This is a genomic window from Corynebacterium glyciniphilum AJ 3170, from assembly GCF_000626675.1.
In the GTDB taxonomy this organism is placed as follows: Bacteria; Actinomycetota; Actinomycetes; order Mycobacteriales; family Mycobacteriaceae; genus Corynebacterium; species Corynebacterium glyciniphilum.
On record NZ_CP006842.1, the window covers coordinates 625,511 to 856,196 of the forward strand.

212 protein-coding genes and 4 tRNA genes (1 of these 216 only partly in view) are annotated in these 230,686 nt (G+C 65.4%); 137 read left to right on the forward strand and 79 right to left on the reverse strand.

Annotation, left to right across the window (positions count from 1 at the left end; translation table 11 throughout):
• The first annotated feature begins 40 nt into the window (after positions 1–40).
• A complete protein-coding gene (locus CGLY_RS02905; protein ID WP_038546021.1) occupies positions 41–409 on the forward strand; it encodes a VOC family protein in 369 nt (122 codons plus the stop codon).
• A 57-nt stretch (positions 410–466) separates the two neighbouring features.
• On the opposite strand, the gene CGLY_RS02910 is transcribed toward CGLY_RS02905, so the two are convergent.
• A complete protein-coding gene (locus CGLY_RS02910) occupies positions 467–988 on the reverse strand; it encodes a hypothetical protein (protein ID WP_052539558.1) in 522 nt (173 codons plus the stop codon).
• Between the two features lie 243 nt (positions 989–1,231).
• On the opposite strand from CGLY_RS02910, the gene CGLY_RS02915 reads away from it, so the two are divergent.
• Positions 1,232–1,996: a metal-dependent hydrolase gene (locus CGLY_RS02915; protein ID WP_158407368.1), complete on the forward strand. Its 765-nt coding sequence runs from the start codon at positions 1,232–1,234 to the stop codon at positions 1,994–1,996.
• A gap of 114 nt (positions 1,997–2,110) precedes the next feature.
• Entirely contained in the window at positions 2,111–2,680 is a 570-nt protein-coding gene (locus CGLY_RS02920; protein WP_038546028.1) for a TIGR03086 family metal-binding protein, read from the forward strand.
• Positions 2,681–2,698: 18 nt separating this feature from the next.
• On the opposite strand, the gene CGLY_RS16635 is transcribed toward CGLY_RS02920, so the two are convergent.
• The 3 genes from CGLY_RS16635 to CGLY_RS02935 are packed head-to-tail and all read right to left on the reverse strand — an operon-like array spanning position 2,699 to position 9,050.
• Positions 2,699–3,613, reverse strand: coding sequence for a hypothetical protein (locus CGLY_RS16635; protein ID WP_052539560.1), 915 nt, complete (start codon positions 3,611–3,613; stop codon positions 2,699–2,701).
• The gene (locus tag CGLY_RS02930; RefSeq protein WP_081803751.1) at positions 3,613–5,049 is read right to left on the reverse strand and encodes a heparan-alpha-glucosaminide N-acetyltransferase domain-containing protein; all 1,437 of its coding nucleotides are present in this window, start codon (positions 5,047–5,049) and stop codon (positions 3,613–3,615) included. The genes CGLY_RS16635 and CGLY_RS02930 overlap by 1 nt, the downstream gene beginning before the upstream one ends.
• The gene (locus CGLY_RS02935) at positions 5,046–9,050 is read right to left on the reverse strand and encodes a Pls/PosA family non-ribosomal peptide synthetase (RefSeq protein ID WP_081804010.1); all 4,005 of its coding nucleotides are present in this window, start codon (positions 9,048–9,050) and stop codon (positions 5,046–5,048) included. The genes CGLY_RS02930 and CGLY_RS02935 overlap by 4 nt, the downstream gene beginning before the upstream one ends.
• A 280-nt stretch (positions 9,051–9,330) precedes the next feature.
• On the opposite strand from CGLY_RS02935, the gene CGLY_RS02940 reads away from it, so the two are divergent.
• From CGLY_RS02940 to CGLY_RS02955, 4 genes are all read left to right on the forward strand, one after another.
• The gene (locus CGLY_RS02940; RefSeq protein ID WP_038546031.1) at positions 9,331–10,572 is read left to right on the forward strand and encodes a sensor histidine kinase; all 1,242 of its coding nucleotides are present in this window, start codon (positions 9,331–9,333) and stop codon (positions 10,570–10,572) included.
• Complete coding sequence (locus tag CGLY_RS02945) at positions 10,562–11,254, forward strand: response regulator (RefSeq protein ID WP_038546034.1); 693 nt, start codon at positions 10,562–10,564, stop codon at positions 11,252–11,254. The genes CGLY_RS02940 and CGLY_RS02945 overlap by 11 nt, the downstream gene beginning before the upstream one ends.
• A 143-nt stretch (positions 11,255–11,397) precedes the next feature.
• Positions 11,398–11,883, forward strand: coding sequence for a hypothetical protein (locus CGLY_RS02950; protein WP_038546037.1), 486 nt, complete (start codon positions 11,398–11,400; stop codon positions 11,881–11,883).
• Between the two features lie 6 nt (positions 11,884–11,889).
• Entirely contained in the window at positions 11,890–13,152 is a 1,263-nt protein-coding gene (locus tag CGLY_RS02955; protein WP_038546040.1) for a lanthionine synthetase LanC family protein, read from the forward strand.
• A 759-nt stretch (positions 13,153–13,911) separates the two neighbouring features.
• Here CGLY_RS02955 and CGLY_RS02960 read toward each other — a convergent pair.
• Entirely contained in the window at positions 13,912–16,008 is a 2,097-nt protein-coding gene (locus tag CGLY_RS02960; RefSeq protein ID WP_038546043.1) for an acyl-CoA dehydrogenase family protein, read from the reverse strand.
• A 72-nt stretch (positions 16,009–16,080) separates the two neighbouring features.
• On the opposite strand from CGLY_RS02960, the gene CGLY_RS02965 reads away from it, so the two are divergent.
• Positions 16,081–17,355, forward strand: a complete 1,275-nt coding sequence (locus CGLY_RS02965) for an MFS transporter (RefSeq protein ID WP_038551075.1) — start codon at positions 16,081–16,083, stop codon at positions 17,353–17,355.
• On the opposite strand, the gene CGLY_RS02970 is transcribed toward CGLY_RS02965, so the two are convergent.
• Together CGLY_RS02970 and CGLY_RS02975 are read right to left on the reverse strand one after the other, a co-directional pair.
• Entirely contained in the window at positions 17,312–18,577 is a 1,266-nt protein-coding gene (locus CGLY_RS02970) for a hypothetical protein (protein ID WP_038546046.1), read from the reverse strand. The genes CGLY_RS02965 and CGLY_RS02970 overlap by 44 nt on opposite strands.
• A gap of 49 nt (positions 18,578–18,626) precedes the next feature.
• Complete coding sequence (locus CGLY_RS02975) at positions 18,627–20,021, reverse strand: alpha/beta hydrolase (RefSeq protein ID WP_038546049.1); 1,395 nt, start codon at positions 20,019–20,021, stop codon at positions 18,627–18,629.
• A gap of 505 nt (positions 20,022–20,526) precedes the next feature.
• Between CGLY_RS02975 and lpdA the strand changes: the two genes are divergently transcribed.
• Positions 20,527–21,951, forward strand: a complete 1,425-nt coding sequence (lpdA, locus tag CGLY_RS02980) for a dihydrolipoyl dehydrogenase (RefSeq protein ID WP_038546052.1) — start codon at positions 20,527–20,529, stop codon at positions 21,949–21,951.
• 85 nt (positions 21,952–22,036) lie between these two features.
• Here lpdA and CGLY_RS02985 read toward each other — a convergent pair whose 3' ends face one another.
• Positions 22,037–23,278: a GNAT family N-acetyltransferase gene (locus CGLY_RS02985; protein ID WP_052539562.1), complete on the reverse strand. Its 1,242-nt coding sequence runs from the start codon at positions 23,276–23,278 to the stop codon at positions 22,037–22,039.
• Positions 23,279–23,343: 65 nt separating this feature from the next.
• Between CGLY_RS02985 and CGLY_RS02990 the strand changes: the two genes are divergently transcribed.
• Entirely contained in the window at positions 23,344–24,465 is a 1,122-nt protein-coding gene (locus CGLY_RS02990; protein ID WP_227590359.1) for a hypothetical protein, read from the forward strand.
• A 59-nt stretch (positions 24,466–24,524) separates the two neighbouring features.
• Here CGLY_RS02990 and CGLY_RS02995 read toward each other — a convergent pair whose 3' ends face one another.
• Positions 24,525–25,490 carry a GlxA family transcriptional regulator gene (locus CGLY_RS02995; protein ID WP_038551082.1) on the reverse strand — a complete coding sequence of 322 codons (966 nt, stop codon included), beginning with the start codon at positions 25,488–25,490 and terminating at the stop codon, positions 24,525–24,527.
• A gap of 70 nt (positions 25,491–25,560) precedes the next feature.
• On the opposite strand from CGLY_RS02995, the gene CGLY_RS03000 reads away from it, so the two are divergent.
• Positions 25,561–26,859 carry an MFS transporter gene (locus CGLY_RS03000; RefSeq protein WP_081803752.1) on the forward strand — a complete coding sequence of 433 codons (1,299 nt, stop codon included), beginning with the start codon at positions 25,561–25,563 and terminating at the stop codon, positions 26,857–26,859.
• A 138-nt stretch (positions 26,860–26,997) separates the two neighbouring features.
• Here CGLY_RS03000 and aceA read toward each other — a convergent pair whose 3' ends face one another.
• A complete protein-coding gene (aceA, locus tag CGLY_RS03005; protein ID WP_038546055.1) occupies positions 26,998–28,290 on the reverse strand; it encodes an isocitrate lyase in 1,293 nt (430 codons plus the stop codon).
• Between the two features lie 442 nt (positions 28,291–28,732).
• Between aceA and CGLY_RS03010 the strand changes: the two genes are divergently transcribed.
• The 3 genes from CGLY_RS03010 (at position 28,733) to CGLY_RS03020 (ending at position 34,537) form a co-directional block, all read left to right on the forward strand.
• Entirely contained in the window at positions 28,733–30,928 is a 2,196-nt protein-coding gene (locus CGLY_RS03010; RefSeq protein WP_038546058.1) for a malate synthase G, read from the forward strand.
• A 151-nt stretch (positions 30,929–31,079) separates the two neighbouring features.
• On the forward strand, positions 31,080–31,859 hold the full coding sequence (locus tag CGLY_RS03015; protein WP_052539565.1) for an HAD family hydrolase: 780 nt from the start codon (positions 31,080–31,082) through the stop codon (positions 31,857–31,859).
• Entirely contained in the window at positions 31,856–34,537 is a 2,682-nt protein-coding gene (locus CGLY_RS03020) for a glycoside hydrolase family 65 protein (RefSeq protein ID WP_052539566.1), read from the forward strand. The genes CGLY_RS03015 and CGLY_RS03020 overlap by 4 nt, the downstream gene beginning before the upstream one ends.
• 62 nt (positions 34,538–34,599) lie before the next feature.
• Here the strand turns inward: CGLY_RS03020 and CGLY_RS03025 are convergent, their stop codons facing one another.
• Together CGLY_RS03025 and CGLY_RS03030 are read right to left on the reverse strand one after the other, a co-directional pair.
• Positions 34,600–35,241: an ABC transporter ATP-binding protein gene (locus CGLY_RS03025; protein ID WP_038546061.1), complete on the reverse strand. Its 642-nt coding sequence runs from the start codon at positions 35,239–35,241 to the stop codon at positions 34,600–34,602.
• On the reverse strand, positions 35,238–36,233 hold the full coding sequence (locus CGLY_RS03030; protein WP_038546064.1) for an ABC transporter permease: 996 nt from the start codon (positions 36,231–36,233) through the stop codon (positions 35,238–35,240). Before CGLY_RS03030 ends, CGLY_RS03025 begins: the two co-directional genes overlap by 4 nt.
• A gap of 145 nt (positions 36,234–36,378) precedes the next feature.
• On the opposite strand from CGLY_RS03030, the gene CGLY_RS03035 reads away from it, so the two are divergent.
• The 9 genes from CGLY_RS03035 (at position 36,379) to CGLY_RS03075 (ending at position 44,828) form a co-directional block, all read left to right on the forward strand.
• The gene (locus CGLY_RS03035) at positions 36,379–37,680 is read left to right on the forward strand and encodes a sensor histidine kinase (RefSeq protein WP_144313621.1); all 1,302 of its coding nucleotides are present in this window, start codon (positions 36,379–36,381) and stop codon (positions 37,678–37,680) included.
• Entirely contained in the window at positions 37,677–38,330 is a 654-nt protein-coding gene (locus tag CGLY_RS03040; RefSeq protein ID WP_273373814.1) for a response regulator, read from the forward strand. Before CGLY_RS03035 ends, CGLY_RS03040 begins: the two co-directional genes overlap by 4 nt.
• A 95-nt stretch (positions 38,331–38,425) precedes the next feature.
• Entirely contained in the window at positions 38,426–39,169 is a 744-nt protein-coding gene (locus CGLY_RS03045) for a succinate dehydrogenase cytochrome b subunit (RefSeq protein WP_038546068.1), read from the forward strand.
• Positions 39,170–39,216: 47 nt separating this feature from the next.
• Complete coding sequence (locus tag CGLY_RS03050; RefSeq protein ID WP_038546071.1) at positions 39,217–41,253, forward strand: fumarate reductase/succinate dehydrogenase flavoprotein subunit; 2,037 nt, start codon at positions 39,217–39,219, stop codon at positions 41,251–41,253.
• A complete protein-coding gene (locus CGLY_RS03055; RefSeq protein WP_038546074.1) occupies positions 41,253–42,002 on the forward strand; it encodes a succinate dehydrogenase/fumarate reductase iron-sulfur subunit in 750 nt (249 codons plus the stop codon). Before CGLY_RS03050 ends, CGLY_RS03055 begins: the two co-directional genes overlap by 1 nt.
• Before the next feature lie 103 nt (positions 42,003–42,105).
• Positions 42,106–42,456, forward strand: coding sequence for a tetraspanin family protein (locus CGLY_RS03060; protein ID WP_144313622.1), 351 nt, complete (start codon positions 42,106–42,108; stop codon positions 42,454–42,456).
• A gap of 108 nt (positions 42,457–42,564) precedes the next feature.
• Positions 42,565–43,893, forward strand: coding sequence for a DUF445 domain-containing protein (locus CGLY_RS03065; RefSeq protein ID WP_038546077.1), 1,329 nt, complete (start codon positions 42,565–42,567; stop codon positions 43,891–43,893).
• 33 nt (positions 43,894–43,926) lie between these two features.
• Positions 43,927–44,229: a DUF2516 family protein gene (locus CGLY_RS03070; protein ID WP_052539573.1), complete on the forward strand. Its 303-nt coding sequence runs from the start codon at positions 43,927–43,929 to the stop codon at positions 44,227–44,229.
• A complete protein-coding gene (locus CGLY_RS03075) occupies positions 44,226–44,828 on the forward strand; it encodes a 2-deoxyribose-5-phosphate aldolase (RefSeq protein ID WP_144313623.1) in 603 nt (200 codons plus the stop codon). The genes CGLY_RS03070 and CGLY_RS03075 overlap by 4 nt, the downstream gene beginning before the upstream one ends.
• A gap of 41 nt (positions 44,829–44,869) precedes the next feature.
• Here CGLY_RS03075 and CGLY_RS03080 read toward each other — a convergent pair whose 3' ends face one another.
• The 10 genes from CGLY_RS03080 to CGLY_RS03125 all read right to left on the reverse strand — a co-directional run bounded on the left by CGLY_RS03080 (position 44,870) and on the right by CGLY_RS03125 (position 58,580).
• Positions 44,870–46,780 carry an AMP-dependent synthetase/ligase gene (locus CGLY_RS03080; RefSeq protein WP_052539577.1) on the reverse strand — a complete coding sequence of 637 codons (1,911 nt, stop codon included), beginning with the start codon at positions 46,778–46,780 and terminating at the stop codon, positions 44,870–44,872.
• The gene (locus CGLY_RS03085; RefSeq protein ID WP_038546080.1) at positions 46,770–48,662 is read right to left on the reverse strand and encodes an AMP-dependent synthetase/ligase; all 1,893 of its coding nucleotides are present in this window, start codon (positions 48,660–48,662) and stop codon (positions 46,770–46,772) included. Before CGLY_RS03085 ends, CGLY_RS03080 begins: the two co-directional genes overlap by 11 nt.
• A gap of 99 nt (positions 48,663–48,761) precedes the next feature.
• Positions 48,762–49,340 (reverse strand): TetR/AcrR family transcriptional regulator, encoded by a 579-nt coding sequence (locus CGLY_RS03090; RefSeq protein ID WP_227590360.1) that lies wholly within the window; start codon positions 49,338–49,340, stop codon positions 48,762–48,764.
• A gap of 95 nt (positions 49,341–49,435) precedes the next feature.
• Positions 49,436–50,185: an enoyl-CoA hydratase family protein gene (locus CGLY_RS03095; RefSeq protein WP_038546083.1), complete on the reverse strand. Its 750-nt coding sequence runs from the start codon at positions 50,183–50,185 to the stop codon at positions 49,436–49,438.
• A 31-nt stretch (positions 50,186–50,216) separates the two neighbouring features.
• A complete protein-coding gene (locus CGLY_RS03100; protein ID WP_038551130.1) occupies positions 50,217–51,374 on the reverse strand; it encodes an acyl-CoA dehydrogenase family protein in 1,158 nt (385 codons plus the stop codon).
• Positions 51,375–51,441: 67 nt separating this feature from the next.
• Positions 51,442–53,496, reverse strand: coding sequence for an acetyl/propionyl/methylcrotonyl-CoA carboxylase subunit alpha (locus tag CGLY_RS03105; RefSeq protein ID WP_227590361.1), 2,055 nt, complete (start codon positions 53,494–53,496; stop codon positions 51,442–51,444).
• Between the two features lie 28 nt (positions 53,497–53,524).
• Complete coding sequence (locus CGLY_RS03110; protein ID WP_038546088.1) at positions 53,525–55,120, reverse strand: acyl-CoA carboxylase subunit beta; 1,596 nt, start codon at positions 55,118–55,120, stop codon at positions 53,525–53,527.
• Positions 55,117–56,850: an acyclic terpene utilization AtuA family protein gene (locus CGLY_RS03115; protein ID WP_038546093.1), complete on the reverse strand. Its 1,734-nt coding sequence runs from the start codon at positions 56,848–56,850 to the stop codon at positions 55,117–55,119. The genes CGLY_RS03110 and CGLY_RS03115 overlap by 4 nt, the downstream gene beginning before the upstream one ends.
• A 206-nt stretch (positions 56,851–57,056) precedes the next feature.
• The gene (locus CGLY_RS03120) at positions 57,057–57,986 is read right to left on the reverse strand and encodes an LmeA family phospholipid-binding protein (RefSeq protein WP_158407369.1); all 930 of its coding nucleotides are present in this window, start codon (positions 57,984–57,986) and stop codon (positions 57,057–57,059) included.
• A 96-nt stretch (positions 57,987–58,082) separates the two neighbouring features.
• The gene (locus CGLY_RS03125; RefSeq protein ID WP_038546096.1) at positions 58,083–58,580 is read right to left on the reverse strand and encodes a DUF2505 domain-containing protein; all 498 of its coding nucleotides are present in this window, start codon (positions 58,578–58,580) and stop codon (positions 58,083–58,085) included.
• Positions 58,581–58,669: 89 nt separating this feature from the next.
• Here CGLY_RS03125 and CGLY_RS03130 point away from each other — a divergent pair, with 89 nt between their 5' ends.
• From CGLY_RS03130 to CGLY_RS03155, 6 genes are all read left to right on the forward strand, one after another.
• Positions 58,670–59,803 (forward strand): UDP-N-acetylmuramate dehydrogenase, encoded by a 1,134-nt coding sequence (locus tag CGLY_RS03130; protein WP_227590431.1) that lies wholly within the window; start codon positions 58,670–58,672, stop codon positions 59,801–59,803.
• Between the two features lie 49 nt (positions 59,804–59,852).
• Positions 59,853–61,205: a D-inositol-3-phosphate glycosyltransferase gene (mshA, locus tag CGLY_RS03135; protein WP_081803753.1), complete on the forward strand. Its 1,353-nt coding sequence runs from the start codon at positions 59,853–59,855 to the stop codon at positions 61,203–61,205.
• 36 nt (positions 61,206–61,241) lie between these two features.
• Entirely contained in the window at positions 61,242–61,802 is a 561-nt protein-coding gene (locus CGLY_RS03140; protein ID WP_038546099.1) for a type III secretion system chaperone family protein, read from the forward strand.
• Positions 61,803–61,957: 155 nt separating this feature from the next.
• Positions 61,958–62,713: a phosphoglyceromutase gene (locus CGLY_RS03145; protein WP_038546103.1), complete on the forward strand. Its 756-nt coding sequence runs from the start codon at positions 61,958–61,960 to the stop codon at positions 62,711–62,713.
• Between the two features lie 33 nt (positions 62,714–62,746).
• Positions 62,747–63,979, forward strand: coding sequence for a sensor histidine kinase (locus CGLY_RS03150; RefSeq protein ID WP_081803754.1), 1,233 nt, complete (start codon positions 62,747–62,749; stop codon positions 63,977–63,979).
• A gap of 131 nt (positions 63,980–64,110) precedes the next feature.
• The gene (locus CGLY_RS03155) at positions 64,111–64,818 is read left to right on the forward strand and encodes a response regulator transcription factor (RefSeq protein WP_038546106.1); all 708 of its coding nucleotides are present in this window, start codon (positions 64,111–64,113) and stop codon (positions 64,816–64,818) included.
• 142 nt (positions 64,819–64,960) lie between these two features.
• On the opposite strand, the gene CGLY_RS03160 is transcribed toward CGLY_RS03155, so the two are convergent.
• Complete coding sequence (locus tag CGLY_RS03160; protein WP_038551143.1) at positions 64,961–65,893, reverse strand: hypothetical protein; 933 nt, start codon at positions 65,891–65,893, stop codon at positions 64,961–64,963.
• Between the two features lie 33 nt (positions 65,894–65,926).
• Here CGLY_RS03160 and CGLY_RS03165 point away from each other — a divergent pair, with 33 nt between their 5' ends.
• The 14 genes from CGLY_RS03165 to hemL all read left to right on the forward strand — a co-directional run bounded on the left by CGLY_RS03165 (position 65,927) and on the right by hemL (position 81,323).
• Positions 65,927–66,895: a Ppx/GppA phosphatase family protein gene (locus CGLY_RS03165; RefSeq protein ID WP_052540604.1), complete on the forward strand. Its 969-nt coding sequence runs from the start codon at positions 65,927–65,929 to the stop codon at positions 66,893–66,895.
• Between the two features lie 268 nt (positions 66,896–67,163).
• Positions 67,164–68,039, forward strand: a complete 876-nt coding sequence (locus CGLY_RS03170) for an AI-2E family transporter (protein WP_038546109.1) — start codon at positions 67,164–67,166, stop codon at positions 68,037–68,039.
• A gap of 64 nt (positions 68,040–68,103) precedes the next feature.
• Positions 68,104–68,934, forward strand: coding sequence for a pyrroline-5-carboxylate reductase (gene proC, locus CGLY_RS03175; RefSeq protein WP_038546111.1), 831 nt, complete (start codon positions 68,104–68,106; stop codon positions 68,932–68,934).
• Between the two features lie 241 nt (positions 68,935–69,175).
• Positions 69,176–69,376 carry a helix-turn-helix domain-containing protein gene (locus tag CGLY_RS03180; protein WP_038546114.1) on the forward strand — a complete coding sequence of 67 codons (201 nt, stop codon included), beginning with the start codon at positions 69,176–69,178 and terminating at the stop codon, positions 69,374–69,376.
• 279 nt (positions 69,377–69,655) lie between these two features.
• Positions 69,656–69,757: a 30S ribosomal protein bS22 gene (locus CGLY_RS17055; RefSeq protein WP_003855542.1), complete on the forward strand. Its 102-nt coding sequence runs from the start codon at positions 69,656–69,658 to the stop codon at positions 69,755–69,757.
• Between the two features lie 138 nt (positions 69,758–69,895).
• A complete protein-coding gene (locus CGLY_RS03190; protein WP_052539582.1) occupies positions 69,896–70,177 on the forward strand; it encodes a glutaredoxin family protein in 282 nt (93 codons plus the stop codon).
• Positions 70,178–70,386: 209 nt separating this feature from the next.
• A complete protein-coding gene (locus CGLY_RS03195) occupies positions 70,387–71,868 on the forward strand; it encodes a glutamyl-tRNA reductase (RefSeq protein ID WP_081803755.1) in 1,482 nt (493 codons plus the stop codon).
• Positions 71,865–72,854: a hydroxymethylbilane synthase gene (hemC, locus tag CGLY_RS03200; protein WP_038546120.1), complete on the forward strand. Its 990-nt coding sequence runs from the start codon at positions 71,865–71,867 to the stop codon at positions 72,852–72,854. Before CGLY_RS03195 ends, hemC begins: the two co-directional genes overlap by 4 nt.
• A 95-nt stretch (positions 72,855–72,949) precedes the next feature.
• On the forward strand, positions 72,950–74,800 hold the full coding sequence (locus CGLY_RS03205; protein ID WP_038546123.1) for a bifunctional uroporphyrinogen-III C-methyltransferase/uroporphyrinogen-III synthase: 1,851 nt from the start codon (positions 72,950–72,952) through the stop codon (positions 74,798–74,800).
• A 63-nt stretch (positions 74,801–74,863) separates the two neighbouring features.
• Positions 74,864–75,868 carry a porphobilinogen synthase gene (gene hemB, locus CGLY_RS03210; RefSeq protein WP_052540606.1) on the forward strand — a complete coding sequence of 335 codons (1,005 nt, stop codon included), beginning with the start codon at positions 74,864–74,866 and terminating at the stop codon, positions 75,866–75,868.
• Between the two features lie 28 nt (positions 75,869–75,896).
• Positions 75,897–76,568 (forward strand): hypothetical protein, encoded by a 672-nt coding sequence (locus tag CGLY_RS03215; RefSeq protein ID WP_038546127.1) that lies wholly within the window; start codon positions 75,897–75,899, stop codon positions 76,566–76,568.
• Between the two features lie 12 nt (positions 76,569–76,580).
• Positions 76,581–77,072 carry a hypothetical protein gene (locus CGLY_RS03220; RefSeq protein ID WP_052539583.1) on the forward strand — a complete coding sequence of 164 codons (492 nt, stop codon included), beginning with the start codon at positions 76,581–76,583 and terminating at the stop codon, positions 77,070–77,072.
• A 108-nt stretch (positions 77,073–77,180) separates the two neighbouring features.
• Positions 77,181–79,850 carry a heavy metal translocating P-type ATPase gene (locus CGLY_RS03225; protein ID WP_038551154.1) on the forward strand — a complete coding sequence of 890 codons (2,670 nt, stop codon included), beginning with the start codon at positions 77,181–77,183 and terminating at the stop codon, positions 79,848–79,850.
• 174 nt (positions 79,851–80,024) lie between these two features.
• On the forward strand, positions 80,025–81,323 hold the full coding sequence (hemL, locus tag CGLY_RS03230; protein WP_052539585.1) for a glutamate-1-semialdehyde 2,1-aminomutase: 1,299 nt from the start codon (positions 80,025–80,027) through the stop codon (positions 81,321–81,323).
• A gap of 24 nt (positions 81,324–81,347) precedes the next feature.
• On the opposite strand, the gene CGLY_RS03235 is transcribed toward hemL, so the two are convergent.
• Positions 81,348–82,388: an iron-siderophore ABC transporter substrate-binding protein gene (locus CGLY_RS03235; RefSeq protein ID WP_038546135.1), complete on the reverse strand. Its 1,041-nt coding sequence runs from the start codon at positions 82,386–82,388 to the stop codon at positions 81,348–81,350.
• A 106-nt stretch (positions 82,389–82,494) separates the two neighbouring features.
• On the opposite strand from CGLY_RS03235, the gene CGLY_RS03240 reads away from it, so the two are divergent.
• From CGLY_RS03240 to CGLY_RS03275, 8 genes are all read left to right on the forward strand, one after another.
• The gene (locus tag CGLY_RS03240; protein WP_038546139.1) at positions 82,495–83,100 is read left to right on the forward strand and encodes a histidine phosphatase family protein; all 606 of its coding nucleotides are present in this window, start codon (positions 82,495–82,497) and stop codon (positions 83,098–83,100) included.
• A gap of 7 nt (positions 83,101–83,107) precedes the next feature.
• Complete coding sequence (locus CGLY_RS03245; RefSeq protein ID WP_052539586.1) at positions 83,108–83,725, forward strand: TlpA disulfide reductase family protein; 618 nt, start codon at positions 83,108–83,110, stop codon at positions 83,723–83,725.
• Positions 83,718–84,506: a cytochrome c biogenesis CcdA family protein gene (locus CGLY_RS03250; protein WP_038546144.1), complete on the forward strand. Its 789-nt coding sequence runs from the start codon at positions 83,718–83,720 to the stop codon at positions 84,504–84,506. Before CGLY_RS03245 ends, CGLY_RS03250 begins: the two co-directional genes overlap by 8 nt.
• 33 nt (positions 84,507–84,539) lie before the next feature.
• On the forward strand, positions 84,540–86,279 hold the full coding sequence (locus CGLY_RS03255) for a cytochrome c biogenesis protein ResB (RefSeq protein WP_038546147.1): 1,740 nt from the start codon (positions 84,540–84,542) through the stop codon (positions 86,277–86,279).
• Between the two features lie 88 nt (positions 86,280–86,367).
• The gene (ccsB, locus tag CGLY_RS03260) at positions 86,368–87,492 is read left to right on the forward strand and encodes a c-type cytochrome biogenesis protein CcsB (protein WP_038546150.1); all 1,125 of its coding nucleotides are present in this window, start codon (positions 86,368–86,370) and stop codon (positions 87,490–87,492) included.
• A gap of 1 nt (position 87,493) precedes the next feature.
• Positions 87,494–88,558, forward strand: a complete 1,065-nt coding sequence (rfbB, locus tag CGLY_RS03265; protein WP_038546153.1) for a dTDP-glucose 4,6-dehydratase — start codon at positions 87,494–87,496, stop codon at positions 88,556–88,558.
• Positions 88,559–88,745: 187 nt separating this feature from the next.
• Complete coding sequence (locus CGLY_RS03270) at positions 88,746–89,447, forward strand: hypothetical protein (RefSeq protein WP_038546156.1); 702 nt, start codon at positions 88,746–88,748, stop codon at positions 89,445–89,447.
• Positions 89,448–89,550: 103 nt separating this feature from the next.
• Positions 89,551–90,348, forward strand: coding sequence for a hypothetical protein (locus CGLY_RS03275; protein WP_038546159.1), 798 nt, complete (start codon positions 89,551–89,553; stop codon positions 90,346–90,348).
• Positions 90,349–90,360: 12 nt separating this feature from the next.
• Here the strand turns inward: CGLY_RS03275 and CGLY_RS03280 are convergent, their stop codons facing one another.
• Both CGLY_RS03280 and CGLY_RS03285 read right to left on the reverse strand, forming a co-directional pair.
• Complete coding sequence (locus CGLY_RS03280) at positions 90,361–91,641, reverse strand: fatty acid desaturase family protein (RefSeq protein WP_038546162.1); 1,281 nt, start codon at positions 91,639–91,641, stop codon at positions 90,361–90,363.
• Between the two features lie 54 nt (positions 91,642–91,695).
• Positions 91,696–92,817, reverse strand: coding sequence for a flavin reductase family protein (locus CGLY_RS03285; RefSeq protein ID WP_038546165.1), 1,122 nt, complete (start codon positions 92,815–92,817; stop codon positions 91,696–91,698).
• A gap of 124 nt (positions 92,818–92,941) precedes the next feature.
• On the opposite strand from CGLY_RS03285, the gene CGLY_RS03290 reads away from it, so the two are divergent.
• Both CGLY_RS03290 and rfbA read left to right on the forward strand, forming a co-directional pair.
• Positions 92,942–93,616, forward strand: coding sequence for a dTDP-4-dehydrorhamnose 3,5-epimerase family protein (locus CGLY_RS03290; RefSeq protein ID WP_038546168.1), 675 nt, complete (start codon positions 92,942–92,944; stop codon positions 93,614–93,616).
• Positions 93,616–94,491, forward strand: a complete 876-nt coding sequence (gene rfbA, locus CGLY_RS03295; RefSeq protein ID WP_038546171.1) for a glucose-1-phosphate thymidylyltransferase RfbA — start codon at positions 93,616–93,618, stop codon at positions 94,489–94,491. The genes CGLY_RS03290 and rfbA overlap by 1 nt, the downstream gene beginning before the upstream one ends.
• Before the next feature lie 6 nt (positions 94,492–94,497).
• On the opposite strand, the gene CGLY_RS17685 is transcribed toward rfbA, so the two are convergent.
• Positions 94,498–94,968: a hypothetical protein gene (locus tag CGLY_RS17685; RefSeq protein WP_174411410.1), complete on the reverse strand. Its 471-nt coding sequence runs from the start codon at positions 94,966–94,968 to the stop codon at positions 94,498–94,500.
• Between the two features lie 179 nt (positions 94,969–95,147).
• On the opposite strand from CGLY_RS17685, the gene CGLY_RS03305 reads away from it, so the two are divergent.
• Complete coding sequence (locus tag CGLY_RS03305) at positions 95,148–95,495, forward strand: DUF4229 domain-containing protein (protein ID WP_038546174.1); 348 nt, start codon at positions 95,148–95,150, stop codon at positions 95,493–95,495.
• 144 nt (positions 95,496–95,639) lie between these two features.
• On the opposite strand, the gene CGLY_RS03310 is transcribed toward CGLY_RS03305, so the two are convergent.
• The 6 genes from CGLY_RS03310 to CGLY_RS03335 form a co-directional block, all read right to left on the reverse strand.
• Positions 95,640–96,521, reverse strand: coding sequence for a 1,4-dihydroxy-2-naphthoate polyprenyltransferase (locus CGLY_RS03310; RefSeq protein ID WP_038546176.1), 882 nt, complete (start codon positions 96,519–96,521; stop codon positions 95,640–95,642).
• Positions 96,522–96,552: 31 nt separating this feature from the next.
• The gene (locus tag CGLY_RS03315) at positions 96,553–97,734 is read right to left on the reverse strand and encodes an AMP-binding protein (RefSeq protein ID WP_038551159.1); all 1,182 of its coding nucleotides are present in this window, start codon (positions 97,732–97,734) and stop codon (positions 96,553–96,555) included.
• 42 nt (positions 97,735–97,776) lie between these two features.
• A complete protein-coding gene (locus CGLY_RS03320) occupies positions 97,777–98,187 on the reverse strand; it encodes a hypothetical protein (RefSeq protein ID WP_038546179.1) in 411 nt (136 codons plus the stop codon).
• Positions 98,188–98,351: 164 nt separating this feature from the next.
• A complete protein-coding gene (locus CGLY_RS03325) occupies positions 98,352–98,648 on the reverse strand; it encodes a hypothetical protein (RefSeq protein ID WP_038546182.1) in 297 nt (98 codons plus the stop codon).
• A gap of 2 nt (positions 98,649–98,650) precedes the next feature.
• The gene (locus CGLY_RS03330) at positions 98,651–100,048 is read right to left on the reverse strand and encodes an inorganic phosphate transporter (RefSeq protein ID WP_038546185.1); all 1,398 of its coding nucleotides are present in this window, start codon (positions 100,046–100,048) and stop codon (positions 98,651–98,653) included.
• Between the two features lie 311 nt (positions 100,049–100,359).
• Positions 100,360–101,304 (reverse strand): 1,4-dihydroxy-2-naphthoyl-CoA synthase, encoded by a 945-nt coding sequence (locus CGLY_RS03335; protein WP_038546189.1) that lies wholly within the window; start codon positions 101,302–101,304, stop codon positions 100,360–100,362.
• A gap of 22 nt (positions 101,305–101,326) precedes the next feature.
• Here CGLY_RS03335 and CGLY_RS03340 point away from each other — a divergent pair, with 22 nt between their 5' ends.
• The 5 genes from CGLY_RS03340 to CGLY_RS03360 all read left to right on the forward strand — a co-directional run bounded on the left by CGLY_RS03340 (position 101,327) and on the right by CGLY_RS03360 (position 107,994).
• Complete coding sequence (locus CGLY_RS03340) at positions 101,327–102,394, forward strand: o-succinylbenzoate synthase (protein WP_052539589.1); 1,068 nt, start codon at positions 101,327–101,329, stop codon at positions 102,392–102,394.
• Positions 102,395–102,494: 100 nt separating this feature from the next.
• Entirely contained in the window at positions 102,495–104,834 is a 2,340-nt protein-coding gene (locus CGLY_RS03345; RefSeq protein WP_038546191.1) for an ATP-binding cassette domain-containing protein, read from the forward strand.
• Between the two features lie 74 nt (positions 104,835–104,908).
• Positions 104,909–106,753, forward strand: a complete 1,845-nt coding sequence (gene menD / locus CGLY_RS03350) for a 2-succinyl-5-enolpyruvyl-6-hydroxy-3-cyclohexene-1-carboxylic-acid synthase (RefSeq protein WP_320406901.1) — start codon at positions 104,909–104,911, stop codon at positions 106,751–106,753.
• A 3-nt stretch (positions 106,754–106,756) separates the two neighbouring features.
• Entirely contained in the window at positions 106,757–107,236 is a 480-nt protein-coding gene (locus tag CGLY_RS03355; RefSeq protein ID WP_227590362.1) for a DUF3592 domain-containing protein, read from the forward strand.
• A gap of 11 nt (positions 107,237–107,247) precedes the next feature.
• Positions 107,248–107,994: a demethylmenaquinone methyltransferase gene (locus tag CGLY_RS03360; RefSeq protein WP_081804011.1), complete on the forward strand. Its 747-nt coding sequence runs from the start codon at positions 107,248–107,250 to the stop codon at positions 107,992–107,994.
• Between the two features lie 22 nt (positions 107,995–108,016).
• Here CGLY_RS03360 and CGLY_RS03365 read toward each other — a convergent pair whose 3' ends face one another.
• The gene (locus CGLY_RS03365; RefSeq protein WP_038546194.1) at positions 108,017–109,318 is read right to left on the reverse strand and encodes a geranylgeranyl reductase family protein; all 1,302 of its coding nucleotides are present in this window, start codon (positions 109,316–109,318) and stop codon (positions 108,017–108,019) included.
• 171 nt (positions 109,319–109,489) lie between these two features.
• Between CGLY_RS03365 and CGLY_RS03370 the strand changes: the two genes are divergently transcribed.
• The 9 genes from CGLY_RS03370 to rplA all read left to right on the forward strand — a co-directional run bounded on the left by CGLY_RS03370 (position 109,490) and on the right by rplA (position 114,391).
• Positions 109,490–110,509, forward strand: coding sequence for a polyprenyl synthetase family protein (locus CGLY_RS03370; protein WP_038546197.1), 1,020 nt, complete (start codon positions 109,490–109,492; stop codon positions 110,507–110,509).
• Between the two features lie 75 nt (positions 110,510–110,584).
• A tRNA-Tyr gene (locus tag CGLY_RS03375) sits at positions 110,585–110,666 on the forward strand.
• Positions 110,667–111,040: 374 nt separating this feature from the next.
• A tRNA-Thr gene (locus tag CGLY_RS03380) sits at positions 111,041–111,113 on the forward strand.
• Between the two features lie 55 nt (positions 111,114–111,168).
• Positions 111,169–111,245: transfer RNA gene (locus CGLY_RS03385), tRNA-Met, on the forward strand.
• A 260-nt stretch (positions 111,246–111,505) separates the two neighbouring features.
• Positions 111,506–111,578: transfer RNA gene (locus CGLY_RS03390), tRNA-Trp, on the forward strand.
• A gap of 81 nt (positions 111,579–111,659) precedes the next feature.
• A complete protein-coding gene (gene secE, locus CGLY_RS03395; protein WP_038546200.1) occupies positions 111,660–111,995 on the forward strand; it encodes a preprotein translocase subunit SecE in 336 nt (111 codons plus the stop codon).
• A 153-nt stretch (positions 111,996–112,148) separates the two neighbouring features.
• A complete protein-coding gene (gene nusG, locus CGLY_RS03400; RefSeq protein WP_038546203.1) occupies positions 112,149–112,997 on the forward strand; it encodes a transcription termination/antitermination protein NusG in 849 nt (282 codons plus the stop codon).
• A 153-nt stretch (positions 112,998–113,150) separates the two neighbouring features.
• Entirely contained in the window at positions 113,151–113,594 is a 444-nt protein-coding gene (rplK, locus tag CGLY_RS03405) for a 50S ribosomal protein L11 (RefSeq protein WP_038546206.1), read from the forward strand.
• Positions 113,595–113,677: 83 nt separating this feature from the next.
• Positions 113,678–114,391 carry a 50S ribosomal protein L1 gene (gene rplA, locus CGLY_RS03410; RefSeq protein WP_038546209.1) on the forward strand — a complete coding sequence of 238 codons (714 nt, stop codon included), beginning with the start codon at positions 113,678–113,680 and terminating at the stop codon, positions 114,389–114,391.
• Between the two features lie 70 nt (positions 114,392–114,461).
• Here the strand turns inward: rplA and CGLY_RS03415 are convergent, their stop codons facing one another.
• The gene (locus CGLY_RS03415; RefSeq protein ID WP_052539590.1) at positions 114,462–115,439 is read right to left on the reverse strand and encodes an esterase/lipase family protein; all 978 of its coding nucleotides are present in this window, start codon (positions 115,437–115,439) and stop codon (positions 114,462–114,464) included.
• 450 nt (positions 115,440–115,889) lie between these two features.
• Here CGLY_RS03415 and rplJ point away from each other — a divergent pair, with 450 nt between their 5' ends.
• The 13 genes from rplJ (at position 115,890) to CGLY_RS03480 (ending at position 134,589) form a co-directional block, all read left to right on the forward strand.
• Entirely contained in the window at positions 115,890–116,408 is a 519-nt protein-coding gene (rplJ, locus tag CGLY_RS03420; protein WP_038546213.1) for a 50S ribosomal protein L10, read from the forward strand.
• Positions 116,409–116,489: 81 nt separating this feature from the next.
• Positions 116,490–116,873, forward strand: coding sequence for a 50S ribosomal protein L7/L12 (gene rplL, locus CGLY_RS03425; protein ID WP_038546215.1), 384 nt, complete (start codon positions 116,490–116,492; stop codon positions 116,871–116,873).
• A 120-nt stretch (positions 116,874–116,993) separates the two neighbouring features.
• A complete protein-coding gene (locus CGLY_RS03430; protein ID WP_227590363.1) occupies positions 116,994–118,001 on the forward strand; it encodes a DUF3068 domain-containing protein in 1,008 nt (335 codons plus the stop codon).
• 426 nt (positions 118,002–118,427) lie between these two features.
• Complete coding sequence (gene rpoB / locus CGLY_RS03435) at positions 118,428–121,922, forward strand: DNA-directed RNA polymerase subunit beta (protein ID WP_174411411.1); 3,495 nt, start codon at positions 118,428–118,430, stop codon at positions 121,920–121,922.
• Positions 121,923–122,006: 84 nt separating this feature from the next.
• The gene (locus CGLY_RS03440; RefSeq protein ID WP_038546225.1) at positions 122,007–125,978 is read left to right on the forward strand and encodes a DNA-directed RNA polymerase subunit beta'; all 3,972 of its coding nucleotides are present in this window, start codon (positions 122,007–122,009) and stop codon (positions 125,976–125,978) included.
• A gap of 554 nt (positions 125,979–126,532) precedes the next feature.
• Positions 126,533–126,904, forward strand: a complete 372-nt coding sequence (gene rpsL / locus CGLY_RS03445; protein ID WP_038546228.1) for a 30S ribosomal protein S12 — start codon at positions 126,533–126,535, stop codon at positions 126,902–126,904.
• Between the two features lie 3 nt (positions 126,905–126,907).
• Positions 126,908–127,378, forward strand: a complete 471-nt coding sequence (gene rpsG, locus CGLY_RS03450) for a 30S ribosomal protein S7 (RefSeq protein WP_038546231.1) — start codon at positions 126,908–126,910, stop codon at positions 127,376–127,378.
• 115 nt (positions 127,379–127,493) lie between these two features.
• Positions 127,494–129,620, forward strand: a complete 2,127-nt coding sequence (fusA, locus tag CGLY_RS03455; protein WP_038546234.1) for an elongation factor G — start codon at positions 127,494–127,496, stop codon at positions 129,618–129,620.
• 420 nt (positions 129,621–130,040) lie between these two features.
• Positions 130,041–131,231 carry an elongation factor Tu gene (gene tuf, locus CGLY_RS03460; protein WP_038546237.1) on the forward strand — a complete coding sequence of 397 codons (1,191 nt, stop codon included), beginning with the start codon at positions 130,041–130,043 and terminating at the stop codon, positions 131,229–131,231.
• Between the two features lie 251 nt (positions 131,232–131,482).
• A complete protein-coding gene (locus CGLY_RS03465; RefSeq protein ID WP_052539592.1) occupies positions 131,483–132,151 on the forward strand; it encodes an isochorismatase family protein in 669 nt (222 codons plus the stop codon).
• Position 132,152: 1 nt separating this feature from the next.
• On the forward strand, positions 132,153–132,920 hold the full coding sequence (locus CGLY_RS03470) for an SDR family oxidoreductase (RefSeq protein ID WP_052539593.1): 768 nt from the start codon (positions 132,153–132,155) through the stop codon (positions 132,918–132,920).
• Positions 132,898–134,094, forward strand: a complete 1,197-nt coding sequence (locus tag CGLY_RS03475; protein WP_052539595.1) for an isochorismate synthase — start codon at positions 132,898–132,900, stop codon at positions 134,092–134,094. The genes CGLY_RS03470 and CGLY_RS03475 overlap by 23 nt, the downstream gene beginning before the upstream one ends.
• A gap of 48 nt (positions 134,095–134,142) precedes the next feature.
• On the forward strand, positions 134,143–134,589 hold the full coding sequence (locus CGLY_RS03480; protein ID WP_038546240.1) for a pyrimidine dimer DNA glycosylase/endonuclease V: 447 nt from the start codon (positions 134,143–134,145) through the stop codon (positions 134,587–134,589).
• Here the strand turns inward: CGLY_RS03480 and CGLY_RS03485 are convergent.
• The 9 genes from CGLY_RS03485 to CGLY_RS03525 form a co-directional block, all read right to left on the reverse strand.
• A complete protein-coding gene (locus tag CGLY_RS03485; protein WP_052539598.1) occupies positions 134,576–135,442 on the reverse strand; it encodes an ABC transporter ATP-binding protein in 867 nt (288 codons plus the stop codon). The genes CGLY_RS03480 and CGLY_RS03485 overlap by 14 nt on opposite strands.
• Positions 135,443–135,454: 12 nt before the next feature.
• Entirely contained in the window at positions 135,455–136,564 is a 1,110-nt protein-coding gene (locus CGLY_RS03490) for a FecCD family ABC transporter permease (protein WP_052539599.1), read from the reverse strand.
• Positions 136,561–137,649, reverse strand: a complete 1,089-nt coding sequence (locus CGLY_RS03495) for a FecCD family ABC transporter permease (protein ID WP_052540616.1) — start codon at positions 137,647–137,649, stop codon at positions 136,561–136,563. Before CGLY_RS03495 ends, CGLY_RS03490 begins: the two co-directional genes overlap by 4 nt.
• Positions 137,650–137,822: 173 nt before the next feature.
• Complete coding sequence (locus CGLY_RS03500) at positions 137,823–138,386, reverse strand: hypothetical protein (RefSeq protein WP_038546245.1); 564 nt, start codon at positions 138,384–138,386, stop codon at positions 137,823–137,825.
• Positions 138,383–139,060 carry an Asp23/Gls24 family envelope stress response protein gene (locus tag CGLY_RS03505; protein ID WP_038546248.1) on the reverse strand — a complete coding sequence of 226 codons (678 nt, stop codon included), beginning with the start codon at positions 139,058–139,060 and terminating at the stop codon, positions 138,383–138,385. Before CGLY_RS03505 ends, CGLY_RS03500 begins: the two co-directional genes overlap by 4 nt.
• On the reverse strand, positions 139,057–140,163 hold the full coding sequence (locus CGLY_RS16640; protein ID WP_052539601.1) for an Asp23/Gls24 family envelope stress response protein: 1,107 nt from the start codon (positions 140,161–140,163) through the stop codon (positions 139,057–139,059). Before CGLY_RS16640 ends, CGLY_RS03505 begins: the two co-directional genes overlap by 4 nt.
• Positions 140,164–140,169: 6 nt before the next feature.
• On the reverse strand, positions 140,170–140,358 hold the full coding sequence (locus tag CGLY_RS03515; protein WP_081804012.1) for a hypothetical protein: 189 nt from the start codon (positions 140,356–140,358) through the stop codon (positions 140,170–140,172).
• Between the two features lie 13 nt (positions 140,359–140,371).
• Complete coding sequence (locus CGLY_RS03520; protein WP_038546253.1) at positions 140,372–140,830, reverse strand: hypothetical protein; 459 nt, start codon at positions 140,828–140,830, stop codon at positions 140,372–140,374.
• A 54-nt stretch (positions 140,831–140,884) separates the two neighbouring features.
• Positions 140,885–141,370, reverse strand: coding sequence for an Asp23/Gls24 family envelope stress response protein (locus CGLY_RS03525; RefSeq protein WP_038546256.1), 486 nt, complete (start codon positions 141,368–141,370; stop codon positions 140,885–140,887).
• A 667-nt stretch (positions 141,371–142,037) separates the two neighbouring features.
• Here CGLY_RS03525 and rpsJ point away from each other — a divergent pair.
• From rpsJ to rpsQ, 11 genes are read left to right on the forward strand one after another with little or no spacing between them, the layout of a single operon-like run.
• Positions 142,038–142,343: a 30S ribosomal protein S10 gene (gene rpsJ, locus CGLY_RS03530; RefSeq protein WP_010120790.1), complete on the forward strand. Its 306-nt coding sequence runs from the start codon at positions 142,038–142,040 to the stop codon at positions 142,341–142,343.
• A 53-nt stretch (positions 142,344–142,396) separates the two neighbouring features.
• Positions 142,397–143,053, forward strand: coding sequence for a 50S ribosomal protein L3 (gene rplC / locus CGLY_RS03535; protein ID WP_038546270.1), 657 nt, complete (start codon positions 142,397–142,399; stop codon positions 143,051–143,053).
• Positions 143,050–143,715, forward strand: a complete 666-nt coding sequence (gene rplD / locus CGLY_RS03540; RefSeq protein ID WP_038546273.1) for a 50S ribosomal protein L4 — start codon at positions 143,050–143,052, stop codon at positions 143,713–143,715. The genes rplC and rplD overlap by 4 nt, the downstream gene beginning before the upstream one ends.
• On the forward strand, positions 143,712–144,017 hold the full coding sequence (rplW, locus tag CGLY_RS03545; RefSeq protein WP_038546277.1) for a 50S ribosomal protein L23: 306 nt from the start codon (positions 143,712–143,714) through the stop codon (positions 144,015–144,017). The genes rplD and rplW overlap by 4 nt, the downstream gene beginning before the upstream one ends.
• 38 nt (positions 144,018–144,055) lie before the next feature.
• Positions 144,056–144,898, forward strand: coding sequence for a 50S ribosomal protein L2 (gene rplB / locus CGLY_RS03550; RefSeq protein ID WP_038546280.1), 843 nt, complete (start codon positions 144,056–144,058; stop codon positions 144,896–144,898).
• A gap of 15 nt (positions 144,899–144,913) precedes the next feature.
• Positions 144,914–145,192 carry a 30S ribosomal protein S19 gene (rpsS, locus tag CGLY_RS03555; RefSeq protein ID WP_038546284.1) on the forward strand — a complete coding sequence of 93 codons (279 nt, stop codon included), beginning with the start codon at positions 144,914–144,916 and terminating at the stop codon, positions 145,190–145,192.
• 2 nt (positions 145,193–145,194) lie between these two features.
• Positions 145,195–145,560, forward strand: coding sequence for a 50S ribosomal protein L22 (gene rplV / locus CGLY_RS03560; RefSeq protein ID WP_038546287.1), 366 nt, complete (start codon positions 145,195–145,197; stop codon positions 145,558–145,560).
• Entirely contained in the window at positions 145,560–146,303 is a 744-nt protein-coding gene (gene rpsC / locus CGLY_RS03565) for a 30S ribosomal protein S3 (RefSeq protein ID WP_038546290.1), read from the forward strand. The genes rplV and rpsC overlap by 1 nt, the downstream gene beginning before the upstream one ends.
• Before the next feature lie 3 nt (positions 146,304–146,306).
• Positions 146,307–146,723: a 50S ribosomal protein L16 gene (gene rplP / locus CGLY_RS03570; protein WP_038546294.1), complete on the forward strand. Its 417-nt coding sequence runs from the start codon at positions 146,307–146,309 to the stop codon at positions 146,721–146,723.
• Complete coding sequence (rpmC, locus tag CGLY_RS03575; protein ID WP_038546298.1) at positions 146,723–146,956, forward strand: 50S ribosomal protein L29; 234 nt, start codon at positions 146,723–146,725, stop codon at positions 146,954–146,956. Before rplP ends, rpmC begins: the two co-directional genes overlap by 1 nt.
• Positions 146,956–147,237 (forward strand): 30S ribosomal protein S17, encoded by a 282-nt coding sequence (gene rpsQ, locus CGLY_RS03580; RefSeq protein WP_038546313.1) that lies wholly within the window; start codon positions 146,956–146,958, stop codon positions 147,235–147,237. Before rpmC ends, rpsQ begins: the two co-directional genes overlap by 1 nt.
• Before the next feature lie 167 nt (positions 147,238–147,404).
• Here rpsQ and CGLY_RS03585 read toward each other — a convergent pair whose 3' ends face one another.
• Together CGLY_RS03585 and CGLY_RS03590 are read right to left on the reverse strand one after the other, a co-directional pair.
• Positions 147,405–149,018 (reverse strand): (2,3-dihydroxybenzoyl)adenylate synthase, encoded by a 1,614-nt coding sequence (locus CGLY_RS03585; protein WP_038546316.1) that lies wholly within the window; start codon positions 149,016–149,018, stop codon positions 147,405–147,407.
• Positions 149,015–155,794, reverse strand: a complete 6,780-nt coding sequence (locus CGLY_RS03590; protein ID WP_038546319.1) for a condensation domain-containing protein — start codon at positions 155,792–155,794, stop codon at positions 149,015–149,017. Before CGLY_RS03590 ends, CGLY_RS03585 begins: the two co-directional genes overlap by 4 nt.
• Before the next feature lie 117 nt (positions 155,795–155,911).
• Between CGLY_RS03590 and CGLY_RS03595 the strand changes: the two genes are divergently transcribed.
• Positions 155,912–156,190, forward strand: a complete 279-nt coding sequence (locus CGLY_RS03595) for a phosphopantetheine-binding protein (protein WP_052539602.1) — start codon at positions 155,912–155,914, stop codon at positions 156,188–156,190.
• On the opposite strand, the gene CGLY_RS03600 is transcribed toward CGLY_RS03595, so the two are convergent.
• A complete protein-coding gene (locus CGLY_RS03600; RefSeq protein WP_052539604.1) occupies positions 156,187–157,881 on the reverse strand; it encodes an amino acid adenylation domain-containing protein in 1,695 nt (564 codons plus the stop codon). The genes CGLY_RS03595 and CGLY_RS03600 overlap by 4 nt on opposite strands.
• Positions 157,878–159,242, reverse strand: coding sequence for a SidA/IucD/PvdA family monooxygenase (locus CGLY_RS03605; protein ID WP_227590365.1), 1,365 nt, complete (start codon positions 159,240–159,242; stop codon positions 157,878–157,880). The genes CGLY_RS03600 and CGLY_RS03605 overlap by 4 nt, the downstream gene beginning before the upstream one ends.
• A gap of 145 nt (positions 159,243–159,387) precedes the next feature.
• Here CGLY_RS03605 and CGLY_RS03610 point away from each other — a divergent pair, with 145 nt between their 5' ends.
• Entirely contained in the window at positions 159,388–160,107 is a 720-nt protein-coding gene (locus tag CGLY_RS03610; RefSeq protein WP_052539606.1) for a GNAT family N-acetyltransferase, read from the forward strand.
• Between the two features lie 32 nt (positions 160,108–160,139).
• Here the strand turns inward: CGLY_RS03610 and CGLY_RS03615 are convergent, their stop codons facing one another.
• The 7 genes from CGLY_RS03615 to CGLY_RS03645 form a co-directional block, all read right to left on the reverse strand.
• Complete coding sequence (locus CGLY_RS03615; RefSeq protein ID WP_144313624.1) at positions 160,140–161,438, reverse strand: condensation domain-containing protein; 1,299 nt, start codon at positions 161,436–161,438, stop codon at positions 160,140–160,142.
• Between the two features lie 43 nt (positions 161,439–161,481).
• Positions 161,482–162,543 carry an acyl-CoA dehydrogenase family protein gene (locus tag CGLY_RS03620; RefSeq protein ID WP_038546325.1) on the reverse strand — a complete coding sequence of 354 codons (1,062 nt, stop codon included), beginning with the start codon at positions 162,541–162,543 and terminating at the stop codon, positions 161,482–161,484.
• Positions 162,540–163,643 carry a dimethylsulfone monooxygenase SfnG gene (sfnG, locus tag CGLY_RS03625; RefSeq protein WP_038546328.1) on the reverse strand — a complete coding sequence of 368 codons (1,104 nt, stop codon included), beginning with the start codon at positions 163,641–163,643 and terminating at the stop codon, positions 162,540–162,542. The genes CGLY_RS03620 and sfnG overlap by 4 nt, the downstream gene beginning before the upstream one ends.
• A gap of 12 nt (positions 163,644–163,655) precedes the next feature.
• Positions 163,656–164,177 carry a flavin reductase family protein gene (locus CGLY_RS03630; RefSeq protein ID WP_052539608.1) on the reverse strand — a complete coding sequence of 174 codons (522 nt, stop codon included), beginning with the start codon at positions 164,175–164,177 and terminating at the stop codon, positions 163,656–163,658.
• Between the two features lie 111 nt (positions 164,178–164,288).
• Positions 164,289–165,548 carry an acyl-CoA dehydrogenase family protein gene (locus CGLY_RS03635; RefSeq protein ID WP_038546331.1) on the reverse strand — a complete coding sequence of 420 codons (1,260 nt, stop codon included), beginning with the start codon at positions 165,546–165,548 and terminating at the stop codon, positions 164,289–164,291.
• Positions 165,545–166,996, reverse strand: coding sequence for an LLM class flavin-dependent oxidoreductase (locus CGLY_RS03640; protein ID WP_052539610.1), 1,452 nt, complete (start codon positions 166,994–166,996; stop codon positions 165,545–165,547). The genes CGLY_RS03635 and CGLY_RS03640 overlap by 4 nt, the downstream gene beginning before the upstream one ends.
• Positions 166,993–168,342, reverse strand: a complete 1,350-nt coding sequence (locus CGLY_RS03645; protein WP_052539611.1) for a styrene monooxygenase/indole monooxygenase family protein — start codon at positions 168,340–168,342, stop codon at positions 166,993–166,995. The genes CGLY_RS03640 and CGLY_RS03645 overlap by 4 nt, the downstream gene beginning before the upstream one ends.
• Before the next feature lie 293 nt (positions 168,343–168,635).
• On the opposite strand from CGLY_RS03645, the gene CGLY_RS03650 reads away from it, so the two are divergent.
• From CGLY_RS03650 to CGLY_RS03675, 6 genes are all read left to right on the forward strand, one after another.
• Entirely contained in the window at positions 168,636–169,895 is a 1,260-nt protein-coding gene (locus CGLY_RS03650) for an MFS transporter (protein WP_038551202.1), read from the forward strand.
• An 83-nt stretch (positions 169,896–169,978) separates the two neighbouring features.
• Positions 169,979–171,193, forward strand: a complete 1,215-nt coding sequence (locus CGLY_RS03655; RefSeq protein ID WP_052539613.1) for an LLM class flavin-dependent oxidoreductase — start codon at positions 169,979–169,981, stop codon at positions 171,191–171,193.
• Entirely contained in the window at positions 171,190–172,245 is a 1,056-nt protein-coding gene (locus CGLY_RS03660; RefSeq protein ID WP_227590366.1) for an ABC transporter substrate-binding protein, read from the forward strand. The genes CGLY_RS03655 and CGLY_RS03660 overlap by 4 nt, the downstream gene beginning before the upstream one ends.
• The gene (locus tag CGLY_RS03665) at positions 172,242–173,123 is read left to right on the forward strand and encodes an ABC transporter permease (RefSeq protein WP_081803758.1); all 882 of its coding nucleotides are present in this window, start codon (positions 172,242–172,244) and stop codon (positions 173,121–173,123) included. Before CGLY_RS03660 ends, CGLY_RS03665 begins: the two co-directional genes overlap by 4 nt.
• Positions 173,102–173,836: an ABC transporter ATP-binding protein gene (locus CGLY_RS03670; protein ID WP_038546334.1), complete on the forward strand. Its 735-nt coding sequence runs from the start codon at positions 173,102–173,104 to the stop codon at positions 173,834–173,836. Before CGLY_RS03665 ends, CGLY_RS03670 begins: the two co-directional genes overlap by 22 nt.
• 27 nt (positions 173,837–173,863) lie before the next feature.
• On the forward strand, positions 173,864–175,033 hold the full coding sequence (locus CGLY_RS03675) for a serine hydrolase domain-containing protein (protein WP_052539616.1): 1,170 nt from the start codon (positions 173,864–173,866) through the stop codon (positions 175,031–175,033).
• A 16-nt stretch (positions 175,034–175,049) separates the two neighbouring features.
• On the opposite strand, the gene CGLY_RS03680 is transcribed toward CGLY_RS03675, so the two are convergent.
• The 7 genes from CGLY_RS03680 to CGLY_RS03710 form a co-directional block, all read right to left on the reverse strand.
• Positions 175,050–175,946 (reverse strand): siderophore-interacting protein, encoded by an 897-nt coding sequence (locus CGLY_RS03680; RefSeq protein ID WP_052539618.1) that lies wholly within the window; start codon positions 175,944–175,946, stop codon positions 175,050–175,052.
• A gap of 27 nt (positions 175,947–175,973) precedes the next feature.
• Entirely contained in the window at positions 175,974–176,816 is an 843-nt protein-coding gene (locus CGLY_RS03685) for an ABC transporter ATP-binding protein (protein ID WP_038546336.1), read from the reverse strand.
• Positions 176,813–177,997, reverse strand: a complete 1,185-nt coding sequence (locus tag CGLY_RS03690) for a FecCD family ABC transporter permease (protein WP_434114156.1) — start codon at positions 177,995–177,997, stop codon at positions 176,813–176,815. Before CGLY_RS03690 ends, CGLY_RS03685 begins: the two co-directional genes overlap by 4 nt.
• The gene (locus CGLY_RS03695; RefSeq protein WP_081803759.1) at positions 177,994–179,094 is read right to left on the reverse strand and encodes a FecCD family ABC transporter permease; all 1,101 of its coding nucleotides are present in this window, start codon (positions 179,092–179,094) and stop codon (positions 177,994–177,996) included. Before CGLY_RS03695 ends, CGLY_RS03690 begins: the two co-directional genes overlap by 4 nt.
• Before the next feature lie 142 nt (positions 179,095–179,236).
• Positions 179,237–179,569, reverse strand: a complete 333-nt coding sequence (locus CGLY_RS03700; RefSeq protein WP_038546339.1) for a hypothetical protein — start codon at positions 179,567–179,569, stop codon at positions 179,237–179,239.
• Between the two features lie 347 nt (positions 179,570–179,916).
• Positions 179,917–180,315: a hypothetical protein gene (locus CGLY_RS03705; protein ID WP_038546341.1), complete on the reverse strand. Its 399-nt coding sequence runs from the start codon at positions 180,313–180,315 to the stop codon at positions 179,917–179,919.
• Between the two features lie 393 nt (positions 180,316–180,708).
• The gene (locus CGLY_RS03710; protein WP_038546344.1) at positions 180,709–181,008 is read right to left on the reverse strand and encodes a hypothetical protein; all 300 of its coding nucleotides are present in this window, start codon (positions 181,006–181,008) and stop codon (positions 180,709–180,711) included.
• Between the two features lie 726 nt (positions 181,009–181,734).
• On the opposite strand from CGLY_RS03710, the gene rplN reads away from it, so the two are divergent.
• Genes rplN through rplE form a run of 3 tightly spaced genes read left to right on the forward strand, consistent with a single transcriptional unit; the run spans position 181,735 to position 182,999 of the window.
• Positions 181,735–182,109, forward strand: coding sequence for a 50S ribosomal protein L14 (gene rplN, locus CGLY_RS03715; RefSeq protein WP_038546346.1), 375 nt, complete (start codon positions 181,735–181,737; stop codon positions 182,107–182,109).
• Positions 182,110–182,112: 3 nt separating this feature from the next.
• Complete coding sequence (gene rplX / locus CGLY_RS03720; protein ID WP_038546349.1) at positions 182,113–182,427, forward strand: 50S ribosomal protein L24; 315 nt, start codon at positions 182,113–182,115, stop codon at positions 182,425–182,427.
• Entirely contained in the window at positions 182,427–182,999 is a 573-nt protein-coding gene (rplE, locus tag CGLY_RS03725; protein WP_038546352.1) for a 50S ribosomal protein L5, read from the forward strand. The genes rplX and rplE overlap by 1 nt, the downstream gene beginning before the upstream one ends.
• Positions 183,000–183,088: 89 nt before the next feature.
• On the opposite strand, the gene CGLY_RS03730 is transcribed toward rplE, so the two are convergent.
• Together CGLY_RS03730 and moaA are read right to left on the reverse strand one after the other, a co-directional pair.
• Positions 183,089–183,379 (reverse strand): hypothetical protein, encoded by a 291-nt coding sequence (locus tag CGLY_RS03730; RefSeq protein ID WP_038551223.1) that lies wholly within the window; start codon positions 183,377–183,379, stop codon positions 183,089–183,091.
• Positions 183,380–183,447: 68 nt separating this feature from the next.
• Entirely contained in the window at positions 183,448–184,467 is a 1,020-nt protein-coding gene (gene moaA / locus CGLY_RS03735; RefSeq protein WP_038551225.1) for a GTP 3',8-cyclase MoaA, read from the reverse strand.
• Positions 184,468–184,709: 242 nt separating this feature from the next.
• Between moaA and modA the strand changes: the two genes are divergently transcribed.
• The 6 genes from modA to CGLY_RS03765 all read left to right on the forward strand — a co-directional run bounded on the left by modA (position 184,710) and on the right by CGLY_RS03765 (position 190,134).
• Positions 184,710–185,576 (forward strand): molybdate ABC transporter substrate-binding protein, encoded by an 867-nt coding sequence (gene modA / locus CGLY_RS03740; protein ID WP_038546355.1) that lies wholly within the window; start codon positions 184,710–184,712, stop codon positions 185,574–185,576.
• Positions 185,566–186,369 carry a molybdate ABC transporter permease subunit gene (locus CGLY_RS03745; protein ID WP_038546358.1) on the forward strand — a complete coding sequence of 268 codons (804 nt, stop codon included), beginning with the start codon at positions 185,566–185,568 and terminating at the stop codon, positions 186,367–186,369. The genes modA and CGLY_RS03745 overlap by 11 nt, the downstream gene beginning before the upstream one ends.
• 37 nt (positions 186,370–186,406) lie before the next feature.
• Entirely contained in the window at positions 186,407–187,654 is a 1,248-nt protein-coding gene (locus CGLY_RS03750; RefSeq protein ID WP_038546361.1) for a molybdopterin molybdotransferase MoeA, read from the forward strand.
• Positions 187,655–187,738: 84 nt separating this feature from the next.
• On the forward strand, positions 187,739–188,629 hold the full coding sequence (locus tag CGLY_RS03755) for a LysR family transcriptional regulator (RefSeq protein WP_038546364.1): 891 nt from the start codon (positions 187,739–187,741) through the stop codon (positions 188,627–188,629).
• Positions 188,626–189,117 carry an HPP family protein gene (locus CGLY_RS03760; protein ID WP_038546366.1) on the forward strand — a complete coding sequence of 164 codons (492 nt, stop codon included), beginning with the start codon at positions 188,626–188,628 and terminating at the stop codon, positions 189,115–189,117. The genes CGLY_RS03755 and CGLY_RS03760 overlap by 4 nt, the downstream gene beginning before the upstream one ends.
• A 147-nt stretch (positions 189,118–189,264) precedes the next feature.
• Complete coding sequence (locus CGLY_RS03765) at positions 189,265–190,134, forward strand: formate/nitrite transporter family protein (protein WP_052539620.1); 870 nt, start codon at positions 189,265–189,267, stop codon at positions 190,132–190,134.
• Positions 190,135–190,151: 17 nt separating this feature from the next.
• Here CGLY_RS03765 and CGLY_RS03770 read toward each other — a convergent pair whose 3' ends face one another.
• The 3 genes from CGLY_RS03770 to CGLY_RS03780 are packed head-to-tail and all read right to left on the reverse strand — an operon-like array spanning position 190,152 to position 192,247.
• A complete protein-coding gene (locus CGLY_RS03770) occupies positions 190,152–191,357 on the reverse strand; it encodes a molybdopterin molybdotransferase MoeA (RefSeq protein ID WP_038546369.1) in 1,206 nt (401 codons plus the stop codon).
• Positions 191,354–191,977: a molybdenum cofactor guanylyltransferase gene (gene mobA, locus CGLY_RS03775; RefSeq protein ID WP_038546372.1), complete on the reverse strand. Its 624-nt coding sequence runs from the start codon at positions 191,975–191,977 to the stop codon at positions 191,354–191,356. Before mobA ends, CGLY_RS03770 begins: the two co-directional genes overlap by 4 nt.
• On the reverse strand, positions 191,978–192,247 hold the full coding sequence (locus tag CGLY_RS03780) for a MoaD/ThiS family protein (protein WP_038546386.1): 270 nt from the start codon (positions 192,245–192,247) through the stop codon (positions 191,978–191,980). It lies immediately after the preceding gene.
• 41 nt (positions 192,248–192,288) lie between these two features.
• Here CGLY_RS03780 and moaC point away from each other — a divergent pair, with 41 nt between their 5' ends.
• The 6 genes from moaC to CGLY_RS03810 all read left to right on the forward strand — a co-directional run bounded on the left by moaC (position 192,289) and on the right by CGLY_RS03810 (position 196,519).
• Positions 192,289–192,783 carry a cyclic pyranopterin monophosphate synthase MoaC gene (gene moaC, locus CGLY_RS03785; RefSeq protein ID WP_038546389.1) on the forward strand — a complete coding sequence of 165 codons (495 nt, stop codon included), beginning with the start codon at positions 192,289–192,291 and terminating at the stop codon, positions 192,781–192,783.
• Positions 192,780–193,268 (forward strand): MogA/MoaB family molybdenum cofactor biosynthesis protein, encoded by a 489-nt coding sequence (locus CGLY_RS03790; RefSeq protein ID WP_038546391.1) that lies wholly within the window; start codon positions 192,780–192,782, stop codon positions 193,266–193,268. Before moaC ends, CGLY_RS03790 begins: the two co-directional genes overlap by 4 nt.
• On the forward strand, positions 193,261–193,728 hold the full coding sequence (locus tag CGLY_RS03795; RefSeq protein ID WP_038546394.1) for a molybdenum cofactor biosynthesis protein MoaE: 468 nt from the start codon (positions 193,261–193,263) through the stop codon (positions 193,726–193,728). Before CGLY_RS03790 ends, CGLY_RS03795 begins: the two co-directional genes overlap by 8 nt.
• On the forward strand, positions 193,725–194,813 hold the full coding sequence (locus CGLY_RS03800; protein WP_227590368.1) for a ThiF family adenylyltransferase: 1,089 nt from the start codon (positions 193,725–193,727) through the stop codon (positions 194,811–194,813). Before CGLY_RS03795 ends, CGLY_RS03800 begins: the two co-directional genes overlap by 4 nt.
• On the forward strand, positions 194,795–195,457 hold the full coding sequence (locus CGLY_RS03805; RefSeq protein WP_052539621.1) for a pyridoxamine 5'-phosphate oxidase family protein: 663 nt from the start codon (positions 194,795–194,797) through the stop codon (positions 195,455–195,457). Before CGLY_RS03800 ends, CGLY_RS03805 begins: the two co-directional genes overlap by 19 nt.
• 126 nt (positions 195,458–195,583) lie before the next feature.
• Positions 195,584–196,519, forward strand: coding sequence for a hypothetical protein (locus tag CGLY_RS03810; protein ID WP_038546405.1), 936 nt, complete (start codon positions 195,584–195,586; stop codon positions 196,517–196,519).
• Here the strand turns inward: CGLY_RS03810 and fdhD are convergent.
• The 6 genes from fdhD to purF form a co-directional block, all read right to left on the reverse strand.
• Positions 196,495–197,376, reverse strand: a complete 882-nt coding sequence (gene fdhD, locus CGLY_RS03815) for a formate dehydrogenase accessory sulfurtransferase FdhD (RefSeq protein WP_038546408.1) — start codon at positions 197,374–197,376, stop codon at positions 196,495–196,497. The two genes, CGLY_RS03810 and fdhD, sit on opposite strands and share 25 nt — an antisense overlap.
• A gap of 15 nt (positions 197,377–197,391) precedes the next feature.
• Complete coding sequence (locus CGLY_RS03820; protein WP_038546411.1) at positions 197,392–199,710, reverse strand: FdhF/YdeP family oxidoreductase; 2,319 nt, start codon at positions 199,708–199,710, stop codon at positions 197,392–197,394.
• Between the two features lie 132 nt (positions 199,711–199,842).
• Positions 199,843–200,169 (reverse strand): DUF6457 domain-containing protein, encoded by a 327-nt coding sequence (locus CGLY_RS17690; RefSeq protein WP_174411412.1) that lies wholly within the window; start codon positions 200,167–200,169, stop codon positions 199,843–199,845.
• 21 nt (positions 200,170–200,190) lie between these two features.
• Positions 200,191–201,348: a heme/hemin ABC transporter substrate-binding protein gene (locus CGLY_RS03830; protein ID WP_081803760.1), complete on the reverse strand. Its 1,158-nt coding sequence runs from the start codon at positions 201,346–201,348 to the stop codon at positions 200,191–200,193.
• Positions 201,349–201,379: 31 nt separating this feature from the next.
• Positions 201,380–202,009: a nucleosidase gene (locus CGLY_RS03835; protein WP_038546413.1), complete on the reverse strand. Its 630-nt coding sequence runs from the start codon at positions 202,007–202,009 to the stop codon at positions 201,380–201,382.
• 17 nt (positions 202,010–202,026) lie between these two features.
• A complete protein-coding gene (gene purF, locus CGLY_RS03840) occupies positions 202,027–203,520 on the reverse strand; it encodes an amidophosphoribosyltransferase (RefSeq protein WP_038546415.1) in 1,494 nt (497 codons plus the stop codon).
• Positions 203,521–203,930: 410 nt separating this feature from the next.
• On the opposite strand from purF, the gene rpsH reads away from it, so the two are divergent.
• From rpsH to mgtE, 18 genes are all read left to right on the forward strand, one after another.
• Entirely contained in the window at positions 203,931–204,329 is a 399-nt protein-coding gene (rpsH, locus tag CGLY_RS03845) for a 30S ribosomal protein S8 (protein WP_038546418.1), read from the forward strand.
• Between the two features lie 15 nt (positions 204,330–204,344).
• Positions 204,345–204,881, forward strand: coding sequence for a 50S ribosomal protein L6 (gene rplF, locus CGLY_RS03850; protein WP_038546422.1), 537 nt, complete (start codon positions 204,345–204,347; stop codon positions 204,879–204,881).
• 2 nt (positions 204,882–204,883) lie between these two features.
• Positions 204,884–205,288 (forward strand): 50S ribosomal protein L18, encoded by a 405-nt coding sequence (gene rplR, locus CGLY_RS03855; RefSeq protein ID WP_038546425.1) that lies wholly within the window; start codon positions 204,884–204,886, stop codon positions 205,286–205,288.
• A 40-nt stretch (positions 205,289–205,328) separates the two neighbouring features.
• The gene (gene rpsE / locus CGLY_RS03860) at positions 205,329–205,979 is read left to right on the forward strand and encodes a 30S ribosomal protein S5 (RefSeq protein ID WP_038546428.1); all 651 of its coding nucleotides are present in this window, start codon (positions 205,329–205,331) and stop codon (positions 205,977–205,979) included.
• A gap of 5 nt (positions 205,980–205,984) precedes the next feature.
• Positions 205,985–206,170 (forward strand): 50S ribosomal protein L30, encoded by a 186-nt coding sequence (gene rpmD, locus CGLY_RS03865; RefSeq protein WP_038551242.1) that lies wholly within the window; start codon positions 205,985–205,987, stop codon positions 206,168–206,170.
• A 2-nt stretch (positions 206,171–206,172) separates the two neighbouring features.
• The gene (gene rplO, locus CGLY_RS03870; protein ID WP_038546430.1) at positions 206,173–206,631 is read left to right on the forward strand and encodes a 50S ribosomal protein L15; all 459 of its coding nucleotides are present in this window, start codon (positions 206,173–206,175) and stop codon (positions 206,629–206,631) included.
• A gap of 522 nt (positions 206,632–207,153) precedes the next feature.
• A complete protein-coding gene (gene secY, locus CGLY_RS03875) occupies positions 207,154–208,485 on the forward strand; it encodes a preprotein translocase subunit SecY (protein WP_038546434.1) in 1,332 nt (443 codons plus the stop codon).
• Positions 208,482–209,027: an adenylate kinase gene (locus CGLY_RS03880; protein WP_038546437.1), complete on the forward strand. Its 546-nt coding sequence runs from the start codon at positions 208,482–208,484 to the stop codon at positions 209,025–209,027. Before secY ends, CGLY_RS03880 begins: the two co-directional genes overlap by 4 nt.
• A gap of 56 nt (positions 209,028–209,083) precedes the next feature.
• Positions 209,084–209,887, forward strand: a complete 804-nt coding sequence (map, locus tag CGLY_RS03885; RefSeq protein ID WP_038546440.1) for a type I methionyl aminopeptidase — start codon at positions 209,084–209,086, stop codon at positions 209,885–209,887.
• A gap of 215 nt (positions 209,888–210,102) precedes the next feature.
• A complete protein-coding gene (gene infA, locus CGLY_RS03890) occupies positions 210,103–210,321 on the forward strand; it encodes a translation initiation factor IF-1 (protein ID WP_025251938.1) in 219 nt (72 codons plus the stop codon).
• A 222-nt stretch (positions 210,322–210,543) separates the two neighbouring features.
• Complete coding sequence (gene rpsM, locus CGLY_RS03895; RefSeq protein WP_038546445.1) at positions 210,544–210,912, forward strand: 30S ribosomal protein S13; 369 nt, start codon at positions 210,544–210,546, stop codon at positions 210,910–210,912.
• Between the two features lie 3 nt (positions 210,913–210,915).
• Entirely contained in the window at positions 210,916–211,320 is a 405-nt protein-coding gene (rpsK, locus tag CGLY_RS03900; RefSeq protein ID WP_038546448.1) for a 30S ribosomal protein S11, read from the forward strand.
• A 21-nt stretch (positions 211,321–211,341) separates the two neighbouring features.
• Complete coding sequence (gene rpsD / locus CGLY_RS03905; RefSeq protein ID WP_038546451.1) at positions 211,342–211,947, forward strand: 30S ribosomal protein S4; 606 nt, start codon at positions 211,342–211,344, stop codon at positions 211,945–211,947.
• Positions 211,948–212,065: 118 nt separating this feature from the next.
• Positions 212,066–213,079 (forward strand): DNA-directed RNA polymerase subunit alpha, encoded by a 1,014-nt coding sequence (locus tag CGLY_RS03910; protein ID WP_038546454.1) that lies wholly within the window; start codon positions 212,066–212,068, stop codon positions 213,077–213,079.
• 105 nt (positions 213,080–213,184) lie between these two features.
• Positions 213,185–213,721, forward strand: a complete 537-nt coding sequence (gene rplQ, locus CGLY_RS03915; protein WP_038546457.1) for a 50S ribosomal protein L17 — start codon at positions 213,185–213,187, stop codon at positions 213,719–213,721.
• A 161-nt stretch (positions 213,722–213,882) separates the two neighbouring features.
• Positions 213,883–214,710 (forward strand): DUF998 domain-containing protein, encoded by an 828-nt coding sequence (locus CGLY_RS03920; protein WP_052539625.1) that lies wholly within the window; start codon positions 213,883–213,885, stop codon positions 214,708–214,710.
• Positions 214,707–215,627 carry a tRNA pseudouridine(38-40) synthase TruA gene (gene truA, locus CGLY_RS03925; RefSeq protein ID WP_052539627.1) on the forward strand — a complete coding sequence of 307 codons (921 nt, stop codon included), beginning with the start codon at positions 214,707–214,709 and terminating at the stop codon, positions 215,625–215,627. Before CGLY_RS03920 ends, truA begins: the two co-directional genes overlap by 4 nt.
• A 248-nt stretch (positions 215,628–215,875) precedes the next feature.
• Entirely contained in the window at positions 215,876–217,234 is a 1,359-nt protein-coding gene (mgtE, locus tag CGLY_RS03930; RefSeq protein ID WP_038546459.1) for a magnesium transporter, read from the forward strand.
• Here mgtE and CGLY_RS03935 read toward each other — a convergent pair.
• Both CGLY_RS03935 and CGLY_RS03940 read right to left on the reverse strand, forming a co-directional pair.
• Complete coding sequence (locus tag CGLY_RS03935; protein WP_038546462.1) at positions 217,203–218,195, reverse strand: arsenic resistance protein; 993 nt, start codon at positions 218,193–218,195, stop codon at positions 217,203–217,205. The genes mgtE and CGLY_RS03935 overlap by 32 nt on opposite strands.
• Positions 218,196–218,256: 61 nt before the next feature.
• Positions 218,257–219,084 (reverse strand): hypothetical protein, encoded by an 828-nt coding sequence (locus CGLY_RS03940; RefSeq protein WP_038546465.1) that lies wholly within the window; start codon positions 219,082–219,084, stop codon positions 218,257–218,259.
• A 134-nt stretch (positions 219,085–219,218) separates the two neighbouring features.
• Between CGLY_RS03940 and eccB the strand changes: the two genes are divergently transcribed.
• The gene (gene eccB, locus CGLY_RS03945) at positions 219,219–220,403 is read left to right on the forward strand and encodes a type VII secretion protein EccB (RefSeq protein WP_038546468.1); all 1,185 of its coding nucleotides are present in this window, start codon (positions 219,219–219,221) and stop codon (positions 220,401–220,403) included.
• A 38-nt stretch (positions 220,404–220,441) separates the two neighbouring features.
• Here eccB and CGLY_RS03950 read toward each other — a convergent pair whose 3' ends face one another.
• Together CGLY_RS03950 and CGLY_RS03955 are read right to left on the reverse strand one after the other, a co-directional pair.
• Positions 220,442–221,581 carry a S8 family serine peptidase gene (locus CGLY_RS03950; protein WP_081803761.1) on the reverse strand — a complete coding sequence of 380 codons (1,140 nt, stop codon included), beginning with the start codon at positions 221,579–221,581 and terminating at the stop codon, positions 220,442–220,444.
• A complete protein-coding gene (locus CGLY_RS03955) occupies positions 221,578–222,828 on the reverse strand; it encodes a ubiquitin family protein (RefSeq protein ID WP_038546472.1) in 1,251 nt (416 codons plus the stop codon). Before CGLY_RS03955 ends, CGLY_RS03950 begins: the two co-directional genes overlap by 4 nt.
• Positions 222,829–222,986: 158 nt before the next feature.
• Between CGLY_RS03955 and CGLY_RS03960 the strand changes: the two genes are divergently transcribed.
• Together CGLY_RS03960 and CGLY_RS03965 are read left to right on the forward strand one after the other, a co-directional pair.
• Entirely contained in the window at positions 222,987–226,301 is a 3,315-nt protein-coding gene (locus CGLY_RS03960) for an FtsK/SpoIIIE domain-containing protein (protein WP_052539629.1), read from the forward strand.
• Complete coding sequence (locus CGLY_RS03965; RefSeq protein ID WP_038546474.1) at positions 226,298–227,443, forward strand: type VII secretion-associated protein; 1,146 nt, start codon at positions 226,298–226,300, stop codon at positions 227,441–227,443. Before CGLY_RS03960 ends, CGLY_RS03965 begins: the two co-directional genes overlap by 4 nt.
• Here CGLY_RS03965 and CGLY_RS03970 read toward each other — a convergent pair.
• Both CGLY_RS03970 and CGLY_RS03975 read right to left on the reverse strand, forming a co-directional pair.
• A complete protein-coding gene (locus CGLY_RS03970; RefSeq protein ID WP_038551253.1) occupies positions 227,412–228,668 on the reverse strand; it encodes an alpha-hydroxy acid oxidase in 1,257 nt (418 codons plus the stop codon). The two genes, CGLY_RS03965 and CGLY_RS03970, sit on opposite strands and share 32 nt — an antisense overlap.
• Before the next feature lie 80 nt (positions 228,669–228,748).
• On the reverse strand, positions 228,749–230,434 hold the full coding sequence (locus CGLY_RS03975; RefSeq protein WP_038551255.1) for an L-lactate permease: 1,686 nt from the start codon (positions 230,432–230,434) through the stop codon (positions 228,749–228,751).
• A gap of 159 nt (positions 230,435–230,593) precedes the next feature.
• Here CGLY_RS03975 and CGLY_RS03980 point away from each other — a divergent pair, with 159 nt between their 5' ends.
• Positions 230,594–230,686, forward strand: the 5' end (the start) of a protein-coding gene (locus tag CGLY_RS03980) for a FadR/GntR family transcriptional regulator (RefSeq protein ID WP_038546476.1). 630 nt of this gene lie beyond the right edge of the window; the window shows 93 of its 723 coding nt (coding positions 1–93); it begins with the start codon at positions 230,594–230,596; the stop codon falls past the right edge of the window.

The window sequence follows — 230,686 nt, forward strand, 5'->3', positions numbered from 1 at the left end:
GATGTCAGGATACTGACATAATCGACGTGAAAGGAAGCCCATGGCTGTCACAGGCCCTGATTTCATTGCACTCCAGGTTCGTGACCTGGAGAAGTCCGCGTCCTTCTATGAGGAGCAACTCGGTCTCCGGCGAGCACCGGCGGCACCGCCCGGGGCGGTCGTATTCGCCACCACCCCGATCCCGTTCGCCGTCCGTGAGCCTCTTCCTGGCGTCGACCTGGACGAGGTAACCACACCTGGTCTCGGGGTGGCGCTCTGGTTGGCGGCAGAACAGCCCCAGGATCTCCACGACTCGCTCGCAGCCTCGGGGACCCGGATCCTCAAGGCGCCGGAGCAGGGGCCGTTCGGGCTGAGCTTCAGCTTCGTCGACCCGGACGGCTATGTGGTGACTGTGCACGGTACAGCGTGACCGGGCAACCAGTGTCCGCCCGGTTCTGCGCAGCCACTCGTCCTGTTATGTGATCGGTCAGGGGCGGACTCCGAACCCTCCGGTACCAGCCTCGTCGGGCTCAGTGGCGATGCCGTCGTCTCCGGTCTCCTTATCGTCGCCCGACTTTTCTGGCTCTTCCGTTTGTGAAGGGGCGGGCGTCCCGGTGTCGGTCTCCTTCTCCTTGTCACTGTCACCGTTTCTGTTGTTGTCAGCGCTGCCGCCGCCAGAAGTGTTGCTTCCGCCGCCGTTGCCACCCCCTCCGCCGTTGTTGGAGCCTCCGCCAGAGTTGTTGCCGGCGCCGGAACCTGCTCCGCCGGAGTTCCCGGCTCCTTGTCCTTCGTCGGACGGCTCATCGCCGTTGGCGGACGATTCATCATCGTCCTTATCCGGGTCGGAGGTCGCCGACGTGCTCGACGTACTGCTGGAGGTAGAGGACGTTGTGCTCGTTGCCGAGGTGGTCTCAGACGAGCTGTCGGAATCGTCTGATCCACACGCCGTGAGTGAGACGGACAGGGCAGCTGCGGCGATGAGGGCGCCGAGCTTGGTACGGTTGCGCATTCTGTTCTCCTGAAAAGTCATGCTGCCCCTCATGTGAGGAAGGACAGGCTGTGAGCAAACTAACGTATGGGAGTTTGTTTAGCAAACGATCTTTTTGTATTGACGATTCATGCTAAGAGGCGTGTCGTCGTCCTCCGTCCTTTTCATGTCCGGGTCGACCTGTAGAACTGTCACAGGAACGAAAGACTGGGTCATCAGGGCCACAGGCGCAGCGGTGGGAAGGAATGTGAGGCAGGAATGGTCATGGGGCCGACTCACGCCATGTCGGGAGCTGCAGCGGGCGCTGCGGTCGCTGTGCTCACTGCGCAGTTCACGGGTGCCCCGGTGGACGTCACCTCCACCCTTGTGCTGAGCGGGGTAACGGCTGGGGCTGCTGTCCTGCCGGATCTCGACCACCCGTCAGGTACGGCGGCACGGACACTGGGGCCGGTGAGCCGGTTCGTGGCCGTGTTCATCAACCGAACCTCCTCGTTGGTGGCAGAGGCGACGGGTGCGAAGGGCAGGCGTGTCGGCGGTCACCGGACGGTGACCCACACACTGCTCTTCGCCCTCGTCCTGGCCATCGCCACCTGGTGGGCCGTGGATCTCGGCGACCGGCGGGTGACGATCGGGATCTTCGCGGTGCTGGTGCTTCTGGCACTGCATTCGTTGGTACGACCTGTGGTGCAGCGGTGGGGGTCGCTCGGGGCCGTGGTGATCGCGTTCGGTCTCACCCTCGTGGTGCTGCAGGACATGCCTGGCATGGTGACACCGTCGGTGATGGCCACGGCGGTCGGCGTGGGTTGCGTGGTGCATTGTGCAGGGGACGCGGTGACGCGCTCCGGGGTACCGCTGTTCGCACCGTTCGTCCCCGTCGGTGGCGATCGGTGGGGCGCGGTGCATCTGCTTCCCTCGCCGCTGAGAATTCGCGCGGCAGGATTCGGTGACACGGTGGTGATGTCTGTGTGTACCGCGATCCTGGTCGGACTGTGCGTGACCGGGTGGAATCATGGCTTGATCGTGCTTTAACTGTGGTTCGAGTGCGCCCTTGACGGGACTCGGTCGAGGCCTGGGGTCTCACAGGTACTCTCGGTGGCAGTCGCCGGGTGCAGCCGAGGCCCGGCCGTGAGCAGGAGGTTGATCATGTCCGTACCGAAGGACACCGCCGAACGATTCCGTGTGATTGCCACCGGCTTCACCGAACAGACCAGGGACAACGACTGGGACGCACCGACGCCGTGCGAGGAATGGGTTGCCCGTGACATCGTCGGTCATCTGATCAGTTGGTTCGCACCTGCTCTTGAGGATGTGGGGATCGCCGTGGAGCTCACCGGTGACAAACACACCGACCCGGCCGGCGCCTGGTCCGAGTTCGCTGACATCGTCTCTCAGGCACTCGAGGACGACAACAAGGCGGAGGCCTTGGTCACCCGGGGGCCGATCCCGGGGCAGTCGCTGGAGACCAACGCCCGGGGTTTCTTCATCCCCGACGTGTTCATGCATACCTGGGACCTGGCGCGGTCTCAGGGGCGTGAGGTGGAACTGGATGCCGACTTCGCCGAGACGAACCTCGGCGGGCTGCGGTCTCTGGGAGAGCAGCTCCAGGCCCGTGGCGGTTTCGGTCCGCCGCAGGAGGTCTCCGCCGACGCGTCCTCGACAATCCGCCTGATGGCTTATGTGGGGAGGGACCCCAACTTCGGACTGGAGTCCTGACCCGTTCTCCGGGCGGGCTCACGCTCCCCAACGAATCGACGCCGGCAGGGCTGGCCCGTGGCTGTCGTAGTCGAAGCGGACGCCTGTCGGTGGAGCTGTGGACGTGCCATCCGGGGCGTCTCCGGTTTCTGCCATCACTGCGCCGATGGAGCCTCGTGCGTAGGCATGGTCCCGCACCAGTGCCCCCTCGGACACCGGGACCCGGTTCGTCACGGGAATGCCGCAGCCGTCGTCCTCTCCGCCGAGGACATGGATGGCGTCAGATCCGTCCGGGGCAACGGGAGTCATTCGCGGAGCGGGGACGGGCGCCCGTGTGGTGTCCGGTATTCCACGCAGCGCCGGTGTGTCCGGCGATACGGGAGTGTCGACTCCGAGGTACGTGACGTCATAGGCGTAACACACGTAGTGGTCGACCCCGTCGCCGTCTGTGGGCGTGGTCAAGGGAACCTGGGCAGGACTACGCACCACCTTGTCGTAGACCGTCACGTTCCAGATGAGCAGGCGTCCGTCGTCGGTGCTGGTGGCCACGGTGGCGGTTTCTCCGAAGGCGAGTGTGATTCCCGCACCGGTCATCTGCACTTCGCGTCCGTCAGGACGGAGCGTGGCAGGTATCTCCTGCACAGGAGGTGTGTCGGGCTCGGGGGCTTCGCCTGAGAGCCGACCGGGCTCGCCGGGCTCACTGGATTCTCCGAGTGCATCTTGCCGGTCCTTCTCACGTCGGTCAGGACGCAGCGCCCGAGGCGGGCGACGATCTTCCGGGGTTTCGGCGTATCCGGGGTCGTCGGCGATGACGGTGTCGCTGGGAGGATGGGGACGGAAGTGTTCGGCAAGGCCGTCGGCGCATGCCGCGAGCGTCATGGTTACCGCGGCCACGCTGAGAGTTGCGAGGATGCGCCGCAGGCGGGCCAGCCTGTGGGAGATGGAGATGCGCACTATGAGACCTCATTTTCCGGACGGACCGTGGTGTGCGAATGGCGCTCCTGTGCCGTCCGCGCGCTGTCGTCGCTGTCGCTTCGGTCGCCCCCGGTGTTTTTGACGGGGACGAGGAGCTGGCCGCATCCGCGACTGAGACGTGTGAGGACTTCCTCGAGCGGTCCGCGTCCCCTGGCCAGGCTCCAGGCGGTGGCGAACAGAAGGATCACCACGACCTGCACCAGGAAATACATCGAGGAATGTTCCTCGACGTTGTCGCCGAGAGCGGTGAGGAAGAGCAGGTGTGTGGTGTACAGGGTCAGCGTCATCGAGCCGGTGGCGATCAACGGGGTGCACAGGTCGTTGAGTGTGCGGGTGATCAGCAGGAACGCCCCGATGGTGAGCAGTGCGAGTCCGCTGGAGGCAGCGACGGCGAAGAAGGTGTTGGAGTGGGGGCCGGACGTGGTGAGCCACCACCAGGTGTCGGTGGGTAGGTGGCCTTCCGGGCCGTAGTCGAGGACCGCCTGGATGTCGTCTGCATCCATTCCGCCGGTGAGTTCGTAGAGTCGGGCGAATCCTCCCGCGTAGTCGATGAGGTAGGCGGAGATCCCGTATCCGAGCGCGGCGGTGATGCCGCCGTAGACGAGGAGACGGATCTGTGTGACGAGCCAGCGGAGGTTCATCCGGCCTACCGCCATGCCGAGGCAGATGTAGCTCATCCAGGTGACCACAGGGTAGGCACCGCCGACCAGGAGTGTGAAGACGGTGTCGGTGGGCATGGTGATGAACGTGCTGAACCCGGGATTGTCGAGCGCTGTGTAGCCGTTCCAACGGCTGGTGAGGAAGATCAGGACGGGGCCGACAGTGGCGCAGAGGGTGGCGCACACCAGCAGGCCACGGATGCGGAGCCTGGTCAGCGGTACGGCCAGGAGGAACAGGAGACCGTAGAACGGCAGGATGTTGTAGATGGCGGGATCGAGTTCGCTCAGGGCGAGTCCGAGGCTGAGGATGGCTACGGCCCGCATGGTCAGGGAGACCCGGCTGCGTCGCAGCGCACGGCCGTGGTGGGGGGTTGTGCCTCCCGTGAGGATGGCGACGGTGATTCCGGCGAGTACTCCGAAGAGTACGGCGGCGTGTCCGGCGAACAGACTCCAGACGAGTGTCGGGCCGTCGGTGACCTCGTTGTATGCAGGCAGCGTGTGCAGGGCAACCATGCCGAGCAACGCCATGCCGCGGGCAGCGTCGAGTCCGGTGACGCGACGGGGGTCGCCGGACGGCCCGAACGCGGCGTTCTTCGTCCACCGTGACGGCTCTGGCTCGGGTTCGGGCTCGGGAGGGGGACGCAGGCTGGCGGGGTCGACATCGGCTTCGCCGTCCCAGATGGTGCGTACGTGGGACGGGCCCGGTGTAGGCCGGGGTGTGGACGACAGGTGGGAGGCGGGGAGATGGTGGCTCATCGTGATTCTTCCAGGGACGCTGACGTGGAGTCTGATGGTCGTCTGCCAGTTGGGTGGGTGTCTGACACGGTTCCGGTGACGTGGACGACCGGGTTGCCCTCCCACACGGAATCGGACGGCACCGCGTCCTGCCGCAGGACCAGGGATCCGGGCCTTACGGTGGTCCGTTGTCCCAGGCTTGATCCGGGCAGCATGAAGCTGTTCGGCCCGAGCGTCGCACCGTCGGCGAGGACGACGGGTTCCAGGGACATCACCCGGTCGTGGAAGAGGTGGGTCTGGAGTACGGTGCCGCGGTTCACCGTGGAGCGGTCCCCGAGACGGATCAGGTCGAATTCGGGCAGCCACCACGTCTCACACCACACATCCCGTCCGATACGCGTGCCCATCAGGCGTACCCACCAGTTGTAGAGCGGCGAGCCGAGGGACATACGGATCAGCGAGGGCACGGCGAGGAGTTCAGCGAAGTTGTCGACGAGTTCACCGCGCCAGACGAAGGTCGAGAAGAGGGTGTGCTGTCCAGGACGGAACCTGCCCACGAGCATCCATTTGGCCAGCACGGGTACCAGGCTGGCCACCGCGCCGGTGGCCAGGACAATGGGGAAGGACCAGAGGCAGACGGCGAGGATGCCCTCCCGTCCGAAACCGGCGTTCATGTAGACCAGCGTCCCGGCCCAGACGATGAACAGGTCGAGGTAGGCGGCGATGATCGGCGGGATGAACCGTCCGGCTTCGACGACGGCGCGTGCCCCCTTCAACCCCGGGGAAGGGGTGAAGGTGCGCGACGCGTCGGCGTCGATGTGGACGCGGGGGATTTCCCGCGCACTGCGTCCCAGCCAGGACGACCCGCGCCCCGGATGGTACGGCGTGGATGACAGGACGGCGACGAGGGACTGTTCGGGGAGATCGTTGTCGGGGCCGACGATGCCGGAGTTGCCGACGAAAGAACCGTTGCCGAGCACCGTCGTCCCCACGTGGACCCATCCTGAACGGTGTCGGGGCAGGGTGCACAGGGAGTGATCGGCGAGGAAGCAGCGGTCACCGACCGACGTCAGATGGGGAATCGTCTCAACGGTCGAGATCTCGGTATTGTCACCCACCCTGGCGCCCAGCAGCCGTAGGAAGGCGGGGGTCAGCCATCCGGCGTAGATGAAGTACGTGGAGGTCAGGGTTTTCTGCAGCAGCACGTGGGTGAGCCACAGTGCCCAGCCGGTCGTCGAGGCGGTGGGGTAGTACCCCGGCCGGATCAGGGTGGAGCACAAACGGACGGTGAGGATGACCAACGCCAGCCAGCTGGCGATGGTCAGCAGCGTGAACACGGGTGTCCACGCCGCGAGGACGGGGAAGACGTCCTCGTATATCTGGAGGTCCACGACGTGGGGGAGGACGAGGAAGAGGCCGGGAAGGAGGGCGATCACCGGCAGCGCGGAGATCCACGCGATACCGGCGATGTAGAGCAGACGACGCGGGACAGCTCCTGTGATACTGACTGTTCCGTCGGCGGTTGCCTCGCGTGGGGTGGCTTCCGGCCAGGAGAGGCCGGCGTCGCCGCGTTCACTGAGCGGGGTGCCGCCCAGGAGTGTCCCGCCGGCGACCTCCCCGGCCACACAGGACCCCGGGAGGATCTCGGCACCGTCCGCGATACGGGCACCAGGGGACACGAAGGTACGCAGGCCGATGCGGACGTCCTCACCGATGACGATGGTTCCGACGTGCAGTGTGTCGCCGTCGATCCAGTGTCCGTTGAGGTCGACCTCGTTTTCGATGGAGACGCCACCACCGATCACGGCGAGCCCGGTGACCGGGGGTAGGGCGTGCAGATCTGTGCCGCGTCCGACCCGGCAACCGATCATGCGGTAGAGGGTGGCTGTCATCGGGGTGCCGAGCAGAGGTTCGAGCTTGAGGTAGGTGATGAAACGTTCGGCAGCCCAGATACGCAGATGCGTCCATCCGCCGCGGAGGTAGGTCCCGGGCCGGATACCGGCGGTCAGGAGCCGCGCGGCGAGAGTGCCCTGGACAACCCTCCCCGGGGTGGAGAACAGGACGACCCATCCGACCGCGAGGGGAAGCAGCGGAGGGTCGGGGACCCACCCGGCGCCGAAGAAGAATCCCAGCGCCCAGACGACCAGGAGCGAGCCGATGACATACCGGGCGGCGTTGACCACATAGATCGCGCAGACCACCAGGAACTGGATCACCCCGGACCACCACGGTATTGGTGCGGGGGTCAGGCGTTCCGCCGACCTCTGGTCAAGGGTGCCCAGGTAGGACGCCATTGCGTGCAGGGTCGGGTTGTCGTAGAGAGCGCCGATATCGGTGGCGGGGTAGCTGGCCCGCAGGTCGGCCGCGAGCTTCGCCACGGCCACGGAAGATCCGCCGAGATCGAAGAAGTCTGACTCGGGGTGCAACGGTACAGGCCCGAGCTGGTCGGCCCAGCGGTCGGCCAACCAGGTCAGTTCCGCCGGGAGCTCACCGGTGTGCGCCGAGTCGGGGAGTGGCCAGGGCAGGGCATTACGGTCGACCTTGCCGGACGTCTTCACGGGGAGGTCGTCGACAATGCAGAGCGTGGGAACGATCCCGCCCGGCAGGACCGAGCGTAGGTGTGTGCGGGCCTCGGCGAGGTCGAGAGCCTGGTCGGCTACGAGGTAACCGACGATGACCTCGGAGCCGGTGGGGGTGACCTGCTTGGCCGCAGCTCCGGCATGTACCCCGGGGACTGTCGACAGCGCGCGGTCGATCTCGCCGAGTTCCATGCGTCGTCCGGCGAATTTGATCTGGTCGTCGGCACGTCCGACGAAGACGAGGCCCTCACGGTCGGCGACCACAAGATCGCCGGTGCGGTACGCCCGGTACCACTCCAGTGACGGCAGCGGGGCGTAGACCTCGGCGTCTTTGTCGGGGTCGAGGTAACGGCCGAGGCCGACCCCGGAGATGATGAGTTCCCCGGTCTCGCCCCAGCGCACCGGCCGGCCGGTAGTCGGATCCACGACGGCGAGCTTCCACCCGGGGGTCGGGCGGCCGATCCGCACCGTGTCGGTGGTTCCCGACTCCTCCATCAACTGACCGGTCGCGATCACCGTGGTCTCGGTCGGGCCGTAGGTGTTCCACACTTCCCGCCCGGGACGGGCCAGCCGGTCAGCGAGGGATCGGGGCAGGGCCTCGCCGCCGAAGATCAACAGGCGGACCGAGGAGAGGATGTCCTCGGACCAGAATGCTGCGAGCGTGGGGACCGTGGAGATCGCGGTGATCCTGTTGTCGGCGATCCATGCCCCAAGTTCATCGCCTGCGCGTACCACGGCGCGCGGCGCGGCGATGAGCGCGGCACCGTAGCGCCAGGCCAGCCACATCTCCTCGCAGGACGCGTCGAATCCGACGGAGAGTCCCGCCATGACACGGTCGCCGGGGCCGAGAGCTTCGATGCCAGGGCCGGCCAGGTACATCCGGGCCTCAGCGTCGACCAGGGCGGCTGCGGACCGGTGAGACACGGCGACACCCTTGGGTTTTCCGGTGGAACCGGAGGTGAAGATGATCCAGGCGTCGTCTGTCAGAGAGGGCAGCTCGGGAGCGACGTCGGCGGCGTGCCGGCTCCGGTGGACGGACCGGCGGGTGAGCTGCAGGTCCGCACCGTAGACTGCGGCAACGTCCGCCTCTTCCCAGACGGTGTCGGCGCGGGTGTCGGGGTCATCCCAGTCGACAGGGACGTAGGCGGCCCCTGCGTGGAGGGTGGCGAGAATTGCGATGTACAGGTCGGTGGTGCCGGAGGGGACACGGACACCGACCCGGTCACCGTGGCCTATTCCGGCGTCAGCCAGGCGGGCGACCTGCGTGGTGATACGGGTTGACATCTCCTGGTAGGTCAGAGCGCCGTCCGAGCCGACGAGCGCGGTGGCGTCGGGGTGCAGGGAGACCGTTGCGTCGAGAATATCGGTCAATGTACGTGGTTCGGGAACCTTGTCGACGCCGAACACCGCGAGGGCGGGGTGGTCGCCACCATGGTTCGTCATGGAAGTCATCACGGCGTGGGTTCTCTTTCTGGATTTATGTGTTCGTTCTCAGAGATCTTCATGCGAACAGTTATGCAAACACGTCGGAGAAAACCCCGGCAACATGATTTGTTCAAATGTGGTGTCGGGCTCATTTGAACCGCGCTTTCCTGGTTGGTCGACCGCTCTGAGGTAACGTCTACCTGCACTAAAGCGATTACGGAGTCATTACTGAATGGCAGTTATTATTAGATAATTAATGCCCTCCGGGGTATGCTGGTACCCGGAAGGGTGGTTGAATATGAAAGATTTCTCGTGGGACGAGAAGGGATTCTTTCTCCTCATTCTCCTGTCGGCCCTTCCCCACTTGTTCTTCCATTACAGCCGTGGTCTGTACGAGGTCGCGCTCATCGCGCTGTTTATCGTTCTTGCCCCGGCAGTGCTGTTCTGGCGGCGACGGCCCGCAGTCTCCGCGGCGGCCGTGTGGGCGGTCCTCTTCGCCTGGAGTCTGTGGGTCACCTCCGGACCCGTCGATTTCCTGGATCTCGTCCCGTTCGTCCTCTGTGTGCCTCTGGTGGTCTACGGTCCGGCGAGGTACGCCGACTCCCTGCTGTTCTCCGTCGGGTCGTTGGGCTTGTCGTTGGCATGGGGTGTGCTGACACCGGGGGTCCTCCTCGGTGCGCTTGCTCCGGGCGAACCGGTGCCAGACTCCCTGGTGACTGCGGTCGTCCTGATGCAGTGGGTGTTCTCCTGTGGGGTCTTCGTGATGGGCCATGGACAGCGGCACCAGGAACTGCGTCGTGTGGAGCTGATGAAGGCGCGTGGTCGCGAGGACCGTCTTGCGATGGCGAGGGAGATCCACGATGTTCTGTCCCGCAGTCTCACCGTGATCAACGTGCAGGCCACCGCCGGCGCCTCGATGCGGGACATTGACGCTCTCGCCAGGATCAGGGACATCAGCGGTGGGGCACTCGCGGAAGTGAGGAGCCTGCTGGCGTCATTGAGAGCCACCGGTGACGTGGTCGTCGCCGGAACGCGGAGTAAAGACGACCTTGTCGCCGCGATGCGGGCGGTGCTTACCGGGTTCGAGGACGTCGGACTGAAGATAGATGCCCGGTTCCCGGCGGCGCCGGACAGCGAGCGGCTGGTGCGGATCGAGTCGGCGCTGGTTCAGTTCATCCACTACCGCATTCTCGGGGAGGCGCTGACCAATGTGGTGCGTCATCAGGGTCCGGACAGTCATGTCCTGCTGGTCACGGAGGTGGACTTTCCGGAGAATGTCCTCCGCATCCGTATCGAGAGCTGGGCAGGGTCACAGGAGTTTTCGGCCGCGCCGGGAGTGGGGTCCGGTGAGGGGCTTACCGGGCTGCGGGACCGTGTGCACGACATCGGAGGCACGTTGTCCTGGTGGGCGGATGGTGCGGGCGGCTCCCGTTCGGAGCATTTCGTCGTCGAGGCGGTGATGCCCGTGGTCATGAAACCGAAGCAGGACGCGTCCAGGTGGCGCCCGAGGATGATGAAGGAGAAGTGTCGTGGACGATGACTGTGTGACGGTGGTGCTGGCGGATGACCAGCCGCTGATTCTCACCGCATTGGCAGGCATTCTGGACGGTCAGCACGACCTGCAGGTCGTGGCTCAGGTGGAGTGCGGGCCGGCCGCCGTTGCCGCGGTCCGGGAACACGACGCCGACGTCGCGGTACTGGATGTGGTGATGCCCTGGGGTGGCGGCCTTGAGGCTGCCACAGAGATCCGTGAACATTCACCACGGACCCGGGTGCTTCTGCTGACCAGTTTCGGGGAGGAGGACATCGTGCATGCGGCGATGGATGTCGGTGTCCAGGGGTTCCTGGTCAAGGGGTGCAGTGCCGACGATCTGGTGGACGCCGTCCGCAGGATCGCCGCAGGAGGCGCTGTCCTCTCGCCGGAGGTGACCGGCTATGTGGTGGACGGTTACCGGCGAGGTCCGTCGACAGTGTCCATCCCCGGTGCAGTCGCGCCGGAGGATCTCGACGGACCGTTGACGGCGCGCGAACGCGACGTACTTGCCGGTGTCGCCCGGGCGCGGACGAATGCGGAGATCGCCGCGGAACTCGTTGTCGCGGAGTCGACGGTGAAGACCTACATCTCCCGGTTGATCTCGAAACTGAAGGCGCGGGACCGGGTTGGCCTGGCCGTGTGGGCCCACGAGACGGGCTACCTGTCTGACCGGGGGCAGCAGAAGTGAATCCCCCCAGAGGATGAACGCCGGGCCGGAAATTTCATCACCGTGACCGATGTGCGGGGGTCCGTGCCCGCGCGAAGATGGATGACACATCATTTTGTGCCCGTCAGTCCCCTGCCCGTGGAGTGTGAGATGGAGGAGTACCTGTGGATCATCAGCACAAACATCGCGTCAGTATCACCGGACCCCTCCGGATCGACGGTCAGCTTCAGTCGAGCGCCCGCGCGGTCGAGCTGCTGCATCTCATGACCCATGAGGGGCCGGTGCTCCACCGGAGGGAGGTTGAAAAAGCACTGTACGGAGGTTACTGCTCGCGGTCGTCGCTGTGGTATCCGCTGAAAGTATGCAGGGATGCCGGGGTCGCTCTCCGCTATGAGTCGGAGAGCCAGACAGTGGTCCTTGACGACGATATCCTTTTCGACGTCGACGTTGCACTGGGTTACCTGGACCGGGGTGACCTGCGCGCGGCGCTGTGGGTGCTCGGCGGGTGGCCGTCCAGCAAGGGTGCGGGAGTGTACTCGGAGAGACTCGCGGCGCAGCTGCGTGACGCCATCGCCACGGCTCCGGGAGGTTTCTGCCGTTCAGAGGTGGAGGACGCGTATGAGAGTCTCGACCTCCGGCCGGTCGGGTGATCTGAGGTGACAGCGCACTGTGAGGTCGGTGTGTCGTCCCGCCGGATTCCCGGGTTGGCGGACCGTCTGTATGCGGATCTGACGGCACCGGCGAGGATCCGGACGGTATCGCGGCAGCCGTTCAAGCGGGACAGCGGCGTGCTCGGAGACGCGTTCACCGCGTTCTCCATGTTTCATTCCACGGCGGAGGAACGGTGGTTGCGGCTGGCGGAAGACCACATCGACAGACTTGAGAGCGCCGTATATGACCAGCGGGTTGATCGGGTGGGTCTGTCCAACGGGCTGACCGGTCTCCTGTTGTTGCTGGACACCGGTGACGACCGGATGACACAACGTCGGCGACTGGTTGAGGTCCTGGAACGGCGGGTCGAGGCGTTGGCGGACAACATCATCATGAAGGTGCGCGGGGACTCGGGGATGGACCGCCGCGACTACAGCTATGCGACGGGCCTTGCCGGTGTTGCCCACCGGTTCCTCGTGGCCGGTCGTAATGAACGTCTCGCGCAGCGTATCGCCGACCTCTTCGCCGACCTTTCGGGCCGTCCGTTCCCCTACGGCTTCTGGACTCCGCCGTGCCTTCTGGGGGACCGTGTCCTGGAGCGGGAACCTGAGCTGAGTTTCGGTGCGAGGGACCTGGGGTTCGGTATGGGGTTGGCCGGGGTTGTCTCGACACTGCGGGAGGCGGCGACGGTCTTCGGCGGAGGCAGGTATCTTCATGCCGCCGGCCGCCTGGTCGATGAGATCAGGATCGATATCGATCAGCACCACGGCAGGGGAGTGTCGTCGTACCAGGTTGCACCACTCGCCGGGGAACAGCCTGCGGCGTCCGCTCCGAGCACCCCGACATGGTCGACCGGCCTGCCCGGCGTGGAGTCGGCCGTGGCGGACAGTCCCTGGCTGATGCAGAAGTTGTACCCGGGGCTCCACTGCGGTGAGGAGTACCTGGACCCGATGGTCGGGGACTTCCTGCGTCCGGGTGTGTGCAACGGGTTGGCGGGACGGCTGTACCTTGCCGATCTCGTGGGCCTTCCGGATGATCCGCGGTGGGATGTCTCCCTGGAGAAGATGCTGCGAGGGTATGTCGACAGTGTCGTCAGCCACGACCCCGGCTTCTGGGAGGGATACGGGGGAGCCTCCGTCGTCTGGCTGAGCCGACACTGCCCGAAAGGGTACGCACCGACGCTGGCCGTCCTGGGTGCCCATAATTCGAGACAGTGGAACTCTGAGGGCGTCGGCGGGCTGCCGGGACAGGTCAGGAGAATCCGTTGAGTGTGTCGCGCTCCGAGGTGTGACGGAGGGCGGTCAGAAACGACGTACACCCCGCCCGACCGGAGTCGAACGGGGTGTACGAGCACCATTCCCCTTGCGGGGCCTGAGCTATTAGCCGTTGATGGAGCCCACGATGGCCTGGAAGACGTCAACGAGAGCGGTAGCAACGGTGTTGATGATGGACTGGATGGTCTCGATCATAATGATCAGCCTTTCGGTAGGTGTTGTTGTTGTGCGGTGCAGTACCGGTGGTGGTTCCGTTCCGCTTCATATATGACAACGGCAGCGCAGAAGAAGTGTTACATCCGAGCAGAAATATTTTCTGATCGGAGCTAAAAAGGCTTTAGACATGCAAGAACCCCGCCCAGCGAGTGCCGGACGGGGTTCGGGCCCAATGACCCCGGAGGGTCAAGGATCAACTAGTTGTTGATGGAGCCAACGACGTCCTGGAAGACGGAGACGATGGCCTCGGAAACGGTGGTGATGATGCCCTGGATGGTCTCGATCATGATGATCTACCTTTCGGTTGAACGTATACGGTCTGCGACGCGTCGGCCCGGAAGGCCTTCCGTGTCACACGATTAATAGTAACGGAGACCCATCAATGGCTGTTACATAACAACTTGGTAACGACCGCAGGGCGGTCGTGTCGGGGGTGGTCGGTGTCAACTGACATGCATTTTCCGCGTTCACCCCGGGGGTGGTTATGTCGGTCAATGTAAGCATTGTCAACCGCCCGGTCCGGCGATGTAGTCATCACTACATGCCGTCGGCGGGGTGCGTCTGCGCCCGTGGCACCATGTCGTCGTAGTCCGTCATCAACGGAACATCCGCGATGTTCTCCGGCACCGCGAACGCGTCCACCAGTGTCCGTGACCAGGGACCTAGCGAATCCACCAGGTCGTTCAGTGCAGCCCGTGCCGCCTTTGTTCTCGTGCCCGTCAGCAGGTTCTGCTCCTGGTACCAGCCACTGTGCTCGTGAATGATGCTCAGCACGAACACGTCGCGCACCTGCTCCATGACCTCCTTCGCCTGACCGTCAGCCAGTTCCGCTTCGGCCTCCAGCATCGCCTCCAGGATGATCCGGTCCACATGCGCCCACGCACACTCCAGGAGATGATCCTGGGCCTTGTCCACCAGGTTGGCAGCATCCTTGATGTCCATCTTCTGCGCCGGCCGAATCCGGCGAATCAGCGACATCAACAGGCGGTTTTCGCGCTCGGTGAGCAACTCCACCTGGTTCGCCGGGTCGAAGAGGGACGTTTCTTCCTTATCCGTGAAGGAATCCACCAGGTTCTGGATCAACGTGTCCGCCGCCGTGCGACGCTTCAGCAACGTGCCGAAGTTGTCCAGACCGAAGCGCACCAACTCCAACGGCTTCAGATCTCCGACCTCGCGGGAGAAGCCGGTCAGCAGTTCTTTAGCCGCCAACTGCATCATCACCACGTTGTCGCCCTCGAAGGTGGTGAACACATCCGAATCCGCCTTGAACGTGGTCAACAGGTTCTCCGTCATGTAGCCCGCGCCGCCACATGCCTCACGGCACTCCTGGATCGTGCGCGTCGCATGAGCGGTGTTCGCTGCCTTCAGGGCCGCTGCATGGGCCTCCAGCTCGCGCTGGTCCCACCGCTGCTCCTTCGTCATGTCGGTCCGGTCGATCTCGGCACTCTCAAGGTCGTGGATACGCGCGATCAACTGGTTTGACGCCAGCTGCAGGCCGTAGCTGCGGGCAATCAGCGGGATCAGACGCAAACGGTGTTTACGGTGCTCAATGAGCTTGTTCTCCGGCAGGTCATCGTCTGCAGCGAACTGGCGGCGGAGATTCGCGTACCGGGTCGCGATCGTCAGAGCGGATCGGGCCGCGGCACCGGAGGCTGCCCCCACGGTGATGCGTCCGCGGATCAGCGCGCCCAGCATGGTGAAGAAGCGAGCCCCGTCGGACTCGATAGGGGAGGAGTACTCGCCGTCCTCCGAGACGTCCGCGAACCGGTTCAGCAGGTTCTCCCGGGGGACTCGCACATGGTCGAAGGTGAACGTCCCGTTGTCTACGCCCTTCAGGCCGCCCTTGTGCAGGTGGTCGCCGATACCGACGCCGGGCTTCGCCTTCCCGTCTTCGTCGCGGACCTCCACGACGATGCAGTGCACCCCGTGCGAATCCCCCAGGTCGCCATCTTCGTTCGGCGTGAACAGCTGGCAGAACACCGCAGCCATACGTGCGTGTTTCGCGGCATTGCCGATGTACCACTTCTCTGCCGAGGCGACGGGGGTGTTGATCACGAACTCCTGGGTGTCCCGGTCATAGACGGCGGTGGTCTCCACGGACTGGACGTCCGACCCGTGCCCGCGTTCCGTCATCGCGAAAGATCCGAGGGTGCGCAGCTCCATGATGTCCTTGATGAGCGGGATGTGGCGCTCGGTCCCGAGATTTTCCACAGCGCCACCCCACAGCCCCCACTGCACCCCGGCCTTGACCATCAGTGACAGGTCAGCGCCACCCACCGCTTCAATTGCGGACAGCGTGGCACCGAGATCACCGGTTCCACCGTGATCCTTGTGGAATGTTCCCCGGGGCGCGCCCGTCTCGAGCATGTCGGACATTTGAGACAGGGTTCGTTCCCGCGCTTCGTCCATGCTCAGTGTGTCATCGGGGTAGAGGTTCTTCTCCGCGATCAACGCGCGGGTCTCGTTTTTCACATCCGCCCAACGGCCGTCCAGGATCTCCTGGAGTTCGGCGGCCACGGCCTTGCGGACTGCGCGGTCCGCCTGATCACGCAACTTCGCCGGACGGTCGTTGCCGCGGCGGGTCAGACTCGCCGCGATCTTCGTGGTGTCGGGGGTCTTGTCAGTGTGTGCCATACCACTCGATATTACGTGGGAATCAGGTCCTCGGTGAGCGGTCGGACATCATGAGGTCCTACCATGTGGGGCATGACCGAGAACGAGCGCAATGAGCAGGTTCCCTCATTGAACCCGCACCACCAACAGGCCGGACGCACGTCCCGCTACTCCAAGGCCTGGCTATTCGTGGCCTTCGCCGTGTTCAGCGTGGCGTGGGGCGGTAATGAAGCGACCCCCATGCTCGTCTTCTACCGCCAGGAAGCCGTATTCAGTGAGGTCTTCGTCGACTCCTTGCTGGTGTCCTACGCTGTCGGCATCATTGCCGGGCTGTTGATCTGTGGTCCTCTGTCGGACCGCTTCGGTCGCAAGGCCGTGATGCTCCCGGCACCGGCAATTGCTCTGTTGGGAAGCGTATTCATCGCTCTCGGTGAAACCACCGAGACGGTCATGTTCATCGGGCGGATCCTTGCCGGGCTTGCCGTCGGTATCGCGATGTCGGTCGGAGGCTCCTGGATCAAAGAACTCTCCACTCCGTCGTTCGACCCCGCCGCGGTGCCTTCATCCGGGGCCAAACGCGCGACGATGTCGTTGACCGCTGGTTTCGGACTCGGCGCGGGTCTGGCTGGTGTCCTGGCGGAATGGGGGCCCATTCCCGGGCAGCTGCCCTATATCGTGCACTGTGTTATTTCCGTCGTCGCGCTCGCCGGCCTGATGACGGTGCCTGAGACCCGCCAGTCCGCACATCTGAAGGTGAAGGGCTCCTTCTGGTCCGACATCCTTGTCCCGACGATCACGCACCCGCGGTTCCTTACCGTGGTTGCACCGATCGCGCCGTGGGTGTTCGGCGCTGCGGGAGTGGCCTACGCCATCACACCGCGCCTGGTCCAGGACCAGGTGGACGTGCCCGTCGCCTTCTCTGGTCTACTCACCGTCATCGCGTTGGCGTCTGGCTTTACGATTCAGCAGTTCGGGCCCCGGATCAATACCGAGCACAATGCGCGCGGTCCGATCGTCGCGTTGATCCTCGTGATCGTCGGCATGGCGGTCGCCACCGTCACCGCGGTCGACATCGCGGTGTGGAGCGCCGTCATCGTCGCCATCGTCCTCGGCGCCGCCTACGGACTGTGCCTGATCAGTGGGCTGACTGAGGTGCAGCGGATTGCAGGGCCGGATGACCTGGCGGGATTGACCGCTGCGTACTACACGTTGACCTACATCGGTTTCTTCTTCCCGATGATCCTCACACGGCTGTCCTCCACGTTCACCTATCCCGAGATGCTCGGTGCGGGGATCGTGGTCGCCGTGGTCTTCCTCGTGATCGTCACTGTGTTCTCGCGGAAGAATCTGCCGTCGACGGGGGAGTAAGCGCCGGCCGGTATGTCAGCACCGCGAGATGAACAACTACTCCCGCCAGCGGTGCCAGCCCCAGGGCAAGGAGTGCGCGGGCCTCCGGCGATGCGTCGATGAGCAGGAGACAGACAGCGACAACCGTCGCCACGGCCCAGCCGGCCAGGTACAGGGAATGGCGCTCTGCCGCATGCGCGGCCGAACCGGTCACCATCAGCAGTGCCGTCGACCCTGAGGCCACAGTCAATGAGGCGAGCACCAGTGGCGAGCTGACGAGTTCAACATCGAAGAACAGCAGCATCAACGGGCGCGCCAGCCAGTACGCGGCCACCCCGCCGACCGCTGCAGTCGACACAATGATCGCAGACGGTAACGCGCAGGCACGGAGTATCCGGTCGCGGCGTTCCGTGAAGTGCACGATCAACGCCGGTTGAAAACGTTGCAGGGGGACTAACAGCGGCGCGCGGGTCAGTGTCACCGCCGTGATGACGGCGGCGAGCGTTCCGGGGGCGACACCTGTGCCGGAGGTGAAAGTGATCAACACCGGGAATCCGGTGATCAACACCGCATTCGCGCCCGACGCGAGCATCGCTTTGATCGTCCGGCGGATAAACTCGCCGGTCGCGACGTCCCCCACCTCGCGCAGCACAGCACGCTGAGCGGGGACGAAAAACAGCAGACCCAGCCATGTCGCGGCACCGATGACGGTGACCAGCAGGAAGGCGAGCAGGTGCCAGCCCAGTGCCCAGGCGACGAGGGCCAGCAGAATACGTACTGCACTGTCCACGCTGATCAACCAGGCGAACGAGGTCCAGCGGGTGGTCGCAGACAACAGGCCGCAGACAGCCGCCTGGAAGGTGTAGGACGCCAGCCCTCCTGCCAACAGGACGACCCCGGCAACCTCGAGGTTCTGCCCGTCGGGAAGGGTCCTTCCCGACCACAGTGGTGCGAGCGCCACTGCGAGGAACCCGACAATGCCGGCGAAGCCGACCGCGACGGTCATCGGGCGCGCGCAGGAGGAAGGGGCGGGCAACGTGCGGCCCGACGGGGTGTGGCGTGCGGCTACTGAACGCGTGGTCTCCTGCAGGAGTCCGTCGATCAGGCCGGCGAGGGCGAAGAACAGCCCCCAGAACACGGAGAATGCTTCATAACTGACTGTGTCGAGTGCACGGCCGGCCACGACAATCACCGCATAACCGGAAACCGCCACCACGAGAGTGGCGGCGGACAGGGCCCTCACGGGGCCGGTTGTTTTCCGGGCGACGGTGCGAATCGGAGGTCAGACCGAGTTACTCGTTGCCTTCGGCGTTCTGCTCGGCGAGTGCTTCGCCGACAGCGTCCGTGATCGGCAGCAGGGAGGAGACCGGGGTGGAACCCTTGGCGCCCATGCCCGGGTTCTTCTCCAGGTAGTCGGCCTTGCCCGCGTCGCGCTGCTCGACAGCCTGTGCCCCGTTGCCGGGGAAGAGGCCCTCGGAGATCGTGGGCCAGGAGTCGAACATGTCGTCCTGCCAGTAGCCCCACTGGTGAGTGCCGGTGTTGCGGAAGTTGTAGACCAGGTTGTTGGAGTCCTGGGTGATGCCTTCGGCATCGGTGGTGGACTTCAGCATGTGGGTGCAGGCGTTGGTCACCGCTTCGATGGCGCCACCCTCGACCGCGGGAGTGATGGAGCCGGGGAGGAAGCCGTTGAGACGGTCGCCGGAGGGAACGTCGTGCTCGCCCATCAGCCCGCTGGAGGAGGAGACGTAGATGTTCTTCTGGTCCTTGAGATCGGCAGCGTTGACCAGGGCGTCGTTCTCGCGAGCCACCTTGCCGTTGCGGTCGCCCCACATCTGCTCGTAGGTGGCGTTGCCGCGGTCCAGGACGATGTCCACGGTGCGTGCCATCTCGCCGGAGGTGGCGGCGCAACCGGAGTAGGCGCCGATGGAGTCGTAGAAGCCGGAGTACTTCTCGCCGTAGACCAGGGTGGTCGAGCCGGTCATGGACATGCCGATGATGGAACGGTTGGGGTTGTATGTGCCGAGGGCTTCTTCCATCGGCCCAGGGAGTTCCTGGACGAGGAACGTCTCCCATGCCTGCGTGTTGCCGCCCTTGTCGAGGGTTTCGTTCGGCTGCTCCCAGTCGGTGTAGTAGGAGAACGCCCCTTCCATGGGGATGACGACGTTGACGTTGCCGATCTGGTTGCCGTAGAAGTCGATGGCGTTGGTCTGGCGCAGCCAGTTGGCTGCACCCTCGCCACCGTCAGCCCCGTTGAGCAGGTAGATGGTGGGGGCGTTCCGAGGGTCTTCCTTGGCACGGATCGTCACGATCGGGATGTTGCGGTTCATCGCCTTGGAGTGCACCATGCGCTCTTCCATGCGGGTGTACCGGTCACCGGCCTTCCAGGAGGTGCCTTCCTCTTCGTTGGAGCCGTCTTCTGCCTGGTAGAGGTAGTCGCGCCAGGCGGCCTTGGACTCCTCGACGTAGTTGGCCCCTTCCGCTGCAGCGCGCGTGGGGAAGGGGGTGTTGACGGTCGCAGTGTTCCGGTAATCCGAAGCCGGACGACCGTCGCCGGAGTCGGCAGGCGCAGAAACAGGCTGGGCCTCGCCAGCGAATGCGGCACCTGTGCCGAGCACACTCATGACGGACAGGGGCAGGGCTGTGGCGACGGCGGCGGCCGTGACGCGGGCGATGGCGCGCTTGTTCATTCGGTCCTCAACAAGAAAAGTCAGTAAAACGGTGCAAGGCAGACTCCGTCAGCATAGCGGGTGGTCCCGCAGTCCGTAAGCCCAAACCCTATTTCACGTGAGGAAACGGTTGGTCCGTTAACCCCGTTACTCCCCCGGTGTCTCCGGACGTGGTGACGTCGGAGCCACGCAGGTAGTCCCCACCCCCTTTTGCGCCATGAAATAGTGCCGGGTGTAGCACGCTGCGACGGCGGACCGTTTAAGGTGGGGCGAGCCACCAAGGCGCGCATCCCCGCACACGTGAAAGAGGAACCCGTAGTGAATCTCGCTCCCATCGACCAGTTCATCGTCAGCTCCAACGAGGTGCTCGGCGGCAACATCAACAACTTCCTCTCGACGATCACCGACCTCATCGTTCGCTTCATGTAGTGATCGGCACCGTCCTGACCTCTACTTTCGTAGGGGAACACTGTGGACGGTGCCCCGGCGCTGCGCGTCCGGGCCAAAACGTCGTATCCTTGACGGCGTGGCTGAACATTATGACGTAGTAGTAATCGGTGCGGGCCCTGGCGGATATGTCTCCGCCATCCGTGCGGCACAGCTGGGCCTGAAGACCGCAGTGATCGAGAAGCAGTATTGGGGCGGCGTCTGTCTGAACGTCGGCTGCATCCCCTCCAAGGCGTTGATCCGTAACGCGGACATCTCGCACATCCTCACTCACGATGCCAAGACCTTCGGCATCACGGGTGACAACATCAGCATGGACTACAGCGTGGCCCACAAGCGCTCACGCAAGGTGTCCGCTGGCATCGTCAAGGGTGTCCACTTCCTGATGAAGAAGAATAAGATCACCGAGATCAACGGTCTCGGCTCGTTCACTGACGACCACACCGTCGAGATCACCGACGGTGACGACGCCGGCAAGACCATCACCTTCGACAACGCCATCATCGCCTCCGGCTCCGTGGTGAAGTCCCTGCCGGGTGTTGAGATCGGCGGCAACATCGTCTCCTACGAGGAGCAGATCCTCGACGAGAATGCCCCGAAGTCCATGGTGGTCATCGGTGCCGGTGCCATCGGCATGGAATTCGCCTACGTGCTCGCCAACTTCGGCGTCGACATCACCGTCGTCGAGTTCATGGACCGCGTCCTGCCTAACGAGGACAAGGACGTCTCCAAGGAGATCGCCAAGCAGTACAAGAAGCTCGGCGTGAATCTCAAGACCGGTCACAAGACCACCGCCGTGCGCGACCTCGGCGGCGACGCCGGTGTCGAAGTCGACATCGAGTCCGCCGACGGCTCCAAGTCCGAGACCATCAAGGCAGACCGTGTCATGGTCTCCATCGGCTTCGCGCCCCGCGTCGAGGGTTTCGGCCTGGAGAACACCGGCGTCAAGCTCACCGAGCGTGGTGCCATTGACATCGACGAACGTATGCGCACCAACGTCAAGGGCATCTACGCCATCGGTGACGTCACCGCCAAGCTGCAGCTCGCCCACGTGGCAGAGGCGCAGGGTGTGGTCGCCGCCGAGACCATCGCAGACGTGGAAACCCAGGAGCTGGGCGACTACAACAACATGCCGCGCGCCACATTCTGCAACCCGCAGGTCGCGTCCTTCGGCTACACCGAGGAGGCAGCCCGGAAGATGGCGGAGGAGAATGGCCGCGAGATCAAGGTCGCGTCCTTCCCCTACAGTGCCAACGGTAAGGCTATGGGGCTCAACGAGGGGGTCGGCTTCGTGAAGATCGTCGTCGACGCCGAGTACGGCGAGCTCATCGGCGGCCATATGGTTGGCCCGGACGTCTCCGAGCTGCTGCCCGAGCTCACCCTGGCACAGCGCTTCGACCTTACCGCCGAGGAGATCGGACGCAACGTCCACACCCACCCGACGCTGTCGGAGGCCATCAAGGAGGCCGCCGAGGGCACCATGGGTCACATGATCAACCTGTAGATCATTCCGGGTTCCGTCCGGTCGCGGACACAATCTCTGCCCGTGCACGATTCATCTGGTGAACTGTGTGCGGGCAGATTTCTGTCTAGAAACCCCAGGTCGTGCCCGGAAGCTCCGGCCACGACAGTGCGGTGTGGAGCAGGTTTGCTGAGCCAGGGGTGTGCTCCACCAGGTCGTCGGACGGCCCGAGTCGCGTGGCCTGCGCCAGCACCGGGCGTCCCAGGTACGCCGCGGACAGCTGCGCGACCGACAGGGACACATCCGGCGAGACCCCCGGGGTGGCGGGGGAGACCTCGGCTGTTCCGTTGACAACGCGAAGCGTCCAGACACCGTCATTGGCCTTGATCAGCGGGTCGTTGATCCGGAGGGCAAGATCAAGGTCCGCGCTGTAACGTCGCGCCGTCAGGCAGGCGGGCACATCGAGAATGCGGGCCCAGAGGTCGTCATGCAGCGATGGTGACGTTGCGCGGGGGTCGGGGAGCAGTGATGTCAGGACCGAATCCGCCGGTACCCGCCTCGCCTCCACCGTGTCGATGAGGTCCTGGTTGAGCAGCGTCTGCCACAACGTGTACTCGGCCGCTGTCCCCAGAGCATTCCAGTCGGACACTGCTGCCACGGATGTCCCCGCGTCCTGCGACCGGTTGAACAGTGCGTACGCCGCCGGCTCGTCATGACAGGTGACCCGTAGGATCCGGAGCGGCTGGGCGGGAGCAGGAGGCGACGTCAGCGCCCGGTGCTGGAAGCCCGGCAGCTCCCGTACCGGAGTGCCCGGACGGGACTGGGCACGTTGCACCCGGTGGATGAATGGAGCGTCCCGGTCAGGCGAGACATAGTCGACATCGACGCCGAGGTCGGTGCGGTCCGTGATGCTCCGCGGCGCGGCCAACCGCGTGCCATGTGGAATACGCAGCGTGACGACATCACTGGCGTGGCCGTAACCGAAACGCCCGTAGATACCGTATTCCTGGGCCAGCAGGACGCTCAGGGCATCCCCACGGGCGATGCTCATATCGAGATAGCGGCTGATCATGCGTCGTAGCAGGCCTTGACGACGGTAGGTCGGCTGTACCGCCACCGACGTCAGGCCGTTGGCGGGGAGGCGTCCGCCGGGGACGGCGAAGTCAGGGAACGGGTGGAACGCCGCCTCTGCGGCGAGTCGGTCACCGTCCTGCCTGTCGGCCAGGGCCACGCTGTGTTCCCACTCGAACGGCAGGGGTAGTCCGGCGAGCTCATCCACCGCGTAGGACGACGGCCAGGTCCAGGAGGTGAGCGACTCGTAGCGGCTACGCCAACTGTGGTCCATCTGCACGAATTCAACCCGAGACATGTCCCCCACGATACGTGTCCCGCATCACTTTTCACCTGAGTCTGTGGCCAGGTACGATTCTCGCCGTGACCAAGGAACCTATTTTCACCGTCGGCGTCATGGTCGACCGGGGGCTTCCGGAGAAGCGAGTTCGTAAGGTTCTCGAGAAGCTCGGGGTGTATTCCGACGAGGCGGACCTCAGTGACGACGATCTGAGCGCCCTCGGACTTCCCCGGGTTGAGGTTCGCACCAGTACCCTTCCGATGAGCCTCGACGGGAGCGTGCGGCTGTCAGACAGTGCGGTCGGCATCATGGAGAGTCACGGGTGGGACCGCATGATCTATGTGACCGACCTGCCGTTGACGACCCGACGACCGGTCATCAGCCAGACCGTAAACCGGGGACGGGTCACCATGCTCTGTCTGCCTGCGTTCGGTTTCCTGCGCGCACAGGAGGGTCTGCGCCAGGAGCTCAGCCGCCTGCTGCGGAAGAAACCTGCCGGCGCCGGCGTCCTCGAGGAGATCTCCGATTCGAGTGACATTGAGGGCGGTGACTCCGAAGCAGACACCACCCGGGTCATCGACGGGTGGGGCCGGTCATTGCGGCTTCTCCTCGGCATGGTGGCGGGAAACCGTCCGGCTGAGCTGTACCGTGTGCTCACCGGCTGCCTGGCGATCGGCATCGCCACCGGTGCGTACGGCATCTTCTACGGTTCCATGTGGCAGATGTCGCACACCATCTCGTTCCTGCGCATGTTCGTGATCAGCCTCGTGGCTGTGGGTGCCCTGACGTTCTGGTTGATCTACCACAACGGCCTCTGGAACCGTTGGCCCGGACGGGAGTCCGACAGTGTGGCGAAATGGCGTGCCAGGATGGACAACCGTGCGACATTGGCGACGGTGCTGATCGCCGCCGTGTTGATCTACACCACCGTCTTCCTGGTCCTCCTGGCGCTGTCGATGGTCATCGTCGACACGAATTACTTCCGTGCACAGGTCAATGACGAGCCCTTCCCCTGGGGCTACGCCAAACTCGCCTGGCTCACGGCGTCGCTGGGCACGATGGCCGGCGCGATCGGCTCGAGTTTCGACAATGATGAGGCAATCCGCGAGGCGACGTACAACCGACGCGAACATATTCGCCGCCAGATCACCGGCCTGTACGAGGACAAGCCCCCGACCCGTTTCCGGGACCACAAGCGGCGGTAGGTCGGGTCAGCGGGATCCTTGCAGCGAGCTGCGGGATCCGAGCGCCACCGTAGGCCGCTTCATGTACTGGTGAAACGGCGCCGGTAGTCACTCGGCGTCGTTCCAGCCTCCGCCCGCAGACGCGCACGTAGTGTGGCCCCGGTGCCGAAACCAACGCGCTGCGCGATCGTGTCCACCGTCAGATCCGTGGACTCCAACAACTCCTGACACCGGCGCACCCGCTCCCGTGCCAGCCACCGCGCGGGGGAGAGGCCCGTCTCTTCGGTGAAACGACGGGCGAATGTGCGGGGGCTCATCCGCGCATGACCGGCCAACTGGCCCACCGTCAGGCGCTGATCCAGCCGTCCCAGCGCCCAGTGCTGCGTCGCCGTCGTGCCGGCAGCACCCCGTGGCGGGGACGGCCAGCTGATGAACTGTGACTGGTCGCCGTCCCGGTGCGGCGGAGTCACACAGTGACGGGCGACCTTATTGGCGACCCGCCACCCCGCGTCAGCGCCCACGACATGAAGACACAGATCCAGCCCGGCGGACAGCCCCGCCGACGTCAGTACCCGGCCCTCGTCGAAGAACAACGCAGCCTCGTCCAACTGCACGAGCGGGTAGAGGCGGCGGAACTGCGCTGCGGCCTGCCAGTGCGTCGTCGCCCGGAGACCATCGAGCAACCCGGCGGCAGCCAGCCCGAACGCGCCCGTGCACAACGAGACCACCCGTGCGGCGTCCGGAATGCGCTCGAACGCTGCGCGGGCAGCCGGATCCAGGACGCCGTCCCGCCGCACACTACGACGCAGGGTCCCCGGGACGACGACCGTGTCAGCGGTCTCCAACGCTTCGAGCCCCGCGCCGCAGGCGAACGCAAACCCGTCGGCACACTGGGCGGGCCCCGGATCCGCCGAGCACACGGACACCCGGTAGAGCTTCTCCCCGGAGGCGGCCCGGGCGTTGCCGAACACGAGCGGGGGGATCGTGGCGTCGAACCCGATGACTGGAGGCAGCAGCAGGACCACGACATGATGCGCAGACGTCATGGCAGAATCCTTGCACATATTGTCACTCCTGCCAATAGGCACCGGCATCGACCGACGGCAGACTGAGCGCATGATGCAACGCTCTGCCTGGTACCCCGTCACCGTCCTGGTCGCCTTCGCCGCACTGCTTGCCGCCGCGGGCTTCCGCTCCGCGCCCGGAGTCCTCATGGACCCGCTGCACAGCGAGTTCGGGTGGTCACACGGCACGATCAGTGGCGCTGTGTCGCTCAACCTCCTGCTCTTCGGACTCTTCTCGCCCTTCGCCACCTCCCTGATGGAACGGTTCGGCGTCCACCGTGTCGCCGCGATCGCACTGGCCGTGGTGGGCACGGGGAGTGCGCTGTCCGTGTTCGTCAGTGAACCCTGGCAACTGTGGATCCTGTGGGGGCTCCTCATCGGTGCCGGTACCGGCGCGGTATCCATGCCCTTCGCTGCCCTGGTCGCGGGACGCTGGTTCACGCAACGACGCGGCCTGGTCTCCGGCATCCTCACCGCGGCCAGCTCCACCGGACAACTCGTCTTCCTCCCGTTGCTGGCGCACCTGGCCGGACGGCACAGCTGGCAGGCGGCGTCCCTGGTGATCGCCGCCGCGGCCGTGCTGGCGGCGCCGGCGGTCTTCCTGGTGCTCAAGGACCGGCCACAGGATGTCGGACTGGTCAGCTACGGGCAGGACGCCGACGCTGCTCCGCCCGAGCAACCTGCGATGACGGCACTGGGGAGCCTGCGGTTCGCCGTCCGACGCCGGGAGTTCTGGCTGTTGGCGGGGACGTTCGCAGTCTGCGGTGCGACCACTGTCGGGCTGGTCGGCACCCATTTCGTGCCTTCCGCGCACGACCACGGTATGCCCGCTACCACCGCGGCAAGCTTGCTCGCTCTCGTCGGTATCTTCGACATCCTCGGCACCCTGGCGTCCGGATGGCTGACGGACCGGATCGATCCCCGCGTCCTGTTGGTCGCTTACTACGGGCTGCGGGGATTGTCCCTGCTGTTGCTGCCCATGCTGATGGGGCCCGTTGTGGAACCGCCGCTGTGGGCTTTCATTGTGTTCTACGGGTTGGACTGTGTGGCGACGGTGCCGCCGACGATGGCCCTGTGCCGGGAGCACTTCGGACAGGCCGGCCCGGTGGTGTTCGGCTGGGTCTTCGCCAGTCACCAACTCGGTGCCGGGATCGCGGCGGCCGGAGCGGGCGTGATCCGCGACAGCACGGGAAGTTACGACGGAGCATGGTTCAGTGCTGCGGCATTGTGCGGACTAGGCGCGGTGTTGTGCCTCTGTATCCGGCGGGCCGGTGGTGGGGCTGCAGGTGGTGAGCGCGGTGAGGGGGCAGCGCGGCAGGCTTTCGCATCCGACCCGGTGAGGTCAGAGTGAAGCTAACGAGCCCGCCGCCAGCCTGTACGTTGTGCCGTCCGGATCGATACGCATCACAAAGGCCGGCCGGTCAGCAGAGATGCTGACCGGCCGGCCTGGTCCTCAGTCAGGAACCGGCGGGGCGAACCCCGGTGGATCCTAGAACTGGGTCTCCTCGGTGGAGCCCTTCAGGGCGGTGGTGGAGGAGTTGGGGTCCACGGTGGTGGCGACGCGGTCGAAGTAACCGGCGCCAACCTCGCGCTGGTGCTTGACGGCGGTGAAGCCACGCTCCTCGGCGGCCTTGAACTCGCGGTTCTGCAGGTCGACGAAGGCGCTCATCTGGTTGCGGGCGTAGCCGTGGGCCAGATCGAACATGGAGTAGTTCAGGGCGTGGAAGCCGGCCAGGGTGATGAACTGGAACTTGAAGCCCATGGCACCCAGCTCGTTCTGGAACTTGGCGATCTCGTCGTCGTCCAGGTGGGCGGACCACTTGAAGGACGGGGAGCAGTTGTAGGACAGCAGCTGATCCGGGAACTCGGAACGGACGCCCTCGGCGAACTTCTTGGCGAGCTCGAGGTCCGGGGTGCCGGTCTCCATCCAGATCATGTCGGCGTACGGAGCGTAGGACTTCGCACGGGCGATGCAGGGCTCGAGGCCGTTCTGGACGTAGTAGTAACCCTCGGCGGAGCGCTCACCGGTGAGGAACTGCGAGTCGCGCTCGTCGACGTCGGAGGTCATCAGGGTGGCGGCCTCGGCATCGGTACGGGCGATGACCACGGTCGGGGTGTTGGCGACGTCCGCAGCCAGGCGAGCGGAGTTCAAGGTACGGATGTGCTGCTGGGTGGGGATCAACACCTTGCCGCCGAGGTGGCCGCACTTCTTCTCCGAAGCGAGCTGGTCCTCCCAGTGGGTGCCGGCGGCACCGGCCTTGATCATGGCCTTCTGCAGTTCGTAGACGTTCAGGGCACCACCGAAGCCGGCCTCACCGTCGGCGACGATCGGGACGAGCCAGTTGTCGATGGAGTCATCGCCTTCGACGCGGGAGATCTCGTCGGCACGCAGCAGGGCGTTGTTGATGCGCGAGACCACGGCCGGCACGGAGTTGGCCGGGTACAGCGACTGGTCAGGGTAGGTGTGACCGGAGAGGTTCGCGTCACCGGCGACCTGCCAGCCGGAGAGGTAGACGGCCTTGAGGCCGGCGCGGACCTGCTGGACGGCCTGGTTACCGGTGAGGGCACCGAGGGCGTTGATGTAGCCGTCGCCCTCCTGGGTCACGCCCTCCCACAGGATCTCGGCGCCGCGGCGCGCGAGGGTGTGTTCCTCGACGACGGTGCCCTGGAGCTCGGCGACCTGCTCGGCGGTGTAATCGCGGGTGATGCCCTTCCAGCGGGGGTTCTCGTCCCAGTCCTTCTGGATTTCGGCGGCGGTACGTGCCTGTCCGACGTTCGACATGTAAGTAGTCACTCCCTTTAAGTGGTGAGAGGTTGGCGGTAACGGCGCTCTACCCGGTTCACGTGCTCTCCGGGTCGGCTGGCTATGAGAATACCGATGGAAAAGGGCACGTCAAAGGGTTTGGGTGTTCCAGGTAACACCGGGGGTAGTGACAAAAACGCTTCACCCCTGTTCTCTATATGCGGGACAAAACTTCTCACGATGTGGGCAATATGGTCTACTTGCAGGGGTTACGTGCGATCCTCATCACGTAAGGTATACCTTCATAGCGATCATCACCTCGGTGATCGGTCTCCGAATATTCCCACCTGTGGGGGTGATGTATCTATTGGTACCCACAGTTGCTCGTCGCCGGTGACCTGGCTCACCTAGTCTGGTCACTACAGCGACGGTCGTCTCACCGGCGTCCGTCACGGGAGTCCCATTTACGAAGGAGCAGTCAATGACGTCAGAGTCCCAGCAGACGGAACGGGTCGCCGCCGGAGGCCTCAAGGTCTCCACGACCCTCTACAACTTCGTGACCGACACGGTTCTGCCCCGTATCGGTGTCGACGCGGACACGTTCTGGGCTGGTTTCGGCGATATCGTCGCCAAGCACACCCCCCGGAACCGGGAACTGCTCGCCGTCCGCGATGACCTGCAGGCCAAGCTCGACCAGTGGTACACCGAACACCCCGGCACCCAGGACGCCGAGGAGTACACGGCCTTCCTCAAGGAGATCGGCTACCTCGTCGACGAGCCCGGTGACTTCGAGATCACCACCCAGAACGTCGACACGGAGATCTCCGAGACCGCCGGCCCCCAGCTGGTCGTCCCGATCCTCAACGCCCGCTTCGCCCTGAACGCCGCGAACGCCCGCTGGGGATCGCTCTACGACGCCCTCTACGGCACCGACGTCATCTCCGAGGAGAACGGCGCAGAGAAGGGCAAGGGCTACAACAAGGTTCGCGGCGACAAGGTCATCGCCTGGGGACGTGACTTCCTCGACCAGGCGGTGCCGCTGGAGTCCGGCTCCCACGCCGACGTCGAGAAGTACGACGTGTCCTCCGACCGCTTCGTCGCCGTCATCGACGGCAACGAGGTTCACCTGCAGGAACCCGAGGTCTACGCCGGCTACACCGGGAACAAGGACACTCCCACCGGCATCCTCCTGCGTCACAACGGCCTGTACCTCGAGATCCAGATTGACCCGTCGCACCCGGTCGGCGCGGACGACAAGGCAGGAGTCAAGGACATCCTCATGGAGTCCGCCGTCTCCACCATCATGGACTTCGAGGACTCCGTCGCCGCCGTCGACGCGACCGACAAGACCCTCGGCTACTCCAACTGGTTCGGCCTGAACACCGGTGAGCTCAGCGTCGAGGTCTCCAAGGGCGACAAGACTTTCACCCGCGAGCTCAACGACGACCGCACCTACACCGGTCGCGACGGTGAAGAACTGCGCCTGCACGGCCGGTCTCTGCTGTTCGTCCGCAACGTCGGTCACCTGATGCAGAACCCCGCCATCCTCGACACTGACGGCGAGGAGATCTTCGAAGGCATCATGGACGCGGTCATCACCACCGCCTGTGCCATCCCCGGCACTGACCTGGACAACCCGCGCCGTAACTCCCGTACAGGCTCGATCTACATCGTGAAGCCCAAGCAGCACGGTCCGGACGAGGTCGCCTTCACCGGCGAGTTGTTCTCCGACGTCGAAGATCTCTTCGGCCTGCCTCGCAACACCCTCAAGGTCGGTGTCATGGACGAGGAACGGCGTACCACCGCCAACCTTGACGCCTGCATCGCTGCCTCCTCCGAGCGCCTGGCGTTCATCAACACCGGTTTCCTCGACCGCACCGGCGACGAGATCCACACCTCCATGCTCGCCGGCCCCGTGGTCCGGAAGCCGGAGCTGCAGACGGCCGCCTGGAAGATCGCCTACGAAGACAACAACGTCGATGCCGGACTGGCCCACGGCCTGCCCGGTAAGGCACAGATCGGGAAGGGCATGTGGGCCAAGACCGAGCTGATGGCCGACATGATCAAGGAGAAGATCGGCCAGCCGAAGGAAGGCGCGACCACCGCGTGGGTCCCGTCCCCGACCGGCGCCAGCCTGCACGCCACCCACTACCACCTCGTCGACGTGTTCTCCGTCCAGGAGAAGCTGCTCACTGACGGCCGTCGCGACACCCTCGGTGACATCCTGACCCTGCCCGTCCAGCCCGAGGCAGGTTGGAGCGAGGAACAGATCAAGGAAGAGATCGACAACGACTGCCAGTCACTGCTCGGTTACGTGGTCCGCTGGGTCGAGCAGGGTGTGGGTTGCTCCAAGGTGCCTGACATCCACGACATCGACCTGATGGAGGACCGCGCGACCCTACGCATCAACTCCCAGATCCTGGCGAACTGGCTCAAGCACGGCGTGGTCAGTGAAGACCAGGTCAACGACGCCCTGCAGCGCATGGCGAAGATCGTTGACGGCCAGAACGCCGGCGACCCGGAGTACCGCAACATGTCGGATGACTTCGAGGCATCGGTCGCTTTCCAGGCTGCCAAGGACCTGGTGTTCAAGGGCACTGAGTCCCCGGCCGGCTACACCGAGCCGATCTTGCACGCGCGTCGTCGCGAGTTCAAGGAGAAGAACGGTATCGCGTAAGCAGTACCCGCATCACCCGGCAACCCCGGAGGTCGGTTCCACCGACCTCCGGGGTTGCTGCGTGCAGTGCCGGTCGCACACAGCAGACGTCCGCCCGGCGCACTATCATTGGCCCCCTGACACGATCCCCACACCGAGGAGCCTGCGCCGGATGACCGACCAGCCTGATCAGCCCGACCAGACCATTGCCCGCCCAGAGCTCAGAACCTTCGACGCCGTCCTCTTTGACCTGGACGGCGTCATCACACCGACCGCGGACCTGCACCGCGCCGCATGGGCGGCAATGTTCACCGAGTTCCTGCAGAAACAGGGCTCAGCCCCGTACACAGAGCAGGACTACTACGAGCACCTCGACGGGCGTTCCCGCGACGAAGGGGTCCAGAGCCTCCTGACCTCCCGTGGTATTACTCTGGCCCACGGCGACACGGATTCCGCCACCTCCACCGACGACACCGTCCTGGGGCTCGGACTCCGGAAGAACGAGGACTTCCTGCGAGTCCTCGAGCAGGGGATCAACCCTTACCCGGGCTCGGTGGCGCTGTTGGACGAGCTCGCCGGGGAGGGGGCACCGAGGATCGCCATTGTCAGCTCATCGAAGAACGCCCGCCAGGTGCTCACCGCTGCCGGGCTGATCGACCGCTTCGAGCTCATCGTCGACGGCACGGTCGCAGCGTCTGAAGGTCTCCCCGGTAAACCCGCGCCCGATACCTACGCCTTCGCCGCGCAGTCACTCGGCGTCGAGCCGTCCCGTGCCGTCGTCGTCGAGGACGCCACGTCCGGCGTCGCTTCGGGGAGGGCCGGCGATTTCGGTCTCGTCGTGGGTGTCGACCGAGGCGCAGGACGTGAGACACTGCTCGAGGCCGGCGCGGATATCGTGGTGTCCGACCTGGCAGAACTGACCACCAACGAAACCGGAGGCAACGCACGATGAGCGGAAACGACGCGACCGACGGCAGCGGAACGAATGGAAGCCGCCAGACGGCACTGGAGAATTTCCTTGACCAACGCCGTCGGGTGGCCTCTGTCGTCAACCGACCGATCGACACCGCTGACATGGCCAACGCCACCGAGGTGGCCGGAGTCGCCGACACCGTCGGCGGCGCAGACGAGGAGAGGCTCTTCCCCACGGGCTACCGGGCCGACCAACACCACCACGACACGGATCCTATGGAGGGGATCGACCGCGAGAACAACCCTGTGGATGAATGGGGATGGTACGAAAAGCGGCCCGAGCGCACCTCACTGGGACTCACCGAGAGTCACTTCGCCCTGAGTAACGGCTATCTCGGGGTGCGGGGGACACCGCCGGAAGGCCGTGACTCCGAGGCCCACGGCACCTTCATCAACGGTGTGCACGAGACGTGGCCGATTTCGCACGCGGAAGACGCCTACGGCCTGGCCCGGGAAGGCCAGGCGATCGTCCAGGTTCCCGACGCCAAGACCGTCCGCATCTACGTCGATGACGAGCCTCTGCGCCTGTCCCAGAGTGAGATCGAAGACTATTCGCGCGGTATCGACTTTCGCGACGGCGTCCTGCGTCGCAGCTTCGTCTGGCGCACCCCGTCCGGCAAACGGGTGCGGATCACCAACGAGCGCATGGTGAGCTTCAATGAACGCCACCTCATGGTCACCAGCACCGAGATCGAACTGCTGGACGCCCCCGCCGCCGTGGTCGTTTCCTCACAGATCCTCAACCGGCAGGACGGCGAAGACGAGTACTCCACCGTCATCGACCACACCGGCACCACCGCCGACGGCCCGGCCGGCGTGAACGACGGGGCCGACCCGCGCAAGGCCGAACAGTTCAAGGGCCGGGTCTTCATCCCCACCTACCAGGCACAACCAGAGGACGAGCGGGTCACTCTCGGCTACCGGATCAACCACTCCGGCATGACCGTCGCCGTCAGCATGGACCACGAACTCGAACTCACCGGGACCGACGAAGACGGTGACCATGCCGTCGACGGCGTGGAAGTCCACACCGAACTTCGCGAGGACGTGGCCCGGGTCGTCTACCACATGGCCGGTCGCACGGGGATGAAGCTGCGACTCGAGAAGTTCATCTCCTACCACTCGTCCCGGCACGTCGCGGCCGATGAACTCGCGTTCCGCTGTGCACGCACCATCAACCGCGCGAAAGCCATCGGCTTCCGGACCCTTCAGCAGCACCAGAAGAACTGGTTGGCCGAGTTCTGGGACCGCTCGGATGTACGCATCCCGAACCATCCTGAACTGCAGCAGGCGGTGCGGTGGAACATCTTCCAGCTCATCCAGGCATCCGCGCGCGCGGAAACCCAGGGTGTGCCCGCCAAGGGGCTCACCGGATCCGGTTACGGCGGGCACTACTTCTGGGACACGGAAATCTACGTGATGCCCTTCCTGACGTACACCAACCCCCAGTTCGCCCGGAACGCGATGCGCTTCCGCTACAAGATGCTGCCCGCCGCCCGCGAGCGCGCCCTTGAGCTGTCGCACGACGGGGTGCTGTTCCCGTGGCGTACCATCAACGGTCACGAATCCAGCGCCTACTACGCCGCCGGCACCGCGCAGTACCATATCGACGCCGACATCAGCTATGCGCTGATGAAGTACATCTACGCCAGCGGCGACACGGACTTCCTGCTGGACGAAGGCATCCATATCCTGGTCGGAACCGCACGGTTCTTCATGTCCCTCGGTTTCTTCAACTCGTCGGGAACCCGCTTCGAGATTCACTCGGTCACCGGGCCCGACGAGTACACCACCGTGGTGAACAACAACCTGTACACAAACGTCATGGCCCAGTACAACCTCAGGGTCGCGGCGGAAGTCGTCCGCCAGATGAAGTCTGACCGGCCTGGGGCGTACCGCGACATGATGCGCCGCACCGGCCTCAGCGAGGACGAGCTGGACCTGTGGGACCAGGCCGCCGACGCGATGTACATCCCGTTCAACGAGTCGACGAGGGTCAATCCGCAGGACGACCAGTTCATGCAGCGACAGCTGTGGAGCCTGGACGATCCCGAGGTCGGCCCGAAGCGTCCGTTGCTGCTGCATTACCACCCGTTGACGATCTACCGGTATCAGATCCTCAAGCAGGCTGACGTTGTCCTCGCGGTGTTCCTCCAGGGCTCGCAGTTCGACGCCGAGACCAAGCGGCGCGACTACAACTACTACGACCGGCTGACCACCGGTGACTCTTCATTGTCTGCCGTGGTGCAGTCGATCATGGCCGCAGAACTGGGAATGCACGACAAGGCGCTGGACTTCTTCCATCGTGGCCTGTTCATCGATCTCAACAATCTGCACGGCAACACCGCCGACGGTGTGCACATCGCGTCCTGCGGTGGTGTGTGGAGCTGCCTGGTCTACGGGTTCGGCGGATTCCGTGACCATTACGGGCAGTTCACCATCGATCCGCGTGTCCCGGAGGAGTGGGGTGGCCTGGAGTATTCGATCACCCTGCACGGTCGGATCGTCCGGGTGTCCGTCGCCGACGGCGAGGTGACCCTGTGTACCGCTGACGATGATCCGGAGGTCGTCGGACCGGTCACCGTCTGCGGTGAAGAGACGATGGTCGGGCCCGAGCCGGTCACCGTGTCCGGGGAGACGCTGCTCCGGGCGGAGTGAGGGCGACGGCGCCAGGGCCTCCGGACCGCGACAGGCTGAGGAGTGCCGGCGGAAGAGCCCCGTCAGCAGACCAGCGTCCCGTCGCGCATCTCCACCACGTGGTCAGCCTGGTCGAGCAGGCTCCGGTCGTGGGTGACCAGGACGGTGGCCAAGCCTCGCTCGGTGGTGAGGTCACGCAGCAGTTCCACGATCCGGCGGGACAGGGCGTGGTCCAGGGCCGATGTCGGCTCATCGGCCAGGAGCAGTGCCGGATCCCCGGTCAGTGCCCGGGCGATGTTCACCCGTTGACGCTGACCGCCGGACAGCTGGTGGATCCGCCGGTCGCCGAATCCGTCCAGTCCGACACGACTGAGCAGGCCGTCGGCACGTCGGCGTCGTGACCGGTCGATCCGTGTGCCACGGATATGGTCGGTGACCAGCAGTTGCTCGCGGACCGTCAGGGATCCGAGCAGGTTCGCCGACTGGAACACCATGCCGGTTGAGCCGTCGACGTCCACTGAACCGGAGTCGGCGGCGGACAATCCGGAGGCCACGGACAGCAGTGTCGATTTTCCGGATCCTGATTCGCCGACGACGGCGGTCAGCTCGCCGGCGCGAGCGGAGAAGGTGACGTGGTCCAGGGCGGCGACGGTGTGGTCGCCGTCCGGGTAGGTCACGCACACGTCATTGATGTTCAGGACGGTACGGGCGGTGGTGACGGTCATGCTGTTGCTCCTAATGCGAGGTGGGGGTCAACGGTGGATACGCGGCGCATGGCGATCAGGGCGCCGCACATGCCGAGCAGGAAGACACCGGCCGGTGGCAGCAGGAACGTCCACAGAGATGTGGCGAAGGGGACGGTTCCCACGGCCAGGGTGCCGAGCAACCCGCCGACCGCTCCACCGGCGGCCACTCCGACCGCCAGGATCACGGCGGCCTGGACCGCTGCATCGGTGACGACGTAGCGGGTGGAGGCGCCGAGGGCGCGGAGGACGGCGATATCCCGGGTGCGCTGGATCGTCCACACGCTGAGGAATGCCACGACAACCAGGGCGGAGATCCCGTACAGCAGTCCCTGGATCGCCAGGAGGGAGCCACGTTCGGACTGGTAGGCAGGAAGTGCGGCGAAGGAGTCGTTGACGGTGGTGGCGACGGTGCCCGTGCTGTCGGCAGCGGCGTCCCACTCGTCGTCGCTGAGGTCGGCGGTGGCCATGAGGACGGTGGGTGAGCTCGCCCCGGTCATCTCCTCCCACGTGTCCTCGTCCGCCCAGGCAACGGGTTGGTGGTTCATGTACTCGGTCTCGGCGGTTCCGCCGAGGCTCTCGGGCAGCAGCAGTCCGCCGTCGGGGACGCGGCCACCGGGAACCGGCGTCCCGGCAGGTAAGCCCATCAGTGTGACGGATTCGGTGGTTCCGTGGACGTCGAGCCGGGTTGCTGCGATTCCCAACGGAACGACGTCGGCGCCCGGGCCGGCGGCGTCCTTCCAGGCTTGTTCGTCTTGGGTGGTGACGGACGAGGCGATGAACGACGGCTCGTCGTCGGCGGCGAAGATGTAGCGATCCGGGTCCAGTGCTTTCAGAGCCGAGGTGTTCTGGTCGGCCAGGCCGCCGGTCAGTCCGGTGAGCATGACCAGTAGCAGGGTGATCAGGGCGACGACTGAGGTGATCAGTGTGAAGCGCCCTTTGGCTGCGACGATGTCTCTGAGGCCCAGGTACATGGGCATCCTCCTGTGATGGTGCGTGGATGACGTGATGTCATCCTCACCCGTCGCGGTGGGCCCGGACATCGACCGGAGACCTGATTTCCGGATCAACCGATCGGTCGATGCCAGCGTCGGGACTGTGCACCTAGGCTCGGGAATTGTGAATCCGCATACCTCCCTGCCCCGGATCCTCGGCACGTTGCGTATCGCGCTGCACGTGGTGTTTGCCGCGTTGTCGGCGTTCGCTCTGGTGCGCGTGATCCTCGACGGGGCGGGACGGGGTGGTGCGGCGGTGGTGGTCATTCTTTTGCTCACCGGGGTGTATCTCGCCGGGACGGTCGCGGAGAAGCGCGTCGCCGACGGTCGGAACGTACCGGGAATGCTGGGCCCGGCACGCCTCCGGTCGCTTGCTCCCTGGTGGCTGCTGGTGTTGCTGGTGCTGTGGGCGGGCGCCACCGCGTTGAGTCATCACGCGGTCTGGCTGTTGTTTCCGCTGACGTTCCTCATCCTCGCGGTTCTCGACATGTACGGACGCCTCCGGGGTCTGACGTTCGGCGCGGTGCATGTCGGTGTGCTGCTCCTGGCCTGGGCGGTGGGGGCGTTTGTTCCACCGTTGACGGGGCAGGGTGGGGGAGTGGCTGCTGTTGTCGGCCCCGGGATCGGCGTCGTGTTCGCAGCGGGGGCGTACTGGACCTACCGGGCACTCACCGGGGAGGCGGAACGCCAGCGTGCGACCGCCGATGAACTGCGGCGTACGCGCGACCGTCTCCTGGTTGCCGAGAAGAACGCCGGGCGTCTCGAGGAGCGGGAGCGGATCTCCCGTGACATCCACGACACCCTCGCCCAGGGATTCAATGCGGTGGTGTTGTTGTCCCGGGCCGCCTCGACGGCGGTGCGGCAGCAGCGGGTGGACGACGCGCTGACCCAGCTCTCGCTCATCGAGCGGACTGCCGGTGACAATCTCAACGAGGCCCGCGAGCTGATCCGTGACCTGTCGGCGGGGCTCCCGGACGGTCCGGTGGAGCCGGTGGAGGACGCGCTGCGTCGCATTGTCGACGACGTCACAGCCACCCAGCGGGCACTCGGCGACGGTCTGGTTGTGGAGATGGAGCTGTCACAACAGGTGATGGGCGCCGCCCTACCGGCGCGGGTGCAGGACGCGGTCGTGCACGTGGTCAAGGAGTCGTTGACCAATGTCGTCAAACATGCGGGCGCCCGGGAGGTCCTCATTTCCGTCCGCATGGAGAACGACGACGAGGACAGCACCCTGATGCTCGACGTGCATGACGACGGTCGGGGCATTGACCTCGACGAGGTCGAACGGCCGACCGGTGACGGATACGGGCTGACCGGGATGCGGCTGCGAGTCGATGAGGCCGGCGGTGACTTCGACGTCCTCACCGGCGCCGGCACCTGCATCACCGCAAGCTTCACTCTGGAGACCCCGGGAGGCAGGCCATGACTGTAGAAGACAACGTGGTCCGGGTGATGCTCATCGACGACCATCCGGTCGTCCGCGCGGGACTGCGGGCGATCCTCGACGGTTTCGAAGATGTGTGCGTGGTCGACGAAGGCGAGGATGGGGTTGACGCCGGGCGCGCCGTGGAGGCAGGGGCGGACGTCCTGGTGATGGACATCCAGATGCCGGGCGTGGACGGGATCAGCGCCACGCGGAACAACACCGCCGTCGGTGGGCCGCCGGTCCTCGTGCTGACCACTTACGACACCGGCAGTCACGTCATGGACGCCGTCGCGGCCGGGGCGACCGGCTACCTGCTGAAGGACGCCCCGGAGGACATCCTGCACCGGGCGGTGCTGGACACCGCCGCGGGCAGACGGACTCTGTCGCCGGATATTGCGGCCAGACTTGCCGAACAGGTCGGACGCTCCGGCGGAGCCGGTGAGGCCGGTAGGGAAACACTGTCGCGGCGCGAGGTGGAGATCCTGGCGGCGCTTGCCACCGGAGCCAGTAACCGCGAACTGGCACGGCGCTTCGTGATCTCACTGGCAACTGTGAAGACTCATCTGATACATATTTATCAGAAGTTGGGGGTGGAGAATCGCACGGCTGCGGTGGCGGAAGCCCGGTCACGCAGGCTGATCGACGGATGATCCGGCGGTCGGGTGTGATCTTTTTCACGAGGGCCGGGGTCGGTTGGTGCTTGCCACTATGAGGGTCGTACAGTGTCTATGACACTGGAGGTGCCATGACTGTTAAATACGACGATCCCGCTGCAATCGAGCACGGGAAAATTTCCATCAAACCGTTGAGGGAGAAGCCGGGCTTCCCCTCCTGGGCGATGAAGCTGACGATGGCCGTGACTGGCATCATCTTCGCCCTCTACGTCCTCGTTCACATGGTCGGAAACCTGAAAGTTTACACAGGTGCCGACCACTTCAACGAGTACGCAGGCTTCCTGCGGAGCATCGGCGAGCCGCTCATCCCGCACGAAGGCTTCCTGTGGATCGCCCGCGTGGTCCTGCTGGCCTCGCTGATCCTGCACGTGTGGTGCGCTTTCGCACTGAAGAAGCGGTCCCGGGAGTCCCGTGGCCGGTTCCGTCGCACGGCCAAGGTGAAGGGGTGGAACACCTTCACCGCCGGCTCCATGCTGGAGACCGGTATTATCCTGCTGTTGTTCATCATCTTCCACATCCTTGATCTGACCATCGGTGCGGAACCGGCGGCGGCCACCGCTTTCGAGCACGGCGAGGTGTACGCCAACCTGGTGGCGTCCTTCGAACGCCCGATTGTCGCGATCTTCTACATCCTGTGCATGGTCGTTCTCTTCCTGCACCTGAGCCACGGAATCTGGACCGCATCCTCTGACCTGGGGATCACCGGCCACCGGACCCGTCAGGTCATGCTGTGGATCGCCTACCTGCTGCCCGCGATCGTCATGATCGGCAACATCTCCATCCCGCTGATGGTGATGTTCGGCGTGGTGGATTAGTCCCGGACGTCAGCGAACAAAAGGGACCTAGGAAGAGAGAAGAGACTATGGGAATCAGTAAGCCCCACCCGCACAACCAGACCCCGGACTTCAACTACGACGAGGCTCTGCAGGCTTTCGCCGCCCCGAAGTCCAAGGTGGACGGCGTGTCCGTCGGTAACGTCATCGGCGACAACGCGCCCCACGAGGTCGGTCAGCAGCAGCAGTGGCAGTTCGACAAGGAGCACTTCAAGCTCGTCTCGCCGCTGAACCGCGCCAAGTTCCGCATCTTGATCGTCGGTACCGGCCTGGCCGGTGGTGCGGCAGCTGCCGCACTCGGCGAGCTCGGATACGACGTCAAGGTCTTCACCTACCACGACAGTCCCCGTCGCGCGCACTCCATCGCTGCGCAGGGTGGCGTGAACTCGTCGCGGTCGAAGAAGCTGGACAACGACTCCACTTACAACCACACCAAGGACACCGTCAAGGGCGGCGACTACCGGTGCCGCGAGAATGACTGTTGGCGTCTGGCCATGGAGTCCGGCAAGGTCATCGACCACATGAACGCCATCGGTGCCCCGTTCTCCCGCGAGTACGGCGGAACCCTGGCCACCCGTTCCTTCGGTGGTGTGCAGGTCTCCCGCACGTACTACACCCGCGGGCAGACCGGTCAGCAGCTGCAGCTGGCCACGACGTCGGCTCTGTACCGTCAGATCGGTGCCGGCAACGTGGAGATCTTCACCCACTCCGATGTCCAGGACATCATCGTCGAGGATGGCGTGTGCAAGGGCATCGTCACCCGCAACATCATCACCGGTGAGCTGTCCACCCACACGGGCCACGCCACAGTGCTGGCCACCGGCGGGTACGGCAACGTCTACCACATGTCCACGCTGGCCAAGAACTCCAATGCCAGCGCGATCATGCGGGCGTACGAGCAGGGGGCCTACATGGCGTCCCCGTCCTTCGTGCAGTTCCACCCGACCGGCCTGCCGGTCAACTCGGACTGGCAGTCCAAGACCATTCTGATGTCCGAGTCGCTGCGTAACGACGGTCGCATCTGGACGCCCACCACCAAGGGCGACGAGCGCCACCCCAACGACATCCCCGAGGACGAGCGCGACTACTTCCTCGAGCGTCGTTACCCCGCCTTCGGCAACCTGGTTCCGCGCGACATCGCCTCACGTGCAAACGCGCAGCAGATCAATGCCGGCTACGGCGTCGGTCCGAAGAAAAACTCGGTGTACCTGGACCTCACCCACGCCATCAAGAAGCTGGGCGAGGACACGATCCGCGAGCGCTACTCGAACCTCATCCAGATGTACGAGGAGGCCATCGGTGACGACGCGTACAAGGAGCCGATGCGCATCGCCCCGACCTGCCACTACACCATGGGTGGTCTGTGGACCGACTTCCACGAGATGACGTCGATCCCCGGACTCTTCTGCTCCGGTGAGTCATCCTGGATGTACCACGGTGCGAACCGCCTGGGCGCGAACTCCCTGCTGTCGTCTTCCGTGGAAGGCTGGTTCACTCTGCCCTTCACCGTCCCGAACTACCTGGCACCGCTGCTGGGTCAGGACGCCCCGGACGTCGACTCGGAGGCGGCCCAGGCCGCGCTGAAGCGGACCGAGGAGCGCATTGACAAGATCCTCAGCATCCGCGGCCCCAACCCGCACGGCGCCGAGTACTACCACCGCCAGCTCGGTGAGATCCTCTACCGCTGCTGTGGCGTGGCCCGTACCGTCGAGGGAATGCAGTCCGGCATCGACGAGATCCGTAAGGTCCGCGCGGACTTCTGGGAGAACGTCTTCGTGCCCGGCGACAAGGACGAGATGAACCAGCAGCTCGAGAACGCCATCCGCGTTGCCGACTACCTGGATCTCGGTGAGCTCATGTGCGTCGATGCCCTCGACCGCGACGAGTCCTGTGGCGCGCACTACCGCGAGGATCACCTCGACGAGGACGGCGAAGCCGAGCGCAACGACGACGAATGGTGCTTCGTTTCCGCCTGGGAGCCGGGCGAGAAGCCGGAGACCTTCGTCCGTCACTCGGAGCCGCTGTACTTTGACCGCATCCCGCTGATGACAAGGAACTACAAGTAATGAAACTGCATCTTGAGATCTGGCGTCAGGCGGACCACACCTCGGAGGGCCACTTCGAGTCGGTGGACGTCCCCGATGCCGAACAAGCAATGTCCATTCTGGAGCTCCTCGACCACGTCAACTCGGCGTACGTCGAAGACGGCAAGGAGCCCTTCGCGTTCGCCTCGGACTGTCGTGAAGGTATCTGCGGCACCTGTGGCCTGACGGTCAACGGCCGTCCGCACGGTCCGGACAAGAACAAGCCGGCCTGCCAGCAGCGCCTGTACAGCTTCAACGACGGCGACAGCATCAAGCTCGAGCCGCTGCGCTCCGCGGCCTACCCGGTGATCAAGGACATGGTCGTCGACCGGTCCGCACTGGACCGCGTCATGGAGAAGGGTGGCTTCGTCTCGATGGCCGCCGGTACGGCCCCGGATGCCGACAGTCTGCTGGTCAACCATGAGGACGCCGAGCTGGCTCTCGACCACGCCGCCTGCATCGGTTGCGGTGCGTGTGTGGCTGCCTGCCCGAACGGTGCGTCCCACCTGTTCACCGGCGCCAAGCTGGTGCACATGACCCTGTCTCCGCTGGGCCGCCAGGAGCGTGGCCGTCGGGCGAAGAACATGGTGGACGAGGCTGAGGGAACCTTCGGACCCTGCTCCCTCTACGGCGAGTGCGCCGACGTGTGCCCGGCGGGTATCCCGCTGACTGCTGTCGCCGCGATCACCAAGGAGCGTGCCCGCGCCGCGATCCGCGGCAAGGCAGACTAGCCCGCCACCCGGATTCTCCAGGGCACGAGTAGGCCCCCGCCTACACCCGTGCGCTAGAATCATGTTGTCGCCCGGGACCGACGTCCCCGGGGAGTACCGAAGGATGAGAGAAGAACCGATGATGTTTCCGCATTCAGATACCAAGGGTGAGCACTCGGCGTCACCGGAGTACCTCGAGGGCTATGTCCCCTCCAGCTGGGACGCGCCGCATTCGTCGTTGCACCGTGGAGTGACGTGGATGTCCATGGGGTTGCTGCTGTGCGCGGTCTTCATCATGGGCATCGGGATCTTCGGCTTCGCCGCCTACAGTGTCGATGCCCAGGAGCACGGAATCACCATCGGAATCGTCGGCTGGGCGGTCGGCATCGTTCTCCTTCTCGCCTCCTTCCTCGGTGTTCATATGGGTCGCCGTGGCACCCGCGAGTACCGTAAGGAAACCGGTCGGGTCTACTGACCGGATACCGCGCCTCCAGCGCTCTTCAGCCCTCTGCCCCCGGGTACATTGCCAGGTGGGCAGGGGGCTGAGGCATGTTTACGTGCCATGTCCGTCACAGGTGGAATAATGGGCCGGGTGACGTCCCCCATCAGCAACAGCCCGAACGACAGCCGACTCACGGTCCCCGGGCCGTCCCCGGAATCCGAGGCGGAGCGGCGTCGTGACCTACGCCGCCACAAGGCGTTCGCCACCAGCCTGCTTGTGGCGGCCACCCTGATCTACCTGTTCTGCCGGTGGCTGGAGGCCACGGGCAGGGACGGCGGGTGGACAGGATATGTCCGGGCCGCCAGTGAAGCCGGCATGGTCGGAGCACTGGCGGACTGGTTCGCCGTCACCGCATTGTTCCGGCACCCGCTGGGTATCCCGATCCCGCACACCGCGATCATTAAACGGAAGAAGGACCAGGTCGGCCATGCACTCAGCTCCTTCGTGGGCGAGAATTTCCTCAACGCCGCACTGATCACCGACAAACTCCGTCAGGCCAGGATCCCGGAACGCGCCGCCGACTGGGTACTGGACCAGGGAGGAGCGGAACGCACCGGCGTCGAAGCATCGAGGCTTATTGACCTTGTGGTCAACGGGGTGGACCCGACGGAAGCCGAACAACTGCTGCGCACACTGGTGATTGACAAGGTGTCGGAGCCGACCTGGGGTCCACCGTTGGGCCGTGGTCTGGAGCAGCTCATCAGCGAGGGGCGCACCGAACCTGTCGTTGACGCTGTGGTCGTCTGGTTGGACGACAAAGCACGGAACAGTGAGGAACTCATCGTTCGGCTCCTGGATGAACGCACACCCACCTGGGCACCCCGGTTCGTTCGGGATCTGGTCGGTGACAAGGTCTACCGTGAAGTGGTGCAGTTCACCGGGGACGTGCGCAGCAATCCTGAGCACGAGGCCAGACATGCCATCCGCCGCTTCATCAGCCAGCTTGCCCAGGACCTGCAGCACGATCCAGCGATGATCACCCGGGTGGAGAACTTCAAGGGCGACATCATGAACTCTCCGACGGTGCAGGCACTGCCCGGGACGTTGTGGGAGTCGGTACGGTCCACGCTGACGACGATGGCGCGGGACGAGAACTCCGTGCTGCGGACGAAGATCGTCACCTGGGTATCGGCTTTCGCTACCCGCGTCCGCACGGAGGAAGTGCTCCGGACCTCCCTGGAGAAGCGCATCGTGGGAGCTGCGTCCTACCTGGCCGAGAACTATGCGGGCGAGGTCACCGGGATCATCGGTGAGACGGTGGAGCGTTGGGACGCCGACGAGGCCAGTGACCGGATCGAGTTGATGGTCGGTAAAGACCTTCAGTTCATCCGGGTCAACGGCACCGTCGTGGGGTCGCTGGCCGGGTTGACGATCTACACCGTGTCCGAAGTCTTGTTCACGCTGTTCTGAGGACCCGGCGGGAGTCCGATAGACTGGTGCACCATGAATGACTTCCTCAACCGGGCCTTCATCTCCGTGAGTCTGCTCCAGTGGGTCTTCCTGGTCCTCGTGATCATCGCGGCGGTGTGGGGGGCGATCCAGGTTGCGATGACCAGGGATGACGCCTTCACGGTCATCGACCGGTCGAAGCAGAACTGGCTGCTGCTGCTCGGCGGCTCCGCTCTCGGCGTCGTGGTGCTCGGACCGCTGATCTCCATGGCCTGGATCGTCGGTGCCGTGATCGTGGGTATCTACTGGCAGGACATCCGCCCCTCCATCCGTGACGTGCTCGGCAACGCCCAATGAGCTCCCCGACTTCGTCGTCACGTACCGAGGTGATGCTGCTCGACCCTGCGTGCACCAGGGAGGATGCCGCAGCCGTGATCGGGCGCGCGGTGGTCGGGGGATACGCGGCCGTATGCCTCCCGCCCACGCTGTTTCCCCTGCGTGACGCACCGGAGGACCTGCGTCTGGTCTCGGTCGCCGGCTATCCGACCGGTAAGCATCACCCGTTGATCAAGGCCAGCGAGGCACACATGGCGGTCGTCAACGGAGCCCACGAGGTTCACGCCGTGTTGGACACCGCGAATGTCGTTGCAGGTGACCTCAACGCCATGATCAGCGAGATCGTGACGCTTCGCGAGGCTGTCCCGTACCCCGCGGTGCTTCGTGTGTCCCCGGGCGAGGACGGAACAGGAGGAGATCTGGACGGAGACCGGGTGCGGGTCTTCTGTCGCGCCGCGGTGACTGCCGGGGCTGACATGGTCTGGGCGCGTACGGACAACGACGTCGCGGCGATGCTGGAGGCAGTCGCAGGATCAACCGTGGCCGTGGCCGCCCCGGTGGACCGTGCCGGCGTGGCGCGTGTGCGTGTCTTCGCCGATGACCTCGGGCACGGTATCTGAGCCCCACCGCGTCGGGCGGACCGTCCGGATGAGCTGGAACGTCAGGCGTAGTTCGCCTCCACCTGCTCCGCGAAGTGTGCCGCGACCGGCTTCCGGCGTAATTTCAGGGACGGCGTCAGCTCAGCGTCCTCCACAGTGAGGTCGCGGGGCAGTATCTGGAACCGCTTGACCTGTTCCCACCTGTTCAACGAGAGGTTCAGCTCGTCGATGTACCCCTGCACCAGGTCTCTCGTCCGGGGATCCGCGGTCACTGCGGTGTAGTCGCCTGCGACGCCCTCACGCTCGGCCCAGGCCATCACCGTGTCCTCCTCCAGGGCTACCAGGGCGCTGACGTACGGGCGTCCGTCGCCGATGACCACCAGGTTCGAGGCCACCGGGCACAGTCCCTTGAACCGGGCCTCCATCAATGCAGGTGCGACGTACTTGCCGTTGGAGGTCTTGAACAGTTCTTTCTTGCGATCGGTGATTCGGACGTAGCCGTCGTGGTCGAGTTCGCCGATGTCACCGGTGTGCATCCACCCGTCGTCGTCGAGTGCCTCGGCGGTGGCCGCGGGGTTGTTGTGGTACCCGTCCATGACCCCGGCACCGCGGAAGAGGATCTCTCCGTCGTCGGCGATGCGCAGTTCCATCCCGTCCAAGGGGCGCCCTATGACCCCGGTGCGGTAGGTTCCCGGGGTTCCGAGACAAGAGCCGCCGCCGGACTCGGTCATGCCGTAGGCCTCAAGGATGGTCATCCCGGCCGCTCCGAACCACCGGGAGACGTCTGAGTTGAGGGCAGCGGAGCCGGAGATGAAGTAGCGGATCCGGTCGCCGAAGCGCTCACGGATCCTGGTGAACACCAACCGGTCGGCGATGCGGGCCTGGGCTCTTTCCCAACGCGACACAGTGGTGCCGCTGGTGCCGTAGTCGGCTTCGAAGACCTTCGTGCCGACCCTGCTGGCCCAGTGGAACAGCTTCTCCCGGATCCCGAACGGTCCGGGCTCCTCCGCCATCATCGTGACGATGCCGTTGTAGGCTTTCTCGAAGATGCGCGGTGCGGAACCCATGAAGGTCGGGCGGACGATGGGGAGGTTCTCGACAATGCGCTCCACCCGGCCGTCGATAGCTGTCTCGAACCCGATGTGCACCGGCGTCATCAACAGGAGTTTTCCCATCACATGCGACAGGGGAAGCCAGAGGAACTGCTTGTCATCGATGGTGATGTGTTCGTCCGGGGAGGTGCGGTGCAGGGTGCCGTCCATTGTCAGCACCTCGAACACCAGCACCCGGTGCGGCAGCAGCACGCCTTTGGGACGCCCGGTGGTGCCGGAGGTGTAGATCAGTGTGGCCAGGTCGTCGAGGTCAGTGGCGTCGATGCGTGCGTCAATCTCGCCGGGGTGGGTCTCGAGTCGTTCCCGTCCCCGGCGACGCAGTTCATTCATGGTGATCACCCAGGACGGGTCGGCGTCGACAGGCACCTGGTTGTCGAGCAGGACGACAGTGTGCACCTTCGGGATCTCACTCCGTAGTCCGCTGAGTTTCGCCAGTTGGTCGGCGTCCTCGACGAAGACGACCCGACTGTCCGAATCATCGATGATGAAGACCACATCATCAGCCAGAGTCGTCGGATACACGGTCACCGTCGCTGCTGCGGCGTAGACGATCCCGTAGTCGGCGAGTGCCCACTCGTAGCGGGTCGTGCAGGCGATGGCCACGCGGTCTTCGGGCTGTACGTCCAGCGTGATCAAGCCGGCGGCGACCTCGGACGCCTGAGCTCCAACCTCCCCCCAGGTCAGCGTCTTCCATGTGTCGTCACCAGAACGGTCAGCGACGGGGAAGCTGTACGCCCGACGATGCGGGGTGCTGGCGACCCGGTTGCGCAGCATGTGGCCCGTCGAGCGGACCGGAGGATCGAAGGGGGCGCCGGCTTTGAGATCGGTGATGGGGTCGAGGCGGGTCTGGCTAGTGGTCATGGTGTTCTCCTGGGGCGTTTGCGGGGTAGAGCGCTTCGATGTCGGCGGCGAAGTGTTCGGCGACGGGCGTACGCCGGAGTTTCAGGGACGGTGTGAGCTCCTGGGCGTCTACCGAGAGTTCGCGGTCGAGGATGCGGAACTTCTTGATCCGCTCCCACGGGTTGAGGGTTGTGTTGAGCTCGTCGACGAAACCCTGAAGATGGTCACGGGTCCGCGGGTCGCGGGTGACAGCTTCGTAGTCGCCGGGTATCCCTTCACGTCCTGCCCACGCGGTGATGGCATCTTTATCCAGGGAGATCAGCGCGGCGACGTGGCGTCGTCCCTCGCCGACGACCACGATCTGTGACGCTACGGGGCACAGGCCCTTGAACCGGGCCTCCATCAACGCTGGTGCGACGTACTTGCCGTTGGAGGTTTTGAACAGTTCTTTCTTGCGGTCGGTGATACTCAGACGCCCCTGGTCGTCCAGGGCTCCGATGTCACCGGTGTGTAGCCAGCCCTCGTCGGAGAGCGCTCGTGCCGTCTCCTCAGGGTTGTTGTGGTATCCGGCCATCACCCCTGGTCCACGGACGAGAATCTCACCGTCCTCGGCGGTCCGGACCTCGAAGCCGTCGACGGGTTCACCCACTGTGCCGGCCCGGAACGTGGACGGGAGTCCCAGCGTCGCGACATTGCACTCGGTCATTCCGTACCCCTCGAGGACGGGAAGGCCGGCGGCCCAGAACCAGCGGGAAACGTCGGTGTTCAAGGCGGCTGAGCCGGAGATGAAGTAGCGGATGTTACCGCCGAACTTCTCGCGGACGGTGGAGAACACCAGTCGGTCGGCGATACGTGCCTGGACACGGCCCAGGAGCGACGGCGAGTCGGTGTCGAGGGCCTTCACTCCGACCCGACTGGCCCAGTGGAACAGCTTTTCACGGACACCGAGGGGGCCGGGGTCCTCCGCCGTCATCGTGACGATTCCCGTGTAGGCCTTCTCGAAGATCCGCGGCACCGAGCCCATGAACGTCGGGCGGGAGGCCCCGATGTTCTCGACGATCCTGTCGATCCGCCCGTCGATCGTCGTCTCGAAGCCGATGTGGAGTGGCAGCAGTATCATCAGCTTGCCCATGACATGGGCGAGAGGTAGCCAGAGGAACTGCTTGTCGTCGATGGTGAGCAGGCTGGAGTCGTCGTCGGTTGAGTTGTGGCTATTGTTCACGGTCGCCTCGATGGCGTGGACCTCGTGTACCCAGACCCGGTGCGGCAACAAGACGCCCTTGGGGCGTCCCGTGGTGCCGGAGGTGTAGATCAGGGTGGCGAGGTCCTCAGGGCCGGTGGCGTCGATGCGTGTATCCACGTCGTCGGGCAGTTGTCCGAGGTGCTGGCGACCGGAGGCACAGAGTTCGTCCAGCGTCATGACCCAGCCGTCGGTGCGGTCGGGGACGTCGTTGTCGAGGACGATGACGGTGCCGAGGTCGGGGAGGTCGTCGCGCAGACCTGTGATCTTGGTGAGCTGTTCGGCGTCCTCGACGAAGACGGCGGTGGCACCGGAGTCCCCGAGGATGTGCCGGACATCGGTACCGACGGTGGTGGGGTACACGGCGACGGCCGCAGCCCCGGCGCACATGATGCCGTAGGCGGAGACCGCCCACTCATAGCGGGTGGTGCTGGCGATGCCCACGCGGTCGCCGGGCCTGACCCCCAGCGAGATGAGGCCCGCGGCGATGTCGTCACTGTGTCTCCCGACCTGGGCCCACGTGACGGTGGACCAGGTTGCCGATGGGCCGGCTGGTGCGGCAGCCGTGGGGAACGTGTAGGCACGCCGGTGTGGGGTGTCATTGACGCGTCGGCGCAGCATCTGGCCGACGGAGTTGACGGGGGTTCTGGTGGCGGTGGTCATGGAGGCCTCCGGGGCAGTGCACAGCGTGAAGTATTGTTTTTGAAGCTAAGTAAATACTGAGAGACGGGTGCTGTGAATTGTGGTGTGGTGGGGTCGTGGTCAGTCGTTGCGCTTGATGCCGTCGAGGATCCGTGACCAGGTCTTGATGGCGTCGTTCTGGTGCTTCCGGGTGTCGACGAGGACAGAGCCGAGGCCCAGTCCACGGGCGACGTCCAGCGTGAGTCCCAGCAGCCTACGGGTGTGCTGGTCCGAGAGGTCCGCGTTGAGTGCCAGCGCGGTCAGCTGGTAGACCTCCCGACCGTAGCGTGCCTCGGCCGGGACGATCAGCTCGCGGAGGCTGTCATCCGTGCTCGCGGCCGCCCAGATGTGGAGGGCGGCGTGAAAGGGGCGGTTGCTGAAGAATCCGAAGATGAGAGTGACCACCTCGTCCACAGCGTCCACGGCGGCGGCGCCGCTGCCGGTGGACAGCTTGGCGACGCTGGAGCGAAGTTGCTGCGTGCGCTCTGCGAAGAACTCTTCGAGAGCTGCCTCGACCAGGGAGTCCCGGGTGGGGAAATGATGCTGGGCGGCCCCGCGGGAAACACCGGCACGCGCGGCGACGGCACTGACCGTCGTGCCCGCCAGGCCTACGTCCGAGAGCGTGTCCAGCGACGCCTCCAGCAGGCGACGTCTGGTCACCTTGCTGCGCTCCTGTTGGGCCACCCTGCTCATCGGCATACTCTCCACCATCCTGGTCAGTCCTCGGTCACTTTACCCGCCGTCTCCTGCATGGGTCACTGCGCCCAGCTGGGTGCCCGCTTCTGGAGGAAGGAGGTGATGCCCTCGAGTGCCTCCTCACTGGCGAAGAGTTCCGCGGACTTCGCTGCCAGCGCATCGGCACCGGCGTTGAAACCGTCGATGACGTGCTGGTTGATGATCATCTTGGTCTCCCTCAGTCCCTGAGGTGAACACTTCAGCAGCCCGTCGGCCAGTGCGGCGGCCTGCGCGCGGGGATCGTCGACGACCTCGGTGACCAGGCCCTGACGTTCCGCGGTCGCGGCGTCGAAGCGTTCACCAGACAGGAGGTACCGGGAGGCCGCGCGGGACGACAGGCGGGGCAGGACGGTCAGGGCGATCATCGCCGGGGCCACGCCGATGCGGGTCTCGGTGGTCGCAAAAGATGACCCCGGGGAGGCGAACACCATGTCGCAGGACGCGACGAGACCAGTGCCACCCGCCCGGACGTTTCCGTCCACGACCGCGATGACAGGCTTCGACAACTCCACGACCGTGCGTAGGAGTCCTATGAAGTTGGCGGTGACCTGTTCGGGTGGGGTGTCGCCGACAGCGGCGAGGTCGGCGCCGGAGCAGAATGTGGATCCGGTGTGGTCCAGGATCACGCTTCGGACATCCTCGTTCTGTGCGGCCGTCTCCAGGGCATCGGTGAGATCCTGGATCAGCGCCGGTGACAGGGCGTTCCGGCGGTCCGGGGCATCAATGGTGATCCGGGCTGTCTTGTTCTCCGTGGTGGCGGTGATGGCCATGGTGTCCTCCTGTGTCGCTCGGTGTGCGGGGTCAGTAGCTCTTGGGCAGGCCCATGACGGTCTGTGCGACATAATTCAGCAGCATCTCGCGGCTCACCGGGGCGATCCGGGGCAGACGCGATGCGGCGTACATGCGTGCCAGCCCGTACTCGGCGGTCAGGCCGTTGCCTCCGAGGGTCTGCACGGCCTGGTCGATTGACTTGGCGGAGACCTCGCCGGCAGCGTACTTGGCCATGTTCGCCGCGGTCGCCGCACCGTCCAGGTCGCCCTGGTCGAAACGGGCGGCGGCGTTGCGGCACATCAGCCGGGCCTGCTCCAGCTCGATCCGGCACTGGGCCAGAGGGTGGGACAGACCCTGGTGGGCGCCGATGGGTGTCTTCCAGACGACACGTTCGTTGGCGTACTTGACGGCGGTGTCGAGGGCGTAGCGGGACATTCCCGTGGCCATCGCGGTGGCGATGATGCGCTCCGGGTTCAGGCCGACGAAGAGCTGGAAGATGCCCGCGTCGCTGTCGCCGACGAGGTCCTCGTCCTTCAGCCGGACATCATCGAAGTGCAGGGCGTACTGCCACTCGGGCAGCATGACTTCAGTGGGGATCTGGGTCTTGGAGAAGCCTTCGGCATCGGTGGGCACCATGAACAGTGCCGGCTTGAGCTTGCCGGTGCGCTCGTCGTGGGCGCGGGCGACGACGAGCACGGCATCAGCCTGGTCCACACCTGAGATGAAGGTCTTCTGGCCGTTGAGAACCCACTCGTCACCCTCCTTCTTCGCGGTGGTGGTGATGTTGTGGCTGTTCGTGCCGGCGTCGGCCTCGGTGATGCCGAAAGCGCTGATGAACTCGCCGGAGGCGATGCCCGGCAGCCAACGCTGCTTCTGGTCGGGGGTGCCGAAGGCGGCGATGATGGACCCGCAGATGGCGGGGGAGACCACGAGCATCAGCAGACCGCAGCCCTGGGAGGACAGCTCCTCCTGGACGATGGAGAGCTCCAACAGGCCGGCTCCGCCGCCGCCGTACTCTTCGGGCAGGTTCACACCGACGAAGCCGAGCTCACCGGCCTCCTTCCACAGCTCGGTGGGGTATTCCTTGTCGTCGGCCTTCTTGGCCATGTACTCGTAGCCGTACTTCTTGGCCAGGGCTCGGACGGTGCTGCGCAGCTCCTCCTGTTCCGGGGTGTCGTTGAGGGGCATGCTGACCTGGGGCTGTGACATGGTGAAAACTCCTTGAATTCGGGGTGTTGCGTGGGGACAGTGGTGGTTATTCGTCGTTCTCGGGGGAGTCGATGACCGCCAGCAGGGTGCCGGTCTCGATGTGGTCGCCGGCGGCAGCGGCCAGTTCACTGACTGTGCCGTCGGAGGTGGCCGAGATGGTGTGCTCCATCTTCATGGCCTCGATCGTCATGAGCTTCTGGCCCGTGGTGACCGTGTCGCCGACGGCTACGGCCACACTGGTCACCGTCCCTGGCATGGGAGCCACCAGGGCTCCTTCGGCGACAATGTCGGACGGGTCGTCGTACCGGGGACGCTCGGTGAGTACGACCGGCCCCAGTGCGGAGTTCACCCCCACGCCGCCACCCGGGTACCGGTGGACGGTCAGGGTGCGGCGGATACCGGCGACCTCGAGGGTGACGGCGGCCGGCTCCGTGTCGCCGGGTGCGACGCCCGCAGAAGGGGTGAGATCTACGAGCCGGACATCCTCGCGTCCGTCCAGGGTGACGGCACCCTCACGGACGCGGGAGCCACGCACGACGCTCACCTCGACCTCGTTGTCGGTGTCGTGACCGCGAAAGAACCGGTGGGTGGTACGGGCATCACCGAAGACACGGAATCCGGCCGGGACGCGGCGGGTGGGGTTGGTCGCGGTTCCGGCAGCTTCAGCGACGACCGACGCCGCGAAGGCGGAAACCGCCACGGTCTCGTCGTCAGCCAAGGGGGCCATCGAGACCTCGGTGTGGGTGCTCTCCAGGAAGGCGGTGTTGATGTCGCCGGCCCGGAAGTCCACGTCATCGAGAATGCGGACCAGCTGGTCACGGTTGGTGCCGAGCCCATGGATACGGGCCCGACGCAGGGTCCCGCTGAGTCGGCCCACGGCCTCCGCTCGGTTCGGGGCCCAGGAGATCACCTTGGCCAGCATCGCGTCGTAGTTCACACCGACCACGGCCGGGTCCCCGGGGGCGGCCACCGGTCCTGCATCGAGCCGGATTCCGGGGATGTGCGGGCCAGCGAACGACGACACGACGTCGTCGAAGTCGAAGCGGAAGATTTCACCGGACATGGGGCGGTAGTCGTGCCGGGGATCCTCGGCATATACGCGGGCTTCGATGGCCCACCCGTCGAGGCCCGGGGGGTTGTCTGAGGGCAGGTGGTGCCCGGCGGCGACGTCGAACTGCAGTCCCACCAGGTCGAGGCCGGTGGTTGCCTCGGTGACGGGGTGCTCCACCTGCAGGCGGGTGTTGACCTCCAGGAAGAAGAACTCGCCCTTGTCGTTGGCCAGGAACTCCACGGTGCCGGCACCGCTGTAGTCGATGGCGTGGGCGGCGGCCCGTGCTGCCTCGAAGAGGCGGTCACGCATCCCGTCGATTCGCTCGACCAGCGGGGACGGTGCCTCCTCGATGACCTTCTGGTGGCGGCGCTGGATCGAGCACTCACGTTCGCCCACCGCCCACACGCCACCGTGGTTGTCGGCCATGAGCTGGACCTCGATGTGACGTCCGGATTCGATGTAGCGTTCGATGAACACGGTGCCGTCGCCGAACGCGCTCTCTGCCTCGCGCACGGCAGCAGCGGTTTCCGACTCCAACTCGGCGATGGTGCGGACCACGCGCATACCGCGTCCACCACCACCGGCGGAGGCCTTGACCAGCACCGGAAGTATGTCCTCGGTGATCTCCGAGGTCTCCAGGTTGGTCAGCACCGGTACTCCGGCAGCCTCCATGAGCTTCTTGGCCTCGGTCTTGGAACCCATTGCGTCGATGGCCTCTGGTGACGGTCCGATCCAGACCAACCCGGCGTCGATGACGGCGCGGGCGAAACCCGCGTTCTCGGAGAGGAACCCGTAACCGGGGTGGATCGCGTCGGCACCGGTGCGCTTCGCCGCGTCCAGCACGGCCTCGGCGTTCAGGTAGGTCTCTGCCGGAGCGTTGCCGGGCAGACGGACGGCGGCGTCGGCCTCCCGGGCGAAGGGCTCGTCACGGTCGGCGTCCGAGTAAACGGCGACGGTCGACAGTCCCCGGTTGCGGGCGGTGGTGAATACGCGCCGCGCGATCTCGCCGCGGTTGGCGACGAGGACGGTGGAAAATTCTGTGTTGGTCATGTCTTCTCTCATCTCTCGTTCTCGCCCGTCACATCCGGAAGACGCCGAAGCCTTCGGCGCCTTCCACCGGACCGGAGTGGATGGCGGACAACGCCATCCCCACCACAGAACGGGTGTCGCGGGGGTCGATGATGCCGTCGTCGTAGAGCATCCCGGACATCTTCAACGGTGCGGACTCCACGTCGGCCTGCGTCTTGAGCATGTCGAAGAGCTGCTTCTCCGCATCCTCGGTGTAGTCGAGGCCTCGTGAGCGGGCCGACTGGGCGCTGATGCTGCTCACCACGGACGCCAGTTGTTCGGAACCCATCACCGCGGACCGCGCCGAAGGCCAGGCGAAGACGAACCGGGGGTTGAAGGCGCGTCCGCACATCCCGTAGTGGCCGGCACCGTAGCTGGCGGCGGTGATCAGGGAGATGTGCGGGACCTCCGAGTTCGACACGGCGTTGATCATCATCGCGCCGTGTTTGATGATCCCGTTCTGCTCGTACTCCTTGCCGACCATGTAGCCCGTGGTGTTGTGCATGAAGATCAGGGGCGTGTCCGACTTGTTCGCCAGCTGGATGAACTGGGTGGCTTTCTGCGCCTCCTCGCTGAACAACACTCCGCGGGAGTTGGCGAGGATGCCCACCGGGTATCCGTGGACCTGCGCCCACCCGGTTACCAGGCCCGAACCGTAACGGGGCTTGAATTCATCGAACTCACTGCCATCGACGAACCGTCCGATGATCTCGTAGGGGTCGTAGGGGACCTTGAGCCCGTCGGGGACGATGCCGAGCATCTCCTCTTCGTCGAGCACTGGTTCTGCGACATTCGCGGCGGGGTTCTGCCCCTTACGGTGCCAGTTCAGGCGCCGGACGATGGACCGGCCGATTCGGGCGGCGTCCAGCTCGTCGACGGCGAGGTAGTCGCCGAGTCCGGAGATGTCGGTGTGCATCTGAGCACCACCGAGACTCTCGTCGTCGGTGACTTCGCCGGTGGCCGCTTTGACCAGCGGGGGGCCGGCGAGGAAGACCTTCGAACGTTCCTTGATCATCACCACGTGGTCGGACATGCCGGGGATGTAGGCGCCGCCGGCGGTGCAGTTGCCGTAGACGATGGCGATCGTCGGGACCCCCGCCTTGGACGCCTGGGTGATTGCCCGGAACATCGCACCACCAGGGACGAAGACCTCTTTCTGGCTGCGCAGGTCCGCACCGCCGGACTCGACCAGGGTGAGTACCGGCAGCCGGTTTTCGACGGCGATCTCCTGCAGACGGTTGCACTTGCGCAGGGTCCACTCATTGGACGCGCCACCCTTGACCGTGGGGTCGTTGGCGACGATCATGCAGTCCACACCCTCGACGGTGCCGACACCGCCGACGACGGAACCACCCACGGTGAAGTCTGTGCCGTACCCGGCCATCGTGCAGAGTTCGAGGAACGGGGAGCCCTGATCGAGGACTGAGTCGATCCGCTCACGCGGGGTCATCTTGTCGCGGCTGCGGAGCTTCTCCAGCGACTTCTCGCCACCGCCGATGAAGGCTGTCTCGTAGGCCTCGCGGATCTCGCCGAGCTTCTCCTCCATGGACCGCCGGTTGGCCTGGTACTCCTCGGAACTGGTGATGACGGCTGACGTTGCGGTCATGACGCTTCCTTACTGTTGTTGCTGTGCTTGAGCAGGTCCTCGGGGATGTCGACATGGCGCGAGCGCAACCATTCACCGAGCCCCTTGCCTTGCGGGTCGAAGCGTGCACCGTGGGCGACGCCCTGGCCGAGGATGTCCTGGACCACGATGTTCACCGCGTTGAGACGGGGCAGTGGGTACACTTCGACCTCCAGCTCGGCAGTCTCGGGCAGGAGCCGCCTGACCGAGTCGACGGTGATCGTCTCGAGCAGCCAGGGGTAGTGCCCGTCGTCCCGTGCCCAGAGCCCGATGTTCGCGCTGCCGCCCTTGTCGCCGCTGCGGGCGTCGACGAGCAGGCCGAGCGGTGCCCGACGGGTCGCGCCGTCCGTCTGGTAGTCCGGCAGCGGCTCGTCGGTCCGGGAGGACCCGAGCTCCGCGGTGACGTCCGGCGGGGTGACGGCGACGGTGGTGCCGTCCGCGAGGTGGGCAGTATGTGCGGGGACGTCATTATCGACGTAGGCGGGGGAAAAGGTGCCGTACATGCTCGGCTTCGGTGGAGCGCCGTCAAAGAAGGTCCCGGGTGGTGACGCCAGAGCTGTGCCCACCACTCCACGGCCCCATTCGGCGATGCGGTGCTGGTCCGGGTCCCAGACCACACAGACCAGTCGGGCTGACGCGGCGGCCTGGGTGTCTGCGTCCGGATGGTCCGTGCGTTCCAGGCGGTATTCGACCGTGCGGGGGCGGGGTTCCAGAGTGTCGAGCTGGCGGGTGAACAACTCCGCCTTGTCTTCCACGTCCAGTCCGGAGAACAGGACCTGGACCTCGTTTCGGAAACCGCCGAGTCGGCTCACCCCGACCTTGGTCGTGGGGGGAGGCGCCTCGCCGGTGGCACCGCTGATCCGGACGCGGTCGCCGCCGAGATCCTCGAGTCGTACATGGTCGAGCCGCAGGACGGCGTCCGGGCCGGCGTAACGGGCGCCGGTCACCTCGTAGAGCAACTGGGCGGTGACGGTACCGACGGTGACGGCGCCGCCAGTGCCGTCGTGTTTGGTGATGACGGACGTGCCGTCGGCGTGGATCTCGGCGAGCGGGAAGCCGGGCATCGGGTCCGCCCCGGCGAGGATCCCACGGTTGAAGCCGGAGTAGTTTCCTCCGGTGGCCTGGGTGCCGCACTCGATGACGTGTCCGGCGGCCATGGCACCGGCGATCTGGTCCAGGTCACCGGGGCCCCAGCCGAAGTGGTGGGCGGCAGGGCCGACCACGACGGAGGCGTCGGTGACCCGACCGGTGACCACGATGTCCGCACCGGCGTTTAGACATTCGACGATGCCGAAGGCGCCGAGATAGGCATTGGCGCAGAGGGCGTCAGGAACAGTCGGGCGTAATGGTTCTCGGACGTCGTCGCCGTCGACATAGGCCACGGTGAGGTCCAGGCCACGCTCGGTGATCTTTTCCCGGAGGGCGTCGGCGAGGCCGGAGGGGTTGAGTCCGCCGGCATTGGTGACGACCTTCACACCGCGTTTTGCGATGGAGTCCAGGCAGGTGTCGAGATGGTCGATGAACCGTTTGGCGTAGCCGAGTGTCGGGTCCTTCATCATGCCTTTGGCGAGGATGAGCATGGTGAGTTCGGCGAGGTAGTCGCCGGTGAGGTAGTCGACGTCGCCGCCGTCGAGCATCTCTCGCATTGCACTGTCGCGGTCACCGTAGAAGCCGGAGAAATTGGCGATTCTCACGGGTGGGGTGTCGCTCACGGAAGCCTCCGATGGTTGTCTGTGTGGTGGAATAGTTCTGATCGTGAACACAGTTGTAGCATCGGAAAACAAGCAGTCGTGACTGATTGGTTTAATCGGTATGCGGCCCCCGGTGAATACCCCCTTTCAGGGGGATCTGGGTATGGAAAAGGGCCCCGGACTCGCGTCGAGTCCGGGGCCCTTTATCGGGTAGTCGCCAGCAACGGCTAGCTGTTCTGCTGTCCGCCGTCCGAGAATGTGGACGTGCTCGAGGAGACGTCATCGAGACTTACGTCAGTGCCGTGGAGCTGGACACTCAGGCCGCCCTCCGTGATGTCGGCGCTCTGAATCTGCAGCCCCTCCACGTCATTGACCGTCTCCTGCAGGGAATCGGTGAGGGACTTGACCATGGATTCCGGGAGGTCCATGCCGAGGATCTGGAGGTTCTCCACGCGGAAGTTCAGCGCGCCCTCCTCCACGACGGGAGTCATGCTCAATGTCGCCAGGCCCCCGGTGATCTCCAGGTCCATGGTGTTGTCAGCCGTGTTCATCTGCACTCCGGTGACCTCGATCAGGCCCTCGAGCAGTCCAGCGCCGTCTCCGCCGTCTCCGCCGTCTTCACCGTTTCCGTCGGTTCCCTGTGCCTGGGACTTCTGGATCTCGGCAAGGAGGAACTCCGGTGGCAACGTGGTGTCCACGGTGATCTCTCCGGCCGTGGGGTCACCGGTGTCGGTGGACATGTCCTTGGCGTTGATCGCCATTTCCGGCTGACCGGAGACGACGGGGCGGGACTGGTCGGAGTCCTCGTAGGAGACGTCCAGGCTGGAGGGAATGGTCGCGTCGAAGGACGGGATTTTTCCCTGGACGAGCCCGAGCAGCAGGGGGGAGGTCCCGAAACTCACCGAGGGGTCCTCAGCGAGCTCCGTGCCGTTGTTCTGCGCTGATGACCGGATCTCATCGACCACGGTGTTCTTGGCGTAAGCGCGTACGCCGAATTCGGCGACGGCGGCCAGCAGTACCAGGATCACGACCAGGGCGACGAGGATCTTCCACCACAGGCCTGACCGCTTCTTGCCGGCAGTGGTGCCGTCCTGCCGGGATTGAGCCCCCCAGCTCTGCGGGGCGGCGGGTTGTCCGGTGTTGTTTGAAGTGCTCACCGGACCAGTGTGAACCATCACTGCCCGTCGGCGCCAGAGTTCCGCCGTTTACCCGGCGTATTGTGCGGAGATCCGCAGGTCCCTCCCGATCGGGAATCAGAGGTTCTCTTTGATCCAGGTGTCGATCAAGGTGTTCTCGTTGTTGATGATGTCGCGGACCGCGTCGGCGACCTTCGGCTCGATGACCGGGCCGACCATCGGGATGGTGACATCGATGTCTGCCTCGGCGGACAGGGTGGTGGAGTCGCCTTCGCCGGTCAGGGTGAGCTCGGCACCGAACTTCACGGGCGCCCCCTTGACCTCGGCCTGCATCTCACCGTTGACGACGCCGTCCTGCTCGGCACCGAAGGAGACGGTGCGCTTGAGCTTCAGGTTCTGGGACACCATGGAACGCACGGCTTCGGGCAGAGCGTCGGTGGGGAGCACCTCGAAGAGGACGACCTCGATCGGGTCGGCGGAGAAAGAGTTGACCTCACCGGGGACCTCGGAGAGGTTCTGAGCCTCGTACTCCCAGTATTCCTTGGAGCTCAGTGCCGAGAGCACCTTGTCGAGAGGGTGGTTGACGGTCGTTGAAGACTCGATGTGTGTTGTCATGCAGAAAGGCTAACATCATAAGTGTGCAGTGTCCTGATTTTAGATTCCATTCGCGAACAATTGCGTCCACCTCCCCAGTTGTAACCCGGCTGGTGGAGCGCGGTGACGTCGAGGTGTCCTCACGGAGTTTCGCCGAGCTGACGACCCTGCAGGTGGGAGGTTCGCCGGCTCTGGTGCTGTCGTGCCGGTCGGCGGAGTCGGTGGCGGATGTGGTCCGTACCCTGGACGCTGAAGGCGTGCCCCTGCTGATCGTCGGCGGCGGCTCCAATCTTGTGGTCGGTGACGATGTCTCGGACCTGGTGGCCGTGGTTCTCGAGGACGGTGGGGAACCGGAGATCGAGGAGAAGACTGGGCTGGTCCGCGCATTCGCTGGTCTGGTCTGGGACGGTGTCGTCGCCGCCACGGTCGACGCCGGTCTCGGCGGGCTGGAATGCCTGTCGGGAATCCCCGGCTCGGTCGGAGCGACACCCGTGCAGAACGTCGGTGCCTACGGTGCCGAGGTCTCCCAGACCCTGCACCGGGTGCAACTGTTCGACCGGGCGTCCGGGGAGACATCCTGGGTGATGCCGGAGTCGCTGGATCTGGCGTACCGGTACTCCAACCTGAAGTTCACCTCGCGCGCGGTGGTCACAGCGGTGGAGTTCCAGCTGACCACTGACGGGCAGAGTGCCCCGCTCCGCTTCGGCGAACTGGCCCGACGCCTCGGAGTCACCGCCGGTGAAGCAGGGCAGGACGGGGATGTCCGGCGTCCCGTGGCAGAGGTCCGCGACATGGTCCTGGAGTTGCGTCGGGGGAAGGGCATGGTGCTGGACCCGCACGACCACGACACCTGGTCAGCGGGCTCCTTCTTCACGAACCCGGTCGTCGACAGAGCGGTTGCCGACGATGTGCAGCGCATTGTCGCGTCCACCCGGGGAGAGCAGGACGCTGCGGCGATGCCACGGTTCCCTGCGGGCCCGGCAGATGCGGTGGACTCTCTGGAGAAGCTCTCCGCAGCGTGGCTGATCGAACGCGCCGGTTTCTCACGCGGGTGGCATGTTCCCGGTAACGACCGTGCCGGCCTGTCGAGTAAACACACGCTGGCGTTGACCAACCGCGGCTCGGCGACCTCGGCGGACATCGTCGCGTTGGCCCGGGCCGTGCGTGACGGGGTGCGGGAGGCTTTCGGGGTCGCTCTGGTCCCCGAGCCCGTGTGGATCGGAGTCACGCTCGACGACGAATGATCCCGACAGGCGCACGGACGAGGACGGGCGGCGGGTATTCTGGGACGCTATGCGCGTCGCCATGATCTCCATGCACACATCCCCGCTGGAACAACCCGGCATCGGGGATGCCGGCGGAATGAACGTCTACGTCCGGAACGTCGCCGAGCACCTGGCGTCCCACGGCGTCGAGGTGGATGTGTTCACCCGCGCCACCCGCGCATCCCAGGGGGAGGTCGTCGAGGTCGCGCCGGGACTGCGGGTGATCAACTGTGTCGCGGGGCCGTTCGAGGGGCTTCCGAAAGAATCACTGCCGACGCAGCTTGCGGCGTTCACCGGTTCGGTGTTGTCTTTCGTGCGGCGCGAAGCGGGCACCGACGGGGACCCATCCTCCCCGGCCGCCCGCGCCGGTGCCGGACACTACGACCTGATTCACAGTCACTACTGGCTCTCGGGGCAGGTCGGGTGGCTGTTGCGTGACTTGTGGGGGGTTCCGCTGGTGCACACCGCCCACACCTGGGCGGCCGTGAAGAACCTCGGTCTTGCGGAAGGGGACACCCCCGAACCGGAGTCGCGTCGGATCTGCGAGCAGCAGATCGTCGACAACGCCGACCGCATCATCGTCAACACGCAGGACGAGGCGGATGCGCTCGTCACCGCCTATGACGCCGAAAACACGGATCTCGCCGTCGTGCCCCCGGGAGTGGACGTGGACCGGTTCACCCCGGGATCCGACCGTGCCACCGAACGCTCGCGGCGGGAACTAGGTATTCCCCTGCGGGCGAAGGTCATCGCCTTCATCGGTCGCCTGCAGATGCTCAAGGGACCGCACATCCTGCTGCGGGCAGCCGCCGATTTGATCCGGCGCCACCCCGAACAGAACATCCGGGTGGTGATCTGCGGTGGCCCGTCGGGTACCGGGATGGAACGTCCCGATGAGCTCCACGACCTTGCCGCGGAACTGGGGGTGTCCGGTTACGTCCGGTTCCTCTCCCCGCGTCCCCCGGAGGAGCTGGTGAGTGTGTACCAGGCCGCCGACATCATCGCTGTACCCAGCTACAACGAGTCTTTCGGCCTGGTGGCACTGGAAGCGCAGGCCGCAGGGACCCCAGTTGTCGCCGCGCGGGTCGGAGGGCTGCCGTTGACAGTGACCGAAGGGGAGAGCGGACTGCTTGTCGACGGACATGACCCTGCAGACTGGGCCCACGCCCTGGAATCACTGGTGATGGACGATGACCTGCGCAACTCCATGTCGGACGTCGCTCCCTCCCACGCCGCCGAATACTCCTGGGACGTGACGGTCGAGCGGATGATCGCAGAGTACCGCCAGCTCGTCGACCGGTGGCGCGCCCACGGCTGTTCGGAACCTGATGTTGCCCTGACCTCGTTGGCGTCCCGTGATCCCAGCGGATCACGGGAGTGACCACAGCGATGAGCAGGGGCGGGTAGATTCGGTCGCATGGAACTACAGCAGCTGACCGACCTCCTGGACGCCGCCGAGGTCGACTACGAGGTCTCCAACGAGGTCGCCGTGGTCGTCCTGCCTGGTGAACGTCGCCTGAAGACCAACACCCTGTTCATCCCGCAGGACGGCATGTTCCGTGTCGAGGCGTTCGTGTGCAGGGCGGTGGAGGAAGCCCATGCGGAGGTGTACCGGTTGCTGCTGCAGCACAACCGCAAGGCCTACGGAGTGCACTACACTCTCGACAACAACAACGACATCTACCTCGCCGGCCAGTTCCCTGACACCACCACCAGCGAGGACATCCAACGTATTCTCGGCCAGGTGCTCGAGCTCGCCGACGGCGACTTCAACCACATTCTGGAACTGGGCTTCGAGACATCGATCCGACGTGAGTGGGAATGGCGGATGGACCGTGGGGAGTCGACCCGCAACCTCGAGGCGTTCCAGCGGCTGCGGCCGGGGTACGAGCAGGACCGCGCTGCCGAACGCGCGGGGCGTGCTGACGGTGCCTCCGCCGGGGCACCCTCCGTCCCACCGACCCCGCCGAGCAGCTGATCCCCAGCTGATCCCCAGCTGATCCCCAGCTGATCCCCAGCTGATCCCCGTGGCCGCTGTCATCTGAGTTATGGCAGGGGCCGTGAAACTCCTCGAGATCGACTTCTGCCCCGGCTCCCCTGTGCGGGACGCCCTGCCGTGGCACAATAAACACCATGAGTGACAACAACCACGGCACACTGATCCTCCTCCGCCACGGGCAGAGCGAATGGAACGCATCCAACCAGTTCACCGGGTGGGTCGACGTCGACCTCACCGACCAGGGGCGCGAGGAAGCCGTCCGCGGCGGAACGATGATCGCCGACGCGGGTCTGAAGCCGACCGTGCTGTACACGTCCCTGCTGCGCCGGGCGATCACCACCGCGAACCTCGCTCTCGACGCTGCCGACCGCCACTGGATCCCCGTCGTGCGCGACTGGCGACTCAACGAACGCCACTACGGCGCGCTGCAGGGGCTGAACAAGGCGGAGACCAAGGAGAAGTACGGCGAGGACCAGTTCATGGCCTGGCGCCGCAGCTACGACACTCCGCCACCGGAGCTCGAGGACGGCACCGAGTACTCCCAGTCGGACGACCCCCGCTACGCCGACCTCGCCGAGGTCCCGCGGACCGAATGCCTGCTCGACGTCGTCAAGCGTTTCGTCCCCTACTACGAGACGTCGATCCTGCCCCGTCTGGAGGCCGGCGAGACCGTCATCGTCGCCGCCCACGGAAACTCGCTGCGCGCCCTGGTCAAGCACCTCGACAAGATCTCTGACGAGGACATCGCCGGGCTCAACATCCCGACCGGGATCCCGCTGGTCTACCGCTTTGACGAGAAGGGCACGGTGCTGAACCCGGGCGGTGAGTACCTCGACCCGGAGGCCGCGGAGGCAGGCGCCGCCGCCGTCGCCGCACAGGGCGGTAAGTAGAACCCCGGGGAACGGTTTACGGGACACCCGGACGTGACATCGTCATCTTTCGCCCTGCTGTTCGGGGGAATCGCCGCCGGACTACTCGTCGGGATCGTCGTCACCGTTATCGTGACGGTCGTCCGGCGTCGGGTGGAACACCGTGAAGAGGAACGCATCCGGAGGGAGACCCAGCACAACAGGGTCTCGACCATCGCGCAGGTGATGCACTTCGCCCTCGAGGCGTCGCCGCTGGGGGTCGCGGTCGTCGACCTGCGGGAGGACCTCGTGTTCACCAACCGCAGCGTTCACGAGCTCGGCGTGGTGGACGGCCGTCACCTGGTGCCCGAGGTCTACCGCCTGGCTCAGCGGGTCTTCGACGACGGTGAGCCCCGCGAGGGTGTCCTGCACCCCGGGAGCACAGCTGTGGGGCCGGTGTTCTCCGTCGCCGTCACCGTCCGTCGCCTGGCAGCCGTTGATGACCGGTTCGTGGTGGTCTACGCCACGGACAACTCCGAGAGCGTCCGGATGGAAGCTGCCCGCCGGGACTTCGTCGCCAATGTGTCCCATGAGCTCAAAACACCGGTCGGGGCTATATCCCTGCTGGTCGAGACGATGCTGGAGGCACGAGACGATCCCGATACCGTGGAGTACTTCGGCAACAAACTCCATACTGAAACCCGGCGTATGTCCACGATGATCTCCGAGCTGATCGGCCTGTCGAAACTCCAGGGGGCGGAGTCCCTGCCGGATCCCCGCCCGGTGAGCGTCGACAGGGTCATCGACAAGGCAGTGGAGCGGTCGCGTATCGCCGCCGAAGTCGAGAATATCGACCTGGTGACCGACGCTCCCGGCGGCGCATGGCTCACCGGGGATGAGGAACTCCTGGTGACCGCCGTCGCCAATCTGATCGCCAACGCCATCAACTACTCGCCGGACGATACCCCGGTCAGCATCAGCAGGGCGGTCCGCGGACAATCCGTCGTGATCCGCGTGACCGACCGCGGCATCGGTATCGCCCCCGAAGAGCAGAAACGTGTCTTCGAACGTTTCTTCCGCGTCGACAAGGCACGCTCCCGGGCAACCGGCGGGACCGGTTTGGGCCTCGCCGTCGTCAAACACACCGTGATCAACCACGGAGGAAATGTCTCCCTCTGGTCGCAACCGGGCACCGGATCAACGTTCTCCCTGGAGTTCCCCGTGCTGGAGAAGGCTGCCGTGCCACACGAGGACGTCCCTGACCAGGAGAGGTTCACCGCCGCCGACCTGCTCCCGGACCGGGACTGATTATCTTCACCCGGCAGGATCGTCGCCCGGAGTTTACAATGACGTCGTCCAGAAGCAGTCTCCCCGCAATGTTCGTCATCCGCGCCGGCCGGCATACGGCCGTCATTCATACGTGAGGACCAGATTCTCCTATGTCCAGTGACCGTCCCACCGTCCTGCTCGTCGAGGACGAGGAATCACTCGCTGAACCGTTGTCGTTCCTCCTGCAGAAGGAGGGCTTCGGTGTCTACACCGCCGCCGACGGACCCACCGCTCTGAAACTGTTCGACGCTCACGGCATTGACCTGGTGCTGCTCGACGTGATGCTGCCCGGCATGTCCGGCACCGAGGTGTGCACCCAGCTGCGTGCCGTCTCCTCCGTCCCGGTGATCATGGTGACCGCCCGCGACAGTGAGATCGACAAAGTCGTCGGCCTGGAGATCGGGGCGGACGACTACGTGACCAAGCCCTACTCCGCGCGCGAACTCATCGCGCGTATCCGTGCTGTGCTGCGCCGTGGCGGCGATAACGGGGCAGATGACGGGGACGGCGATGACGGGATGGTGCTCAGGAGCCCACGGGTGGTGCTGGATGTGGAGCGACACACGGTGTCAGTGGACGGTACGTCGGTGTCTCTGCCCCTGAAGGAATTCGACCTTCTGGAATACCTCATGCGCAATGAGGGACGGGTATTGACCCGGGGCCAGTTGATTGACCGGGTGTGGGGCATCGACTACGTCGGTGACACGAAGACGCTCGATGTCCACGTGAAGAGACTGCGTTCGAAGATCGAGGAGACGCCGTCGTCCCCGTCGATCCTGGTGACCGTCCGTGGACTGGGGTACAAGTTCGAGGGGTGAGAACCGCCGCCGGCAGGAGTGACGGCCCTGTGGCAGAGGCACCGGTCGGATACCGCCCCGAAAACGACCCCGCCTTCAGATGGTCGTGGAAACAGTTCCCCTCCGGAAGGAGCTACGCCCATGGCCCCGGCAGAAACTCTGGCTACTGGGAGGGCGAATGTCCCGTCGCTGCGGCAGCCGTCGCCGGATGGATCGACAACAACGGGAACCCGGACGGCGAGTAACGGGCCATCTCCTCACGGTGACGGCAGTGTGCTGCAACCACGTCGTAGGACTCCGGTCCGATGAGCTCGCGCAGTTCCTCGGCATGGGTGGACCAGAGCGATTCACCACCGGTGTGACACCCGGGGTCGGACGTGCAGTACCAGTCGAAGTCTTCACCACCGCCACCCCAGCCGCGCCGGGTGTACTCGGTGACGGTGGTGCGCAGGACCTCGACGCCGTCCGGACGGGTCTCCCACTCCTCGAGCCGGCGTAAGGGCAACTGCCAGCACACCTCGGGTTTGGCTACGGTAAGGGCGACGTCGTTCTTCACCGCCCAGCCGTGCAGGGCGCATCCGGCGCCACCCGGGTGGTCAGCTCGGTTGGCGAAGACACATGCCCCGTTGTGCACTCGCGTCTTCAGGGCAGGCTCGGGCTCGCCGGAGTCGGTGTCATCTCCGTCGAGTTCGTCCCAGACGAGCCATGGCTCCACCATATCGTCGGCGCCATCGCGACCGTCGCCCATGACAAGGGGCCTGAGCTGCCAGTCGTCGTCGGTGAGGTGGGGGACGATTTCTGCCAGGGCACCGCGGTCATCATCGTCGGTGAGGAAGGCGCCGTGGACGCAACAGCCCACGTCGGGGTGTTCGGCGTCGATGCCGTGGCATGCGTCGGTGCCGAACCTGCACCGGTAGGTGGAGAGGAGCCACGTAAGATCGACAGAGACGATGTGTTCGGAATCCGCCGGATCGGTGAACTCCAGGTACTCGCGCGGATGGTCGGCGGGGGTCTCCTGCCCTGAACGCACCGCGAGATCCGCCGGGGTGCCTGCCGGGTAGCCGCTGGTGATGTCGGAAAGAACAGAATGTGTCACGGTGAACACCGTAGACCGGATAGGGTGGAAACCGTGCGACTAGGTGTCTTGGATGTGGGAAGCAACACGGTCCACCTCGTGGTGGTGGACATGGCTCCGGGCGGTCCGCCGACCCCGATGAGCAACTGGAAGACGCCGATGCGCCTCGTGGAGTACCTCGATGACGAGGGTGCGATCAATGCGAAGGGCGTCCGGAAGCTGATCAAGGGGGTCGGGCTTGCGGCGGAAATGTCCGAACAGTTCCACTGCGACGAGATGCTGCCGTTCGCGACGTCGGCACTGCGGTCGGCGACGAATTCCGAGGCTGTACTGTCCCAGGTCGAGGAGGAGACAGGGGTCCGGTTACGGATTCTCTCGGGTACCGCGGAGGCTGAGCTGACGTTCCTCGCCGTACGCCGCTGGTTCGGCTGGTCCGCCGGACGGATCTGTGACCTCGACATCGGTGGCGGATCACTGGAGATGTCGGTGGGGGTCAATGAGTTGCCGGACGTCGCGCTGTCGGTGAACCTGGGTGCCGGGCGTCTGACACATGACTGGTTCAGGACGGATCCGCCGAGCCGCAAGGAGATCAAGGCGCTGGCCGCGCATATCGACGAGACGTTGGAGGAGCCGGTCGCGCAGCTCAAGGAGGCGGGGCCGGTCGATCTGGCGGTGGGAACCTCGAAGACGTTCCGCATGTTGGCACGGCTCACCGGTGCTGCACCGTCCTCGGCGGGCCCGAGGGTACGCCGCGTATTGACCCGCCCGGGTGTACGGCAGCTGACCTCCTTTATCTCGAGGATGACTGCGGCGGACCGTGCGGAGCTCGAAGGGGTGTCCGTGGACCGGTCGGCACAGGTGGTGGCGGGAGCGTTGGTTGCGGAGTCGACGATGCGGCATCTGGGGATCGAGCAGCTGCAGTTGTGCCCGTGGGCATTGCGCGAAGGCGTGATCCTGCGTCGTGCCGATGCTGCGGACGCCGCGGATTTCGATCCGAACGTCGATTTTGACAGGGCGACGTGAGTTTCGGCGACACGTGATGGAGGTGACCGGCGGTCTACCGCCAAAAAAGTTCGGAGATGGCTCCGGGGAAAAGTCCTGGTGAATTACTGTTTATCGACAGTTGTGCGGGAGCGTTGATCCACCGATGTGGGCTGTACACGTGATAACTGTAAACTGTCACCTGATAATTGAGGCATGTGTGTAGGACGCCGGATGATGTGGTGGCCACCGCGGTGCCTTGTGCCCGCCGCCCGGTCTGGCGGGAGATGACCGATGATGGGAACGACGGATGAGTGAGAAGCTGACTGTTGCGGAGCTTATGGCCCGCAATGCCAAGGACGGTGCTCGCAGAGCTGACCGTCCTCGGCGTCGACGTAATCTCGAGGACGGCGGGGTCTCGGTCTCCGAACTGACCGGTTCCATTCCCGTCGTCAGTGACGAGGACCTCGATCAGGACGGTGCGGACAGTGCCGCCGAGGATCTGGCCCCCGTCGACAGTCATCCACATCAGGGTGGGCATGAGCTTGACGACGGGCCGGAGGGCTTCGACGGACACGACGTCGTCGAGGGGGAGGTCGTCGACGAGGTCGAGGAGCCCGACGAGCCTGGGGAACCCGAGGAATTCGGCGGGGTCGACACAGACCCTGCCGGTGCCCACACCGGTGAGACGTCAGGTGACGCTGATGTGGCGGCAGAGACCACCGTTCTTCCGCGCGTTGATGCCCGGGAAGAATCTCCCGCCGACGCGGATACTGACGCGAAGTCCGCGTTCTCCGACGGCGCAGCACCGGCCGAGTACACCGACGAGCGGGCCGGGGAACCCGAATCCAACGAGATCGCCGAGCAGACGGTTCCGGCCGAAGAGCAGACCGAGGCAGACCCGGACAAGATCATCGAGTACGAGGACGACGCGATCTCCTGGCCGGCACTGCTGGGGCAGACCGCTCTCGCCCTGGTCATCGGCGTCGTTATCTTCTTCGGCTTCACCCTGCTGTGGGACAAGCTGGGCACCGCCCTCGTCCTGATCATGTCAGGCATCGTCACACTGGTGTGTGTCGGAGTTGTCCATGCCCTCCTGCGTCACCGCCACACGCTGGTACTCATCCTCGCGTTCGTCGTGGGCCTGGTGATCACGTTGGGGCCGCGTCTGATCATGTCGATCTGACCCTCGCCTGTCCGACGCCGCCCGTGAGTGGCGAGCTTCACCGTCGCGTGGCACGCTGGTGCGCATGACACGTATTGCATTTATCGGTGGAGGAAATATCGGAGAGGCCCTTATCTCGGGGCTCGTGAGCGGGGAAGGTTCGGGGGACAAGCCGGACGTCGTCGTGTTCGACCCGAGCGCCAAGCGTCTGGACTTCCTCCGCGAGGAGTACGGCATCACCGGAGCGGACGACGCTGCCACCGCCGCCTCGGAGGCGAATTTCGTCGTCATTGCCGTGAAGCCCCACATTGTCCCGTCCGTCCTGGAGGACATCTCCTCAACCCTCGACAACAATGACACCGAGACCGTGGTGGTCTCGGTCGCCGCAGGCGTCAGCCTGGCGACCATGGAGTCGGGCCTGGCTGCCGGTGTCCCTGCGGTCCGCGTCATGCCCAACACCCCGATGCTCGTCGGCAAGGGCATGAGCGCCGTCGCCGGTGGCCGTTTCACCTCCGAGGAGCAGGTTGAGTCCGTGAAGGACCTCTTCGCCACCGTCGGCCAGTCCGTTGCCGTCGCGGAGAAGGACATCGACGCAGTCACCGCCGTTTCAGGCTCGGGTCCGGCCTACATCTTCATGGTTGCAGAGGCGATGACTGACGCCGGTGTGCAGCTCGGCCTGACTCGTCCCGTCGCGCAGCAGCTCGCTGTCGCCACCATCGAGGGAGCGGCCACCATGATGGCCCAGGGCGACAAGAATCCCGTGGACCTCCGTGCCAACGTCACCAGCCCTGGCGGGACGACGGCCGCCGCAACCCGTGGACTGGAGGAGAACGGTCTCCGCACAGCGTTCTTCCGCGCCATGCAGGCCTGTGTCGACCGTTCGGTGGAGCTCGGCCGTCCGGCCGGAGAAAACTGACCCTTCGGCCCCGGCACTCCCCCGTCCGGGGGTGGCGGTGAGCTGTCGGCACCTTGTGTCCCTCGAGTCACAACCGTGTCACCAGTGTCTCCCGTCTCCCGGATAGTCAGCCGTCATCTTTTGTCATTCGCGTCGCAATATTCTCAGGAATAACGATAGGATGGGGCCAGCGCCCGACGTGTCGAAGTTCTGCAGGAGGGGAAGCCTGCAGCGCGTGCGTGCGTCGTAAGGATTGGAAATTATGGCAAACAATGACAGTGGTACGTTCCTGACGGTCGCAGAGGTCGCCGAGCTTATGCGGGTGTCCAAGATGACCGTCTACCGCCTGGTTCACTCCGGTGAGCTGCCGGCGGTGCGTGTCGGCCGTTCCTTCCGCGTGCATGAGCAGGCGGTGGAGGAGTATCTGGGCGCCTCGATCTACGAGGCCGGCCAGACAGGCTAGTGCGGCCGTCCCCCTCGCGGGGGGCGGTTCCGGGGTTGTTCTGACCCTGGTTCCCCTTCAGTCCACCGGTGATGAACCGGTGGGGTGGAGGGGCTTTTTGCTGGGGTCTTTTGCTGTGGCAATGGTCCGCCGGTTAAACTGATCCCCATTCGTGTCGGATCGGTCCCGATCGGTGAGGTTCCCCTGCCGTTTGCCGTCCGCCCGCGGTGCCACGGGTACCGTGCGGGAACCGACCAGCAGCATGATCCTTAACCGAAGACCAACCACGAGGGAGGACCCATGGGTTCTGTCATCAAGAAGCGTCGCAAGCGCATGTCGAAGAAGAAGCACCGCAAGATGCTTCGCCGTACCCGTGTCCAGCGGCGGAAACTCGGCAAATAAGCCGGTGCATCACGAGGCGCGGTCCTGCCACCCCTTCCCGGGGTCGGGGCCGCGCCTCATTGCTGTGTCCGGGGTGGACCGGAGTGCCACGGGGTGGACGGGGTCCGCGAGGAGAGGGGGAGACTAGGCTCAGTGGACATGAACAGTGCGCGGCAGCTTCCGTATCATGGCCCGACCGTGACGCTCATGGTGCGGGCCGGTTGTGGTTCGTGCAGTCGGGTCAGGGAACAGATCGCCCCGATCTGCCGTGATCAGGAGGTTTCGCTGCAGGTCGTGGACGTGGATTCGGAGCGTGCCCTGGCCGTCGAGTTCGGCGACCGGGTGCCTGTTGTGCTTGTGGACGACGAGGAGATCGCCTGCTGGGAGATCGACGACGACGAGCTTGTTGATGCTCTGGGATCAGCCCGCGCCACCGGATGATTGACGGGCCTGCGAAAGAACTTGTGGTGCCTGGCCCTTAACCGGGGGTCGGTAACAGTGCTCTCCGGTGCTTTTGTTATTGGGGGGCATAAGGGGATACCGTAGGTACCTGGTACCGCATGACGGCGTCGACCACCGGTGGCCGGTGGGCGGAAAACGCCGCAGCGGAAAAAGTAACCACTGACGATTTCGCGGGAGGCTGTGCAGCCATGGCAGGACTCGGGATCACCGGACCGGCAGCCGTCCTCCTGGTCGGTTTGTCCTTCCGGTCGGCACCTGTGCCAGTTCTCGAGAAGGCCTCCGTCTCTCCGGAGGAATTGAACAGTCTGGAACGTGACCTCGTCGGTGGCGACTGCGTCACCGAGGCGCTGATCCTCTCCACGTGCAACCGTATGGAGTTCTACGTCGCCACCTCGGCGTTCCACCCGGCGCTGGATCACGTGGTCGAAACCATCGCCGCGCATGCGCAGATGGACGCGGTCGAGCTCGAGCCCTATCTGTATGTCCGCTATGCGGATGCAGCCGCGGAGCACATGCTGACCGTCGCCGCCGGACTGGATTCGATGGTCGTAGGTGAACAGCAGGTCATCGGCCAGCTGCGCAATGCGTACACCTCCGCGTCCGACAATGGCGTGGTGGGTACGGCGCTGCATGATCTCACGCAGCGTGCTCTCCGCACCGGCAAGCGGGTCCACACGGAGACCAGCGTGGACGAGGCAGGTTCCTCCATGGTCAGTTTTGCCTTGGACCATGCCCTGGCCGAGTTGGGTGTACAGGACATGTCGGGCCGTGATGCCGTGGTCATCGGCGCCGGTGCCATGGCCTCGTTGGCGTCGACCTATCTCGGTCGTTCCGGTGTCCGCCATGTCACGGTGGTGAACCGTACGGTGGGCCGCGCGGAGAACCTCGCCGCGCACGCCAGGGAGGCAGGCGTCGATGCCCACGCCGTGGGGCTGGATAGTCTGGTGGACGCCCTCAGAGGGGCGGACGTCGTCGTCTCTGCCACAGGTGCCGTCGGTACGGTGCTGGGCCCGGATGACCTGGCGGCGACACAGCTGGAACGGCCCCGCCGGATGGTTCTGGTTGACCTGTCGATGCCCCGTGACATCGACGACGCCGTGGTTGACGTTGCCTCGGGAACCGGCGCGGCCAGCGGCGCTGACGTCCGGCTGCTGAACATCGAAGAGCTCACTGCCCTCGCCGGTGACGGTGCCCGGGACGAGTCCGCCGCCCGTGACATCGTGGCCACCGAACTGTCCGAATACCTGGAGCAGGTGCGTGTGCAGTCGGTGGTGCCGACGGTGAAGGCGCTGCGTCGCCGGGCCGCCGACGTCGTCGACGATGAACTCGGCCAGCTGGTCCGACGGACCCCCGGCATGGGCGACGAGGATCGCGCTGAGGTCGCCCGTACCGTACGCAGGGTGGTGGACAAGCTTCTCCACGCACCGACGGTGCAGGTCAAGAAACTGAGTTCCCAGGACGGGACGGTGAACTACGCCGAAGCGTTGGCGACGCTGTTCAATCTGCCGTCCGGGGCAACCTCGGTGGTGTCACAGGCTATTGAGCCCGGTGACGCAGGCAAGGCGCGCATCGGAAATGTTCTGCACCAGGGCGCAGTGAACCCGCAGGAGTACGTGGAGTTCCCGGACGTGATGTCCGAGGCTCCCGACAGGACAGAGGAGGCATCGTGACCGGTGAGACTGCTGCGCCGCGGAACCTTCTCGTCGGCACCCGCGCGAGTAACCTCGCACGGACCCAGGCGGGTACGGTCCGTGACGCGCTCACGGACGTTCTACGGGGTATGTTCGCTGATGCCGCAGGTGAGGCGGAACTGCATTTCGTGCACACCCCGGGAGATGCGTCCCAGAAGGCGCAGACGCCGGTCAACCGCATCGGGGTCGGTGTGTTCACCGAAACCCTGCGCAACGCTCTGGCGGCGGGGGAGTGCGACGTTGCAGTACATTCCTTCAAGGACCTGCCCACCGCACCGGACGACAGGTTCATCATGGTCGTCCCGGCCCGTGTCGACCCTCGGGAGGTGCTCGTGAGCATCGACGGTGCGGCGCTGCGGGATTTGCCGGACGGGGCGAAGATCGGCACCGGTGCGCCGCGACGAGTATCCCAGATCCGCGCGTTGCGTCCGGATCTGGAAGTCTGCCCGCTGCGTGGCAACATCGACACCCGGATGGGACGGGTCGCCACGGGCGATCTTGATGCCGTCATGCTCGCACGGGCCGGACTCGAACGGGTCGGGGAGATCGACCGGGCATCTGAGACGGTGTCTGTCGAGGACATCCTTCCCGCACCTGCCCAGGGTGCACTGTGCGTGGAGGTCCGGGCCGATGACGACGAGGCGGTTGCGGCCGTCCTCGGACTGGACGATCCGGTGTCCCATGCGACCGCCGTCGCCGAGCGTGCCGTCCTCGCCGAATTACAGGCAGGCTGCACGGCGCCTGTCGGTGCATGGTCGACCTATGAGAACGGCACGCTGACTTTACGCGGCGGGGTTTTCGCCCTCGACGGGTCAAGACAGCTGGTCCGTGAACATTCCGTCGCCCTGGAGATTCCCGAGGGGCCGTGGCTGCACACCGCCGTCGAGCTCGGCCGTGCGGTCGGTCGCGATCTCATTGACGGCGGCGCCGCCGGAATCATCACCGACATCGTCGGTGCCCGTTGACCTGGTATTGACCGGTCTGTCGCACCGTTTCCCTGCGGCCCAGCCATGCCCCCAGCCCACCAGCACTGCCTGACCTACCTGAGAAAGTCACCTCGATGACCACTGCCGGAATTGCCCAGACGGGTCCCACGAACAGTCCACTGACTGGCCGCGGACGCGTCCTGTTCGTCGGCGCCGGCCCCGGAAACCCGGAGCTGCTGACGGTCCGTGCCCGCGAGATCCTCGAAAACACCGCCCGTGTCTGGGTCGACCCCGCTGTCACCGAGGCCGTCCGCGCCATCATCGCCGATGCCCTGCCAGTCCCGGAGGACAAACGCATCGCCGCCGAGAAGGAGTGGGAGGCCGAGCTCGAAGCAGCGAAGGCGTCCGGTGCCCGGCGTCGGCCGCGTCGTCCTGCAGAGGTCACCGCTGCCGAGATCGTGTTCGCAGCACCGCACACCACTGAAGCCGTCGCCGCCCACGCTGCTGCGGAGGAGGCTGCGCGCGAGGCGGAGACCGGTGGGTACGCCAGCTACCCGGACACACCGGACCCGGACGAGATCCGGCCGGTCGAGGCCTCCGCCGTCGCGCACGCGATGGTCGACCACGTCCGACACGGACACAGCGTCGTCCGGCTTGTCGCCGGCAACCCGGTGAGCAACCCGGCCGTCCTCATGGAACTGCAGGAGGTCGCCGCGCTCGGCGTGGAGTTCGAGGTGGTGCCGGGAATGACCGGCGCCTCGGCCCTCCCCGCCTACACCGGTATCGCCACCGGAGACGGTTACACCGCAGTCGATCTGAGGTCGGATGCGACGTCGGAGGTCGACTGGGACGGTATCGCCGCAGCACCGAAGCCGCTGATCCTCACTGCCGGTCCAGCGGATCTGCCGGTGATCACCGCGGAGCTGAAGCGGCGCGATGTCGCCGGAAGCACACCGGTCACGGTCACCTCGCACGCCACGACACGTCGACAGCGTTCCTACGACGTCACCCTCGACACGTTGAAGTCGGTTGTCGCGGCGTCGGGGCCGTTGGCCAAAGACGGGGAGATGCCCCAGGAGCTGGTCGTCACGGTCGGTACCCAGGCCAGCCGGCGCAGCAAGTACTCGTGGTGGGAGAATCGTTCGCTGTACGGGTGGACGGTGCTCGTGCCACGGGCGAAGGACCAGGCAGGTCCGATGAGTGCCCGGTTGGCCTCTCACGGCGCCATCCCGATCGAGGTTCCCACGATCTCGGTGGAACCACCGAGGAGTCCGGCGCAGATGGAACGTGCGATCAAGGGGCTTGTCGACGGTCGGTACCACTGGATCGTCTTCACCTCCGTCAATGCGGTGAAGGCAGTGTGGGAGAAACTCGCCGAGTTCGGGTTGGACGCCCGCGCGTTGGCGGGTGTCCGGGTCGCCGCCGTGGGAGCGAAGACAGCCCAGGCTGTCCGCGATCTCGGAATCACCCCGGAACTGCTGCCGAAATCCAATGCCCGCAACGCCTCGGGGCTGGTCGACGTGTTCCCGGCGTACGACCAGGACCTTGATCCGGTCGACCGGGTTCTGCTCCCGCGTGCCGACATCGCCACGGACACCCTGGTGGACGGCCTCGTCGACCTGGGCTGGTCGGTCGAGGATGTCGTCGCCTACCGCACGGTGCGTGCCGCGCCTCCCAGCCAGGAGGTCCGCGACATGATCAAGTCCGGTGGCTTCGACGCGGTGTGTTTCACCTCGTCGTCGACGGTGAAGAACCTGGTTGGCATCGCCGGCAAGCCCCACACCCGCACCATCATCGCCTGCATCGGTCCCATGGCCGCTCAGACGGCGCGTGAGCACGGGCTGCGGGTGGATGTCATGCCTGAGGTCGCCGGTGTGCCCGAGCTGGTGGATGCCCTGGCGCACCACGTGGCCGAGCTCCGCGCGGCCGGACAGCTGCCGCCGCCGCGCAAGCGCCGGCGTCGGCGCCGTCCCGCGACGGGGTAGTAGGACGGACCAGGGGTGTGCCGGGCTGATCCCGTCCGCCTGCCCCGGCGTACCATCAGCACCATGACTGATGATGTGCACCTCGTCCGCCGACCCCGCCGCCTCCGCACCACCCCGGCGATGCGTAATTTCGTCGCCGAGACCCACCTGGAGCCCAACCAGCTGGTCCTGCCGATGTTCATTGCCGACGGTATCGACAGCGCGCGTGACATCTCCGCGATGCCGGGAGTCCAGCAGCATACCGAGGAGTCCCTGCTGCGTACCGCAGAGGAGGCACTCACGGCCGGAGTCGGTTCGGTCGATCTCTTCGGTGTCCCCACCCCCGAATCGAAGGACGCCACCGGCTCCCAGGCATGGGCCGTAGACGGTGTCCTCAACCGGGGGTTGTCGGCACTGCGTCGCGAATTCGGCGATGACCTGATTGTCATGGCAGACACCTGTCTCGACGAGTTCACCGACCACGGTCACTGTGGCGTCCTCACTGAAGACCGTTTCGGTACGACCGTCATCGACAATGATGCGACCCTTCCGCTCTACGCACGGATGGCGGTCGCACAGGCCGAGGCCGGGGCGCACGTGGTCAGCCCGTCCGGGATGATGGACGGCCAGATCGCCGTGATCCGCCGAGCCCTGGACGACGCCGGTTTCCAGGACGTGTCGATTCTGGCGTACTCCGCCAAATACGCCGGCGCCTTCTACGGCCCCTTCCGGGAAGCGGTCGGTTCGTCGTTGCAGGGGGACCGCAAGACCTACCAGCAGGACCCGCGCAATGCCCGTGAGTCACTCATGGAGGTCGATCTCGACATCGCCGAGGGGGCGGACATGGTGATGGTCAAACCTGCCATGCCCCACCTCGATATCCTGCGCCAGGTCGCCGACATCTCCACCGTGCCGGTCGCCGCCTATCAGGTGTCGGGCGAGTACTCCATGATCACCGCCGCGGCACAGAACGGGTGGATCGACCGTGAAGCGGCGATCATGGACTCGTTGACCGGTATCCGGCGTGCCGGTGCGGACATCATCCTGACCTACTGGGCCACGGAAGCAGCCCACCTCCTGCGCGGCTGAGGCCAGGTTGACTAAGCTGGTCGACGATATGACACAGCAGACTTCACCGACACCGCCGAAGGTCGGACGTCCGGACGGACTGGCTCCGTCGTCCAAGAACGCGCCCGAGAATGTCCGTGACGGCGTCCGTGCCTGGTACCTCGTCGGAGCAGTGCAGGCGCTGACGGCCGTCCTGCAGCTGGTGATGAACCTGCAGGACCCGCGCGCGCTGACGAGCCAGGTGCGCGAGCAGATGAACTCTGTCTCGTTACCTGACGGAGTTTCCGAGGACACCCTGGTGACCGGCACGGCGATCCTGAACCTCCTGTTCAATCTCGTGGCGGTGGCTCTGTGCATGTACCTGACGCGACGGGTCTCCCGGGGCGGCGTGCGGAGTCGCCTCTTCCTGTGCGTCGGGTCGGTCTACCTGGCGCTCATGGCGCTGCTGCAGGTGTTCTCCAGCCCACCGGATGCCGGTGCCACTCCATTGGTTCTGCTGGTCGGTGCGGGCACGATCATCTCCGGAGTCATCGCCGTGGTCGGTATCTGGCTGATCACCCGGCCAGACAACGCCGACTGGTTCGGTCTTCCGGACAAGGCCGAGATCGAGGCCTACGCCGAGAAGATGGCGAAGCGTAGTGAAGAACTCGACAAGGAACGCGCCGAGAAGAAGAAGCGCAAGGCCCGTGAGGCCGAGGAGAAAAAGAACAGGGGACGTTGAGCCGTGCCCACCATGTTCCCGGTCTCCCACAACTCCGATCCCGGAGACCGTAACCGTGCGATCAGGTACTGGAAGCCCGGGGACGGGACACCCGGGGTGGTGAAGACAGCGGTGGTGCTGTTCCTCATCGCGGCCATTGGTCTGTTGGCCAGTGGCGCGATGATGTGGACGGCCCACCGTCCGGTCGTTGAAGATGCTGACCACATGGCCTATATCGAGACGCTGTCCTCGAATATGAGGTGGGTGGGTTCGGTACAGGTCATCGCGGCCGTGGTGATCGCCCTGCTGATTCCCGGTCTGGTGCGCGGCAACGGCCGTCGGCGCCGTTGGCTGATGATCGCGACGGCGGTCGTGATGGGCTTCACCCTCGTCGGCTGGGTCTTCAACGTCGGGGGGCTGGAGCAGCCGCTGCTGGCACTGGCCATGGCGCTTGGTGCGCTGGCGATGTACCGCCCTGCTGTACGGACGTTCTTCGGGGAGACCCCCTCAGAGCTGGAGGGCTGACCTGTGGAAGCATCGGGACGCACGGCACCGGGCCCGGGAGAACACAAAGCGGCCGTCGTACCGGAGGACCCCACGCACGGCGTCGGAGAAGAAGAACCCTCGGATGCGGTGACCCGCGCTATCGCTGATGCTCGTCGGGCCGCCCGCGCTGCGGGGCTCACTGCTGATGATGATGACTCCGACGACGGGCCCGAGCAGAGGGGGAGGGGTGGAGCCCGCCTGACATCCTTCACCTTCCACCTGGGCGACCTGGGCTCGGCGGCACATGCCGGCAAAGTTGAGGCGGCACTCAACCTCCTCCCCGGAGTGCAGGCGCGCGTGGTGTACTCCACGTCCATGGCATGGGTGACCGCGCCGGAGTCCCTCCAGCCGGATGTCCTCCGTGACGTCATGACCGATGCCGGGGTCGATTCCTGGTTGACCGTGGCCTCGTTGCGACGACGGGCCGAACGGCTCGCTCGTGCACGTCCGACCAGTGTCAACGCGCACCTGCACCGCGAGAACCGCGACCGGACTCCTCGCTCCGGTGGTTCCTTCCACCAGCTCGGCCAGCGACGTCGGCGTCAGACCGGCGGTACTGAGGTGCTGTACACCGCGCGCAACCTGATTACGGGGGCACGCCTGCTCGTCGCGGTGCTGTTCGGCCTTCCGGTTGTTGTCCTGCAACTCTTCCCCGAGTGGCAGTTCGACTACTGGCAGTGGATCTGTCTGGCCATGTCCACACCCGTCGTGCTGTGGTGTGCCTGGCCGTTCCACCGGGCGATGCTCGGCGGACTGCGACGGGGGATGCCGGCCCTCGACGCCGCTTCTTCAGCGGCGATCCTGTTGGCCTACCTCTATTCCATGGCAGAGCTGCTCACCAGTTCGACCGGTGACCTCGGGTGGCGTTCCGGCAACATCCTCATCTCCTGGGGGTACCAGACCGATGCGGTGTTCTTCGACGTCGCCTGCGGCTGCACCATTCTCCTGTTGTTCGGGCGACTGGCGTCCCGACGGACCCGCCTGCGATCACTCCTGGCGCTGAACATGTTGTCCGTCGAACGGGCCGGTGACGTCACTGTGGTGCGCAAGTCGCGGTACGGAAAGCCTGTAAAGCAGATGATCCCGTCGACGGAGGTCCGGGTCGGGGACGACGTGATCGTCGGCGTCGGAAGCGTGATCCCCTGTGACGGTGAGGTTGTCGGCGGCCGGTCGACCGTCGAGGCAGGGCCCTTCACCGGTGGGCGGGGAGAAACCGCTGTCGAAGTGGGCGCCAGCGTGTATGCGGGATCCCGGAACACCGGTGGACAGCTGAAGGTCCGGGTGAACAGGACGGGATCGCGGACCAGGATCGCTGCAGTGCGACGCTGGATCGCGGCCGCCGAACGTGAGGAGAACCGACTGGAGCAACTGGCGACCCGCACCGCGTCACTGCTGGTGCCGTGGGCGGTGGCCATTGCGGCCATTGCAGCGGTGGGCTGGTTGACCATCGCGGAAAGTGTCACCGCGGCAGTCGCCACGGCTCTCACCGTCCTGGTTTCTGTCGCTCCCGTGGCCCTTGCCCTGTCCACCACGCTCGCCCTCCGCCTCGGTCTGGCTCGCGCCGCCTCGAGCGGGATGCTGTTGCGTGACACCGGTACCGTCCACCGTCTCGCGGCGGTCGACACCATCATCTTCAACCGTGCCGGGACGTTGACGACCGGCCCGATGAACGTGGTCGGGGTCACCGCTGCCAAGGGAGAGGTCGCCGAACTGGTGCTCCGGGTGGCGGGTGCACTGAGTCTCGAGAGCCCGCACGGCGTGTCGCGGGCGATTGTCCGGGCGGACCGCGAGTCCCGCGACAGTGGTGCCGGAGGAGACAAAGTCCCGCACTGGCTGGAGGCCGGCCCGGTCGAAGTCGACCCCAGGGGCGTCTTCACCGCCACGGTCGATCTCCCTGTCACTGATCCGGGGACCGGGGAGCAGACGGTCCGGCCTGTCCAGGCAGAACTGTGGCGCCCCCGTGATCTCTCGGAACTCGGCGACCCGACCCTGGCCAACGCTGTCCTCAGCGGTGGGGCTCCTCTCGTCGTCAGCTGGAGGGGGAAGGCACGGGGCGTCATCAATGTCGCGGACAGCATCAAACCCGATGCGGAGTCCTCCGTGCACTGGCTGGAGGACGCCGGTGTGGAAACGTACATGCTCTCGCGGGACACTTATCCCGTCGCACGTCGCATGGCGGACTCGATCGGGATCTCCAAGGTGCTCGCCGGCATCATCCCCGCGCGGAAGGCGGCGACCGTGCGTAGCGTGCATGCCCAGGGGGCCACCGTCGCGATGGTCGGCGACCAGGACGTCCTGGACTGCCTTGATGTCGCTGACGTCGGAATTCTGATGGGGTCGGCGGACAGGCTGGATAATCTGGGCGGTGACCACGGCCAGGCGAGGGGGCTCGATTCCGCCGCCAGCGATGTCGTGATCATCAGGGAAGATGTTGCTGTCGTGGCGGAATCAGTGAATCTCGCCCGCCATGTTCGCGCCACGGTCGACTGGAACCTCTGGCTTGCCTGGGGATACAACATCATTGCCCTCGTCCTCGCCGTGTCGGGGTTCCTCAATCCACTCCTGGCGACCGCTCTGATGCTGGGGTCGTCTCTGCTGATCGAATGGCGGTCCGCACGCATCAGTCACCGTGACTACAGCATCGGTGATCCCCTCGGACGTGAGGGAGCCGATGTCTCCGGGAGCCGGTCTGATACCCGGCTCGGGAGACTGCGTGCCTGGGCCGGTGAGAACCTCAGTCCCTGGCAGTCGCGGTGAGACCGTGAAACCGGTGCCGTCAGGAGTCAGTTGGCACTGAATCGGGCCGGGACGAACGCTCCGGGTACGCCCCCCGACCATCACTGCTGAAGCAGCCGTTCACCCGGGCACCTGCTCCTGCAGGCCGGTCATTATGCTGGGGGCAGTTGGATAAGCGATCTGAAGGAGTGGCAGATGAGTGGACGGACGAACAGCTCGGCGGCGATGGACCGGGCGAGGGGGGTCACGCCCGGCGGGGTGAACTCGCCTGTACGCGCATTCGGCTCGGTCGGGGGGACTGCACCGTTCATTGCCTCTGCGGCGGGGTCGAGGCTCACCGACATCGACGGAAACGACTATGTCGACCTGATCTGTTCCTGGGGGCCGATGCTCCACGGCAACGCCCATCCCGCAGTGGTCGAGGCAGTCTGTGAGGCGGCCGGAAAGGGACTGTCCTTCGGTGCGCCGACCCTTGCCGAGACGGAGTTGGCACAGGAGATCATCGACCGCACCAGCGTGGAACGGGTGCGGTTGGTGAACTCCGGTACAGAAGCAACGATGTCAGCGGTCCGACTCGCCCGCGGGTTCACCGGCAGGGACAAGATCCTGAAGTTCAACGGGTGTTACCACGGGCACGTGGACTCTCTGTTGGTTGCCGCGGGGTCCGGTGTCGCGACGCTGGGGCTGCCCGATTCGCCGGGGATCACCGCGTCTGCCGCTGCTGAAACGATCGTCGTGGACTACAACGACCTTGACGCTGTCCGCGCCGCGTTCGCTGACAACCCCGGTCAGATCGCCGCGGTCATCGCAGAGGCGAGTGCGGGCAACATGGGCACGGTGCACCCGCAGGACGGGTTCAACGCCGCCGTGAAGGAGATCGCCCACGCTGACGGTGCGCTGCTGATCCTCGACGAGGTCATGACCGGTTTCCGCACCTCACGTTCCGGATGGTTCGGGGTGGACGGTGTCGCCGGTGACCTGACGACGTTCGGCAAGGTCGTGTCCGGCGGGATGCCGGCCGCTGCCTTCGGTGGGCGGGCCGAGATCATGGATATGCTCGCGCCGGAAGGGCCGGTCTACCAGGCGGGGACACTGTCGGGAAATCCGGTCGCGACGGCGTCGGGACTGGCGTCGCTGCGTCTGGCGGACGAGTCAACCTACACCACGTTGCAGAGCAATGCCGACCGGCTGTCTTCGCTGATCAGTGAGGCATTGTCGCGGGAAGGCGTGGCACATCACATGCAGCGGGCCACCACGATGCTGTCGATCCGGTTCGCCGAAGGTCAGGGACACAACTTCGCTGAGATGCAGGCGGCGGATACATTCCGCTATGCACCGTTCTTCCACGCCCTGCTGGATAACGGGGTGTTCGCACCGCCGAGCGTCTTCGAGACCTGGTTCGTGTCGACTGCCTTGACCGATGATGACTTCGGGCGCATCGAGACGGCTCTGGCTGCGGCCGCGAAGGCGGCTGCAGCGGCGACGGCAGTGTAGGCAGGGCAGCCAGCCTCCCAGCGCCTAGGAGGAGAGCGCTTCCTGGATCATCGGAACATAGCGCTCCAGAGTCCAGGGGACGGTGAGAGGGTTGATCATCGACGACGCCGTCACGAAGGACTGGTCGGTGGGGGCGACCTCGGCACCGTCGCGTATTGCGGTGACGTTGCCGTAGACCGGGTTGTCGTGCATCTCCCGACGGTTCGCGTCGTCGGAGTAGAAGGTGAAGATCAGGTCGACGTCATTGAGTCGGTCTGCGTCCTCGAGGCTGAACTGGGCGGAATCGGTGCCGACGACCTCGTCGTCTTTCATCTCCTCCACGACGGGCGCTGTCTGCAGGCCCAGGTTGGCGACCATCGCCGCACGTTGCTCGGTGGGGAGGAACACGCCCATGTTCTGGGCGGGTCCCTGATTGTAGATGAACGCGAAATCATGGTCGGCGAAGTCAGGGTGTTCATCACGGACAGCGGCGAAATCGTCCTCGATGCCGTTGATGAGATCCTCGGCGCGGTCAGGTTCGCCGAGCGCGGTGGCGATGGTGGTGATCTGGTCTTCCCAGTCGATGGTCCAGGGGTGTTCGGGGTACGCGACGGTGGGGGCGACCTCGCTGATCTGGTCATACTGGTCCTGGGTCAGGCCGGACCACGGGGCCAGGACCAGGTCGGGGTCCAGCGCCGCGATTTCCTCGGCGCTGACCTCCTCGCCTCCGGTGATGAGTTCGGGGAGCTCCCCGCCCTCCTCCTCGACTGCTTCACGGACCCAGGGGAGCTGGCCCGAATCATCGGCTCCCCACTCGTAACTCTCGGTGCCGACCGGGGTGACCCCGAGTGCGATGGCAGTTTCAGCGGATCCCTGCCCCAAGGTGACGACGCGTTCGGGTTTCGAGGTGATCTCGGCCTCGCCGAGTGCGTGGGTGATGGTCGTCGGCGTGAAGTCGTCGTCCTGGTTGTCCTGGGCGGTGGTGTCCGAACTGGAGGAACAGGCGACGAGGAGTGTGGCGGTGAGGCAGGATGCTGCAACGGCGGCCAGTGTACGGTTCTCCGGGCGTCGGAGGATGAAAGTCATGAGGGTAGGCTAGCATAGCTGCTAATGGTGACTGGCGTTCACCTCATCGTGGGCGGGGAGTCGTTCACTTATGAGCTGAGCACCATGCCAGGTAGTGTCAGACACCATGACAACGATCGTCCACCTCGTCCGGCACGGGGAGGTTCACAACCCCGACCGCATCCTCTACGGTCGCCTGCCCGACTGGCACCTCAGCGTCCGCGGCCGTCAGATGGCAGCCGCGATTGCCGCTGACCTGTCCGATCATGACGTCACCTACGTCGTCTCCTCACCGCTGGAGCGTGCCCGCGAAACTGTGGCACCGCTGGCGGAGGCGCTCGGAGTCGCCCCGCAGGTGGACGATGACCTCCTTGAGGCGGGGAACGATCTGGAAGGGCTGCACATCAAGGGCGTGCGTTCAGCTCTGTGGAACCCGAAGCGGTGGCCGATGCTGACGAACCCCACCGTCCCGAGCTGGGGCGAGCCGTACACCGAGATTCTCGACCGCATGTGGCGTGCGGTCGACCGTGCCCGCCGGGGGGCTGAGGGTGGTGAAGCGGTGTGTGTGACCCATCAGCTTCCCATCGTCTGCGTTCAGCGGGACGTCCAGGGGCTGCCGCTGAGACACAACCCGGCTGCGCGTCGGTGCGAACTCGCGTCGGTGACCTCCCTGGTCTTCGAGGGCAACGACCTCGTCGACATGGTCTATTCGGAGCCTGCACAGGAGATCTGATTCCGTGATGAACGTGAAACAGCAGGGACGACGGGTGACTGCCGTTGTGATCGCCGCGTCGTTGGCATTGGCCGTGTCCGCCTGTGGCGAGGACAACACGGCTGGGACAGATGCCGTGGCGAGTGGCGGTACCTTCGAATTCGTCTCCCCGGGCGGCCAGACGGAGATCACCTACGACGAAGGCGACCGCGAACCGGTGGGCGACCTCCAGGGTGAATCACTGATGGAGCCGGAGGAGATGATCACCCTCGAGGACTACAAGGACCAGGTGGTCGTCCTGAATTCCTGGGGACAGTGGTGCGGCCCGTGCCGTAGCGAAGCTGACGATCTGCAGCGGGTCCAGGAGAAGTTCGAGGACGACGGCCGTGGAACCATCCTCGGCATCAATGTGCGTGACTCCGTGGCGGACAAGGCCCGCGACTTCGTCACGGACAACGGGATCACGTACCCCTCCATCTACGACCCGCCGTTCAAGTCCGCGCTCGCGCTGGGTGGCTTGCCGGCGTCGGTCATCCCGACGACCATCGTGCTGGACAAACAGCACCGTCCTGCGAAGGTCTTCCTCCGCGAGATCAACGACGACGAGCTGTGGGCGGCCGTTGAGCCGTTGCTGAACGATGAGTGATCTCGGAACCGCGTTCTCCGAGGCGGTGACCACCGGCCCGATTCTGCTGGCCCTGGCGGCCGCCGCGGTCGCGGGTCTGGTCTCTTTCGCCTCGCCCTGTGTGATTCCGCTGGTTCCGGGCTATGTCTCCTATCTCGCGGGAGTCGTCGGTGCGGATACCGAGTACACCAGGGAAGGCACGGTGGTGACCGGTCGCCGGGGGCGGGCCGGTGGCGCGGCTCTGCTGTTCGTGGCCGGTTTCACCGTGGTCTTCGTCCTCGCCACCGCGACTGTTTTCGGTGCGATCAGTGCATTGATGATCAACCAGGAAACACTCATGCGCGTCGGTGGTGTGGTGACGATCATCATGGGCATCGTGTTCATGGGGTTCATCCGCCCGTTGCAGAACGACACCCGCATGGCGCCGAAGCGGTGGTCCACCCTCGCCGGTGCACCACTGCTCGGGGGGGTGTTCGCCCTGGGCTGGACACCCTGCCTGGGCCCGACCCTCGCCGCGATCATCTCCGTGTCCGCCGGCACGGAAGGTATGACCGCCGCGCGCGGTGTCATTCTCATCATTTCCTACTGCCTGGGCCTGGGACTACCGTTCATACTTGTTGCCCTGGGCTCTGCCAAAGCGCTCCGGGGAGTCGGCTGGCTGCGGAAACACTCCCGCACTATCCAGCTCATCGGCGGTGCGCTGCTGATCATCGTCGGCATTCTGCTGGTCTCCGGCCAGTGGGCCCTGTTCGTCGACTGGATCCGTCAGGGTCTGGTCTCCGACACCACGCTGCCGATCTAGGCTTCAACCGAGTTCCTCTCCCGAAAGGTTTCCATGATCCGCTGGTTCCTGCGTCTACCGAAACGGGCCTGGCAGTGGCTGACCCGTATGCGGACGGCACTGGTCCTGCTGTTCCTCCTCGCTCTCGGTGCTGTTCCCGGTGCACTGCTGCCGCAGCGTTCCTTGAACGCCGGCAATGTCACCGAGTTCATCGAGAACAACGGTCGGATCGGTGAGATCTACGACAAGCTCGGACTGTTCGACGTCTTCAGCTCGCCGTGGTTCGCGGCGATCTACGTTCTGCTCTTCCTGTCACTGATCGGCTGCATCCTGCCGCGCAGTTGGGATCACTACAAGGCACTGCGGACCCGTCCGCCGTCGGCGCCGAAACGTCTGACCCGGATGCCGAACTTCGTGGAAGGTACGGTCGAGGCACCGGCCGAGGAGGTCCAGAACCAGGTCACCCGGCGTTTCCGCAAGTGGCGTGGCGGGGCTACCGAAGCCGCGGACGACCGGGCGGGGAAGTGGTCGTTCGCTGCGGAGCGGGGCTACCTCCGCGAGGCGTCCAACCTGGTGTTCCACTTGTCGCTGGTCGGAATTCTGGTCGCGGTGATGGCGGGACGACTGGTGTACTACGAAGGCCAGGTCATTGTGATTGCGGGGACGGATTCCGCCAGCTCTGAGTTCTGCAACTCTGCCGTCGCCAACTTCGACTCGATGCGTCACGGCCCACTCTTCGACGGCACCACCCTGACCCCGTTCTGCGTGAATGTGAAGAACTTCGAGGCGGAGTACCTGCCGTCCGGTCAAGCGACGAGCTTCTCCTCGGATATCGACTACGCCGAGGGAGAGGATGCGATGCTGCCCACGGATGAGTGGGACAAGACTCAGCTTCGGGTCAACCACCCGCTCAACGTGGACGGCGATCTGGTGTACCTCCAGGGGCACGGATATGCGCCGACTTTCACCGTTACCTGGCCGGACGGGGAGACCCGTACCGAGACTATCCAGTTCCGTCCGGACGACCTGACATACTTCCTCTCGTCTGGCGCGATCAAGATGGACCCGCCGGCCGGCATGTACGAGGATCTCTATGACCGACGCCAGAATCAGCTGGCGATCCAGGGACTCTTCGCTCCCACCGCAGAGTTCTCGGGTGAGAACGATTCCCTGCTGACGTCGAGTTACCCGGCGATGAACGATCCGGCCGTCGCCATCGACATCTACCGGGGTGACACCGGACTGGATGCCGGGACCGGGCAAGACATCTTCTCCCTGGATTCCACGCAGCTGCACAGTGGTGCGCTGCAGAAACTGGACCGGGTCAACCTCATGGAAGGGGAGTCCGTCACCCTGGACGATGGTACAGAGATCAGCTTCGATGGGGCTGAAGAGTTCGTTAACCTGCAGGTCAGTCGAGACCCGACGACCTCGTTCGTCTTGGGTTTCGCTCTGCTGATGCTGATTAGCCTGGTCGGATCTCTGACCATCAAGCGCCGCCGCTTCTGGGTGCGTGTCACCGATAATGGCGACGGTACCTCCCACCTGCAGATTGCCGGGCTGGCGAGGACCGATTCCGCCGGCTGGGGCCGTGAGTTCAACCGGATCGCCGAGGAGCTTCTCCACCTCGATGAGGAGGAGCTTGATGAAGAGTTTGAGCAGACCGACGGCGAATGGGAAGACTGGGAAGATGAGCTCGAGCGTGAGCTCCACAGGGAGGTGACTTCCGGCGAACTCGCAGATACGTCCGGTGAAGACCCGGATTCGGAACAAGACCGTCCTGAGGAATGCTAAAGACCAGCTCACTTTTGGTTTCCACTCCAGGTGAGCAGTAACGTGGACCGAGTTACGGTCCAGTCATAATCGACGGAGGAACTGACGGATGGATATCCACGACGTCAATGAGGGGCTGGCGGATTTTTCTGACCTGGCCTACATCACCACTGTGGCGTTGTACCTGCTGGCGCTCGCAGTCTCCCTGGTGTTCTACGGGATGTATCGGTCTGCCACGGAAACCCGTCGCGAGCGCGCCCGTATCCTCGGTGAGAACAAGGCCGGACGTGACAAGGAGAAGGTGTCCGTCGCCGCAGGATCTGGGCGAGCCGACGGTGCTGTAGACAGTGACACGGTCGACAGAGATGCTCTTGATGGCGGTAGCCACGATGTCTCGGGTATCGCCACGGGCTCCCTGGCAGAAAAGGACCTGCCGAAGAACTTCCAGGTCGATGCACTGCGTGAGAAGTTCCGTCGGACGGACCGGTGGGGCGGCATGGCGCAGGCCGTGATCTGGCTCGGCGTGGCCATGCACATCCTGTTTGTGGTCGTCCGTGGACTTGCTGCGAACCGATTCCCGTGGGGGAACCTGTTCGAGTACGTCTCCGTGGTTTCAGGCGTGGCGATGGTTATCGCCTGCTACGTCCTGCGCCGCAAGGCTATGCGCGTACTGTGGCCGTGGATCCTCACCCCGATCGTTCTTCTGCTGTTCTACGCGGGTACGGAACTCTACGCCGACGTGGCTCCGGTCGTCCCGTCGCTGAATTCCTACTGGTTCGTCATCCACGTTTCGGTGGTGTCGATCGGTGGTGGCATCGGCCTTGTCTCCGGCATGGCGTCACTGCTCTATGTGCTGCGAAGGGCTCAGCCACGTGGACAGGAAAAGGGGTTCTTCGGGGTGCTGGCCACTCCGTTGCCAGATGCCTCCAAACTGGATGCCCTGGCCTACCGGGCAGCGATCTGGACACTCCCGATCTTCGGGCTCGGCGTGATCTTCGGCGCTATCTGGGCTCACGCCGCCTGGGGCCGCTTCTGGGGCTGGGACCCCAAGGAAACCGTCTCCCTGATCACCTGGATTCTCTACGCTGCCTACCTGCATGCCCGGGCAACACCGGGGATGCGCGGCAAGCCCGCTGCCTGGATCAATGTCCTGGCTTTCGCCACGATGGTCTTCAACCTCTTCTTCATCAATATCGTCATCTCGGGTCTGCACTCCTACGCCGGACTGAACTGATATGGCGCAGCACCCCGACCGCCGGATCACCCGACTGCTGGTGACCGGCGGTGCCGGTTTTATCGGCGCGAACTTCGTTCACCGCACCCTCGCGACCCGACCGGGCGTCCGGATCATTGTCCTGGACGCTATGACCTACGCGGCGAACCCCGCGAACCTCGCCGGAGTCACGGAGGACGACGGCCTCCGCGTAGTGGTCGGGGATGTCTGTGACTCCGGGCTGGTGGACGGTCTCGTCTCCGACGTGCACAGGGAGGCGATGGCGGACGGAGGCAGTGCCGCCGTGGTGCATTTCGCGGCCGAGAGCCACAATGACAATGCCCTGCGGGACCCGCTGCGGTTCGTGCGTACCAATACCGAGGGCACCGGGGTCGTCGCCGATGCATGTGTCCGACACGGTGTCCATCTGCACCACATCTCCACGGACGAGGTCTTCGGTGATCTGCCGCTCGACAGTGGCGAACGCTTTACCGTGGACACCCCGTACGCCCCCTCGTCGGTGTATTCGGCGTCGAAGGCCTCCGCTGACCACTTGGTGCGTGCGTTCGTGCGTAGTCATGGTCTCAGTGCAACGATCTCGAACTGCTCGAACAATTACGGCCCGCGCCAGCATCCCGAGAAGTTCCTGCCACGTCAGATCACTGCTCTCATCGACGGTGAGAGCCCCCGTCTGTACGGGGCGGGAGACAACGTCCGGGACTGGATCCACGTTGACGATCACAACGATGCGGTCTGGGCGATCCTGGACCGTGGCATCTCGGGGGAGACGTACCTCATCGGCGCCGATGGTGAGCGGTCGAACAGACAGTGCGTGGAGACGCTACTGCAGTTGTTCGACCGGGACCCGGGGGACGTCGTCCACGTGACCGACCGTCCCGGGCATGACCGTCGTTACGCGATAGATCCGTCCTCGGTCGAGTCACTGGGGTGGAGGCCGAAGTACACCGACTTTGCGGTCGGGCTGGCGGACACGGTGCGGTGGTACCGGGATCATCGCTCGTGGTGGGAAGTTAGCCGTAAGGACGCAGAAGAAACGTACCGGGATACGGAACAGGTCATCGACTGACCTGCCTTGGGGGTGATGATCGGGGGGAGTGAAAATTGTGTGTGAGCTGGCACACACTGCTTTATGTGCGATTCCCCGGAGTTGTTGTTCCAGATCATCGCTTTCGCGAACGTAAATAAGGGTAGGGTGACCGATGTAAGTCTCCACTAGCCTCACCCGGCGCCACACCGGGGAAAGGATCACCAGCATGACCATGTCCCGAGTAGTCACTGTCCCGTCCGCCCGCCGCACGTGGCGCACGCTCCTCCTGACCGGTGCAGCGGTACCGCGCCTGGCCAGCGCCCAGCCTGCTGACGGTTACCAGGTCGGGGACGAGGCCGTCGTCCTGCCGAGCCCACCGGCGGACTTTTCTCTCACGCTGCCCGGTACGACCCTGGCGCACGGCCAGTCCGCGGAGGTGCTCACCCGGCTTCCGCACGGTCCGACACTGTACTGGGAGATCTCGACCGATTGCCCACGCACCATCGCTCCGGAAGAGACCGACCTTGGAAGCGTCTTCGGTAAAGGCGTCAACCCTGCACCGGACGAGGTCGACCACTACATCCTGACTCCGTACGACATCACTTTTCTCGGTGACGGCGGTGACGGGAACCCTGTCCTCCAGTCGGCGGTGGCGGTACCGGTGCTGATTGCTGCGGATACCGTCGGTAACGCCGTGGATCCGTTGTTGTACTCCGCGGAACTGCACGGTGGGGTCGATCCGGCCGACATGGTCCCCGGCGTTCTCGACAAGCTTGTCGAAGGCAGGACATACCGTGGAGCCGTGCTGGGCTGCGTCCGTAATGATGGATCCGGTGCGGCACGTAAGCCTGTCGGGGTCCGTTTTCTTTTCCAGGCGGAGGGGGCTGACCTCGACCCGTTGCACACCGGCCGTGTGGTCTGGCGGTGAAAACGTGGTCCAACCACATGGTCACCGTCGATGTGTCTGAACGCGAGAATGCTACTGGAACTAATCTGTCACGGAGAATTCGGCCTGCACTATCCTCGTGGGCATGACAGTTTCGCAGAAGTGGAGGCGTGCGCTGCTCGCCGGAGTAACCATCCCGGCCGTTGTCCTCGTCGGTTGCTCGGTGGGGGATGGTGCGACCGTTGGTTCTGAAAGCACCGAGGATGCTGCGACCGGGGATGGCGTCGACGGTGGTGGCGTCGACGGTGAAGGGGACGGCGGTGACGACGAGAACGAGCTGATTTCGGAACTTGACCTGGACGGGGCACCGGAGGGGTTCCGTCCCACCGAACCGGGCACCGAACTGGATTTCGGTGACGCCGCCTATGTTGTCACTCAACGTCCCGCGGAAGAGGACGCAGCGAACCCGGAGCCACACCAGTTCTGGAAGGTCACTGCGTCGGGGTCGGAGACTCTCGATGTCGACGAGGTACCCCTGACCGAGGGCAATGACGATGTGGAGGAGTTCGTCTGCCTGACCTACACCCTCACTTTTCTGGGAGAAGACCCGGTAGAGGCCGATCAGGATTCCGGGGCTGTCACTGCGCCGGTGCTCGTGCCGGCTGATGACGAGGGCACCGGCGCCAATGTCATCCAGCGTGCTGACCCGGAGACTTGCGGCGTGGATGAACAGGACCTTCTGCCTTCCAGGCTCGCTGATATCGACGAGGACGCGACCTACGAGTCCGCGGTACTCAGTTACGTCGACAAGGAGAAGACCCGCGGTATCAGTCCCACTGGTCTGGCCTTCACCTATGACCTGGCTGAGACCGCTGTTGCCGAGGACGGTAGCCCGGCTGACGCGTCAGATTCGCCGGTGATCGAACCGATCCACTGGAACTGATCGCGGCGAGAATCAGGCCAGGAAGGACGGCCGGGCCTTCTTCAGTAGGGCCAGGCCCTTCTTCAGTTGCCGGGGACCGGTCTGCTCTGCGATCTCCGGGTTGGCGGTGAATGCGGCGTCCGAACGCACTTCGGGTGCATTGGAGGCGTCGGCGCGCAGCATGGAATTCGGGAGAGAGAGCTTCAACAGTGTGCGCTGAACCTGCATCAACTGCTTGGGGAAACTGTCGGTGTTGTAGGGCAGACCGTACTCATCGGCGATGCTCTCGACCTGCTTGCTGATCTCTGCGAGATGGTTCGACGGCATGTCGGGGAAGAGGTGGTGCTCGATCTGGTAGTTCAGGTTGCCCGACAGGACCGACAGGACGGGACCCCCGCGGAAGTTCGCTGAACCGAGCATCTGGCGCAGGTACCATTCGTCCTGCGTCTCTTCGCTGAGGGTACGTCGGGTGAAAGTCTCCACGTCATCGGGAAAATGGCCGCAGAAGATCACGGCGTAGGCCCACACGTTACGTGTGAGATTCGCCATCAGGGCGGTCTTCAGCGCAGCACCGGCTCGACGCTTCGCGCCTGCGACACGGGTGAGCTTCCTGCCGTCCTTTGTGCCCGGGAAGAGATAACCCGTGGCTGCGGCGATCGCCGGGAAGCCAATGTAGTCCTTGCCGAACTGTCGTCCGGTTTTTGCGAGGGCGTCGAGCAGACGGGGTTTGGTCTCCTCCCAGCTTTGGCTGCCTGTGAAATACCGGCCCAGTTCGACATCGTAGAAGCCGACGGCGAGTTCGAAAAGGCTGGCCAACACCACGTTGATCAGCGGCTGCATCAGCGCCTGGGGTGTCCACTTACGGTCCCGGGTGACCCGCAGGACTCCATATCCCACGTCATTGTCCATGCCGATGATGTTGGTGTAGGTGTGGTGGACCACATTGTGGGAGTGCTTCCAGCCCGAAGAGGGGCCGGTGTTGTCCCACTCCCAGGTGGAGGAGTGGATCTCCGGGTCGTTCATCCAGTCCCACTGCCCGTGCATCACGTTGTGGCCGATCTCGAGATTCTCGAGGATCTTCGCCAGGCCGAGCATCATGCCTGCAGGCACAGCGACGGTGGAGGACGTCGCTGTGGCAATGCGGGCAATCAGGTCGAGCGCCCGCTGGGTGCGGATGAGGGACTTGATGTAGTCGGCGTCTTTGCCGCCGAGGGATTCCCGGTGGGCTTTTTCAATCGCGGACAGACGGCGACCGATGTCGCGGACGTCGTCATCCGACAGGTGGGCGTAGGCGGTGATGTCCTGAACAGCCATGTGTCGTCGCTCCTTCGTTGGTAGTGGGGCTCGCTGATGGCGTTGGTGTAGCGGTCAGTTGCTGGCGATGTGGAGGTATCCCGACGGGACGCTGCAGCAGGTACGGATCTGCTCGCCGGGGCCGTATGTGGCACCGTCTCTCAGATCTACGGCGGTGCCGTCGGTAATCGGGGTGACGCACGTCCGGCAGATACCCATGCGGCAGCCGTGCACCAGACTGACGCCGCAGTTCTCCGCCGCGTCGAGAATGGTCGTTGACCCTGTGGAGGTGGTGACGATACCGGTGTCGCCGAACTCGATGTCGCCACCGAGGTCGGCCGGGTCGGGCGAGGTGCCGGCGTTGCCGGAGGCCGCGCCCTGAGCGTGGAAAGTCTCGGTGTGGATATCGGGAAACGTCTCGGTGAGTGTCTCGAGCAGCTGTCCGGGGCCACAGGCAAATGCTTCCCGGGTCTCCCAGTCCGGGACTGCGGCAGTCACGTTCTCCACCCTCAGACGTCCGTCGCGGGAAGAGTTCCAGGTGATAAGCCGATAGGACGGGGTCTGTGCATCAAGGGCGTCGAGCTCATCGGCAAAGGGTTCGGGAGGGCGCGGGCCGCGCTCGCTGTGGATGTGGACGACGTCCGGCCACGTGTCCGCGGTGTGTTCTTCGCGGATCCAGCGCACCATCGACATCACGGGAGTGATGCCCGCACCAGCAGTGACGAAGAGCAACCGCTTCGGTACAGGCGACGGTAGATGGAAATCCCCGCCGGGGGCGGTCAACCGGATGATCTGTCCGACGGTGGCGTATTCGGCAAGGTGGCCGGAGACCTCTCCTCCGGGTACGGGCTTGACGGTGACGGTGAGGGTACGGGACCGACCGTGCCCGGCGCGGACCGGCGCATTCGTCAGGGAGTAGCAGCGCCATCGCCAACGGCCGTCAATGTCCAGGCCGAGACCGATGAACTGGCCGGCGTGGAAGGCGCCCGCCATGCCTGGTCCGGGTGAGATGGTGAGCGTGGTGTAGCCGCCGTCGCGGGAAACGGCCATGATGCGGCCCCGTACCTCCCGGCCACGGAGCGGATCGAAAAGTCCGGCATAGTCCGTGGGTGTCAGGGGGGTCGTCAGTTTCTTCAGGGCAGGCGTGAGTGGTTTCGTGGCACGGGCCACGACCTTCCCGAGTCGCACTTTGTTCATCCCAACGACATTACAGACAGAAAGATATATGTTTCAAGATAAAGTTGCTGGGAATGTCCTGTCGACATCATGCCTGAGGGCTCTGCCGTATCCTCCACGACGCTGTGACGTTATGGTAGTGGGCATGCATGACATCACCGACCTCGAGATTCCGGGCGCCTGGGTCGCCGAACCCCGCGTCTTCGGCGACGATCGTGGCACCTTCCATGAATGGTTCCGTGCGGACATCGTCGCTGAGAAGCTCGGGCATCCCCTCGATGTTCCGCAGGCAAACCTGTCGACCTCACGGGACGGCGTAATCCGTGGCGTCCACTTCGCAGACGTTCCCCCGGGCCAGGCGAAGTACGTCACCTGTGTGGCAGGACGCGTTGTTGATGTCCTCGTGGATCTGCGGCGCGGTTCACCGACCTTCATGAAGCACGTGTCCGTGGAACTCTCCGCAGCAAACCGCAGGGGCATCTACATTCCGATCGGCGTCGGCCACGCTTTCGGCGTGCCCGCCGGAGTGGGGGAGGCGACGGTGAGCTACCTGGTCTCTGAAGGGTACGATCCTGCTGCTGAGCACGCTGTCAGCCCGCTTGCCCCTGCACTTGACATCGACTGGGCCGCACACGGCGTCGCTGACAGTGCCGGGGACGTCGTGCTGTCAGACAAGGACCGGGCAGCCCCCACCGTCACAGAGATCGAGCGCGGTGGCTTGGCTCTTCCGTCGTGGAATGAGTGCCGTGGCTGGGAAAAGGAGTTGCGACTGGCGTGGGAACAGGCGCAGAGCGACGCCGAGAACTGGGAAGGTGAGTGATGCGCGGCATCATCCTGGCCGGTGGTACCGGATCCAGGTTGCGACCCATCACTCTCGGGGTGTCCAAGCAGCTTGTCCCTGTCTATGACAAGCCGATGATCTATTACCCGCTGAGTACCTTGATGCTGGCTGGAATCCGCGAGATCCTCGTCATCACCACACCTGAGGACAATGACCAGTTCCGGCGACTGCTCGGCGACGGTTCGCAGTTTGGCGTCAGCATCGTCTACACCGTGCAGGACGCACCCAACGGCCTCGCTGAAGCGTTCGTTCTCGGCGCCGAGTTTATCGGTGACGAGCCGGTCGCCCTGGTGCTCGGCGACAACATCTTCTACGGTGCGGGGCTCGGCTCCCAGCTGCGTCGTTTCCACGACGTCCAGGGCGGAGCGATTTTCGCGTACTGGGTCGCTGACCCCTCGGCGTACGGTGTGGTCGATTTCGACGAGCAGGGGACGGCAACCTCACTGGAAGAGAAGCCGGACGACCCGCGGTCCAACTTCGCGGTGCCCGGTCTGTACTTCTATGCCCCGGATGTGGTTGATGTCGCCAGAGGGCTCAAGCCGTCCGCACGTGGAGAACTGGAGATTACCGACGTCAACCGGGCCTACCTCGATCGGGGAGAGCTTCAGGTAGACATCCTCCCACGGGGGACCGCCTGGTTGGACACGGGGACGGTCGACAACCTCATGGCTGCAGGCGATTTCGTACGCACTATCGAGGAACGCCAGGGACTCAAGATCGGCTGCCCTGAGGAAGTCGCCTGGCGGATGGGGTACCTGACGGACGATGAGCTCGCTCAGCGAGCTGATGCTCACGGATCCTCAGCGTACGCCGCTTACCTCCGGACGTTGCTACGGCGAGGCAAAGAGGTCTGAGACCCGCTATCCCTGGGCGCCGTTTTCGCCGTCCTTCTTCTCCTGGCGGCCTGAGTCTCCCTGGCTGCCGCGGGTACCTGTGCCGTCGGACTGTCCCTTTCCGGGGTTGTGGTCCGTGGATTCGGGTGATGCAGGAGGAGTGTCGTTCTCCTTCGCTTCGCCTGTGGCGCTGGTGGTTCCGGCATCTTTCTCACCGGGCTTCCAGTGCTCACCGCGCCGGGCACGTTCCACTGCCTCCTGCTCACGCCGTTCTGCTTCGCGTTGGGCCTTGAAGCGTTCCTTCTTGATGTTCCACAGGAAATCAGGGTCATCGTCCGGACCCTTGTTCTTGACGACCTGGTTCTTCTGGCGACCCAGTGAGGGGAACTGATTGTTCTGTGGCGTACGTGACGTGTTGTTCCACGTCTTCGGCCCGAATGCCTTCCACAGCACGATGACCGTGACGATCACGAGCACAACGATCACTAGACGTCCCATTGTTGTCGACCTCCTGTCGGCGTAGGGGTGGTCGGTGTCGGACCGACGTGTCTCCTTCCATGCTAACCACCTCACGGCGTTGAGTCGATCACGGGGCGTGAATAGTGTTCATCGCCGAGAGCGAACACCGGGCGTGAGAGGTTTGGGGCTGTGTCGCGAGGGGTCGTAAGCTGGTCGTCGTGGACGAGAACAGCACCAGCTCAGATAATGCAGGCAGCCCCGACCTGAAGCCGGGACGGCTTCCGGCGGGCGCGTGGCGTGACATCGCCCTCTACGGTCTTGCGCGGCTGCTGGTGTTCGTCGTGTTGACTGTCATCATTCAGTCGGTGGCCGTCCTGATGGGTATGGGGCAGTCCTTCCCCCTGCTGATGAGCGCACTTCTCGCGTTGATCGTGGCACTGCCGCTGTCGATGCTGCTGTTCAAGAAGTTGCGGTTGCGCGTCAATGAACAGATCGCGGTCAGGGACGCCGGGCGTCGGGCGCACAAGGAGCAGATGCGTGCGCAGCTCGAGGAGCGACTGGACTGACTGCCGAATCGGCGGCTGGGGCCTTCCCTCGAATGAATCCGGTCAACAAACCTCGCGCAGTGAGCAACCCCGCAGGTTGGTGTGAGCGACCTGCGGGGTTGCTCCGTCAGTACCGGGCGGGTTATGCCGCCGGATGTCGGCTGATCACCCCAGCAGCATCGCGATAAACATCGCCAGCGCCCAGACCAGCATTCCGCGGCCGGTCAACCCGAGGACGGGAATGAGCTCCTTGCCGGTCGCCCCTCTCACCACCGGAAGCGCGGCAACGAAGAGGAGGGGTACCGCAGCCAGGGAGATCAGTGCGGCGATGCCGGCGGCAGATACCGCCACGGTGACAATGACCGACACCAGCACCAGCGCCACATACAGGACGCGGGTCAGACGGTCACCGAGGATCACCGCGAGGGTCGTCTTCCCCGCCTCTTTGTCCGTGGGGATGTCGCGGAGGTTGTTGACCAGATTCACCGAGGCGGACAAACTACCCACTCCCACCGCCAGCAGGAGTCCGACCCAGCTGACCGTGCCGGACTGGGTGAACTCGGTACCGAGCACGGCAACGAGTCCGAAGAACACGAAGACGGCAACCTCTCCCAGCCCCCGGTAGCCGTAGGGGTTCCTCCCGCCGGTGTAGAACCACGCACCCAGGATGCACAGTGCACCGATGAGGATCAGCCACCATGCGGACAGCAGTGACAGGACGATTCCTGCCACTCCGGCAACGGCGAAGCTCAGGAACGCCGCGTACTTCACCCGCTCCGGCGGGACAAGCCCGGAGCCCGTCAGTCGCAGGGGTCCGGAACGGTCGTCATCGGTCCCGCGGATTCCGTCGGAGTAGTCGTTGGCGTAGTTCACGCCGATGATCAGGGCCATGGCGACGACGGCCGCAAGGAGTGCCCTGGCCCAGGAGGCGTGGCCGTCGTAGACGGCGGCGGCCGTGCCGGCGAGAACCGGGGCGACGGCGTTTGCCCAGGTGTGCGGGCGTGCGCCGGTCAACCAGTCGCCGGCGGTGGCGGTGTTTTCGGACAAGGGGGTCTCCTGACGGGGTGCCGTGGGCTTCTCAGGGGTCCAGCCTAGTCCGGAGCTCGTCGCTAACCGCCCGACGGTCGATTTTGCCGGGCCCGGTCGTGGGAAGGCGACGGGTGCCGAGGAGGCGCCGTGGTATCAGGTGTGCAGGCAGCCCGGCGTCCTTCATGACGGTACGGAGTTGGGCCGTCCATTCAGCGGGTGCGTCATCGGGGAACTCGACCAGGGCGGTGACGATCTCGCCCCAGTCAGTATCGGGGAGCCCGACGGCGCAGGCAGCGTATCCGAGCGCGCCAAGTGCAGATTCGACATCCTCGGGGAGGACTTTCATGCCGCCGCTGTTGATCGCGCCGTCTGCGCGGCCCCGTACGGTGAGGACACCGTCGCTGAGACTCCCGAGATCGCTGGTGCGGAAGGTGCCGGGCGTAGGGAAGGCATCCTCCTCTGTCGGGCCGGAGACATTGCAGTACCCGTCGGCGACGGTCGGACCGGACAGGAGGACCCGGCCGGACTCATCGTCGATCGTCACCTCAGTTCCGGGGAGGGCTCGGCCGTCGTAGACCATACCGCCGGCGGTTTCCGAGGAACCGTAGGTCAGCACGATCGGGATATCGTGGCTGCGTGCGGTGTCGGCGAGACCAGTACTGGTCGCCGCTCCGCCGACCAGGATTGCTGCGTACTCACGTAGAGCAGAACGCGCGTGTTCGTCTTCGATCAGGCGCTGCAACTGGGTCGGGACCAGCGAAGTGTGGAGATCCAGGGACGGATGCGAGGCCCGTAGGTCCGAGGTGGCCTGGACGAACCCCTCCGGGGTGAAGCTGCCGCCGGGGAGGACGGTGGGGGAGTATCCGGAGTGAAGGCTACGAAGGATGACCTGCAAACCGGCGATGTGGTGTGGTGGTAATGCCAATAGCCAGGGGCCCGTGCCAGTCCCGAAACGCTCGGCAAGGAAAGATTTCGTCGCCTCGGCGGAGGCCGTGAGATTCGGAGTCCGCAGGCGGGCTCCCTTCGGCTGACCGGTGGACCCTGACGTGCAGGCGATGAGGGTGCCGGGGGCTTCATCAGCGGTGACCGCCATCTGGGACATCAGTTCGTGCGACTGCCCTGGTGGTGTGGGTATCACGGCACGGTGACCGTCGAGCAGATCATCCAGCACGGGGAGGGCGTCGGCAACGCTTCGGGGAGTGAGGTCGAGGGGAAGTGCTTCAAGCTTCACCCGGACCACGCTACGCCGCGGAGGGGAGCGCGGGGAGATGCGTCAGGCCAGGAGTCCGAAAGATGCCACGGAGGTGCAGGCCGCGGTGGCCTCTGCAGTCGACGGACGGTGGCCGTGAAGTGCTCGGAACGCGGCGCGGACCTCACGAGGTGTGGCAGGAGTGCGGCCTTCGTCGATGAGGAGTGCCAGCACGTCTGTCGTGTCGGTACCGACACCGAGCGCGGTGGGGGAGAACACCCGAGTGTTCGGCCCGGTGTGCTCAGGTTGCACGGTTCGGTGGAGGGTCGTGGTGCCCCGTGCCTGCGTTGCACCGGCCCTGTCGCGGTCCGGGCGGCAGCCGGGGAGGACACCGAGCACAGTGCAGTCGGTGGTGGTACGGACTCCGGCTCCGGGCCTGCGGTACCAGTCGAAGAGACGGACCAGCGGCCGGGTGATGGATGTCGGGTACGGCATGGGACTTCACTTCCTTCAGGCAGGTACTCGCCGGGAACGGCGGGGGTACGGACACTACGTTGACGATCTCCCAGAGATGGTAGATACAAACAATGGGAGTCGTCAAGTATTGTTTATGTTCCCCCTGCGTGAAGGCCAGTTTCGGCGTGTCTGTCCGGGTTCGGTCAGTGCCCGCCGGCCTGCCCGGCGGTGCCGAAGACATCCCAACCGAACGCGGAGTAGATCCGTCCCTGGGTGATCCACAGCAGTCCGACGAGGATCGACAGGGCGATGATCCCGAAGATGACCACGGCAGCGGTCCGGCGCCACGGAGCGACGTTCGCCGGCTGCCCGGGACCGCCGGTGGCGCCGTCCGAGCTCGGTACCCACAGGCGGATACCCACGCCGAACAGGATCGGAAGACCGGCGCCCAGTACGAGACCTGCGATGGTGACCTGGAGCAGTGATTCGAGGATGGTCATGGTCAGCTCTCCTTGGAGGTGCTGGTCGGGTACCCGGCGGAGGTGTCGAGGACGGAGGCGGGGTCACCACGCCCGATGACCGGGTCGTCGAAGGTGCCGCCGTCCGGGGTCGTCCCGACTCCGGCACCGGCGAGCGCGTGGACGAAGGTGTCGGAGTCCTGCTTTGCGGGGGTCTCGTCGGAATCCGTGTCGGCTCCGCTCACGGTGCCGACTGTGGCGCTGGCACCGGTTTCGGGGGCCAGTCCGTGCTCGTCCCAGTCCTCGTTGACGTTGTCGGCGTGCACCGGCTGCTTCCGCGCCTTGTACACGATGAGGCCGACGCCGGTCGCCAGGATCAGGAAGGAGAACAGGGAGCCTACCGCCATTGTCGTGGCTTCTGCGACGAGATTGGAGAGCGTCCACACCAGCCAGGAAACCGCCGCTGCCAGAGGCAGTGTGGTGATCCAGGCGATGCCCATCCGTCCGGCGACCCCCCACCGGACCTTGGCGCCGGGCTTGCCGACTCCGGAGCCGAGGATCGACCCGGTGGCGACGTGGGTGGTGGACAGCGCCATGCCCATGTGCGCAGAGGTCAGGATGATGGCGGCGGAAGACGTCTCAGCAGCCATGCCCTGAGGAGAGGTGATCTCCACCAGGCCCTTGCCCAGGGTCCGGATCACACGCCAGCCGCCGGCGTAGGTTCCGGCGGCGATGGCGATCGCACAGCTCGCGGTGACCCAGAAGGGCATGTCTGCGGCGGCGTCGAGGTTTCCGCTGGCGACGAGGGCCAGGAAGATCACGCCCATGGTCTTCTGTGCATCCGAGGTGCCGTGGGCGAGGGCGACCAGGGACGCTGAGCCGATCTGTCCGAGACGGAACAGGTTGTCGCGCTCCCCCTCGCGGGTCCGCCGGGTGAGCTTGAAGACCCCGGCGGTGCCGACGGCTGCGACCAGGCCCGCAATCACGGGTGCGGCGAGCGCCGGGACGATGATCTTCTGCAGGACACCGTCCCACACGACACCGGATACGCCGAGGGCGGCGATGGCTGCACCGATCAGTCCGCCGAACAGGGCGTGGGAGGAGCTGGAAGGCAGCCCGAAGAGCCAGGTGAAGAGGTTCCACAGAATGCCGCCGATAAGTCCGGCGAAGACGACAAGGAGGAGTTTGTCGGCCTCAGCGACGACACTGAGGTCGAAGTCCTCGAGGTTCACGATCCCGTTGGCCACCGTCTTGGCAACCTCTACGGAGAGGAACGCTCCGACGAGGTTCAGCAGGCCGGCCAGGGCGACCGCTGTCTTTGGCTTCAGGGCTTTGGTGGCGATGGAGGTGGCCATCGCGTTGGCAGTGTCGTGGAAGCCGTTGGTGAAGTCGAAAGCCAGGGCGGTCCCGATCACGAGCAGAAGGATGAGAAGCTCAGTCACACCTAGAAATATCCCGCCTATCGGCGGAAACGTCTACTCCCCAGAAAAATATGGGGGTGAAAAACGGGGGTATATAGTGTTCACTTAAGTGGTCGACTTTTCTGCGAATCTGCAGGTCACTGGCACTGGTGTTGTTACCGCCGACAACGGAGAGGGTAAACAGTGGGTGAATTCAAGGGAAATTCCGCAGTTGTGCTACAGGAATGACCTGCGCGGCATGTCCGGGGGCGGACTGATCATTGACGGAACCCATGGTCAGTGATGGGCGTGCCGAAAAATCATCGCGGATTCCCTGAATTCTCAGGATTAACTCAGTAATAGTAGGGGAACTCATCCCAGCGGGGAGCGCGCTTCTCCAGGAAGGAATCACGCCCTTCCACCGCCTCATCGGTCATGTAGGCCAGGCGGGTCGCCTCCCCGGCGAATACCTGCTGCCCCATCAGCCCGTCATCCGAGAGATTGAAGGCGAACTTCAACATCCGCTGGGCAGTGGGGGACTTGCCGTTGATCGCCCGTGCCCATTCGACTGCGGTCTCCTCGAGCTCAGCGTGGTCGGCAACCTCGTTGACCGCACCCATCTGCATCATGCGTTCGGCGGAGTAGGATCGGCCCAGGAAGAAGATCTCCCGGGCATACTTCTGGCCCACCTGCTTGGCCAGGTATGCCGAGCCGTAACCGGCATCGAAAGATCCGACGTCGGCATCCGTCTGCTTGAACATGCCGTGCTCGCGGGAGGCGATTGTCAGGTCGCAGACGACGTGCAGACTGTGGCCGCCACCGGCCGCCCATCCGTTGACCACCGCGATGACGACCTTCGGCATCGTCCGGATCAACCGCTGCACTTCGAGAATGTGCAGTCGGCCGCCCTCAGCCTTGACTCGCGCGTCATCGACTTTGTCGGCGGTCGCAGCGGTGACGTCATTGTCGTGCTCAGTGGCGTACTGGTATCCGGACCTGCCACGGATGCGCTGGTCGCCGCCCGAGCAGAACGCCCAGCCGCCGTCCTTCGGGCTGGGGCCGTTACCGGTCAGCAGGATGGTCCCGACGTCCGGGGAGCGTCGGGCGTGGTCGAGGGCACGGTACAGCTCGTCGACGGTGTGGGGGCGGAAGGCGTTACGCACCTCGGGCCGGTCGAACGCGATGCGGACGATGCCGTTCTCGCGCCCGCCCCCCGCATGACGGTGGTAGGTGATGTCGTCGAAGCTGAAGCCGGGGACCTCGCGCCACTGAGAAGGGTCAAAGGGGTTGTCTGTCATGTCACCATCGTAGGGTGTTGGTATGCAGTCTTCTGACCGTCCTGCCGAATACGGCCCACCGGCCTTGTCGGAACTCACTGACCGCGCCCGGGTTGTCAGCTGCCCCCTGCGAGTGCCGTTCAGGGGGGTCACGGAACGGGAGCTGATGCTCATCGAGGCGCCGTCCGGCTGGGTGGAGTGGTCGCCGTTCCTGGAGTACGACGCAGAAGAGGCATCGCGGTGGCTCCGCAACGCAGTGGAACTGGGCTGGGGGCGCCTCCCGGAGCCGTCACTGTCGTCGGTTGAGGTGAACGCGACCATTCCGGCGGTGGACGTGGTTGCTGACCCGGAGGCCGTACCCCGCCTGCTGGACCGGTACCCGGGTTGCACCACGGTGAAGGTCAAGGTTGCGGAGAAAGGACAGACGCTCCAGGATGACCTCGCGCGCGTCCGGGCGGTACGGGACGCCCGACCGGGGATCGCCGTCCGCGTGGACGCGAATGCCGGTTGGAGCGTCGATGACGCCTTCGCTGCCGCCCAGGCTCTCACCGACCCGTCCCGGGGTGGTGGGCCCCTGGACTACATGGAGCAGCCGTGTGCCACGGTCGCCGAGCTCGCCGAACTACGGCGGCGACTTGGCTCGCGCGGAATGATGGTCCGTGTCGCCGCGGACGAGCTGATCCGTAAATCCACCGACCCCTTGACCGTCGTCCAGGCTGGTGCCTGCGACGTGGCGGTGCTCAAGGCTGCGCCGTTGGGCGGTGTGTCCCGGGTCCGCGCGATCGCCGAGGAGGTCGGGCGGTTCGGAGTGGCGGTGACAGTGTCGTCTGCCCTGGAGTCCGCCGTGGGCATGTACGCCGGGATTCTCGCAGCAGCGACGCTGCCGGGCTACACCGACGACGAAGACATGGTTGTGGCACCGCAGGCGGCGGGCCTCGCCACAGGGTCACTGTATGCCGAGGACGTCTGCACACCCCGTGAGATCGTCGACGGGCGCCTCGCGGTGGAGCAGCTCAGCCCTGACGCGGACCGGTTGGACGGCCTGCAGGCTCCGGCGGCGCGCCGGGACTGGTGGTTCGGACGGCTCGCCGCGGCATACGCGTACCTGTAGCGGGGACGGGTGCGCGTCGGCACAGTGAGATCGTCGAGCTGCTGGCCGCGGGGCGTGCGACGCTGCCGGTAGACCCTGCTCTTCGGCTATAAAAGATGCAATGAGCGACTCCCATGACACCAGGCACGACAGCCACGACACGATCCACGTCCGGGGAGCCCGGGCCAACAACCTGAAGAACATCGACGTCGATATCCCGAAGAGGAAACTCACCGTCGTCACCGGAGTCTCCGGGTCGGGGAAGTCCTCCCTCGTCTTCGGCACGGTCGCTGCGGAGTCACGCAGACTGATCGACGAGACCTACAGCGCCTTCATCCAGGGGTTCATGCCCAGTCTTCCGCGCCCGGATGTCGATGTGCTGGAGAACCTCTCCCCGGCGATCATCATCGACCAGGAGCGCATGGGAGCGAACTCGCGCTCCACGGTCGGTACCGCGACCGACGCCTCCTCCCTGGTGCGCATTCTGTTCAGCAGGCTGTCTGAGCCCTACGTGGGAGCGTCCGGTCATTTCTCCTTCAACCTCCCCGAGGGGTGGTGCCCCACCTGTGAAGGCACCGGCGTCGGCGCCACCATTGACCTCTCGGTGTTCCTTGACGAATCGAAGTCGCTGAACGAGGGCGCGATCGACGCGCCGGGGTTCGGTGTGGGGGACTGGTACTGGTCGTCCTACGCCAACTGTGGACGACTCGACCCGGATGTCCCGGTCCGCGACTACACGCCCGAACAGAGGGAGTTCTTCCTCTATGCGCCGTCACAGAAGATCAAGGTCGCCAAGGAGGACAACAGCGGCTTCTCGAACCTCAGCTACGACGGCCTGGTCACCCGGATCCGCCGACTCTGGATTGACCGCGATACTCCGCCGAAGCAGAAGCAGATCGTGAACTTCGTGGAGCGGATCAGCACGACCGGTCCATGCCCGGACTGCCACGGCACCCGTTTGAAGGAAGCCTCGCGGATGGCCACCGTCGCCGGACGCACCATCGGTGAGTGGAACTCGACACAGATCACCGAATTGCGTGGACTTGTCCAGGGGCTCGAGGCAGAGCCGTCCGTGGCGCCTGTGAGGTCCAACCTGCTCGGTATGCTCGACAACCTCGTTGACGTGGGTCTGGGCTACCTCAGTCTCGACCGTCCGGCCGGCACGTTGTCCGGAGGAGAAGCGCAACGGGTGAAGATGATCCGGCATCTCGGCTCCCCGCTGTCGGACGTGACCTACGTTTTCGACGAGCCGACGATCGGTCTGCACCCGCATGACATCGACCGGATGATCGACCTGCTGCAGCGGATCCGTGACAAGGGCAACACCGTCCTCGTCGTCGAGCACAAGCCTGAGGTCATCGAGGCCGCGGACTATGTCGTCGACATCGGACCGGGATCCGGTGAAGCCGGTGGTGAGGTCGTCTTCTCCGGAACCTACGAGGGACTGCGGGGTGCGGACACAGTCACCGCCCGCTCACTCGACCGCGGTGTGGCGCTCCGGGACACGGTGCGGACCCCTGCCGGGGTGATGTCGCTGGACCACGTCAGCGTGAACAACCTGCAGGATGTATCGGTGGAGGTCCCTCTCGGGGTGCTCACCGTGGTCACCGGGGTCGCGGGGTCAGGAAAGTCGTCTCTGATCCACGGTGGACTGACCGGGCGCGACGGGGTCACGGTGGTCGACCAGTCCGGCATCCGCGGATCCAGGCGTTCCACTCCGGCGACCTACACCGGAGTCCTGGACGACGTCCGCAAACTTTTCGCCCGGACGAACAAGGCGGCCGGGGCTACACCGGCGCACTTCAGCCCGAACTCCGAAGGCGCGTGTCCGGTATGCAACGGACTCGGCGTCGTGTACACCGACTTGGCGATCATGGCAGGCGTATCGACGCCCTGTGAGGAGTGTGGCGGGCGCCGCTTCCGGCCGGAGGTCCTGGAGTTCACCCTGGCAGAACGCACCATCAGTGATGTCCTGGATATGACGGTGAGGCAGGCCCGGGACTTCTTCACCGACGATGTCCCGTCCAGTGCAGCGTCGCGGACGGTTTCCGGGATCCTGGACCGGCTTATGCAGGTCGGTCTCGACTACCTGCGGCTGGGACAGCCATTGAACACCCTGTCCGGCGGGGAACGTCAACGACTGAAGCTTGCGGCAAAGATCGGCGACGGTCTGGAAGCCTCGGACGGGGCTTCCGTGATCGTGCTTGATGAGCCGACGTCGGGACTGCATCTGGCGGACACCGGCACACTGCTGACCATGATGCAGTCCCTGGTGGACGACGGGTACAGTCTCGTGGTCATCGAACACAATATGGCGGTCATGGCGGCAGCCGACCACATCATCGACGTTGGGCCGGGGGCGGGGCACGAGGGCGGCCGCGTAGTGTTCTCGGGAACACCGACGTCACTTGTGTCATCCGGGACGTTGACGGGGGAGCATCTGGGGCGTGCCGTTGGATGAGTACCCTTCCTCGTCCTGGATATTTCCGGAGCCGTTTTCAGCCGCTCCGTGACAGCCGGGTAGCGTCAGGGAGTGTGATTGACCCGATCGACACCCCTGACTCCACACACGCTGACCTGTGTCCCACACTGTCGCACCTCTCGCCCGCCACGCAGGTGGCGGCGATCGTCGTGGACGCTTTCATCGCCAACGGGGTACGGGAGGCGGTCGTCTGCCCGGGGTCGCGGTCGGCACCTTTGGCCCTGGCGTTCGCTGAGGCGGACCGTCTGCACCGATTGCGGCTGCACGTACGTACTGATGAACGTTCAGGTTCCTTCCTGGCGTTGGGGCTGGCCAAGCGGTCGGGGCGCGCTGTCCCGGTGGTAATGACCTCGGGGACGGCGGTGGCGAACTGCCTGCCGGCCATGGTCGAGGCCACGGCTGCCGGAGTGCCGTTGATCGTGGTGTCGGCGAATCGGCCATGGGAACTGCTGGGCTCCGGTGCGAATCAGACGATCGACCAGTTCGGGATTTTCGGCACACACGCGGTGGAGGCCATCGGTATTGATGCGGCGGTGGCGAGCGGACGCCCGGCCACCGAGCAGGACGTACGTGGGCAGGTGGCGCATGCCGTGGTGCGGGCCACCTCTCCGCTTGACGCCGGTGGTGTCCAGATCGACATTCCTTTCGCGGAGCCGTTGGTCCCCTCCTCGACGACGGAGGTGAGCCTGGCTGCGAGAGAGGTCGACGGGGGTGCCGCGGAATACTCCGTGACGCCCGAGGTGCTCCGGACGCCGATGCTGCCCTCAGCCGTGGTGAATCTCTCACGACGCACGTTGGTCGTGGCCGGCGATGTCCGTGACCGGGTGTGGGCACAACACATCCTCGACGAACTCGCCGGAGTACCGACGATTGCGGAGCCGGGGTGTCCCGCTCCTGATCTGCCGGTGCATCCTGCCGCCGCCGGCCTGTTCGCGGCCGAGATCGGTGCAGGTGTCGGTGACGGTGAGTACCGGGCCCAGATGCGCCCGGAGCAGATCGTGCTTATCGGACGTCCGACACTGCACCGTGGTATCGCGCGGTTGCTTGCGGATCCGGCGATCCGGGTCTTCCCGGTGTCTGACCGCCCGACGGCTCCCGCGGTGGGCCGCACGGATCTGGAGACAGTGGCACCGTTGCACGGTGTCACCGTGACTGGTGAGCATCCACGGGGATGGTTGCGCACCTGTGCTGCGGCCGGTGAGGTCGCGGCGGATGCCGTCAGGGAGGAGATCGCCGGTGAGGAGTTCACCGGCCTGCATGTCGCTGCCGCCGTGACCGACAGTCTCTCCGACGGGGACGCTGTGGTGCTCGGCGCATCCTCGGCGGTGCGTGACGCGTCCTTGACCGGATTGCCATTCCCCGGCGTGCACGTGATCGCCAGCCGTGGCGCCGCTGGTATCGATGGGACGGTCTCCACGGCGGTGGGCGTGGCCCTGGCGCACGCGTCCGCCGAGCCGGACTTGATGCGGGCACCGCGGACTGTCGCGTTGATGGGCGACCTGACGTTCCTCCATGACATCAACGGATTGTCGATGGGCCCCGGCGAGCCGCGTCCGGAGAACCTGGTGATCGTGGTCTCCAATGACGACGGCGGCGCGATCTTCGAGACACTTGAGGTTGGTGCGCCAGGGCTGAGGACATTCGATGACGGAGTGTCCGCGTTCGACCGCGTCGTCGGCACACCGACGGGAGTGGACCTGGGGGCACTGTGCGACGGCTACGGGGTCGCTCACCAGAATGTGGAGACAATCCAGGAGTTGAGTCTGGCGCTCGAGAACCATGCCGAGGGCCCTGGTGGACTCCTCGTGGTTGAGGCAGCTGTGTCCCGGAGCCCGCGAGAGCGTATGCACCGGGCCCTCACAGCGAAGACGACGGTGTCCCCGACAGGGAAGGGGTAGGCCGTGCTGACCGTTCCATCGTTCCTCGGCTCTTTCCGTCCGACGCGGGCACTGGTGCACCGCCGTCTGGTCCAGGCGGTGATCGCGTTGTTTCTTCTGGTCACCGCCGTGTGCGGGATGATCGTTGTCAATGCAGCCGTCAATGACGCCAAGATTTCCGGGGACCGGGGCGTCGCCGTGGCCGACGTGCTCAGTGACGGCTCCACCACACTAGTGCGCTTCCGCGATGACGCCGGGGTCTACCACCAGCCTGACCGGGGGCTGAAGTACCCGACGGGACTGTCCCAGGGGGACCGGGTCTACGTCGATTACCAGCGTTCCGATACAGAGAACGTGAAGGTACAGGGACGCGGGTGGACGTTGTCGGTGATTCCGGCCCTGTCGGTGTGGTTGGTCTCGGTGGTGGTGACGGGGCTGTTGTTCGGTGCGGTGCGGCTCTGGTGGCGTCGGGGGAAAGCAGGGGCGGACCCGGCGATCGACTAGGCTTGGTCACCGTGTCACGAGCCAGCCTGGAGAAGAACCCGAACGACGTTGCCCGCATGTTCGACGCCGTCGGAAAGAACTACGATCTGACCAATACGGTGCTTTCCTTCGGACAGGACCGTATGTGGCGTAAACGTACCCGGCGACGCCTTGACCTCGCCCCAGGTGACAAGGTCCTTGACCTGGCCGCAGGGACCGCGGTGTCTACCGTGGAACTCTCCGAGTCGGGTGCATGGTGTGTGGCCTGTGACTTCTCCCCGGGAATGCTCGCCGCGGGGAAGGACAGGGATGTGCCGAAGGTCTGCGGGGACGGGATGAACCTTCCGTTCCCGGACGACACCTTTGATGCGGTCACCATCAGCTTCGGGCTGCGGAACATCGTTGATCCTGCGGTCGGGCTGCGCGAGATGGCGCGTGTCACCAAACCGGGGGGACGGCTCACGGTATGCGAATTCTCCACCCCCGTCGTTCCGGTGTTCCGCACGGTCTACATGGAGTACCTCATGCGTGCGCTGCCGGCCGTCGCGAAAGCGGTCTCCTCGAACGCCGAGGCCTACGTGTACTTGGCCGAATCGATCCGGGAATGGCCGGATCAGGAAGCCCTGGCGTCGCTGATCAACCGCTCCGGGTGGGAGGGCTGCGGGTGGCAGAACCTCACCTTCGGAATCACCGCGCTGCACAGTGCCACGAAACCGGCCACGAAACCGGCCACGAAACCGGCCACGAAACCGGCCACGAAACCGGCCACGACGGAGTAACAGCGCACAACGGCAAGCCCAGTCAGCGTCCGAACAGGGGGCGCGACTCCGCGTGCCAGAACCGGTCGTGGGCGCTACTGAGGCGTCCCGCGGTCAACCACGCCCGGGCGGTGAGGTCCCTGTCCTCCGGGGTCACCAGGTTTCCCATTAACCGTGCGGCGGAACCCATCAGGTGGTCTGCGAGGGGCCCTCGCATTCCCAATGGCCCGAGGGCAGCCAGCAGCCCCGGCATCGTCAGAAGCGTGGCAGCGCGCCGTGCCAGGGAGAAAGCGTCTCCGTAACGTTCACTCAGGTGAGCAGGCCACATATAGCGCAGGCCGTCGGGAGAACGGTCCGCGTCGGGCAGAAGGTCGATCACATCAGAGGCGGACTCGAGCGCGTAGTCGATACCTTCTCCGTTCAACGGGTTGACCAGTGCGGCCGTATCCCCGACCGCGGCCCAGTTCACTCCAGCGACTCGGGTGACGGCCCCGCCCATCGGGAGGAGGGCGCTGGCGACGTAGTCCGGCTCACCGAGTCTCCACTCGTCACGACATTGCTCGGCGTAGGTCGCCAGCAATCTGCGGACGTTGACCTTTGCTGGCCGACGCGACGTGGACAAGGCACCACAGCCCAGGTTGACTGCGGAACCGTGCTCGCCGCCGGTACCGAGCGGGAAAATCCAGCCGTAGCCGGGCTGGGCGGTGCCCGCGGCGTCCCGGAGTTCCAGGTGTGAGTGGATCCACGGTTCGTCACCGAACGGAGTGGGGCAGTAGGAGCGGGCAGCCACGCCATGGACGAGGCCGCGCAACCATCGGGTCCCCAGGGCCCGGGCGACCCCACTGCGCACTCCTTCGGCAAGGACCAGGTAGCGGCAGTGCACTGTGGAGCCGTCGGCGAAGTGCACGGCCCGCACTCGTCGCGCCCCGTTGACGAGGTCGGTGTCGACGTCGACGGCTTTCGCCCCTGTGCGACGTCGTGCACCGGAGGCGACGGCCATATTCACAAGTGCGTTGTCGATGTCGGTCCGGGCGACGGCTGTGCCCCGGGACGGGAACTCGGGGTGCTCGGGCCACGGGGCGGTGACTGAACCACCGAAACCGTGCAGCTTCAGTCCGTGGATCTCCGGACGCCCGGCAGAGGCGGAGATGAGGTCCGATGCACCGAGGCGTTCCAGTGCGTGGACGGCGCGCGGAGTCAGGCCGTCGCCGCAGGTCTTGTCCCGGGGGAAGTCCTGCATATCGACGAGGAGAACATCGCGGCCTGCGCCGGCGGCCCGATGTGCCGCAGCCGAGCCGGCCGGTCCGGCGCCGACGACGAGAACTTCGCACTCTGTGTCATTCATCGCGCCTATTGTGGCACGGCATCGTACCGGGAGGGGGATCAGCGCGACGGTACACCGTCTCCGTCGATCTTTGTTACTGCTCGTCTGGGTCCGTGCCGAGGTGCTGGTCTACAGTAGCGGGGAGCAAGATTATCCAGAGAAGACGTTTGACGGACAGAGGCTACGTAATTCATGGCAAGCACTAACTCGGATGTGCGGGTGGGGCTCGATCTCGGTGACGAGTACCTGAACACCGCCGTCCCGGACGGCCTGGCACGTGTGGAGGCCAGGCTCCGCGAGGTCCTGTCGTCCGGGGAGACCTTTCTCACCGACAAGATCAGTCATCTCGCGGTTTCCGGGGGAAAACGCTTCCGTCCGATGTTCGCCCTGTTGGCGGCGCAGTATGGGCAAGATGAGCAGGGGAGTGGTCGCGCCGAGGTTACTGACGCGGCCGTCGTCGTCGAGCTCACTCATCTGGCCACGCTGTACCACGATGATGTGATGGATGAGGCGGAGCGTCGCCGGGGCGCCCCCAGTGCAAACGCCCGGTGGTCCAACTCCGTGGCCATCCTGGCCGGTGACTACATCTTCGCCGTTGCCTCCGGCCTGATGGCAGATCTCGGGACCGAGACGGTCCGTCATTTCGCCGACACCTTCGGTGAGCTGGTCACAGGGCAGATGCGTGAGACCATCGGCCCGCCTGACGGAGACGATGACATCGAGCACTACATGCAGGTGATTCAGGAGAAGACCGGTGTGCTCATCGCCTCCGCGGGCTACCTGGGGGCTCTCCACGCCGGGGCGCCCGAGGAGCACCGTGCCGCGTTGTTCCGGTTCGGTCGTCACCTGGGACAGGTCTTCCAGATCGTCGACGACATCATCGACATCTGGTCCGATCCGGAGACGTCCGGCAAGACCCCTGGCACCGACCTGCGCGAAGGTGTTTTCACCCTCCCCGTGCTCTACGCCATGCGCGAGGAGACCGTAGGTGGAGCCCGCCTCCGGGAGTTGCTCACCGGCCCGGTGACAGACGATGCGCTCGTGGACGAGGCGCTGACGCTCATCCGTGCCTCGGACGGCCGGGAGCGTGCATTGGCCGACATCGCGCGTTACCGGGGTCTCGGAGAGTCGGAGCTGGCTCTACTTCCGGCGATTCCCGCGACGGGGGCGCTTCGTAACCTCATGGAGTATTCATTGGAGCGGCTGGGCTGACTGTGGTTCTGACCAGCCGGTTTGCAGTTAAGGTGTTGCCTCGTAGTAGGGTATCCATCGCACCGTGAGGTGCACGCCAGGTTGCCCGAGCGGCCAAAGGGAGCGGACTGTAAATCCGCCGGCATTGCCTTCAAAGGTTCGAATCCTTTACCTGGCACAGCCTGAACCGCCCGAGGAGTGGACAAACTCCTCGGGCGGTTTTCTTGTGTCTCGGGGTGCGTTGTGGCGGAGCCGACATCTCCGGACGGCGATCGCCCAGACCTCGGCGAAGAAGCCGTGCCGTGCCAAGCGCAAAGCCGTCAATGCGCCGCAGCTCCCGTCGAGCATTGACGGTGCTGGGGTTCGGGAAGGGGCGTCAGACGTCGACGGTCGGGTGGGGGACGGCGTAATCTGCACATTGACGGCGGCGATTTACGGGCAGTGACCTGTAGATTTGTGCAAGCGAGCCTCCTCTGGTTATTCTACTTCAGGCTTCAGGAGCTGGAGCGGGGACGACCAGGGTTGTCTTCCGGTCCTGCTGTGTGAGGTTTCGCCCCCTTAGCTCAGTCGGCAGAGCGTTTCCATGGTAAGGAAAAGGTCGACAGTTCGATTCTGTCAGGGGGCTCAAGTCATTTTGAGGCGATATCCGGCATGCCGGTCACAGCCGGTTGAATGGCCCTGGCGGTGTAGCTCAGATGGTTAGAGCGCACGACTCATAATCGTGAGGTCCCGGGTTCGATCCCCGGCATCGCTACCAGAGTAAGACAAGGAACACCCCGCAACCTGCATGTCAGGACGCGGGGTGTTCTGCTGCGTGGGGGTGCGGTAGAAGGATGGGCGTGAAGGTGACGAGTGTCGTGGACGCCGGGCCCCGGTATCTTCCGGCTACGCCGAGGGAATTGCGGCTCAGTTGTTACGCGGGACGGGCGGCTGATAGACTGCTGCGGTGCCGTTAACGCGGTGCCGTCCGTGAGACCTCGAGGTCTGCCCGTCGTGGTAGGCTGAGATCCATCGCGAAGGGGCGTGGCTCAATTGGCAGAGCAGCGGTCTCCAAAACCGCAGGTTGCAGGTTCAAGTCCTGTCGCCCCTGCACATGCCCCGGGATGCCGGGCCGGTGATCATCGGCCCGACATTACCGGGGTTTTCCATATTCCGAGGAGCTGTAGATCACGTGAGCGACGACAAGAACAACGAAGTCGGGTCTACCGGCGGTCCGTTGCGTCCGTCCGGTAAGCGTCAGGTCAGCGGGGAGGGAAGCGCCGCCGACCAGGACAACCGTATGTCCGCGAAGGTTGCGGATGTCGACGGAGCCAAGTCCGACGGCAATCGGATCCTGGCGTTCCCACGTTCCGTGGGATCGGAAGTGAAGAAGGTTATCTGGCCTACCGGCCGCGAGATGGTCACCTACTCCATCGTCACGCTGGTGTTCCTCATCGCCATCACCGCGATGTGCACGGTGGTCGACCTGCTCGCCGGCGAAGGTCTGGAGTTCATGTTCGGTCTCTGACCGTGCTATGATCGACGTCAGTATCCACCGCCTCCGCCTCACGGCGAGGCGGATTTTTCATGCGGGGCACGGTCCGTCCACCCGCACGTGGAAAAGCAGGACAACGAACGACCCCACATACAGCGTCAGTACCATCAGGGAGATGATCAACCCATGAGTGACGAGAACATCCACGACAGCAGCACGGCGGAAGGCCTCGCTGCAGCAGCGCATGATGACGTGCAGCAGGCCGTCAGTGAACTCGGCGAGACAGATGCTGCGGCACAGGACAGCGTCGACGGGGCAGAAGCTGCCGTCGACGCCCCTGTAGCTGAGCAGAGCCCCGAGGACGCGGCCATGGCCGCGTACCGCACGCGACTGCGCGAATTCATGCGTGCGCTGAAGAAGCTCGACGGTGACTGGTACATCATCCAGTGCTACTCGGGTTACGAGAACAAGGTGAAGACGAACCTCGAGATGCGCGCCCAGACCCTGGGCGTGGATGAGCAGATCCATGAGGTCGTCGTCCCGATTGAGGAGATCACCGAGCTCAAGGACGGCAAGCGTAAGCGGGTCAAGCGGAAGCTCCTGCCGGGGTACGTGCTTGTTCGCATCGAGCTGGATGACGCGTCGTGGTCGGTTATTCGCGACACCCCGGGCGTGACTTCTTTCGTGGGTAACGAAGGGAAGCCGACCCCGGTGAAAATCCGTGAGGTCGCGAAGTTCCTGCTCCCGCCGGAAACGGCTACCGCGCCAGCGTCGCAGGACGATGCTGAGGCCGGTGCGCCTGTCGATGTCAGCGACACCGGTGTCGCCATGGCACCGACGCCGCTCGGTGACCAGGTCGAGGTGGACTTCGAGGTCGGCGAGTCCGTGACGGTGCTGTCCGGCCCGTTCGCGTCGGTGTCCGCCACGATCTCGGAGATTGATGCCGCGAACAGCAAGCTGAAGGCACTGGTGTCGATCTTCGGTCGCGAGACCCCTGTCGACCTGGCATTTGACCAGGTAGAGAAGCTCAACTAGAGTTTGACCGTTGCTCATCACGAGCACATGAACATTCCACCCGGTGGCCGGTAACCAGACCGGCATCCGGACAGGTGTGTCCTGTCCCCGCCATAGGACGGGCGAGGTCGTCTGTGTAGGCGACACATCTGGTACCACGTGAAGAGGTGAACCATGGCGAAGAAGAAGAAAAAGGTCTCCGGCCTGATCAAGCTGCAGATCCAGGCGGGCGCTGCTAACCCGGCACCGCCGGTCGGCCCGGCGCTCGGTGCGCACGGCGTCAACATCATGGAGTTCTGCAAGGCCTACAACGCGGCTACCGAGTCCCAGCGCGGGAACGTCATCCCGGTCGAGATCACGGTCTACGAAGACCGTTCCTTCGACTTCAAGCTGAAGACTCCGCCGGCGGCCAAGCTGCTGCTGAAGGCTGCAGGCATCCAGAAGGGTTCCGGCGTCCCCCACGCTGAGAAGGTCGGGCAGGTCAGCTGGGCACAGTGCCGCGAGATCGCTCAGACCAAGTTCGAGGACATCAACGCCAACGACCTGGAGAATGGTGCCCGCATCATCGCCGGTACCGCACGCTCCATGGGCATCGACGTCGTCGACCAGCCTGCCTGACGAGTTAAGCCAGGAATCACCCGTGGCAGGGCCACTTGCGGCCCGTCAACCACACTCCAACAACTACTGATTGGACCAGTACCATGAGCAAGAACTCCAAGGCGTACCGCGCCGCTGCAGAGAAGATCGACGCCGATCGTCTCTACACTCCGATCGAGGCCGTCAAGTTGGCCAAGGAGACCTCCTCCAAGACCCATGACGCCACCGTAGACGTCGCGATCCGTCTGGGTGTCGACCCCCGGAAGGCTGACCAGCTGGTCCGCGGCACCGTCTCCCTGCCGAATGGTACGGGTAAGAACGTTCGTGTCATCGTGTTCGCTGAGGGCCCGAACGCCACCGCTGCCGAAGAGGCCGGTGCCGAGGCCGTGGGCACCGCCGAGCTCATTGAGCGTATCCAGGGTGGTTGGACCGACTTCGACGCTGCGATCGCCACCCCTGACCAGATGGCGAAGGTCGGTCGTGTCGCCCGCGTCCTGGGCCCGCGTGGTCTCATGCCGAACCCGAAGACCGGCACCGTCACGACCGACGTCGCCAAGGCCGTCGCTGAGATCAAGGGCGGAAAGATCTCCTTCCGCGTCGACAAGGCCGCCAACCTTCACGCCATGATCGGTAAGGCGTCCTTCGACGAGAAGGCTCTCGCCGAGAACTACGGCGCCCTGGTGGAGGAACTGCTCCGCGTGAAGCCGTCCGCAGCCAAGGGCCGCTACATCAAGAAGATCACCGTCGCGACGACGAACAGCCCGGGCATCCAGGTTGACCCGTCCGTGATGAAGAACTTCACCGGCGACGAGGACTAGTCTCCTCCGGCACGTAACGCCCCCGCCCACCCCGAACTGACGGGGTGGGCGGGGGCGTTTTCCGTCGTGCTCAGTATCCGCGTTGCCGGAGTTGTCCCAGGACGGGGAGAACCCTGGCAATGACGTGGGGGTGCGACTTCCGGTAGGCGCCTGCGCTCCCATTGTCGCTGTCCGACAGTCGCTCGAGGATCAGGTCGAAGGTCCTCGGGGAATAGCACAGGGACAGATGGTCACTCCAGTCACGCGCATTGCCGTCGGACTGTACACAGAAATTATGGACCGTGGCTCCGTCGCCGGGGGTGAGGAACTGAGTCCGCCACGGAGTGACCACTTCGTCGTAACGCGTGCTGATCATGGTGTAGTGGACGCCGGGCACCGTGTCACCGTCACGGTTGATGTGTGTGACGACATCCGAGCCGACGATCTGGTCTTCAGCGCACTGCCCGAGCACCGCCCGCAGAATCGCGGACACGTCGAGCTTTCCACGGAGCCTGTCACGGAGCCATGCGGCGAGTGTTCCGAGGCCCATCAGAGTGGTGCCGTGACCGGATCCTGCGAGCTCGATGACATTTCTGATCCTGGACGTCCCGTCGGTGGACGCACCTTCGTTCTTGCTGACGAGCATCCGCGCCTGTGCGCCCCCTTGCGAGTGTCCGATCACATCAACCTGCGACGCGCCGGTACGTTCCAGCACGGTGTCGATGAACTGGTCGACCTCCGCAGCAGAGTCGAGTAGCCCGCCGTTCGCGAAACAGCATGTGCGGCGACCGAGGAAGCTCTCGTCCGTCGAACCGTAGTTGAGTGCAAAGACCCGGAATCCCCGGGCCACGAGTTTCGGGGCGATCATCGACCACGTTCCGTAGGCATTCATCCACGTGCCGTGAAGGAGGACAACGGGGACCGGGTGCTCCTCAGACAGCGGAGCGTCCCAGTCGTTGACACCCGCTGGCATCGGGTCGGAGTGTCCCCACGATTTCAGGAACGCGGTCAGGAAGAACCGGTGTTCGGGCGTGCCGGAGGCGGCATAAGTATTTGACGGTGAACTCATTCCTCCGAACCTACTAGCCGGAGCCGGTGCGGGGGTGAGGTTCGTCCGTGAGAGCGCTCCTGATGCTGTTCTTCCGGGATGGCCGTCGACCGGGTTTGTTCGCGGGGACCACCCGCTGATTTGGGCCCGGCGGCGACGACGTCTATAGTGATGCGAGAAGTTTGATCGCGGGGTGACCCGCGAACGTTCAAGTTTCACCGGAGACCGTCGGTTGACGTCTTCACCGGGCAGCACCGGGGAAGGCGGACGAAGGATCATCACCATGACACGGTGATGGCGACCTACGCAGGGAAACACGGAACACGCCGAGCGACGCCGGGCCCCAGTGGACCGCGACAGTCGCCCTCCGCGCCCCGTGCCCTGTGCACGGGGCGTCACTGTGTGTGCAGGATGGCCGTTCAGATACCGTCTGGTCGCACCACCGACAGACATCAGGAAGGAGGCGAGAGTATGGCAAACGCAAAGAACACCGCATCGGTCGCGGAGCTCACCGCACGTTTCGAGAACGCCAGCGCCACGGTGCTCACCGAGTACCGTGGTCTGACCGTCGCTCAGACGACTGAGCTGCGCAAGGCCCTGGGTTCCGAGGTCACCTACTCCGTCGCCAAGAACACCATGATCAAGCTGGCTGCGAAGCAGGCCGGCGTCGAGATCGCTGATGAACTGCTCACCGGACCGACCGCCGTCGCCTTCATTCAGGGTGAGGCAGTCGACGCTGCCAAGGCGTTCAAGAAGTTCGGCGCAGATCACAAGGCGCTCGTGATCAAGGGCGGCAACATGGACGGCAACCCGCTGTCCGCGGCCCAGGTTGAGGCGATCGCCGAGCTGGACAACCGTGAGACCACCCTGGCCAAGCTGGCCGGCGCCCTGCAGGGCTCCCTCAGCAAGGCTGCTGGTCTGTTCAACGCTCCGGCATCCCAGGTTGCACGGCTCTCTGCCGCGCTCCAGGAGAAGAAGGAAGCCGCCTGACCCGTCAGGCCGCTTAACCCCCATACGCTCTACACCCCGTTTCCCGCTCAGTCCTGAGTGGGACAAAGAAAGGAAGCCGACATGGCTAAGTTCACCAACGACGAACTGCTCGAGGCCTTCAAGGAGATGACCCTGATCGAGCTCTCTGAGTTCGTCAAGCTCTTCGAGGACACCTTCGACGTCACCGCTGCTGCCCCGGTCGCTGCTGCTGCCGCTCCCGGCGCTGCTGCTGCTCCCGCCGAGGAAGAGAAGGACGAGTTCGACGTCGTTCTCGAGGACGCCGGCGCCAAGAAGATCGGCGTGATCAAGGTTGTCCGCGAGCTCGTCTCCGGCCTGGGCCTGAAGGAGGCCAAGGAGCTCGTCGAGGGCGCGCCGAAGGCTCTGATCGAGGGCGCTTCCAAGGACGACGCCGAGGCTGCCAAGACCAAGCTCGAAGAGGCCGGCGCCAAGGTTTCCCTCAAGTAAGAGGGCTCCGGCTTACGCCGCATTCTTCACCACCCCCGTCAGAGACGTTTTCACGACGTCGATGACGGGGGTGGTGTCGTCTGTTCCCGTCTGTCCGGTGGGGGCATTACGATGGTCCGCATGCTTCCGAGATCCCGCGTTGCCGCCGTCCTCACACTCGGGCTGGGGTGCATCCTGCTCGCCGTCGGGATCGCTCTGCCGCTCCTGGTGCCTCCGGAACGCCCCGTACCACTGGAACTCAGCGAATCGCAGTTGACGCTGCAGGATGACGAGGCCCGGATCGGGCCGTCCTACCTGACGGGGGGAGGACAGGACGGCGAGGAATCACCTCAGCCGGTCACTGCCCCGGTGACGAAGACCTATGCCGTGTCACTCGGTGAGCCGGCGGACGACGAGTCGGCGGCGGCGACTGTCGGGGTCACGTCTCTGAGGAACGACATCGAGGGCGATGACGGACTCCTCGACGCCGAAGTCTGGAGTTACCGGATCGACCGGAAGACAGGACAGTCCCTGGGGGATGCCAAGGTGGCAGACACGCCGGCGACCCCTGCTGCACCGACCGATGTTGCGGGTCAGTGGCTGGCGTTCCCCCGGGACACCGCGCAAGAGGAGTACCCGGTCTTCGACAACCTGCTCCGCCGTGAGGTCCCTGCGCAGTTCGTGCAGACTGAGGATGTCAACGGCACTGAAGTCTACGTCTTCCGGCAGGACTTCGACGCCGAGCCGGTACGGCAGGCGAACCCGGGGTACTACCGTTCGACGTCGACGACAGGGGAGGGGGACCCGTCCTCGTTGTACCGTAACGGGTTCAAGGAGTTCCGTGTTGAGCCGGAGAGTGGGATGATCGTGTCCGTCAGCGAGGACATCCAGGATGTCTACGTGCCTGACGGTGACGGCGCAGGGGCCGAGTCGCCGGAACTTCTCAGTTCCTTCCACGGCGCGACTCCCGATGGTGAACGTGACGACCTGCTGGTTCAGGCCGCGGAACTCGGGCACGACCGACCGACACGCGGATGGGGTATTGTGCTGACTGTCACGGGTGCTATCGTGGCACTCGGTTCGGCGGTCGTGGCCTTACGGCCACAGCGGGTCCAGCGGTCTGGATCACCGCAGTCGCCGGAGATGTAGACTGCGCGACGTGCGCCGGGTCACGGGAGGGTGAACCCGGTGTGTCGTAGGGGTGGACATCCGCACGCGGGTGATATACGATCGATCGTTGCGCTGGATTGACGTCCGGCGAGGTTGCGATAACAGCAGGACACGACCTTGATGAGCGATGGTACGGAGGGGATCGACATGGTCACGGCACGGCGGAACGCCAGAGTGCCCGACCACGCCGATTCGGCTCGGGCCGGTGACTTGACAAGGTCTATCAACTGTTTCTGCACACTGGTTCGCAACTGACCCGGCCCACGTCAACCCCCACAGAACCCCACAGATTTCCACAGACCACCGCAGACCGTACGCTCATAGCAACCGTGTCAGCCACCGCCCGGACCAATTCATTCGGTTCCGGGCTCCGGCAGGCACGTGAGGTGCTGGAAGGACCCCATCTTGGCAGTCTCCCGCCTGACCAGTTCCACCCCGGGAATTCCCGGAGCTTCGCAACGTCACTCGTTCGCGAAGATCGATGCCCCGATCGAGGTTCCCGGTCTTCTCGACATTCAGAGGGACTCTTTCGCCTGGCTCGTCGGCACGCCGCAGTGGCGTGCCCGCAAGCAGGCCGAGGCCGGGGAGGGCGTTCGCATCACCTCCGGTCTCGAGGACATCCTCGAAGAGCTGTCCCCCGTTGAGGACTACTCGGAGAACATGTCCCTGGTCCTGTCCGAGCCACGCTTCGACGATGTGAAGAACACCGTCGACGAGTGCAAGGACAAGGACATCAACTACTCGGCTCCGCTGTACGTCACCGCGGAGTTCACCAACGCCACGTCCGGCGAGATCAAGAGCCAGACCGTCTTCATCGGTGATTTCCCGATGATGACCGACAAGGGCACCTTCATCATCAACGGCACCGAGCGTGTCGTCGTGTCACAGCTGGTCCGCTCCCCGGGCGTGTACTTCGACGAGTCCATTGACCCGGGCACCGAGCGCCCGCTGCACTCGGTCAAGGTCATCCCGTCACGTGGTGCGTGGCTCGAGTTCGACGTCGACAAGCGCGACACCATCGGTGTGCGTATCGACCGCAAGCGTCGTCAGCCGGTCACCGTCCTGCTGAAGGCCCTGGGGCTCAGCGCCGAGGAGATCACCGAGCGTTTCGGTTTCTCGGAGATCATGATGTCGACGCTCGAGAAGGACGGCGTCGCCAACACTGACGAGGCACTGCTGGAGATCTACCGTAAGCAGCGCCCGGGTGAATCTCCGACGCGTGATTCCGCACAGGCTCTGCTGGAGAACAGCTTCTTCAACTCTCGCCGCTACGACCTTGCGAAGGTCGGCCGCTACAAGGTCAACCGCAAGCTGGGTCTGGGCACCGGTGGAGAGGGTCCCATGACCCTCACGGAGCAGGACATCCTGACCACCATCGAGTACCTGGTGCGTCTGCATGCTGGTGAGAAGGACATGACCTCCCCGGATTCCGTGGAGATCCCGCTCGGTACCGACGACATCGATCACTTCGGCAACCGCCGCGTCCGTACCGTCGGTGAGCTGATCCAGAACCAGATCCGTGTTGGTCTGTCCCGTATGGAGCGCGTCGTGCGCGAGCGTATGACCACGCAGGACGCGGAGTCCATCACTCCGACCTCGCTGATCAACGTCCGTCCGGTCTCCGCCGCCATCCGCGAGTTCTTCGGTACCTCGCAGATGTCGCAGTTCATGGACCAGAACAACTCGCTGTCGGGTCTGACCAACAAGCGTCGTCTGTCTGCTCTCGGCCCCGGTGGTCTGTCCCGTGAGCGCGCCGGCCTTGAGGTCCGTGACGTCCACCCGTCCCACTACGGACGTATGTGCCCGATCGAGACCCCGGAGGGCCCCAACATCGGTCTGATCGGTTCTCTCGCGTCCTACGCCAGGGTGAACCCGTTCGGCTTCATCGAGACGCCGTACCGTCGGGTAGAGAACGGTCAGATCACCGACACGGTCGACTACCTCACCGCAGACGAGGAAGACCGCCACATCATCGCTCAGGCGAACACCCCGTACAACGCGGACAAGCAATTCACCGAGGAGCAGATCGAGGTCCGCCTGCGCGGCGGCGATGTCGAGGTCGTCCCGGTGGACAAGGTCGACTACATGGACGTCTCACCGCGTCAGATGGTCTCCGTCGCGACCGCGATGATTCCGTTCCTCGAACACGATGACGCCAACCGTGCGCTGATGGGTGCGAACATGCAGCGTCAGGCTGTGCCGCTCCTGCGCGCGGAAGCACCGTTCGTGGGTACCGGCATGGAGCAGCGGGCCGCCTATGACGCCGGCGACGTGATCGTGTCCCCGAAGGCGGGTGCAGTGGAGTTCGTCTCCGCCGACTACATCACCATCATGGATGATGACGGCGTGCGCGACACCTACATGCTGCGTAAGTTCGAGCGCACCAACCAGGGCACCTGCTACAACCAGAAGCCCCTGGTCAGCCAGGGTGACCGCGTGGAAGCCGGTCAGGCTATCGCGGACGGTCCCGGCACCGACAACGGTGAGATGGCACTTGGCCGCAACCTGCTGGTCGCCATCATGCCGTGGGAGGGCCACAACTACGAGGACGCCATCATCCTCAACCAGCGCATGGTTGAGCAGGACATCCTGACCTCGATCCACATCGAGGAGCACGAGATTGACGCACGGGACACCAAGCTGGGCCCCGAGGAGATCACCCGCGATATCCCGAACGTGGGCGAGGACGTCCTGGCGGACCTCGACGAGCGCGGCATCGTGCGCATCGGTGCCGACGTCCGCGACGGCGATATTCTGGTCGGCAAGGTCACCCCGAAGGGCGAGACGGAGCTGACCCCGGAGGAGCGTCTCCTGCGTGCGATCTTCGGTGAGAAGGCCCGCGAGGTCCGCGACACCTCCATGAAGGTGCCGCACGGCGAGACCGGCAAGGTCATCGGTGTCCGCGTGTTCTCCCGCGAGGACGACGACGACCTGTCGCCGGGCGTCAACGAGATGGTCCGCGTCTACGTGGCGCAGAAGCGCAAGATCCAGGACGGCGACAAGCTCGCCGGACGCCACGGTAACAAGGGTGTCGTCGGCAAGATCCTGCCCGCCGAGGACATGCCGTTCCTGCCCGACGGTACCCCGGTCGACATCCTGCTGAACACGCACGGCGTGCCGCGTCGTATGAACATCGGCCAGGTCCTCGAGACCCACCTGGGTTGGCTGGCGAAGAACGGTTGGACAGTCGACGCGGACTCCGATGACCCGACGGTCAAGGCCATGCTGGAGACCCTTCCCGAGGACCTCTACGACGTGCCCGCCGACTCGCTCACCGCAACCCCGGTGTTCGACGGTGCCTCCAACGAGGAACTGTCGGGCCTGATGAAGTCGGTCCGCCCGAACCGCGACGGTATCCGCCTGACGGACGGTGACGGCAAGGCCGAGCTCATCGACGGCCGTTCCGGTGAGCCCTTCCCGTACCCGGTCTCCGTGGGCTACATGTACATGCTCAAGTTGCACCACCTCGTCGACGAGAAGATCCACGCCCGTTCCACCGGCCCCTACTCGATGATCACCCAGCAGCCGCTCGGTGGTAAGGCGCAGTTCGGTGGCCAGCGCTTCGGTGAGATGGAGGTGTGGGCCATGCAGGCGTACGGCGCGGCCTACACTCTGCAGGAGCTGCTGACCATCAAGTCCGACGACGTCGTGGGACGTGTCAAGGTGTACGAAGCCATCGTCAAGGGTGAGAACATCCCGGATCCTGGCATCCCGGAGTCCTTCAAGGTTCTCCTCAAGGAGCTGCAGTCCCTGTGCCTCAACGTCGAGGTGCTGGCGGCCGACGGTTCTCCGATGGAGTTGAGTTCCACCGATGACGACGAGCTGGACCACGCCAACGCCGCCCTGGGCATCAACCTGTCCCGGGACGAGCGTCCGGACGCTGACAGCGACGTGGGTTAACCCACCACCAGACAACGACCTTTTTTCACTGCACCACCCGCACTACCGCCCTCCGTATGAAGACGGAGGGGAAAGGGAGTCCACGTGCTGGACGTCAACTTCTTTGACGAACTGCGTATTGGTCTCGCGACCGCCGATGACATCCGTCGTTGGTCACATGGCGAGGTCAAGAAGCCGGAGACTATCAACTACCGCACCCTGAAGCCCGAGAAGGACGGTCTGTTCTGTGAGCGGATCTTCGGGCCGACCCGTGACTGGGAGTGTGCCTGCGGTAAGTACAAGCGTGTCCGTTACAAGGGCATCATCTGCGAGCGCTGCGGCGTCGAGGTGACCAAGTCCAAGGTCCGGCGTGAGCGCATGGGCCATGTTGAGCTGGCCGCCCCGGTCACCCACATCTGGTATTTCAAGGGTGTCCCGTCGCGCCTCGGATACCTGCTCGACCTTGCCCCGAAGGATCTCGAGAAGATCATCTACTTCGCGGCGAACATCATCACCTCCGTCGACGAGGAAGGTCGTCACAACGACCAGACCACCCTCGAAGCAGAGATGCTGGTCGAGAAGAAGGAAGTCGAGAACGAGCGCGACGCAGACCTCGCCGACCGGTCCGAGAAGCTCGAGGCTGATCTGGCTGAGCTCGAGGCCGCCGGTGCCAAGGCGGACGCGAAGCGCAAGATCCAGACCGCCGCCGAGCGCGAGATGCGCCACATCCGTGAGCGCGCCGAGCGTGAGGTCGAGCGTCTCGACGAGATCTGGAACACCTTCGTCAAGCTCGCCCCGAAGCAGATGATCGTCGACGAGGGCATCTACACCGAACTCGTCGACCGCTACGAGGACTACTTCACCGGTGGAATGGGCGCAGAGTCCATCCAGACCCTCATCCGCTCCTTCGACCTCGAGGCAGAGGCCGAGAAGCTGCGCGAGATCATTCGCGATGGCAAGGGGCAGAAGAAGCTGCGCGCTCTCAAGCGCCTCAAGGTCGTCGCCGCATTCCTGCGTTCCGGAAACGACCCCGCGGGCATGGTTCTCGACGCAGTCCCGGTGATCCCGCCGGAGTTGCGCCCGATGGTGCAGCTCGACGGTGGCCGTTTCGCGACCTCCGACCTCAACGACCTCTACCGTCGTGTGATCAACCGCAACAACCGTCTCAAGCGCATGCTGGACCTCGGTGCCCCCGAGATCATCGTGAACAACGAGAAGCGCATGCTGCAGGAGTCGGTCGACGCGCTCTTCGACAACGGTCGTCGCGGTCGCCCGGTCACGGGCCCCGGCAACCGTCCGCTGAAGTCGCTGTCTGACCTGCTCAAGGGCAAGCAGGGGCGCTTCCGTCAGAACCTTCTGGGTAAGCGTGTCGACTACTCCGGTCGTTCGGTGATCATCGTCGGCCCGCAGCTGAAGCTGCACCAGTGTGGTCTGCCGAAGCAGATGGCCCTGGAGCTCTTCAAGCCGTTCGTGATGAAGCGGCTCGTCGAGAAGTCCTACGCACAGAACATCAAGTCCGCCAAGCGGATGGTGGAGCGCCAGCGTCCCGAGGTGTGGGACGTGCTCGAGGACGCCATCGCCGAGCACCCGGTGATGCTGAACCGTGCCCCCACCCTGCACCGTCTGGGCATCCAGGCGTTCGAGCCGGTCCTGGTCGAGGGTAAGGCGATTCAGCTGCACCCGCTGGCGTGTGAGGCCTTCAACGCTGACTTCGACGGTGACCAGATGGCGGTCCACCTGCCGCTGTCCGACGAGGCACAGGCCGAGGCTCGCATCCTCATGCTCGCCTCGAACAACATCCTCTCTCCGGCGTCGGGTAAGCCGCTGGCCATGCCCCGTCTGGACATGGTGACCGGGCTCTACTTCCTGACCCTGCAGAAGACCACCGACGAGCTCGGTGGAGAGGGTGCCTACACCCCGGCCGACGAGAACGGTCCGGAGCGCGGTGTCTACTCGACGCTGTCCGAGGCCATCATGGCCCGCGACCGCGGCGTGCTGGGCCTGCAGGCCCCGATCAAGGTCCGCATCGACCACCTGCGTCCTCCGGAGGACGTGGAGGCCGAGCAGTTCCCCGACGGCTGGCAGAAGGGGCAGGTCTGGCTGGCGCACACCACGCTGGGTCGCGTGCTCTTCAACGAGCTGCTGCCGTGGAACTACCCGTTCGTGGACGACGTCATGGCCAAGAAGCCGCAGGCCGCGGTCATCAACGACTTGGCCGCGAAGTACCCGATGATCACCGTCGCGCAGACCGTGGACAAGCTCAAGGACGCCGGCTTCTACTGGGCTACCCGTTCCGGCGTGACCATCACCATGCATGACGTGCTGGTCCTGCCGAACAAGAAGGAGATCCTCGACCGTTACGAGGAGCGTGCCCGTGTCATCGAGAAGAAGATGGCCCGCGGCAAGATCAACGCGACGGAGCGGTACAACTCCCTGGTCGACCTGTGGAAGGAAGCCACCGACTTCGTCGGTGAGTCTGTCGAGCAGCTGTACCCGGACGACAACCCGATCCCGATGATCGTGAAGTCCGGCGCGGCCGGCAACATGCGTCAGATCTGGACGCTGGCCGGTATGAAGGGCATGGTCACGAACTCGCGTGGTGACTACATCACCCGCCCGATCAAGACCTCCTTCCGTGAGGGCCTGTCCGTGCTGGAGTACTTCAACAACTCCCACGGTTCCCGTAAGGGCCTCGCCGACACCGCGCTGCGTACCGCCGACTCGGGTTACCTGACCCGTCGTCTGGTCGATGTCGCGCAGGACGTCATCGTCCGCGAGGACGACTGTGCCACGAGCAAGGGTGTCACCATCCCGCTCGCCGAGGCCGTCCTGGATGCCGAAGGCAACGAGACCGGCAAGTTCCGTCGGGCGGAGTTCGTCGAGACCGCTGCCACCGGCCGCTTCCTCGCTGCCGATGCAGTGGACGCCGCAGGTAACGTCGTTATCCCTGCCGGTCAGGATCTTGGAGACCCGGAGATCCAGCGGCTGGTCGATGCCGGTGTTGCGACTCTCAAGGTCCGCTCGGTGATGACCTGCGATACCGCGACCGGCGTGTGCGCTACCTGTTACGGCCGTTCCATGGCGACCGGTAAGAAGGTCGACATCGGTGAGGCCGTCGGCATTGTCGCCGCGCAGTCCATCGGTGAGCCCGGAACACAGCTGACCATGCGTACCTTCCACCAGGGTGGTGTCGGTGGAGACATCACCGGCGGTCTGCCCCGTGTCCAGGAGCTGTTCGAGGCACGTGTTCCGAAGGCCAAGGCCCCGATCGCCTCGGTCGACGGTAAGGTCCGCATCGAGGACGACGACAACTTCTACACGCTGACGATCATCCCCGCGGATGGTTCGGACGAGGTCGTGTACGAGAAGCTGTCGAAGCGCCAGGGCCTGGCTGTCATCAAGGTCGGCGACTTCGAGCGGCAGATCAAGGACGGCGACAGCGTCGTTCGCGGCCAGCAGCTCCTGAAGGGCTCGGCCGATCCGCACGAGGTACTTCGCGTGATGGGGCGTCGCGGCGTCCAGCAGCACCTGATCAACGAGGTCCAGAAGGTCTACCGTGATCAGGGTGTGGCCATTCACGACAAGCACATCGAGATCATCGTGCGCCAGATGCTGCGCCGCGTGACCGTCATCGACTCGGGCTCGACAGAGTACCTGCCGGGTTCGCTGGTGGATCACGCTGACGCAGTCTCGGCTTCCAAGGCTGCTGTCCAGACCGGTGGCCGCCCGGTGGAGGTCCGTGCCGAGATCATGGGTATCACCAAGGCGTCGCTGGCTACCGATTCGTGGTTGTCGGCCGCGTCCTTCCAGGAGACGACCCGTGTTCTCACCGATGCGGCAATCAACAAGCGCTCCGACAAGCTCATCGGGCTCAAGGAGAACGTCATCATCGGTAAGCTCATCCCGGCCGGTACGGGCATTGCGAAGTACCGCAACATCGCCGTGGAGCCGACGGAGGAAGCTCGCGCAGCTGCATACCAGCTGCCGTCGACGTTCGGTGACGGTTTCTACGGAGACGACTCCTACGGAGAGTTCACCGGTGCCGCCGTTCCGCTCGACGACATCGACCTGAACTGATACGTCCAGTTCGGCTGGTCAGATGGCCCGGCTCCTGCTTTCGGCAGGGGCCGGGCCTTGGCCTTTTTCCGGACGTCTCGGGGTGGGGGTGGGGGAGGGGGAGCATGAGAGCGGGGGAGCCGTCCAGATACCCGTATGGTACGGACGAACCATGATGGAGAAGGCAGGGACGCGCCCGGAGAGGCCCCGATGGTCAGTCGCACGTCGGGCGGTGGAAGCGATGATACGGTCGTATACCAGGAACCGCACAGCGCGGTGACGACACCTGGGTCCCGCGCGGCAGCGGAAATTTGGTGGTACTCGGCGTGTCGGGTAGTGTCAGACCACAGTCCCACTTATCAGGACGCGTCTGCCGGTCTTGCCGGTCGATATGAACTTCTACCCCGTAGGCCAGCGAGAGCGGCTGAGGGGTTTCGGCACGTTCAAAACAAAGACGCTCGTGAACAGCAGGGAAATGATCTCGAAGAAGGTCTCGTCCGACCACGAGGGCACGCCGGCAGAGTACCGGAAGAGCCCGGGGTCACGGCAGGACACGAACAAGTAGAAAGTCGGTTATGCCTACTATCCAGCAGCTGGTCCGTAAGGGCCGCCACGACAAGTCTGGCAAGGTTGCCACGGCTGCCCTGAAGGGCTCGCCGCAGCGTCGTGGCGTGTGCACCCGTGTGTACACCACCACCCCCAAGAAGCCGAACTCGGCTCTCCGTAAGGTCGCCCGCGTGCGACTGACCTCCGGCATCGAGGTTTCCGCCTACATCCCGGGCGAGGGTCACAACCTCCAGGAGCACTCCATGGTGCTCGTTCGCGGCGGTCGTGTGAAGGACCTTCCGGGTGTCCGTTACAAGATCGTCCGCGGCTCCCTCGACACCCAGGGTGTCAAGGACCGCAAGCAGGCCCGTTCCCGCTACGGCGCGAAGAAGGAGAAGTAGCACATGCCTCGTAAAGGTCCCGCACCCGCACGCCCCCTCGTCAAGGATCCGGTCTACGACGACGTCATCGTCTCCCAGCTCGTGAACAAGGTTCTGCTGGACGGCAAGAAGTCGACCGCCGAGCGCATCGTCTACGGCGCGCTCGAGGTCTGCCGCGAGAAGACCGGTACCGACCCGGTTCTCACCCTGAAGAAGGCACTCGACAACGTGAAGCCGGCCCTCGAGGTCCGCTCCCGTCGTGTCGGTGGCGCCACCTACCAGGTGCCGGTCGAGGTCCGTCCCGGCCGTTCCACCACTCTGGCATTGCGCTGGCTGGTCACCTTCACCCGTCAGCGTCGTGAGAACACCATGACCGAGCGTCTCGCCAACGAGATCCTTGACGCCTCCAACGGTCTCGGTGCCTCCGTCAAGCGTCGTGAGGACACTCACAAGATGGCCGAGGCCAACCGCGCCTTCGCCCACTACCGCTGGTGACCTGAGAGGGTCCTGCCGTCGGCAGGGCCCTCCCCGGCCGGTGTAGAACCTGCGTGGTCGCCCGGTCGATGGCACAATCATCTACGACATTCCGACTACATTGAGGGAATAGACTGTGGCACAAGAAGTGCAGAAGGACCTGAGGAAGGTCCGCAATATCGGCATCATGGCGCACATCGATGCCGGTAAGACCACGACCACCGAGCGCATCCTCTACTACACCGGCATCAACCGCAAGGTTGGCGAGACGCACGACGGTGCCTCCACCACGGACTGGATGGAGCAGGAGAAGGAGCGTGGCATCACGATCACCTCCGCCGCCGTCACGTGTTTCTGGGACGATAACCAGGTCAACATCATTGACACGCCTGGTCACGTCGACTTCACCGTCGAGGTCGAGCGTTCCCTGCGCGTCCTGGACGGCGCTGTCGCCGTCTTCGACGGCAAGGAGGGCGTCGAGCCCCAGTCCGAGCAGGTTTGGCGCCAGGCCGACAAGTACGACGTTCCGCGCATCTGCTTCGTCAACAAGATGGACAAGCTGGGCGCTGACTTCTACTTCACCGTGCAGACCATCATCGACCGTCTCGGCGCCAAGCCGTTGGTCATGCAGCTGCCGATCGGTGCCGAGGATGACTTCGACGGCGTCGTTGACCTGCTTACGATGCAGGCCATCACGTGGCGTGGTCGCGTCGAGGTCGGCGCTGAGCCGACCTACGAGGAGATCCCGGCTGACCTGGCTGACAAGGCTGCCGAGTACCGCGAGAAGCTGCTCGAGTCCGTCGCGGAGTCCGATGAGGCCCTGATGGAGAAGTACTTCGCCGGCGAGGAACTCTCCCTCGAGGAGATCAAGGCTGCGATCCGCAAGATGACGATCAACTCCGAGATCTACCCGGTGTTCTGTGGTACCGCCTACCACAACAAGGGCATCCAGCCGGTTCTCGATGCTGTCATCGACTTCCTGCCGTCCCCGCTGGACGTCGAGAACATTCAGGGCCACAAGCCGGGCCACGAGGACGTCGAGATGTCCCGCAAGCCCAGCGACGACGAGCCCTTCTCCGCGCTGGCCTTCAAGATCGCTGCACACCCGTTCTTCGGCAAGCTCACCTTCGTGCGCGTCTACTCCGGAAATGTCGAGCCCGGTCAGCAGGTCCTGAATGCCGTGACCGGTAAGAAGGAGCGCGTCGGCAAGCTCTTCCAGATGCACGCCAACAAGGAGAACCCGGTCGACAAGGCCCACGCCGGTAACATCTACGCGATGATCGGTCTCAAGGAGACCACCACCGGTGACACCCTGTGTGACATCAATGACCCGATCCTGCTGGAGTCCATGGACTTCCCGGAGCCCGTCATCAAGGTCTCTATCGAGCCGAAGACCAAGTCCGACCAGGAGAAGCTGGGTGTCGCCATCCAGCGCCTGACGGAAGAGGACCCGACCTTCACCGTCAACCTCGACGACGAGACCGGCCAGACCATCATCGGTGGCATGGGCGAGCTGCACCTCGACGTCTTCGTCGACCGCATGAAGCGTGAGTTCAAGGTCGAGGCGAATGTCGGTGCCCCGCAGGTCGCGTACCGTGAGACGATCCGTAAGGCCGTCGAGAAGGTCGAGTTCACCCACAAGAAGCAGACCGGTGGTTCCGGTCAGTTCGCTAAGGTGATCATGGCCTTCGAGCCGTACAACCCGGAGCCCGAGGAGCTGGAGGAGGGCGAAGACGCGAGCTACAAGTTCGTCAACGCCGTCACCGGTGGCCGCATCCCGAAGGAGTACATCCCCTCCGTCGATGCAGGTGTCCAGGACGCGATGCAGTACGGTTTCTTGGCCGGCTTCCCGCTGGTCGATATCAAGGCTACGCTCATCGACGGTCAGTACCACGACGTCGACTCCTCTGAGATGGCGTTCAAGATCGCTGGTTCCCAGGCTCTGAAGGAGGGTGTCGCGAAGGCGAAGCCGGTCCTGCTCGAGCCGCTGATGGCAGTCGAGGTCACCACCCCCGAGGAGTTCATGGGTGAGGTCATTGGTGACATCAATTCCCGTCGTGGTCAGGTTTCCGCCATGGAGGACCGGTCCGGCGCGAAGGTCGTCAAGGGTAAGGTCCCGCTCTCCGAGATGTTCGGTTACGTTGGTGACCTGCGTTCCAAGACCCAGGGCCGTGCGAACTACACGATGATCTTCGACTCCTACGGCGAGGTTCCCTCCTCTGTCGCAACCGAGATCATCGCTGAGCGCACCGGCAACGCCTAGGTTCCGGTCGCCGTCGAGAAGTATTCGACGGTCAGCTCCTCGCCTCCCCGTTTTTGTGCAGTCGTCCCCGGATCACTCCCCGAGACGTGAACGACTGCTTACGGGAGGGTAGGGGCCAGCACCCGGCATCCTCACAACCATGCGTCACCATGCAGTTTTCCCTGCGGCGCTGGTTGCAGTAGGATGCAGAGTGCTGGCCGTTACCCAGCACCTGCGTGAAGGCAGGAAGCCCTTTCAGTCCCGCCGTTTCCGGTGCGGGGATGTCACGGCCGCCAACGCGCTGTACGATGCTGTAATCGGCACAATGAAAGATTCCGGTGTTCCGGCCGCTGCGATCAGCGGTGGACCCGGTACCGGAAAAATACAACCCCACGTGGCTGCGAGAGTCGTAGTCACCGAAGAGTCCAGGAGGACATCACAGTGGCGAAGGCTAAGTTCGAGCGTACTAAGCCGCACGTTAACATCGGCACCATCGGTCACGTCGACCACGGCAAGACCACGACGACTGCCGCTATCACGAAGGTTCTGGCTGACACCTACCCGGAGCTCAACCACGCCTTCGCGTTCGACGCAATCGACAAGGCGCCGGAGGAGCGCGAGCGTGGCATCACGATCAACATCTCCCACGTCGAGTACCAGACCGAGAAGCGCCACTACGCACACGTGGACGCCCCGGGTCACGCCGACTACATCAAGAACATGATCACCGGTGCTGCTCAGATGGACGGCGCGATCCTCGTTGTCGCCGCCACTGACGGCCCGATGCCGCAGACCCGTGAGCACGTCCTCCTGGCCCGCCAGGTCGGCGTTCCCTACATCCTCGTTGCCCTGAACAAGTGCGACATGGTTGACGATGAGGACCTCATCGAGCTCGTCGAGATGGAGGTCCGCGAGCTCCTGGGCGAGCAGGACTACGACGAAGAGGCTCCGATCGTCCAGATCTCCGCTCTGAAGGCACTCGAGGGTGACCCGAAGTGGACCCAGGCGATCGTCGACCTCATGCAGGCCTGCGACGATTCCATCCCGGATCCGGAGCGCGAGACCGACAAGCCGTTCCTCATGCCCGTCGAGGACATCTTCACGATCACCGGTCGCGGCACCGTCGTCACCGGCCGTGTCGAGCGCGGTCAGCTGAACCTGAACGACGAGATCGAGATCATCGGCATCCGCGAGAAGTCCACCAAGACCACGGTGACCTCCATCGAGATGTTCAACAAGCTGCTGGATTCCGCAGAGGCCGGCGACAATGCCGCACTGCTGCTCCGTGGCCTGAAGCGCGAGGACGTCGAGCGCGGCCAGGTTATCGCCAAGCCGGGCGCATACACCCCGCACACCGAGTTCGAGGGCTCCGTCTACATCCTGTCCAAGGACGAGGGCGGCCGCCACACCCCGTTCTTCGACAACTACCGTCCGCAGTTCTACTTCCGCACCACCGACGTTACCGGTGTCGTGAAGCTGCCGGAGGGCACGGAGATGGTCATGCCCGGCGACAACGTCGACATGAGCGTCACCCTGATCCAGCCGGTCGCCATGGACGAGGGCCTGCGGTTCGCCATCCGTGAGGGTGGCCGCACCGTCGGCGCCGGTCGTGTCACCAAGATCAACAAGTAGTCTGATCTGAGACGCTTCGTCATCGTCCCGTTGAGGAGACGGTGATCGACATCCCGCCCCTACCCGTTCGCCGGGTGGGGGCGGATTTGTGTCTGAAGCCCCGCGGGAACGAAAGCCATGGTCGTCCGCCGTCGGGTTGTGAGAAATGCCATAAGTAGGTCTGGCATACCCGAATACAGGGTAGGGTACGCTGCGTGCCGTCAATAGATACGGCAACAGTCCCTCACACCTCTCTCCCCAAGGAGGACGCAGTGCTTCCCTCTATCCAGTCATACCAGCTGCCAGTGGCGGCTGACCTGCCGAGCGGTCGGGCAGATTGGCAGGTGGACGCCCCTCACGCCGCTCTGCTCATCCACGATATGCAGAACTACTTTATCGACGCGTTCGGTGCGGAATCACCGATGATCGCGACGGTCATCGACAATATCCGCTCACTGCGCGGCGCCGCAGAAGATGCGGGAATCCCCGTGTTCTATACGGCCCAGCCGCCGAACCAGGATCCGGCCGACCGTGGTTTGCTCTGGGATTTCTGGGGGCCCGGACTGCAGAAGGAGTCGGAGGCAGGCATCGTCGACGCCCTGTCACCCGGCGCCACGGACACCGTACTGACCAAATGGCGCTACGATGCGTTCTCTCGCTCGGACCTCGAGGAGATCCTCGTCGAGGGCGGCCGGAACCAGCTCATCATCGCCGGTGTGTACGCCCATATCGGCTGTCTCGCTACAGCGACATCGGCGTTCATGCGCGACATCAAGCCTTTCCTGGTCGCTGATGCCATGGCTGACTTCACGTCCAGCGACCACCGTGGTGCGCTGACGTTTGCTGCGGCCCGTTGTGGTCAGGTCGTCGACACGGACGAGGTGGTCGGTCGTCTGGTGTCCTCGGCCCGACTCGCAGAGGCTGTGGGGTCGGACGCGTAACATGGCTGCAGATTTGCACGGCTCTGTGCGTCATCATGTGGTGACTGGCGCTGCAGGCGGAATCGGGAGCGCCGTTGTCACGGAACTCCTTTCTGCGGGGCACACGGTGACCGCCGCCGATATTTCCTATCCGCGCGGAATCAGCCGCGTAGAACGTTCCGGCCCCGGTGTGCTCCACCACGTCGGCCTTGACGTGGGGGACTCCCACCAGGTTGATTCGGTGGTCCGTGACGTCTGGAACACCGTCGGTGCAGTGGACTCTCTTGTCAACGGCGCCGGTGTCATCGCCGCCGGTCCCGGCGAAGACGCCACGGACGAGGACTGGGAGCGGCAGTTTTCCGTGAACGCATTCGGTGTCTTCGCGATGTGCCGTGCCCTCGGCCCCCGGATGGCGGCCAACGGCGGCGGCTCGATTGTCACCGTGGGATCGAATGCGGGGACGGTGCCACGGTCGTCCATGACAGCCTATGCCGCGTCTAAGGCGGCGGCCAGCAGTGTGACGAGGTCTTTCGGGCTCGAACTGGGCCGTCAGCATGTACGGTGCAACGTTGTCTGTCCGGGGACAACACGTACATCGATGATCGAGGGGCTCGGATCAGAGGCAACCCTGGTGGCTGGACAGCCGGAACTGTACAAGTCAGGGATCCCGCTGGGGCGCATTGCGTCCCCTGAAGACATTGCGTCAGTCGTTGTATTTCTGTCCGGTGACGGCGCCCGTCACATGACTCTCCAGGAGGTGGTCGTCGATGGTGGTGCCAGCCAGCGTTGACCCGCGTGGTCCGCACGCGACGTTCGAGTTCTCGACACCGGAGTACCGACTGACTGCGCGAGGTGTTGCGCATGTCGTCGCACCGGAAGCATGGGACGGCTCCAGTGTCGCCAGCGCCGTTGAATCCCTCCTGACACACACCGGCCATGACGGGCCCGTGGTCGGGTGCATTCCGTTCGACACCGGGCGTCCTGCCGTGTTGTACATCCCGGAGGAAGTCACATGGCGTCAGGCGGCAGGGGCCGGCCACGCTGGGGAAGGGGTGGCGCCGACTGCCGCGCAGGGGACGGGACCGTCGACATCGCTGGAACTCCCGGACTCGCCTGGGTACCGGGAGGCGGTGGCCCGGGCAGTCGAACGAATCGACACAGGCGACCTGGAGAAGGTCGTCCTGGCCCGCACCGCCGTACTTGAAGCTGACGAGGATTTCGACATCGACCGGCTGGTCGCTGATCTCGGCGCGGCAAACCCTCACGCCTACGTGTACCGCACGGACCTCGGCACTACTGGTGACAGTGGCTGCGGTGAAGAAACATTGGTCGGCGCCAGCCCGGAACTCGTTCTGCGTAGCCGTCGTGGTGCGGTGACCAGCTTCCCTCTGGCAGGATCGGTTCCCAGGGACAGGGAGAACCCTGCCAGAGACCGCGAACTCACCCAGGGACTGTTGAACTCCCCGAAAGACCGGGCAGAGCACGCGCACGTTGTCCGACAAGTGGGTGAGGTCTTCCACCGCTACGCCGAGAATGTCGTTGTCCCGGACGTGCCCAGTGTGGTGTCGACCCCGGTTATCCTTCACCTGGGGAGCCGGATCACCGGGAGGCTTCCTCACGCAGGCTCGCCGGGCGCCTTCATGAAGATGCTCTACGACCTGCACCCGACCCCTGCTGTCTGCGGCTGGCCGACGGCGACGGCTCGGGAGGTCATCGCAGAACTCGAGGATTTCGACCGGGGAATGTACTCGGGTCTGGTCGGCTGGGTTGACGCGGAAGGAAATGCCGAATGGGCCCTGTCGCTGCGTGGAGGCGTGGTGTCCGGTAGTCGCGCGCAACTGTTCGCGGGAGCCGGCATCGTCGCGGAGTCGGTTCCGGAGGACGAGCACCGTGAGACAGCGACGAAATTCGCGACCTTCGCCCGCGTGCTGCAGAACCAGCAACGTCACCCCGTCACCGTGTAGCAGCACGCCTCAGTCGAGAGTGGGGGACGCCGCGTACGATTACCAGGTATGCGACTGTGGAGCCTGCACCCCTCGATTCTTGACCGCGCCGCCCTTGTCGCCTGCTGGCGCGAGGCGCTTCTTGCCCAGAAAGTGCTTGAGGGCGGGACCCGCGGGTACAAGGCTCATCCCCAACTCATCCGCTTCCGGGCACATCCGGAACCGACACTGGCGGTCGGCGCATTCCTGACCGGCCTCCGCGCCGAGGCGACAGCCCGTGGCTACTCGTTCGACGGTTCCCGGATCCACGTCCCCGCTATCCCGCAGGAGACGGTGTCCATCCCGGTCACCGACGGCCAGCTCACCTACGAACTCGGGCACCTGCAGCGCAAAGTCGCCGCGCGTGCCGAAGAATGGCTACCGCACCTGCCGACAGACGGAGTGGTACCGTCGCACCCGTTGTTCGCCGCGGAAGCGGGACCGGTGGAGTCGTGGGAGGTCGTCAGCGACTCGTAGCAGCGGGACGACTGCCCACCGGGTCAATGACAACGCCGTCCCCGTCGGCCCGGCGAGGATCCAGCGGGACGATAGTCGGTGTGCCGGTCACCGCGTCCGGCACGACGAGCGCCCGTAACCCGAAGACGTCCTCGACGAGGTCCGGCGTCATGACCTCGGAAGGAGCACCGGTGGTGACGACGTCGCCGTCGCGCATCACAATGAGGTGTCCGGCGTACCTGCACGCCTGGTTGAGGTCGTGGAGGACGGCGACCACAGTCTTCTTGTGATCGTGGAACGTGCGCAACAGTTCGAGCAACTCGTACTGGTGGGCGATGTCGAGGAACGTGGTCGGTTCATCCAGCAGCATAATCGGGGTCTGCTGGGCGAGCAGCATGGCAACCCATACGCGCTGCCGTTGGCCGCCCGAGAGCTCTGACACAAGCCGGCCGGACAACCCGTCGGTGTGGGTCGCGACGAGGGCGTCCTTGACCGCCTGTTCGTCCTCGCGGGACCACTGGTGGAACAGTGACTGGTACGGGGCTCTGCCGCGGGCGACAAGATCTGCGACACGGATTCCGTCCGGGGCCAGTGACGTCTGGGGGAGAAGCCCGAGTTGACGGGCGACGTCCTTGGCGCCGTAGGAGGAGATTTCCTTACCGTCCAACAGCACCGACCCGTCTGTTGGTGACAGGACCCGGGCTAAAGCCCGGAGGAGCGTCGATTTGCCACAGCCGTTCGGCCCGATGATGGCGGTGAAGGACTCGTGCGGGATCTCCACGGACAGGCCGGTGGAGATGATCCGCTGGTCGTAACCGATGGTGGCGTCGAGAGCCCGGAGCCGGCTCGCCGCGGAGTGTGTCGTGTCAGTCATGCGGTGATCCCGTCAATTCGTCTGTTTCGGTGGTCCGTACTGTTTGCGTGCCTCACGCACGAGCAGCCAGATCATGTAGATGCCGCCCACGCTGACGGTCAGGAGCCCGACCGGGATCGACCGGTAGAACTGGGCGATGACCAGGGAGAGGAAGTGGGCGAATGTCAGGAGCGCAGCACCGACGGCTGCAGCGCCGAGAACGGTGACTCCGGGGGTGCCCGCGATGCGTCGGGCAAGCTGCGGGGCCACCAGAGCGATGAAGCCGATGGGCCCGGCTGCGGCGGTGACCAAGGCAGTCGTCGCGACACCGGTGATCATCAGTGCCAGGCGGGTACGCTCCACATTGATGCCCTGCGTGGTGGCTGCATCGTCGCCGAGTTCCATCTGTTTCAGCGCGGGCGCGAGCAGTGCAATCAGCACGATCACCAGAATGCCGATGGCCAGTACTGGGAGTAGGGACTGCCAGGTGACACGGTTGATTGATCCGGCCGACCAGAACCCGACCATCATCGCGTCCTCGACATCCGCTCGGGTGATCAGGTAGGCGTTGAGGGAACCGAGTGTGGCGGACACGCCGATTCCGACGATGATCAGGCGGAAGCTCTGCACCGACTTGTTCTTCCGTGCGAGCAGGAACACCAGGAACGCGGTCAGTACGCCTCCGATGATGGCGGCGAAGGCGATGTTCCAGTAGGCCGTTGAACCGATGACCAGCATGGTCAGTGTGACAGCAGTGAATGAACCCGCGTCGAACCCGATGATGTCCGGGGATCCCAGTGGGTTCCGGGTCATCGACTGGAAGACCGCCCCGCCGATGCCCAGGAGTGCGCCGAAGAAGACCGCGGAGATGGCGACGGGCATACGCCATTCCACGACCACGATGCGGTGGAAGCGTTCGCCGTTGCCGATGATGGCGTTGAAGACCTCGAGCGGGGAGAGAGGGTACTGGCCGATCCCGATGGCAACCAGTGCCAGGAGTGCGGCCGAGCCGATGAAGAGGCAGGCGACGACACCGGACCGGATATGCAGCCGGTGGTCGGTGAAGGGGGTGCGGACGGTCCTACTCAGGTATCCGAAATCGATTGACGTGTCCGTCGTCGTATTGTGCACGGGGGTTTTCACAGGCCGCTCGCATTCTTCCGCCTGACCAGCGCGATAAGAACCGGCGCACCGATGACTGCGGTCAGGATGCCGACTTCGATCTCACCCGGGCGGGCGATGATACGACCGAGGGTGTCAGCCAGAAGCACCATGACGGGGCCGCCGATCAGGCAGTAGAAGAACATCCAGCGTTGGTCCGGTCCCACGATCCACCTCACGACGTGGGGCACCATCAGGCCCACGAACCCGATACCGCCGGTGAGCGCTGTGGCGCCACCGGCGAGTACGGTGACGGCGAGGATGGTGAGGATCCGGGCCCGGACCACCTTGGTCCCGAGCGATGCAGCTAGGTCGTCACCCAGGGCGATGGAGTTCAGGTCGGTGGAGACAAGGATCGCCAGGATGACGCCGAGAAGGAGGAACGGCAGGACCGACTGAGCATCATTGAGGGACGTCCTGGCTACGGAACCCAGGTTCCAGTTGCGGATGGCCTCGAAAGTGTCGGGATCGATGAGCTGGAGGAAGCTGGTGACTCCCCCGAACACCGCGGCCAGTGCCACACCTGCCAGGACCAGGGTGGCCGGGTTGGCGCCGCGTGCGCCGCCGGCGAGACCGATGATGTACACCAGGATTGTTGTTGCGGCGGCGCCAATGAAAGCGAACCAGATGTACTGTGTGATTCCTGCGATGCCGAATACCCCGACCCCGACCGTTACGGCAAGTCCTGCGCCGGCATTGACACCCAGGATGCCGGAGTCGGCCAGCGGATTACGGGTGAGCGCCTGGATCAGTGCCCCGGAGAGCGCGAAGGCAGCACCCGTGACGATGGCGATCACCGTCCGGGGAAACCGCTGGTCCCAGACGATGTAGGATGCTTCGTTTTCCCCGCGGTGCCAGATGGCGTCCCAGACATCCGCGTAGGGGATCGGGTTGGCCCCGTGAGCGAGACTGGCGATGAATGCGCCGAGGAGGACAGCGAGCAGAGCCGCAAGGCCGACGGCACGTTTGGTGTACAACCCGGACGTTCCGGCGAGACTAACAGCGCCGTCCTCCGAGTCCTGTATTTCGGCGGCGGCATCCTGCCGTGTGTTCAGGGTGTGTGTCATGGGCACGTACAGGTCCCGAACCCAGCCGGAGACCACGTTCTTCCTTCTGATGGTCGACGCGGAACGGACCCATGTGAGGGTTCGCTTACCTGAGGGAGAATATCAGTAGGCTAGCCTCACCGTCAAGGTTCCCCGTCGCAGCTCTGTGCCGTGCGGAGGAGGCCGTGGTCGGGTTACTGGGGACGTGCCGGTTGCTCTACCTGGAGGAGGAATCGCGGGAGAACCTCCTGGCCGGGCAGGGCGGCGGTGATGTCCGCGGCGGCGCGGCGGCAGCTCTCATTGAGTTCGGCGACATCGGTCTCGGCGGGGATTCGCAACCGGATCTCGATGATCTCGGTCCCCCTGTCCTCGCTTGCCCGGTAACTGGCAGAGCGGACGTCGTCACGTTTCTCGAAGGTCTGGGCAACCGCGGACGCGACATCGGCGGGCGATGTACGGATCGTGCCGGTCGGTGCGGACGTCGGGGACGCGCTACGCCCGAGGCGTTTGCGCTCGATGTTGATTCCGACGAGCAGGAGACCGAGGAGACCGGTCACCACGGCGGCGATGACGAGAATGGTGTCGTAATTGTCGCGTGTGCTCAGCTCAGCCCAGAAGTCCTTGTTGACGTAGTCACCGATCCGCTGTGCGGGTGCGAGGTCGAGACGGAGCCCGATCATCCAGAAGGCGAGACCTCCGAAGACAAGGGCGAGCAGAAGTGTCACGATGCGGTCGAACGAGGCCTTTCCCCGGTTCATCGTCCTTCACCTCCCGAGGTGACCGTCACCTGGACACTCGGGGCAGGAACCAGGAGTGCAGAGAGTTCGGAAACGTGCGTGGAAACCCGTGCTCGGATCGTCTCGGCGGACTCCGGCGTGACCGCCGTGACGACCTTGACCGAGATCTTCTTCCGTGTCGTCACTGTGTGGGCTGAGAGTACACCTGGAACGCGCCGGGCTGTCGCAGTGGAGAGTCGAGCGACATCGACGGGGCGTGCGTAGAGTTCCGATCCGTCGCCGAAGGCCATGTGGGTACGTCGACGAGGCCGCACGGTCACGAGGAGAAAGAAGACGGCGACAAGGGCACACCCGATGCCGGCCCACAGCATCCACGATTCACTCTGGACGGTGGCGAACCAGTCGAAAACAGGTGGGAGCAGCTGGCTCCCCGAGACGGAGCCGTTGAGGACGAGTACGTCACGGACGATGACTGCCGTGAGGCCGAGCAGCACGATGCCCAGGACAATCGTCCACCCGCGTGCCAGCGGAGAGGCTGTCGGCTGAGGGGCGTGGGGAACCGGCTGTGGAGACTCCCCGGACCCCCCGGACCCCCCGGACCCCGCGGTCGTCGTGTCATCGGACAGGCTCAGGTCGGCGGCGAACCTGCCTGACGGTTCGGGTCGGTAACGCTCCGGATGCTGTGTTGTTGTCATCGCGGACTCCTGTCGTGGTCGCCGCTGGGCTTCCCGTCCTCACCGGAGTCGGCGGATCGCCAGCGACGGGAGGTGTCGACAGTCACCGGAATGCGGCGGTGCCTTCGGACGGCCGGGAAAATGGTCACCTCGAGCCCCTGGGGGGTGGGCACCGTGCGGGTCGGGAGGCCGCGCGGCGTCGGAACATCGCGTAGCAGCGGTCCGGTGGGGGTCGACACATCGTAGAGGATACGGAGCCCCCGTGATGGTGGCGGAGCTGTGACCGTCACGTGATCGATGATGATCGGTTCCAGGAGGCGTGGTTGAGCTGCACTGTGTGGTGACCGCGGGCGCATGACGGGTGTCGCTGGTGGAGTCACCGGGTGCCTCACCTCGGGCGGCGCGGGGGGCTGAACCGACGTGACACGGACCGGAGCCGGCAGTGACGGCTGCTGTGCCGCTCGAGGCGTCGGGGCAGAGACGTGCCTTGCGGGCTCCGGCCGACCTGCGGTCACCGGCATGAGCTGTCGCGACGTCACCGCCGGGGGGTGGACCGGCTGACGAGGCTGGGGCGTCGCGGGCACGGCGACCTCGGTGATCTGCCGGGTAACGGTCGGGGAGCACGCCCGCAGAGGTGTGGCGGAGACACGGGTGTACTCCGGGGTCCGGGGTGTTGCCGCCAGGCCGGCGACGGTGACTGTCTCGTCGGTTCCGGGAACGACGGCTGCGACATCCACGTTGACCGCCAGTACCGGCACACCGGTCGAGTGCTCGATCCATTCACCGACGGCTTCTCTCGTGACCTGCGCAACCGCGACGGTGGGGGCTGGCCAGGAGGTGGCGATCTGGATGTCAGCGACGGCGGCACTACCGCCGGGATCCATCTGCACGCTCACCCGGGGCAACCGACGGCCCGTGAACTGGCCGATGCCCGACGAATGCCGGACAACACCAGGAACGGAGAGGGCTGCCCGGGTGGCGATCTTCTCCAGTACCTTCATGTCGATGGAGGTGTGTGCACGCTGTTGCCGGTAGGCCTCGCTGCGGGGTAGTTCTTCAGCAGCACCGCTGCCGGCGAGGACCGCGGTATCTTCAGCAGGCGCGTCGATGTTGGGAGAGGACACGGGGAATCAGCCCCGTCCCCGACCGCTGCTGTTGAAGGCACGCCGAAGGTCGATGACACCCTCCACATGGGCGCCGACGGCGCCGCCGACTCCGCAGAGAACCAGCACAACGAGGAAACCGACCACGCCGTCCCAGAGGGCACCGACTGCCAGGAGGAATCCCAGCAGCACGCCAATGATTGTCGCGTACTTCATCATGACCTCACTATCAGTTGGATTTCTCGTCGGTACCGGTGTCCGAGAACCGTCGGGCACCGGGGAAACTGGTGGGGAGTCGCGACCGGACTGTGCGGTCGGCGTCCCGGACGAACTTACCTGCTGCCCGCATCACCCGACGGGTCTTCGGGGAGTGCGCGATGACCGCCCCCTTTGCCCGAAGGTCTTCCGTGCGCCGGAGCACTTCATCAGACGTCCGGCCGGCGAACTCGGTGGCCTGGCGGGCAACATCGTCGGGGATGAAGCCAGGAAGGCGGACACTCTCCATGCCACGGCGAATCGACGTCTGGCGTTGCCAGCGGGAGTCGAGCTCGCCCAGCGCCGCGATGAGCCGGGCATCCGAGCCACCGGTGTCGGGGTGGTTGTCGCGGATGACCTGACGGCGCTGACGGACGTACTCCGGATCCTTGCGGAAGTCCGGAGGTGGGCCCTGTGCTCCGGGGCTACTCATGACGGCTCCAAGATGACGTGGTGACGGGGACTGCGGACGGACGGTCGGTGGTGACTACTGGACGCGGGGGGACTGCTCCGGCTCATCGTCCTCGTCGTCGTGGTCCTCGGGGAGGTGGACATCGTGGACGATCACGTTGACTTCGGTCACCTGAAGGCCGGTCATCTCTTCGACGGAGAGAATGATGTTGCGACGGATCGCCTCGGCAAGTTCGTGGATGGCGACGCCGTACTCCGCCACGATGGAGATGTCGACGGCGGCCTGACGGTCGCCGACCTCCACCGAGATTCCCTGCTGGACGTTGACCCGACCGCCGGGGATACGCTCGCGGAGAGCTCCGATGGTGCGGGACGCGCCGCCGCCCAGACCGTGTACGCCGGACACCTCGCGAGCTGCCATGCCGGCGATCTTCGACACGACGACGTCGGCGACAGACGTCCGTCCGTGGTCGGTGAACAGTTCAGAGTCGACGGAGTTGTCGTCCTGGACAGCGGGGGTGTTCGCCTTGCCGGAGTTGTTGCTGGAGTCGTTGTCACTCATAGGGGGCCTCACTGTTCTCGATGGTGCTGAATGAAGGTGTGAGCGCCAGCGTACTCACTTTTCACGGGTGTGCTGGTGACGGCGCGGGGCTCCACCAGTTCAGGGGAGGGAAGACGGATTTGAAGGAACAGGACCTTCGTGGTTAAATAGCGGACGTTGCTTTGACATTGCGTCTGAGCGCCATTGCTTTATGCCTCGTCATCAGGCCGTATCGGAACCGATGGTGGGGAGAGTGGTGGTGTGAGACGGCGCAGATGGTGAAGTGAGCATGAACCATCATCGGCAGGGTGCCTCGGATCGGAAATATTTCCATCCGGGGTGGAACTGTCGTGCGGTAACCCACGCGGAGACGGCGGACACGCCCGACCGCGGGGACCGGAGTGGGGCATGGCAAATAAACAGCGGCAGTAAGTGAAGATCCCGACCATCACGTTGGAGGGGCTCTTCCTCACTATGATTCGACGGTCGCCGGGGAGTACTCCAGTGCCGGTCGGACGGATCCCGTGTTTGCCATCGCTTTCGCGACGGTGCCCCGGGAGACCGTGAGACCAATCGAAGTCATAACTGGCGACTGTGCCAGGCCTCCGGCCGGACAGCGTTGACATTGAAAAGAAGTTCCCTCGGACCCGGGTCACCGGGCGAGGGGGACACGAGGAAGAGGACTAGCGTGGCGGGACAGAAGATCCGCATCAGGCTCAAGGCCTACGATCACGAGGCAATCGACGCTTCTGCGAAGAAGATCGTCGAAACGGTCACCCGTACCGGTGCTCGTGTGGTCGGCCCTGTGCCTCTGCCCACTGAGAAGAACGTGTACTGCGTCATCCGCTCGCCGCACAAGTACAAGGACTCGCGCGAGCACTTCGAGATGCGCACCCACAAGCGCCTGATCGACATTCTCGACCCGACGCCGAAGACCGTTGACGCCCTGATGCGCATCGATCTGCCGGCAAGCGTCGACGTCAACATCCAGTGATCTCGTCAGAGATTGTGGACTTGAGTCTGAACTGAGGCAGCGGAGACTGAATTATGAGTGAAAACGAGATCAAGGGCATCCTGGGCAAGAAGCTCGGCATGACCCAGATCTTCGACGAGGACAACCGGGTCGTTCCGGTCACCGTCGTCGAGGCTGGGCCGTGCGTCGTCACCCAGGTGCGCACCAAGGACATCGACGGCTACGACGCCGTCCAGATCGCCTACGGCGACATTGACCCGCGCAAGGTCAACAAGCCGCAGGCAGGTCATTTCAAGAAGGCCGGTGTGACCCCGCGCCGCCACGTGACGGAACTCCGCGTCGATGACGCCTCCGCTTACGAGGTCGGCCAGGACATCACCGCAGAACTGTTCAGTGAGGTCAACTTCGTTGATGTCACCGGCACCTCCAAGGGTAAGGGCTACGCCGGCGCCATGAAGCGTCACGGCTTCGCCGGCCAGGGCGCCTCCCACGGTAACCAGGCTGCTCACCGCCGCGTCGGTGGCATCGGCGCCTGCGCCACCCCGGGTCGTGTCTTCAAGGGCACCCGGATGGCAGGCCGTATGGGCAACGAGCGCGTCACCCTGCAGAACCTGAAGGTCGCAAAGCTGGACCTCGAGTCCAACCTGCTCCTCATCAAGGGTGCCATCCCCGGAGTTAACGGCGGTATCGTCACCGTCAAGACCGCAGTGAAGGGCGGTGCACACGCATGAGCAATCTGACCCTCAACGTCCAGACCGCTGACGGTGCCACCAACGGCTCGGTCGAGCTGCCCGCGTCCATCTTCGACGTGGAGCCGTCCGTTCCGCTGATGCACCAGGTCGTCGTGGCCCAGCTGGCCGCGAAGCGCCAGGGCACCCACGCCACCAAGACCCGCGGCGACGTCCGTGGTGGTGGCCGCAAGCCGTTCCGCCAGAAGGGAACCGGTCGCGCCCGCCAGGGTTCGATCCGCGCCCCCCACTACACCGGTGGTGGCACGGTCCACGGTCCGCAGCCGCGCGACTACGACCAGCGGACCCCCAAGAAGATGAAGGCAGCCGCCCTGCGCGGTGCCCTCACCGACCGCGTCCGCAACGAGCGCATCCACCTGGTGGAGGAGCTCGTCGCAGGCCAGACTCCGTCGACCAAGGCCGCGCGGACGTTCATCGAGCGTCTCACCGACCGGAAGTCCGTCCTGGTCGTCCTCGGTCGCGAGGACGTCACGGCGTGGAAGTCGGCCAACAACCTGCCGAACGTCCACACCCTGGCCTTCGATCAGCTCAACACCTACGACGTTCTGAACGCAGATGACATCGTGTTCTCCGTCGAGGCGCTCAACGGCTTCATCGCCGTGGCTGACACCGCCAAGGCCGCAGCCAAGGAGGAGGCAAAGTGAGCACCATCGCCGACCCCCGGGACATCATCGTCGCACCCGTCGTCTCCGAGAAGTCCTACGGACTCATGGAGCAGAACGTCTACACGTTCCTGGTGAACCCGGACTCCAACAAGACCCAGATCAAGATTGCCGTCGAGCAGATCTTCGGTGTGAAGGTCGCCAGCGTCAATACCCTCAACCGCGTGGGCAAGCGCAAGCGTTCCCGCACCGGTTACGGTCAGCGCAAGGCCACCAAGCGCGCCATGGTGACCCTGGTCGCCGGCAGCGATCCCATCGACATCTTCGGTGGTGCGACCGCCTAGCGGCCGCGGACACCGACAGGTAAAGAGAGAGCAGAAGTATGGCTATTCGCAAGTACAAGCCGACTACGCCGGGTCGCCGCCAGAGCTCCGTTTCCGAATTCGACGAGATCACTCGCTCGACGCCGGAGAAGTCTCTGCTGCGCCCGCTGTCGAAGACCGGCGGCCGCAACGTCCACGGCCACATCACCACCCGTCACAAGGGTGGCGGTCACAAGCGCCGCTACCGTGTCATCGACTTCCGTCGCAATGACAAAGACGGCATCACCGCCAAGGTCGCGCACATCGAGTACGACCCCAACCGCACCGCGAACATCGCGCTGCTGCACTACGTCGACGGCGAGAAGCGTTACATCATCGCTCCCCGCGGCCTGACGCAGGGCACGATCGTCGAGTCCGGTTCGGGCGCCGACATCAAGCCGGGCAACAACCTGCCGCTGCGCAACATCCCGACCGGTACGACCATCCACGCCGTGGAGCTCAAGCCGGGCGGCGGTGCCAAGATGGCCCGTTCCGCCGGTGCCTCGGTCCAGCTGCTGGGTAAGGAAGGCAAGTACGCCATCCTGCGTATGCCCTCCACCGAGATCCGTCGCGTCGACATCCGCTGCCGCGCCACCGTCGGTCAGGTCGGCAACGTCGACCAGATCAACATCCGCTGGGGCAAGGCTGGCCGTCTGCGCTGGAAGGGCGTCCGCCCGACCGTCCGTGGTGTTGTCATGAACCCGGTCGACCACCCGCACGGTGGTGGTGAGGGTAAGACCTCCGGTGGTCGCCACCCGGTCTCCCCGTGGGGTCAGCCTGAGGGCCGTACCCGCAAGCCCAACCGTCCGAGCGACAAGCTGATCGTCCGCCGTCGCCGCAACAACAAGAACAAGAAGCGCTAAAGGAGGTAGTTGAGAATGCCACGCAGCCTCAAGAAGGGCCCGTTCGTCGACGAACACCTCCTCGCGAAGGTGGACGTTCAGAACGACGCCGGCAGCAAGAAGGTCATCAAGACCTGGTCCCGCCGGTCAACCATCCTTCCCGATTTCATCGGTCACACTTTCGCCGTCCACGACGGTCGGAAGCACGTCCCGGTGTTCATCGACGACTCGATGGTCGGTCACAAGTTGGGCGAGTTCGCCCCGACCAAGACCTTCAAGGGTCACATCAAGGATGACAAGAAGGGTCGGCGATAGACATGTCTGACACCGCTGTCAACAACGCACGCGCAACCGCCAAGTTCGTCCGGGTCACCCCGATGAAGGCACGCCGCGTCATCGACACCATCCGCGGCAAGTCCGTGGAGGACGCCCTGGCACTGCTGCGCTTCGCGCCGCAGTCGGCTTCCGAGCCGATCGCCAAGGTTGTCGCCTCTGCTGCAGCTAACGCGGAGAACAACTTCGGCCTGGACCCCCGCACACTCGTCGTCTCAGAGGCTTTCGCCGATGAGGGGCCGACGCTCAAGCGGTTCCAGCCGCGCGCCCAGGGTCGGGCCTTCCAGATCCGCAAGCGCACCAGCCACATCACCGTGGTTGTCGAGAGCCAGAAGGGAAGTGCTCAGTAGTGGGCCAGAAGATCCAACCCCACGGCCTCCGGCTGGGTATCACTTCCGAGTGGCGCTCCCGCTGGTACGCCGACAAGCAGTACGCTGACTACCTCGCCGAGGACATCAAGATCCGCGAGTTCCTGTCGAAGGGCCTCGACCGCGCCGGCATCGCCGACGTCGTCATCGAGCGCACCCGCGACCGGGTCCGCGTGGACATCCACACTGCCCGTCCGGGCATCGTCATCGGTCGTCGTGGCTCCGAGGCCGACCGCATCCGCGGTCAGCTCGAGAAGCTGACCGGCAAGCAGGTGCAGCTGAACATCCTCGAGGTCAAGAACATCGATGCGAACGCTCAGCTGGTGGCACAGTCCATCGCCGAGCAGCTGAGCAACCGCGTGGCGTTCCGTCGCGCGATGCGCAAGGCCATCCAGTCCGCGATGCGTCAGCCCGAGGTCAAGGGAATCAAGGTCGTGTGCTCCGGCCGTCTCGGCGGTGCCGAGATGGGTCGCACCGAGCGCTACCACGAGGGTCGCGTTCCGCTGCACACCCTGCGCGCCGAGATCGATTACGGCACCTACGAGGCCCACACCACCTTCGGACGCATCGGCGTCAAGGTGTGGATCTACAAGGGTGACGTCGTCGGTGGCCGCCGTGAGTCCCTGCAGAACGCACGCGACGAGCGTCCGCGCCGCAACAACCGTGAGCGTCCGCGCCGCGGTGGTGCACGCCGCCAGCGCGCAGAGCAGAAGCAGGAGGGTTAACCCGTGCTTATCCCCAAGCGCACGAAGTACCGTCGCCAGCACCGCCCGCACCGCTCCGGTGTCTCCAAGGGCGGTAACCGGGTGACGTTCGGCGACTACGGCCTGCAGGCCCTGGAGCCGACCTACATCACCAACCGTCAGATCGAGTCCGCCCGTATCGCCATCAACCGCCACGTCAAGCGTGGTGGCAAGGTGTGGATCAACATCTTCCCGGACCGCCCCCTGACCCAGAAGCCGCTCGGCGTGCGTATGGGTTCCGGTAAGGGTCCCGTGGAGAAGTGGGTGGCAAACGTCAAGCCCGGCCGCATTCTCTTCGAGATGTCGTACCCGAACGAGGAGATCGCTCTCGAGGCGCTCCGTCGTGCCGGCAACAAGCTGCCCTGCAAGGTGCGCATCGTGAAGAAGGAGGATCAGTTCTGATGGCTACCGGAACCCCGGCTCACGAATTCCGCGAGCTCAACAACGAAGAACTGACCACCCGTCTCACGGAGGCGAAGGAAGAGCTGTTCAACCTGCGCTTCCAGTCCGCCACCGGTCAGCTGTCCAACAACCGTCGACTGGGCACCGTGAAGCGCGACATCGCCCGGATCTACACCGTCCTGCGCGAGCGCGAGCTCGGACTGTCCACCGTCCCCGGTGGTGACGACGCATAATGAGCGAGGCTACTGTGAGCAACGAGAACACCAAGGGCGCACGTAAGGTCCGCTCCGGATACGTGGTGTCCGACAAGATGAGCAAGACCATCGTGGTCGAGCTCGAGGACCGTAAGAGGCACGCCCTCTACGGCAAGATCATGCGTGCTAACTCCAAGGTCAAGGCGCATGACGAGAACGAGACCGCCGGAATCGGCGACCTCGTCCGTATCGAGGAGACCCGGCCGCTGTCCAAGGACAAGCACTTCCGGCTCGTCGAGATCATCGAGAAGGCCAAGTAGTCCCCGTCCGGGACACCTCGCCTTCCGACGCGACACCCCCGCCACCCCGGGTCTTCCCGGGTGGCGGGGGCTTTGTGCCTCCGGAGACAGCGAGCCCAACTGCCCGCCGTGACGTAGCAACCCCGTAGGTTGGCGCGACTGACCTCCGGGGTTGCTGTGTTGCGGCCTCAGACCGCCTGATCCTTCTTGCTGACCTTGCCCACGCCGGTAAACGGGAACTCCTCGACGATGTCGATGATGTCGGGCACAGCAAAGCTGGCAAGCCCCTGTTCCCTCACGTACTTCTTTAAGGCCGCCGGTTTCAGTGGGCTGGTGGCATTTTCCCGTGGGATGACCAGTGCACGCGTCTTTTCACCGAGGATGTCGTCTGGGACGCCGACGACAGAGACATCGTGCACTGCCGGATGGGTGAGCAGGACATTCTCGACGGCTTCGGGTGCGATCTTTTCTCCGCCGCGGTTGATCTGGTCCTTCGCGCGTCCGACCACGGTGAGTGTCCCGTCCCGGAAGACCACGATGTCGCCGGTGCGGTAGAACCCGTCGCCGGTGAAGGAGCGCGCGTTGACCTCCGGGGCACGATGATACTGGCGGATGGTGTAGGGGCCGCGCGTGAGCAGATTCCCGGGCGTTCCTGCAGGGACCTCGTTGTCGTCATCGTCGACGACGAGGATTTCGTCGTACGGGCTCATCGGACGGCCCTGGGTCGACACAATCTCCTCGATCCCGGCCTCCAACGGCGTGTAGTTGACCAGCCCTTCAGCCATGCCGAACACCTGCTGGAGGTTCCACCCGAGTTCCGGGCGGACCCGACGGGCCGCGGTCTCGGAGAGCTTGGCGCCGCCGACCCAGACGGTGCGCACGCTGTGCAGGTCGTGTACTGCTCTGTCCGGATAGTTGAGCAGGCTGATCAGGGCCGGCGGGACGAGCGCGAGGTGTGTGACCCGGTGCCGTTCGATGAGGGGGAGCACGTCGGTCGGCATCGGACTGTCAGCGAAGACGATAGTCGCACCGACCTGGACCGCACCAAGGATTCCTGGTGAGCTCATCGTGAAATTGTGTGAGGCGGGCAGGGCCACCAGGAGTACGTCGTCCGCGCGGAGGTCGCAGACGTCGATGGAGGCCCTGACGGAGTACAGATAGTCGTCGTGGGTCCGGGGGATCTGCTTGGGGACCCCGGTGGTGCCTCCGGACAGTTGCAGGAACGCCAGGTCGTCCGCGGCTCCCGGCGTGGGGGTGGCGGGGAGGCAGTCCCGCGTCGGGGACCGTCGGGTGCCACGGGCCCAGGGGTCGTCGGCACGTTCATTCACGAGGATGGAGGTGGGCGTTCTGCCGTCCGGGAGCGGGCGGGCGAGGTCCGCCTGTACCCGTGTCAGGTGCCTGTTCGGGTTTGATGTCCCGATGTAGTGGGTGGCAGGGGCGTGCATCGCGAAATGGCGTACATCCGATGCCCCATGGGCCGGCAACGCGAAGACCGGTACCGCACCGAGACGCCACAGGGCGAAGATGGTCTCGAGGTAGGCCACACTGTTCGGCAGTTGCACGATGACCTTGACCCCGCGACGCACCCCGTTGTGCGCCAGGATGGTGGCCGCGCGGGCCACACCGGCGTCGAGTTCCGCCCATGTCAGTGACCGTATCCCGTCGATGGCGGCAAGGGCGTGGGGCCGGGCCGTGACCGTCCGTCGAAAGAGCTTCCAGTGGGTGTCGCCGTTCCATACTCCGAGCTGTCGGTAGTGCTCTGCGCTCTGACGGGAGAATCCGTTGGCGAGGACGTCGGTCATGACAGTGATTCCTTTGCGGTTGTCAGGGCTTTCGCGATGGCGGGGGCGATGCAGTCCCACCCGTTGTCGCTGGTCAGTCCTGCGTGGGTTGTGTCCAGGGACAGAGTGTCCGGGTCGCGGGGGAGCACACCGCGCCAGGCGGAAACCGGGTCCCAACGGCCCGCGGCAGCGGTGTTCCCGGACAGGCCGGTGAGTCGGTCATCCGCCCGGGTGGCGACGACGATCTGGGCCGTTCCAGCAAATCCGGACAGATCCACCGGTGTGGCCGAGCGCAGTAACGCGTCGCAGAACGCTAGATTCGCACTGAGCGTCGAGAAGTTGGACGCCCCGGTTTCTCCATCTGTCCCGGTGAGCGCCTCGAGTTGTTCGAGGCTGAGATCGGGTACCGCGGGCAGGTCGGTGGTCCCGTTGATGGCATCCGACGGTGCTGTGCCGGCGGGATAGGCGTCCAGCACGCCGAGGTAACTGACATTCTCACCTCTGCGGATCAGTTCAGCCGTCATGGCCTGCGCCACGACACCACCGAAGGAGTACCCCAGAAGACGGTACGGCCCCACCGGGTGGATCTGCTGCACCGTATCGACGTACCGTGCGGCCAGGGTTTCCACATCTGCGCCGTCCGGGCGGGGATCGGGAAGCTGGAGACCGGTCACGGGGATGTCGAGATGCTTGAGTCGCGTGGCCAGGCCGTGGAACGGGAGGGCGAGACCTCCGGCGGGATGGATGCAGAAGAGGGGTTCTCCGCTGCCACTGGCCAGAGGAAGGATGTTCCGGTCGGGCGTGGTACCCCCGTTGTCGGCGGCGAGTCGTGCTGCCAGGGCGCCCGGTGAACCGGTCTCCACGATGTCCTGGATCGTGACTGCGTCGAGCCCGTACGTGCCGGTACGGCGGAGTTTCCCGAGCAGACGCATGGCGAGCAGGGAGTGCCCGCCGATGTCGAAGAAGTTGTCGTCGGTGTGTACGTGGTCGACACCGAGGAGTTCCGCCATGACACCGGCGATCACGTCGGCGGCGCCGGTGGTACCGACTGCGGTCGTGGGTGCGGCCAGTGATGCGGGGGGTGTGGAGAGGGCCGGGGCGGACGCGCCGTCCGGGGTCCAGGGCGGTGTGGTGGCGGAAATCGTGTTGAGCACATCGCCGACGGACTGTCCGCCCGGTGCAGTGGTGTCGGCGAGGGTCTCGAGCACCGTGGTCAGGACCTGTGCTGTGCGTTCGACGAACGCCGGGTCGATCAGGTCGGGGCGGTGTGCCAGGACGATGCGTGGAATGTCCCCTGGAGGGACGACCACGGAGAGCGGGAAGTTCGTCATCCCGTCGGCATGGACCTCGCTGACCGCAATCCGTCCCGCGCCGTCGTCGGACGTGTCGGGATCGTCGGTGGCGAGGGTGGGGAAGTTGTCGTAGACCACCAGAGTGTCGAAGAGGGTGCCCAGCCCGGAAAGCTGTTCGATGTGGACCAGCGGTGTGGAGGCGTGGACGGTCATGTCCGCCTGAGCGCGTCCGATTCCGGTGATGAGGCTCGTGAGGGAGTCTCCGCGTTCCAGTGGCACGCGGGACGGCAGGGTGTTGATGAACAATCCCACGGTGTGCTCGATGCCATCCACCTCGGTGGGCCGGCCGGACACGGTGGTGCCGAAGACCACGTCGTCGCGTCCGGTCACAGCGGCCAGTGTGAGTGTCCAGGCGGCCTGCAGCACGGTGTTCGGGGTGACCCCCTCCTGTCGTGCACGTTGCAGTAGGGATGTGGTGGCGTCCGAGGAGATCTCCTGCACCGTCTCACCGACGGGGGCACTGTGGCGTGCCGGGGCAAGAGAACCGACGAGTGTGCCGCGTTCCAGCCCACTGAGACGTGAACGCCAGGCGTCGTCGGCGTCGCGTGGGTCCTGCCGGGCCAGCCAGTCCAGGTAGTCGGAGTACGGTGCGGCCGGGGGCAGAGGCTCTCCGTGGTAGAAGGCCAGCAGGTCGCGGAGCATTACCGGGGTGGACCAGCCGTCGGTGAGCAGGTGGTGGTTGCCCAGCACCAAGCGCGCCGAGGCGTCATCTTCTCCGCTGTCGGGCAGGAGAACGAGGGCGGCGGTGACGAGTGGGCCGGCTTCGGGGTCGACGGGACGCAACGCTGTCTCGCGCAGCAGATCGTCGGCTGCCCTGACAGCCGCCGGGCGGGGGACCGGTCGCAGGTCAACAGTGCGCCACGGAAGGACGACATCGCGGGGGATCAGCTGTGCCGGGTCATCACCGGATGTCGTGTCAAAACGGGCACGCAGCAGGTCATGTCGGGCGAGAACATCATGGAAGGCCTGGTGCAAGCGGTTCTCGTCGACGGCGCCGCACAGGTCCACACCCGCTGCGAGGACGTAGCCGTCGCCACCGCTGACGGAGTGGTAGAGCAGGGCTTCCTGCAGAGGGGAGACCGGAAGGACATCTGCCAGCGGTCCGTGGCGCTGCTCCCAGGCGTCGATGGTGTCCTGACTGACACCGTCCAGGTGCAGGTCCGACGGGGAGGCGCCCCCGTCGGTAGTCAGAGACAGCACCGCGAGGGCGGTGAAGGCCTCGGTGATCTTCTCCAGCGTATCCTCCGCCTTGTCGGAGTTGGTGGCGAGAACGGCATCGTCGTCGCCGACGGTGAGAAGAGGGGAGTGGGCGGTATACCCGTGCGGGACGATCCGGGTGTCACCGCATGACACGGTCAGCGCAGGGGAGTGCGGTGTTCCGGTGTGGGCGACCACGCGGCGTCGGTGCTCCTTGGCGTGCAGAAGTGCCGAGCGTGGGGACGCGTATACCGCATCCGGCAGGGCGGGGATGCGATGGATGGTGCTCAGTGCGCCGAGCACGGCGTTCCCGCCGTCGGGCAGGTGCTCTGTCTGCGTCCGTGTGAGAAGGTCGACGGGGCCTCCGGTCGCCAGCAGTGCGGCGGCGGTCGCGACATCATCTGCGGTCACCGAGTACAGCGCCGACAGACGGCTGACGAGATCAGATGCACCAGGCAGCGGCGATCTACGGCTAACCACCGGGGCGGAGGTGACGTCCCGGGGTGCGGGCGCATCTGCGCGCCAGGAACGGAGGGTGCTGTCAGTGCGGCCGCTTCCGTCCTGGTGGCTACGGTATCGGCCCCGCAGCACATCGGTGAGGTCGTTGAGCAGGAGCGCGGAGGACGAGGGGTCGAATATACCGGCGTCGACGGCGACGCGGACGGTGTGGTCGCCACCGGGGCCCGGTGAGATGGCGAACCGCCACACTGCACCCGACGCCGGGTCGAGGGAGTCGGCGAGTTCGTCGTCCGTGACGGTTGCCGGGGCGATGACCGATTCCGCGGATACGAGGGGGACGCGGGGGACGATGAACCTCGGAGCGTCGGTGACGGACTCGTCGAGGACCGCCCGTAGTGCGGCGTGAGTGGTCATCATGGTCGCGGCAGCGGCGGCGGCAGTGGTGGTGGTGACGGGTGTTGGAGAGCCGGGCAGGGACATGCTCCCGACATAGCTGGGGCGGGGGCCTGACACGGTGCCGGTGGCGATGGCACCCGTGTCGTAGCGCAGTTCCTGGATGGCCACGGGGCCATCGGTTCCACCGGTGCTGCCTTCTGCGGTGTGACCCCCGGTGGCCGTGACTCTCGTCGCCGCGGCGGCGACATCGGAGAGGTCGACACCGGTGAGCAGGTCTTTCGCCTGGATGGCCCATCCTCGTCGCCGGAGCCGTCCGGCGACGGTGAGGGCGCCGATACTGTCGCCGCCGAGGGAGATGAAGTCGTGGTGCAGGTCGATGTCTCCCGTGCCGAGAAGGTCGGTGACGATGTCCGCTAACGCCTGTTCGGCAGCGGTCAGCGCGGGGTGCGTGGGGTGCCCGGCATCCGAACAACGGTCAGCAGTGGCGCGGTGTGCCGGGGACGCCGGGGAGGTCGGGGACATCGGTAACGTCAGGGACGCCAGGGCGGTACGGTCTACTTTTCCCCCGACGGTCAACGGCAGGCGGTCATGCACCAGTAGTCGGGTGGGGACGAGGTGTCCGGGGACGACGGAAGCCAGGTCGGCCCGTAGTGATACCGCGGTCGCTGCGGAGCCGTCAGTCGTGACATGGGCGATGAGTTTCAGCGCGCCGGGATCGCCGAAAGTCCCCACGGCGGCGCCGGTGACCGGCGGGAGGGACAGCAGCGCGGCCTCGACCTCGGCGGGTTCCACCCGGTGGCCCCGGATCTCCAGTTGCTGGTCGGCGCGTCCGAGGAAGTGGTGGGCACCGCGTCGTGAACCGTCGGTCGCCGGTACCCAGGTAACCAGGTCACCGGTGCGGTAGCGTCGACGGGAATCCGTGGAGTCGAAGGCTGCGGCGGTCTGCTCTGCGCGACCGTGGTAGCCCAGTGCAACCTGGGGGCCGGACAGGTAGAGTTCACCGACTTCGTTGTCGGGCACGACTTCGCCGTCAGTGTCGAGGATCTCCGCGGTCATGCCGGGTACGGGGACGCCGATGGTCACCGGGCCGTCGGTGATGCGGGTGGCAAGGGCGTCGACGGTGGTTTCGGTGGGACCGTAGACGTTCCAGGCGGCAAAGGACGATCCCGTCGACAGGTCGGCGAGTCGGTTCCACAGCGACTGCGGGACGGCTTCACCGCCGAGGATGACTGTTGATACGGCCGCATCATCCAGCGCGCCGGAGTCTATCAGTGCTCCGGCCAGGGACGGGGTGGCGTCCAGGACGTCGATTGTGTCGGCGATGAGTGCGGTCCGCATCGAGGCAGGATCGCCGACGGTGTCGGTCGAGTAAAGGTGCACGGTTGCACCGGTGAATATCCAGGAGAGTTGGTCGATCGCGGCGTCGAAGGAGAAGGACGCGGTGTGTGCGACGTGAAGGTCGGCGCCGCTGGCGCCACCGCGTGCGCGGGACCAGGCGTCCGGATATAGCGTGGAGTGGTGTCCGGCGAAAAGCGCCTCGACAGCGCTGCGGGGAACCTGGACCCCCTTCGGTGTGCCGGTCGTGCCCGAGGTGTAGAGCAGATACGCCAGGCCGGTGACCGTCGGTGATGCGTCACCGGGGTTTGTCGTGGCGGTGGGGTGTACCCCAGTTTCATCGAGGACGGCGACAGCACCGGAGTCGGCGAGGATCTGGTCGCGCCGTGCCTGCGGGTGCTCGCGGTCAAGGACGACGACGGCGCGGTGGGCCCGCCAGGCCGCCAGGAGCGCTGCGGCGAGGTCCACCCCTTTGGGGAGGTCCAGGGCGATGACCTCGTCCCGGTGGGTGTATTCCGTCACCACGTCGGACAGCTCGCCGATGCGGGCGGACAGAGCCGGACTGTCGAACTCGGTACGGTCTGCCGCGGTACCGTCGTGGACGAGTCCTCCGGTCCCTGTGGCCAGCCCGTCAATGAGCTCGTCGAGACTCGGGCGGTGGTCCGGCAGAGATGACCCGGAGCGCTCCCGGGCCGCGGAGTCGACCGTCTCCGGCGTGCGCAGCCGGATGCTCCGCAGGGTGCCGTCGGCGGTGAGCAGCGCCCGGATGTCCTCGAGACGACGGCGGGCAGTCGCAGCACTCACGCTGCGCGGATCGGTCTCGAAGGCCAGGTCGACACCTCCGTCGGAGGCCGGGGTCACAACCAGGACGAGATCTTCCGGGGGGCCACCGGCGACATTGCGAAGCACGCCCGGGACCCCGTGGAAGTCGAGCGTGAAGTCGAAGGTCTTGAGATTCACTCCGATGCCGTGCAGGGCGGCCGGTGTGCCCAGGTCACGGGCCAGCTCGCTGCCGGGGAAACGCTGGTGCATCCGGGCGGCGTCGAGCGACTCCCGGGCCACCGCGGCCAGGTCGGTGACGGTGGCGTCAGGATTCACCGGAAACCGCAGCGGAAGCATGTTGACCAGCATGGCCGGGGTACGGCGCAACGGGCCGGAGGTTCGGGCCATCATCGGCATTGCGATCAGTGCCTCGCACTGGCCGTCGGCCGTGCGTCCGGCGAAGCCGAGTTTGCGTAACCAGGTGGCGTAGGCCGCGATGACCAGGTCGGACCACACCAACCCCCGGGTCTCTGCCCGGGTCTTGAGATCCTCCACCTCCGCGGCGCCGATCCGTAGGGAGGTGGTGATGCTGGCCGTCCCGGCGCCGTGAACCAGATCCTCGCGTCCTGATGTGTCAGGGGCGGGGGACATGCAGTCCTGCCAGTAGTCCCGGTCGGCGGCGTGGTCCGGCCCCGAGAGGTAGTCGAGGTCGGTGTCGACAATGTCACTGAGCGGAGCGAAGCGGTTCTGCCGGGCAGGGCGTCCGCCGGCGAGGGCAGTGTAGTGGGCCGCAGTACGCCTGGTCAGTAGCGCGGCACTGTATCCGTCGACGATGATGTGGTGGTACAGCTGTACACACCACACCTCGTTGTGCTCTCCTCCGAGGTTGAGGATCAGATAGCGGAACAGTGGCCCCTCGGTCATGGTGCGCCACCGTTCACCGCAGGCGGCCTTTTCGGCGTCGATGACCGCCGTGGCCGTGAGACGAGGGTCCGGGGCACTGGAGAGATCGCGTATTTCGGGTGGCTCCGCCGGGGTCGGGTCGACGTACTGGCGGGGCCCGTCGGCAGTCTCGGTGAAGCGCAGTCGGAGTGTCTCCGCCTCGTCGACGGTCAACCGGATCGCGTCGGCGAGCAGGCCGGTGTCAGTTCCGGAACCGGACCCGGGGGTGCTGCGAAGCTCGAGAACTTCTCCGACCACATAGTAGGGGGACGTCGGGTCCAGCTTCTGCGCATTCCAGATTCCGCGTTGTGCCGCGGCCAGGGGGAGGAGGGACGGGGACGACTGGTGGGACACCGGTGGTCCTTTCGTGGTCGATGATTGGAGAGGCTTACTTAATGTGTTGGTGTGGTGGTACAGTCTGCGCGTCACCGATGCGATGACTTCAGAGAACACGACAGACGAAGGTGGAAGATGACTGACTCGACGACGGATGCGACGACGGACGACCAGGTTGAGAGCCGGGTTGACGCCACGATGCGGCGGCTGCTCGCCAGGGTGGCTGAACTGCTGAACATCGAGGTGACACAGATCGACACCGGCGAAGAGCTCATGGACCAGGGGCTCGATTCGGTCCGCCTCGTGGAGATCGTGACCTTCCTGCGGAAGGAAGGTTTCGACGCCGACTTCGCCGACCTCGCTGAGGACAGCTCGGTGGACGCCTGGCGTGAGCTGCTCACCGAACAGGCCTAGCCCGCACCGACCTCGCCCTGGCGTGCCTTCAGCGCGGTGCGGTCGAGTTTTCCGTTGGGGCTGACCGGCAGTGCGTCAAGCACCGTGATCCGGGTCGGGACCATGTACTCGGGTACGCTCTCGGCCAATCGTGCGCTGAGTTCCGTGACATCCGGGGCGGCATCCGGCTCGGCGGCGACGATGAAAGCGAGCAGGGTGTCGGCACCGCCATGGGCAACGGCGACGGCCGCCGCCTGGCGCACTCCGTCGAGTTCGCGGAGCCGGGACTCCACCTCCCCGAGCTCGACGCGGTTGCCCCGGATCTTCACCTGGTCGCCGATCCGCCCCAGGAACTGCAGCATCCGCGTACCGTTCACCTCCGTCCAGGAGACCACGTCCCCGGTGCGGTACATGCGTCCTCCGTCGACGTCCGGACGGAGAGACTCCACGAAGGCCTCCCTGGTCAGTCCCGCCCGACCGAAGTAGCCGTTGCCCACCTGGGGCCCTGAGATGCACAGTTCGCCGGGGCTGTTCCAGTTCTGTGCGGAGGGGTTGACCTCGACACCGTCCTCGTCCACGACGTACACGCCCACGTTGTCTTCGGGTAGACCGAGCAGGCTGGCACGGTCGTCGAAGTCGCCGGCGCTGATGAGTTCATCGGTGTATTCCACCCAAGTGACGTCCATCGCCGCCTCGGTGGGGCCGTACAGTCCGTGGACGCGGCAGCCGATGCCGGCCCGTGCCCGCCGGACGACGTCGGCCGGAACAGCCTCACCACCGAGAAGCAGGTGCCGGATATTCCCCAGGGAGGACAGGGGCGTACCGAAATCGTCGAGGACATCGAGCAGTACGCGCATCAGGGAGGGCACCATCGACAGGACCGTCACGTCATGCTCTGAAATGAGGGACACCATGGTGTCGACGTCCCCGGGCCACCACTCCGGGCCGGGGATAACAACGGTGCCGCCGGTCGACAGAGGGCCGAGCAACTCGGCCACGCCGACGTCGAAGCTGACCGGGGCTTTCTGCAGCATCCGGATACTTCCGTCGTTCCCGAGCACGCGGCCCATCCACAGGAAGTGAGCGGCTACGCCGAGATGGGTGTTCAACGCCCCTTTGGGGGTGCCGGTCGTGCCTGAGGTGTAGATCAGGTAGCAGTCGTCGGACGGACGGACGGGGCGGGACTGCTCGGCAGACTCGAAACGAGGTCCGTGGTCGGACAGGAATGCCCGGCCCAGCGCTGAATCGTCGGTGACGGTGCCGCCCACGGTCGTACCTTCGAGGTCCGCCTCTGCCGGCAGGGAGGCCCCGCCGAGCGCGAAGGCAGCGGCGGGGGCGCAGTCCTCGAGGATGAAGCTGACGCGTTCAGCCGGGTACGAGGCGTCCACCGGGACGTAGACGGCACCAGCGCGGATGATGCCTACTGCGAGGACCGGCAACCATCCGCACCGGTGTGCCACGACGACCACCCGGTCACCGGTCCCGATACCGTTGGTGCGCAGGTAGCGGGCGACGGCGGAGGATCTCCGGTCCAGCTCCGCATAGGTGAGCGTTCCACCGTCGCCCACGACAGCGGGACCTTCGCCCCCACCGGTCACCGCGCGGTGCAGCAGGGCGTCCAGTGTTGACGGATCCACCGGCGCGGCGGGGCCGAAGCGCAGGTCCCCCTCCAGCCCGGTGTAGGAGCGGGTGGCGGTGTCAGGTGCGGTCACAGAAGGGTCCTTTCAGGACGGGAGGAGGAACGACGCAGGGACTCCGGGGACGGGGCAGTGCCCGCCCCGAGACCGGCGAGGACGCGGTCGGAGAGCTCGCCGAGGCAGCTGAGGTTCGCCATGCCGGGTCCTTGGGACATGCCGGAGAGCGTGGGCAGGAACAGCGTCGGGTTCATGCCTGTCAGTGCCAGGTCGGGGCCGATCCTGTTCTCAACGGTGGTCGGGGTCACCGCGCCACCACAGGCCTCGATGAGATGGGCGACGACCTGGTCGTTCATCATGCGGGTGAACCAGAGCGGAGAGTTGCCACGGGCGTCGACGACGAGGTCCACGAGCTCCGTGCGGTCCCCGATACGTAGTTCGGCCATTCCGTCCCGGTCGTGGACGGCGGAGACCCGACCGCGGAGGTGACTGACCCTGTCCTCGGCCATGAGTTTCTCCTGGACCTGGGCGGAGAACACACCACGGTCGCATCGGTTGATCACGTCACGACGGCTTGCATCGTCCAGATCGGTCCAGAGCCTCGGATCAGTGTAGAGCTCGTTCTCGAAGGATCCTTCCGCACGCGTGAAGATCGTGGGGGAGGGGGACACCACCGCGATATCGACGACGTCGTGACCGATGAGCTCCTCGACGATGCTGGCGGCGGTCTCGCCGCCGCCGATGACCGCCACCCGGGATGCCGGGGGAAGCTGCGCCGATGACACCGCCTGCCAGAACCCCGCGACCGAGTACACCGTCGGGAGCGGGGCGATACGCCGGTCGGACCGTCCTGGCCCGGTGAGCATCAGGGCATCGGCTTCCAGGCGTGATGATGTCCCGTCGATGCGGTCGATGGACAGGGACCAGCCCCGGGACGAGTCGGGCCGGGATGAGTCGGATCGGAGCCCGATGCGGGTCACCTGACCGTTGACCAGTGTCATCCGGGACTTCTCTGCGGCCCAGCGCAGGTAGTCCGCCCACAGGTAGTGCCGCGGGTTGGGGTGACCGTGATCCACCCACCAGGCGTACCGGTCGGTGTCGACGAGGAAACTCGTCCATCCGATGTCCAGCAGCGTCTGGTCTACCGCCCGGTTTGTCCCGTCGGTGTCTCCGGCAATGCGGGTACGGTACGGAAAGCCGATGTCCTTGGTGGGGGACGTGCCCAGTTGGTGGCGGCCGTCGGTCCAGCCGCCGCCGGAACGCCAGTTGCCGCCGACTCCCTGGTAGTCGACGACGGTGATCGTCGGTGCGGGAAGGCCCAGTGTGCGCAGAGCGTGAGCCTTCGCCTGGACGGCAACGGCCTTGGGGCCGGCGCCGAGGATCACCAGTGAGGGGGCGGGGGGCTGTTCAGTGGGACGACGGCGTGGCAGGTTCGACACTGTGAGGGGTGCTCCTGTGGTTGTGTGACGGTCGGATGTCAGACTGTTTACCGGGCAGGGTACTCTGTCACGGCAGCCCTTATCAAAGGGTAGGAATCCCTAAGTATCGCATGTGCTGTATGACCAGCAGGAGAGGGAAGTAACTGTGACCGAGAACAACATCACGACGACAGAGGCGGCGCAGACCGGGGTAGTGGATCTCAGCGTCCTGCACCGGCTGCGCACCGACCTTCCGGACAGTGAATTCCTCGACGCCCCGCCCCGGATCCCTGAGGAGTACCTGCAGGGGGTGGACGGGATCACTCTCCGTGTCGCAGACCCGGAGAAGGACGCGGAGACCGTCTCGACGTGGATGAATCGGCCGCACCTGGTGGAGACCTGGGACCAGGCATGGAGTGCGGAGACATGGGCCGCTGACTGGAGGGCGAAACTGTCGACCACTTATGCCGTGCCGTTGATCCTCTCCTACGACGGTGAGGACGGAAGGGGCGAGGTGGGTTACATGGAGATCTACCGCCCGCGACGCGATGAGATCGGCCAGGCGTACCGGTCTGAGCCCCATGACCTGGGTTTCCACGTTGCCATCGGCGAGGCCACGTTGACGGGTAAGGGGATCTTCGGACCTTTCGTCGGCGATTTTGCGGCACGACTGCTGCAGTCTGACCCCGAATGCCGACTGGTCATGGCGGAACCGGACGTGAGCAACCACCGGGTCCACCGGGTGATGAGCCGCGGCGGGGGAGTGGACGCCGGCCAGTGGCAGCAGCGTGCCGACCGACGCGTCCGGCTGTTCTTCTGGCCGGGCGTCGGCGTCGATCCTCTGTCACGGTTGAACGGCTCCCCCGAGGACGGCGACCTGGTCTGACCCTCCCTGTCTGAGCGTCCCGTCCGAGAGTCTCAGCCGGTGATGAATCTGCCGGTGACCCCGCTGCCCACCCGACCGGATCGGCCCCCGGTGCTCTTCGGGTCAGTGACGCCGGGCATGCGCACCATGGTCGTGCCACCGGGGTGCTCGCGCTGCAGCCGTTTGGCCACCTGGAATCCGTTGATCTCGGGAATCTGCGTGAGGTCCACGGTGCGGTCGGCGTCGACGCCGCGAGGGCCGAACAGGTTGATCGCGGTCGTCTCCCGAGTACTTGTCGGGGATTCCGCGGGCCCCTGCGGTAGTCCCGCTTCGATCAGCCGTGCCAGGATCGAGAGGCTGATCAGCGACTGCTCGAGGTGCGGCCACAACAACACCCCGCCGGCACCGCCGCGTTCATCGACCACCGTCACCCGTGCGAGCCGTTGGGTTCCCAGGATCACGTGAGGGATGCCGTCGACGGGACGGACAGGGCCGGAGACGGAGAGTTTTGCAGAACTGACCTCCACTGTCGCCTCGGGCGACTGGTCTGCGGACCCTCCGTTCCGTAGCTCGTTACGGACCGCCTCCAGGGTGCGTCGGACGGCAGGCCCGCCGGTCAACAGATCACCGCAGGGAGCATCCAGGGTAGCGGGAGAAGAGACGCAGTACTGACGGTCGAGGCGCCCCAGCGTCCGACCGACACCGGGGCTCAGCGGAGAGGTCCGTCCCCGTGCCCGTAGTGCCACCGGTGCGGCGGGCATTCCGGCAGCGGCACGCGCGAGCAGGACAGCGGTCAGGAGGATCTCGTCATGGCTGGCACCTGTTTGCGACGGCAGCATGTCGAGCAGGGCATCGGCATCGCTGACATCGAACGTCTTGTACGTTGACGGCCCACCCCCGGCGAAGGTGGCGGGCGGATCCATCTCCGCCTGCGGGCCCCAGTCGCCACCGGGAGCGACGGCCTTCCCCTCCAGAAGCATCCGGGCATCAGTGACCAGTGTCGACCAGGATTCCGCATCAATGATCCCGCGGTGCACACACAGCAGTACGCGGGTGTCAGAGAGCCGGCTGAGCCGCCACACCCGTCCATTCGCCGGGTCAAGGGACGCGGCGAGATCGCCCGGGCCGGTGCCTTCCGCCGCGATGATGTCGGTCGGGGAGAACCGGACCTCGTCGGGGACCGTCACCACACAATCGGAGCCGTCTCCGGTCAGCACGGCGCGCAATGCGCCGTGCGCGTCCATCAGCCCCGCGACGAGGAACCTCAGGTCGGCGTCCTCGACGGGGCCGGTGGTGTCGAGCGTTGTCCAGTAGACGGCGGACGACGGTACCGGAGGAACGCTGAAAGTCATGCCTTGCAGGTTACCGGCTGTCCGGAACCCGACGGCACCGAGGTCACAGCCTCCGACCGGGATCGGGATCGTCGCCACTCAGTGCGGCTCGTCCGATCACCGTGAGCTTCTCGCGGCGTCGGTCGTGGAGAGTGTGGGTGCGCAGGTCACGCCAGTGTCTGGCGAGCGTCTGTCCGTGGGCACCTGTGGCTCCAGCGGTCCCTGTGAGCTCGAAGATCCGGGATGCCAGGTCCACGGTCAGGGCGCTGGTCGTCGCCTTGGCCGCGGCAACATCGAGGGAGGCGGCGGTACCCGGTACGTCGCCTGACCAGACTGCATCGACCGAGCGTCCTGCTTTCTCGAGGACGGCCTCGGCGGCAAACTGTTGTGCGACCAGGTCCCCCGCCACGTACGCGGTGAGCAGATCCGGATCAGAGGAGTGTGCGATCTCCAGGGCAGCGTCAAGAGCGGCGCCGGAGATACCCACGTCAATGGCGGTGTGCAGCAGCTGGGCGAAAGCTCCGTACGCAGGAGGCGTGAGGGGTGAGGACATCGACACGGACATGGACCGGACGTCGCCTGCATGTACCTCGACGTCCTGGAGAATCACCGTGCCGGACGTGGTGAACTCCTGGCCCAGAGCCGCCCAGTCGTCGAGGATGGTCACACCGGGAGTGTCGACGGGGAGGAAGACGACGAGGCTCTGGTCGTCCTCACCGGGGCGTCGGGCGGTGACGGCGAGGACATCGGCGTAGGCGGAGCCGGTGCAGAAGACCTTCCGGCCGTTCAACCGGTTGTTCTCCAGAATCACCGGCGCACTCTCGGCCTGGGCATTGGCGATGAGCACACCGTCGAGAAGGAGGTCAGCCCACCGCTCTTCATCGTGAGGATGGCTCCCGGTGAACAACCACCGGCTGAAGGTCATGTGGCTCTGGGCGATCTGGCCGAGAGACCCGTCCCCGGACGCCAGGATGCGAAACACCTCGGCGATGACCGAGGCAGGGAATTCTGGGCCACCGAGCCGGCTGGGGACGGTGGCAGCGAGCAGACCGGAACGTCTGAGTCGTTCCACTGCATCGCGGACGGCCCCCGCTCGATCGGCCTCGTTTCTGCCGGTGCCGCTCATGAAGTGGCGAGTATCGGCTGCGCCGCGGTGTCGGCGCGTAACGGCTGGATGATCTCCCGTCCGAAGCGCTCGACCTCCTCCTGGAAGTGCAGGTAACCGGTGAGAATGAGGTCCACGCCGATATGTCGTAGCTGGTCGATGCGTTCCTCGATCTGTTCTCTTGTTCCGATCAGCCCGGTGCGGAAACCATCGTTGTACTGGACGAGGTCTTCGACGGTGGAGTTGGCCCACATTCCCTGCCCGTCGGGTGTGGACTGTCCGGCCTGCTTCACTGACTCGCGGAATCCGTCGACGGCGGCGTGGGCGGCGTTGTCCACGATGTGGCGTAGTTTGTCGTGTGCCTGCTGTTCGGTGTCTTCGAGGATGACGAAGGCGTTGACCCCGATACGGGTCTCCCGCCCGGCGGACTCGGCGTGTTGCCGGACCTTGTCGATCTGCACCGTGAGCTCGTCGACCGGGGCACCGTTGATGAAGTACCAGTCGGCGTAGGCGCCGCCGTTGGCCTGCGCGGCAGTGGAATTCCCTCCCTGGAACAGTTCGGGCACCACCGTTGGACGGGGGCTGATGGTGTAGTCGTGCAGCCGGTAGAAGTCACCTTGGAAGTTCGCCGGCGATTCGGTGAATACGGCACGCAGGACCTGCAGGAACTCGGCCGAGCGACGGTAGCGTTCGTCATGCTCGAGCCAGGGCTCACCGAACTTCTGGAATTCGTCCTTCAGCCACCCGGAGACGACGTTGAGGGCGAAACGGCCGCCGTGTATCTCGCTGGCTGTGGTCGCCAGGTTCGCCAGGACCGCGGGTTGCCAGAAACCAGGGTGGACGGCGGCGATGACCTTGAGACGTTCGGTGGCTTCGAGCAGCGACAGGGAGAAACTCACCGACTCGTGCTGGGACTCTGCGCCGTAGGAGCCGAGATAGCGGACCTGGGTCAGGGCGTAGTCGAATCCGACCTGTTCGGCGGTGCGTGCGAGGGTGCGGTTGTAGTCGATACTCCAGTCGGTGCGTTGTTCGACCTCGGAGACGACCAGTCCGCCGGAGACATTCGGCGTCCAGTAGGCGAACTGGAGGTCCTGGGGAGCGCGTGTGGTTGCGGTGGACATGGACGGCGTTCCTCAGAGCTCTCCGACGACGGTGACCTGGGACCCGTGAAAGACCAGCGGCGTCTCCGACGGTGCCTCCTCGTGTACCCGGTCGATCTGCAGGACGGCGGTGATGTGGTCGCCTGTGTCAATGTCGTCGATGATGTGACCGGTGAGGTGCACGGCGGCGTCGTCGACCAGGACGGCACCACGGTCTGTCTGCCAGCTGACACTGTCGAAACGGGTCTCGACCGGGCCGGCCAGCTGACGGACATGACCCTGGTGGGCACGGGTGAGCACGGAGATCCCCAGGTGCTCTGCCGTGCGGAGCAGCGGCCAGGTCCGCGAACTCTTCTGGACGCTGACCGCGACCAGTGCGGGATCCAGGGAGAGCCCCACATAGGATCCGACGATCAGGCCGACCGGATGGCCGTCGATGACAGCGGCGACGGTGGTGATCGGGGTAGGGATGGACGCCCATGCGCTGCGCAGGGACGTCGGTGTCAGCGGGCCGGTTGCGGCGGTCGGCTGTGTCGGCTGGGTAGGCAAGGTCATCGGGGTGTGCTCCTGTGTGGTTGAGCCGGGGTGGGGTGTGGGATGCCGGCGCAGTGCATCACCGGCACCACCGAGTAGACCATGCGGTCTATCCGGTGGGCCACCATTCTTCTAAGGGGTGAATGGAACTTCCGGTACCCCGCGGACTCCGGCACTCCAGGCGAAAGGAAGCGCCGAACTGTCCCCGGTGAGAGCGTATTTTCCGATGGCCTGCTGCTTGTAGACGGCCGGGTTGTGCTGTGCGAGGGTCCGGGCGTTGCGCCAGTGCCGGTCGAGATTCAGCGCGCCCGACGCCAGGGATGCACCTCCGGTCTCGAAGAGTTCATTGGCCGCGTCGAGGACCAGCGGTATCAGTGCGACCTGGGCTTCGGCCGCCGCGAGCTCCGCGGCGTCAACCTGTCCGTCTGTTCCGTTGACCGCCTGGCCGATGAGATCGGCGACCGCCAGCGTGGTTGCCCGCGCGGTGAAGGCCGCGGCGTTGATCCGGCCCAGGACTGCCTGAACCAACGGGTCTTCACGGGGAAGGTCGGCGGGAGCGTGGGAGTAGGTGCGTTCACGCCCGGCAACGTGGTCCCTGGCGTCATCAGCAGCTCGGCGGGCGATGCCCGACAGGGCTGCCAGGTGGAACAACTGCAGGAACGCTGTTTCCGGGGTCCGGCCACCGGTACCGTAGCCACCGGCGGTGACCACGTCACTCCCCACGGTCACATTGTCGAAGACCGTCGTGCCGGACCCGGTCACCCGTTGACCGAAACCGTCCCAGTCATCGATCTGGTGGACGCCCTCTGCGGTGACCGGCACCGTGACGGTGACACGTTCACCGTCAAGATCGGCGGCGACGACGATGACATCGGCGAAGAGACTGCCCGTGCTGTAGTACTTCGTCCCGTTGAGGACATACCCGTCGGTGTCGGCCCCATCGGTGCCGCGCCGGGTGAGTGTCGTCTGATAGCGCTCAGCGGCTCCGACTCCCCGTTCGGAGATGGCATTTCCGAAGAGTGTTCCGTTGACGACGGCATGGAGACCAGCCTCCGCCGCGTCAGCGGCGGACGGGTCGGTGGAATCCACCGCCGCGAGGAATCCCTCCACGGTGGAGAAGTGGACCCGCAGCGCCTGCGTGAGATTCGGGTCTGCTGCGGCCAAATCAATGAGCAGCGAGAATGTCTGGCGCAGTGTAGCCCCGAACCCGCCGCGGTCGACCGGAACCCGCACGGTTCCGAAACCGGCGTTACGCAGGAGCGCGATGGCTTCGGTAGGTAGCTCGCGACGGTTGTCACGGTCGGCGGCGTCCTCGGAGATGCGGGCGAAGACCGGACCGAACACTTCCGTGAGCTGTCCGTCACTGACGGTTGTGGTGTGGGAGACAGTCATGTCCGTGCTCCTTCGATGTCGTTGAGTCGTGCTCTGGCGGCGTGGGCCGGATGGTTGTCCGGGACGTGGTCCCCGCGATTGAACAACCGGTGGCGAAGAGTGCCGGCAGTGTGACCGGTGGGGTACTCGCCACGGGCCTGCAGGACCGGGACGACATGGTCGATGACGTCCCGGAACGTCCCGGGGGTGACGGCGTAGGCGAGGTTGAATCCGTCGATTCCCGTGACGTCGATCCAGTGCTCCAGCTGATCGGCGACACTCTCGCCGGAGCCGACGACCACCGGGCCCAGCCCGCCGATGCCACCGAATTCCGCCAGTTCGCGCACTGTCCATTCGGCCCGATCCTCGCCGGCGGCGGACTGGAACGCGGCAACGGCGGACTGGATTGCATTGGACCTGATGCCGGTGACCGGGTCATCCAGGTCGAACTCGGAGAAGTCCACCCCCATCCATCCGGACATCAGCGTCAATGACCCTTCCAGGTCAACGTAGCTGCGGTAGTCCTCGGCCTTGGCCAGTGCCTTGGCATCGGTGCTGTCGGTGATCACCGTGATCAGGGCGTATATCACCACATCGTCGCGGGCGCGTCCGGCGTCGTGCAGCTTCTGTGTCAGCGTCTCCACGACATCGGTGAGTTTCTGCGGTGTCGGCGCTGCGACGAACACGGATTCGGCGTGGGCGGCGGCGAATGTACTCCCGCGGTCGGACGCCCCGGCCTGGAAGATCACCGGCGTGCGCTGAGGTGACGGCGCGGACACGTGGATTCCCGGCACCGTGTAATGGTCGCCACGGTGATTGATGGGGTGGACTTTTCCTGGTTCGGTGTAGACGCCGCTCACGGGGTCGGCGCGGACTGCATCGTGTTCCCAGGATCCTTCCCACAGCTTGTAGAGGACGTCGAGGTACTCGTCGGCATGGTCATAGCGGGCGTCGTGGTCGAACGTGTCGAGCTGTCCGCGTGACTGCGTGTTCTCCGCGGCGGAGGGGAGGTAGCCGGTCACCACATTCCACCCCAGTCGACCGCCGGTGAGATGGTCGAGGGTGGTGATGCGACGGGCGAACGGGAAGGGGTGCTCGAATGCGGTACCCGTCGTCAGCCCGAACCCGAGGTGCTCGGTGACCGCGGCCATGGCACTGACCAGAGGGAGTGGGTCGGTGACCGGGATCTGGACGCCCGAGCGCAAGGCGGCCTCCGGCGCTGCACCGTACAGGTCGTACACGCCGAGGACGTCGGCCAGGAAGATGCCGTCGAACAGTCCGTCTTCCAGTGTCCTGGCCAACGACGTCCAGTACCCCAGGTCGTTGTAACGGTGTGACTGGTCGTCCGGGTGCCGCCAGAGTCCGGGGGACTGATGGACCACGCAGCTCATGTCGAAGGCGTTGAATCGGATGCGACGTTGCGGTGTGCCCGCCGACCTGTCTGCGTCGTGGAGGCCTCTGCTGCTCATGCCGCAGCCGCCCGGAATGAAGCCGCGAAGCTCCGCACGTCGGCGGCGGTGCGTAGGACCAGTGCAGGTGAGGGATCGGAGAACAGGCTGAACAGGGCGCTGGCGGCCGCAGGATCGGCGGCGGCGGAGGCGAAGAACTCCTGTGCAACCTCAGCGAACAACGGGTCGCCGAGGAAGAGCGACGTCACCTCGACGCCTGCTTCGGCATGCTCCTGCCAGTGGTGGTCGAAGAGCTCGGTGAGCAGTTCCTCGTCCCAGTCCCGCCCGTCGTCGAGGGCGGCACGGAGTCCGTCGCGCAGCCCGGCCACCTGGTAGGTCGCGAGCTGGGCGCCCTGCCCGGCGATAGGGTCGACGGCGACGGAGGTGTCGCCCAGTGTCGCGATGAGATGTCCACCTGCCGTACGGGCGGTGGGCCGGTGGACGCGGGGGGTCACCGCACCCTTGAGCCAGGAATGGGGGTCGGTGTCAATGGGGTGCAACCAGTCGATGTCTCCGGCGACGTCCGGGAACTCGCGGTGATGCAGGGACTGCAGCACGTCGAGGGCCTCCCGGGCGTCGGTTGCGGAACGGAACGCCTCCTCGGTGGCGGTGCCTGGGCGGGCCCACGCCAGGATCACCCAGGCGTCGTCAGAGTCGTCGCTAGAGTCGGCGCCGTCCTTGTGCAGGTGGGGTCCAACGAAGATCTCACCGTCCTCGTGCAGGGACAACAGCCCGCCGGGGACCGTACTGCCGCGACCCCGGAAGACATGGTCGACGGGGAGCCCGTGGGCGGTCACGGTGAGCAGGTAGCGCTGTGCGGAGTCATAGGGGGTGCGTTCGAGATCCGTCTCGAAGAGGTCGGCCAGGCCTGCTTTCCCGGTGGCGACGAAGGTGAGGTCGTGGTCGGCGGCGATGGTGTCCAGGGTCTCGGGTGTGACCTCGTCGACGATGAACCGGCTGGTGGTGGCCGCCTTGTCGAGGAATTCTCCGAGGCGGTCATCGGCGCGGAGACGTGGGTCGACCGACTGGGCCTCGTAGGTGAACCGGGCAGTGAACGACGCTTCCGGCGGAGTCCCCGCGATGCCCACTGAGCTCGCGGCGAACTGGGCTGTCGGGGTCCCGGCGTAGTGGTCGTCGGTGATCGTGCGGTCCGGTACCCGGGAGTTGCCGAAGAGAATGGCGGTACCGGTGGCGGGGAGATCGTCACGGAGCGCGGAACGGGAACGGTTGCTGTACAGGTCGACCTGCCAGCCCTGGCTCTGGAACGCCAGTGCGGCGTTGACACCGGTGAGGCCGGCGCCGATGACGGCGATGGATGGACGTGGGGACGGGGGGACGGAGGGCGTGGATTGTTGAGTGTCTGTCATGCCCCGGGATCGTAGGAACCACGGCTGCGGCGCGACACTGTTCGTCACGCGCCGTGGAGAACCCTTGACCATGTTCGCTGTCGGAGGGTAATACGCGACGCGCGCGAAGGGGCTCCTGCCACTGCCCGGAGTTTCCGCCCTGACTGCCGGGGAGTAGGTTTGCAGGGGTTCTGACGACGAGATAATCCAGGAGGACGGTAACGGTGGCCGACAGCAGCCAGGCGGGTAGCCAGGCAGACAGCCAGCAGACGGTGCAGAAGGATGCACGTCGTGGACTGCCGGGTGGCCCGGTGATCCCGGTTGTCCTCGCATTCATCGCGGTGGCGGTCGCCGCCGTGAACCTGCGCGCCGGTATCGCCTCACTCGGCCCGGTGCTGTCCGACGTCCTCGGGGCCTTCGGTACGTCGAGCTCCTACGCCGGTCTGATCACGGCTCTCCCGGGCGTGCTCTTCGGTGTGATGGGGCTGTGTGCGGTGCCTCTGGCCCGCCGTCTGGGGTTGAGTCGCACCATCCTCATCGGCATGGTCGTGTCCCTGGCGGGCCTGGCAGTGCGGCCGTGGGTCGGCACCATGGCGGTGTTCATCGTGTTGACCGGACTGGTGGTCGCCGGCATTGCCCTGGGCAATGTGCTGATTCCGGCGTGGGCGAAGAACTACGGGGGACGCCGGACAGTGGCACTGATGACGGTTTACAGTGCCCTGTTGGGGGTGTCGGGTGCGGCGGGGCCTTTGTCGGACCTGTGGTTCGACGGGGACGACTCCTGGAAGTGGGCGCTGTTCGTGTGGGCGTTCCTCTGCCTGGTCCAGGTTCTGGTCTGGGTGGTCGTGGCTTTCCGCACCGGATCGGACTTTCCGGGTGCCCACGGGAAGAAGTCCGGTGGCGACGCGATTCCCTCGGCTCTGCCGCAACCGACACCGGAGGAGGTCGAGAAACTGTCCCGGACCTCGCTGTGGCGCTCGCCGACGGCGGTGTTCCTCACCCTGTTCTTCGGGGTCCAGGCGATGAACGCCTACCTGCAGATGGGATGGCTGCCGCAGATCTACGTGGACTCCGGTGTCTCCCGTGACGTGGGAAGCATCGCTCTGGCGATGATCGGCGCCTTCAACATCCTCGGTGGCATCGTCATGCCCACTGTCATTGACCGGGCACGGAGCCTCGCACCGTTCCCGCTGGTGTTCGCGCTGCTCACCGCCGGAGGTTATCTGGGTGTCCTGCTCGCCCCCACAGCGGCGCCTCTGCTGTGGGCCGCGCTGCTCGGTCTCGGTGGTTTCTGTTTCCCGACGGCGATCGCCCTGATCACCGCGCGGAGCCGCTCATCCCTGGTGACCGCGCGGCTGTCCGGTTTCGTGCAGCCGATGGGATACTTCATCGCCGGTATCGGTCCGTTCATCATCGGCCTGGTGCACGGGAGCACCGGCGACTGGTCCGGGATTCTCGTGGCGCTGGTGGTCATCGCGGTGATCATGGGTGTACTCGGGGTGCGTGCCGGGAAGAAGACCCTGATCGACGATGAACTGCTCACGCCGCACTGGCGCGAGTACGCAGGGCACTGAGACCGCCTCCACGTCGCTGCCTGTTTCGTTCACCGGGAACGGAAGTGTAGGGCCATAAGTAGACAGAGTGGTTCACTCATGCCATGCCACGACACGATGAACCCCCACAGACCTCCTTCCATCCCGAACTGACCTTCCACTGGTACCTACCGCCCTTCGTCGACTCACGCTACGTTGTCGGCGGCGGCCCCGGTGGACGGGTCGCAGCCCATGGCCGCGACGGATTGCCCGACCGTGCCGTGGACGGCAGGTACCTCACCCAGCTAGCCCTTGCCGCGGAGCAGAACGGTTTTGACAGCGTGTTGATTCCGGTCGGGCTGTGGTGCGAGGACCCCTGGTTGATAGCCACCAGTCTGCTCGGTGTCACGGAACGGTTGAAGTTCCTGGTGGCAGTCCGTCCCGGCCTGGCCACTGCACTGAAAGAAGCGCAGTCCGCCGCCACCTTCCAGCGCCTGTCCGGAAATCGGCTGATCATCAACGTCGTCACCGGCGGGGAACCTGCCCAGCAACGCGCCACCGGTGACCGGGTGCCCAAGGCAGAGCGTTATGAGCGCACTGCCGAGTATCTCGACGTGTGGAAGCAGCTCTGGACGAGTTCCGAGCCGGTTGACTACGCCGGACGGCACGTCGACATCCGTGGTGCCAGACTTCCGGTCCGCCCTGAGACCGTGCCGTCGGTGTATTTCTCCGGATCCTCCCCGGAGGCGGTGCGCGTCGCAGCAGACCATGCCGACACCTACCTCACCTGGGGTGAACGACCCCGCGACGTCGGGAAGAAACTCCGCGACCTGCCCGGTGCCCGGGGTGGGCTGCGGGTACATGTCATCGCCCGCGAAACCTCGGACCAGGCGTGGGATGCCGCAGCACAGCTGCTGACCCATGTCTCCGAGTCCGACGTCCGGGCCGCACAGGAGGCGATCGCGTCCTCAGAGTCGGAGAGCCAACGGCGCATCGCCGAACTCCACGGACGTGGATCGGTGTTCCGTCAGGGAGACGATGTGCGTGCCTTGCAGATCCACCCGGGTCTGTGGACCGGTGTCGGCCTCGTCCGGGGCGGAGCCGGAACCGCGCTGGTGGGTTCCTACGACGAGGTCGCCGACCTCATCGCTGAGTACCAGCACGAGGGGATCACCGAGTTCGTCCTGTCCGGGTACCCGCACCTGGAGGAGACCTACCACGTAGGGGAAGGAGTCATCCCCGCCCTTCGTCGCCGCGGCTACCCCGTCACCCACCACGGCGGGCCGTTGACCTCCGCGCCGGCCCCGCAGCAGCAGAGGCAGGAGGTGAAGAGCGCATGAGAACCATCCGGAACAGCGCATCCCCCAGGACGGTCACGATCATCGCTCTGACCTCACTCACCGCACTGACAGTCAGTGGATGCAACGCCGTGAGTGCCGGCGACGGAGGCGACGACTACGACGAGACCGCCGTGATCTCCGATGCCGTGGACAAGGACACCGTGCTGCGCATCGGCGACCCGCGTACCCAGGTAGCTCTCGAAGCGTCCGGTCTGATCGACGACCTGGACTTCACCCCGGAATGGGCGAATATCGACGGTGGACCGAAAACGTTGGAGGCGTTCCGGGCCGACGCCCTCGACGTCGGGGCCGTCGCTGACATTCCTCCGTTGTTTGCCACCTGGACCAATGAGCCGGTGCGCATCGTCTCGGCACGCCGCACCGTCGATCCGTTGGAGCACCCGACCTATGAACTGGGCGTCGCGCCGGGTGCGGATGTCCGTGAGCTGGCCGACCTGAAGGGCAAGCGTATCGCCTATAGCCCGGGACAGGCCCAGGGGGCGCTGGTGCTGCGCGTTCTCGAGGAAGCGGGGTTGTCCCAGGATGACGTCGACCTTGTGGAACTGCAGAGCACCGACGACACCTTCGTCAACGTCATTGCCAAGGGAGAGGTGGACGTCGCCCCGCTCGGTATCGAACAGGCACGGTCCTATCTGGCGAAGTACGGCCAGGACGGGGCGAGCACCATCGCCCCCGGTGTGCCAGACGACCCCTGGCACCTGTACGTGCCGACCACCACGTTGCAGGACGAGAAGAAGACTGCAGCGCTCAAGCAGTACGTGCAGGTCTGGAACAAGCTCAATCTGTGGATCAATGACCACCGCGAGGAGTATGCGGATCTCTACCTCGTCGATCATCAGGGACTCTCGGAAGAGGACGCCCGGTACGTCGTCGATCGGCAGGGAGATTTCACGGTTCCGGAGAACTGGGACGGGCTGATCTCTGAACACCAGGCGACCGCAGACCTGCTGTCGCGGGAACAGGACCATCCGGAGATCGAGGTCGACGACCTCTACGACCGACGTTTCGAACCCGAGGAGTTGGCGGCATGACCACCACACTGGAGCACACCGTAGGTACGACCGGTCCGTCGCGGCAGTCACCGGACCCGCGCCCGGGATCGCCGGCGAGCGGGCAGGAGGACGTACGGCCCCGGCGTCGGAGCTACGGCCCCGGCGGACGTCTGAAACTCGGCCGGGGGCTCGGGGTCCTGTTTCTTCTTCTGGCATGGGCCGGTGGGTCGGCAACAGGTCTGATCGACCCACGCATCCTCGCTTCGCCCTGGCAGGTTGCAGCGGCCGCCGCCGAGCTCGTGGAGTCCGGGCGACTCCAGGAATCACTCGTGGCATCGTTGACTCGCGCGGGCGCCGGCATCATCCTGGGGATTGTCGCCGGTGTCATCCTCGCCACCGTGGCGGGGCTCTCGCGCTGGGGAGAATCACTGATTGACGGTCCGGTGCAGGTCAAACGGTCTATCCCGACACTGGCGCTGATGCCGCTGCTGATCCTGTGGTTCGGCATCGGTGAAGAAATGAAGGTCACCACCATTGCCCTGGCCACGGTGATCCCGGTGTACATGAACACCTTCGACGGCCTCCGGTCGATCGACCGGCGGTTCGTCGAACTTGCCAGCACTCTGGAGGTCGGTCGCGTGGAGTTCCTGCGTCGGGTGATCCTCCCCGGGTCGATGCCCGGCGTGATTCTGGGCCTGCGGTACGGAGTCACCGCCGGTCTGCTGGCTCTGGTCGTCGTCGAGCAGGTGAACACGACGTCGGGGCTGGGCTACATGATCACCCTGGCTTCGAACTACGGGCAGACGGAGATCATCGTCGTCGGCCTGGTCACCTACGCAGTGCTCGGTGTTGCTGCCGACGCAGCACTTCGGGCCGTTGGACGGAGGGCTTTGTCATGGCGACGCACGATCAGCTGAACGCAGACTCGGGCACAAACTCGAGGACAGGCACAGTCAGTGTGCGGAATCTCCACCGTTCCTTCGACGGGGCCACCGACATCCTCGCGGGCATCGACCTGGACATCGGCGCCGGTGAGTTTGTCGCACTGCTGGGACGCAGCGGATCCGGGAAATCGACGCTGTTACGGGCACTCGCTGGACTGGACAGTGACGTCGCAGGCCACGGTGTGATTGAGGTGCCTGAGCGGGTGTCGGTCGTATTTCAGGATTCCCGGCTTGTGCCGTGGCTCCGCATCGCCCAGAACGTTGCTTTCGGCCTGCCGTCGGGCAGCGTGACGACGAGGCATGTCGGCGACGCACTCGCCGAGGTCGGGCTGTCAGGTCGTGAACGCGCCTGGCCGGTCGAACTCTCCGGTGGTGAACAGCAGCGCGCGGCACTGGCCCGAGCGCTGGTCAGGGAACCGGATCTGCTGTTGGCTGACGAGCCTTTCGGTGCTCTGGACGCCCTGACAAAGATCCGGATGCACGGGCTGCTGCGGGACCTGGTTGCCCGACACCGTCCGTCGGTGCTGATGATTACCCATGACGTCGATGAAGCAGTCACCCTCGCCGACCGGGTCATCGTCCTGAAGGAGGGGCAGCTGAGCCTCCAGTGCACGACGGACGGGGTGGACCCCGGGGACCTGCGGTCGCGCCTACTCGAGGAACTTGGAGTGGAGGCCGTGGCATAAGAAGGTCGGACGTGCCACACTTCGGTGATGACCGACTCCACTGTTCTTGACGCCGTTGCGGTACTTCTGCGGGACAGGGTCCGCGACGGCCGGTTGCCTGGTGCCGTCGCCGCATACCACCACGGTGGCCGACATGGCAGGATGATGCCGGGAACAGAGACCGTCGCTGTCGGGGTGCAGGACCTGGCGTCGGGCGCACCGATGATGCCCGACTCCCTGTTCTTCTGGGACTCGCTGAGTAAGCCCGTGACTGCCGCTGTGGCCTTGACACTCATCGCCGAGGGCAGCATCGCCCTGGACACACCCCTGTCCCGGTGGCTGCCCGAACTCGACCGGCCTTCCGTCCTCCGTGACCCGTCTGGCGCGTTGGACGATGCGGCCAACCTCGTGCCGTGCGACCGCGCGGCCACGGTCGAGGACCTGTTGACCCTGCGCGGCGGCCTGGGGTTCACTCCGGACTTCGGGTCGCCGTTCTGCCGGAGGCTGTTCAGGATCCTGCAGGAGGAGAGTCTCGGACGCTCCGTGAACAGGGCGGACTACCTCGCTTCAGCGGCCACGCTGCCCCTGGCCCATCAACCCGGGCACGGGTGGACCTACAACTCCGGCAGTACCCTGCTCGGACTGCTGTGCGAACGCGTGGCGGAGGTGCCGCTCGACCAGCTGACGCAGGACCGGCTGTTTACTCCGCTCGGCATCGGTGACACCACGTGGTGGGTGGACCGGCAGAGACTCGACCGGTTCACCGCCCGCTACGCTGACGGAGAAGAAGGCCTGAGCCTGGTTGACCCTCCGGACGGTGTCTACGCCGCACCACCGGCGTTCCCCGATGCGGCAGGTGCGCTCGTCGGCCCCGTGGGCGACTGGATCACCTTCACCCGCCTCCTGCTCGGCGGCGGTGCGGTGGACGGTACGAGGATTCTGCCGGTGTCACTGGTGACGGCGATGATGACCGATCAGCTGTCGCCCGCGCAGCGGGAAGCGTCGGGATTTTTCCTGGCCGAGGGGGAGGGCTGGGGCTACGGCGGCAGTGTGCGTCCCGACGGGACGTACGGCTGGGCCGGTGCCGCCGGAACCTGGGCACGGGTCAACCCGCGTACCGATGAGGCCGTCGTCGTGTTCACCCAGCTGGCGTTGCACGGCCCCGAGGGTGGTGGACTTTTCGACGAGATCGAGCAGATTGTCGGCGCTGCGTGGTGACGCTACGCCCCGGTGGTTATGGCCGGGGCCGGCCTTCGATCCAGTAGGCGACCCAGTCCACGAAGGCGGTGTCGACGTTCCACTCGTCCACGGCGATGCCGCGCACGGTCTTGGTCATGCCGACTTCACCGCTGGCCCACACGTACTCCACGGCGGCTGACGGGTGGCCGTTTTCCGCCGCCTCGCGGAGATGAGTGGCGACGGCCTCGGATTCCATCCCGGGTGTGGTGTAGATGATCTGCAGGGATGCCACCCGGTCAGACCAGTCCTCCGCCAGCCCGCTTTCCAGGTCGTCGGGGGAGTGGGCGACGACAACGACGTGGTACCTGGAGAGATCATCGGTGTGATGGTCGTCGGTGAACTCGAGGACGGTCAGCAGAGCGGGGACGGCTGACGGGTCGGCGACGAAGAGGGGGCGTTCGGCGTGGCGGATCCAGATGGCGTTGCACAGCCAGACTCCGGCGGTGGCGCCGGGGCGGACCTGTGAGACCCAGCTGGCACCGGGGCCGGGGTGGTCGTCGTGCATCACCACGTCGACATCGATCTCTCCTTCATCCTGCCGCAGGTGGCGCACGGTGTACCAGCGCAGTCCCGGCCGTACAGCCTCATCGATCTCAGCGACGGCAGCGCGGATATTCCGTCCTGCGGTGTCGAAAGGCTCGAAGTCGTGACCCTGCTGTGGCATCAGCAGGCCAAAGAACTCGTCGGGCCCAGTGAGCTCCAGCTCCCTGAATTCGGGGGACGACAGTGTGAGCCGTCGGAGGTTCGGCGCGATCAACTCATTGGCGGTCACCGTGACCGGGACGAGTCGTCCGCCGAAATCGTCGGCGGGTTCAGTGCCCTCGGACGGGTCACGTCGTGGGTGCTCCCGGAGTTCGGTGTCGCGGACGGCGGTGGCGGGCGTGGTGGCCATGGTGGTGCTCCTGTCTATGGTGGCTGTTTAGGATGCGGGGTCGCCGAGGTGGTCGCCGGTCTCCGGCGGGGCTGACGGCACGATCAACGGGCCGCCGACGACCGGGTCGTCAATGACGACGGCATCGAGGTTGAAGACGTCCTTGAGCAGGCGGGAGGTGATGATCTCGCCGGGGCTTCCCGCTGCCTCGATAGCACCGTCACGCATGACCACCAGGTGGTCGGAGTAGCGTACGGCCAGGTTGAGGTCGTGCAGCACCATGACCACGGTACGGTCGAGACGGCCTTTGAGCTCCCGGACCAGATCGAGGACCTCGATGGAGTGGGAGAGATCGAGGTACGTCGTCGGCTCGTCGAGGAACAGGACTTCGGTGTGCTGTGCCAGGACCATGGATATCCACACCCGCTGGCGTTGGCCGCCGGACAGCGAGTCCACCGGCCGGTCGGCGAGGTTGGCGACCGAGGTCATCTCGAGGGCTGCCATGACCTCCTCTTCGTCCGTGGACGACCATTGCCTGATCCAGCTCTGGTGAGGGTGACGGCCACGCGAAACCAGGTCAGAGACCACGAGACCGGGCGGGGCGACCGGTGACTGCGGAAGCACACCGATGATCTTGGCGAGGTCTTTTCGCTTCATACCGCCGATGTCGGTGGAGTCGAGGTGGACGTCACCTGCCCGGGAGGGGAGGAGTCGGGCCAGCGACCGGAGCAGTGTGGATTTTCCGCAGCCGTTCGGGCCGATGATGGTCGTGACCTTGCCTCCGGGGATGCTCAGCGACAGGTCATCGATGATCGGAGCACCTTTGCCGTAGCCGACGGTGAGGCCGGAGGCGGTGATCGTGTTGGTCTGGGTACGGGTCTGGGTGCTCATTCGGTGGAGGCCCTCCGGTTGTTCTGGACGAGCAGATAGATCAGGAACAGTCCGCCGACTGCGGACGTCAGCAGTCCCACGGGGAGTTCGACGGGAAGGAGTGACTGGGTCGCCATGTCGGCGAGGACCAGTAGGCAGGACCCGAACAGTGCGGATGCCAGCAGCGGCGGTGTCGACCGTCCGCAGAGTCGTTGGGCGATCTGCGGGGAAACGAACGCGACGAAGCCGATGGGGCCGGCCGCGGAGACGGCGACGGCGGCCAGCGCGACGGAGAACACGAGGAGTGCGACCTGCACCCCGGTGACGTTCTGGCCGAGTGACCGGGCCACGTCGGGGCCGAGCACACCAGCGAGCAGTTGAAAGGAGATCCATGCGAAGATCGGTGCCCCGATCAAGACGAGGAGAATGACCGGCAGTGCCCGGGTCCAGTTTGTGGCATTCAGTGACCCGGAAAGCCACAACTGCGCTGTCGTGGCGTCGCGCAGGTCCGCGCGGGTCATCAGGAAGTTGATGAAGGCCATCAGCAGTGCGGAGATGATGATGCCGGAGAGCACGAGGCGGAAGGGGTCCATGCCACGGCGGTAGGCGAGGATCCAGATGGCCAGTCCAGTGAGCAGTCCACCGGCGAGGGCAGCGACGGGGATGCCGACGCCGGAGAGCCAGCCGACGAGACCGCCGGAGGCACCGCCGCCGAGCACGATGATGGTCACAGCCATCGCAGAGGCACCGGTGGTGATGCCGAGAATGTCGGGACTGGCCAGGGCGTTGCGGGTGACCGACTGGGTGAGCGCACCGGACAGGCCCAGGGCGGCGCCGACGACGATCCCGGTCACGGATCGGGGCATGCGCCAGTCGAAGACGACGAGTTCCTCGATGCGGGACGGTTCGACGATGAGGTCGCGGAGTCCAGCCAGGTGCAGGGAGTCGAAGAGCCGGGCGCTGATGATCTCGGCGACGCGGATCGGGGTCAGCGGGTAGTCGCCGAGGCAGATGGACAGCAGGAACAGGATGACCGCCGTGATCGCCAGGACGACGGTCACGAAGAAGTGGCGGGGACGCCATACCGTGGACAGTGCGCCGAGCCGGAATGCGGGACGTCCTGGCACCCGGGAATTGTGGACCCAGGTGCGCCGGGGCTCCCGCGGAGTCTCCGTGTCGGTGGTCGTACCGGTGGGGGTCACAGTTGCACCACCTTTCTGCGGACGAGCATGTAGATGAAGAGTGGTGCGCCGACGAACGCGAGGACAATGCCGACTTGAAGCTCACCGGGGCGGGCCACGAGGCGACCGAGGACATCAGCGTAGATCAGGAGGGTCGCTCCACCGAGCGCTGAGTACGGCAGGATCCAGCGGTAATCCGGCCCGGTGATCGAACGGACGAGGTGGGGGACGACGAGCCCGAGGAAGGCGATGGGCCCCGCGGCGGCGGTCGCGGATGCTGCCAGCAGTGCGATGACGACCATGCCCATGAACCGGGCGACACGGGTGTTGACGCCCAGGGCGGTGGCGACGTCGTCACCGAGGTTCAGAAGGTTGAGCTGGGGGCCGGTGGCGAAGGCGAGGAGGAGCCCGATGACGATGACCGGGAGCACTCCCCAGAACACACTCATGTCCCGTCCCGCCACGGAGCCGACGGTCCAGAACCGCATCCGGTCCAGGTTGTTCTCGTCGGTGAGGACAAGGGCGCTGATGATCGCCTGGAGGACGGCGTTCATCGCGGCTCCGCCGAGGATCAGGGTCAGTGGGTGGACGTTGCCGCCTCCGACAGAAGCCAGTCCGAAGACGATGAACGTGGCGACGAGGGCACCACCGAAAGCCCATGCGGCGGTGGCACCCGTACCGGTGACGTTGAAGAGGGCGAAGCTACTGACCACGGCCAGTGACGCTCCGGCCGAGATACCGAGGATGCCAGGGTCCGCCAGTGGGTTGCGGGTGTGCCCCTGGATCAGCGCCCCGGCGACTCCGAGTGCCGCTCCGACCACGATGCCGATGAGGGTGCGTGGGAAACGGAGTTCGGTGATGACCTGGAGATCGGGATTGTCGATGCGCTCGGCACGTAGAGCGGAAGGTAGCTGGCGCAGTGCATCCAGGAGGACATCGTTCGGGATGATGCGGGAACCGTAGGCGAGACTGAGCACGAAACCGACGACGAGGAGGACGGTAAGCCCGAGGAGTCCGAGGAGCCGGCGTCGACGTAGGTTTGTCGTCGCCGACACGCCGGGGGTGTGGGGACGCGTCGAGCCCGGTGGTTCGGGGACGTCCGTGGTTCCCGTCGTCATCGGGCCCCTTTCGCTCGTGGGAAAGAGCGTGGTGGCACAGAAGAACCCCTGCCTCCACGCTCGAGGATAGGTTCACCTTAGATCGTAGGTGAGCCTCGCGCAATGAAAGCAGGGGCTGTGCGACCGCTGGTCGGGGAACTTCTTAGCTGAACAGGCCGCCGAGTCCGACTGCAGCGACAATCAGGCTGATGACGGCGGTAATGCCCTTGATGCCATCGAGCCAGTCATCGCCCTCACCGGGGGCGAAGGAACCGAGGATGCCCTCGTCGCCGAAGAGATCGTTGAGCGAACCGGTGATCTCAGAGGTGGAGGAGCCTTCGCCGGAGCCGTCAGTGGCGGAGCCTTCTTCTGACGACTGCGAGATCGAACCGGTCGGCAGGTCGGTGGATCCTTCCTGTGCGGAGGCGACGCCGACACCGGCGAAGGCGACGGTGGCGGCGGTGGCGCCAGCCAGGAGGGTCTTCTTGAGCTTCATGTGATGAATCCTCTTGAGTCAGGGAGCGCCGACACGACAGTGTCGGCGCGGAAGAACTGGGTTTACCTGACCCATAATCTGGTATCAGAGAGAAAAACTCCACACAGTGTGCTGACTCATTCTCACGGTAAGTGTGCCGGTACCGCCCAGTAACATCGCGATTACGTAGTTCATCTGCGGTAACGATGTCGCTGGCTGACTGAGGATGGTCGCAAACAAACCACTCATTATGGGGGGCTTCGCAAGTGCTCCTTCGATCCTCAGTGGATACTTCCCAAGAAATTGGTGATGTAGACAGAACAACACCCCGTCGCCGTGACGGGGTGTTGAGGGGGGCGACAGCTGGGCTAGCCGAGCTGACCCTCGATGAAGTTCCGGCTGTCCTGCAGGACACCCTGGAAGGCGTCGGAGGCGTCGATGGCGGCCGTGTAGGCGCCGGCCAGGGTCGCCACGGCTGCGCCGCCGACGGCGAGGCTGACAAGGGCCTCGGTGGCCTTGCCGTAGTCGAACTGGTCGCCGGTCCAGGAACCGAGGGCATCAGCGCCGGTGACGGATCCGAAGACGTCGCGTTCTGCGGAGAGTTCTGCGGAGCCTGCGGTCGGGGCGCTGCCGGAGTCTTCGTTGGAGGCGGAGCTTCCGGTGCTGGCGTCGTCAGGGAGTTCCTCCTGTGCGGAGGCGACGCTGGTTCCGGCGATGGCGAGGGTGACGGCGGTTGCTGCGGTCAGAAAAGTCTTGCGGGCCTTCATGGTGATTCGCTCCTCTTGAGGATCGTTGGTGAGGGGTACGAATCAGAACTTAGCATGCCGGATGTGAGTCGGATACCGATATGTTCTTGCTGATCAGACGGTAAATACGGGGGAGGGTATTGGTTGGTTGGCAGCGTGCGCGGTATTGCGCCTCCCGGGCCCGGTACCGGGAGGGGTACTGGGAACTGCTCTGACAGGCCGCTGCGTGTGCGCTGGGGCATTCAGGGAGCGGTAACCAGGCGCCGGTGGTCCGTCGGTGCGCCAACAGAGTTCAATGTAGATCCTGTCCCACGAACGGGGGTGTGCGGACACGGGAAACGGCCCCGACCATGTGGTCGGAGCCGTTTCTAGAGTGGTCCCTCAGGGGCCGAGCATCATTGATGATGCGTCACATCAGAAGGGGAAGTTCGGGATCTTCCCGGTGATGTCGTCCACCATGTCCTGGAAGTCGTTCACGGCGTCGTTGATGTTCGGAAGGATGCTGATCGAGCCGGCCACAGCCTTGCCGAAGTCATTGAAGATGGTCAGGGTCTCGGTCGAGCCCTCGATGCTGCCGAGCAGCTCGGCGGAGGAGGAGGTCTCCTCGGTCGGCGGGGTCTCCGGGGTATCGTCCTGTGCGGAAGCGATGCCGGTGCCAGCGATGGCGACAGTGGTGGCGGTGGCTGCGGCGAGCAGGCCCTTCTTGAAAGTCATGTGTGTATCCTCACTGAACTTGTGTGGCCGTCCGGAGGTGCAGTTCTCCGGCCGGAGGCGGGACGTCCCGCCGTTCGGGTGAGAAGTTACCAGCGTCGCCGTGATCTGTCGTGGGGTAATTCCGATGAGAATACATCAGTGCCTAAAACGAAGACTTGTGAGAGCCTTACCTGAGTAGCCTTCTGCAATTCCGCGGAGATGACTCGTTCATATAGATGTCACCTGTGTGGTGGGTTGTGTACGGCCGTTAGTATTGCCACTCTTGATGGTGTTGTTTCCCATCGTTCCAGCTAGGGCGGTAAATGCCCCGGAGGGTACTTGTAGTGATGCGCGTTGTGCGCAGCCCTCCGGCGATGCGTTTCGAGGTACGGGGACGAGCGCAAGGTGATTGTGACATTGTCAGAATCATGCCGTTACTGTGACATGAGACACCTACCGCCGATCGGGGGTGGTGGCATCCCGTAATTAGATGTGACACGTCGTGTGGGGAGACCGGGCCGGGAAGCCAGTGATCTGATCCGACGTTGATGGCGTGCGGCAGTCGGGTTTGTTCCATATCCTCGCCAATGGCATACTTGAGCGGTTGCCTGTGGTCCACAGGTTCCTCCGCCGTGTCCTGTACATGTGCGAGCGATCCTGAGGTGGCCACGGAGAGGCACGGACCGCGCGCGTGAGGGTCGGTAATCCCACGCGCACAGAACTACTAGGTCTACAAGGAGACTAGAAGTGATTCAGCAGGAATCGCGTCTGAAGGTCGCCGATAACACCGGAGCCCGGGAAATCCTGGTCATCCGCGTGCTCGGCGGCTCCACCCGACGCTCCGGCGGCATCGGCGACGTCGTCGTCGCCACCGTCAAGGAAGCAGCCCCCGGTGGCGCCATCAAGTCCGGTGACATCGTCAAGGCCGTCATCGTGCGCACCAAGAAGGAGACCCGTCGTCCCGACGGCTCCTACATCAAGTTCGACGAGAACGCAGCCGTCCTGATCAAGGGCGTCGACAACAACGACCCGCGCGGCACCCGTATCTTCGGGCCGGTTGCCCGCGAGCTGCGTGACAAGCGCTTCATGCGCATCGTTTCTCTCGCTCCGGAGGTGCTGTAACCCATGAAGATCCGTAAGGGCGATACCGTCCTGGTCATCTCGGGCCCGGACAAGGGCGCCAAGGGCCGGGTCATTGAGGCCTACCCGCAGCGCGACAAGGTTCTTGTCGAGGGCGTCAACCGCATCAAGAAGCACGTCGTCAACTCCGCACCCGAGCGTGGCGCTGAGTCTGAGGGCATCGTCACCCAGGAGGCCCCCATCCACGTGTCCAACGTGATGGTCCTCGACGCTGACGGCGAGCCCACCCGCGTCGGCTACCGCTTCGATGAGGACGGCAAGAAGATCCGCATCTCCCGCCGCACCGGGAAGGACATCTGATGAGCGACAACTACACCCCCCGCCTCAAGACCCGCTACCGCGGCGAGATCCGGGAGACCCTGAACAACGAGTTCCAGTTCGACAACGTCATGCAGATCCCCGGCGTGACCAAGGTTGTCGTGAACATGGGTGTCGGCGAGGCAGCCCGCGACTCCAAGCTGATCAACGGTGCCATCAAGGACCTCACCCTGATCACCGGTCAGAAGCCGCAGATCCGCCAGGCCAAGAAGGCGATCTCGAACTTCAAGCTGCGTGAGGGCATGCCCATCGGTGCCCGCGTCACCCTGCGTGGCGACCGCATGTGGGAGTTCCTCGACCGCCTGCTGACCGTTGCCCTGCCCCGAATCCGCGACTTCCGCGGTCTCTCGGACCAGCAGTTCGATGGCAACGGCAACTACACCTTCGGTCTCAACGAGCAGTCCATGTTCTACGAGATCGACGTCGACTCCATCGACCGTCCCCGCGGTATGAACATCACCGTGGTGACCTCTGCGACCAACAACGATGAAGGCCGCGCGCTGCTGCGCGAGCTGGGCTTCCCGTTCAAGGCCGGCCAGAACGCCGAGAAGTAGTCTTCCGGCTGCGCCGAGATCCTCTCGGCGACACTGACGCCGTCCCACCCCGCTGCTCCAGCGGAGTGGGACGGCGTTTTCTGTGCTGGTCAAGACGGGTGTGCGAGCAGATGCTCAGCTGCCGCGGACAGTTCATTGCGGACCGCCGTAAGGTCCTCAGTTGACGCGGTGTCCAGCATCGTCACGATGGTCTGGTGGGCTTTCATCCGGTGTTCCCGGTCTTCGTCGTCCCATTCGCCGCTCACGTGCGCGGCGATCAGGTGTGCGTCGTCGTCCAGGAGGAGGGCAGCGTCCTGCGTCGTCGGTGCTGCGGTGGTCGTGGCGTCGATGTAGGTGCTGACGATGCCACGCAGTTGCGGGGGAATGGATTCGGAGGACATGGAGTCCAGTGTTGTGCTGTCGGTGGTGCGCCGCAACCCCGTGGACCCGGACCCGCCGTCACCCACCATCACCCGCCGATGGCGCTCATCGTGCGTTCCGGCTGGACGTATCCTTCGTCATTCAACGTGATCTCGTCCGACCCGTAGGCTCGGGGCTTGCCCCACATCGCCCGAGACCACTCCAGTGCCACGTCCTCGTCAGAGGCATTCCCGCGCAGCAGGCCCATCAGGTCGGTCTCCTCGTTCGAGAACAGGCAGCTGCGAATCTTGCCGTCCGCGGTGATGCGCGTGCGTGAGCATGCCGCACAGAATGATTCCGTCACCGAGGCGATGATTCCCACCGTGCCGAGCCTCGCGCCGTCGCGCCCGCAGACCTCCCACAGCTGTGCCGGGGCGGAACCTCGCGGTGCCGGGTCCTCGCGCAGGACGAACCGCTCGGACAGTGCCGACCGGATCTCCGCCCCGGAGACCAGGTTCTCCCGCGCCCACGACCGGTCGGCGTCCAACGGCATCTGTTCGATGAAACGCAGCTGGTAGCCGTGGTCCAGGCACCACTGCGCCAGATCGACCGCACCGTGGTCGTTGACCCCGCGCATCATCACCGCATTGACTTTCACCGGCTCCAGACCCGCGTCCTTCGCCGCCTTCAGCCCCGCCATCACCTGCGGGAGGCGGTCGCGCCGCGTCAGCGCGGTGAACGCCTCCCGGTCGACGGTGTCCAGGGAGACGTTCACCCGCGTCAGCCCGGCCTCCACCAGCTCGTCGATGCGCTTGTCCAGGCCGATGCCGTTCGTCGTGATCGAGATCGACACTTCCGGGTGCAGCGTGCGTACACCGCGGATGATGTCGGCCAGGTCCTTCCGTACCAACGGTTCGCCGCCGGTGAAGCGGATGTCCTTCACCCCGAGCACGCGCACACCGATGTCGGCGAGGCGGACGGCCTCGTCCGCGGTGAGCAGTTCGTCTTTCTTCAACCACGGCAGGCCCTCGGCCGGCATGCAGTAGGTGCAGCGCAGGTTGCACTTGTCGATCAGCGATATGCGCAGGTCGTCGGCGGTGCGTCCCCACCGGTCGGTGAGACGCAGCATGGTGGGCACAGTCGGCACAGTCGAAGCGGTCACCGGTTCACCTCCGTGGATTGACGTCGTTGCCTACCGGTCTACCCTGACACAGGGGGACGCCGCGAACCAGTGGCGTCCGGCAACTCCGAACGGCGGTCCGGCACAGCAGGTTGTCCCGGCGGTTCGTTCCGGGACGGCGGCGCCGGGTGGGGTAGTACGATTCCAGCGTAACTGTCATGTGCCTGCGTACCTTCTGAGAGCTGATCACCATGTCCGTCACCACCGGTCCCCACATCGGACGCCGCCGCCTCGGTGTCCTCCGGGCCTTCAGCGCTGCCGTCGCCGGCGCTGGCCTGCTGTTCGCCTCCGCGTGTTCCACCTCGGGTGAGTCCGACGAATCCGCCGACACCACCGACGGTGCCTCCGGCGGCACCGGAACGGTCGAGGTCTTCGCCGCGGCATCACTGAACAACGCCGGGGACGAGCTGGCAGAGGCCTTCGCCGAGGACAACGACGGCGCGGAGCTGGAGTTCAACTTCGCCGGTTCCTCCAAGCTGGTCCAGCAGATCGAGCAGGGTGCGGACGCCGATGTGTTCATCAGCGCCGATGAGGAGAACATGGACGCCGCCCTCGACCTGCCCGAGTTCGACGGTGCTGAACCGGAGGCCATCGCCACCAACCGTCTGGTGCTGGCGACCGCGCCGGGCAACCCGGCGGGCTTTGATTCCGTCGACGACCTGTCCACCACCGCCGACTTCCGTCTCGCCGTCTGCGCCGACGGTGTGCCCTGCGGCACCCTCGCCAACGACTATCTTGACGAGCGTGAGGACGGCGGCCACGGCCTCGGCCCGTCGACAGTCTCCGAGGAGGCGAATGTCTCCGACGTCTCCACGAAACTGGCCACCGGTGAGGCGGACGTCGGATTCATCTATTCCACGGACGCGAAGGCACTGCAGGAGAATTCCACCGACGGTGAGGTCGAGGTCTTCGACCTCGACGCTGTCGAACCCAACAAGTACCCCGCAGCCCTGACCACCGCGGGTGAGGACAATGACGCCGCCGCTGCCTTCCTCCAGTGGCTGACGTCCGACCGCGCCCGCGGCATCCTGGAGTCCTACGGCTTCGGTGCAGCGTAAACCCGTCACCGCTGTCCCCGCGGCCGTCGCGTGCATCGCGCTGGCCGCGGTTCTTCTGCTGGTCGGACCACTTCTCGCCCTGCTGCTGAACATCCCCTGGGACCGGGCGGTGGAACTGGTCACCGAGCCGGCGGCCGTGCAGTCGCTGACGCTGTCACTGAGCACCGCGGTGGCTGCCACCGTCCTGTGCATCGTCCTCGGCCTACCGTTGTCGATGTGGCTGGTGGAACTGATGCGCCGGCACCCCGGCAGGGGAGAAGCCGTCCAGCTGATCGTCTACGCGCCGCTGGTGCTCTCCCCGGTGGTCTCGGGCCTGGCCCTGGTGTTCTTTTGGGGACGCCGCGGCCTGCTCGGCAGTTGGCTCGAGAATGTCGGCGTCCACGTCGCCTACACCTCCCTTGCTGTGATCGTGGTGCAGGTGTTCGTCTCGCTGCCGTTCTTCGTGTCCACCACCGTCACCGCGCTGCGCGGTATCCCGGTGGCACTGTCCGAGGCTGCCGCGTTGGACGGCGCGTCCCGTTGGCAGACGGTCCGTCGCGTACTCGTCCCCGTCGCCTGGCCCGGCATCGCCGCCGGAACCGTGTTAAGTTTCGCCCGGGCACTGTCGGAGTACGGGGCGACGCTCACGTTCGCCGGTAACGTCGCCGGGGAGACCCGCACCATCCCGTTGCTCGTCGAACTCGGTCTCAGCGCCAATGACATGGACCGTGCTCTCGGTGCATGCATCATGCTCATCGGCATCTACGTGTTCGTCGTCGGAGGGATCGCCGTGGTGCGCCGGATGCAGAGGTAACTGAGGAAACAGAGGAAGCAGAGGAAGGGAGCCCACCGTGGCGTGTACACCTGAAGACCATCTTGCCGCTGTCCGCGCGCTGCTCGGGGAGCTGCCGGTCGAGCACGCCACGCCCGCCGACGCTGTGGGACGCCGCCTGGTGCAGGACGTCACGGCCGTCGAGGACTCTCCGCGCTTCGACAACTCCCAGATGGACGGCTATGCGCTCGGTGACGCGCACTTGGCCGGCGGCACCTTCCCTGTCGGCCCGACGATCCCTGCCGGGGCCGACCCCCGTGAGATCCTCGCCGGTCTGGCAGGGCCCGCGGCCGGGGTGGACGACCGGGTCATTCCGGTGATGACCGGCGCGCGCCTGCCTGCCAACACCGCCGCGGTCGTGCCGGTCGAGACATGTGAGCCGTCGGAGTTCCTCAACAGCGGCAACAGTGAACCGGCCACCGTCACCGTCCCCGCCGCACCGGCGGGGCAGTTCGTGCGCACCCGCGGCTCAGATATCCGCGCGGGGGCCGTCCTGCTGCCTGCCGGGCACCGCGTGAACCCGCGCACCGTCGGCGTCGCCGCGGCCCAGGGCATCACCGGACTTCCGGTGCGGCGTCGTGCACGCATCGTGGTGTGCACCGGCGGCGACGAGATCGGCAGCGCCGGAGACATCCCCGGTGCAGCATCCATCCGTGACGCCAACGGGCCGATGCTGGAGGCGCTGTGCACCGCCCACGGCATCACCGTCGCCGGAACGGTACGCACCAGTGACAACCCGGACGCCTTCCGTGCCTCGCTGGCCGACGCGGTCGATCGGGCACGTCCGGACGCGGTGGTGACCAGCGGTGGGATCAGCCACGGACGCTTCGAGGTGGTGCGCCAGGTGCTGCAGAGCGGTGCCGGTGTGGAGACAGGCTGGTTCGGCCACGTCGCCCAGCAACCCGGCGGGCCGCAGGGGTTGGCCCGCTTCCACGGTGTGCCCGTGGTGTGCCTGCCGGGGAATCCCGTGTCCACGGCGGTGAGCTTCCGGCTCTTCGCCGCTCCGGTCCTCGGGGAGGTGGACGCGACGGTCACCGGACGACTCACCGCGCCGGTGCAGGGCCTGGCCGGCCGCGACTGCTTCCTGCGGGCGAGGACGGAGGTCGGGGTTGACGACGGTGCCCACGGAGCCGTTGTCACCGTCACTCCCGTCGGCGGAACCGGATCGCACCTGCTGGCGCAGTCGGCGGAGGCGGACTGTCTGGCCCGCATCCCGGCGGGTGAGGACCTCGACCGGGGTGCCGTCGTGACCGTGTATCCGCTGTAGGTACCTTCCGTCCGGTGCGACCGGACACTTTATGAGTTTACGGACGGTGTGACCGGACACTCCCGGTCAGGTAGGGTCACAGCCATGCTGCTGTCCCAACTCGCCTACTTCGAGGCCCTCGCCCGGGAAGAACACTTCGGTCGCGCTGCAGAATCCTGCTACGTGTCCACGTCGACTCTGTCCGAGGCCATCCGCAAGCTCGAGGCCGAGGTAGGTTTCCCTCTGGTCAACCGGGGGAAGTCGACCTACCGTGGGTTGACCGGGGAGGGGCGGCTGGTCCTCGACTACGCCCGGCGCATCAACGCCGACCAACGCTCGCTGACCCAGGACCTCGCCTACCGGCGCGGTCACCTCGATGTCACCGTCCGCTTCGGGGCTATCCCGTCGGCCGCTGATCGCGCCGCGGAACTCCTCGGCCGGCTCGTCGACGCCAACCCGTCGGTCCGTGTCGACCTTGTCGCCGACCTCACCAGCGAAGATATCGTCTCCCGGGTGCTCAACCACGAACTCGACGCCGGGGTCATCCATCCTGGAGCCGCCCGCGGGCACACCCGCGTCGGACAGCAGGGCGCCGTCCGTCTCACCGCGCTGGGCTCCGTGCACTTCAGCGTCGTCGGACGACGTGCGACGATGGACCGCTTCGACGGCCACGTCACCGGAGCGGACCTCGAACACCTGCCCGTCGCACTGCTGGGGCGAAACATGCTGGCCCGGGAAGGCTTCGACCGTGCCATGGAGGATGTCGGAGCATCTGTGACCCCCGCCGTGGAGACCACCTCCGTCGGCTCGCTGCGTGCCTTGGCGGCGACGGGGAACTGGGTGGCGGTGGTCCCGTCCTCCGGCGCCGAGTCCGGCGACCTCGTCTCGCTGCCGTTGACTGCGCCGAAGGTCGACCTGGACGTAGCGCTGGTGAGGCTGGACACGCGTCCACGTTCGATGCTGATCGGTGCCCTTGACGAGGCTGCGCGCGCGTGAACGCACTGCACAGACTGTTCACTCCGGCGCAGCCGCGCATGCCGCTGGGTGGACTCGTCCTGTCCACCGTCGCCGTCGTCGTGGCGGTGGCACTGCTCAGCGGACTCAGTGAACTGTCCGGACACCCGTTCTTCATGGCGAGCCTCGGGGCCACCTGCGTCCTGCTGTTCATCCTGCCGGCGGCGCCGCTGTCGCAACCGCTGAACATCGTCGGTGGCTACCTCCTGTCGACGACGGTCGCCGTGGTCCTGTTTTCCTTCCTGCCGTCGGAGTGGTGGTCACTGGCACTGGCTACCGGTGCCGCGGCGATGTTGATGACCGGCCTGCGGATTCTTCATCCGCCCGCGGCGACGATGCCGATGCTGGTGACCACCGGCGGGGAGTCCTGGCACTACCTGCTTGAACCCGTATTTGTCGGTGCACTCGTCGTCGCGGTCCTGGGGATCCTCTACCGCACGGTGGTTGGTGACCGGATCTGGGGGAGGTGACAGTTTTCGCCGGACGTGCGTTCGGCGGTGTCGTCCGACGGGCTCCCGTCAGTCCAGTTCAGACGGTATTTCCGGTGTAGGTGCACCGTTCGGCTACGGCGAAAGTCTCTTCGCCGCCACCGGTGTCCCGGGGTAGCCTGACCCGACGTGACTCACGACACAGCGACTGAAGCAGCACCCCGTACCGCCACTTTCACCGGCGCCTTCAACACGGCCGCGGACGCCGCGGTGCGCAAGAAGGCCGGACTGTTTGACGACGACCACGCCCGCTACGCCGTACGCGCCGTCCTCGCCGGGGCCTACCTGACCCTCGGCACCGCCTTTGCCGCCGTGTGCGGTAACGCAGTCGAACACCTGGCCCCGGGACTGGGTCCTGTGGTCTTCGGCCTGTTGTTCTTCATCGGCCTGGCGATGATCCTCCAGCTCGGCGCGGAACTCGCCACCGGCACGATGATGTTCGCCGCCTTCGGTGCCGCCCGCGGCCACCTCAGCTGGGGGCGCGCAGCCTGGATGGTCATCGTCACGACGGTCTTCAACCTCATCGGCGCGGTCGCTGTCGCCGTCGTTCTCGGTCAGTCCGCGAAGCTCGGCGGCCTCGGGGCGGACCACCTGATCGCGAGCCTGGCCGACGGCAAGCTCACCAAGGATCCCTCCGGCATCTTCCTCGAGGCCGTCGTGGCGAACTTCGTGGTGAACATCGCCATCGTCGGCGGGCTGCTGATCAAGGACTACGCCGGCAAGTTCCTGTTCACCCACATGGTCATCGCGGTCTTCGTGGTGCTGGGCCTGGAGCACCTCATCGCCAACTTCTCCCTGTTCACCCTCGCCTTCTTCGGCCTGGGTGACGGCTTCGCCGCCGGCGCCGGGGTGCTTGACTCGCTGACCTGGTCCAATGTGCTGACGAACTGGGGGCTGGCGCTGGTCGGCAACGCGATCGGCGGCGGCCTGCTCATCGGTGGGGTCTACGCCTGGCTGAACCGGGGGACCACGCCGGGCGGGGAACTCTACCGGGACTAAGTTGATCCGATGGGTGGTCAGACCCTGATGTAGCGGACGGCGTCGCCGGGGGAGAGGCCGTCGGAGGGGACGATCATCAGCGCGTCGGCCACCGCATAGCCGCTGAGCATGTGGGAGTGCGCGCCGGGGACCGGGGCGAGTTCGCCGTCGTTCAACCGGGCAGGGAGCAGCCGTACCCGGTCACGACGCAGCGGGCCGACGGCATCCGTCGTGGTTCCGTGACGGATGTCCGTACCGTCCGTACCGTCTGCACCACCGCGTCCGGACAGCACCGCGACCGCCGGGGCGACGAAGGAATGCAGTGCGGCATGTGCGGCGAGAGGATTACCGGGGACCCCGAAGACCAGCTGGTCAGAGCGCCGGATGATCAACGTCGGATGCGCCGGCTGGCAGGCGACCTCGTCGGCGAGGACGTCGTCAGCGACGCGGGTGATGAATCGTCGGGCGAAGTCCTGCCCGGAACGGCCTGACCCGCCGGTCATGACGACCAGGTCGGCGTCCTGCACGTCCGGACGACGCAGCCAGTCCTCCACCGCCACCGGATCGTCCGGTACCCGGTCGGTGCAGACGACGTCCGCACCCCAGCGAGACAGCAGTGCAGGGAAGGAGACGCCGAAGGCGTCACGGACCTCACCCGGGGCGGGGACACCGTGGTCGATGACCTCATTGCCGGTGAACGCGCACGCCACCCGGGGCGGGGCGACGAGTTCGATCTCGTCGACTCCGCAGATTCCGAGCATCGCGCAGTGACCGGAGCCCAGCACCACCCCGGCATCAACGAGGGTCTCCCCACGCTCCCACTCCTGTCCGGCCGGACGGATGTCCCTGCCGTCGCCCGGGTAGTCGGCGGTGAGTGAAGATCCTGCCGTACTACTGTCCTCCGAACGCACCACCGCCGTCGTGCCGTCCGGCAGCAGCGACCCGGTGAGCACCGGCAGCGCCTGCCCCACGTCCAGCGCACCGCCGGTGTTGTGCACATTGCGTCCGTGTGCCCCGGTCACCGGCAGGGCGAGCAACTTCCACGGACCGGGGCCGTTCACCGCGAAGCCGTCCATCGCCGAGGATGTGTAGTGCGGTACGTCCCCCGGCGCGGTCACCGGGGCGGCGGTCACGTCCCCGGGGACGGGGGAGCGGCGCACGGTGCGATCCCGCGCGCCGGGCGTACGGCAGGCGTCGAGAACGCGGGCACGGGCCTCGTCCCAGGTCACCGGTGTGTGGGTCATGATGTCCTTCCGTAGCCGTGGGTCACGGCGTCGTCCCAGGTGTCGATGTCGGCGGCGGACGGCAGCGGCGTCTCCTGCAGATCCAGCCGACGCAGCAACGCCATGACGGGGGCATCAGTGAAGTCCCTGCCGTCGCCCGCTGCGCGCAGGGCGCCGAAGCGCACCACGCTGAACAGCGGCTGCATCCGGCCGTCGACGGTGCCGATACATCCGGCAGACCCCTCCCGCACAGATTCCAGCAGGACGTTGACCGACGCTGCGGGGTCCACCAGGTCGGCGGCGAGGAGGAGGACGGGGTCAGTGTCGCTGACCGTCCCGTGGCCGTGCAACGCCGCGACTCCCGCGGCGAGGGCCGCTGCAGGCCCCGCCAGGGGCGGGTCCTCTTGCGTCAGCAGAACGTCGACGGGCAGCCCCGGCAGGTCCCGGGGAGGCGCGACGACGACACGGCAGGCGCAGGACGCCGTGGCGTCGAGCACCCGGTCGATCAACCGTCGCCCGTCCAGGCCGGGGAGCAACGGCTTGCGGGGGACGTCCCGGAGCGCGTCGCCCGGTGCCGACGCCGCCAGACGCGAGCCGGCACCACCGGCGACGATGATCGCATGGACACTACTGTCCGCCATCTACCCTCCCGCGAACGGCGGCAGGACGTCGACGCGTCCGACCCCGGCCAACGAGGTCGCCGACGCGTCCGGCCGGGTGACTGTCCGCCCGTCGACGAGGAAACTGCACCGGTCGAAGATCCCGGCCAACGTCATCCCCCCGGCAGTGGAGTCCGTGTGACGCCTCCCGAGGTCATCGAGCAGGTCAGCGAGGGTGTCGTCGGCGGGGACCACCTCGTGCGCAGCACCGCGTGCGGCACGGGCGGCGGCGAAATATCGGATCTCAACCATGCGTCCCAGTGTAGCGGTGACGGCGGGTAACCTGGACGGTCATGGAAGACCATCTCACCCACGTCCGCGAGGACGGGTCGGCCCACATGGTCGACGTCACCGCGAAGAACGAGACGAGCCGTACCGCCGTCGCCACCGGGCGGGTCCGTACCAGGGAGGACGTGCTCGACATGATCTTCAGCGGGGATCTCCCCAAGGGGGACGCGCTGCCCGTCGCCCGCGTCGCCGGCATCATGGGGGCGAAGAAGACCCCCGAGATCATCCCGCTGTGCCACCCGCTGCCGCTGGGGAAGATCACCGTCGACTTCAGCCGGGAGGACGGGTCTGATTTCGGCGCCGTGCGCATCGAGGCGTCGGTGAAGACCCGCGGCGTCACCGGTGTGGAAATGGAGGCACTCACCGCAGTGACCAGTGCTGCGCTGACCGTCTACGACATGATCAAGGCCGTCGACAAGCACGCCGTCATCGACGACGTCCGTGTGCTCGCGAAGTCCGGCGGCAAGTCCGGTGACTGGGACATCCGGGAGGACGCGTGACAGTCCCCGCAACAGCGTCCGTGATCGTGGCGTCCACCCGCGCCGCCGCCGGCACCTACACCGACCGCACCGGCCCCGTGCTCGTCGACTGGCTGCGAGGGCGCGGTCTGGACGTGCGGGACGCCACCGTCGTCGCCGACGCCGACGTCGCCGGGCAGGTGGATCGCACGCTCGTCGACGAGCAACCGACGGTGCTGCTCACCACCGGGGGCACCGGGGTGAGCCCCACCGACCAGACCGTGGCCGCCGTCCGCCCGCACCTCACCCACGAACTGCCCGGCCTGGTCACCGCCCTGCAGCAGCGCGGGGTGGACGCCGGGGTGCCGACCGCGGTGCTCTCCGGCGGTGTCGCCGGTGTCGCCGGACGCACCTTCGTGATGACCCTGCCCGGGTCCCGCGGCGGGGTGGAGGACGGCATCGCCGTCCTCGACCCGGTGCTGGACCACCTGCTCGACCAGTTGGAAGGACGTACCGACCATGAGTGAGAACACCGGCGACCCCGGCTACGTCGCTGAGCAGACCGGCGTCGTCGTGCACACCGCCGTCTCCACCGAACCGCTGGAGGCGCACCTCGTCGACGCCAAGGACGCCACCGCCACCGATGCTATGGGTGCGGTCGTCACCTTCGAAGGCACCGTCCGCAACCACGACGGCGGCGCCGGCGTGACCGCACTGACCTACTCCCACCACCCGACCGCGCCGGATGTGCTGGCCCGCATCGCCGCTGACACCGTCGCCGAGTACCCCGACGTCCGGCTGTGGGCCGAGCACCGCACCGGTGAGCTGGCGATCGGCGACCTCGCTTTCCTCGTTGTCGTCGCCGCCGCGCACCGCGGGCCCGCCTTCGAGGCCGTCGCCGCCGTCGCCGACGCCGTGAAGTCGCAGGTGCCGATCTGGAAGGAACAGGAACTCACCGACGGGAGCACGGACTGGGTGGGACTGTGACGGACCTTTCCCGCTACCAGCGGCAGATCACCCTCGCCGGCTTCGGTCTGGACGCCCAGCAGACGCTCGCCGACGCCCATGTCGCCGTCCTCGGCGCCGGTGGCCTCGGCTCACCTGCGCTGCTGTACCTCGCCGCCGCCGGAGTCGGGGAGATCACCGTCATCGATGACGACCTGGTGTCGACGTCAAACCTGCACCGCCAGGTCATCCACACCGACGCCGCCGTGGGTTCATCGAAGACAGAGTCGGCGCGCCGGGAGATGCTGGCCCGCAACCCGGACGTGACGGTGCACGTCGCGTCGTCCCGCCTCACCGCAGACAACGCCGTCGCCCTGCTGCGCGGGGCGGACGTCGTCCTCGACGGCACCGACAACTTCGCCGCCCGTTATGCCTGCTCCCACGCATGTGCTGTGCTCGGCATCCCGCAGGTGTGGGCGTCGATCCTCGGGTTCGACGGGCAGCTCTCCGTCTTCGGAATGCCCGCCGGACCCGTCTACGAGGACGTCTTCCCGACGCCGCCACCGGCCGGTGCGGTGCCGTCCTGCTCGGCGGCGGGTGTGCTGGGGCCGGTCGTCGGTGTCGTCGGCACCGCGATGGCGTTGGAGGCGGTGAAGGTCGTCACCGGCGTCGGCAGCCCGCTGTGCGGGGAGATCGGCTACTTTGACGGACTGTCCGGACGCTGGGAGTACATCCCGGTCGCCGCTGACCCGGCCGTGGCCGATCGCATCCGGCAGGCGCCGACACCGGTGGCTGAGGAACTGGCCGTCGAGCCGTCGGACGAGAGCGCGCCAATGGTGCCGTCGCTCGAGGACGCCGTCCTCCTCGACGTCCGCGAACCCGAGGAATACGCCACCGTGCACATTCCCGGGGCGGTGAACGTGCCGCTGTCACGGCTGCGCGGCGCCGCGGCAGGGATTGCCGACGCCGCCAGACTTGCGGACGAGGCGACGACGTCCGGGCGTCCTCTCGTGGTCTACTGCGCCGCCGGGACACGCTCGGCGCAGGCCGTCGAGATCCTCGCCGACGCAGGCATCACCGGCGTGGACTACCCCGGCGGCATCAACGCATGGCTGGAGCGACAGTGAATGACGTGGACAGTTACGCCGACATCGTCTTCGACGACTTCGTCACCGCCCGTCAGGAGGCCGTCGGGGTCGGTAACCGCGTCGACGACTCCGGAGCGTCCGGCAGTGAGCTCGACCCGCGGGACGTGAAACTGATCCGGCAGGCGCGGATGTTCATGATGGCGACCGTCACCGGTACGGGCTGGCCGTATGTCCAGCACAAAGGCGGGCCCGCCGGCTTCGTGAAGGTGACCGCGACGTCCGACGGCTCGCAGCTGATGTTCCCCGACTTCGCGGGGAACCGTCAGTACGTCACCGCCGGTAACCTCGACCGGGACGACCGGGTGTGCCTGTTCTTCGTCGATTTCGCCACGCGGTCGCGCGTGAAGGTCTTCGGGCATGTACGCACCGTCGACGCGTCCGACGACCCTGATCTCGTCACACAAGTGCGCGACCTGGGGGACCGACGCATCACTGCGGCGGTGGAGCGTGTCGTCGTAGTGGACGTCGTCGCGTCCGACGCCAACTGTTCCAAGCAGATCACGCCGCGCTGGACCCGGGAGGAGGTCGACGAGCGGATCGACCTGTACCGGAAGGACATCGCGGCGCTGAAGGACGAACTCGCCGCGGCTCGGGCCGAGATTGCGGAGCTGACGGGCCGCTGACCAGGTGGGGTGTGGCTCAGGTGCCGAATACTGTCGTCACAGCCCCGCCGGCGTGACCATCTTTGACACCTGAGTCACACTGGTGCCGCTAGAGTAGGGGCGAGGGGACGATAACAGGGGAATATCATGGGGGAGTACGCCGACCAGGCCATCTGGACCACCGCCGAACTCCGGGCGGCCGGCCACACACACAGGGACCTCGGCCGAGCCGTGTCCCAGCAGAAGTTGTTCAAGGTGACCCGCGGACACTACGTATCGAAGAATGACGCGGGAGTCGTGCTGATGGCGTTCACGAAGGCCTACCCGGGCATCATCTTCACCGGCCGCACCGCCGCATTCCTCTACGGGGCAGTTCCGATGGCGTGGCCGGCGACAGCGGAGCACTCCACGTCCCGCACGGCTAGTCCCCATCTGGAGCTTCGGCGGCGGGCGGCACGCCCCACCCGGCAGGTCGACTGGCTGCAGGTCGCCGTCCCCGCGAAGGTGGCGGTCGACCTCATTGCGACGGACGAAGCCGCCGCGCTCCGCGTCCTTGAGAGGGGATATACCGGATTCACGGGGACGCGGCGCCTGGAGGAAGACCTCGCAGGCCTCACCCGCGGCGAGCGCAAGCGACTCAACCCCGTACTACCCAAAGCTGTACTCGGAACAGCAAGTGAGCTGGAAAGAACTGCAGTGACCATCATCAGGCGGGCACTGGCGAAGGAAGTCGAGGAAGGGGTGGTCACCGTCGAGACGAACACGCTTTTCAGAGGCTACTGGTTCGACGTGATGATCAGGGAGGCCCGCCTCCTCATCGAGATCGACAGTTACGCCTTCCACGGCGAAGGGAGGGCAAGAAGATCCGCCTTCATCAGGGACCGGCATAAAGGTAACCAGGTCACCAGGTGGAACTGGCTGTTGTTACGCTACCCTGACCATGCGGTGACGAACATGCCGGGCTATGTGGGAGGTGAAGTGGCGGACACTGTGCGGTTCGTGCTTGACCATGACCGGCGCCGTCGTGAGAACGAAGCGCTTGACACTGACCGGCCAGTTCAGGTGTCCAGCTCCCCGGCGTAGAGGTTGAACCGGTCGTCCCGGGTGAAGCCGGTGAGAAGCAGGCCCGCTTCCCTCGCCGTCTTCACCGCCAACGACGTTGCGGCCGACACGGCGATGAGCCCGGAGAAACCGGCGAGAACGGCCTTCTGCACCAGCTCGAAGGACGCACGACTGCTGACCACCAGGTAGACGGGGGCGTCGGGGCTGTCTCCCCGCATCCGGACGTCGCCAGGCAGCCGGTCCTCCATGAGCAGGGCGCCGATGACCTTGTCGACGGCATTGTGACGTCCGACGTCCTCCCTGATGAGCAGGGGATGCCCGTCGGCGGTGAAGGCTCCGGCGGCGTGGATGCCTCCGGTCTTGCGGAAGGCCTTCTGCCCCTCGGACAGGCGCTGCGGCATGGACACGACCAGCTCTGCAGCCGGGTGTTCCGGGGTCAGCGTGTAGCGCTTCTCCTTCACCAGGTCGTCGATGCTGGTCGTGCCGCACACGCCGCACGCGGAGTTGGTGGTGGCGATATTCCGGATCGGCAGCAACGGCAGCTCCGGCGCCGGGGCCGGCCGCAGCGCGATGTCCAGTGTGTTGTACGTGTTCGCGTTGTCCGGGCCGACGGCGCCGGCGCAGTAACGTGCGGTGACCACGTCATCCACCGAGGTGATCACCCCTTCGGCATGGAGCAGGCCGTGGGCGAGCTCGACGTCGTGGCCGGGGGTGCGCATCGTGGTGGTCAGGTCGGTGCCGTCCACACTGATCTGCAGCGGCTCCTCGACGGCGAGCGTGTCGGCGCGGGTGTCGAGTTCGTATTCGTCACCGCCACCATCGCGTCCGGAGCCGATCCGGACTTTCGTGACGCGTGCGTTGTCGGTCAACCTACCCATGTAACTGCAGCGTACTCACTTCTCCGCGTCGGGCAGGGGCGGCATGTCCTCGGCCCGGCGTCCGGTCGGTTCCAGGCGCACCGGCGTGGACTTCGACACCGGGGTGTTGGACTTCTCGGCGGCGTGGTCCAGGGGAATCACCACGTTGGCCTCGGGGAAGTAGGTGGTGCAGCCGCCGCGGGAGTGGGAGTACTCCACCACCCGGAAGTCGGGGGCACGGCGCTGCCCGTCGGACCAGTCGGAGACGATATCGACCATGTCGCCGTCGCGCAGCCCCAGGCCACGCAGGTCCTCGGCGCCGACGAGGACGACCCGACGTCCTCCGCGGATACCACGGTAGCGGTCGTCCATGCCGTAGACGGTGGAGTTGTACTGGTCGTGGGTACGCACAGTGTTCATCATCAGCTCACGGTCGCGCAGCTGCACCGTGTCCGGCTGGTTGACGGTGAGATGAGCCTTGCCGTCGGGCGTGGTGAAGCGCCGTTCGCGTGGGCCGTTGGGCAGGTAGAAGCCGCCGGGGTGCTCGAGGCGTTCATTGTAGTTCTCGAAGCCGGGGATCGTCGCGGCGATGTGGTCGCGCAACACGGCGTAGTCGTCGATCATCGGCTGCCAGAAGTCGTCGCCGAAGGTATCGCGGCCGACGGAGCAGATGATGTCGATCTCGCTCTTCAGGTTCTCCTTGCGGTTCGCCCGACGCTTACCGGTGGAGGCGTGGACCTTGCCGACGGAGTCCTCGACGGTCACCGACTGGCGTCCGGACTTCTGCAGGTCCAGGTCGGTGCGGGAGCGCACCGGCAGGATGAGCGACTTCTCGCCCGGCCACGCGTGGGATCCGTTCGGCTTCGTCGACAGGTGGACGGTCAGCTCGTTGGATGCCATGCTCTGCTCGGCGACGGCGGTGTCGGACGTGACGCGCACGAGGTTGCCGCCGAGGGACATGAAGAAGCGGTTGTGGCCGTCGCGCATGGAGCGCAGGGCGTCGACAGTGTCGTGGCCGTGTTCGCGGGGGACGGGGAAGCCGAAGTGGTTCTCGATGGAGGTCAGGAAGCTGTCGGGGGACTTCTCCCAGATACCCATCGTCCGGTTGCCCTGCACGTTGGAGTGTCCGCGCAGCGGCGCGGTGCCGGCACCGGGCTTGCCGATGTTGCCGGTGAGCAGGAGGGTGTTGGTCATCTCCTGGATGGTGGCGACAGCGTTCTTGTGCTGGGTCACCCCGAGGGTCCAGCTGATGATCATGGTGTCGGCGCGGATGATCTCGTCGACAGTCGCCAGGACCTGCTCGCGCGGGATGCCGTGGGCGGCGGCGAGTTCGTCGTCGTCCAGGTCGCGCAGGTGCGCGGTGAGGTCGTCGTAGCCGGTGGTGAACTGCGCGAGGAAGGCGTGGTCGACGGCGTCGCGTCGCACGAGCTCCTTGTTGATCGCCAGGAAGAGCGCCCGGTCACCGTCGAGACGGACCTGCAGGTAGTCGTCGGCGAGCCTCTCGGTCCGGCCCAGGTAGGTCATCGGGTCCTGCGGCTCGCGGAAGGCCATCAGCCCGGTCTCGGGGATGGGGTTGACCGCCAGGATGCGTCCGCCGTTCTCCTTGAGCCGGGTGAAGGCGGTCAGGGCACGCGGGTGGTTGGTTCCCGGGTTCTGGCCGACGGAGATCAGCAGATCGGTGGAGTGGATGTCGTTCATCGTCACCGAGCCCTTGCCCAGGCCGACCATGGCGGTCAGCGCAGAGCCGGTGGACTCATGGCACATGTTCGAGCAGTCAGGCAGGTTGTTGGTGCCCATACGCCGGGCCAGCAGCTGGAAGACGTAGGCGGCCTCGTTGGATGCCTTGCCGGAGGTGTAGAACACCGCCTCTTCCGGGCTCGTGCGGTGCAGCTGGTCGGCGATGATGCCGAAGGCGTCCTCCCAGGTGACGGGACGGTAGTGGCCGTCGCCGGAGCTCCGGTCGTAGAGCATCGGCTCGGTGATGCGTCCGACCTTGCCGAGCCAGTGGTCGGTCTTCTCCCGCAGTTGTTCGACGGTGTACTGCGCCCAGAAGTCCGGGCCGGCCTTCTTCGGGGTTGTTTCCTCGGCGACAGCCTTGGCGCCGTTCTCACAGAACTCCACGACGTTGAGGTCGGCCTGGTCGGGTTCGGGCCAGGCGCAGCCGGGGCAGTCGAAGCCCTTGTGCTTGTTGATGGTCAGCAGTGACGGCACGGCGTTGTTCGGCACGGCGTGCTGCATCGAGTGCAGGATCGCGGGCACGCCGGCAGCGGCGTGTTCGCGTTCGCTGACCTTGGGGTGGTCGAACCGGTTGGCGACCGGGTTCACCTGGCTGGGGGACTCGTGCAGGCTGGTCATGGTATCCAGCGTATGCCGCCCGGGTTTGCCGGTCACCTCACCGGATCAACCCGCTCACGGGCGGGATGCGCGAAGCTGCAGGTTGTGACGGCGGTCATACGGTGCCGCCGTAAGGTCGTCCGGAGATACCGGTCAGTTTTTCCCGAGAGCGAGGTCGGTGACGTCCATGATTCGGACTCCGGCGGCGGCGGAATAGTTGTCTGCGGAGGGGTTTCCGTCAGCGGTGTCGGACGCTGCACGTCCGGCGGCGAGTCCGACGAGGAAGGCCGTCACCGGTGCCGCGGGCCGGGAGCGGTTGTGTGCGACGGCGGATGTCAGGTCGAGGATGCCCTTGATGTTCGTTCGCACCACGTCTTCCGGCAGCCCGAGTTCCGACGCCACCTGGTCGAGCCAGGCGTGGGCGCTCTGCATTTCTTCGGGGGAGCCTTTTGCCGGGGAGCCTTCTGCAGGAGTGTTCATGTTTCCGACGCTACCCGGCGTCTATTCGGCGTCACCACCGTACAGGGCGGCCGCAGCGGTGAGCAGCATCTCGCCGGACTGTGGTCCGAAGCTCAATGACTGACTGTCCGGAATGGCCAGGACCCGCTCGTTCTTGCCCGCCGTGGTCTGGGCGATACCGGGCTTGGCCAGCAGTCCGTCCAACCCACCGGTGGAGTCCAGTCCGGCGGACATCATGACCAGCACGTCGGGGTTCAGATCCGCCAGCGATTCGGCATTGGCGGGCGACGCCTGCCCGATGCCCTCCTCTTTGGCGGCATCGACACCACCGAGTGCTTCGATGAGGTCGTCGGTGCCGTCGTCCGGCCCGAGGATGTAGAACACGCCGCCGTCGCCGCGGGCGTACAGGAAGGCCATGCGCAGAGGACCACCGGAAACCGCGTCGTCGGTGGCGCGTCGGATGGCTTCGACGGCGCGGGAGATTTCAGCGTCGGCACGTTCGCCGAGTCGCTCGCCGTTCTGCGCAAGCCCGACGATCCCGGCAATCGTGTCGATATCGCTGCTGACGGTGTCGATCGTATGTTCCGGATTGATCTTGACCACCGGCACTCCGGCATCCCGTAACTGGTTGAGAGCATCGCCGGGCCCGATGCTGCCGTCGACGATCACCAGCGACGGGTTGAGGTTCAGCACGGCCTCGGCGTTGATGGAGTGTCCGCCCTGGGTGACCACCGGAAGATCCTGCAGGCTCGGCTCGGTCGACGACACGGTGCGCCCCACGATGTTGTCCCGCAGCCCCAGCCCGGCGAGCGTTCGCGAGATCGTGCCGTAGATGTCCAGGGGGATGATGCGTGAGATGTCGTCGACGGTGACGTCCCGGCCGTCGGCATCTGTCAGATCGACGGGAAGGTCGGCCTCCTCGGCGGTCTCCCCGTCGACCGGAGTGACGTCGCCGACGGTCTCCGCGTGGGAGACGCCGTGACTCTCGTGCGCCTCTGGCAGGCCGTTGTCCACCATGTGGGTGAATGTGTCGAGGGCGGTGTCGAAGGAGGTCTCCTCTGCCTGTGCGGTCTGCCCGGCGCCGTTGTCAGCACCGATGCCGCAGGCGGTGAGCGAGCCCGTCACCAGCACGGCAGCAGCGACGGCGGCGCTGATCGTGGCGACAGCACGGTGCAGGGAGGACGGTCGACGTGTGGACATGGGACGAAATTAGCACATGCTTACCCGACGGTCAGTGGGGCGGGGGAGGGGGTCCACCGAGGGCATGGCGTGAATGGGCGGCGAGTTCGCGGGCCAAGGCGGGCATCTCCCGGTGCCACGATGTACCCGCCGAATCATCCGCGGCGTCGCTGATGATCTTGGCCAGCTGCACAGGGACACCGAACCACTGTGCCACCGCCGCTACCGCGTAACCCTCCATGTCGACCAGGTCGGCGTCCTGTGCCAACCGGTCGCGGGTCGCACCGTCCTCGACGAACACGTCGCCGGTGGCGAGGGTCAGACCGGCGGGTGGATCAGAGCGGTCCGTCCCGAGGTCGATCGGCGGGTACTCGTCCCTGCCGGTCAACGCGGCGACACCGGTGTGGGAGAAATCGTGCAGGATGACCCGGTCAACGCGGTGGACTCCGGTGAGCCCCGGACGGAGGGCGCCGGCGGTGCCGACATTGATGATCGCGCTGGGCAGCCCACCCGCCCGCAGATAGCGGTGCAGGCAGTCGGTCAACGCGAGCGTGGCGTTGAGCCGTCCTATGCCGGTCATGAGGACCGGGGCGTCCTCATCCATGTCGGCGGCCTCGGCCGCGACGGCGACGACGATGAGCGGCTGGCCGGGAACGACTCGGCCCTGGAAGAGTTCGAGCATAGGGCCCAATCTACCGCTCAGGAGACCTGGTTGTCGCGGACCCACTCCAGGTATTCGTCGGTGACGGTGCCGGTGACATACCGACCGTCGAAACAGCTCATGTCCAGGCCGTCAAGCTGTGCGTCCGTCTGGCCGTCGAGGATCGCACCCTCAAGGTCCTCGACTTTCTGGTACACGAGGTGGTCGGCGCCGAGGACCTTGCAGACCTCGGGTACGGACCTGCCGGCGGCGACGAGTTCGTCGCGGTCGGGGATGTTGATGCCGTAGACGTGCGGATGCCGGATCGGAGGCGCCGCGGACGCGAAGCTGACTTTCCGGGCGCCGGCAGCACGGGCCATGGCGATGATTTCGTAGCTGGTCGTGCCGCGGACAATGGAGTCGTCGATGAGCAGCACATGTTTACCGGCGAACTCCGAGGACATGGCGTTGAGCTTCTGCCGCACGCTCTTCTTGCGCACCGCCTGTCCCGGCATGATGAAGGTCCGTCCAACATAACGGTTCTTGAAGAATCCCTCGCGGTAGGGGAGATCGAGGACCCGGGCGACCTCCATCGCCGCCGGGCGGGCCGAGTCGGGGATGGGCATGACGACGTCCACGTCATCGGTAGGGACATGCTCGGCGATGGTGTTCGCCAGCCGTGCGCCCATCCGCAGCCGCGAATCGTAGACGCTGATGCCGTTCATCACCGAGTCCGGCCGGGCCAGGTAGACGTACTCGAAGGAACAGGGCTCCAGGCGGGCGTCGGTGACACACTGCCGTGAGTACAGGGTGCCGTCCGCGGTGATGAACACGGCCTCGCCCGGGGCGATTTCACGCTCGAGTTCGTAGTCGGCGTTCTCCAGTACCAGCGACTCACTGGCGACGACCCATTCGTCATGCCCGCCGACGGCGTGGGAACCACCCGTGGCAGTCGGGCGGCGGCGTCCCAGCACCAGTGGACGGATCCCGTTGGGGTCCCGGAAGGCCAATAGTCCGTGGTGGGCGATCAGGGAGATCACACCGTAGGCACCTTCGATCCGGCCCATCGTCGCCGTGACCGCATCGAAGATGCCGTCGGCGTTGAGGTCGTCCGGCCCGGTGGTGGACTGCAGCTCATGGGCCAGGACATTCAGCAGCAGCTCTGTGTCGCTGGAGGTGTTGAGGTGACGGCGGTCGCGGTGCCGCATCTCGGTGGTCAGCTCACGGGTGTTGGTCAGGTTCCCGTTGTGCACCAGGGTGATGCCGTAGGGGGAGTTGACGTAGAAGGGCTGTGACTCCTGCTCATTCGAGGCGGCGCCGCGGGTCACGTAACGGACGTGACCCAGGCCGGCGGTGCCGAGCAGTGACCGCATGTCACGGGTACGGAAAGACTCGCGCACCATGCCGCGGGCGCGGAAGAGGTGCATGTGTCCCCCCTCCTCGGCGGTCGCCATGCCCGTCGAATCCTGCCCGCGATGCTGCAGGAGCAGTAGAGCGTCGTAAATGTCCTGGTTGACCGGCTGGTTTCCCACCATGCCGACGATGCCGCACATTGCGCTGAGGTGTCCTCACTGTGTCCCGGAAGATGGATGCAGGTGTAGAGCCTACGCCCATAGTTGACCATAACAACGATCGGGCGGGGATCAGGGAGGGGATCGGGAAGGTCGCAGGATGCTGGACCACCGCGGTTTTGCCTTTATTTTCCCAGGTTGGTAACGTGAACGGGTCTCGCTGTGGGGTTGCCCTTGTCTGCCAAGGATGACGCGCGCCGCTGCAGCATGTCGAGACTCCTGAACATGAACCACTTTGTCGCAGGCCCACCGCCTATTGCGGCCGCGCGGAACACAAGGCAGCGAGCAAGCCGGACTACTGAGTCCGGGGAGCGTTGAGTTGCCGGACACAAATGCGCGGTGACGCCCGGGTGGACGGGGAACCGTGACGAGAAAGGCTAGAGGTCACTTCCATGACCATGACTGACCCCATCGCGGACATGCTGTCCCGCGTGAGGAACGCGTCCAACGCGTACCACGACAGCGTCTCGATGCCGTCCTCGAAGATCAAGGCCAACATCGCCGAGATCCTCAAGTCCGAGGGCTACATCGCCGACTATGCCGTCGAGGACGCCTCGACCGGCAAGAAGCTCACCCTGGAACTGAAGTACAGCACGTCCCGCGAGCGTTCGATCGCAGGGCTGCGTCGCGTGTCCAAGCCGGGCCTGCGCGTGTACGCCAAGTCCACCAACCTCCCGAAGGTCCTCGGCGGCCTGGGCGTGGCGATCATCTCCACCTCCAACGGCCTGCTGACCGACCGTCAGGCGACCGAGAAGGGCGTGGGTGGGGAAGTCCTCGCCTACGTCTGGTAGAAGGAGGACGAAGCAATGTCACGAATCGGTAAGAACCCCGTGGCCGTTCCCGCCGGCGTCACCGTCGCCATCGACGGCCAGAACGTCGAGGTCAAGGGCCCCAAGGGTACTCTCTCGCAGGTCATCCCGGCACCGATCTCCGTTGTCCAGGAGGACAACGAGCTCGTGGTCAGCCGTCCGGACGACCACCGCAAGAACCGCTCCCTGCACGGCCTGTCCCGCTCTCTCGTCAACAACATGGTTGTCGGCGTGACTGAGGGCTACACCACCAAGATGGAAATCTTCGGTGTCGGCTACCGCGTCCAGGCCAAGGGCAGCAACCTCGAGTTCGCCCTCGGCTACTCCCACCCCGTCCTCATTGAGGCTCCGGAGGGAATCACCTTCGCGGTCGACGGAAACACCAAGTTCTCCATCACCGGTATCGATAAGCAGCAGGTCGGACAGATCGCCGCAAATATCCGTCGTCTCCGTAAGGACGACCCCTACAAGGGCAAGGGTATCCGCTACGCGGGCGAGCAGATCCGTCGCAAGGTCGGAAAGACGGGTAAGTAGAGATGGCACAGAGTACTGCAACCAGCAAGCGTCTCCCGGTGGGCAAGGACATCTCCACCCGCCGACGCGTCGCACGCGCACGTCGTCACTACCGTCTGCGCAAGAACATCTCCGGTACCCCCGAGACCCCGCGTCTCGTGGTGCACCGCACCTCACGTCACATGCACGTCCAGGTCATCGATGACACCAAGGGTCACACCCTGGCCGCTGCGTCGACGATCGAGCCCGACGTCCGTGCACTGGACGGTGACAAGAAGGACCGTGGCGCTCGCGTCGGTCAGCTGATCGCCGAGCGCGCCAAGGCTGCCGGAGTCGAGACCGTCGTCTTCGACCGTGGTGGCTACCAGTACCACGGCCGGGTCGCCGCCCTGGCAGACGCCGCCCGTGAAGGTGGTCTGAAGTTCTAATGCGCAACGACAACATTTTCACCGACGGAAGGACTGCGTGATGTCGGAACGTGATCGTAACGGCGGACGCACCGCCGACAGCAACAACAAGGACAACCGGGACAACCGGGGCCGTGGCAACAACGGTGGTCGTGACGACCGTCGCGGTGGCCGTCGTGACCAGCAGGACGAGCGCTCGCAGTACCTCGAGCGCGTCGTGACCATCAACCGCGTCTCCAAGGTCGTGAAGGGTGGTCGTCGCTTCAGCTTCACCGCCCTCGTGATCGTCGGTGACGGTCAGGGCATGGTCGGCGTCGGCTACGGCAAGGCCAAGGAAGTTCCCGCCGCGATCCAGAAGGGTGCCGAGGAAGCTCGCAAGAACTTCTTCCGCGTCCCGATGATCGCCGGCACCATCACCCACGAGGTCCAGGGCGAAGCCGCCGCTGGTGTCGTGTGGATGAAGCCTGCTGCACCGGGTACCGGTGTCATCGCCGGCGGTGCCGCCCGCCCCGTGCTCGAGTGTGCCGGCGTTCAGGACGTTCTGTCGAAGTCCCTGGGCTCCGACAACGCCATCAACGTCGTCCACGCCACCGTGGACGCACTCAAGCAGCTGGTCCGCCCCGAAGAGGTCGCTGCCCGTCGCGGTAAGTCCCTCGAAGAGGTCACCCCGGCACCGATGCTGCGCGCCCGCGCTGCAGGACAGGGAGCGTGATTGAGATGGCACTGAAGATCACCCAGCTCAAGGGCACTGTCGGAACCATTCCTAAGCAGCGGAACTCGCTGCGCTCGCTTGGCCTGAAGCGTATCGGCCAGTCGGTCATCCGTGAGGACGGTCCCATCGTCCGCGGTCAGATCAACACCGTGCGCCACCTGGTCCAGGTCGAGGAAGTAGCAGGGGAGTAACAATGAGCGAACCCATCAAGCTGCACGACCTCCGGCCGTCCAAGGGTGCCAACACCGCCAAGACCCGCGTCGGTCGTGGTGAGGCATCCAAGGGCAAGACCGCCGGTCGTGGTACCAAGGGCACCCGAGCCCGCAAGCAGGTTTCTGCCGCCTTCGAGGGTGGCCAGATGCCGCTGCACATGCGTCTGCCGAAGCTCAAGGGCTTCAAGAACCCGGCGAAGGTCGTCTTCCAGGTCGTCAATGTCTCTGACCTGGCCAAGGCTTTCCCCAAGGGTGGCGACGTGACCGTGGCGGACATCGTGTCCGCCGGCCTGGTCCGCGTGAACCAGCCCGTGAAGGTTCTGGGCGACGGCGAGATCTCCGTGGCACTCAACGTGACCGCGGACAAGTTCTCCCGGTCCGCCAAGGAGAAGATCGAGGCAGCGGGCGGCAGCGTCGCCAACGCCTCCGAGGCTTCCTAGTCGGAACCTCTGTCGCACACTGATTCTCTGAGTGTGTGGCTCGCAGAAGCCCCGTTCCCCGCTGACGATCAGCGGGGGACGGGGCTTCTGCCTGTGCGGGGCAGGTCCGGGGAGACAGGGTGTGGTGGCAGAGGCGGCGGTCGTGCGGCAGAGGCACCGGGGCGATTCGAGTACCGGAAACAACCGTCACCTCTGTCGTCCTGCCGATCACTCTGCCACGTGCTGGTGGCGTGTGCGGTGCGGTGAGAACGGCCCTGTGCCGGCACATCGGGTCAGCCCGCTATCGTCGGTGACGTCCTACGAACGGCTCCGAGTCCGCGTAGTTGGTCACGGAAGTGTAACCTTCCAGGCGACCCCTGCTATTCTTGTGCAGTTGTCTGTCCCCCGCGGGCCACGCCCTTCTGACACCGGGCGTCACCGGCAGGGGATTCAGTGACCGAACACTTACCCCAAGTAGAAACCTTCGGCGGCCCGCCCCGGGAGTGGTACTCCCGACAGTGACTGCCGAGCCAGGAGGCAAACGTGACCGCCTTGCTCTCGGCGTTCCGGGATGCTGATCTACGCAAGAAGATATTCTTCACCCTTGCGATGATCATCCTCTACCGGATCGGAGCACAGATCCCGACCCCCGGTGTCGACTACGCGGAAGTCACCTCGCAGGTCCGTTCGCTGACCGAGGACGGCTCGAACAGCATGTACACGCTGATCAACCTGTTCTCCGGTGGCGCATTACTCCAGCTGTCGGTTTTCGCGATCGGCATCATGCCGTACATCACCGCGTCGATCATCGTGCAGCTGTTGACCGTGGTGATCCCCCGCTTCGAACAGCTGAAGAAGGAGGGGCAGTCCGGCCAGGCGAAGATGACCGAGTACACCAGGTACCTGACGGTCGCGCTGGCGTTGCTGCAGTCTGCGGGCATCGTCGCTCTTGCCGACCGTCAGCAGCTGCTGGGCGCCAATGTCCGCGTCCTGCACGAGGACATCGGTGTCTTCGGTCTGATCACCATGGTCACCATCATGACGGCCGGTGCCGTGCTGGTGATGTGGTTCGGTGAGCTGATCACGGACCGGGGTGTCGGTAACGGTATGTCGCTGCTGATTTTCGCCGGTATCGCCACGCAGCTTCCCGCCCAGGGCATGCAGATTCTGCGCAGCTCCGGTGGATTCGTCTTCGCCGGCGTCATCGTCGCTGTGCTGGTGCTGGTGATCGCGGTCATCTTCATCGAGCAGGGGCAGCGCCGGATTCCGGTGCAGTACGCCAAGCGCATGGTCGGCCGCCGCCAGTACGGTGAGACCTCGACGTACCTCCCGCTCAAGGTCAACCAGGCCGGCGTGATCCCGGTGATCTTCGCCTCCTCGATTCTCACGGTCCCGATCCTGATCACCCAGATCATCCAGTCCGGTGACGCCGGGCAGGAGGACAACTGGTGGAACCGGAACGTGATGACCATGCTCTCGGACCCGTCGAGCTGGCCCTACATCCTGATCTTCGCGTTGCTGATCATCTTCTTCTCCTACTTTTACGTGTCGATCCAGTACGACCCGAATGACCAGGCCGACAACATGAAGAAGTACGGTGGGTTCATCCCGGGCATCCGTCCGGGCCGACCGACGTCCGAGTACCTCTGGTACGTCATGACCCGACTGCTGCTCGTTGGCTCGGTGTATCTCGCCGTTATCGCCGTTCTTCCGAACGTGGCGATTACGATGGGACTCGCCTCTGACGGCGCGGCCTCAAGTCTGGGCGCGTTCGGTGGTACCGCTATCCTGATTATGGTCTCGGTTGCTCTGACCACGGTCAAGCAGATCGAGTCCCAGCTCATGCAAGCCAACTACGAAGGATTCCTCAAATGAGACTCGTTCTCCTCGGCCCTCCCGGTGCAGGTAAGGGTACGCAGGCCGCCATCCTCGCCGACTCGCTGGGCGTGCCGCACATCTCCACGGGTGATCTCTTCCGCGAGAACATCTCCAAGGAGACCGACCTGGGTCGTCAGGCACAGGAGTACATGGATGCCGGCAAACTCGTCCCGACCTCGGTCACCGCGGACATGGTCAGCAAGCGCCTCGACCAGAAGGACGCCGCCGACGGCTTTCTGCTGGACGGCTTCCCGCGCACGGTGGAGCAGGCCGAGATCCTCTCTGAGATCCTCGAGCGCAAGGGCACTGCACTGAACAACGTGCTCAACTACCAGGTGTCCGAAGATGTCGTTGTCGAGCGCATGCTCGCCCGCGGGCGCAGCGACGACACGGAAGACACGATCCGTACCCGTCTGCAGGTCTACCGCGACGAAACCGCCCCGCTGATCGACTACTACGCGGACATCATCGTCAACGTGGACGCTGAGGGCACCGTGGAGGACATCTCGTCCTCGACGCTCGACGCCCTCGACCGGTAGCAAGCCCGGTACCAGGCCCGGTAACGGGACCGCTAGAACGCACTGATTGGTTGTTGATGGGTTTCCGCAGGAAGAGCAAGATCATCAGGGGGAAGACCCCGGGCGAACTCGACGCGATGCAGGCGTCCGGAGAGATCGTGGGACGCGCACTCCAGGCTGTCCGCGCCGCGGCTGCCGCCGGTGTCAGTACCCTCGACCTGGATGCCGTCGCCGAGGAGACGATCCGTGCCGCTGGCGCGGTACCGACGTTCAAGGGGTACGGCGGTTTCCCGGGCAGCATCTGTTCCTCGGTCAACGACATGATCGTCCACGGTATTCCTGATGCGGCCACCGTCCTGAAGGACGGGGACCTGGTGTCCATCGACTGCGGGGCAACACTGGACGGCTGGGTCGGCGACTCGGCCTGGTCATTCGCCGTCGGTGGCGATGACACCCTCGCCCCCGAGACCCTGAAGCTGAATCAGGCCACTGAGTGGGTCCTCTACGAGGGGATGAAGGCGATGGTCCCGGGCAACCGGCTGACTGACGTCTCATGGGCGCTCGAGGAAGCCACGGAGCGTGCCGAGGAGAAGTTCGGCGTGTCGCTCTACATCGTCGACGGCTACGGTGGTCATGGCATCGGCCACGAGATGCACGAGGACCCGTACCTCGCCAACGAAGGCGCACCGGGTAAGGGGCCGCACATCGAGGCGGGCAGCACACTGGCCATTGAGCCGATGCTCGCTCTCGGTACGGTCGACTCCTACGTGCTGGACGACGACTGGGGAGTCAAGACCTTGGACGGCTCTCCCGCCTCGCACTGGGAGCACACCGTGGCGGCCACCGATGACGGCCCCCGGATCCTCACTCCCCGGTACTGATCCTTCCGGTCACCTCCCCGCTCGACCTTCGGACACCGACGCCGCGGCCCTGGACGTGACGAATGCACGCGCATTTGTCATGTCCAGGGCCGATGCCGTATCGTCAACCGTTGGTGTGGACACGTGGGCACTGCGAGACCGCAGACTGCCCGGCACACCATCGAGACCAGACCTAAAGGTCCGTCGTCAGTGACGGGCCGGGAAAAGTGGAGGATATGGCTAAAGAAGGCGCCATCGAGGTTGAGGGCAAGATCATCGAGCCCCTGCCGAACGCGATGTTCCGCGTTGAGCTGGACAACGGGCACAAGGTGCTCGCTCACATTTCCGGCAAGATGCGTCAGCACTATATCCGTATCCTCCCCGAGGACCGGGTCGTCGTGGAGTTGTCTCCTTACGACCTGACCCGTGGCCGGATCGTCTACCGCTACAAGTAGACAGTCCGCCACGCCCAGCGCTGGTCGCACAGTCATTCAGCCTCCACACATCCAGCCGGTGGCCCATTGAACCCTTCCGAGGGCTCTCGGGTACCGGACAACCACCTTCGGCCGCGGCGGCTGAAGCCCGCCGTCCCGTTCCTGCCCTCTGCGGCAGGGAAGGACGGAACCACGGGACGTGTGTGGAGAAAACCGCCGCAGTAATCCGGAAGGAACTGCCATATGGCACGCCTTGCTGGTGTTGACCTCCCGCGCGACAAGCGCATGGAGGTTGCACTCACCTACATCTACGGCATCGGCCCCGCCCGTGCCGCCGAGCTGCTGGAGAAGACCGGCATCTCTCCCGACCTGCGGTCCAAGGACCTCACGGACGAGCACATCTCCACTCTGAGGGACGCGATCGAGAGCACCTGGAAGGTCGAGGGCGATCTTCGCCGCGAGGTCCAGGCTGACATCCGTCGCAAGATCGAGATCGGTTGCTACCAGGGCATCCGCCACCGTCGTGGCCTGCCTGTGCGCGGTCAGCGCACGAAGACCAACGCTCGTACGCGTAAGGGCCCGAAGAAGACGATCGCAGGAAAGAAGAAGTAGTCTATGCCTCCCAAAGCACGCTCCGGCGCGCGCCGTACCGGCCGTCGCGTCGTAAAGAAGAATGTGGCGCACGGCGCCGCATACATCAAGTCCACCTTCAACAACACCATTGTGTCCATCACGGACCCGAAGGGTGCTGTCATCTCCTGGGCCTCCTCAGGACACGTCGGCTTCAAGGGCTCCCGCAAGTCCACGCCGTTCGCTGCCCAGATGGCCGCCGAGTCTGCCGCCCGCAAGGCGATGGAGCACGGCATGAAGAAGGTTGACGTTTTCGTCAAGGGCCCGGGCTCCGGCCGCGAGACCGCCATCCGTTCCCTGTCCACCGCCGGCCTCGAAGTCGGCACGATCTCCGACGTGACCCCTCAGCCGCACAACGGCTGCCGTCCGCCGAAGCGTCGTCGCGTCTAGAAGAAAGGATAGGGATACCACATGGCTCGCTATACCGGATCCGCCACCCGTAAGTCCCGTCGTCTCCGCGTCGACCTCGTCGGCGGGGACCGCTCCTTCGAGCGTCGCCCGTACCCCCCGGGACAGGCCGGTCGTACCCGCATCAAGGAGTCGGAGTACCTGACCCAGCTGCAGGAGAAGCAGAAGGCCCGCTTCACCTACGGTGTCATGGAGAAGCAGTTCCGCCGCTACTACGCAGAGGCCAACCGTCGTCCCGGCAAGACCGGTGACAACCTGGTCATCCTGCTGGAGTCCCGGCTGGACAACGTCGTCTACCGTGCAGGCCTGGCCCGCACCCGTCGACAGGCACGTCAGCTCGTCTCTCACGGTCACTTCACTGTGAACGGCAAGAACATCAACGTGCCGTCCTTCCAGGTCTCCCAGTACGACATCATCGACGTCCGGGACCGTTCCCGCTCGATGCTGTGGTTCGAGGAGGCCCAGGAGCTCCTGGTCGACGCCGTCGTCCCGGCCTGGCTCCAGGTTGTGCCGTCTTCCCTGCGCATCCTCGTGCACCAGCTGCCCGAGCGCGCCCAGATCGACGTGCCGCTGCAGGAGCAGCTCATCGTCGAGTTCTACTCCAAGTAGGACATTCGGTCGCACCACCCCCGCCCACCGCCGCACACGTGGCCGGTGGCGGTTCCCGTCAAGATCAGTTGTTCATCTCTACGGCGTCAAATAGCGGTCGCCACCAAGGAGAAGCAAGATGCTCATTTCACAGCGCCCGGCGTTGAGCGAAGAGTTCGTCAGTCCTGCCCGGTCCCGGTTCGTCATCGAGCCGCTGGAGCCCGGTTTCGGCTACACCCTCGGCAACTCACTGCGCCGTACCCTGCTGTCGTCCATCCCGGGCGCAGCGGTCACCTCCATCCGGATCGAGGGTGTGCTCCACGAGTTCACCACCATCCCCGGCGTCAAGGAGGATGTCTCCGACATCATCCTGAACATCAAGTCCCTGGTTCTGTCCTCGGATTCTGATGAGCCGGTCACGATGTACATCCGCAAGGAAGGTGCCGGTGAGGTCACCGGGGCAGACGTCGTCGCCCCGACCGGTGTGGAGGTCCACAACCCGGACCTGCACATCGCCACCCTCAATGAGCAGGGCAAGATCGACATCGAGCTCGTCGTCGAGCGCGGTCGCGGATACGTCCCGGCCGCCCCCACCACCGGTGAGATCGGCCGCATCCCGGTCGACCAGATCTACTCCCCGGTGCTGAAGGTCAGCTACAAAGTCGAGGCAACCCGTGTCGAACAGCGCACGGACTTCGACAAGCTGGTCATCGACGTCGAGACCAAGAACTCCATCACCGCCCGCGACGCCATGGCGTCCGCAGGCAAGACCCTGGTGGAGCTGTTCGGTCTGGCCCAGGAACTCAACCTGGCTGCTGAAGGTATCGAGATCGGCCCGTCTCCGATGGAGACCGAGCACATCGCCGCCTACAGCACCCCGATCGAGGACCTCGACTTCTCCGTGCGGTCGTACAACTGCCTGAAGCGTGAGGACATCCACACCGTCGGCGAACTCGCCGGACGGACCGAGTCCGACCTGCTGGATATCCGTAACTTCGGTCAGAAGTCCATCAACGAGGTGAAGGTCAAGCTCGCTGAGCTCGGCCTGGGCCTCAAGGACGCACCCGAGGGCTTCGACATCAACGACATCGAGGGCTACGACCCGGAGTCCGGCGAATTCGTCGACACCGAGGGCGAAGACATCGCCGAGTAGTCACTTCGTAGGGAATCGCCGTCGGCTGTGCTGAGTGGGACATCCGGTGGTTCACCGACACCGCGCTTGACTCAGTCTGACTAAAGAAACACACGAGGAGAAGTTATGCCTACCCCGAAGAAGGGTGCCCGCCTCGGCGGATCTGCTTCCCACCAGAAGAAGATCCTCGCCAACCTGGCAGCTCAGCTCATTGAGCACGGCGCCATCAAGACCACGGACGCCAAGGCCAAGGTCCTGCGCCCGTACGTCGAGAAGATCATCACCAAGGCGAAGAAGGGTACTGTCGCCGACCGTCGTAACGTGCTGAAGCTCATCACGGACAAGGAGGTCGTCGCCTACCTGTTCAACGAGCTCGCGCCGAAGTTTGAGGGCCGTAACGGTGGTTACACCCGCATCATCAAGCTCGAGAACCGCAAGGGTGACAACGCTCCGATGAGCCAGATCTCCCTGGTCCTCGAGGAGCTCGCGTCCGCTGAGGCGACTCGCGCGACCCGCGCCGCCGCGTCCAAGGCTGCTGATGAGGCCGTCGAGGATGCCCCGGTTGTCGAGGCTGACGAGGCCACCGACGCCGCTGCCGCCGACGAGGCAGCAGAGGCTGAGGCTGCCGAGGAGACCGTCGAGGACTCCACCGAGGAGAAGTAGTTCCCCGGTAGTCCGCTCTCCGCGGTACCTGACGATGCCCGCCCCGCCGTTGTTTACGGTGGGGCGGGCGTTTTCGTGTCCACGATCAGCGTGGTGGGCGCTGTGGTGCGGACCGGCGCGTACTCACGGCTCCAGGGGTCGGGTTGGTAGAGTCATGCCTTGTGTTGACCTACCGACTTGCCGGCGTGCTGCTGTTCCTCAGTGGCCTTGCCACAGGTTTCGGGCATATTGTCGCCCTGATGAGCTGGCGGGGGCTGTATTCGTTCACCGACAACCGCATCAGCGACTTCACGGTCACCGAGTGCCAGGTCCTGCGGGACAATCTTGGCACCAGGTACGTCTGCAACCCGTCGTACCTGATCACCAACGCGTCCTATATTGTGGCGGCCTTCATCATCGTCGTCGCCGCCGGTGTGATGTGGTTGGCGGCAGGCAGGGAAGGACATCGCTCGGTGAAGATACCTGCGGTGCTCATCGCGGGCGCGGGTGCGATGTCGATGCTGGCGGGATTGTTTCCCTACAATGTGTCACCGGCGATTCACGACCTGTCGATGCTCGTCTACGCGATCCTCATGTGGTCGTTCATGGCTTTCCTCACCGGCGTGGGGACGGCACGCTCTGCAGTGGGACGTGGCCCGCATCCGTTGATCTACGGTGCGTATCTGCTGATCACCCGCCTGATGCTCACAGCATCGGTGGTAGGGATGCTCGCCCTGCTGTTGCTGGGACCCCGGGGCCTGCCGGGAGCCTATGAGCGACTTGCCTTCGATACCTTGACCGTGTGGCTGATGGTGATCGGTGTCTGCATGTACTCACTGGGAGGAGCGGCGGACCAGGAGAGCAGACGGGTCGCCGACATGGAGGCGGCCGGGGTAGCCGGGATGGACGCCGATTCAGCACCCCGTCGCTATCCTGGCTTCCACGGAACGCTGTCATCGGGGTGGGGGCGTCGTCGTCACCAGGGTGACCGGAAGGAGAACGGACAATGACGGATCCGGTACGTGTCCGGCTGGATGTGGCCTACGACGGGACGGACTTCCACGGGTGGGCCCGTCAGAAGGGCCCGCAGGAAGGACTGCGCACCGTTGCCGGCGTTCTGGAGGACGCCTTGTCGCTGGTTGTCCGGGAACCGGTGGAACTCGTGGTCGCAGGGCGGACCGACGCCGGTGTACACGCGAACGGCCAGGTGGCACATGTGGACCTGCCGGCACCTGCATTTCGACAACGGTCGTTGGATCGTCCGGAGGCCCTGGTCCGTCGGCTGTCGCGCATCCTGCCGGAGGATATCCGCCTCCACGGGGCGACCGCGGCACCCGCGGGGTTCGACGCCCGGTTTTCCGCACTCTCGCGCCGTTACGTCTACCGGGTGACCACGGCACCGGCCGGGCCGCTGCCGCTGCGGGTCCGCGACACGGCGACCTGGCGACGCGAGGTGGACCTCGGAGCCGTCCAGGCGGCATCAGACATTCTCGTCGGGCTCCACGATTTCGCTGCCTTCTGCCGCTACCGGCCGAATGCGACCACGGTGCGCGAACTCCAGGAGTTCAGTTGGCGGGACATCTCGTCGCCCACGGAGCCGTCCACTTACGAGGCGACGGTGGTAGCCGACGCCTTCTGCTGGTCGATGGTACGGTCCCTCGTCGGCGCGGTACTGACGGTGGGAGAGGGACGACGGGACAGGGACTTCACCAGCGAACTGCTGGAGGAACGGTCGCGGAGTTCTGCAGTCCCCGTCGCCCCGGCCTGTGGACTGAATCTCGTGTCCGTGCAGTACCCGCCGGAATCGGAGCTGGCGGCACGCGTTGCCGTCACGCGGGACCGGCGTGCTCCGGTCGAGAAGCCCGGGTCTGCGACCGGGCTTGCGACTGGGCCCGGTCCCGGTCACCACAGCGGTCGTCGGCTTTGAGTTACGGAGACTTCTGTGGCACGGTAGTCGCGGACCAGAACGAGCCGGGGTCGCACCGATGGGTGGCCCGACAGACAGGGAAGGCAGGTGAGGAATCGTGAACAGTGACAGTTCCCCTGACAGACATTGCAGCGCGCCTTCCCTGCAGTACGGACGGTTGATCTGACCTGACCTGAGCCGTGTGCACGCGTGGGCGCCTTACCCCACCATGACGTGAGAGACACACGGGACTCCGGTTAGGACTCAGCATGAACACACAGCAGATCATCGACGCGATCGATCTCACTGACACCGTCGAAGAGCTGGTGGAGGCCAAGAACTTCACCGGCATCGTCGAAGCCGTCACGCCCCTGTCCACAGAACAGGTCACGGCGCTTCTCGAGCGCCTGCCGATCGAACAGCGGGCCATCGTCTACCGGCTGCTGCCCAAGGACAACGCCATCGAGGTCTTCGAGCGCTTTTCGCCGGCACTGCAGCGGGACCTGATTCAGGGACTTCGGGACGGCGAGGTCGCCACGATCTTCAGCGACCTCGACCCGGATGACCGGGTGTGGTTGCTCGACGAACTCCCCGCCGCACTGGCACCGCGGCTGCTCCACGGGTTGTCCACGAAAGACCGGCAGCTGACCTCGGAGGTACTCGGCTATCCGAAAGGATCTGTTGGACGGCGGATGACGCCGGAGTACGTCTCCACCCGGACCGACGCCACGGTGGGAGAGGCTCTTCAGCGGGTCCACGCCCAACTCGATGACGCAGAGACGGTGTACACCCTCCCCGTGCTGGACGGGAGCCGGCACCTGATCGGTGTCGTCAGTCTCCGTGACCTGCTGCGTTCCGCATCTGAGGTCGGGATCTCGGAGATCATGCAGGACGTCAGTGCCATGACCGCGTACGAGACGGCGGAGGCCGCGGCCCGACGCTGCGCCGAACTCGGCTTCCTCGCACTGCCGATCGTTGACCGGGAAGACCGCCTCGTCGGCATGCTCACCATCGACGATGCTGCACGGATCCTCGAGCACGAGGAGACCGAGGACGCTGCACGCCAGGGCGGCGTGGAACCGCTGCGTCGTCCGTACCTCGCCACGCCCGTGCGTTCCCTGGTGAGTTCACGCATCGTCTGGCTGCTGGTGCTCGCCATCGGCGCGACGCTGACCGTCCAGGTCCTGTCGGTGTTTGAGGCGACACTTGAACAGGTCACGGTGCTTGCCCTGTTCATGCCCCTGATGATCGGTACCGGCGGCAACACCGGTAACCAGGCGGCCACGACCGTGACCCGTGCGCTGGCACTGGGGGATGTGCGGCCCAAGGACGTGTGGAAGGTGCTTCTCCGGGAGCTCGGTGTGGGGATGTCATTGGGGGCGCTGCTCGGGCTGCTCGGTGGTGTGGTCACCACCGTCATCTACGACCCGTCGGTGGGGCTCATCATCGGGCTGACTCTTCTGGCCGTCTGCACGATGGCAGCGACCATCGGCGGCATCATGCCCATGATCGCCCGTGCACTCCGGGCAGACCCCGCAGTGTTCTCCAACCCTTTCATCAGCACTTTCGTCGATGCCGCGGGGCTGATCGTCTACTTCATGATCGCCCAGGCCGTCCTGCATCTCTGACGGGTGCGGCGGCCGGAAACAAGAGCGGCACCAGCCGGACCAGGAGCACCATGACCACCAGTTCGACCAGCGTCTGGGCGACGACCACCGACGGTGCCAGCGCATATTCTGCAGGCAGGGCAAGCACCAGCGGTAGCACCACCAGCGAGTTCCGTGTCACCCCGGTGAACACCACCGCGCGTCGCCCCGGTACATCCGTCCGGGAGACACGTCCGGCCACCCATCCCACCGCCGTCATCAACACGGCGAACAACACGTAGACGGGCACCACCCGGATCAACGATGACCACTGCCGGTACACCTCGCCGATCTGCGAGGCGACCACCACCGCGAGGGTGAGCATCATCAGCGGGACCATGGCCCCGCCCACCGTCGCCCGGACCCTGCGACCCGTCTGACCCGGGACAGCCTGGGTCAGTCCCGCGGCGCACAGGGGCAGCAGGATCAGCACCACGAACGCCTCGATAAAGGGGGTGCCGTCAAACTCGGCCACCACGTCCGCCCCGACGAAGAACCACAGGAAAACCGGGAGCAGCAGCATCTGTACCAGCATCAGCAACGGAGCAGCGGCCAACAGTCTGTCAGCGGCCCCACCAGCTAACCCGGTAAACACGATGACATAGTCGATGCAGGGAGCGAGAAGGACGAATAACGCCCCGACCAGGAGGACATCGTCGCCGGCCACGGGTCTGGTCACCAGCCATGCCACCAGAGGTGCCAGCACGAAGTTCACCACGGTGACGGTGACCAGGAAACTCCTGTCCCGCAGCGTCGCCGCTGCCCCGCGGAGCGGAATTCCAAGGAACGTCGCATAGAGCAGCAACCCCAGCACCGGATTCACCGCCGATGCCAGCCCGCTGTCCGCATCGGGGAATGCCGTACCGACGGCACCTCCGACCAGGAGCGCACCGAGATACAGGGAAATCTGATGCCGCTCCATCCAGACCACGAAGGTATCCATTGCCGTCAGCGTAGCGGACCGCAGACCCCGACCCCATGCCCCCACCGTCACGACGCCACCGTCATGTTCGCAGTGGCAACGGGGTGATGCCCACCGTCACCCCACCGGTACTCACCGTTCCGACGGTGAGATCGACGACGATATCCGGCAGACACCCGTCGCCCAGGTCGCCGTCGGTGTCGACCACCACCCGGCAGAGCTGTGGATGCCAGGCGGATTCCCACCCAGTGAGGGACGAGGAGAGTACGACGTCCTGACCGAGAACCCTTCCGGACGGCGGAATGGTCAGGGAGACCACGTCGGCGGCGATGCCGCGCAGCAGAGTCGTGGTCCCCGGTGGCAGGTGCAGGACGACCGGCTCGCCGTAGGCGTCCGTGCCGACGACCCACCCCGGCAACGTGGTCACCAGCAGCGGGTTCCGGGAGTCCTCGGCGGAGGTGCGGAGGCGCATTCCGTCAGGTAGACCACCTAGTCGTGACGCCAGCAGGCCACATCCTGCCGCGGCCCACCGCATCCGGTCGGATGCCGACTCCGGCACCCCGACCAGGCTGTACGTGGACAAGCGGAGCAGGGAGGCCATTCCGGCGTACGACCGTTCCACCGTGGACGTCGCCCGCGGTGCCGGGGCGACCGCCGTGACCAGCTCATCAGCGCCCCCGTCCATCCGCAGACCGTCGGCCAGCCGGTGCCGTATACACTCGTCCAGCGCGACCGGCTCCACTGCGTCAACCGGGTCGGCGTCGGTGACGTCCTGCGGGGCTCTCCACAGCCGCGGGTGCGGGACATGGACCCGGAACCACACCAGTGGCTGCTCACCGCCGCCACCGTGTACCTGCCGGTGGAACCGACGCACCGATGAAACCACCGCTGCACGCACGGATGTCCCCATGTTGTCCCCTTTGCCCCGTTTCTCACTTTGTCCCCACGATCACCCCGCGATCTGCCTCCCAGGGCGGGAGGGTGAGGTACCATCAGCAAGCATAGGCACTGTGTGCCGGGGGGGGGACAACAAGGGGATTCTCTATGAGGACAACAGGCCTGCAGGTGTCGGGCTACGCATTTCTGCTGCGACGCACGGAACTGGCGCTGGTCACCGGTGACGCACGCATGGCGCAGGACCCGCTACGCACCCAACGGCGGGCGACGGGTGTCGGCGTCCTGCTGACGCTGCTCGTCACCGGCGGGATGCTACTGGTGGCGATGCTGCGACCGCAGCCCGCCATCGACGACGCCGGCCTCGTGGCCGACGAATCCGGCACATTGCACGTCCGGGTCGGCGAGGCTTTCCACCCGGTGACCAACGTCGCCTCGGGGCGGTTACTGCTCGGGGCCGCCGACGAGGTCACCAGATCGACCTCTGAACAGCTGGGGCGCTTCGCCACCGGCCCCACGCTCGGCATTCCGGACGCCCCGGGGCTTGTCCCGGCGCCGGAGTCCTTCTGGGCCCGGTGCGCGCACGGTGTTGTCGCGGCAGCCTCTCTGCCGGATGCCGGAGCAGTAGTGCTGGAGGCTCCGTCCGGTTGGTGGCTGGCAGTCGACGGCAGGCGACTCCTGCTGTCCGACGGGCCCGTTCTGGCCCGGGCACTCGGAGCAACACCCGTATCAGTCAGCGACGACGTCCTCGGTGTCCTGGACCGTGGGCCGGATGTGGCCCTGACGTCGTTGCGACACACGGTATACAGCGGCGACCGGGTCTTTCTCGCTGGAGAAGCCGGTGTCGCAGAGGTCACCGGCGCTCGCCGCACCATCGCCGAAGCGCTCACCCCGCCACCGGTCAGTGACAGCCTGCCCACCCTGCTGTCCCGGCCGGAGGTGACCGGGACCGACGCGCTTGCCCACGTGCCCGTCGATCTGGAGTTGGCGGACGGTGCGGAGATGGGTGAGGTGTGCATCGGTGAGTACGTCGTGGCTGCCAGGGATCTGGACACCGCCGGTGTCGAGGCGCCGACACCGGATGCCCATTTCGTCGGTCCGCGGGGAACGTCCACCGTCATCACGGAACGAGGATTCATTCTGGTCAGCGAGACGGGCGTGCGGTACTCGCTGACTACGGCGGAGGATCTCCGCGTCCTGGGGCTCGTCGTCGATGATGATGCGGTCGGCGAGCCGACGGCGGTGGCGTTCCGGGTGCTGGCAGGGCTGCCTGACGGAGGAGTGCTGTCAGAGGAACGGGCCAGCCGGACGCTGGTGGGCGCGGCGGCACACTGACGGGCCCTGAGCGGAGATCAGCCGTACCGTGCGCACGATCAGCGGACACGCAGTATCAAGGTGGTGAGGACCGCGGCCACCACGGTGGTTGCCAGGAGAAGAGGAATGCGGACGTCCAGGGGAGGAGAGACCGCCCGCGACACGGTCACCTCCGTCGGGACCTCGTACCGTGTTGTCTGGGCCCTGTCCATCACATTCGCCCCGGCATCCATGGCGGCACTTACCGCGCTCACCGGGGAAACAACCGGAACCGCCCCCTGGTCCGCGGTGGCGATCAGCAGTGAGCGGACCTGAGCCGCAGAGAACTCCGGACGCACCTGCCATATCAAGGCGGCCGTACCGGCAACGACGGGAGCGGCGAAGCTCGTCCCGGAGAACGGGGCAGGGTCACCGATGATGGTCCTGTCCTGCTGGTCTGTGTCCATCGGGTTCCTGCTGTCTCCGGTCTCGAGGACGGCGGAGACCGGCCCGCCGGGCGCGTAGAGCTCCACCCAGTCGCCGGGAACGGAGTAGTCGGCGGGACGTCGTCCTGCGTTGAGGTCATCGCTGTGTCGGGCATCGATCCCGCCGACAGTGAGCACGTCCGGTAACGCCGCGGGATAGGGCACCTGTCCGTCCCGGCACTGCCCGGCGTTTCCCGCGGCGGCGATGAGCAGGAGCCCGGCCTCGTCCGCGGCGGCGACCGAGGCACGGAGCTCGGCGGTATCGTCGCAGGCGATGACGGAGATGTTCACGATCCGGACTCCGTGGTCCGCGGCGGTGACACGGGCCCGGTCGAGTGCCGTGACCAGATCAGCGACCGTGGTGTCACGGTCGCCGTCGCCCTGCCTGACCGACACGATGCGGCTGTCGGGGGCGACGGTGCGTATCGTCCCGGCGACGGCGGTGCCGTGCAGCAGACAGCTGTCCCGGTCACCGGGTTGATCCGCGACGACCCCCGGGGCGGACACCCCGGTATCGACAACCGCAACGCCGATCTCGCGGCCGGTTGACAGGTCGTGGGGGAGTTGCACGTCCACGGGAATCGCATCACCGAACGCGGGGTGGTCACAGCGGGGCTGGGAGTCGGACGAAGGGATCGGCATGGTCGAGAGCAACAGCGCGGAGAGCAGCACCCTGCCGACGGCAGGTCTCCGCGGTGACCTGTGGAACCTCTGGAGCCTCTGGAACCTGGTCATCCGATACCCCTGACGACCTCGAAGACCCCTGTCGTCGTGATCAGCAGTGGTACGCAGGTGGTGAAAGCGAGGGTCTCGAGGATGTCGAGGACCCGCCCGGCCAGAGGCGAGGTCACCCGCACAGCAGGGAGAGCGGTGGGAATTAGCGCCAGCAGCATCCAGGGTGGCGGTAGGTGGAGAGCGACCCAGAGCACCAGCAGAGTCGCGGTGAGTGTCACGGTCACGGCATGGACCGGGCGGGTGGCTCGGGCGGACAGCCCCACCGCGGCGACGGTCAGGAGTGCTGCTTCGGTCCACCCCAGCGGCCATCCCGGGCTGGGCTCATACCCGGGTGGCAGGAGCTGGACAGCGCCGGCGAGGATGATAATGCAGCAGGTCACCACGATAGCGGGGTGGAGGCGAAGAGCCCGGGTGGCTTCGGTTGATCCGGTTGATGCAGCTCCGTCGGGGTTGGTGGGTGTGCCGGTGGAGGTGGCGGTGAAGAGGCCGGTTGCCGGGATTCGGGGGAGGGTGATCCCCGCCAGCCCCACGGCGAGCTGTCCCGAGAATGTCAGTGGGACCACGGCGAGCAGTGTTGTCAGCCCGGGCGCGACGTTGACTGCCGCAGCCAGGGATAGTCCCACGGTCACGGTGCGGATCACACCGCCGCGCCACACTGCCAGGGCCGAGAGCACGCAGGCCGTCAGAATATTGACCTGCAGGCCGAGACCGAATCCCAGCACCGCGGCGACGCTGACGTACCGTCGGTCGGCCAGCGATCCCGCGGCTGCAGCCAGGGTGGCGAGTAGCAGCGCAGCAAGGACGGGCAGTGATCCTGTGCTGTCTGTCCCCTCGAGCAGCCCGCGTGCGGTGTTGCTGATCTCCAGGGGATGCCAGTGGACCTGTTCCCCGACGTCCCACACTGGTGCCCAGGACACGGCACACACCGCGGCGGTGATGAGGGCCGCGACCCAGACGGCGGGTGAGACGGCGACCGGCGTACTCAGGCGCCCGACATCGTCGATCGGTGGTGGCGGCAGACTGTCCTTGTCGAGAGTGAGGCGTTCACCGGGCCGGACCGCACCTTCAGCGAGGGAGTGCTCGGGGCGGAGTACCCCGAGCGGGCCGGACAGGCGCCAGACCTCGCCGGGTGCGGCGTCGACGAGGTGAGGTATCAGTTCGGCGACCGGTACGGTATCTGCGATGGTGGCCTCGACGGTGCGGGCGTCATCGCTGTGTGGGCGGACGGTGATGCTCACGGCGATCATGACGGGTGCTTCCCCCTGTTGTGGTATGCCCCACGACCGGCCGCGTCCCCCTGACACGTCCCCGACGGTCGTGGTCGGATGCTTCGAGAGTGTACAGTCTGTTGTCGACAGCTGTCGCGCAGGGGGCGGGGCAGGGGGACGCGAGGGGAATTTCGCAGATGAAGTCACAGGCTCCACCGACACTGCCGAAGAACAAACAGCCGTTCGTCCGGATCCTCATGCCGGTCGTCATGGTCGTCGCCGTGGTCGGCATGGTCGCGGCGATGGTGCTGTCGGGGATGGGGCGGTCGCCGATGGCGTTCATATTCCCGTTGATGATGCTGGGCAGCCTGGCGATGATGATCAGTCCTGGTGGACAGGACGTTGACGAGGTTCGCAGGGGGTTTCACCGGCACCTGGACGCGTTGTCGGACTCCCTGCACCGGGCGCGTCGGGACCAGTGGGAGCGTGCGGCGGTAACTCAGCCTCATCCGCAGGCGTTGTGGACGTTCGCGGATGCCGGTTCTACCGGCGGTAGAGAGCAGACACATGATGTCCGGCACGCTGACCCGGGTGTGGTGCGTATCGGGACGGCGGTGCAGACTCCGGATGATCCGCTGGAGATCCCGGTGGACGCTCCGCCGGAGGACCTCGAACCGGTGTGCGCCACGACGTTGCGGAATCTGGCCGGAAGTTACGCCACCATCGAGGCTCCGGTGGCGGTCGACCTGCGGGAGTTCGATTGCGTCGTGGTCACCGGCGAAGGGGCACCGGGGCTGGTCAGGGCGATGCAGGGGCAGCTGGTGATCGGGGATGACGTGGGGGTACGCGTCACGGGCCCGCACGACCGTTGGCTGTCGGGTGACGGCGCGCTGCATGTGCGTTTCGTACACCTCGATCCCGAAGGCGGAAGCACCGGCGGTGAGGTCCCGGTTCCCTTGTCCGGTGCGGTGACGGTGGTGGCTGACCCGGCATCGGTGGCTCCTGCGTGGCATGAACTGGCCGCGACCGGTGGTCTGTTGCTCCATGCGCAGGACGGGACACTGTCCGCCTGGACCGTTGACGGGTGGCGCGCTTTCGCCACCGCGGATGATCTGAGTGATGTGGAGCTTGCCGCCCTATGCCGGTCGCGAGCGGTGAGCAGGGCGTCCCGATCGGTGTTGGATGTGCCGGGCGGAGGATTACGTGCGGCCATCGGTTTCTCACCGGCACCGGTTCACCTGGATATCCGGGAGTCTGCCCAGGGCGGTATCGGACCGCACGGGTTGTGCATCGGGGCGACCGGCAGTGGTAAGTCTGAACTGCTCCGCGCGGTGGTGACCAGCTTTGCGCACCAGCACTCCCCGGAAGAACTCAACTTCGTGTTGATCGACTTCAAGGGTGGTGCGGCCTTCGCGGGGATGGAGCGACTACCGCACACGTCGGCGGTGATCACGAACCTGTCGGATGAGGCGGTGCTGGTCGACCGCATGCAGGACTCCCTGCTGGGGGAACTGCACCGCCGCCAGGAACGGCTCCACGCCGCAGGGCTGGCTACAGCGGCAGAGTATAACCGGGCCTACCCGGGGGCGATGCCGGCGTTGTTCGTGATCGTCGATGAATTCTCCGAGTTGCTGCATGCCCGTCCGGAGTTCGCCGAGGTTTTCGCCGCCATCGGACGTCTGGGGCGTAGCCTGCAGATCCATCTGCTGTTGGCGAGTCAGCGGTTGGAGGAGGGCAGGCTACGCGGTCTGGAGTCGCACCTGTCGTACCGGATCGCACTGCGGACGTTCTCGGCAACGGAGTCACGTCAACTCATCGGGTCGACCGCGGCATACGAACTGCCTTCGACTCCGGGGTCGGCGATCCTGAGTTCCATCGGCCAGGTTCGCTTCCAGGCTGCGTATGTCTCTGGCCCGGAGGCGCCACTGGATTCCCGCGTGGTACGTGAGCTGGGCGTGGAACCGGAGTCGGCGGGCACCACCATGGACCTGGTGATCGACCGCCTCGCGGGGCCGAACCGGATGCCGATCTGGTTGGAACCTCTGCCCGAGTTACTGCCGGCCAGCGCAGTGATGGGTGATCCTGCCACATCCGACACCGCCTTGACGGTACGGCTGGGGCTGGAGGACCTTCCGTTCGACGGCGTGCAGCGTCCGTTCGTCCTGGATCTGCGGCGTCGTCACTGGGCGGTGGTGGGGCAGCCGGGAACAGGGAAGACGACGCTGGTGCGGTCGCTCGTCCTGGGACTGGCTCTGAGTTCGCCGGGTGTGGGGATCTACGTGGTGGACCCTGCCGGTTCCCTGCACGACCTTGAGAGACTTCCGCAGGTGGCGGCGGTGGTCGGCACTGAGCTTCTGCCCCGATTGCTTGATGAACTGGAGCAGGACGGACCTGACGAGACCGTGGGGCGCAGGGTGTTGGTCGTCGACGGTATCGACGCGGTCGGCGAAGAAGACCGGAGGCTCGCCGCGCTCGTCGCCGGAGGTATGGAACGTGGCGTCCATGTGGTGGTGACGTCATTACGGTGGACATTTCGCCCCGGCCTGCGTGACCTGCTCACCGGCGCGGTGGAGTTGCGGCTCACCCCGTCGGAGTCGGTGTTCCGTGACGCTCAGCGCACTCTGCCGGATCACCCGGGACGCGGCGTGTCACCGGACGGTAAACACCTGCAGGTCGCCTACTCCGACGCCCAGGATGTCGAGCACGTCCGCAAGGTCAGCGCGTCCCGCGGTGAGCGGCCCAGGACGATGCGGGTGCTGCCCGAGGTGGTCGGTGTCGGGGAGCTGGAGGAGATTGCCGGGGCAGGCATCCCTGTCGGTGTCGGTGGCCCGCGGTTGTCCACGGTGAGCTGGGATCTCGACACATTCCCCCACCTGACCGTCGTGGGGCAGTCCAGAGCAGGCGGGACGACGACGCTGCACACTGTCGCACAGGCCGCGGCGGGGAGGGAGGAGACGGAGGTGCTGTCCACCGACATCCGTCGAGGTCTCCTCGGCGCGCCGGGCTATCGCCCCACTGCAGCGTTCACCACGGTTCTGAACAGCTGGATTGAGGAACTCACTGCGCGCATTCCCGGTGAGGAGGTGGAGCTGACCCCGGCGAGCCTGCGGGAGCGGTCGTGGTGGAGCGGTACCGAGCGCGTCATTGTCGTGGATGACCTGGACCAGTCTGCCGACCTGGCATCCGTTGTGGACCAGCTGGTTCCGCTGCTCCCGCATGCAGCAGACATCGGGCTGCATCTGGTGACGGCCCGTCGCAGTGCGCTGGTGGGACGCACCGCCTACACCGCGCTGATGCAGGGTACCCGGGATCTCACGGCGTGGGTGCTCCTGTCGGCGCCCAGGGAGGACGGCCCGGTTGCCGGCCACGTACTGTCGCCGCGCCCACCGGGAAGGGGCATGCTTGTCCAAGAGACGGCCGAGGAGATCCAGGTGGCGACTGTCAGCCGGGCCGACGGGACCGACGGGGCCGAGACTGCTGAGGCTGTGGATGCGGTGGAGGTGGGGAGATGAGTACCAGCATCGTGGCGACGGCGGTGGCACTCACGGAATCGGGGATCCTGGTCAACGGCTTGTGCGTCACTGACCTGCTGAGCGGTTACGAGGTCCGGTGCGCAGACTCGGAAACTGATGGAGACATCGACGGAAGCGCTGGTGCTCCGGTGTTCCGTGGTTCCGGTGTGCCTGTGCGTCGGCTGGAGGCAGTCCGGGAACTGGTGGAGGAGGTTCTTCAGGCCCGGGCCGATGACCCCGAGCTCACCAGTGCGAATCCGCTCGTGCCACGTACGGTGTTTCCCTGGGGCATCGGCGCAGACACGACGGATATCCTTGTCGCCGGCCCGGACAAAGACGCCACCGCCGCCTACCTGTGCATGACGGGTGTGCGGGCGAGGACAGTGGACGTCAGCCGGGCGCTGCGACTGGCCGGCGACCTGGCCGAGGCACGGGCGGAAGTCGCCGCGACGGCGTCGCCGGATGACGAGCCTGACCGGGACGAGGACATGCCGCACATCATCGTCGATGGAGACAGGGGTGGCGGAACGCTGTCGCGCCGGGTGCGGGTCCTGGCTGCCGTCTCTGTGACACTGGTGTGTCTTGTCGCGGGGGTCGTCGCTTTACGGTCGACCGGGGCAGGGCAGGCCTCGGGGACGGCCACCGGCATACAGCTGGAGGAGGGGGAAGAGAGTCCGGAGGAGAAGCCGGATCAAGGTGACTCGGGATGGCGCGAGTTGAGCGCGGGTGACTCTCCGGCAGGAGAGGGGGCAGGGGACCCCGTCGCGGCAGTGACGGTTGATGTCGCGGGTTGGCGGATGACCGAGAGCACGTCCGACAGTGAGATCTGGACATCCGGGGACGCGGGGATGCGTGTGCTCGTTGCCGCCCGCCCGACACCGGTGGGGACGCAGGGAGAACTGGATGCGGCAATGCTCGGTGCCCTCGACGGACTCGACGGTAACGGTGACATCGCGGTGACGAACCGCTCCCCGGTCGCCTACGAGGAGTATTTCCCCGATTCGACGACGTCCTGGCAGGTCCGACTGGTGGACGGCCATCAGGTGTCGGTCGGATGCCAGTACCGGGAGGTTTCCGATGAGCGGCGGGAGACCTGTGAACGGTTCAACGCTACTGCCCGAGTGACCGCAGCGGCTGGTTGATCCGGTTGAAGCGGGTGAGTTGGGTGACATGCTCCGGTCCGAGTTCATCGAGACTGGTGACCTGTAGCAGCTTCATGGTGCGTTCGATCTGGGAACGCAGGATGCTGATCGTCCGGTCGACACCGTCGCGTCCGCCGGCCATGAGGCCGTAGAGGTAGGCACGGCCTATGAGGGTGAAGTCCGCGCCCAGCGCGATCGCCGCCACGATGTCGGCACCGTTCATGATGCCGGTGTCGATGATGATCTCCACGTCGTCACCGACGGCACGGCGGACCTCGGGCAACAGGTGGAAGGGGACCGGGGCGCGGTCGAGTTGGCGTCCGCCGTGGTTGGACAGGGTGAGGGAGTCGACGCCGAGGTCGACGAGGGTCCGGGCGTCCTCCACGTTCTGGACGCCCTTGACCGAGATCGTGCCGGGCCACATCTCGCGGATGACCTCAAGGTCCGTGAAGTTGATGGTGGGGTCCATAGCGGAGTCGAGGAGTTCGCCGACGGTGCCCCCGGTGGAGGACAAGGACGCGAACTCCAGTGGCGGGGTGGTCAGGAAGTCGTACCACCACCATGGGCGCGGGATGGCGTCCAGGATCGTTTTCGCGGTGAGCTGCGGGGGGATGGAGAAGCCGTGGCGGGTATCGCGCATGCGGTTGCCGGCGACGGGGGCGTCGACGGTGAAGAACAGGGTGTCGAAACCCGCTTTCGCCGCGCGTTCGACCAGCCCGTAGGAGATGTCGCGGTCCTTCATCACGTAGAGCTGGAACCAGTTCCGGCCGTGCGGGTTGCTGGCTTTGACGACTTCGATGGAGGTGGTCCCCAGGGTTGAAAGACTGAACGGGATACCGGCGGCTGCGGCGGCGCCGGCACCGGCGACCTCGCCCTCGGTCTGCATCAGGCGGGTGAAACCGGTGGGCGCGATGCCGAAGGGGAGGGCGGATGTTCCACCGTGGATACTGGCGGTGGTGTCGATCTGTGAGGCGTCCTTGAGGATCGACGGGTGGAACTCGATGTCCTCGAAAGCTTGGCGGGCCCGGGCGATGGAGATCTCCTCCTCGGCGGCGCCGTCGGTGTAGTCGAAGGCTGAGGCCGGGGTACGGCGTTTGGCGATCTTACGCAGGTCGTAGATGGTGAGTGCGGAATCCAGACGACGCTTCCTGGCGTTGAACTCGGGTTTCTTGAACTGCATGAGGTCGAGGATCTCGGAGGGGTTGGGGAGTTGGCGCTTGACCATGGTCGCTTCCTTATTGTTGTCGGGGACTGTCATCTTTTTCCTGTGGTCAGACCACAGGTGTCTGTTGCCGAGGGTACGCGTCACGGCAGCATCCACTGCAGCACGGTGGCCTGGAGACCGTTGATCACGCAGATGGCCACCAGCATGCCGATGCTCCACCACATCACTTTCCGCAGGATCTCCGATTCGCGTCCGGCGAGGCCCACGGCGGTGGCGACGATGGTGAGGTTCTGCGGGCTGACGAGTTTGCCGACGACCCCACCGGAGGTATTGGATGCCACCATGAGTGCGGGGTCAAGGTCGGCCTGGGTGGCGGCCGTCTGCTGAAGGGTGGCGAACAAAGCGTTGGCGCTGGTGTCGGATCCGGTGACGGCGGTGCCGAGCCAGCCGAGAATCGGGGCGAAGAAGGCGAACGACGCTCCGGCGCCGGCGATCCAGTGGCCGATGGTGATCGTCTGGCCGGACTGGTTCATCACGTACGCCAACGACAGGACGGCGGCGACCGTGAGAATCGAGAAACGCATCTTGACCAGGTTCTCCCAGTAGGCCCGGACTGCCACGGCCGGGGAGACCCGGTACACCGCGGCAACGATCACGCCGGTGATCAGGAGCAGGGTTCCCGGGGACGACAGCCAGGGGAAGCCGTAGACGGTGGCGGTCGAGATGGCCCCCTCGGCGGTCAGGATGTTGCCGTCGAGACCCGGCCAGGCGAGCGAGAGGTCGGTGGAGGCGAGGAAGTCCTTGGCCGGGTCCCACAGTTTGGCGACGGAGAAGACGACGATGACCAGGAGGTACGGGAACAGTGCCATGAGGGTACGCCTGGTCGTCAGCTCACCTGTGGTGGTCTCGGTGCCGCTGGTTGCGCTGGTCACGTCCTGTACATCACCGCTCGCCTCTTCCTGGCGTCGTTCGGTGAGTAGTCGTTGCCGAGCCTCGGCAGTTCCGTCGGGACGCCAGAATCGCAGCATGATGACGGCGACGGCGAGCCCAGAGAGTGCCGAGATGATGTCGGTCAGTTCGACGGAGATGTAGTTCGCTGCCACGAACTGCACCACGGCGAAGACGGCACCTATGGTCAGCGCGATCGGCCAACACTGTTTCAGGCCCTTTCGGCCATCGACGAGGAGGCAGAGGAAAAGTGGGACCACCAGGGCGATGAACGGCGTCTGTCGACCGACGATGCTGCCGATGTGTTCGTAGTCGATGCCGGTCAGGGCGCCGGCGGTGATGATGGGGGTTGCGATGGCACCGAAGGCCACTGGTGCGGTGTTGGCGACCAGGACGGCGACAGCGGCACGCATCCGGGCGAAACCGACAGCGAGCAGCATCACACCGGTGATGGCCAGCGGAGCGCCGAAGCCGGCGAGGGCCTCAAGCATGCCACCGAAGCAGAAGGCGATGAGGATCGCCTGGATTCGAGGGTCGTCGGAGATCCGGTCGATCACGGCCCGCAGGTCAAGGAAGCGTCCCGAGCGGACGGTGAGTTCGTAGAACCAGATTGCGGAGACGACGATCCACATAATCGGGAACAGGCCGAAGACGGCGCCCTGTGTCGCGGAGAGTCCGGCCAGGTCGGCAGGCATGCCGTACACGCCCACGGCGATGACGAGGGAGACAGCGAGGGCGCCCAGACCTGCCCAATGGGCTCGCCACCGTAGGACGCCGAGCGTGACGAATACCGTGATGAGGGGGAGGAGGGCGACCAGTGACGACAGGAACAGATTGTCTGCGACCGGTGCGAGATCGGGGAGGTAGGTGGAACTCATGATGTCCTCGTGGATGGTGTGGGGACGTGGGGTGTACGCCACGTGGTCGTGATGCTGACCACATCAGTGGTCAGACCACAGCGTAGATCACGTCAAGTTTTGCGGTCAAGACATTTTCCTGTTCTCTCCGCAGTCGGGGGGACATGGTAGAAAAAGACCATGACTGACGAACCTGCCTGGACACCGGTCCCCCGCATCCGGACTCACCAGATGGTCGTCGACGCCATCGAGAACCAGATCCTCTCCGGTGCG

What these genes read in the sequence shown, in the direction of transcription:
- CGLY_RS03730 (WP_038551223.1), bottom strand. Translation starts at nt 183,379, where the DNA reads ATGTCCTCCGAATCCATTCCCCCGCAACTGCGTGGCATCGTCAGCACC.
- CGLY_RS03245 (WP_052539586.1), top strand. Translation starts at nt 83,108, where the DNA reads ATGAACGTGAAACAGCAGGGACGACGGGTGACTGCCGTTGTGATCGCC.
- CGLY_RS03655 (WP_052539613.1), top strand. Translation starts at nt 169,979, where the DNA reads ATGCCACGACACGATGAACCCCCACAGACCTCCTTCCATCCCGAACTG.
- CGLY_RS03270 (WP_038546156.1), top strand. Translation starts at nt 88,746, where the DNA reads ATGACCATGTCCCGAGTAGTCACTGTCCCGTCCGCCCGCCGCACGTGG.
- rplA (WP_038546209.1), top strand. Translation starts at nt 113,678, where the DNA reads ATGAGCAAGAACTCCAAGGCGTACCGCGCCGCTGCAGAGAAGATCGAC.
- CGLY_RS03195 (WP_081803755.1), top strand. Translation starts at nt 70,387, where the DNA reads ATGGCAGGACTCGGGATCACCGGACCGGCAGCCGTCCTCCTGGTCGGT.
- CGLY_RS02905 (WP_038546021.1), top strand. Translation starts at nt 41, where the DNA reads ATGGCTGTCACAGGCCCTGATTTCATTGCACTCCAGGTTCGTGACCTG.
- CGLY_RS03965 (WP_038546474.1), top strand. Translation starts at nt 226,298, where the DNA reads ATGAGTACCAGCATCGTGGCGACGGCGGTGGCACTCACGGAATCGGGG.
- CGLY_RS03280 (WP_038546162.1), bottom strand. Translation starts at nt 91,641, where the DNA reads ATGGCTGTTCAGGACATCACCGCCTACGCCCACCTGTCGGATGACGAC.
- CGLY_RS03290 (WP_038546168.1), top strand. Translation starts at nt 92,942, where the DNA reads ATGCATGACATCACCGACCTCGAGATTCCGGGCGCCTGGGTCGCCGAA.
- CGLY_RS03060 (WP_144313622.1), top strand. Translation starts at nt 42,106, where the DNA reads ATGAGAGAAGAACCGATGATGTTTCCGCATTCAGATACCAAGGGTGAG.
- CGLY_RS03125 (WP_038546096.1), bottom strand. Translation starts at nt 58,580, where the DNA reads ATGACAACACACATCGAGTCTTCAACGACCGTCAACCACCCTCTCGAC.
- moaA (WP_038551225.1), bottom strand. Translation starts at nt 184,467, where the DNA reads ATGCTGCGTCTCACCGACCGGTGGGGACGCACCGCCGACGACCTGCGC.
- CGLY_RS03505 (WP_038546248.1), bottom strand. Translation starts at nt 139,060, where the DNA reads ATGACAACAACACAGCATCCGGAGCGTTACCGACCCGAACCGTCAGGC.
- CGLY_RS02940 (WP_038546031.1), top strand. Translation starts at nt 9,331, where the DNA reads ATGAAAGATTTCTCGTGGGACGAGAAGGGATTCTTTCTCCTCATTCTC.
- CGLY_RS03075 (WP_144313623.1), top strand. Translation starts at nt 44,226, where the DNA reads ATGAGCTCCCCGACTTCGTCGTCACGTACCGAGGTGATGCTGCTCGAC.
- CGLY_RS03085 (WP_038546080.1), bottom strand. Translation starts at nt 48,662, where the DNA reads ATGACCACCGCCACCAGAACCCCCGTCAACTCCGTCGGCCAGATGCTG.
- CGLY_RS03955 (WP_038546472.1), bottom strand. Translation starts at nt 222,828, where the DNA reads ATGATCGCCGTGAGCATCACCGTCCGCCCACACAGCGATGACGCCCGC.
- CGLY_RS03050 (WP_038546071.1), top strand. Translation starts at nt 39,217, where the DNA reads ATGGGAATCAGTAAGCCCCACCCGCACAACCAGACCCCGGACTTCAAC.
- CGLY_RS03705 (WP_038546341.1), bottom strand. Translation starts at nt 180,315, where the DNA reads ATGAAGGCCCGCAAGACTTTTCTGACCGCAGCAACCGCCGTCACCCTC.
- rpsH (WP_038546418.1), top strand. Translation starts at nt 203,931, where the DNA reads ATGACCATGACTGACCCCATCGCGGACATGCTGTCCCGCGTGAGGAAC.
- CGLY_RS03045 (WP_038546068.1), top strand. Translation starts at nt 38,426, where the DNA reads ATGACTGTTAAATACGACGATCCCGCTGCAATCGAGCACGGGAAAATT.
- rpsG (WP_038546231.1), top strand. Translation starts at nt 126,908, where the DNA reads ATGCCTCGTAAAGGTCCCGCACCCGCACGCCCCCTCGTCAAGGATCCG.
- CGLY_RS03675 (WP_052539616.1), top strand. Translation starts at nt 173,864, where the DNA reads ATGACCGACTCCACTGTTCTTGACGCCGTTGCGGTACTTCTGCGGGAC.
- rfbA (WP_038546171.1), top strand. Translation starts at nt 93,616, where the DNA reads ATGCGCGGCATCATCCTGGCCGGTGGTACCGGATCCAGGTTGCGACCC.
- CGLY_RS03000 (WP_081803752.1), top strand. Translation starts at nt 25,561, where the DNA reads ATGATGCAACGCTCTGCCTGGTACCCCGTCACCGTCCTGGTCGCCTTC.
- CGLY_RS03220 (WP_052539583.1), top strand. Translation starts at nt 76,581, where the DNA reads ATGTTCCCGGTCTCCCACAACTCCGATCCCGGAGACCGTAACCGTGCG.
- CGLY_RS03520 (WP_038546253.1), bottom strand. Translation starts at nt 140,830, where the DNA reads ATGAGTAGCCCCGGAGCACAGGGCCCACCTCCGGACTTCCGCAAGGAT.
- CGLY_RS03585 (WP_038546316.1), bottom strand. Translation starts at nt 149,018, where the DNA reads ATGACCGACGTCCTCGCCAACGGATTCTCCCGTCAGAGCGCAGAGCAC.
- CGLY_RS03015 (WP_052539565.1), top strand. Translation starts at nt 31,080, where the DNA reads ATGACCGACCAGCCTGATCAGCCCGACCAGACCATTGCCCGCCCAGAG.
- rpsQ (WP_038546313.1), top strand. Translation starts at nt 146,956, where the DNA reads ATGAGCGAGGCTACTGTGAGCAACGAGAACACCAAGGGCGCACGTAAG.
- CGLY_RS03635 (WP_038546331.1), bottom strand. Translation starts at nt 165,548, where the DNA reads ATGACTGTCTCCCACACCACAACCGTCAGTGACGGACAGCTCACGGAA.
- rplV (WP_038546287.1), top strand. Translation starts at nt 145,195, where the DNA reads ATGTCTGACACCGCTGTCAACAACGCACGCGCAACCGCCAAGTTCGTC.
- CGLY_RS03145 (WP_038546103.1), top strand. Translation starts at nt 61,958, where the DNA reads ATGAGTGACAACAACCACGGCACACTGATCCTCCTCCGCCACGGGCAG.
- proC (WP_038546111.1), top strand. Translation starts at nt 68,104, where the DNA reads ATGACACGTATTGCATTTATCGGTGGAGGAAATATCGGAGAGGCCCTT.
- CGLY_RS03665 (WP_081803758.1), top strand. Translation starts at nt 172,242, where the DNA reads ATGACCACCACACTGGAGCACACCGTAGGTACGACCGGTCCGTCGCGG.
- CGLY_RS03070 (WP_052539573.1), top strand. Translation starts at nt 43,927, where the DNA reads ATGAATGACTTCCTCAACCGGGCCTTCATCTCCGTGAGTCTGCTCCAG.
- rplC (WP_038546270.1), top strand. Translation starts at nt 142,397, where the DNA reads ATGAGTGAAAACGAGATCAAGGGCATCCTGGGCAAGAAGCTCGGCATG.
- CGLY_RS03320 (WP_038546179.1), bottom strand. Translation starts at nt 98,187, where the DNA reads ATGCCGTACCCGACATCCATCACCCGGCCGCTGGTCCGTCTCTTCGAC.
- rfbB (WP_038546153.1), top strand. Translation starts at nt 87,494, where the DNA reads ATGGCGCAGCACCCCGACCGCCGGATCACCCGACTGCTGGTGACCGGC.
- CGLY_RS03335 (WP_038546189.1), bottom strand. Translation starts at nt 101,304, where the DNA reads ATGACAGACAACCCCTTTGACCCTTCTCAGTGGCGCGAGGTCCCCGGC.
- CGLY_RS17685 (WP_174411410.1), bottom strand. Translation starts at nt 94,968, where the DNA reads ATGGGACGTCTAGTGATCGTTGTGCTCGTGATCGTCACGGTCATCGTG.
- CGLY_RS03255 (WP_038546147.1), top strand. Translation starts at nt 84,540, where the DNA reads ATGATCCGCTGGTTCCTGCGTCTACCGAAACGGGCCTGGCAGTGGCTG.
- CGLY_RS02920 (WP_038546028.1), top strand. Translation starts at nt 2,111, where the DNA reads ATGTCCGTACCGAAGGACACCGCCGAACGATTCCGTGTGATTGCCACC.
- rplX (WP_038546349.1), top strand. Translation starts at nt 182,113, where the DNA reads ATGAAGATCCGTAAGGGCGATACCGTCCTGGTCATCTCGGGCCCGGAC.
- CGLY_RS02960 (WP_038546043.1), bottom strand. Translation starts at nt 16,008, where the DNA reads ATGGCACACACTGACAAGACCCCCGACACCACGAAGATCGCGGCGAGT.
- CGLY_RS02985 (WP_052539562.1), bottom strand. Translation starts at nt 23,278, where the DNA reads ATGTCTCGGGTTGAATTCGTGCAGATGGACCACAGTTGGCGTAGCCGC.
- infA (WP_025251938.1), top strand. Translation starts at nt 210,103, where the DNA reads ATGGCTAAAGAAGGCGCCATCGAGGTTGAGGGCAAGATCATCGAGCCC.
- CGLY_RS03055 (WP_038546074.1), top strand. Translation starts at nt 41,253, where the DNA reads ATGAAACTGCATCTTGAGATCTGGCGTCAGGCGGACCACACCTCGGAG.
- sfnG (WP_038546328.1), bottom strand. Translation starts at nt 163,643, where the DNA reads ATGTCCACCGCAACCACACGCGCTCCCCAGGACCTCCAGTTCGCCTAC.
- CGLY_RS03660 (WP_227590366.1), top strand. Translation starts at nt 171,190, where the DNA reads ATGAGAACCATCCGGAACAGCGCATCCCCCAGGACGGTCACGATCATC.
- CGLY_RS03960 (WP_052539629.1), top strand. Translation starts at nt 222,987, where the DNA reads ATGAAGTCACAGGCTCCACCGACACTGCCGAAGAACAAACAGCCGTTC.
- mshA (WP_081803753.1), top strand. Translation starts at nt 59,853, where the DNA reads ATGCGCGTCGCCATGATCTCCATGCACACATCCCCGCTGGAACAACCC.
- rplE (WP_038546352.1), top strand. Translation starts at nt 182,427, where the DNA reads ATGAGCGACAACTACACCCCCCGCCTCAAGACCCGCTACCGCGGCGAG.
- CGLY_RS03365 (WP_038546194.1), bottom strand. Translation starts at nt 109,318, where the DNA reads ATGAATGACACAGAGTGCGAAGTTCTCGTCGTCGGCGCCGGACCGGCC.
- mgtE (WP_038546459.1), top strand. Translation starts at nt 215,876, where the DNA reads ATGAACACACAGCAGATCATCGACGCGATCGATCTCACTGACACCGTC.
- CGLY_RS03795 (WP_038546394.1), top strand. Translation starts at nt 193,261, where the DNA reads ATGAGTGAGAACACCGGCGACCCCGGCTACGTCGCTGAGCAGACCGGC.
- rpmC (WP_038546298.1), top strand. Translation starts at nt 146,723, where the DNA reads ATGGCTACCGGAACCCCGGCTCACGAATTCCGCGAGCTCAACAACGAA.
- CGLY_RS03595 (WP_052539602.1), top strand. Translation starts at nt 155,912, where the DNA reads ATGACTGACTCGACGACGGATGCGACGACGGACGACCAGGTTGAGAGC.
- CGLY_RS03155 (WP_038546106.1), top strand. Translation starts at nt 64,111, where the DNA reads ATGTCCAGTGACCGTCCCACCGTCCTGCTCGTCGAGGACGAGGAATCA.
- CGLY_RS03975 (WP_038551255.1), bottom strand. Translation starts at nt 230,434, where the DNA reads ATGAGTTCCACCTACCTCCCCGATCTCGCACCGGTCGCAGACAATCTG.
- rpsS (WP_038546284.1), top strand. Translation starts at nt 144,914, where the DNA reads ATGCCACGCAGCCTCAAGAAGGGCCCGTTCGTCGACGAACACCTCCTC.
- CGLY_RS03110 (WP_038546088.1), bottom strand. Translation starts at nt 55,120, where the DNA reads ATGACCGCAACGTCAGCCGTCATCACCAGTTCCGAGGAGTACCAGGCC.
- CGLY_RS03250 (WP_038546144.1), top strand. Translation starts at nt 83,718, where the DNA reads ATGAGTGATCTCGGAACCGCGTTCTCCGAGGCGGTGACCACCGGCCCG.
- CGLY_RS03430 (WP_227590363.1), top strand. Translation starts at nt 116,994, where the DNA reads ATGCTTCCGAGATCCCGCGTTGCCGCCGTCCTCACACTCGGGCTGGGG.
- CGLY_RS03710 (WP_038546344.1), bottom strand. Translation starts at nt 181,008, where the DNA reads ATGACTTTCAAGAAGGGCCTGCTCGCCGCAGCCACCGCCACCACTGTC.
- CGLY_RS03630 (WP_052539608.1), bottom strand. Translation starts at nt 164,177, where the DNA reads ATGACCTTGCCTACCCAGCCGACACAGCCGACCGCCGCAACCGGCCCG.
- CGLY_RS03325 (WP_038546182.1), bottom strand. Translation starts at nt 98,648, where the DNA reads ATGACCATCCTCGAATCACTGCTCCAGGTCACCATCGCAGGTCTCGTA.
- CGLY_RS03170 (WP_038546109.1), top strand. Translation starts at nt 67,164, where the DNA reads ATGAGTGAGAAGCTGACTGTTGCGGAGCTTATGGCCCGCAATGCCAAG.
- CGLY_RS02995 (WP_038551082.1), bottom strand. Translation starts at nt 25,490, where the DNA reads ATGACGTCTGCGCATCATGTCGTGGTCCTGCTGCTGCCTCCAGTCATC.
- eccB (WP_038546468.1), top strand. Translation starts at nt 219,219, where the DNA reads ATGAGGACAACAGGCCTGCAGGTGTCGGGCTACGCATTTCTGCTGCGA.
- CGLY_RS03700 (WP_038546339.1), bottom strand. Translation starts at nt 179,569, where the DNA reads ATGAAGCTCAAGAAGACCCTCCTGGCTGGCGCCACCGCCGCCACCGTC.
- CGLY_RS03770 (WP_038546369.1), bottom strand. Translation starts at nt 191,357, where the DNA reads ATGACCCACACACCGGTGACCTGGGACGAGGCCCGTGCCCGCGTTCTC.
- rplR (WP_038546425.1), top strand. Translation starts at nt 204,884, where the DNA reads ATGGCACAGAGTACTGCAACCAGCAAGCGTCTCCCGGTGGGCAAGGAC.
- CGLY_RS03010 (WP_038546058.1), top strand. Translation starts at nt 28,733, where the DNA reads ATGACGTCAGAGTCCCAGCAGACGGAACGGGTCGCCGCCGGAGGCCTC.
- CGLY_RS03470 (WP_052539593.1), top strand. Translation starts at nt 132,153, where the DNA reads ATGGCTGCAGATTTGCACGGCTCTGTGCGTCATCATGTGGTGACTGGC.
- CGLY_RS03685 (WP_038546336.1), bottom strand. Translation starts at nt 176,816, where the DNA reads ATGAGCACCCAGACCCGTACCCAGACCAACACGATCACCGCCTCCGGC.
- CGLY_RS03285 (WP_038546165.1), bottom strand. Translation starts at nt 92,817, where the DNA reads ATGAACAAAGTGCGACTCGGGAAGGTCGTGGCCCGTGCCACGAAACCA.
- rplQ (WP_038546457.1), top strand. Translation starts at nt 213,185, where the DNA reads ATGCCTACCCCGAAGAAGGGTGCCCGCCTCGGCGGATCTGCTTCCCAC.
- rplD (WP_038546273.1), top strand. Translation starts at nt 143,050, where the DNA reads ATGAGCAATCTGACCCTCAACGTCCAGACCGCTGACGGTGCCACCAAC.
- rpsE (WP_038546428.1), top strand. Translation starts at nt 205,329, where the DNA reads ATGTCGGAACGTGATCGTAACGGCGGACGCACCGCCGACAGCAACAAC.
- CGLY_RS03910 (WP_038546454.1), top strand. Translation starts at nt 212,066, where the DNA reads ATGCTCATTTCACAGCGCCCGGCGTTGAGCGAAGAGTTCGTCAGTCCT.
- CGLY_RS03415 (WP_052539590.1), bottom strand. Translation starts at nt 115,439, where the DNA reads ATGAGTTCACCGTCAAATACTTATGCCGCCTCCGGCACGCCCGAACAC.
- CGLY_RS03065 (WP_038546077.1), top strand. Translation starts at nt 42,565, where the DNA reads ATGGGCCGGGTGACGTCCCCCATCAGCAACAGCCCGAACGACAGCCGA.
- CGLY_RS02930 (WP_081803751.1), bottom strand. Translation starts at nt 5,049, where the DNA reads ATGAGCCACCATCTCCCCGCCTCCCACCTGTCGTCCACACCCCGGCCT.
- CGLY_RS03525 (WP_038546256.1), bottom strand. Translation starts at nt 141,370, where the DNA reads ATGAGTGACAACGACTCCAGCAACAACTCCGGCAAGGCGAACACCCCC.
- nusG (WP_038546203.1), top strand. Translation starts at nt 112,149, where the DNA reads ATGAGTGACGAGAACATCCACGACAGCAGCACGGCGGAAGGCCTCGCT.
- ccsB (WP_038546150.1), top strand. Translation starts at nt 86,368, where the DNA reads ATGGATATCCACGACGTCAATGAGGGGCTGGCGGATTTTTCTGACCTG.
- rplK (WP_038546206.1), top strand. Translation starts at nt 113,151, where the DNA reads ATGGCGAAGAAGAAGAAAAAGGTCTCCGGCCTGATCAAGCTGCAGATC.
- CGLY_RS03645 (WP_052539611.1), bottom strand. Translation starts at nt 168,342, where the DNA reads ATGACAGACACTCAACAATCCACGCCCTCCGTCCCCCCGTCCCCACGT.
- map (WP_038546440.1), top strand. Translation starts at nt 209,084, where the DNA reads ATGGGTTTCCGCAGGAAGAGCAAGATCATCAGGGGGAAGACCCCGGGC.
- CGLY_RS03695 (WP_081803759.1), bottom strand. Translation starts at nt 179,094, where the DNA reads ATGACGACGGGAACCACGGACGTCCCCGAACCACCGGGCTCGACGCGT.
- CGLY_RS03140 (WP_038546099.1), top strand. Translation starts at nt 61,242, where the DNA reads ATGGAACTACAGCAGCTGACCGACCTCCTGGACGCCGCCGAGGTCGAC.
- rpsK (WP_038546448.1), top strand. Translation starts at nt 210,916, where the DNA reads ATGCCTCCCAAAGCACGCTCCGGCGCGCGCCGTACCGGCCGTCGCGTC.
- moaC (WP_038546389.1), top strand. Translation starts at nt 192,289, where the DNA reads ATGGAAGACCATCTCACCCACGTCCGCGAGGACGGGTCGGCCCACATG.
- CGLY_RS02935 (WP_081804010.1), bottom strand. Translation starts at nt 9,050, where the DNA reads ATGACGAACCATGGTGGCGACCACCCCGCCCTCGCGGTGTTCGGCGTC.
- CGLY_RS03680 (WP_052539618.1), bottom strand. Translation starts at nt 175,946, where the DNA reads ATGGCCACCACGCCCGCCACCGCCGTCCGCGACACCGAACTCCGGGAG.
- rpsM (WP_038546445.1), top strand. Translation starts at nt 210,544, where the DNA reads ATGGCACGCCTTGCTGGTGTTGACCTCCCGCGCGACAAGCGCATGGAG.
- rplB (WP_038546280.1), top strand. Translation starts at nt 144,056, where the DNA reads ATGGCTATTCGCAAGTACAAGCCGACTACGCCGGGTCGCCGCCAGAGC.
- rplO (WP_038546430.1), top strand. Translation starts at nt 206,173, where the DNA reads ATGAGCGAACCCATCAAGCTGCACGACCTCCGGCCGTCCAAGGGTGCC.
- CGLY_RS03935 (WP_038546462.1), bottom strand. Translation starts at nt 218,195, where the DNA reads ATGGATACCTTCGTGGTCTGGATGGAGCGGCATCAGATTTCCCTGTAT.
- CGLY_RS03485 (WP_052539598.1), bottom strand. Translation starts at nt 135,442, where the DNA reads ATGACTGACACGACACACTCCGCGGCGAGCCGGCTCCGGGCTCTCGAC.
- CGLY_RS03880 (WP_038546437.1), top strand. Translation starts at nt 208,482, where the DNA reads ATGAGACTCGTTCTCCTCGGCCCTCCCGGTGCAGGTAAGGGTACGCAG.
- CGLY_RS03370 (WP_038546197.1), top strand. Translation starts at nt 109,490, where the DNA reads ATGGCAAGCACTAACTCGGATGTGCGGGTGGGGCTCGATCTCGGTGAC.
- CGLY_RS03620 (WP_038546325.1), bottom strand. Translation starts at nt 162,543, where the DNA reads ATGAGCGGCACCGGCAGAAACGAGGCCGATCGAGCGGGGGCCGTCCGC.
- purF (WP_038546415.1), bottom strand. Translation starts at nt 203,520, where the DNA reads ATGTGCGGCATCGTCGGCATGGTGGGAAACCAGCCGGTCAACCAGGAC.
- CGLY_RS02915 (WP_158407368.1), top strand. Translation starts at nt 1,232, where the DNA reads ATGGGGCCGACTCACGCCATGTCGGGAGCTGCAGCGGGCGCTGCGGTC.
- CGLY_RS03670 (WP_038546334.1), top strand. Translation starts at nt 173,102, where the DNA reads ATGGCGACGCACGATCAGCTGAACGCAGACTCGGGCACAAACTCGAGG.
- CGLY_RS03215 (WP_038546127.1), top strand. Translation starts at nt 75,897, where the DNA reads ATGACACAGCAGACTTCACCGACACCGCCGAAGGTCGGACGTCCGGAC.
- CGLY_RS03810 (WP_038546405.1), top strand. Translation starts at nt 195,584, where the DNA reads ATGGGGGAGTACGCCGACCAGGCCATCTGGACCACCGCCGAACTCCGG.
- CGLY_RS03025 (WP_038546061.1), bottom strand. Translation starts at nt 35,241, where the DNA reads ATGACCGTCACCACCGCCCGTACCGTCCTGAACATCAATGACGTGTGC.
- CGLY_RS03495 (WP_052540616.1), bottom strand. Translation starts at nt 137,649, where the DNA reads ATGACACACACCCTGAACACACGGCAGGATGCCGCCGCCGAAATACAG.
- CGLY_RS03190 (WP_052539582.1), top strand. Translation starts at nt 69,896, where the DNA reads ATGAACAGTGCGCGGCAGCTTCCGTATCATGGCCCGACCGTGACGCTC.
- CGLY_RS03105 (WP_227590361.1), bottom strand. Translation starts at nt 53,496, where the DNA reads ATGACCAACACAGAATTTTCCACCGTCCTCGTCGCCAACCGCGGCGAG.
- CGLY_RS03820 (WP_038546411.1), bottom strand. Translation starts at nt 199,710, where the DNA reads ATGACCAGCCTGCACGAGTCCCCCAGCCAGGTGAACCCGGTCGCCAAC.
- CGLY_RS17055 (WP_003855542.1), top strand. Translation starts at nt 69,656, where the DNA reads ATGGGTTCTGTCATCAAGAAGCGTCGCAAGCGCATGTCGAAGAAGAAG.
- CGLY_RS03030 (WP_038546064.1), bottom strand. Translation starts at nt 36,233, where the DNA reads ATGTACCTGGGCCTCAGAGACATCGTCGCAGCCAAAGGGCGCTTCACA.
- rplL (WP_038546215.1), top strand. Translation starts at nt 116,490, where the DNA reads ATGGCTAAGTTCACCAACGACGAACTGCTCGAGGCCTTCAAGGAGATG.
- rplJ (WP_038546213.1), top strand. Translation starts at nt 115,890, where the DNA reads ATGGCAAACGCAAAGAACACCGCATCGGTCGCGGAGCTCACCGCACGT.
- CGLY_RS03480 (WP_038546240.1), top strand. Translation starts at nt 134,143, where the DNA reads ATGCGACTGTGGAGCCTGCACCCCTCGATTCTTGACCGCGCCGCCCTT.
- CGLY_RS03835 (WP_038546413.1), bottom strand. Translation starts at nt 202,009, where the DNA reads ATGCTCGAACTCTTCCAGGGCCGAGTCGTTCCCGGCCAGCCGCTCATC.
- CGLY_RS03235 (WP_038546135.1), bottom strand. Translation starts at nt 82,388, where the DNA reads ATGACTTTCATCCTCCGACGCCCGGAGAACCGTACACTGGCCGCCGTT.
- CGLY_RS03275 (WP_038546159.1), top strand. Translation starts at nt 89,551, where the DNA reads ATGACAGTTTCGCAGAAGTGGAGGCGTGCGCTGCTCGCCGGAGTAACC.
- CGLY_RS03020 (WP_052539566.1), top strand. Translation starts at nt 31,856, where the DNA reads ATGAGCGGAAACGACGCGACCGACGGCAGCGGAACGAATGGAAGCCGC.
- modA (WP_038546355.1), top strand. Translation starts at nt 184,710, where the DNA reads ATGTCCGTCACCACCGGTCCCCACATCGGACGCCGCCGCCTCGGTGTC.
- hemL (WP_052539585.1), top strand. Translation starts at nt 80,025, where the DNA reads ATGAGTGGACGGACGAACAGCTCGGCGGCGATGGACCGGGCGAGGGGG.
- fdhD (WP_038546408.1), bottom strand. Translation starts at nt 197,376, where the DNA reads ATGGGTAGGTTGACCGACAACGCACGCGTCACGAAAGTCCGGATCGGC.
- rplF (WP_038546422.1), top strand. Translation starts at nt 204,345, where the DNA reads ATGTCACGAATCGGTAAGAACCCCGTGGCCGTTCCCGCCGGCGTCACC.
- CGLY_RS03970 (WP_038551253.1), bottom strand. Translation starts at nt 228,668, where the DNA reads ATGGTCAAGCGCCAACTCCCCAACCCCTCCGAGATCCTCGACCTCATG.
- CGLY_RS03500 (WP_038546245.1), bottom strand. Translation starts at nt 138,386, where the DNA reads ATGAACCGGGGAAAGGCCTCGTTCGACCGCATCGTGACACTTCTGCTC.
- CGLY_RS03240 (WP_038546139.1), top strand. Translation starts at nt 82,495, where the DNA reads ATGACAACGATCGTCCACCTCGTCCGGCACGGGGAGGTTCACAACCCC.
- CGLY_RS03615 (WP_144313624.1), bottom strand. Translation starts at nt 161,438, where the DNA reads ATGACTTTCAGCGTTCCTCCGGTACCGTCGTCCGCCGTCTACTGGACA.
- CGLY_RS03040 (WP_273373814.1), top strand. Translation starts at nt 37,677, where the DNA reads ATGACTGTAGAAGACAACGTGGTCCGGGTGATGCTCATCGACGACCAT.
- CGLY_RS03805 (WP_052539621.1), top strand. Translation starts at nt 194,795, where the DNA reads ATGGCTGGAGCGACAGTGAATGACGTGGACAGTTACGCCGACATCGTC.
- CGLY_RS02965 (WP_038551075.1), top strand. Translation starts at nt 16,081, where the DNA reads ATGACCGAGAACGAGCGCAATGAGCAGGTTCCCTCATTGAACCCGCAC.
- CGLY_RS03780 (WP_038546386.1), bottom strand. Translation starts at nt 192,247, where the DNA reads ATGGTTGAGATCCGATATTTCGCCGCCGCCCGTGCCGCACGCGGTGCT.
- CGLY_RS17690 (WP_174411412.1), bottom strand. Translation starts at nt 200,169, where the DNA reads ATGAACACTCCTGCAGAAGGCTCCCCGGCAAAAGGCTCCCCCGAAGAA.
- rpsD (WP_038546451.1), top strand. Translation starts at nt 211,342, where the DNA reads ATGGCTCGCTATACCGGATCCGCCACCCGTAAGTCCCGTCGTCTCCGC.
- CGLY_RS03950 (WP_081803761.1), bottom strand. Translation starts at nt 221,581, where the DNA reads ATGACCAGGTTCCAGAGGCTCCAGAGGTTCCACAGGTCACCGCGGAGA.
- truA (WP_052539627.1), top strand. Translation starts at nt 214,707, where the DNA reads ATGACGGATCCGGTACGTGTCCGGCTGGATGTGGCCTACGACGGGACG.
- CGLY_RS03205 (WP_038546123.1), top strand. Translation starts at nt 72,950, where the DNA reads ATGACCACTGCCGGAATTGCCCAGACGGGTCCCACGAACAGTCCACTG.
- CGLY_RS03100 (WP_038551130.1), bottom strand. Translation starts at nt 51,374, where the DNA reads ATGCCCCTCAACGACACCCCGGAACAGGAGGAGCTGCGCAGCACCGTC.
- CGLY_RS03180 (WP_038546114.1), top strand. Translation starts at nt 69,176, where the DNA reads ATGGCAAACAATGACAGTGGTACGTTCCTGACGGTCGCAGAGGTCGCC.
- CGLY_RS03830 (WP_081803760.1), bottom strand. Translation starts at nt 201,348, where the DNA reads ATGTCCACACGTCGACCGTCCTCCCTGCACCGTGCTGTCGCCACGATC.
- CGLY_RS03080 (WP_052539577.1), bottom strand. Translation starts at nt 46,780, where the DNA reads ATGACCACTAGCCAGACCCGCCTCGACCCCATCACCGATCTCAAAGCC.
- rpsL (WP_038546228.1), top strand. Translation starts at nt 126,533, where the DNA reads ATGCCTACTATCCAGCAGCTGGTCCGTAAGGGCCGCCACGACAAGTCT.
- mobA (WP_038546372.1), bottom strand. Translation starts at nt 191,977, where the DNA reads ATGGCGGACAGTAGTGTCCATGCGATCATCGTCGCCGGTGGTGCCGGC.
- aceA (WP_038546055.1), bottom strand. Translation starts at nt 28,290, where the DNA reads ATGTCGAACGTCGGACAGGCACGTACCGCCGCCGAAATCCAGAAGGAC.
- CGLY_RS03515 (WP_081804012.1), bottom strand. Translation starts at nt 140,358, where the DNA reads ATGAAGTACGCGACAATCATTGGCGTGCTGCTGGGATTCCTCCTGGCA.
- CGLY_RS03640 (WP_052539610.1), bottom strand. Translation starts at nt 166,996, where the DNA reads ATGAGCAGCAGAGGCCTCCACGACGCAGACAGGTCGGCGGGCACACCG.
- CGLY_RS03340 (WP_052539589.1), top strand. Translation starts at nt 101,327, where the DNA reads ATGCAGTCTTCTGACCGTCCTGCCGAATACGGCCCACCGGCCTTGTCG.
- CGLY_RS03940 (WP_038546465.1), bottom strand. Translation starts at nt 219,084, where the DNA reads ATGGGGACATCCGTGCGTGCAGCGGTGGTTTCATCGGTGCGTCGGTTC.
- CGLY_RS02975 (WP_038546049.1), bottom strand. Translation starts at nt 20,021, where the DNA reads ATGAACAAGCGCGCCATCGCCCGCGTCACGGCCGCCGCCGTCGCCACA.
- rpmD (WP_038551242.1), top strand. Translation starts at nt 205,985, where the DNA reads ATGGCACTGAAGATCACCCAGCTCAAGGGCACTGTCGGAACCATTCCT.
- CGLY_RS03755 (WP_038546364.1), top strand. Translation starts at nt 187,739, where the DNA reads ATGCTGCTGTCCCAACTCGCCTACTTCGAGGCCCTCGCCCGGGAAGAA.
- CGLY_RS03475 (WP_052539595.1), top strand. Translation starts at nt 132,898, where the DNA reads ATGGTGGTGCCAGCCAGCGTTGACCCGCGTGGTCCGCACGCGACGTTC.
- hemB (WP_052540606.1), top strand. Translation starts at nt 74,864, where the DNA reads ATGACTGATGATGTGCACCTCGTCCGCCGACCCCGCCGCCTCCGCACC.
- CGLY_RS03095 (WP_038546083.1), bottom strand. Translation starts at nt 50,185, where the DNA reads ATGGCCATCACCGCCACCACGGAGAACAAGACAGCCCGGATCACCATT.
- CGLY_RS02910 (WP_052539558.1), bottom strand. Translation starts at nt 988, where the DNA reads ATGCGCAACCGTACCAAGCTCGGCGCCCTCATCGCCGCAGCTGCCCTG.
- CGLY_RS03345 (WP_038546191.1), top strand. Translation starts at nt 102,495, where the DNA reads ATGAGCGACTCCCATGACACCAGGCACGACAGCCACGACACGATCCAC.